Origin of the sequence: Enterobacter sichuanensis (assembly GCF_009036245.1) — a bacterium.
In the GTDB taxonomy this organism is placed as follows: domain Bacteria; phylum Pseudomonadota; class Gammaproteobacteria; order Enterobacterales; family Enterobacteriaceae; genus Enterobacter; species Enterobacter sichuanensis.
The window spans coordinates 4398089-4628774 of sequence record NZ_CP027986.1; the positions used below are offsets into that span (position 1 = coordinate 4398089).

Annotated in this window: 181 protein-coding genes, 10 tRNA genes, 6 rRNA genes, 1 pseudogene and 1 riboswitch (2 of these 199 cut by a window edge); of the genes and pseudogenes, 66 read left to right on the top strand and 132 right to left on the bottom strand. The window is 56.2% G+C overall.

Annotated features, from left to right (window positions below; all coding sequences use genetic code 11):
* The 3 genes from C1N69_RS21355 to C1N69_RS21365 all read right to left on the bottom strand — a co-directional run.
* A protein-coding gene (locus tag C1N69_RS21355) for a TerC/Alx family metal homeostasis membrane protein (protein WP_025759668.1) crosses the window boundary here: on the bottom strand, nucleotides 1-685 show its 5' portion. It extends 341 nt beyond the left edge of the window; 685 of the gene's 1026 nt are visible here — the first part of the coding sequence; its start codon is at nucleotides 683-685; its stop codon lies beyond the left edge, outside the window.
* A 168-nt stretch (nucleotides 686-853) separates the two neighbouring features.
* Complete coding sequence (locus tag C1N69_RS21360; RefSeq protein ID WP_025759666.1) at nucleotides 854-1252, bottom strand: potassium channel family protein; 399 nt, start codon at nucleotides 1250-1252, stop codon at nucleotides 854-856.
* A 109-nt stretch (nucleotides 1253-1361) separates the two neighbouring features.
* The gene (locus C1N69_RS21365; RefSeq protein WP_094919424.1) at nucleotides 1362-2555 is read right to left on the bottom strand and encodes a BaiN/RdsA family NAD(P)/FAD-dependent oxidoreductase; all 1194 of its coding nucleotides are present in this window, start codon (nucleotides 2553-2555) and stop codon (nucleotides 1362-1364) included.
* A 228-nt stretch (nucleotides 2556-2783) separates the two neighbouring features.
* Between C1N69_RS21365 and pitA the strand changes: the two genes are divergently transcribed.
* From pitA to C1N69_RS21380, 3 genes are all read left to right on the top strand, one after another.
* Nucleotides 2784-4283, top strand: a complete 1500-nt coding sequence (gene pitA, locus C1N69_RS21370) for an inorganic phosphate transporter PitA (protein ID WP_025760141.1) — start codon at nucleotides 2784-2786, stop codon at nucleotides 4281-4283.
* Between the two features lie 175 nt (nucleotides 4284-4458).
* On the top strand, nucleotides 4459-4848 hold the full coding sequence (locus C1N69_RS21375) for a polymorphic toxin type 44 domain-containing protein (protein WP_047959653.1): 390 nt from the start codon (nucleotides 4459-4461) through the stop codon (nucleotides 4846-4848).
* On the top strand, nucleotides 4826-5233 hold the full coding sequence (locus C1N69_RS21380) for a hypothetical protein (RefSeq protein WP_047959654.1): 408 nt from the start codon (nucleotides 4826-4828) through the stop codon (nucleotides 5231-5233). Before C1N69_RS21375 ends, C1N69_RS21380 begins: the two co-directional genes overlap by 23 nt.
* A 43-nt stretch (nucleotides 5234-5276) precedes the next feature.
* Here the strand turns inward: C1N69_RS21380 and uspB are convergent, their stop codons facing one another.
* Nucleotides 5277-5612, bottom strand: a complete 336-nt coding sequence (gene uspB, locus C1N69_RS21385; protein WP_003861224.1) for a universal stress protein UspB — start codon at nucleotides 5610-5612, stop codon at nucleotides 5277-5279.
* Between the two features lie 283 nt (nucleotides 5613-5895).
* Between uspB and uspA the strand changes: the two genes are divergently transcribed.
* On the top strand, nucleotides 5896-6333 hold the full coding sequence (gene uspA, locus C1N69_RS21390) for a universal stress protein UspA (RefSeq protein WP_003861223.1): 438 nt from the start codon (nucleotides 5896-5898) through the stop codon (nucleotides 6331-6333).
* A gap of 109 nt (nucleotides 6334-6442) precedes the next feature.
* On the opposite strand, the gene rsmJ is transcribed toward uspA, so the two are convergent.
* Together rsmJ and prlC are read right to left on the bottom strand one after the other, a co-directional pair.
* Complete coding sequence (gene rsmJ / locus C1N69_RS21395) at nucleotides 6443-7219, bottom strand: 16S rRNA (guanine(1516)-N(2))-methyltransferase RsmJ (protein WP_094919626.1); 777 nt, start codon at nucleotides 7217-7219, stop codon at nucleotides 6443-6445.
* Between the two features lie 7 nt (nucleotides 7220-7226).
* Nucleotides 7227-9269: an oligopeptidase A gene (gene prlC / locus C1N69_RS21400; RefSeq protein WP_047959656.1), complete on the bottom strand. Its 2043-nt coding sequence runs from the start codon at nucleotides 9267-9269 to the stop codon at nucleotides 7227-7229.
* Nucleotides 9270-9446: 177 nt separating this feature from the next.
* Here prlC and C1N69_RS21405 point away from each other — a divergent pair, with 177 nt between their 5' ends.
* On the top strand, nucleotides 9447-10289 hold the full coding sequence (locus tag C1N69_RS21405) for a 23S rRNA (adenine(2030)-N(6))-methyltransferase RlmJ (protein WP_008503119.1): 843 nt from the start codon (nucleotides 9447-9449) through the stop codon (nucleotides 10287-10289).
* A gap of 71 nt (nucleotides 10290-10360) precedes the next feature.
* A complete protein-coding gene (gene gorA, locus C1N69_RS21410; RefSeq protein WP_155031838.1) occupies nucleotides 10361-11713 on the top strand; it encodes a glutathione-disulfide reductase in 1353 nt (450 codons plus the stop codon).
* On the opposite strand, the gene C1N69_RS21415 is transcribed toward gorA, so the two are convergent.
* Together C1N69_RS21415 and C1N69_RS21420 are read right to left on the bottom strand one after the other, a co-directional pair.
* Complete coding sequence (locus tag C1N69_RS21415; RefSeq protein ID WP_167514973.1) at nucleotides 11710-12501, bottom strand: aminoglycoside adenylyltransferase family protein; 792 nt, start codon at nucleotides 12499-12501, stop codon at nucleotides 11710-11712. The two genes, gorA and C1N69_RS21415, sit on opposite strands and share 4 nt — an antisense overlap.
* The gene (locus C1N69_RS21420) at nucleotides 12498-16052 is read right to left on the bottom strand and encodes a response regulator (RefSeq protein WP_155031839.1); all 3555 of its coding nucleotides are present in this window, start codon (nucleotides 16050-16052) and stop codon (nucleotides 12498-12500) included. The genes C1N69_RS21415 and C1N69_RS21420 overlap by 4 nt, the downstream gene beginning before the upstream one ends.
* A 270-nt stretch (nucleotides 16053-16322) precedes the next feature.
* Between C1N69_RS21420 and C1N69_RS21425 the strand changes: the two genes are divergently transcribed.
* Entirely contained in the window at nucleotides 16323-16631 is a 309-nt protein-coding gene (locus C1N69_RS21425) for a Biofilm associated protein A (RefSeq protein WP_179958045.1), read from the top strand.
* Nucleotides 16632-16636: 5 nt separating this feature from the next.
* Here C1N69_RS21425 and C1N69_RS21430 read toward each other — a convergent pair whose 3' ends face one another.
* Nucleotides 16637-17848 (bottom strand): tetratricopeptide repeat protein, encoded by a 1212-nt coding sequence (locus C1N69_RS21430; RefSeq protein ID WP_155031840.1) that lies wholly within the window; start codon nucleotides 17846-17848, stop codon nucleotides 16637-16639.
* A gap of 443 nt (nucleotides 17849-18291) precedes the next feature.
* Between C1N69_RS21430 and C1N69_RS21435 the strand changes: the two genes are divergently transcribed.
* Nucleotides 18292-21126, top strand: coding sequence for a transporter substrate-binding domain-containing protein (locus C1N69_RS21435; RefSeq protein ID WP_244956313.1), 2835 nt, complete (start codon nucleotides 18292-18294; stop codon nucleotides 21124-21126).
* Nucleotides 21127-21177: 51 nt separating this feature from the next.
* Here the strand turns inward: C1N69_RS21435 and C1N69_RS21440 are convergent, their stop codons facing one another.
* The 7 genes from C1N69_RS21440 to C1N69_RS21470 all read right to left on the bottom strand — a co-directional run bounded on the left by C1N69_RS21440 (nucleotide 21178) and on the right by C1N69_RS21470 (nucleotide 38799).
* Nucleotides 21178-21864 carry a response regulator transcription factor gene (locus C1N69_RS21440; RefSeq protein WP_126801530.1) on the bottom strand — a complete coding sequence of 229 codons (687 nt, stop codon included), beginning with the start codon at nucleotides 21862-21864 and terminating at the stop codon, nucleotides 21178-21180.
* A gap of 47 nt (nucleotides 21865-21911) precedes the next feature.
* Nucleotides 21912-23387, bottom strand: coding sequence for a TolC family protein (locus C1N69_RS21445; protein WP_059386142.1), 1476 nt, complete (start codon nucleotides 23385-23387; stop codon nucleotides 21912-21914).
* 1 nt (nucleotide 23388) lies between these two features.
* Nucleotides 23389-24627 carry an HlyD family type I secretion periplasmic adaptor subunit gene (locus tag C1N69_RS21450; protein ID WP_059386141.1) on the bottom strand — a complete coding sequence of 413 codons (1239 nt, stop codon included), beginning with the start codon at nucleotides 24625-24627 and terminating at the stop codon, nucleotides 23389-23391.
* Nucleotides 24624-26882, bottom strand: coding sequence for a type I secretion system permease/ATPase (locus C1N69_RS21455; RefSeq protein WP_155031842.1), 2259 nt, complete (start codon nucleotides 26880-26882; stop codon nucleotides 24624-24626). Before C1N69_RS21455 ends, C1N69_RS21450 begins: the two co-directional genes overlap by 4 nt.
* Before the next feature lie 229 nt (nucleotides 26883-27111).
* A complete protein-coding gene (locus tag C1N69_RS21460; RefSeq protein ID WP_155031843.1) occupies nucleotides 27112-28017 on the bottom strand; it encodes an OmpA family protein in 906 nt (301 codons plus the stop codon).
* A gap of 44 nt (nucleotides 28018-28061) precedes the next feature.
* Entirely contained in the window at nucleotides 28062-33809 is a 5748-nt protein-coding gene (locus tag C1N69_RS21465) for an Ig-like domain-containing protein (protein WP_155031844.1), read from the bottom strand.
* 85 nt (nucleotides 33810-33894) lie between these two features.
* Nucleotides 33895-38799 (bottom strand): Ig-like domain-containing protein, encoded by a 4905-nt coding sequence (locus C1N69_RS21470; protein ID WP_167514974.1) that lies wholly within the window; start codon nucleotides 38797-38799, stop codon nucleotides 33895-33897.
* A 188-nt stretch (nucleotides 38800-38987) separates the two neighbouring features.
* Between C1N69_RS21470 and C1N69_RS21475 the strand changes: the two genes are divergently transcribed.
* Together C1N69_RS21475 and C1N69_RS21480 are read left to right on the top strand one after the other, a co-directional pair.
* Entirely contained in the window at nucleotides 38988-39722 is a 735-nt protein-coding gene (locus tag C1N69_RS21475) for a response regulator transcription factor (protein ID WP_244956314.1), read from the top strand.
* Between the two features lie 185 nt (nucleotides 39723-39907).
* Nucleotides 39908-41557, top strand: a complete 1650-nt coding sequence (locus C1N69_RS21480) for an alpha,alpha-trehalase (protein WP_059386135.1) — start codon at nucleotides 39908-39910, stop codon at nucleotides 41555-41557.
* 65 nt (nucleotides 41558-41622) lie between these two features.
* Here the strand turns inward: C1N69_RS21480 and C1N69_RS21485 are convergent, their stop codons facing one another.
* Nucleotides 41623-43212 (bottom strand): STY4199 family HEPN domain-containing protein, encoded by a 1590-nt coding sequence (locus C1N69_RS21485; protein WP_025759434.1) that lies wholly within the window; start codon nucleotides 43210-43212, stop codon nucleotides 41623-41625.
* Between the two features lie 146 nt (nucleotides 43213-43358).
* Here C1N69_RS21485 and C1N69_RS21490 point away from each other — a divergent pair, with 146 nt between their 5' ends.
* Nucleotides 43359-43898 carry a GNAT family N-acetyltransferase gene (locus tag C1N69_RS21490; RefSeq protein WP_104557176.1) on the top strand — a complete coding sequence of 180 codons (540 nt, stop codon included), beginning with the start codon at nucleotides 43359-43361 and terminating at the stop codon, nucleotides 43896-43898.
* 72 nt (nucleotides 43899-43970) lie between these two features.
* Nucleotides 43971-44309 carry a lysozyme gene (locus C1N69_RS21495; protein WP_155031846.1) on the top strand — a complete coding sequence of 113 codons (339 nt, stop codon included), beginning with the start codon at nucleotides 43971-43973 and terminating at the stop codon, nucleotides 44307-44309.
* On the opposite strand, the gene C1N69_RS21500 is transcribed toward C1N69_RS21495, so the two are convergent.
* Together C1N69_RS21500 and C1N69_RS21505 are read right to left on the bottom strand one after the other, a co-directional pair.
* The gene (locus C1N69_RS21500; RefSeq protein WP_025759436.1) at nucleotides 44288-44890 is read right to left on the bottom strand and encodes a helix-turn-helix transcriptional regulator; all 603 of its coding nucleotides are present in this window, start codon (nucleotides 44888-44890) and stop codon (nucleotides 44288-44290) included. The genes C1N69_RS21495 and C1N69_RS21500 overlap by 22 nt on opposite strands.
* Nucleotides 44891-45062: 172 nt before the next feature.
* Nucleotides 45063-45821 carry an SDR family NAD(P)-dependent oxidoreductase gene (locus tag C1N69_RS21505; RefSeq protein ID WP_155031960.1) on the bottom strand — a complete coding sequence of 253 codons (759 nt, stop codon included), beginning with the start codon at nucleotides 45819-45821 and terminating at the stop codon, nucleotides 45063-45065.
* A gap of 119 nt (nucleotides 45822-45940) precedes the next feature.
* Here C1N69_RS21505 and C1N69_RS21510 point away from each other — a divergent pair, with 119 nt between their 5' ends.
* From C1N69_RS21510 to C1N69_RS21520, 3 genes are all read left to right on the top strand, one after another.
* Nucleotides 45941-46840: a LysR family transcriptional regulator gene (locus C1N69_RS21510; RefSeq protein ID WP_155031847.1), complete on the top strand. Its 900-nt coding sequence runs from the start codon at nucleotides 45941-45943 to the stop codon at nucleotides 46838-46840.
* Between the two features lie 50 nt (nucleotides 46841-46890).
* Nucleotides 46891-47916: an inner membrane protein YhjD gene (gene yhjD, locus C1N69_RS21515; protein WP_025759440.1), complete on the top strand. Its 1026-nt coding sequence runs from the start codon at nucleotides 46891-46893 to the stop codon at nucleotides 47914-47916.
* 260 nt (nucleotides 47917-48176) lie between these two features.
* On the top strand, nucleotides 48177-49499 hold the full coding sequence (locus C1N69_RS21520) for an MFS transporter (protein WP_059386128.1): 1323 nt from the start codon (nucleotides 48177-48179) through the stop codon (nucleotides 49497-49499).
* A 109-nt stretch (nucleotides 49500-49608) separates the two neighbouring features.
* On the opposite strand, the gene C1N69_RS21525 is transcribed toward C1N69_RS21520, so the two are convergent.
* Nucleotides 49609-51651, bottom strand: a complete 2043-nt coding sequence (locus C1N69_RS21525) for an AsmA family protein (protein WP_155031848.1) — start codon at nucleotides 51649-51651, stop codon at nucleotides 49609-49611.
* Nucleotides 51652-51716: 65 nt separating this feature from the next.
* Nucleotides 51717-52490, bottom strand: a complete 774-nt coding sequence (gene pdeH, locus C1N69_RS21530; protein ID WP_025759444.1) for a cyclic-guanylate-specific phosphodiesterase — start codon at nucleotides 52488-52490, stop codon at nucleotides 51717-51719.
* 229 nt (nucleotides 52491-52719) lie between these two features.
* Here pdeH and kdgK point away from each other — a divergent pair, with 229 nt between their 5' ends.
* Nucleotides 52720-53649, top strand: a complete 930-nt coding sequence (gene kdgK, locus C1N69_RS21535) for a 2-dehydro-3-deoxygluconokinase (RefSeq protein WP_155031849.1) — start codon at nucleotides 52720-52722, stop codon at nucleotides 53647-53649.
* A gap of 63 nt (nucleotides 53650-53712) precedes the next feature.
* Here the strand turns inward: kdgK and C1N69_RS21540 are convergent, their stop codons facing one another.
* From C1N69_RS21540 to bcsR, 9 genes are all read right to left on the bottom strand, one after another.
* The gene (locus tag C1N69_RS21540; RefSeq protein ID WP_045286577.1) at nucleotides 53713-55206 is read right to left on the bottom strand and encodes a M16 family metallopeptidase; all 1494 of its coding nucleotides are present in this window, start codon (nucleotides 55204-55206) and stop codon (nucleotides 53713-53715) included.
* 227 nt (nucleotides 55207-55433) lie between these two features.
* On the bottom strand, nucleotides 55434-56720 hold the full coding sequence (locus C1N69_RS21545; RefSeq protein WP_155031850.1) for a dicarboxylate/amino acid:cation symporter: 1287 nt from the start codon (nucleotides 56718-56720) through the stop codon (nucleotides 55434-55436).
* Nucleotides 56721-56879: 159 nt separating this feature from the next.
* Nucleotides 56880-58886 carry a biofilm formation regulator HmsP gene (hmsP, locus tag C1N69_RS21550; protein WP_059386125.1) on the bottom strand — a complete coding sequence of 669 codons (2007 nt, stop codon included), beginning with the start codon at nucleotides 58884-58886 and terminating at the stop codon, nucleotides 56880-56882.
* 119 nt (nucleotides 58887-59005) lie between these two features.
* Nucleotides 59006-62488 carry a cellulose synthase complex outer membrane protein BcsC gene (bcsC, locus tag C1N69_RS21555; RefSeq protein WP_155031851.1) on the bottom strand — a complete coding sequence of 1161 codons (3483 nt, stop codon included), beginning with the start codon at nucleotides 62486-62488 and terminating at the stop codon, nucleotides 59006-59008.
* On the bottom strand, nucleotides 62470-63576 hold the full coding sequence (gene bcsZ, locus C1N69_RS21560; protein WP_155031961.1) for a cellulose synthase complex periplasmic endoglucanase BcsZ: 1107 nt from the start codon (nucleotides 63574-63576) through the stop codon (nucleotides 62470-62472). Before bcsZ ends, bcsC begins: the two co-directional genes overlap by 19 nt.
* Nucleotides 63577-63582: 6 nt before the next feature.
* On the bottom strand, nucleotides 63583-66003 hold the full coding sequence (bcsB, locus tag C1N69_RS21565) for a cellulose biosynthesis cyclic di-GMP-binding regulatory protein BcsB (protein ID WP_155031852.1): 2421 nt from the start codon (nucleotides 66001-66003) through the stop codon (nucleotides 63583-63585).
* 10 nt (nucleotides 66004-66013) lie between these two features.
* Nucleotides 66014-68629: a UDP-forming cellulose synthase catalytic subunit gene (bcsA, locus tag C1N69_RS21570; RefSeq protein WP_059386121.1), complete on the bottom strand. Its 2616-nt coding sequence runs from the start codon at nucleotides 68627-68629 to the stop codon at nucleotides 66014-66016.
* The gene (bcsQ, locus tag C1N69_RS21575) at nucleotides 68626-69378 is read right to left on the bottom strand and encodes a cellulose biosynthesis protein BcsQ (RefSeq protein ID WP_025759454.1); all 753 of its coding nucleotides are present in this window, start codon (nucleotides 69376-69378) and stop codon (nucleotides 68626-68628) included. Before bcsQ ends, bcsA begins: the two co-directional genes overlap by 4 nt.
* An 11-nt stretch (nucleotides 69379-69389) precedes the next feature.
* The gene (bcsR, locus tag C1N69_RS21580; protein WP_008503237.1) at nucleotides 69390-69578 is read right to left on the bottom strand and encodes a cellulose biosynthesis protein BcsR; all 189 of its coding nucleotides are present in this window, start codon (nucleotides 69576-69578) and stop codon (nucleotides 69390-69392) included.
* A gap of 174 nt (nucleotides 69579-69752) precedes the next feature.
* Here bcsR and bcsE point away from each other — a divergent pair, with 174 nt between their 5' ends.
* From bcsE to bcsG, 3 genes are read left to right on the top strand one after another with little or no spacing between them, the layout of a single operon-like run.
* Nucleotides 69753-71312 carry a cellulose biosynthesis c-di-GMP-binding protein BcsE gene (gene bcsE / locus C1N69_RS21585; RefSeq protein WP_025759456.1) on the top strand — a complete coding sequence of 520 codons (1560 nt, stop codon included), beginning with the start codon at nucleotides 69753-69755 and terminating at the stop codon, nucleotides 71310-71312.
* Nucleotides 71309-71503, top strand: a complete 195-nt coding sequence (gene bcsF, locus C1N69_RS21590; protein ID WP_025759457.1) for a cellulose biosynthesis protein BcsF — start codon at nucleotides 71309-71311, stop codon at nucleotides 71501-71503. The genes bcsE and bcsF overlap by 4 nt, the downstream gene beginning before the upstream one ends.
* Entirely contained in the window at nucleotides 71496-73175 is a 1680-nt protein-coding gene (gene bcsG / locus C1N69_RS21595) for a cellulose biosynthesis protein BcsG (protein ID WP_025759458.1), read from the top strand. The genes bcsF and bcsG overlap by 8 nt, the downstream gene beginning before the upstream one ends.
* Before the next feature lie 54 nt (nucleotides 73176-73229).
* Here the strand turns inward: bcsG and C1N69_RS21600 are convergent, their stop codons facing one another.
* From C1N69_RS21600 to pepQ, 12 genes are all read right to left on the bottom strand, one after another.
* Nucleotides 73230-74222 (bottom strand): family 8 glycosyl hydrolase, encoded by a 993-nt coding sequence (locus C1N69_RS21600; protein WP_155031962.1) that lies wholly within the window; start codon nucleotides 74220-74222, stop codon nucleotides 73230-73232.
* A 16-nt stretch (nucleotides 74223-74238) separates the two neighbouring features.
* Nucleotides 74239-75201 carry a bifunctional biotin--[acetyl-CoA-carboxylase] ligase/biotin operon repressor BirA gene (birA, locus tag C1N69_RS21605; protein ID WP_025760406.1) on the bottom strand — a complete coding sequence of 321 codons (963 nt, stop codon included), beginning with the start codon at nucleotides 75199-75201 and terminating at the stop codon, nucleotides 74239-74241.
* Nucleotides 75198-76226 carry a UDP-N-acetylmuramate dehydrogenase gene (gene murB / locus C1N69_RS21610; RefSeq protein WP_047959673.1) on the bottom strand — a complete coding sequence of 343 codons (1029 nt, stop codon included), beginning with the start codon at nucleotides 76224-76226 and terminating at the stop codon, nucleotides 75198-75200. Before murB ends, birA begins: the two co-directional genes overlap by 4 nt.
* A 125-nt stretch (nucleotides 76227-76351) precedes the next feature.
* Nucleotides 76352-76467: ribosomal RNA gene (gene rrf / locus C1N69_RS21615) — 5S ribosomal RNA — on the bottom strand.
* A 70-nt stretch (nucleotides 76468-76537) separates the two neighbouring features.
* Nucleotides 76538-79438: ribosomal RNA gene (locus tag C1N69_RS21620) — 23S ribosomal RNA — on the bottom strand.
* A 170-nt stretch (nucleotides 79439-79608) separates the two neighbouring features.
* A tRNA-Ala gene (locus C1N69_RS21625) sits at nucleotides 79609-79684 on the bottom strand.
* A 36-nt stretch (nucleotides 79685-79720) separates the two neighbouring features.
* Nucleotides 79721-79797, bottom strand: a tRNA-Ile gene (locus C1N69_RS21630).
* Between the two features lie 70 nt (nucleotides 79798-79867).
* Nucleotides 79868-81407 (bottom strand): 16S ribosomal RNA (locus C1N69_RS21635).
* Together the 16S, 23S and 5S rRNA genes with 2 tRNA genes alongside form the textbook arrangement of a ribosomal RNA operon.
* A gap of 371 nt (nucleotides 81408-81778) precedes the next feature.
* Nucleotides 81779-82324: a menaquinone-dependent protoporphyrinogen IX dehydrogenase gene (gene hemG / locus C1N69_RS21640; RefSeq protein ID WP_059385436.1), complete on the bottom strand. Its 546-nt coding sequence runs from the start codon at nucleotides 82322-82324 to the stop codon at nucleotides 81779-81781.
* 10 nt (nucleotides 82325-82334) lie between these two features.
* Nucleotides 82335-83786 (bottom strand): Trk system potassium transporter TrkH, encoded by a 1452-nt coding sequence (gene trkH / locus C1N69_RS21645; protein WP_023309600.1) that lies wholly within the window; start codon nucleotides 83784-83786, stop codon nucleotides 82335-82337.
* A gap of 39 nt (nucleotides 83787-83825) precedes the next feature.
* Nucleotides 83826-84440 (bottom strand): IMPACT family protein, encoded by a 615-nt coding sequence (locus C1N69_RS21650; protein ID WP_155031853.1) that lies wholly within the window; start codon nucleotides 84438-84440, stop codon nucleotides 83826-83828.
* The gene (gene pepQ / locus C1N69_RS21655; RefSeq protein ID WP_104557406.1) at nucleotides 84440-85771 is read right to left on the bottom strand and encodes a Xaa-Pro dipeptidase; all 1332 of its coding nucleotides are present in this window, start codon (nucleotides 85769-85771) and stop codon (nucleotides 84440-84442) included. The genes C1N69_RS21650 and pepQ overlap by 1 nt, the downstream gene beginning before the upstream one ends.
* Before the next feature lie 190 nt (nucleotides 85772-85961).
* Here pepQ and fadB point away from each other — a divergent pair, with 190 nt between their 5' ends.
* Entirely contained in the window at nucleotides 85962-88151 is a 2190-nt protein-coding gene (gene fadB, locus C1N69_RS21660) for a fatty acid oxidation complex subunit alpha FadB (RefSeq protein WP_059385439.1), read from the top strand.
* A gap of 9 nt (nucleotides 88152-88160) precedes the next feature.
* Nucleotides 88161-89324 (top strand): acetyl-CoA C-acyltransferase FadA, encoded by a 1164-nt coding sequence (fadA, locus tag C1N69_RS21665; RefSeq protein ID WP_025757514.1) that lies wholly within the window; start codon nucleotides 88161-88163, stop codon nucleotides 89322-89324.
* A 161-nt stretch (nucleotides 89325-89485) separates the two neighbouring features.
* Here fadA and fre read toward each other — a convergent pair whose 3' ends face one another.
* Together fre and ubiD are read right to left on the bottom strand one after the other, a co-directional pair.
* Complete coding sequence (fre, locus tag C1N69_RS21670) at nucleotides 89486-90187, bottom strand: NAD(P)H-flavin reductase (RefSeq protein ID WP_045285590.1); 702 nt, start codon at nucleotides 90185-90187, stop codon at nucleotides 89486-89488.
* A gap of 42 nt (nucleotides 90188-90229) precedes the next feature.
* Complete coding sequence (gene ubiD / locus C1N69_RS21675; protein WP_162185039.1) at nucleotides 90230-91720, bottom strand: 4-hydroxy-3-polyprenylbenzoate decarboxylase; 1491 nt, start codon at nucleotides 91718-91720, stop codon at nucleotides 90230-90232.
* Nucleotides 91721-91893: 173 nt separating this feature from the next.
* On the opposite strand from ubiD, the gene rfaH reads away from it, so the two are divergent.
* A complete protein-coding gene (rfaH, locus tag C1N69_RS21680; protein ID WP_020882871.1) occupies nucleotides 91894-92385 on the top strand; it encodes a transcription/translation regulatory transformer protein RfaH in 492 nt (163 codons plus the stop codon).
* Here rfaH and tatD read toward each other — a convergent pair.
* From tatD to udp, 9 genes are all read right to left on the bottom strand, one after another.
* Complete coding sequence (tatD, locus tag C1N69_RS21685) at nucleotides 92382-93164, bottom strand: 3'-5' ssDNA/RNA exonuclease TatD (RefSeq protein WP_155031854.1); 783 nt, start codon at nucleotides 93162-93164, stop codon at nucleotides 92382-92384. The two genes, rfaH and tatD, sit on opposite strands and share 4 nt — an antisense overlap.
* 41 nt (nucleotides 93165-93205) lie before the next feature.
* Nucleotides 93206-93976 (bottom strand): Sec-independent protein translocase subunit TatC, encoded by a 771-nt coding sequence (tatC, locus tag C1N69_RS21690; RefSeq protein ID WP_059385441.1) that lies wholly within the window; start codon nucleotides 93974-93976, stop codon nucleotides 93206-93208.
* 2 nt (nucleotides 93977-93978) lie between these two features.
* On the bottom strand, nucleotides 93979-94521 hold the full coding sequence (gene tatB / locus C1N69_RS21695; protein WP_045285588.1) for a Sec-independent protein translocase protein TatB: 543 nt from the start codon (nucleotides 94519-94521) through the stop codon (nucleotides 93979-93981).
* A gap of 3 nt (nucleotides 94522-94524) precedes the next feature.
* Entirely contained in the window at nucleotides 94525-94779 is a 255-nt protein-coding gene (tatA, locus tag C1N69_RS21700) for a Sec-independent protein translocase subunit TatA (RefSeq protein WP_025757521.1), read from the bottom strand.
* 76 nt (nucleotides 94780-94855) lie between these two features.
* On the bottom strand, nucleotides 94856-96496 hold the full coding sequence (gene ubiB, locus C1N69_RS21705; RefSeq protein WP_025757522.1) for a ubiquinone biosynthesis regulatory protein kinase UbiB: 1641 nt from the start codon (nucleotides 96494-96496) through the stop codon (nucleotides 94856-94858).
* The gene (gene ubiJ, locus C1N69_RS21710; RefSeq protein WP_045285587.1) at nucleotides 96493-97098 is read right to left on the bottom strand and encodes a ubiquinone biosynthesis protein UbiJ; all 606 of its coding nucleotides are present in this window, start codon (nucleotides 97096-97098) and stop codon (nucleotides 96493-96495) included. The genes ubiB and ubiJ overlap by 4 nt, the downstream gene beginning before the upstream one ends.
* Before the next feature lie 13 nt (nucleotides 97099-97111).
* Nucleotides 97112-97867 carry a bifunctional demethylmenaquinone methyltransferase/2-methoxy-6-polyprenyl-1,4-benzoquinol methylase UbiE gene (gene ubiE / locus C1N69_RS21715; protein ID WP_025757525.1) on the bottom strand — a complete coding sequence of 252 codons (756 nt, stop codon included), beginning with the start codon at nucleotides 97865-97867 and terminating at the stop codon, nucleotides 97112-97114.
* A 66-nt stretch (nucleotides 97868-97933) separates the two neighbouring features.
* A complete protein-coding gene (gene rmuC, locus C1N69_RS21720; RefSeq protein WP_155031855.1) occupies nucleotides 97934-99391 on the bottom strand; it encodes a DNA recombination protein RmuC in 1458 nt (485 codons plus the stop codon).
* A 141-nt stretch (nucleotides 99392-99532) separates the two neighbouring features.
* The gene (gene udp, locus C1N69_RS21725) at nucleotides 99533-100294 is read right to left on the bottom strand and encodes a uridine phosphorylase (RefSeq protein WP_003860792.1); all 762 of its coding nucleotides are present in this window, start codon (nucleotides 100292-100294) and stop codon (nucleotides 99533-99535) included.
* Between the two features lie 255 nt (nucleotides 100295-100549).
* On the opposite strand from udp, the gene C1N69_RS21730 reads away from it, so the two are divergent.
* Together C1N69_RS21730 and C1N69_RS21735 are read left to right on the top strand one after the other, a co-directional pair.
* Nucleotides 100550-101356 carry a dienelactone hydrolase family protein gene (locus tag C1N69_RS21730; RefSeq protein WP_025757528.1) on the top strand — a complete coding sequence of 269 codons (807 nt, stop codon included), beginning with the start codon at nucleotides 100550-100552 and terminating at the stop codon, nucleotides 101354-101356.
* A gap of 38 nt (nucleotides 101357-101394) precedes the next feature.
* Entirely contained in the window at nucleotides 101395-102858 is a 1464-nt protein-coding gene (locus C1N69_RS21735) for a glycoside hydrolase family 1 protein (RefSeq protein WP_155031856.1), read from the top strand.
* A gap of 43 nt (nucleotides 102859-102901) precedes the next feature.
* On the opposite strand, the gene metE is transcribed toward C1N69_RS21735, so the two are convergent.
* Complete coding sequence (metE, locus tag C1N69_RS21740) at nucleotides 102902-105163, bottom strand: 5-methyltetrahydropteroyltriglutamate--homocysteine S-methyltransferase (protein ID WP_155031857.1); 2262 nt, start codon at nucleotides 105161-105163, stop codon at nucleotides 102902-102904.
* Between the two features lie 236 nt (nucleotides 105164-105399).
* Between metE and metR the strand changes: the two genes are divergently transcribed.
* Nucleotides 105400-106353 (top strand): HTH-type transcriptional regulator MetR, encoded by a 954-nt coding sequence (gene metR / locus C1N69_RS21745; RefSeq protein WP_025757533.1) that lies wholly within the window; start codon nucleotides 105400-105402, stop codon nucleotides 106351-106353.
* Here metR and C1N69_RS21750 read toward each other — a convergent pair.
* From C1N69_RS21750 to pldB, 3 genes are all read right to left on the bottom strand, one after another.
* Nucleotides 106241-107140: a carboxylate/amino acid/amine transporter gene (locus C1N69_RS21750; protein ID WP_032672477.1), complete on the bottom strand. Its 900-nt coding sequence runs from the start codon at nucleotides 107138-107140 to the stop codon at nucleotides 106241-106243. The genes metR and C1N69_RS21750 overlap by 113 nt on opposite strands.
* 82 nt (nucleotides 107141-107222) lie before the next feature.
* On the bottom strand, nucleotides 107223-108023 hold the full coding sequence (gene yigL / locus C1N69_RS21755; protein WP_025757535.1) for a sugar/pyridoxal phosphate phosphatase YigL: 801 nt from the start codon (nucleotides 108021-108023) through the stop codon (nucleotides 107223-107225).
* Between the two features lie 25 nt (nucleotides 108024-108048).
* Nucleotides 108049-109041 (bottom strand): lysophospholipase L2, encoded by a 993-nt coding sequence (gene pldB, locus C1N69_RS21760; RefSeq protein WP_059385449.1) that lies wholly within the window; start codon nucleotides 109039-109041, stop codon nucleotides 108049-108051.
* 109 nt (nucleotides 109042-109150) lie between these two features.
* Between pldB and rhtB the strand changes: the two genes are divergently transcribed.
* Nucleotides 109151-109771 carry a homoserine/homoserine lactone efflux protein gene (gene rhtB / locus C1N69_RS21765; protein ID WP_008501533.1) on the top strand — a complete coding sequence of 207 codons (621 nt, stop codon included), beginning with the start codon at nucleotides 109151-109153 and terminating at the stop codon, nucleotides 109769-109771.
* Here the strand turns inward: rhtB and rhtC are convergent.
* The 3 genes from rhtC to pldA form a co-directional block, all read right to left on the bottom strand.
* Entirely contained in the window at nucleotides 109768-110388 is a 621-nt protein-coding gene (rhtC, locus tag C1N69_RS21770; protein WP_025757538.1) for a threonine export protein RhtC, read from the bottom strand. The two genes, rhtB and rhtC, sit on opposite strands and share 4 nt — an antisense overlap.
* Before the next feature lie 61 nt (nucleotides 110389-110449).
* Nucleotides 110450-112279, bottom strand: a complete 1830-nt coding sequence (gene recQ / locus C1N69_RS21775) for an ATP-dependent DNA helicase RecQ (protein ID WP_059385450.1) — start codon at nucleotides 112277-112279, stop codon at nucleotides 110450-110452.
* 90 nt (nucleotides 112280-112369) lie between these two features.
* A complete protein-coding gene (gene pldA, locus C1N69_RS21780) occupies nucleotides 112370-113239 on the bottom strand; it encodes a phospholipase A (RefSeq protein WP_095442005.1) in 870 nt (289 codons plus the stop codon).
* 163 nt (nucleotides 113240-113402) lie between these two features.
* On the opposite strand from pldA, the gene yigI reads away from it, so the two are divergent.
* Together yigI and rarD are read left to right on the top strand one after the other, a co-directional pair.
* On the top strand, nucleotides 113403-113870 hold the full coding sequence (gene yigI, locus C1N69_RS21785) for an acyl-CoA thioesterase YigI (protein ID WP_025757543.1): 468 nt from the start codon (nucleotides 113403-113405) through the stop codon (nucleotides 113868-113870).
* A 51-nt stretch (nucleotides 113871-113921) separates the two neighbouring features.
* Complete coding sequence (rarD, locus tag C1N69_RS21790) at nucleotides 113922-114818, top strand: EamA family transporter RarD (protein ID WP_045285580.1); 897 nt, start codon at nucleotides 113922-113924, stop codon at nucleotides 114816-114818.
* A 43-nt stretch (nucleotides 114819-114861) separates the two neighbouring features.
* Here rarD and corA read toward each other — a convergent pair whose 3' ends face one another.
* From corA to lptM, 8 genes are all read right to left on the bottom strand, one after another.
* Complete coding sequence (gene corA / locus C1N69_RS21795; protein ID WP_025757547.1) at nucleotides 114862-115812, bottom strand: magnesium/cobalt transporter CorA; 951 nt, start codon at nucleotides 115810-115812, stop codon at nucleotides 114862-114864.
* Nucleotides 115813-115962: 150 nt separating this feature from the next.
* Nucleotides 115963-116019 (bottom strand): YsgD/CorL family protein, encoded by a 57-nt coding sequence (gene ysgD / locus C1N69_RS22870; protein ID WP_212743980.1) that lies wholly within the window; start codon nucleotides 116017-116019, stop codon nucleotides 115963-115965.
* 149 nt (nucleotides 116020-116168) lie between these two features.
* Nucleotides 116169-118331 (bottom strand): DNA helicase II, encoded by a 2163-nt coding sequence (uvrD, locus tag C1N69_RS21800; RefSeq protein WP_025757548.1) that lies wholly within the window; start codon nucleotides 118329-118331, stop codon nucleotides 116169-116171.
* 76 nt (nucleotides 118332-118407) lie between these two features.
* Nucleotides 118408-119124: a 5-amino-6-(5-phospho-D-ribitylamino)uracil phosphatase YigB gene (yigB, locus tag C1N69_RS21805; protein ID WP_025757549.1), complete on the bottom strand. Its 717-nt coding sequence runs from the start codon at nucleotides 119122-119124 to the stop codon at nucleotides 118408-118410.
* The gene (gene xerC, locus C1N69_RS21810; RefSeq protein WP_025757550.1) at nucleotides 119124-120026 is read right to left on the bottom strand and encodes a tyrosine recombinase XerC; all 903 of its coding nucleotides are present in this window, start codon (nucleotides 120024-120026) and stop codon (nucleotides 119124-119126) included. The genes yigB and xerC overlap by 1 nt, the downstream gene beginning before the upstream one ends.
* The gene (locus tag C1N69_RS21815) at nucleotides 120023-120730 is read right to left on the bottom strand and encodes a DUF484 domain-containing protein (RefSeq protein WP_095442006.1); all 708 of its coding nucleotides are present in this window, start codon (nucleotides 120728-120730) and stop codon (nucleotides 120023-120025) included. The genes xerC and C1N69_RS21815 overlap by 4 nt, the downstream gene beginning before the upstream one ends.
* A complete protein-coding gene (gene dapF, locus C1N69_RS21820) occupies nucleotides 120727-121551 on the bottom strand; it encodes a diaminopimelate epimerase (RefSeq protein ID WP_008501545.1) in 825 nt (274 codons plus the stop codon). The genes C1N69_RS21815 and dapF overlap by 4 nt, the downstream gene beginning before the upstream one ends.
* 35 nt (nucleotides 121552-121586) lie before the next feature.
* The gene (gene lptM / locus C1N69_RS21825) at nucleotides 121587-121790 is read right to left on the bottom strand and encodes an LPS translocon maturation chaperone LptM (protein ID WP_013099260.1); all 204 of its coding nucleotides are present in this window, start codon (nucleotides 121788-121790) and stop codon (nucleotides 121587-121589) included.
* A gap of 135 nt (nucleotides 121791-121925) precedes the next feature.
* On the opposite strand from lptM, the gene cyaY reads away from it, so the two are divergent.
* Nucleotides 121926-122246 carry an iron donor protein CyaY gene (gene cyaY / locus C1N69_RS21830; RefSeq protein WP_025757554.1) on the top strand — a complete coding sequence of 107 codons (321 nt, stop codon included), beginning with the start codon at nucleotides 121926-121928 and terminating at the stop codon, nucleotides 122244-122246.
* A 95-nt stretch (nucleotides 122247-122341) separates the two neighbouring features.
* Here the strand turns inward: cyaY and cyaA are convergent, their stop codons facing one another.
* A complete protein-coding gene (cyaA, locus tag C1N69_RS21835) occupies nucleotides 122342-124885 on the bottom strand; it encodes a class I adenylate cyclase (protein ID WP_025757556.1) in 2544 nt (847 codons plus the stop codon).
* A gap of 350 nt (nucleotides 124886-125235) precedes the next feature.
* Between cyaA and hemC the strand changes: the two genes are divergently transcribed.
* The 5 genes from hemC to C1N69_RS21860 all read left to right on the top strand — a co-directional run bounded on the left by hemC (nucleotide 125236) and on the right by C1N69_RS21860 (nucleotide 130723).
* On the top strand, nucleotides 125236-126177 hold the full coding sequence (gene hemC, locus C1N69_RS21840) for a hydroxymethylbilane synthase (protein ID WP_045285579.1): 942 nt from the start codon (nucleotides 125236-125238) through the stop codon (nucleotides 126175-126177).
* Entirely contained in the window at nucleotides 126174-126914 is a 741-nt protein-coding gene (gene hemD, locus C1N69_RS21845) for a uroporphyrinogen-III synthase (protein ID WP_047959694.1), read from the top strand. Before hemC ends, hemD begins: the two co-directional genes overlap by 4 nt.
* A 20-nt stretch (nucleotides 126915-126934) precedes the next feature.
* Nucleotides 126935-128137 carry a uroporphyrinogen-III C-methyltransferase gene (gene hemX / locus C1N69_RS21850; protein ID WP_155031858.1) on the top strand — a complete coding sequence of 401 codons (1203 nt, stop codon included), beginning with the start codon at nucleotides 126935-126937 and terminating at the stop codon, nucleotides 128135-128137.
* Between the two features lie 2 nt (nucleotides 128138-128139).
* Nucleotides 128140-129339 (top strand): protoheme IX biogenesis protein HemY, encoded by a 1200-nt coding sequence (gene hemY, locus C1N69_RS21855; protein WP_047959695.1) that lies wholly within the window; start codon nucleotides 128140-128142, stop codon nucleotides 129337-129339.
* Between the two features lie 172 nt (nucleotides 129340-129511).
* Complete coding sequence (locus C1N69_RS21860; protein ID WP_155031859.1) at nucleotides 129512-130723, top strand: MFS transporter; 1212 nt, start codon at nucleotides 129512-129514, stop codon at nucleotides 130721-130723.
* A gap of 506 nt (nucleotides 130724-131229) precedes the next feature.
* Here C1N69_RS21860 and C1N69_RS21865 read toward each other — a convergent pair.
* The 17 genes from C1N69_RS21865 to trxA form a co-directional block, all read right to left on the bottom strand.
* A tRNA-Pro gene (locus C1N69_RS21865) sits at nucleotides 131230-131306 on the bottom strand.
* A gap of 45 nt (nucleotides 131307-131351) precedes the next feature.
* A tRNA-Leu gene (locus C1N69_RS21870) sits at nucleotides 131352-131437 on the bottom strand.
* Nucleotides 131438-131458: 21 nt separating this feature from the next.
* Nucleotides 131459-131534 (bottom strand) — tRNA-His (locus tag C1N69_RS21875).
* Nucleotides 131535-131601: 67 nt separating this feature from the next.
* A tRNA-Arg gene (locus C1N69_RS21880) sits at nucleotides 131602-131678 on the bottom strand.
* Nucleotides 131679-131780: 102 nt separating this feature from the next.
* A complete protein-coding gene (gene thrP / locus C1N69_RS21885) occupies nucleotides 131781-133166 on the bottom strand; it encodes a bifunctional threonine/serine APC transporter ThrP (RefSeq protein WP_095442009.1) in 1386 nt (461 codons plus the stop codon).
* A 197-nt stretch (nucleotides 133167-133363) separates the two neighbouring features.
* Entirely contained in the window at nucleotides 133364-134104 is a 741-nt protein-coding gene (gene wecG, locus C1N69_RS21890; protein WP_155031860.1) for a lipopolysaccharide N-acetylmannosaminouronosyltransferase, read from the bottom strand.
* 12 nt (nucleotides 134105-134116) lie between these two features.
* Nucleotides 134117-135469 (bottom strand): ECA oligosaccharide polymerase, encoded by a 1353-nt coding sequence (wzyE, locus tag C1N69_RS21895; protein WP_095452465.1) that lies wholly within the window; start codon nucleotides 135467-135469, stop codon nucleotides 134117-134119.
* Nucleotides 135466-136545: a TDP-N-acetylfucosamine:lipid II N-acetylfucosaminyltransferase gene (locus C1N69_RS21900; protein ID WP_045285575.1), complete on the bottom strand. Its 1080-nt coding sequence runs from the start codon at nucleotides 136543-136545 to the stop codon at nucleotides 135466-135468. Before C1N69_RS21900 ends, wzyE begins: the two co-directional genes overlap by 4 nt.
* On the bottom strand, nucleotides 136542-137792 hold the full coding sequence (wzxE, locus tag C1N69_RS21905) for a lipid III flippase WzxE (protein ID WP_155031861.1): 1251 nt from the start codon (nucleotides 137790-137792) through the stop codon (nucleotides 136542-136544). Before wzxE ends, C1N69_RS21900 begins: the two co-directional genes overlap by 4 nt.
* Nucleotide 137793: 1 nt before the next feature.
* Nucleotides 137794-138924 (bottom strand): dTDP-4-amino-4,6-dideoxygalactose transaminase, encoded by a 1131-nt coding sequence (rffA, locus tag C1N69_RS21910; RefSeq protein ID WP_025757575.1) that lies wholly within the window; start codon nucleotides 138922-138924, stop codon nucleotides 137794-137796.
* 4 nt (nucleotides 138925-138928) lie between these two features.
* A complete protein-coding gene (gene rffC / locus C1N69_RS21915; protein WP_155031862.1) occupies nucleotides 138929-139606 on the bottom strand; it encodes a dTDP-4-amino-4,6-dideoxy-D-galactose acyltransferase in 678 nt (225 codons plus the stop codon).
* The gene (gene wecC / locus C1N69_RS21920) at nucleotides 139603-140865 is read right to left on the bottom strand and encodes a UDP-N-acetyl-D-mannosamine dehydrogenase (RefSeq protein ID WP_095442014.1); all 1263 of its coding nucleotides are present in this window, start codon (nucleotides 140863-140865) and stop codon (nucleotides 139603-139605) included. Before wecC ends, rffC begins: the two co-directional genes overlap by 4 nt.
* Entirely contained in the window at nucleotides 140862-141992 is a 1131-nt protein-coding gene (gene wecB / locus C1N69_RS21925) for a non-hydrolyzing UDP-N-acetylglucosamine 2-epimerase (protein WP_155031863.1), read from the bottom strand. The genes wecC and wecB overlap by 4 nt, the downstream gene beginning before the upstream one ends.
* Nucleotides 141993-142052: 60 nt before the next feature.
* Nucleotides 142053-143099, bottom strand: a complete 1047-nt coding sequence (gene wzzE / locus C1N69_RS21930; RefSeq protein ID WP_025757579.1) for an ECA polysaccharide chain length modulation protein — start codon at nucleotides 143097-143099, stop codon at nucleotides 142053-142055.
* Nucleotides 143100-143112: 13 nt separating this feature from the next.
* On the bottom strand, nucleotides 143113-144216 hold the full coding sequence (gene wecA, locus C1N69_RS21935; RefSeq protein WP_047959702.1) for a UDP-N-acetylglucosamine--undecaprenyl-phosphate N-acetylglucosaminephosphotransferase: 1104 nt from the start codon (nucleotides 144214-144216) through the stop codon (nucleotides 143113-143115).
* Nucleotides 144217-144458: 242 nt separating this feature from the next.
* Nucleotides 144459-145718 (bottom strand): transcription termination factor Rho, encoded by a 1260-nt coding sequence (rho, locus tag C1N69_RS21940; RefSeq protein ID WP_008501566.1) that lies wholly within the window; start codon nucleotides 145716-145718, stop codon nucleotides 144459-144461.
* A gap of 345 nt (nucleotides 145719-146063) precedes the next feature.
* Nucleotides 146064-146393 carry a thioredoxin TrxA gene (gene trxA / locus C1N69_RS21945; RefSeq protein ID WP_006179218.1) on the bottom strand — a complete coding sequence of 110 codons (330 nt, stop codon included), beginning with the start codon at nucleotides 146391-146393 and terminating at the stop codon, nucleotides 146064-146066.
* Nucleotides 146394-146537: 144 nt separating this feature from the next.
* On the opposite strand from trxA, the gene rhlB reads away from it, so the two are divergent.
* Both rhlB and gppA read left to right on the top strand, forming a co-directional pair.
* Nucleotides 146538-147806, top strand: coding sequence for an ATP-dependent RNA helicase RhlB (gene rhlB, locus C1N69_RS21950; RefSeq protein WP_025757583.1), 1269 nt, complete (start codon nucleotides 146538-146540; stop codon nucleotides 147804-147806).
* A 6-nt stretch (nucleotides 147807-147812) separates the two neighbouring features.
* Nucleotides 147813-149297 (top strand): guanosine-5'-triphosphate,3'-diphosphate diphosphatase, encoded by a 1485-nt coding sequence (gene gppA / locus C1N69_RS21955; protein WP_025757584.1) that lies wholly within the window; start codon nucleotides 147813-147815, stop codon nucleotides 149295-149297.
* Between the two features lie 51 nt (nucleotides 149298-149348).
* Here gppA and rep read toward each other — a convergent pair whose 3' ends face one another.
* Nucleotides 149349-151373: a DNA helicase Rep gene (gene rep / locus C1N69_RS21960; protein WP_025757586.1), complete on the bottom strand. Its 2025-nt coding sequence runs from the start codon at nucleotides 151371-151373 to the stop codon at nucleotides 149349-149351.
* Between the two features lie 85 nt (nucleotides 151374-151458).
* Here rep and ppiC point away from each other — a divergent pair, with 85 nt between their 5' ends.
* Nucleotides 151459-151740 (top strand): peptidylprolyl isomerase PpiC, encoded by a 282-nt coding sequence (ppiC, locus tag C1N69_RS21965; protein WP_013099282.1) that lies wholly within the window; start codon nucleotides 151459-151461, stop codon nucleotides 151738-151740.
* 86 nt (nucleotides 151741-151826) lie between these two features.
* On the opposite strand, the gene ilvC is transcribed toward ppiC, so the two are convergent.
* Complete coding sequence (gene ilvC / locus C1N69_RS21970) at nucleotides 151827-153302, bottom strand: ketol-acid reductoisomerase (protein WP_008501571.1); 1476 nt, start codon at nucleotides 153300-153302, stop codon at nucleotides 151827-151829.
* Between the two features lie 154 nt (nucleotides 153303-153456).
* Here ilvC and ilvY point away from each other — a divergent pair, with 154 nt between their 5' ends.
* Nucleotides 153457-154347 (top strand): HTH-type transcriptional activator IlvY, encoded by an 891-nt coding sequence (ilvY, locus tag C1N69_RS21975; RefSeq protein ID WP_017382574.1) that lies wholly within the window; start codon nucleotides 153457-153459, stop codon nucleotides 154345-154347.
* Between the two features lie 45 nt (nucleotides 154348-154392).
* Here the strand turns inward: ilvY and ilvA are convergent, their stop codons facing one another.
* The 7 genes from ilvA to ilvL form a co-directional block, all read right to left on the bottom strand.
* Nucleotides 154393-155937: a threonine ammonia-lyase, biosynthetic gene (gene ilvA, locus C1N69_RS21980; protein ID WP_094919524.1), complete on the bottom strand. Its 1545-nt coding sequence runs from the start codon at nucleotides 155935-155937 to the stop codon at nucleotides 154393-154395.
* 2 nt (nucleotides 155938-155939) lie between these two features.
* Nucleotides 155940-157790 (bottom strand): dihydroxy-acid dehydratase, encoded by a 1851-nt coding sequence (gene ilvD / locus C1N69_RS21985; RefSeq protein WP_059385467.1) that lies wholly within the window; start codon nucleotides 157788-157790, stop codon nucleotides 155940-155942.
* A gap of 60 nt (nucleotides 157791-157850) precedes the next feature.
* Nucleotides 157851-158780, bottom strand: a complete 930-nt coding sequence (ilvE, locus tag C1N69_RS21990) for a branched-chain-amino-acid transaminase (protein WP_013099287.1) — start codon at nucleotides 158778-158780, stop codon at nucleotides 157851-157853.
* Between the two features lie 18 nt (nucleotides 158781-158798).
* A complete protein-coding gene (gene ilvM, locus C1N69_RS21995) occupies nucleotides 158799-159062 on the bottom strand; it encodes an acetolactate synthase 2 small subunit (protein ID WP_003860184.1) in 264 nt (87 codons plus the stop codon).
* A complete protein-coding gene (gene ilvG / locus C1N69_RS22000) occupies nucleotides 159059-160705 on the bottom strand; it encodes an acetolactate synthase 2 catalytic subunit (RefSeq protein ID WP_155031864.1) in 1647 nt (548 codons plus the stop codon). Before ilvG ends, ilvM begins: the two co-directional genes overlap by 4 nt.
* A 2-nt stretch (nucleotides 160706-160707) precedes the next feature.
* Nucleotides 160708-160758, bottom strand: a complete 51-nt coding sequence (ilvX, locus tag C1N69_RS22005) for a peptide IlvX (protein WP_102046757.1) — start codon at nucleotides 160756-160758, stop codon at nucleotides 160708-160710.
* Between the two features lie 86 nt (nucleotides 160759-160844).
* Nucleotides 160845-160943 (bottom strand): ilv operon leader peptide, encoded by a 99-nt coding sequence (gene ilvL / locus C1N69_RS22010; protein WP_001311244.1) that lies wholly within the window; start codon nucleotides 160941-160943, stop codon nucleotides 160845-160847.
* A 340-nt stretch (nucleotides 160944-161283) separates the two neighbouring features.
* On the opposite strand from ilvL, the gene C1N69_RS22015 reads away from it, so the two are divergent.
* Nucleotides 161284-162804 (top strand): YifB family Mg chelatase-like AAA ATPase, encoded by a 1521-nt coding sequence (locus C1N69_RS22015; RefSeq protein ID WP_155031865.1) that lies wholly within the window; start codon nucleotides 161284-161286, stop codon nucleotides 162802-162804.
* 25 nt (nucleotides 162805-162829) lie between these two features.
* Here the strand turns inward: C1N69_RS22015 and C1N69_RS22020 are convergent, their stop codons facing one another.
* Nucleotides 162830-163168 (bottom strand): MaoP family protein, encoded by a 339-nt coding sequence (locus C1N69_RS22020; protein WP_025757596.1) that lies wholly within the window; start codon nucleotides 163166-163168, stop codon nucleotides 162830-162832.
* Between the two features lie 118 nt (nucleotides 163169-163286).
* On the opposite strand from C1N69_RS22020, the gene hdfR reads away from it, so the two are divergent.
* Nucleotides 163287-164108 (top strand): HTH-type transcriptional regulator HdfR, encoded by an 822-nt coding sequence (gene hdfR / locus C1N69_RS22025; protein ID WP_025757599.1) that lies wholly within the window; start codon nucleotides 163287-163289, stop codon nucleotides 164106-164108.
* Nucleotides 164109-164205: 97 nt separating this feature from the next.
* Here hdfR and C1N69_RS22030 read toward each other — a convergent pair.
* The 9 genes from C1N69_RS22030 to btuB all read right to left on the bottom strand — a co-directional run bounded on the left by C1N69_RS22030 (nucleotide 164206) and on the right by btuB (nucleotide 172543).
* Nucleotides 164206-164281: transfer RNA gene (locus C1N69_RS22030), tRNA-Trp, on the bottom strand.
* 53 nt (nucleotides 164282-164334) lie between these two features.
* Nucleotides 164335-164411 (bottom strand) — tRNA-Asp (locus tag C1N69_RS22035).
* 56 nt (nucleotides 164412-164467) lie between these two features.
* Nucleotides 164468-164583: ribosomal RNA gene (rrf, locus tag C1N69_RS22040) — 5S ribosomal RNA — on the bottom strand.
* Nucleotides 164584-164652: 69 nt separating this feature from the next.
* Nucleotides 164653-167555 (bottom strand): 23S ribosomal RNA (locus C1N69_RS22045).
* A gap of 171 nt (nucleotides 167556-167726) precedes the next feature.
* Nucleotides 167727-167802 (bottom strand) — tRNA-Ala (locus tag C1N69_RS22050).
* A gap of 36 nt (nucleotides 167803-167838) precedes the next feature.
* A tRNA-Ile gene (locus tag C1N69_RS22055) sits at nucleotides 167839-167915 on the bottom strand.
* Nucleotides 167916-167984: 69 nt separating this feature from the next.
* Nucleotides 167985-169524: ribosomal RNA gene (locus C1N69_RS22060) — 16S ribosomal RNA — on the bottom strand.
* 384 nt (nucleotides 169525-169908) lie between these two features.
* A complete protein-coding gene (gene murI, locus C1N69_RS22065) occupies nucleotides 169909-170760 on the bottom strand; it encodes a glutamate racemase (RefSeq protein ID WP_025758856.1) in 852 nt (283 codons plus the stop codon).
* Nucleotides 170705-172543, bottom strand: coding sequence for a TonB-dependent vitamin B12 receptor BtuB (gene btuB / locus C1N69_RS22070; protein WP_155031866.1), 1839 nt, complete (start codon nucleotides 172541-172543; stop codon nucleotides 170705-170707). The genes murI and btuB overlap by 56 nt, the downstream gene beginning before the upstream one ends.
* A gap of 66 nt (nucleotides 172544-172609) precedes the next feature.
* A riboswitch (cobalamin riboswitch) is annotated at nucleotides 172610-172785 on the bottom strand.
* 104 nt (nucleotides 172786-172889) lie between these two features.
* Here btuB and trmA point away from each other — a divergent pair.
* On the top strand, nucleotides 172890-173990 hold the full coding sequence (gene trmA, locus C1N69_RS22075; protein WP_025758854.1) for a tRNA (uridine(54)-C5)-methyltransferase TrmA: 1101 nt from the start codon (nucleotides 172890-172892) through the stop codon (nucleotides 173988-173990).
* Nucleotides 173991-174069: 79 nt separating this feature from the next.
* Here trmA and C1N69_RS22080 read toward each other — a convergent pair whose 3' ends face one another.
* Both C1N69_RS22080 and fabR read right to left on the bottom strand, forming a co-directional pair.
* Complete coding sequence (locus tag C1N69_RS22080; protein WP_025758852.1) at nucleotides 174070-174429, bottom strand: YijD family membrane protein; 360 nt, start codon at nucleotides 174427-174429, stop codon at nucleotides 174070-174072.
* A 9-nt stretch (nucleotides 174430-174438) separates the two neighbouring features.
* Nucleotides 174439-175077 carry an HTH-type transcriptional repressor FabR gene (gene fabR / locus C1N69_RS22085; protein WP_008501784.1) on the bottom strand — a complete coding sequence of 213 codons (639 nt, stop codon included), beginning with the start codon at nucleotides 175075-175077 and terminating at the stop codon, nucleotides 174439-174441.
* Between the two features lie 196 nt (nucleotides 175078-175273).
* Here fabR and sthA point away from each other — a divergent pair, with 196 nt between their 5' ends.
* Nucleotides 175274-176674, top strand: coding sequence for a Si-specific NAD(P)(+) transhydrogenase (gene sthA / locus C1N69_RS22090; protein WP_025758849.1), 1401 nt, complete (start codon nucleotides 175274-175276; stop codon nucleotides 176672-176674).
* On the opposite strand, the gene oxyR is transcribed toward sthA, so the two are convergent.
* The 4 genes from oxyR to argC form a co-directional block, all read right to left on the bottom strand.
* Entirely contained in the window at nucleotides 176657-177574 is a 918-nt protein-coding gene (oxyR, locus tag C1N69_RS22095; protein ID WP_025758848.1) for a DNA-binding transcriptional regulator OxyR, read from the bottom strand. The genes sthA and oxyR overlap by 18 nt on opposite strands.
* A 305-nt stretch (nucleotides 177575-177879) precedes the next feature.
* Nucleotides 177880-179253 (bottom strand): argininosuccinate lyase, encoded by a 1374-nt coding sequence (gene argH / locus C1N69_RS22100; protein ID WP_047959709.1) that lies wholly within the window; start codon nucleotides 179251-179253, stop codon nucleotides 177880-177882.
* Between the two features lie 74 nt (nucleotides 179254-179327).
* On the bottom strand, nucleotides 179328-180104 hold the full coding sequence (gene argB, locus C1N69_RS22105; protein WP_094919457.1) for an acetylglutamate kinase: 777 nt from the start codon (nucleotides 180102-180104) through the stop codon (nucleotides 179328-179330).
* A 6-nt stretch (nucleotides 180105-180110) separates the two neighbouring features.
* Nucleotides 180111-181115, bottom strand: a complete 1005-nt coding sequence (argC, locus tag C1N69_RS22110; protein WP_047959710.1) for an N-acetyl-gamma-glutamyl-phosphate reductase — start codon at nucleotides 181113-181115, stop codon at nucleotides 180111-180113.
* An 88-nt stretch (nucleotides 181116-181203) separates the two neighbouring features.
* On the opposite strand from argC, the gene argE reads away from it, so the two are divergent.
* The 5 genes from argE (at nucleotide 181204) to gldA (ending at nucleotide 188045) form a co-directional block, all read left to right on the top strand.
* Nucleotides 181204-182355, top strand: a complete 1152-nt coding sequence (gene argE / locus C1N69_RS22115) for an acetylornithine deacetylase (RefSeq protein ID WP_155031867.1) — start codon at nucleotides 181204-181206, stop codon at nucleotides 182353-182355.
* Between the two features lie 271 nt (nucleotides 182356-182626).
* On the top strand, nucleotides 182627-185278 hold the full coding sequence (gene ppc, locus C1N69_RS22120) for a phosphoenolpyruvate carboxylase (RefSeq protein ID WP_025758842.1): 2652 nt from the start codon (nucleotides 182627-182629) through the stop codon (nucleotides 185276-185278).
* 95 nt (nucleotides 185279-185373) lie between these two features.
* Entirely contained in the window at nucleotides 185374-186138 is a 765-nt protein-coding gene (locus C1N69_RS22125) for a helix-turn-helix transcriptional regulator (RefSeq protein WP_155031868.1), read from the top strand.
* Nucleotides 186139-186266: 128 nt separating this feature from the next.
* The gene (gene fsa / locus C1N69_RS22130) at nucleotides 186267-186929 is read left to right on the top strand and encodes a fructose-6-phosphate aldolase (protein WP_155031869.1); all 663 of its coding nucleotides are present in this window, start codon (nucleotides 186267-186269) and stop codon (nucleotides 186927-186929) included.
* A 12-nt stretch (nucleotides 186930-186941) separates the two neighbouring features.
* Nucleotides 186942-188045, top strand: coding sequence for a bifunctional L-1,2-propanediol dehydrogenase/glycerol dehydrogenase (gene gldA, locus C1N69_RS22135; RefSeq protein WP_155031870.1), 1104 nt, complete (start codon nucleotides 186942-186944; stop codon nucleotides 188043-188045).
* 83 nt (nucleotides 188046-188128) lie between these two features.
* Here gldA and katG read toward each other — a convergent pair whose 3' ends face one another.
* From katG to metB, 4 genes are all read right to left on the bottom strand, one after another.
* Nucleotides 188129-190309 (bottom strand): catalase/peroxidase HPI, encoded by a 2181-nt coding sequence (katG, locus tag C1N69_RS22140; protein WP_025758836.1) that lies wholly within the window; start codon nucleotides 190307-190309, stop codon nucleotides 188129-188131.
* A gap of 148 nt (nucleotides 190310-190457) precedes the next feature.
* The gene (gene metF / locus C1N69_RS22145) at nucleotides 190458-191345 is read right to left on the bottom strand and encodes a methylenetetrahydrofolate reductase (protein WP_023331596.1); all 888 of its coding nucleotides are present in this window, start codon (nucleotides 191343-191345) and stop codon (nucleotides 190458-190460) included.
* A gap of 225 nt (nucleotides 191346-191570) precedes the next feature.
* Nucleotides 191571-194003, bottom strand: a complete 2433-nt coding sequence (locus C1N69_RS22150) for a bifunctional aspartate kinase/homoserine dehydrogenase II (protein WP_047959715.1) — start codon at nucleotides 194001-194003, stop codon at nucleotides 191571-191573.
* A 2-nt stretch (nucleotides 194004-194005) separates the two neighbouring features.
* Nucleotides 194006-195166 (bottom strand): cystathionine gamma-synthase, encoded by a 1161-nt coding sequence (gene metB / locus C1N69_RS22155; RefSeq protein ID WP_155031871.1) that lies wholly within the window; start codon nucleotides 195164-195166, stop codon nucleotides 194006-194008.
* A gap of 276 nt (nucleotides 195167-195442) precedes the next feature.
* On the opposite strand from metB, the gene metJ reads away from it, so the two are divergent.
* Complete coding sequence (gene metJ, locus C1N69_RS22165; RefSeq protein WP_003862042.1) at nucleotides 195443-195760, top strand: met regulon transcriptional regulator MetJ; 318 nt, start codon at nucleotides 195443-195445, stop codon at nucleotides 195758-195760.
* A gap of 48 nt (nucleotides 195761-195808) precedes the next feature.
* Here metJ and rpmE read toward each other — a convergent pair whose 3' ends face one another.
* On the bottom strand, nucleotides 195809-196021 hold the full coding sequence (gene rpmE, locus C1N69_RS22170; protein WP_003862040.1) for a 50S ribosomal protein L31: 213 nt from the start codon (nucleotides 196019-196021) through the stop codon (nucleotides 195809-195811).
* A gap of 200 nt (nucleotides 196022-196221) precedes the next feature.
* Between rpmE and priA the strand changes: the two genes are divergently transcribed.
* From priA to rraA, 7 genes are all read left to right on the top strand, one after another.
* The gene (gene priA / locus C1N69_RS22175; RefSeq protein WP_155031872.1) at nucleotides 196222-198417 is read left to right on the top strand and encodes a primosomal protein N'; all 2196 of its coding nucleotides are present in this window, start codon (nucleotides 196222-196224) and stop codon (nucleotides 198415-198417) included.
* Nucleotides 198418-198536: 119 nt separating this feature from the next.
* Nucleotides 198537-199562 carry a DNA-binding transcriptional regulator CytR gene (gene cytR, locus C1N69_RS22180; protein WP_025758831.1) on the top strand — a complete coding sequence of 342 codons (1026 nt, stop codon included), beginning with the start codon at nucleotides 198537-198539 and terminating at the stop codon, nucleotides 199560-199562.
* A 93-nt stretch (nucleotides 199563-199655) separates the two neighbouring features.
* Entirely contained in the window at nucleotides 199656-200654 is a 999-nt protein-coding gene (gene ftsN / locus C1N69_RS22185) for a cell division protein FtsN (RefSeq protein ID WP_155031873.1), read from the top strand.
* 94 nt (nucleotides 200655-200748) lie between these two features.
* Nucleotides 200749-201279, top strand: a complete 531-nt coding sequence (hslV, locus tag C1N69_RS22190; protein ID WP_008501802.1) for an ATP-dependent protease subunit HslV — start codon at nucleotides 200749-200751, stop codon at nucleotides 201277-201279.
* A gap of 9 nt (nucleotides 201280-201288) precedes the next feature.
* Complete coding sequence (gene hslU / locus C1N69_RS22195; protein WP_025758829.1) at nucleotides 201289-202623, top strand: HslU--HslV peptidase ATPase subunit; 1335 nt, start codon at nucleotides 201289-201291, stop codon at nucleotides 202621-202623.
* 68 nt (nucleotides 202624-202691) lie between these two features.
* Nucleotides 202692-203612, top strand: a complete 921-nt coding sequence (gene menA, locus C1N69_RS22200) for a 1,4-dihydroxy-2-naphthoate polyprenyltransferase (protein WP_155031874.1) — start codon at nucleotides 202692-202694, stop codon at nucleotides 203610-203612.
* A 92-nt stretch (nucleotides 203613-203704) separates the two neighbouring features.
* Nucleotides 203705-204190 carry a ribonuclease E activity regulator RraA gene (rraA, locus tag C1N69_RS22205; RefSeq protein ID WP_045285714.1) on the top strand — a complete coding sequence of 162 codons (486 nt, stop codon included), beginning with the start codon at nucleotides 203705-203707 and terminating at the stop codon, nucleotides 204188-204190.
* 585 nt (nucleotides 204191-204775) lie between these two features.
* Here the strand turns inward: rraA and zapB are convergent.
* Complete coding sequence (zapB, locus tag C1N69_RS22210; protein ID WP_008501806.1) at nucleotides 204776-205015, bottom strand: septal ring assembly protein ZapB; 240 nt, start codon at nucleotides 205013-205015, stop codon at nucleotides 204776-204778.
* Nucleotides 205016-205414: 399 nt separating this feature from the next.
* Here zapB and C1N69_RS22215 point away from each other — a divergent pair, with 399 nt between their 5' ends.
* The 4 genes from C1N69_RS22215 to fpr all read left to right on the top strand — a co-directional run bounded on the left by C1N69_RS22215 (nucleotide 205415) and on the right by fpr (nucleotide 209743).
* The gene (locus C1N69_RS22215) at nucleotides 205415-206260 is read left to right on the top strand and encodes an MIP/aquaporin family protein (RefSeq protein WP_014885705.1); all 846 of its coding nucleotides are present in this window, start codon (nucleotides 205415-205417) and stop codon (nucleotides 206258-206260) included.
* 21 nt (nucleotides 206261-206281) lie between these two features.
* Nucleotides 206282-207790, top strand: coding sequence for a glycerol kinase GlpK (glpK, locus tag C1N69_RS22220; RefSeq protein ID WP_014885706.1), 1509 nt, complete (start codon nucleotides 206282-206284; stop codon nucleotides 207788-207790).
* Between the two features lie 99 nt (nucleotides 207791-207889).
* A complete protein-coding gene (gene glpX / locus C1N69_RS22225) occupies nucleotides 207890-208900 on the top strand; it encodes a class II fructose-bisphosphatase (RefSeq protein WP_059386306.1) in 1011 nt (336 codons plus the stop codon).
* 96 nt (nucleotides 208901-208996) lie between these two features.
* Nucleotides 208997-209743: a ferredoxin--NADP(+) reductase gene (gene fpr / locus C1N69_RS22230; RefSeq protein WP_025758821.1), complete on the top strand. Its 747-nt coding sequence runs from the start codon at nucleotides 208997-208999 to the stop codon at nucleotides 209741-209743.
* Here the strand turns inward: fpr and C1N69_RS22235 are convergent, their stop codons facing one another.
* Complete coding sequence (locus tag C1N69_RS22235) at nucleotides 209744-210163, bottom strand: DUF805 domain-containing protein (RefSeq protein WP_025758820.1); 420 nt, start codon at nucleotides 210161-210163, stop codon at nucleotides 209744-209746. It abuts the gene before it with no gap.
* Nucleotides 210164-210275: 112 nt separating this feature from the next.
* Between C1N69_RS22235 and C1N69_RS22240 the strand changes: the two genes are divergently transcribed.
* Entirely contained in the window at nucleotides 210276-210872 is a 597-nt protein-coding gene (locus C1N69_RS22240) for a DUF1454 family protein (RefSeq protein ID WP_094919447.1), read from the top strand.
* A gap of 111 nt (nucleotides 210873-210983) precedes the next feature.
* Complete coding sequence (gene tpiA / locus C1N69_RS22245; protein ID WP_148400105.1) at nucleotides 210984-211751, top strand: triose-phosphate isomerase; 768 nt, start codon at nucleotides 210984-210986, stop codon at nucleotides 211749-211751.
* A gap of 47 nt (nucleotides 211752-211798) precedes the next feature.
* Here the strand turns inward: tpiA and C1N69_RS22250 are convergent, their stop codons facing one another.
* The 6 genes from C1N69_RS22250 to cpxP form a co-directional block, all read right to left on the bottom strand.
* Complete coding sequence (locus C1N69_RS22250) at nucleotides 211799-213103, bottom strand: SLC13 family permease (RefSeq protein WP_047959722.1); 1305 nt, start codon at nucleotides 213101-213103, stop codon at nucleotides 211799-211801.
* A gap of 73 nt (nucleotides 213104-213176) precedes the next feature.
* Nucleotides 213177-213920, bottom strand: coding sequence for a CDP-diacylglycerol diphosphatase (locus C1N69_RS22255; protein WP_155031875.1), 744 nt, complete (start codon nucleotides 213918-213920; stop codon nucleotides 213177-213179).
* A 107-nt stretch (nucleotides 213921-214027) separates the two neighbouring features.
* Nucleotides 214028-215017: a sulfate ABC transporter substrate-binding protein gene (locus C1N69_RS22260; RefSeq protein WP_025758814.1), complete on the bottom strand. Its 990-nt coding sequence runs from the start codon at nucleotides 215015-215017 to the stop codon at nucleotides 214028-214030.
* 218 nt (nucleotides 215018-215235) lie between these two features.
* A complete protein-coding gene (gene pfkA, locus C1N69_RS22265; RefSeq protein WP_014172210.1) occupies nucleotides 215236-216198 on the bottom strand; it encodes a 6-phosphofructokinase in 963 nt (320 codons plus the stop codon).
* 174 nt (nucleotides 216199-216372) lie between these two features.
* A complete protein-coding gene (gene fieF, locus C1N69_RS22270) occupies nucleotides 216373-217266 on the bottom strand; it encodes a CDF family cation-efflux transporter FieF (RefSeq protein WP_155031876.1) in 894 nt (297 codons plus the stop codon).
* A 153-nt stretch (nucleotides 217267-217419) separates the two neighbouring features.
* Entirely contained in the window at nucleotides 217420-217926 is a 507-nt protein-coding gene (gene cpxP, locus C1N69_RS22275) for a cell-envelope stress modulator CpxP (RefSeq protein ID WP_025758810.1), read from the bottom strand.
* A gap of 150 nt (nucleotides 217927-218076) precedes the next feature.
* On the opposite strand from cpxP, the gene cpxR reads away from it, so the two are divergent.
* From cpxR to C1N69_RS22290, 3 genes and pseudogenes are all read left to right on the top strand, one after another.
* A complete protein-coding gene (gene cpxR / locus C1N69_RS22280; protein WP_025758808.1) occupies nucleotides 218077-218775 on the top strand; it encodes an envelope stress response regulator transcription factor CpxR in 699 nt (232 codons plus the stop codon).
* Nucleotides 218772-220145: an envelope stress sensor histidine kinase CpxA gene (cpxA, locus tag C1N69_RS22285; RefSeq protein ID WP_025758806.1), complete on the top strand. Its 1374-nt coding sequence runs from the start codon at nucleotides 218772-218774 to the stop codon at nucleotides 220143-220145. The genes cpxR and cpxA overlap by 4 nt, the downstream gene beginning before the upstream one ends.
* A 115-nt stretch (nucleotides 220146-220260) precedes the next feature.
* Nucleotides 220261-221402 (top strand): annotated as a pseudogene (locus tag C1N69_RS22290) (IS481 family transposase).
* A 134-nt stretch (nucleotides 221403-221536) separates the two neighbouring features.
* On the opposite strand, the gene yiiM reads toward C1N69_RS22290, so the two are convergent.
* The 6 genes from yiiM to C1N69_RS22320 form a co-directional block, all read right to left on the bottom strand.
* Nucleotides 221537-222211, bottom strand: coding sequence for a 6-hydroxyaminopurine reductase (gene yiiM, locus C1N69_RS22295; protein ID WP_047959724.1), 675 nt, complete (start codon nucleotides 222209-222211; stop codon nucleotides 221537-221539).
* Nucleotides 222212-222281: 70 nt separating this feature from the next.
* The gene (gene sodA, locus C1N69_RS22300) at nucleotides 222282-222902 is read right to left on the bottom strand and encodes a superoxide dismutase [Mn] (protein WP_003861999.1); all 621 of its coding nucleotides are present in this window, start codon (nucleotides 222900-222902) and stop codon (nucleotides 222282-222284) included.
* A gap of 162 nt (nucleotides 222903-223064) precedes the next feature.
* Nucleotides 223065-224330, bottom strand: coding sequence for an MFS transporter (locus tag C1N69_RS22305; protein WP_155031877.1), 1266 nt, complete (start codon nucleotides 224328-224330; stop codon nucleotides 223065-223067).
* A 44-nt stretch (nucleotides 224331-224374) separates the two neighbouring features.
* On the bottom strand, nucleotides 224375-226498 hold the full coding sequence (locus C1N69_RS22310) for an alpha-galactosidase (protein ID WP_155031878.1): 2124 nt from the start codon (nucleotides 226496-226498) through the stop codon (nucleotides 224375-224377).
* A gap of 104 nt (nucleotides 226499-226602) precedes the next feature.
* The gene (locus C1N69_RS22315; protein WP_059386309.1) at nucleotides 226603-227598 is read right to left on the bottom strand and encodes a LacI family DNA-binding transcriptional regulator; all 996 of its coding nucleotides are present in this window, start codon (nucleotides 227596-227598) and stop codon (nucleotides 226603-226605) included.
* 17 nt (nucleotides 227599-227615) lie between these two features.
* Nucleotides 227616-228164 carry a helix-turn-helix domain-containing protein gene (locus C1N69_RS22320; RefSeq protein ID WP_025760217.1) on the bottom strand — a complete coding sequence of 183 codons (549 nt, stop codon included), beginning with the start codon at nucleotides 228162-228164 and terminating at the stop codon, nucleotides 227616-227618.
* A gap of 102 nt (nucleotides 228165-228266) precedes the next feature.
* Here C1N69_RS22320 and C1N69_RS22325 point away from each other — a divergent pair, with 102 nt between their 5' ends.
* Complete coding sequence (locus C1N69_RS22325; protein ID WP_155031879.1) at nucleotides 228267-228926, top strand: AzlC family ABC transporter permease; 660 nt, start codon at nucleotides 228267-228269, stop codon at nucleotides 228924-228926.
* A complete protein-coding gene (locus C1N69_RS22330) occupies nucleotides 228926-229249 on the top strand; it encodes an AzlD domain-containing protein (protein WP_155031880.1) in 324 nt (107 codons plus the stop codon). The genes C1N69_RS22325 and C1N69_RS22330 overlap by 1 nt, the downstream gene beginning before the upstream one ends.
* A gap of 41 nt (nucleotides 229250-229290) precedes the next feature.
* Here the strand turns inward: C1N69_RS22330 and C1N69_RS22335 are convergent, their stop codons facing one another.
* Entirely contained in the window at nucleotides 229291-229878 is a 588-nt protein-coding gene (locus C1N69_RS22335) for a DUF1120 domain-containing protein (protein WP_155031881.1), read from the bottom strand.
* On the bottom strand, nucleotides 229869-230686 hold the 3' portion of the coding sequence (locus C1N69_RS22340) for a fimbrial biogenesis usher protein (RefSeq protein WP_155031882.1). Its footprint extends 1609 nt past the window's final position; only the last 818 of its 2427 coding nucleotides appear in the window; its start codon lies off the right edge, out of view — the gene reads right to left on this strand; its stop codon occupies nucleotides 229869-229871. The genes C1N69_RS22335 and C1N69_RS22340 overlap by 10 nt, the downstream gene beginning before the upstream one ends.

Sequence of the window (230686 nt, forward strand, 5' to 3'; positions counted from 1 at the left end):
CAACCGCCACGCAAAGCAGCAGCGGCGTCGCATAGCGCTTCGCCTTCTTAACGCGGCCCACCATCACGTCCTGGTTTTCCGGTTTTTCAAGCTCCGCATCCACCTCTTTCTGGGTCAGAATAAAGGCATTGCTGCTGATTTTCGGCCAGACAGGATAGAAGCGTTTCACCAGGCGATACGCGAGATGCCCGGAGTAATCCTCCACCTCGTCGCTCTCTTCATTGCGCTTGAGCATCATCACCGCCGTCCAGCCGACGACCAGCGCGAAAATCACCTCCACGTACGGCCCCAGGCTCAGCAGGCTGGTGCCGATCGCCACGAAAATACCGCGGAAGATAATCGCCCCCAGCACGCCCCAGTAAAGAACGCGGTGACGATACTTATCCGGCACGCCGAACCAGGCGAAGATCGCCATCATCACAAACAGGTTATCGACAGAGAGCACCTCTTCCAGCGCGTAACCGGTAAGGAACAGGCTCGCCATTTCGGCACCATGGTGAACATACAGGAACCCGGCGAACGCCATCGCCATCATGACCCAGAAGAGGGACCACATGGCGGCACTTTTCAGCGAGATCGGTTTATCGTGACGGTGCATAAAGAGGTCGATAAACATCGCCCCAACGGCCATCACCACAAAGACAACAACGGTTTCCGTCGGGAAACCGAGATGAGCAGCAGACATACAAAACCCTTTTGGCAGACAAAACACAACACCATGCAAACTGGCGTAAACCAGGAACAGAAAGGCGTGGGCTGTTACTCAGCCTCTTCACCCTCAAAGCCGTAGCCCTGTCGGCTACGCAAGAAGGGGGTACTTTACCTTACCAGGCGGGGCGTGCGCATCTGTCGTTTAGGCGGTCATGCCACGCAAACGCTGCAGCACCGCCACCAGCACCGCCACAGACCAGCCGACCATCAGGGCGCCGATAAGCCCCTCTACGCCGCCGATGAGCCGCCAGTGCTGGGGTAACGTGACATCGCCGTACCCTACGGTGGCGTAACTGACCAGCGAAAAATAGAAGCTGGTATTCCAGTCCTTAAATGCGTCAATGACAAAATAAAACGCAGCAAACAGCCCGGCTTCGAGGAGATGCGCGAAGATCATGGAGATAACGATGCCAACATTGCGTAAGACAATGCGTACCGCTGAATCCACTTCTAGTTTTATGAATTTTAAAACGCCAAACATCCACAGCGAATGGATCACCACGGTAAGGGTAAGCAAAATGATAATACTGAGTAGCTGCATGACGAATGCTCTGACCAAAAGGAATATGGCCCCGCGAACGCAGCGGGGCACCTGGTCGAAGCTTAGTTGAAAGAGCAGGAAAAGTTGGTGCAATAATTGCGTTGCGTGATTATTTCTCTGCCAGCGCCTGTGCGCAGGCCCAGGCACTGGCCCATGCCCACTGGAAGTTATACCCGCCGAGCCAGCCGGTCACATCCATCACTTCACCAATAAAATAGAGCCCCGGCACGTTGCGCGCTTCCATGGTGCGGGAAGAGAGTTCATGCGTATCCACGCCACCCAGCGTCACTTCCGCCGTGCGGTAGCCTTCAGTGCCGTTTGGCTGCACGCGCCAGTTCGTCAGGGTCTCGACCAGCGTCTCCTGCTCGCGGCTGTTAAGCTGGCGGAGCGACACATCCGGGATTTGACCTAAAACCTGCAAACACTCCACCAGACGTTTCGGCAGCTGCATGGCCAGGGTATTTTTCAGGCTCTGATTCGGGTGCGCGGCACGCTGCGCGTTGAGGAACGCGTCCAGATCGCAATCGGGAAGCAGGTTAACCGTGACAAACTCCCCCGGCTGCCAGTAGCTGGAGATTTGCAGTACCGCCGGGCCGGAGAGGCCGCGATGGGTAAAGAGCAGATTTTCGCGGAACACCGTCCCGTCTTCAGCGGTAATAACGGACGGAACGGAGACCCCGGAGAGCGTCTGGAGCTGTTCCAGCAGCGGTTTATGCAGCGTAAACGGCACCAGACCGGCGCGGGTCGGCAGCACCTTCAGGCCAAACTGCTCGGCAATTTTGTAGCCGAACGGCGAGGCACCCAGCCCCGGCATCGACAGACCGCCGCTCGCAATCACCAGGTTATCGGCACTGACGGTGTCACCGTTGAGCTGAAGCGTATAGCCCTGTTCGTCACGCGTGACCGCCAGCACCTCCGTGCGCAGGCGCATGACCACGCCGCCCTTTTCGCACTCGGCCACCAGCATATCGACAATCTGCTGCGCGGAGTCGTCGCAGAACAGCTGGCCCAGCGTCTTCTCATGCCAGGCGATGCCGTGTTTACCCACCAGATCGATAAAGTCCCACTGGGTGTAACGCGCCAGCGCAGATTTACAAAAATGCCGGTTCTGGCTGAGATACGCCGCAGGTTCAACATAGAGGTTGGTAAAGTTGCAGCGCCCGCCGCCGGACATCAGGATTTTACGGCCTGGCTTTTTACCGTTATCCAGCAGCAGTACGCGACGACCCGCCTGTCCGGCCATCGCCGCACAAAACATACCCGCCGCACCGGCGCCAATTACCACGGCATCAAACCTTTCCACGTCAAAATCCTCATTATTCACTGCCGCGGATTGTAAAGTTTCCTCTGTGGTCACACCAGCGTAAAAAGATATTACAAAGCCATTCCATTGAAATTTAAAGAATATCCTTTCTGGCGCTTTTCCCATTTCAGGTGGTATGTCAAAAAAAGTCTATATTTCACTTTGCCCGTTGCGCATTTGTCCTGGATAATGCGCCGCGTTCATGTCCTCAAAATGGCGTAACGTCCTATGCTACATTTGTTTGCCGGCCTGGATTTACATACCGGGCTTTTACTTTTGCTTGCTCTGGTTTTTGTACTGTTTTACGAAGCGATCAACGGCTTCCACGACACTGCAAACGCAGTAGCAACGGTTATCTACACTCGCGCAATGCGATCGCAGCTTGCGGTTGTTATGGCGGCGGTATTTAACTTTTTTGGTGTCCTCCTGGGCGGACTGAGCGTTGCGTATGCCATTGTGCATATGCTGCCAACGGATCTGCTGCTTAACGTTAGTTCTGGCCATGGCCTCGCTATGGTGTTCTCAATGCTGCTTGCTGCAATTATCTGGAACCTCGGTACCTGGTATTTCGGCCTGCCTGCATCCAGTTCTCACACTCTCATCGGCGCGATTATCGGTATCGGGTTAACCAATGCCCTGATGACCGGTACATCAGTTGTTGATGCGCTGAACCTTCCAAAAGTACTCGGGATTTTCGGCTCTCTGATCATCTCCCCTATCGTGGGTCTGGTGGTTGCGGGTGGATTGATCTTCATCCTGCGTCGCTACTGGAGCAACACGAAGAAACGTGCGCGTATCCACCTGACGCCAGCAGAGCGTGAGAAGAAAGACGGCAAGAAAAAGCCGCCATTCTGGACGCGTATCGCCCTGATCATTTCCGCTATCGGCGTGGCCTTCTCTCATGGCGCGAACGACGGGCAGAAAGGTATTGGTCTGGTGATGCTGGTGCTGATTGGCGTTGCGCCGGCAGGCTTCGTGGTCAACATGAACGCCTCTGGTTACGAAATCACCCGTACCCGTGATGCGGTCAACAACGTTGAAACCTATTTCCAGCAGCATCCTGACCTGCTGAAAAAGGCGACCGGCGTTGACCAGTTAATCCCTTCTCCGGAAGCGGGCGCCACCACGGCACCAGGCGAGTTCCACTGCCATCCGGCAAACGCGATTAACGCGCTGGAACGTGCGAAAGGCATGCTGGGCAACATCGAAAGCTATGACAAACTGGCCGTTGAACAGCGTGGTCAGCTGCGTCGTATTATGCTCTGCATCTCTGACGTGACCGATAAAGTCGCGAAGCTGCCAGAGGTGAACGGTGACGATAAACGTCTGCTGAAGAAACTGAAAAGCGACATGCTCAACACCATTGAGTACGCGCCAATCTGGATCATCATGGCCGTCGCGCTGGCACTGGGTATCGGCACAATGATTGGCTGGCGTCGTGTGGCGACCACCATCGGCGAGAAGATCGGTAAGAAAGGCATGACCTATGCGCAGGGAATGTCCGCGCAGATGACGGCGGCGGTGTCTATCGGTCTGGCAAGCTATACCGGTATGCCAGTCTCCACGACCCACGTTCTCTCCTCGTCCGTGGCAGGTACCATGATTGTTGATGGTGGCGGTCTGCAGCGCAAAACCGTGACCAACATTCTGATGGCCTGGGTGTTCACCCTTCCGGCATCTATCCTGCTCTCTGGCGGGTTGTACTGGATTTCGCTGAAGCTGATTTAATCGGCTGAGGGCGACAAAAAAGCGGGTCAGGAAACTGACCCGCTTTTTTTATGGCTGCTATTTGCCATGAGGTGTTTGATAATATGAGGATTTCCTGAACATTTTTTGCTCAACCTCAAAACACCGAAAAAACTATCATGGCGGCCAGAATAAACATCCAGACAAAGGAAAGTGTATGGCTTCTGTCCCTATTTCAGGACCAGGTTCAATCGTTATAGCAAACAATATGCGTGAAGCTCGCCTTAATGGAATGTCGCGTAATATGGCCACGCCCTCAACGTATTTTTGGTTCTACCAAAAAGTCCGGAATGGCGGCCCCTGGGATTATAAAAAATTCGACCCCTATTTTGCTGCATTTGGTAACTTCAACTTCGGAGCCGCCGGTACTGCGGCAGGTATCCCTGCAAACATCCTTCTTATGGGCGCAGGCTGGGCTCAAGGTCGGGCAGGTACCTCAAAACCAGAATGGGGAAAATGGTACGAAAAGCCGCCTTACGGAGACGACCCAACCGACCAACGCAACATCAGAGAAGGAATAGAGTATGCCATTCAAAACGGCTATTAAATGGATTCATCGCCTTATTACCCTTTCGCTTCTGGTTCTGGTCATTGGATTTCTCTGGTTAAACCATCAGCCCAGTCAGCGAAACAGCGACGAACTTCAGCGCGTTTATAAATTATCCGATAGCGTCTGGCTCTATATGACCGTGAACAATCAGGGTGGCGCAACCGTACCAACAATCTACCGTTACTATCTCTCGAAGGAGATCGCCGGGAAAGGTACCGACATTATCCATCAACTTGCTAAGAAACATCCGGTCATCGAGGGTACAGGCACGATTACCGCTGCCAGTATTGATGCAAGTGGGGAAGTGAACATTGCCTATAGCGGCAAGGTTATTTCGATTGAGAACAATATCTCCAGTCTCCGGTTCTCAGTTAAACCCTGAGCCAGATGAAAGAAGGCGGGGTTTTCCCCGCCTGCTGTGTCACTCAGTGCCAAATCATCAATGCAATCATACTGACCACGACCAGCCCACACAGGGCGCTGGTCAAAATGAACTGACGACGCAGACGCTCGCAGCGACGAATAAACTCTTCATCGTGATGATCGCGGTAGCGCTGGTAGTAGATATATCCCACCAGACGCATCTGCTTGCTGGGCTGTCCATGCGAGGTGAAGAAACCTCCACCGTCCACATACTGATAAAGCAACGGATCGCAACCACGAAGTACCACTAATAGCGCACGTAACGATGAGAAGTAGCGCGCCATATTCACTATGCAAACTACGCATAACGCCCAAAACAATGCGACGGTGCTAATCATACATCCTCCCCGGCGTCCGCCCACGAAGCAAGGCTCCTGAGCTACCGCACCCCAATGCCCTGACAGACAGTTCAGTGAAAGAATGACCAAAAGTCGATCCGGTTCGCGTTTTCATATCCGAACGGCTCATTAAATAGTGTAGGAGATCCGTTAATTTTTTTGCCACAAGGTTAATCGTTATCAACACCAAAGCTTGAAAAATATGTTTTACTGGGCCGTAATGAAAGTATCAGACGACGGCTTTCACATTTAGTCATCGATAACTTAAGGAAGGAGTAACACTATGGCTTACAAACACATTCTCATCGCGGTAGACCTCTCTCCGGAGAGCAAAGTGCTGGTTGATAAAGCGGTATCCATGGCACGTCCCTACAACGCGAAAGTTTCCCTGATTCACGTTGATGTGAATTACTCCGACCTTTACACCGGTCTGATCGACGTCAATCTCGGCGACATGCAAAAACGCATCTCTGAAGAGACGCACCACGCCCTGAGCGAGCTCTCCACCAACGCAGGCTACCCGATTACCGAAACCCTGAGCGGCAGCGGCGACCTGGGCCAGGTACTGGTGGATGCGATCAAGAAATATGACATGGACCTGGTGGTTTGCGGTCACCATCAGGACTTCTGGAGCAAGCTGATGTCTTCCGCGCGTCAGCTGATTAATACCGTTCACGTGGATATGCTGATTGTTCCACTGCGTGACGAAGAAGACGAGTAAGAGCAAAAAAGCCCGGTGGCGCTAACGCTTACCGGGCCTACAAGGTAAAAGCAAAACGGCAACATGGTTGCCGTTTTGAATGTTTGTTCCCTCTCCCTGTGGGAGAGGGTTAGGGTGAGGGCATCAGCCCGCACTCTTCCGGCGTCCCCGGATAAATATCAAACCGGTGCCCTTTGGTGGTTACCGCGTTGGTCGTGGCAACGTCCGCCAGCGGCGGTGCATAGTCAGGACGCTTCACCACCACTCGCTTCGTCGCTAACTGACGAGCGGGCTCCAGCAACCCATCGGCGTCCAGATCCGGCCCCACCAGCGACTGAAACACCCGCATCTCTTTCTTCACCAGCGCGCTTTTCTGCTTATGCGGGAACATCGGGTCGAGATAGACCACCTGCGGGCGCGGGGTGATATCCGTCAGCGCCGTCAGGCTGGAGGCGTGGATCAACTGCAGTCGTTCCTGTAACCACGGGCCGATTTCCGGATCAGCATAGCCCCGCGTCAGACCGTCATCGAGCAGTGCTGCCACCACCGGATTGCGCTCCAGCATCCGCACGCGACAGCCGACCGACGCCAGCACAAACGCATCGCGCCCTAACCCTGCCGTGGCATCCACCACGTCCGGAAGATAGCTTCCCTTGATGCCGACCGCTTTGGCCACCGCCTCACCGCGGCCGCCGCCGAACTTGCGCCGGTGCGCCATCGCGCCGCCGACAAAATCGACAAAAATCCCGCCGAGTTTCGGCTCGTCGCGTTTACGGAGTTCAAGATGCGCTGACGTCATCACCAGCGCCATCAGGTTCTCTTCATCGTGCTCCAACCCCCAGCGGGCGGCCAGAACAGATAAGGCGCCGTCTCCGGCGCCTGTTTCATCCACTAAGCAGATCTTCACGTAACAATCAGCCTTTGATCCCGTAATGCTCAAGCATCGCATCCAGCTGCGGCTCGCGGCCACGGAAGCGTTTGAACAGCACCATCGGCTCTTCGGAACCGCCGCGCGTCAGGATGTTATCGAGGAACGACTGGCCGGTTTCGCGGTTGAAGATCCCCTCTTCTTCGAAGCGAGAGAAGGCATCCGCCGCCAGCACGTCGGCCCACAGGTAGCTGTAATAGCCTGCCGCATAGCCGCCCGCGAAGATGTGGCTGAACGCATGCGGGAAGCGGCCCCAGGTTGGCCCTGGAATAACGGCAACCTGCTTTTTAATCTCGGCCAGGGTTTCGAGGATTTTCGCCCCTTGTTCCGGGCTGAACTCGGCGTGCAGGCGGAAGTCGAACAGGCCGAACTCCAGCTGACGCAGGATAAACATCGCCGCCTGGTAGTTCTTCGCCGCCAGCATTTTATCCAGCAGCTCTTTCGGCAGCGGTTCGCCGGTCTCGTAGTGGCCGGAGATAAACGCCAGCGCGTCCGGCTCCCAGCACCAGTTTTCCATAAACTGGCTTGGCAGCTCGACCGCATCCCACGGCACACCGCTGATCCCGGCCACGCCTGCGGTTTCAATGCGGGTCAGCATGTGATGCAGGCCGTGTCCGAACTCGTGGAACAGGGTGATCACTTCGTCGTGAGTGAACAGCGCCGGCTTGCCGTTTACCGGGCGGTTGAAGTTACAGGTCAGGTACGCGACCGGCTTTTGCAGAGAACCATCGGCTTTACGCATCTGGCCCACGCAGTCATCCATCCACGCCCCGCCGCGCTTGTTCTCACGGGCGTAGAGATCGAGGTAGAAGCTGCCGCGCAGCTCGTTTTTCTCGTCATACAGCTCGAAGAAGCGCACGTCCGGGTGCCAGACGTCGATGTCGGTGCGCTCTTTGGCGGTGATGCCGTAAATCCGTTTCACCACTTCGAACAGGCCATTGACGGCTTTGTTTTCCGGGAAGTACGGGCGCAGCTGCTCATCACTGATGCTGTAGAGATGCTGTTTCTGTTTTTCGCTGTAATAAGCGATGTCCCACGGCTGCAGCTCGTCCACGCCGAACTCCGCTTTGGCGAAGGCGCGCAGCTGAGCCAGCTCTTTTTCACCCTGCGGACGGGCACGTTTAGCCAGATCCGTCAGGAAATCGAGCACCTGCTGCGGGTTCTCGGCCATTTTGGTGGCGAGGGATTTATCCGCGTAGCTGTCAAAGCCCAGCAGCTGGGCCAGCTCGTGACGCAGGGCGAGGATTTCCGCCATCACCGGGCTGTTGTCCCACTTACCGGCGTTCGGCCCCTGATCGGAGGCGCGGGTGCTGTAGGCGCGGTACATCTCTTCACGCAACGCCTGGTTGTCGCAGTAGGTCATCACCGGCAGATAGCTTGGAATATCCAGGGTCAACAGGTAGCCTTCCTGCTCTTTCGCTTCGGCCTGCGCTTTAGCGGCCGCCAGCGCGCTTTCCGGCATGCCAGCGAGTTCCGCTTCGTCGGTAATCAGCTTCGTCCAGCCCATGGTGGCGTCGAGCACGTTGTTGCTGTACTGGTTGCCCAGCTCAGAGAGACGCGCGGCAATTTCACCGTAGCGGGTCTGCTTCTCTTTTGGCAGACCAATCCCGGAAAGCTCGAAATCACGCAGGGCGTTATCGACCGATTTTTTCTGCGCCGTGTTCAGTTCAGCATAATGGTCGCCGTCACGCAGATCGCGATACGCTTTGTAGAGCCCTTCGTGCTGGCCGACCCAGGTGCTGTACTCCGAGAGCAGCGGCAGGGTCTGTTCGTAGGCTTCGCGCAGTTCCGGGCTGTTTTTTACCGAATTCAGGTGGCTCACCGGGGAGAAGATACGCCCCAGCACGTCATCCACTTCGGCCAGCGGCTGACACAGATTTTCCCAGGTGTACGGCGCGCCCTGCGCGACCACGCTTTCTACCGCCGCGCGGCAGTTGTCCAGCGCTTGCGTCACGGCTGGAACCACATGCTCAGGGAGGATTTTAGAAAACGGTGGCAACGAAAAAGGCGTCAGTAATGGATTGGTCATAAACGCTGTCCTGTTGAATAAGATGAATGAAGCGCGCATCCGGCGCTGTGCATATTGTCTGGTAATGGGGTTAAGTGTAGAGGATTTCAATGCCTGCGCTTCGCGGGCCGACGGGTAATCTGTGCCGTTCTGCTGTAAACTGTGGCAAATCGTCATTTCATCGGAATTTCATTACCCATGCTCAGTTATCGCCACAGCTTTCACGCAGGCAACCACGCCGACGTCCTCAAACACACCGTTCAGAGTCTGATTATTGAATCACTCAAAGAGAAAGAGAAGCCGTTTCTCTATCTGGACACGCACGCGGGCGCGGGCCGTTATCAGCTGAGCGGCGAACACGCCGAGCGTACCGGTGAATATCTGGAAGGGATTGCCCGCATCTGGCAGCAGGACGACCTGCCTGCCGAACTGGAGCCGTACATTGGCGTGGTGAATCACTTCAACCGCAACGGCCAGCTGCGCTACTACCCCGGCTCGCCATTGATTGCCCGCCAGCTGCTGCGCGAGCAGGACAGCATCCAGTTGACCGAGCTGCACCCGAGCGACTTCCCGCTGCTGCGTTCTGAATTTCAGAAAGACAGCCGCGCCCGCGTGGAAAAAGCCGATGGCTACCAGCAGCTGAAAGCCAAACTGCCGCCGGTTTCCCGTCGCGGCCTGGTGCTGATCGACCCGCCGTACGAAATCAAAACCGACTATCAGGCGGTGGTCACCGGCATCCACGAAGGCTACAAACGCTTTGCCACCGGGACATATGCCCTGTGGTACCCGGTGGTTCTGCGTGCGCAAATCAAGCGCATGATCAAAGACCTGGAAGCGACCGGCATCCGCAAAATTTTGCAAATTGAGCTGGCGGTACGTCCGGACAGCGACCAGCGCGGCATGACGGCCTCCGGCATGATCGTCATTAACCCGCCATGGAAGCTCGAAGCGCAGATGAACAACGTCCTGCCGTGGCTGCACAAAACGCTGGTGCCAGCGGGAACAGGCCACACCAGCGTCAGCTGGATCGTGCCGGAGTAATCGCAGCCATCGGTGGAAACTATTGATTTCAGGTATACAATCGCGGCAATTCACGATTAAGGACAAAAGCTATGACTAAGCATTATGACTACATCGCAATCGGCGGCGGCAGCGGCGGCATCGCCTCCATCAACCGTGCGGCCATGTACGGCCAGAAATGTGCGCTGATTGAAGCCAAAGCGCTGGGCGGCACCTGCGTGAACGTGGGTTGTGTACCGAAGAAAGTGATGTGGCATGCGGCGCAAATCCGTGAAGCTATCCATATGTATGGCCCGGATTACGGCTTTGACACCACCATCAACCATTTCGACTGGGATAAGCTGATCGCCAGCCGTACCGCCTACATCGACCGTATTCACACCTCGTACGACAACGTGCTGGGTAAAAATAACGTCGACGTTATTCACGGCTTCGCCCGTTTTGTAGACGCGAAGACGATCGAAGTGAACGGTGAGACGATCACCGCCGATCACATCCTGATCGCCACCGGCGGTCGTCCGAGCCACCCGAACATCCCGGGCGCGGAGTATGGCATCGACTCCGACGGTTTCTTCGAACTGCCTGCCCTGCCAAAACGCGTTGCCGTGGTGGGTGCGGGCTACATCGCAGTGGAGCTGGCCGGCGTGATTAACGGTCTGGGTGCTGAAGCGCACCTGTTCGTGCGTAAACACGCGCCGCTGCGCAGCTTTGACCCGCTGATCGTGGATACGCTGATCGAAGTGATGAACACCGAAGGCCCAACCCTGCACACCAATGCCGTGCCAAAAGCAGTGGTAAAAAACGCGGACGGCAGCCTGACGCTTGAGCTGGAAGATGGCCGCAGCCAGACCGTCGATTGCCTGATCTGGGCGATTGGCCGCGAACCTGCCAATGACAACTTCAACCTCGGCGTGACGGGGGTGAAAACCGACGAAAAAGGCTACATCGTCGTTGATAAATTCCAGAACACCAGCGTGCCGGGCATTTACGCCGTTGGGGATAACACCGGCGCGGTTGAGCTGACCCCGGTGGCCGTTGCGGCAGGGCGTCGTCTTTCGGAGCGTCTGTTCAACAACAAGCCGGACGAGCATCTGGACTACAGCAACATCCCGACCGTGGTCTTTAGCCACCCGCCAATCGGCACCGTCGGCTTAACCGAGCCGCAGGCGCGCGAGCAGTATGGCGACGATCAGGTGAAAGTGTATAAATCCGCGTTTACCGCGATGTATACCGCCGTCACCTCGCACCGTCAGCCGTGCCGCATGAAGCTGGTCTGCGTCGGCCCGGAAGAGAAGATTGTCGGTATCCACGGCATTGGCTTCGGCATGGATGAGATCCTGCAGGGCTTCGCGGTGGCACTGAAGATGGGCGCAACCAAAAAAGACTTCGACAACACCGTGGCGATCCACCCTACGGCGGCGGAAGAGTTTGTGACCATGCGCTAGGATAACGCCAGTTTTTTCTCAATCGCTTTTTTGACATCGCGGACAAATGCCTCAACCTGAGGCATTTTTTCTGTCCAGTCTACGGTGACCTTGCCGAGATATTCTGCGCGCGCCTCAGCCAGCAGTTTCGCATGGGCCGCAGGCAGCTGTGGCATCAGCCAGGCCGCCGCCTCGTCTTTCGCCGCGATCTGACCGGTCTCTACGCTATACCCGATGCGCGCCAGCGTCAGGAGGATATGCCTCTCATCACCTTCCAGATCCTCGGCCCCGTTCCACAGTGCGAGGGTCTGACGAAACGTCTGCTGCAGATCGCGTTCTGGCACCGCCTCAAACAGCGTGCTGGCCGCCTCTCCCCGCAGGGCAAGGCTGTTCTGCCGCGCTTTGGTGAGTAAAATCGCCAGATCGGGGTCGGGCTGCGCCGGTTCGTATTCGCCGTTTAAAATCGCGTCCCGTAGCCATTCCCCAAACTGCAGCTCCCGCACGGGCGGAAATCGCCATGGCACCATCTGCGACCAGACAACCACCGTCACTTCCAGCGCCCGGTAAATCTCCGACGTCCCGGGCCAGGCCGAAACCGCCAGCAGCTGCTGCATTAAGGCATGGCGTTGTTCATCCCGCAGCGGTGAGCGCACCGTGACCAGCAGATCGATATCGCTCAGCGGTTTCAGGCCGCCGTCCATCGCCGACCCGTATAAGTGAATCGCCATCAGCTCGCTTCCCAGAATGTTCTCGATAAGCGTGCAGGCCGTCTGTATCTGTTTTTGTGCGCTGGGGAGCACGTTCATCATCCCTCTTCCTCAGACACCAACTGTTGATTAACGCGGGCGATCTCGTCCAGCACGCGCTGCACGAGAAGCTCAATCTCTTGCCAGGCGTCGTCGTTGTGACAGGCCGTTTCCAGCTGTTCGCAGGCCTTTTGCAACGATGACATGTTCATCATCCGCGCGCCGCCGTTGATACGGTGCGCCATACGCCCCACCTTATCGCGATCCTTCTGTGCCAGCCACTGCGTCAACTGACGGGCATCTTCCCGGTTGACCTCCGCCATTTCGGCCTGCAGCGCCCGTGTGGTATCACTCACACGATCAGGTTTCGCGCTGCCGACGGCAAAATAACGATCCAGCAGCGTCTGCAGTTTCTCGGCCGTCAGCGGCTTTTCCAGATATTCATTCATACCGGCAGCGATACAGCGCTCTGCCGCCTCTGCCCCGCTCATCGCCGTCAGGCCGAAGATCGGAACCGGTGGATGGCCGTTAAGCTGTTCGGTATGACGGATCTGCTGCGCCAGCTCATAGCCGTCCATCTCTGGCATCGTGCAGTCGGTAATTATGACATCGTAGCAGTCAGGATTTTGCTGCCACATCGACAGTGCCTCAGCCCCCTGGGTCGCCAGCGATACCCGGTGTCCCCAGGACTCCAGCCGCTGCTGCAGCGCACGGCGTGCTGGCGGGTAGTCATCCACCCCCAGAATATGCAGACTGCGCGCCTGGTCGACGGGCGGCGGGGTCAACACCTTACTGGCGGCAGGCTCCGCGTTGAAGTGCAGGCTAACCACGCAACCCTCATGCGGTTCACTGTCGATGCGCACCTGCGCACCGGCGGCATGCGCCATAAACAGACAGGCCGGTAAACTGAAGCCGGTGTCGGTCCACTCTGATTTCAGCGTCACGCGGTGAGCGCGCCCGCTTATCTCTTCCAGCTGATGTGGGTCAATGCCCTCTCCCTGGTCGCATACCTCGATAACCAGCGGGATCGTCGTGGCGTCCGGCGCTCTGCTGCCCTCATACACCTCAACGTCTATCTCCTGACAATGCGCATGCTTGATGGCGTTACGCAGCAGGCTGGAGAGGATGCGAATAATCAACAGCGGATCGGTGGTGAAGCGCTCGGTAGAGAGCTCAATCAGCACGTTCAGGGTGATCCCTTTCGCTTCCGCCTGCTGCCGGTAAAGCGCCACCGTGCTGTGGATCAGCTGCGGCAGATGCGTGCTGCGCATCGTTCCGTTCAGCTGCGGGTTATCGGCACGGAAGACATCGAACATGTCGCCAATCAACGAAAGCAGATTCAGCGAGGATTCCCAAATCAGATTAAGGTTTTCATTATGCTCATGCCGCGCATCAAGCGCCTGCAGCTCCATCTCGAGCAGGCCGGTGATCACGCTGAGCGGGGTGCGCACCTCATGGCCCATGCTCTGCATAAAGGCGTTTTTACTGCCGATGGCCTGCTCCAGATTACTTTTGGTCTCAGAGAGCTGAGCGATCAGTTGCTCTTTTTCGGTGACATCCAGCCAGCCGCCAATCAGGCCGCCAATCTCCCCCTGACCGTCGTGCCACGGCACAATCCAGCCCTGCAGATAACGCGTCTGGCCGTGTAGCGTAAAGCTTTCAGACCAGTTCTGCGGTTGCCCATCCTGCAGCGCCTGCTGGTATTTTGCCTCCAGATTGGCCAGCACCGCCGGCTCGGCGATGTCGATCGCCGTGACCGGCTGCCCCTGAAACGCATCGCCCGGCTGGCCGATGGCATCTGCCCACGCCTGGTTGTAACGCAGCAGATGGCCGTTGCGATCGCGCACGTAGAGCGCCACGGGCGAGGCGTCAATCAGCGCCTGGGTAAAACGTAACTGTTCGGCCAGCTGCTGCTGCCAGACGTTACCGCGACGCAGCGCGGCGCGCAGATAATGTATCCACAGCCAGCACCCGGTGACCACCAGCAGGAGCAGTACGCCCCAGACCAGCGAATTAATCAGCGAGCTGTGAGCCCAGGTTTCGCTATTGTCGATGGCCGCTTGCCGCCAGTCGCCCGCCAGCTGCATCAGTGCCTGCGGTTGCATATCCGCCAGCGCTTTATTGAGAATATTAATCGGCTGGCTGGTGTCGCTTTGCGCGGCAATGACCATGTCAACGGGCGCCACCGGTACCGTCACAGCCAGATAAAAACGGGTGGGGTGATGGCGCGTCACCAGATAGTTGGCAATGAACTGCGGCGCAATCACCCCGCGAATTTCCCCTTTTTTCAGGCGCGCAAGCGCATCGTCCATCTGCGTCAATGGCACCAGCTTAATGGTGGGATACCAGGTTTCCAGCCAGGCGCGCAGCGGGTCATCAGCCATGATCGCCAGCTTTTCCCCCTTCAGTTGGGAAAAATCGTCCGGGCGTTTGATATCCTGGTCCATCACCACCACGGCGGGCGTCGTCAGTAACGGCGGGGTCATCGCCACGGTCGCGGCGGGCTTCTGCGACACGTCCCACTGCTGCCTCAGTACCAGCGCATCCGGGTTGTCACGCTTTAAGGCGCTAAGTTCGGCGTCGCTCCCGGCGGTGAGAAGCGTAAAGTGAATATCGTACTGCTCGCTAAACTGGTTGAGCAGATCCACCACCAGACCCGCGGGCGTCCCCTCTTCCAGAAACGACAGCGGGCGCTGGCGGCTGTCCAGGATCACCTGAATCTGACTATGCTCACGCAGCCAGTTCTCCTCCTCCTGATCCAGCGCCAGCGGATTGGAGGTGATAACAAAGCTCCGGTTAAGTCCCCAGCTGGTGGTGATTCGCAGACGGCTGGCTAACGGGATATGTTTGAACACCGTGTCGATGGCTTCAGCCAGCTGCGGCAGTTGCCTGTCGACACCAAAGCTCATGTTCAGATTGGGCAGGGCCGGGCTGTAACGCCAGCGAAGCCCCTGCGCCTGATGGTACTGAGTGAGATACTCCGCACTGGCGCGGTTAATCCACAGCGCATCTATCTGCTTAAACGCCAGCGCGCTGATCGCCGAAGGATACCAGAACTGTAAACGCAGCGTGCTGCCGGGATAATGTTGACGCAACGCCGCACTGGCGTGGGTATCGGACATCAGACCGATGGTCTTTGGGCTCTCTTCCGGGAGGTCATCGGCGCGATCGCGAGGGGTCATCAGGACCGCCTTATCCAGCAGCCATGGCGGCGTGGTCACCAGCCCGGGGTTGGGCCACAGCTCCGGGTTCCACATCGCCACCATCTGGATTTCATGGCGGCGCAGCGCCTGGAAAGCATCGCGACTCTGGCTGTAGTAGTGGAGTTTGACGTTCACCTTAAGGCTGTCTTCCAGCAGCGCCAGATAATCGGCAGCGATACCGCTGAACAGCCCGTGGTCCATGCCCTCGCTCAGGGGAGGATGCGGCTGTCCCCAGACCCCCACGTGAAGCGTTTGATTGTTATTCAGCCACTGTTGTACGTCATCGCTAAACTGGACGTGCGGCGCATTGACCTGCACGCGGGGTTGCAGCGTCAGTTCCTGGGCCTGTATCTGCCCGATACTGCACAGCAGTAAAAACAGGCTAATTAACCGGGCAGAGATAAAACGCATCGTTTGAGTCGTTCCCTGAAAAAATGAGTGCTGAAAATAAGCAGACGGGTGCAGCCTTAATTTTAGCAACCGCGCGTCGTTCTGCATTGTCTGGATACCCGCCATAATGTGCGGGAATTTTAGCCATTGGCGATCCCGCCCTAACTAAGGTCGGTCTTGTTTTTAAAAAATATCGACCGCCGTTTTTTATAAGACAGGCCTTATTGTCCCCTTTTACCCGGACAGGTAAAAACGCAGCAAATTAGCTATGCATACACAGGTTCCACAATAATGAATAACCCTTTAACGCCCCACGATGAAAAGCCTGCGCTGGTCGAGATCACCCTCGGCGATATTTTCATTGCGGGTGAAGAGCCTCTTTTTATCGACGATGGCAGTCAGCAGTTACTGATAAAAGGTACGCCCGGTCAGCAGGTCAATCTTTCCGATCTGCTGCCTGCGGAGTCGGAGCCCGGAGAGTGGATGAAGGCGAGAGGCTCCGTCACCGTAGATGGGGTGCAATACGAGGTGTATCACCATTCCGGGATCGAGACGGAGCTGCTGGTACAGACAGGCATAGAGGTTGCCCCTCAGACGTAAACCCGTTACGCGAGCACCTCGACCTGTATCACGCCGGCGCGAAAATCGTCGGCGAGGAAGAAGGGGATGGGCAATCGCCATTGTCCCTCTCGCACCGTCGCCGCGTAGGGATAGCTCACGCCAGCAATACGCAATGCGACCGTCTGCTTTTCACCTTCAGCGTGTTCGCTCGGCCCGGCCAGCACGGTAAACCCGGCGTTACTGCCCACATGGAAGTGTTCGGTCTTCCAGCGAATCGGCGGGTGCTCGGGCCAGGGTTGAGCATGGTGAAAGGCAAAGATCTCATCGTGATTCAGAATGCTCTGTCGGACCGTAGGCCACAGCGCCACCTTGAGGAAATACTGGTCGGTGAAACGGGCGCTCCCCCGGTAGCTCGCCACGAACTGACGCATCATCCCTTCCACGTTCGGCACCACACCGCCGCAGCCGCCCCACATCCCGGCCAGCAACAGCTCGGTATGGGTGAAGTAGTCGCGCATATGGTGGAAATAGAACGGCGAGCGCAGCCAGGCCTCGACGCAGACCTGCTCGCGTTCGGAGAGCAGGGAGTCAGCGTCACGCACTAAAAATCGCTCAACCTGCGGGTCATCCATTACCAGAAAACGCCACAGCGTCGGATAAATGCCTTTTTCCTCGCTCATATCCACCAACGCGGCACCCGCCTGCGCCAGCCGCTGCCAGACATGCTGCGGCACGGAGTCGTCCAGATAGACGCGGCAGCGCCAGGCCGGAAACAGCGCTGCGGCAACCTCGATATTTTTAATTAAGGTTTCGCAGTAGCGCGGCTGATCGCCATACAGACTGAACGCAATGATGTTCTTTTCCGGGCAATCCGCCCGGAAAGGCGGCGGTGGCGTCTGGGGCAGCGGCCAGACGGTTCCCTGACGAAAACGCTGGTCCGAGAGGGTCAACGACTCCAGGCCACAGGCGCGCATTTCATCCGTTTTGCCCATATGGCCGCACAATTCCGCCAGGCCATCGAGCCAGGTTTCTGACGCTTCATGACGGCGCGGCGACTGATAAATCTTGCGATAGACCTTATACGCCTGGTCATATTTTCCCGCACGCATCAGGCTCAGGGCGTAATCGCTCTGCACCGACATATTGTGCGGCAGAACGGCCAGCGCTTTTTCGCAGCAGAGGGAGGCGGTCGCATAATCCGCGACGGCCATAGCATGGCGGTACTGCTCAGCCAGAGCAGTAAATTTCTGACGCATGGCGTGTTGTTTCGCCGCGGAAGCGTGAGAATGAAGGGTTCGGCGCATCGTTCGGGCTCAGAAGTAAATAAACGTGGGTATTATTTTCCTCTTCGCCAGTCAGGTAAGCGACAAGACCCGTCTTGATGTTCCTGCCAGTTAACATACGTTAAGCAGCGAAAAACAGGCGAAACGGCACGCTTATATTAGTATTGAGGTGATAGCGTCGAATTAATCACGTTCCTGACCAGACATTGCGCTTTTCGTTATTCTCAATTGCCAGAATAATAACCAAGCCTTGTCTTATAACAATACTTTTTACCTTTAACCAGAATATCACTCTTAGTACTTCATCCTCAGGAGCGTTATAAAAAGATATGCGCCACTACCTTCGTCGTTTTTTGCTTCTGGTTTTATTTTTATTTGTGATGCCGCCAGCACACAGCGAAGAATATAAGATTCTGATGCGTACCCCTATTGAGGGGATGCACCGTTTACCGCTTACCGAAGAGCAGGCCACGCTGCTGAAGCGTTTGCAAAATTTAACCGTCGGCATTACGCGCTATGACGCGCCCCCCTTCGGTATGAGCAATATGCGTCATGAGTATGAGGGTTTAAGCGCCGACTATCTTGGTCTGGTCTCCTGGCAGCTGAATCTGCCGGTTAAGCTCCGGATGTACGACTCGCCGGAAGAGCTGTGGCAGGCGCTGGCCCGCGGTGATATCGATCTTATCCCCTCTGTCGCCGCCTTTGATGCCAACGACGCCTTTGTCTTCTCCACGCCCTACGCCAGCGATAAACCGGTGCTGGGTATTAACGACCGGGACACCCGGCCCCTCGCGGACGATCTTGCCGACACCGACGTGGCAATGGTCAGGGACTATCTCCCCCTTTCTCAGGTGAAAGCGGCGTACCCCAACGCCCGCTTTCGCCTGTTTGACAGCTATCAGGACGCACTCAGCGCCGTGGCGTTTGGGCAGTCGCGCGCCTATCTGGGCAACAGCTATTCCCTGAGCCGGAACTATTTGAACAATATCCATATCGAGCGCTTCTCCCGGCTGTCCAACCGTGAAGTCGGGTTCGCCCTGAGCCAGAATAACCCGCAGCTCAATGCCTTAATCAACGCCACTCTCCGCGCGGTGCCCGAAGAGGAAAAGCTGGATCTCTATCGCCGCTGGCAGCCCGATCGGGTCGATATTGCTCAGGGAACCAAGTCGCTGGATTTTACCGACCAGGAGAAAGCGTGGATTGCCCGTCACCCCGAGGTGAAGGTGCTTATCTACAGCCAGGATAACGCTGCGCCGGTCTCGTTTATTGATAACAAGGGCATACTGCGTGGCGTGGTGGCGGACCTCTTTTCCGTTGTGTCGCTGAGAACCGGGTTACGCTTTAGTTTTGAGACCGGGACGACCACGGAGGCGTTAATTTCCCAGGTGGACCATGGCCAGGCGGATATGCTCGCGTCAATCACCCCCAGCGAGGCGCGTCAGTCTCAGCTCCTCTTCACGCGCCCCTACTTGCGCAGCGCATTTTCCCTGACCACCTCAACCTCACGCAACGACATCCACACCCTGGCCGATCTGCGTGGCAAGCGCCTGGCGGTGGTCAAAGACATTGCCGTGGAGCAGTGGGTGCGCGAGCGTTACCCGGAGATCAAGATTGTTCACGTGGGCAATGAATCGCAGCTGCTCGCCAGCATTACCGAGGGCGATGCCGACGCGGCGCTCGGCATTCTGGTGATGACGGATTATCAGATCTACACCAACTTCCCGGATCGTCTAAAAGTGGTGTCGATCGTCGGCGATTCCCCCGTCTGGATCTCGTTTGGCGTGGGGCTGGCCAGCCCCGAACTGCAACGTATTCTGGATAAAGTGCTATTGAGCATCTCCCCTATTGAGATGGAGAATCTGGCGAACCGCTGGCGACCGAACGAGCTGGTGGTGGTGGACAGCTTCTGGTATCGCTATCGCGAGGTGCTGATTGCCACAGGCATCTTCAGCGCCGTGCTGGTGCTGCTGGCGCTGGGGTGGGCGCTCTATTTACGTCGGCAGATCGTGCGTAAAGCCGCCCTGCGCCGACAGCTGAACGAACAGCTCAGCCAGCTTCGTGAGATGCTGACGGAACGTGAATCGCTGCTGGCGGAGCTGAGCGAGGCGAAAGAGCGGGCCGAAGATTCTAACCGGGCAAAATCGGTCTTCCTGTCAACCATGAGTCATGAGATCCGCACCCCGATGAATGCGATTATCGGCATGCTGGACATCGTGCTGAAAAAAGGACGCCGGGGCGAACACGATCTGCAGGCGCTGGAAGTCGCTTACGACTCGGCAGAAGGGCTGGTGGGGTTGATTGGCGATATTCTCGATATCTCCCGCATCGAGGGCGGCCATCTCGATTTCAATCCGGAGCCGGTGCATTTTGGCAAGCTCATCGACAACATGATGCGGGTATTCCAGGGGGTGGCGATTGAAAAGAATATCCGGCTGGAGAAAGTCTTCCCGACCACGCCGCTGTATGAGGTTTACGCCGATCCGCTGCGTATTAAGCAGGTGCTCTCCAATTTGCTGAGCAACGCCATTAAGTTTACCGATCGCGGCGGCGTAACGCTGACCTTATCGCAACAGGAAGAGGGCGACGCTGTCCAGTTTGTGATTGAGGTGCAGGACAGCGGCGTCGGTATTGATGCCAGCCAGCAGGCCGCCCTCTTCAAACCGTTCAGCCAGGCAGACAACCGCCGGGCAGGAACGGGACTCGGGCTCTATATCAGCCGGACCATTTGTGAAAGCATGAATGGCACGCTCACCCTCACCAGCGAAAAGCAGGTCGGCACCACGGTACGGGCGACCTTCTCCCTGCCCAAAGTGACCCGTGCCGTTACCCCCCGCGTCCCGTCGCAGGCGGAAGAGGAAACGTTACCGGCGCTGAAGGTACTGGTGGTGGATGACAACCCGGCAAACCGGATCCTGCTGGCCAAACAGCTGGCCTGGCTGGGCCAGCACGCGCATCTGGCGGCCAGCGGCGATGAGGCGCTCAACATCTGGGCCGACACGGCGTTTGATGTGATCATCACCGACTGCAATATGCCGGGCATTAACGGCTACCAGTTGACGGGCATGATACGCGATGCCGAGCGCGAACAGGGTCGGGATCCGGCGTGGATTATTGGCTTTACCGCCAATGCGATGCATGAGATTACGGAGCGGTGTTTACAGGCGGGAATGAACGATTGTCTGTTTAAGCCGTGCTCGATTAGCGATCTGGCAAAGGCGCTGCGCAATGCACGGGCCTGCAACGTGGAGTAGGCCGGGTAAGCGCAGCGCCACCCGGCAAGAAAAGCGGCTCTCAGTGGAGGATCACAGCAGCTGGTCGTGCCAGAGGAACAGCTCCGGGTCGGTCTTGACCCCCAGCTTTCTCATCGCCGATTTCTTCTGGCCGCTGACCGTTTTGCGGCTCCGGCTGAACTTCTCAGAAATTTGCAGTACCGACATTCCGGACAGGAAAAGGCGTAACACTTCCAGTTCCCGTGGAGAAAGCTCATCCAGACGGCCAATACCCTCGATGACCTGCTGCTCGTCTTCCACCTCACCCGGTGCCGTTGGCTCGGAGATAAGATAAAACTCTTTCTCCATGCTTTCGGAGAGGCAGATATGCCCCGCTGCCACCTGGCGTACCGCCGCGACCACTTCCGAGGCGTCGCGGCTTTTCCCGATATGCCCGCGCACGCCCGCCTTCAGCGCCTGACGGACAATCGCGGTATTTTCCAGCGTCGATGAGAGCAAAATTTTCAGCCACGGGAAATTGCTCATCAGCTGTTTGATCATCGGTAATCCGTCGATGTCGTCCTCACCGAGTAAATAGTCGAGGATCAGCACATCAATACGGTTGGTGCGTAAGAAGTTCATCAGATCAATGCGGCTGGCAAAGCTGCCCTTCAGTTCGAAATCCGGCTCCTGGCTGAAAATAATTTCCAGCCCTTTGCGCACAATCGGATGATCGTCGAGTAAGGCGATATAGATTTTTTTTCCTGAAAACGGGTTCATCTGCACTCTCTTTCTGTGCCTGCTGGGGTTCATTATAAAATGGCTGATTATGTTTTTCTCAGCCACTGCAATAATGTCCCCGCACTGGCATAGCTACGAAAAATAGCAGCGTAAGCGTCAAAGCGGTTGGTGGCTTCTGCCACCTGGTTACCGTAATAATCACTTTCTGCACTCAGCACATCCAGCAGGGTTCGTCTGCCAAGGTGGTACCATTGATCGAAGAAATCATGGCGAATGCGATCGGATTCAAAGGCTAAGTCATGGTACAACTCAGCGCGCTCCAGCATGCTGCGGGCATCGTGATCGGCTGCACGCACGCGGTTATCGAGATCGCGTAACTGTTTTTCGATGGCTTCTCTGCTGGCGTCAGCACGACGCGCGGCGGAGAGTTCAGCGGCGCGCTGTGAACCACCGCGGAAAATCGGCCAGCTTACGTTAACGCCGGTCTCCCAGGATTGCTCACGCCCCAGTTCGTCACGCCCGGTACTTTTGCCCACGTTCCAGGTGACCGTCGGGTATGACGCCGAACGTGCCGCATCCGCATCCGCCAGCGCCGACGCGGTTTCCGCCTTCGCCTGACGGATCGTCGGATGGCTGTCGATGGCCGAAAGCTGTGACGTCAGTTCACCCGGCTTCAGGTTCCAGACGGTCGCCGCCGGCAGAGGCACTTTTTTATCGCCCAGCAGGCGATTAAGGGTGATTTCAATATCACGGGCACGCGAGACGGCCGTATCCAGCGAAGATTGCGCCTGCAGCAGACGCCCCCGGGCCTGGGTCAGCTCGCTGCGACGCCCCTGGTCGACCTTCACAATCCCGTCCAGCATGGCGACCAGCTCGTTCATCCGCGCCACGTACTTTTGGCTCAGGCTGATGATCTGGCGCTGTTTGCTCAGCTCAATCAGTGAACTGCTGACCTGCCAGGCGATATCTTCCGCCTGCGCATCAACGTTATTGATTGCCGCGTCATGCAATGCTTCACGGCTTTTAATGGTGTTACTGGTGCGGCCAAAGTCGAGCAGTGTGGTCGCCATATTGACGGTGACCGCCGGGCGGCTGTCGCTGTAGCGGCGCTCGCCGCCACCAAACTGATAGCTTTTGGAACGGGTGCCAACGTCAATTTGCGGCCAGCGCTGGCCTTTGGCTTCATCCACGTTCGCTTCTGCCGCTTCCGTATTGAAATTCGCACCACGCACTTCCGGGCTGATGCTCAGCGCGGTATTGACCGCGTCATTAAACAGTTCGCGAATATCGTGTTCACTGGGTACCCGGGCCGCTGAAGACGGGGCCGGGGTTTCGCGTTTGGGCGCAGCAATCACCGGTTTCACCGGCGCCTGCTCCACCAGCGGCGCGGCGGGCGCCGGCGGCGTGGAGGCCATCACCATGCGAGATTTTACCACAGGGTCCACAGGCACAAAGGCTAATAAGCCATCACTATTTGCTGCACTTTTGGCCGATGCCAGGCAAGCCGCGGCCGTCAGCAGCGCCGCCAGACGGCGCTGCATAAAAATAGATTCACTTTTCATATTAACGCTCGCGGAACGCTTCCTTCGCTTTGAAGATAGGTTTCAACAGGTAGTCGAGAATGGTTTTTTCACCGGTGCGAATTTCCACCGTGGCGATCATGCCGGGAATAATCGGCAGGGATTTACCGCCCGCCGTCAGCGTGCTGCTGTCGGTTAAGACCATCACCCGGTAGTAGGTGTCGTCAGGGCGACCGGCGGCGGCTTTGGCGTCATCCTTCAGCGTGTCCGGGCTGACGAGAGAGACGTGCCCTTTCAGGCCGCCGTAGATGCCGAAATCGTAGGCGGTGATCTTGACCATCGCCGGTAATCCGGCATGCAGGAAGGCCACGTCAGACGGTTTGATTTTCCCTTCCACCAGCAGCTGGTCTTCCAGCGGCACGATTTCCATAATGTGTTCACCCGGCTGGATAACGCCGCCGATGGTGGTGACACGCACGTTTTTTACCGTGCCTTTCACCAGCGCGGTGATGGTGGTCCGGCTCACCACATCGGCGCGTCCGGTCAGGCTCTCCTGGGCCTGCACCAGATCCAGCTCCTGGCGAATCAGCTCGGCGTTAGCATCGGACTGGTAGCGGTTGCGGCGTTCAACAATCTGCGACTGCAGATCGTTGGCCTGACGGCGCATGCGCAGCAGTTCCACTTCCGAGAGCAGGCCACGCGCGGCCAGCGGCTCGGACATGGCGATCTCGTTCTGCGCCAGGCGGTAGCTTTTTTCCAGCGAGGCAATGCCCTCTTCCAGCGCCTGCTTGCGGCTGTTATAGGCATGCGTTTCCAGCTCCACTTCTGACGGGTACTGCTTCACGCGGTCGCTGAAGGTCAGCGGCAGGCCATATGCTTCGGCACGCAGGCGATCGACGGTGGCCTCAAGGGCGACCACTTTACGCAGCGTCTCCTGGTAGCTGGACTGGGCGCGGGTCGGGTCAATTTTCAGCAGCACCTGCCCCGGCTCCACGATGTCGCCCTCACGGACGTTCAGCTCTTCGAGAATACCGCCCTCCAGGCTCTGGATAATTTGCTCGCGGCTTTTCGAGACGATTTTGGCGTCGCCTTTGGTGATCTCCTCCACTTTCGCGAAATGGGCCCAGACCAGGAAGCCGCAGAAGACGACGAGGATCAGCCACAGCACCAACCGTGATTTTGGCGTGGTCTGGGAGAATAACGCCTCCTGAATGTCGCTCATCCAGGCGGCATCGCGCGCCGAGAGGGCTTTTTGTTGGGTGTTACGTTTAAAGAATGTCATGCGGTCGCCTCCACGGGCTGTTTTGCTGGCGTGGCTTTCGCAGGGGAACTGTCATTAGCCGGTGCGCCGTTCAGGGCGGCCAGCACCTGTTGTTTAGGGCCATCGGCCACGATTTTGCCGTCATCAACCACCACCAGGCGATCGACCAGCGCCAGCAGCGACGGGCGATGGGTCACCACCACCAGCGTGTGCCCGGCCGTTGCGACTTTCAGGTGTTGTAAGAAAAGGGCTTCCGTCTGGGAATCCATCGCACTGGTGGGTTCATCCAGCAGCAGCAGATTGGGTCTCGCCAGCAGCGTACGGGCCAGCGACACCAGCTGACGCTGGCCACCGGAGAGACTGTTCCCCTGCTCGCCCACCGGCATGTGGATCCCGCGAGGATGGCGCGCGGCAATCTGATCCAGCCCGGTCAGGCGCAGCACGTGCAGGAATTCATCGGAGGAGGCGTTCTGGCGGCCAATCATGATGTTTTCACGCAGGGTGCCGTAAAACAGGCGCGCTTCCTGGCCGACAAAGCCCACGTTGTTACGCCAGTCGGAGGGCTCAATCTGGTTTACATCCAGCCCGCTGCTGAACAGTTGCCCTTTCACCGGGGTGTAGAGACGGGCAATGATGCGCAGCAGGGTCGATTTGCCGCTGCCGATTTTGCCGACAATCGCCACGCGCTCGCCCGGCTTGATCGTCAGGTTGACCCCTTTCAGGATCTCCGGGTTAGGCTGCATCGGCGGTGCCGGGTAGGAGAAGGTCACCCCTTTCAGCTCAATGTCGCCATTCAGCTCAGGCTGTTTGATGTAGTCGATCTCGCTGCTGCGGTCGGTCGGATGCTCCATCAGTCTGTTCAACGAGCTCAGCGCGGCCTTCGCCTGCTGAAAACGCACGGCCAGACCAATCACCTGGCTTAATGGCGCGGTCACGCGGCCCGCCAGCATCACGGTACCGATCAGTGCCCCCTGGGTCAGGTGACCGGCATCAATCAGGTATACCCCGGTCACAATCAGCAGCACCGTCTGCAGCTGCTGCAGGAAGCTCACCGAGTTCATGGCCAGCGTCGAGTAGTGTTTGGACGCCGCGGCGCTGCTGGACTGCATGGCGCTGAATTTCTGCCAGCGGCTCTGCATCCAGGATTCACCGCCCACTGACTTCAGGGTTTCCATCCCTTCGATGGATTCAATCAGTACGCCCTGCTTTAACGAGGCTTCCTGCAGGCTGGCTTTCATGACTTTTGCCAGCGGCCACTGGATCAGCAGGCTCACCACCAGGATCATTGGTAACATCAACAGGGGAATAATGGCCAGCGAGCCGCCGATGGCAAAAATAATGCAGATAAACAGCAGCACAAACGGCAGGTCGGCAATCGCCGCCAGCGTCGCGGAAGAGACGAAATCGCGGACGGATTCAAACTCGCGCAGCTGGTTGGCAAACGAGCCGGAAGAGGCCGGTTTATGCTCCATTTTGACCGCCAGCGACTGGCGAAACAGAATGCTGCCAACGATCAGATCCGCTTTCTTTCCAGCGGTATCAAGCAGATGCGCCCGCACCGTACGGGTGACGGCCTCAAAGACCATCGCCACCAGCACGCCAATCGCCAGCGACCAGAGCGTGGTAAACGCCTGGTTAGGGATCACGCGGTCGTAAACGTTCATGGTAAAGAAGACCGACGCCAGCGCCAGAACGTTGACCAGCACAGAGGCCAGCGCGGCGCTGCGGTAGTAGCTACGGTAGCGCCACAGGGTGCTGAACAGCCAGTGGCCTTTCGGTTGCGGCGGCGCGATGTCGCTGACCCGGCTGTCAATGCGCGCCGTCGGCTTTGCCGCAATGGCATAACCGACATACAGCTCGCTGAGCGCCTCATGGTTCAGCTCAACCGGCTCGTTACCCACTTCCGGCATGATCAGGGTGTAGAACAGATCCCATTTATCGTCGGCATTTTTACGACGCTCGCGCGCAAGCAGCACCATGCCGCCCGCACCTTTGCGCAGCAGAATCATGGGGAATACCTGCTCGGGCAGTTCAGCGCTGTTACGCTTGATGAGCCCCCCGGTGATACCGGCGTTTTTGAGCGCATCAAGCGCTAAAGAGGGTGTGAGGATTTGTTCAACAGGCAGACCAGCCAGCAAAACATCGTCGCTTTTACCCAGACCATAATGCTCAGACAGCCAGGCAATGCTTCTGAGCAGAGAGTCGTCATTCAGGCGGGTATCGCGGGCGAGCGTGTGCAGCTGTTCCTCCTGGGTATTGGCCATTGAGGATTCCATATTTCGCGTGTTCCTGGTTATTAAAAGACAATTAAATCAAAAAGATAAATTAACTTTTTGCAGTGAATTAGGAATATTCTGTCACGCGGAATGGTCTTGCCTTAATGAGACCTGTCTCAATGGACCTGCTTATTTTTTGACACGAAAAAGGAAGGAGTAGGAAAATGCTTTCCATAAAGTATGGCCGGGTAAGCGAAGCGCTACCCGGCATAAGAAGCTGAAAAATAAACTACTTTTGTGCTGGCGCACTGACATCCTGACCACCGCTGACACGCACCACCACACGACGGTTAGGCGCATTACAGGCAATCAGGGCTTTTTTATCGGATGCCGCGCAGTCGTTCACCACAGGCTCATCGCTGCCCACGCTGGAAGCGGTCATCAGGCGCGCCGGGAGACCGTTTTCTGCCAGCATGGTGCGGACGGTCTGGGCACGCTTCAGACCAAGGGCATAGTTGCTGCGATCGCTGCCAATGGCGTCCGTGTGGCCAATCACCTGAATCTGCTTCAGTTCAACGTTTTCACGTTTGATCGTCGCCACCAGATCTTTCACGGCCTGATGGCCCTGAGCGGAAACGCCTTTCACGCCAGACTGACCAAAGCGGAACATCACATCCCCGGAGAGGGTGTAATCCTTGTACTGTGGCGCAAGGTTCTTACAGGCTTCGACACTGGAGGCACGGGACAGCACGTGGATCTGCTCGCGTAGCCCCACCAGATCCTTTTCCGCCTGCTCGCGGGTCCGTGCTTCCGGTACGGCATTCATTGTGTGGTTGACGCGCACGAAGTAGGTCTGTCCGCCGCTCATCTCGACGTTGTAGCCCTGTTCTTTGCCGCGATACTGTGGCGCATCATTCTGATACGCGCCGAGATTATGCTTGCCCGGCGCCAGACAGAAAACGGTATAGCCGCCTGGCAGCAGGGCGTCGTGGAACTCGTTATCGACATAAATATGCGCGGCACCACCTGCGGTATTGCTGGCGTCACGGTAGTAAACCACCTGGGTTTGCGTCTGGCCGACAGGCGCAACGGGCTGATACGTCTTACCAAAGTTTTCCGCCGCCAGCGCCGGGTGAACCATAATTGCGGAGGAGGTAAACAGCGCCGCGAATAAAGAGGTCTTGAAAAAAGTCATAAATCCTCCACGGGCCCCCTCTCGGGGGCCCGGAAAAGTTTTAGTTAGTGATTATTCACGTTGACGGTGACGCCGGTTTGTACCAACAGCTCCACGTCATGGTTTTCCATGTGGTACACCTGGTATTCCACACCGGAGACCTTAACGTTACCTGCGTTGGTCCAGTTGCCCGGATCGCTGTTGTCAGGCAGCAGATCGTTCAGGTTCACCACATCGCCTTTATTCCCCTGCACCATCAGCTGCTTGTTGCCATCAGCGATGAACAGATCTTTTTCAGCGTGAGTCAGCACGTCGTTCAGGTTGATATTCAGCACATCCGCTTTGCCGTTGTTCATATCAATCGTTGAAACCTGCTGATCTTTACCAACCAGCTTACTCAGATCGATGCTGTCCTTCGCGTCGCCCACTAACGTCAGCGTATGATTGACGGCATCATATCCTTCGGTTGCCTGGCCTGCGTGCTCAACGCCTTTTTGTTCTGTCGCAGTGTCCTGCTTAGCAGATTTATCAGCGTCGTCCTGATTCACCACAGGCGCTTTTGCCGGTTTGTTTTCCTCGCTGGTCACACGCTGTTCTTCATGAACAGGTTGGGTGTTTTCCTCAACGCTGAAGGAACGCATGCTGCGGGTGTTGTTCAGCAGCATGCCATCAGCACGGATTGGCACAGCGTTGTACGTGTGGATACTGGTATCCGAGGTATCTACCACGTTAAACACGCCGCTGAACCCTGGTCCGTTGCCTGGGGCCGCCAGGCCGGTAGCACGCCACTGCGCCAGCGTTAAGGTCACGGTCCAGGTACCATCATCCAGAACGCGTCCGGTTGTGCCAGCCAGCGTGGAATTCGGGCCACCTCTCAGACTGACGGTATGGCCCGGAATTCCACCCGTACCTTTCACCGTGATCACTTCACCGACGACATCGAAGTAACCCCCACCGCTGACGCTGGTGATCAGGAATTTTTCAGGTGACCAGCTTTCCACAGTCACATAACGCTGAGCACCTAACGCGCTGGTGTTACCCGCGGTATCCGTCTGCTTGGCACGGAAGTACCAGGTGCCATCAGGCAACGCCGTTGGAATTTCGAGGCTCCAGGTCCCATCTGCTTTGGCCGTGGTGGTGTAAATAATATTCTTCCCGCTCGTCCAGCCTGGGCCCGTTGTCGGACCAGACAGCCAGATTTCGATTTTCGCGCCCGCTTCCGCACCGTTACCGGTGATGGTCGGACGGTTGTCGTTAGTCTTCTCTGCATCAGCCAGGTTACCGACCTTGCCGCCCGCAACGTTATCGACGACGGCCGTAATGACCGGAGCGGCCGCCACGGTATCGACCACAACATAGTGCTGGTTACCCAGACCGCTCTTGTTACCCGCAAGGTCAGTCTGACTGGCGCGGAAATACCAGGTGCCATCCTGCAGCGCCTTCGGAATCTCGAGGCTCCAGGTACCATCGGCTTTGGCCGTGGTGGTGTAGACGAGGTTGTTACTCGCCCATCCCTGGTTCCCCAGCGCCAGCACGATCTCAATCTTCGCACCCGGTTCTGCGCCATTACCGGTAATGGTTGGACGGTTGTCGTTGGTACGCTCCCCATCAACCAGGTTACCGACTTTACCGCCCGCCACGTTATCGGAGATAACGGTGAGGTTTGGCGCGGCCACCACGGTATCCACGGTGATCGCGAAGTTGGTCGAGTTCACCGAACGGTTTCCGGCTTTATCAATTGAGTAAGCCTGGAAGTTATACGTCTGGTTATAGTTGGTGGTCAGCGGGAATGACCACTGGCCATTCGCACCTGCCGTAACTGAACCATACACGCCATTACTTGCCGGGTTGATGATATACACCACGCTGCCCGCTTCCGCCGTGCCGCGTAAATCCAGCGTTCTGTCGTTGGTGACGCCACCGTTACCCACCAGACCGTTATACACACCGCCCTGCACGTCATCCCAGGAGCCGGTGATCACCGGCGCGGCATTGACCGTATCCACGCTAATCGCGAAGTTCGTTGAGTTCACCGAACGGTTTCCGGCTTTATCAATTGAGTAAGCCTGGAAGTTATACGTCTGGTTATAGTTGGTGGTCAGCGGGAATGACCATTGTCCATTCGCACCTGCTGTGACCGAACCATACACGCCATTACTTGCCGGGTTGATGATATACACCACGCTGCCCGCTTCCGCCGTGCCGCGTAAATCCAGCGTTCTGTCGTTGGTGACGCCACCGTTACCCACCAGACCGTTATACACCCCGCCCTGCACGTCATCCCATGAACCGGTGATCACCGGCGCGGCATTGACCGTATCCACGTTCAGTGAGTAGGTCGCCGATTTTGCTGAGACGTTGCCCAGATCGTCCTTGGCGATGGTGTAGAACATATGCGGACGGCCCGCAGCGGTGTTCGCGACCGCACGCTCCCAGCTCCATTTACCGTCCGGACCGGCTTTAACCGTATCCAGCACCGCGTCGTTATACGCGTTGTAGATGTAAACGATGCTGTTCGCTTCCGCCGTCCCGCGCAGCTCCATATTCGCGTCGTTGGTCAGCCCACCGTTCGGTACCAGTGCTTTGTAGATGCCGCCTTCCACATCATCGTACGCGCCGAGAATAACCGGCGTGGTCGATTTCGTGTCCACTTCCAGACCGTAGTGGTTGGACTCACCGGAGACGTTCCCCGCCTTGTCCTGCGCCTTCACGTAGAAGTCGTGTTTCGCATCGGACAGCACCGGCGAGGTCCATTTCCATTCACCGTTCGCGTCGGCATAAACCGAGGCAATCGGCTCTTTGCTGTCCGGGCCATAGATTTTCACCAGGCTGTCTTTCTCCGCGGTACCGCGCAGCTCCGGCGTCGCGTCGCGTGAGCGGCTGCCGTCGGCAATCAGCGTGCCTGCATCGTCATACATGCCCTTGATCGTTGGCGCATCCGGTGCCTGCGTATCAATGGTGATATTCCACGGTGCCGTTGGAGTGCTCTTCACGCCGGTCGGGCTCTGGAATACCGCCGTCAGGGACAGGGCTGTGCCGTTGTTCTGCTGCGGCAGGGTAAAGTTCCAGGTGTTCGCTGGCCCCACGGTGACAGAATCAATCAGTCGGGTGCCGTCGTAAATAAAGACCACATCACCCGCCACGCCCTTACCGTACAGGGTCGGGGTGGTGTCATCGGTCACCGCCGGGTTCGCCAGGTCGCCCTGCACCAGACCCACGTCATCCGCGACGCGATCCAGCGAACCGGTCGGCACACGGGTATCCAGCGTCAGCTCAAACGGCGCGGTTTGCGCACTCTCACCTGCGCCCGCATCTTCGCTGGCGGTGATCTTATAGGTCGCATCCGCCGTCAGCGCCGGGCTGATGGTGTACTGCCATGCACCGGTTACGGCGTCAGCGCGCACGCTGTCGATGTAGTGACCATCAACGTACACTTTCACCAGGGCACCCGCCGTCGCACGGCCCACCACGGTTGGGGTCGTGTCGTCGGTGTGGCTACCGCTGCCCAGATTGCCGGTAAAGTCACCCTGATCGTCCACCACGTGACTGATGGATACGCCGTTGTGGCTGGTATCCACGGTAAAGTGGATCGGCGCAGACTCAGGACCGACGTTACCCGCTTTATCTTCAATCGCGACTTTCCAGGTGTAGTCACCATCCGCCAGCGCAGGTGCCGGGGTGTAGCTCCAGTTACCTTTCTCGTCTACCGGTACGCGCACGGTAGTACCGTTACCCAGATCGATAATCGCGGTACCGTTCGCTTCACCCTTACCACGGTAGGTTGGGGTGTTGTCATCGGTGGTGTCGCCATTGGCGATGAGACCCGGCGTGCCGAAGTCGTCCCACAGCTCAATGTCCGTAGGTGCCAGCGGATCGACGGAGTCTACAATAATGACCCACTCACCGGTTTCCGGGCTGCGGTTACCTGTTACATCTTCTGCCACCGCGCGGAAACGGTGCTCGCCCTGCGCCAGATCGGTATCAAAATCAATGGTCCAGCGGCCACCCGTCACTACGGCGCTGCCGATTGGGTTCGGGTTCGTGCCGTCGTACAGATAGACGGTGGTGCCGTCCTGCGCGGTACCGGTAATGGTTGGGCGCGCGTCGTTGGTGATGCCGCCGTTCTGTACCGTACCCACGTGTGCGTCAACGTCGTCGATCACGTCCGTGATGGCCGGCGCGGTTGGAATACCCCCTGCCAGCAGGTCAAACGAGAAGGTGTCAGACGGTTCGGAGCGCAGCCCCGCTTTGTCCTGCGCCACCACGCTCACGTCGTAATGACCGTTCGCCAGGCCCAGTGCCGGTGTCCAGGTCCAGATACCGGTCGCGGCGTCTGCGGTCACCGAGTCAACGGTTTTGCCGTTCACGATGATGTACACCAGGCTGCCCTTCTCGGCGGTACCGGTGAAGTCCGGGGTGCTGTCGTCCGTGATACCGCCGTTCGCGATATTGCCGGTCTGCTGACCTGCGTCATCAAAAACGGTATTGATCGTCGGTTTTACCGGCGGCTGCGTGTCAACGATAAAGCCGATTGGGTCGGATGGATCGCTGGCGTTGCCCGCTGGATCGGTGATCACGACTACCGCTTCATGTTCGCCTTCCGGAAGTGGTTTCTCCGGGGTTACTTCCCATTTACCGTCTTCACCGACGATGGCGGTACCGACAACTTCGTCGTCAACAATCAGTTCAACGGTATCACCCGGTACGGCGCCTTCGCCGCTGAATACAGGCTGCGTGTCATCGGTAGTGTCACCGTTGTGAATTGGGCCAACAACCGGACCCTGATCGTCTTCCACGTCACCAATAACCGGTTTGTTCGGTGCTTCGGTATCAATCACCAGCTTCCACGGCGCAGTCGGGGCGCTTTCCACACCGGTTGGGCCACGGAAGACCACGCTGACGTCCAGCGCCGTGCCGTTCGTCTGCTCAGGCAGGGTATATTCCCAGCTGCCGTCGGCACGTACGGTGACAGAATCAATGATGTCGCTGCCGTTGCGCACGAACACGATATCACCCGGACGGCCAGTACCGTGCAGGGTTGGGGTGGTGTCATCGGTGACGCCCGGGTTCGCCACATCGCCCTGATAACGGCCTTGGTTATCTTCGATGCGATCGAAGGTGCCCGTCGGCACAACAGTGTCGATGGTCAGCAGGAACGGACGCGTCGGCGCAGGGTTTTCACCCGGGCCGTTATATTCACCCGCGGTAATGGAGTAAGTTTTACCCGATTCCAGCGCCGGGTCGATCTCAATTGCCCACTCGCCGGTTACCGGGTCAGCGGTCATCGAGCCAACAGGTTCGCCATCAACGTACAGGGTTACCAGGGAGCCAGGCGTCGCCGTCCCCACGATAACCGGGTTCACGTCATCCGTGCTGCTGCCGCTTGCCAGCGGGTTGGTCAGCGTACCGGTGTTGTCTTCAGCATGGCTGATGGAGACCGCGTTACCCAACGTATCAATGGTGAAGCTGATGGGTGCGGTAGAAGGCCCCCGGTTACCCTGCGCGTCTTCCAGCGCAACAGACCAGGTATAATCGCCGTCAGCCAGCGCAGGCGCAGGCGTCCAGCTCCAGTTACCTTCAGCATTAACGGGTACGCGAACGCTCTGACCGCCACCGAGGTCGATCACCGCCGTCATGCCCGGTTCACCCTTACCGCTAAAGGTTGGGGTGTTATCTTCGCTCGGATCGCCGTTGCGAATTTCACGCGGGAACTGGTAGTCGTTCCACAGTAAAACGTCCGTCGGCAGCGGTGGCAACGTCGCCATCGCAGCGATATTTTCGGTATTGTTGTGAGAAGTAATGGTCTTTTTCATACAATTTTCCAAATGAATTCTGTTTATGTTCTGGTCTGAAACTTTGCGGAGGCTCCGGTGCAGGAGCCTCACTTCCTGGCATCAATTAATGGTTCTGTAGCGTGACCGTGACTCCCATCTGAACGAGGATCTCGGTGTTCAGGCTATCCATCTGATAAGACTGATACTCCACTCCTCCAACATTCACCGTCCCGCCATCGGTCCAGTTCCCCGGGTCCATACCGTTCGGCAGCAGGTCGCTCAGATTCACCGTGTCGCCCGCGTCGCCCTTCACCATCATTTGGTTGAAGTCGTTGTCGTGGAACAGGTTCTGCGTGGCGTTTTCCAGCACATCCCCCGCGCTCAGTGTCAGGGTGTTGTTACCTGTTCCCGTAATGTCGAACACTTCTACGGACTGAACAGGATGGGTCAGCGCGCTCAGGTCGAGGTGCTGATTCGCCCCCAGCAACTTCAGCGTGTCGGTGCCTTCCCCCCCCTGAATTACCGCACCAGTCAGGCTGGCCACGTCAGCAACCTGATACAGGTTGTCCGCTGCGTCGCCGTACCAGACATCGCCCTGGTTATCCGCCAGGAACTCGCCTGGGGTAACAGTTTTCGCCGTATTGCTGACCACCAGGTTATCGATGCTGAAACCAAAACCGGTGCTGGTTGACAGCTCCTCGTGGTGGATCTCCATCCGGTAAACCGGCGTATCATCCGGGCTGGTGAACGACACCGGGACGTTACGGTTGCCAATGAAGGCGTTCACCGGCTGAGAGCTAATCTCGTTGCCGTTGATGTCGTAGAACGTCACCACCGTCGACGGACCGGCAAAGCGCGGGTTGAACACGAAATCGATCGTTTTAGCGCCATACTGGAAGTCAACAAACATGCTGGCTGCCATCCCGGTATCTGCTGACGAGCTGTACAGATACAGACTGTTGGTGCTGCCCGTACCAATGACCTGTTTGTCGAATTCATAATCCGCCGTGCCGGTATCGGGTGTATGGGAGAAACGCATCCCGTGCACCCATGCACCTGCATTAATGTCCGCGAACTCCGTATCGTCTTCGAAACTGTTGGTGCTGGTGAACGCGCTGGTGCGGTAGTCCGAGCTGTTACCCGCCGCGTCAACAATCGCCGCGCCAACCGGAATATCGGTGTAGCCGCCCGGAGGCAGACTGACGGTCACGTTGCCGTTAGCAATGTCTGCGGCCGTCAGCGTATGGGTCACGGTAATGTCGCCGCTCTTCACCAGCACGGTGTCGCCCTCGACAATCCCGCTGCCCGGCAGCGTTACCGTCACGTCGTTACCGCTGCGCACCACGTCGGTCGGTTCATCCGGTGCCACCTGATCCAGCACCACTTTCTGCGAGGATTCGGTGTAGTTCCCGGCGATATCGACCACGCGGGTCAGCACCGTCCAGTCCGCGCTGTGTGCCTGTCCGTCAACAAACGCCCATTTGTCGCCGTCGACCATCGCTTCATGCCAGGTGTTCCCACCATCTGTGGAGACCAGCACCTTGCCGCCCGCTTCCAGCGGCGCGGAGAGATGCCCGCTGACCAGGCTACCGGCCTGACCATTATTAGTAATAAAGTCGCTGCCGCTGACGCCGGAGTCCTGGGTCATCGCATCCACCACCGCGCTGCTTACTGGCGCTTCGGTATCAATGGTGATTTTCCACTCCGCGGACGGCGCGCTTCTCACGCCGGTCGGGCTCTGGAATACCGTCGTCAGGGACAGTACCTCACCGTTGTTTTGTGCAGGCAGCGTAAAGTTCCAGGTATTGCCCGGCCCTACGGTCACGGAGTCAATCAGCGTGGTACCGTTGTAAATAAAGACGACATCGCCCGCGACGCCGGTCCCGTGCAGGGTTGGCGTGGTGTCATCGGTCACGGCCGGGTTCGCCAGGTCGCCCTGCACCAGGCCAACGTCATCCGATACGCTATCGAACGAGCCAACCGGTACGCGGGTGTCCAGCGTCAGTTCAAACGGCGCGGTCTGCGCGCTGTCACCGGTGCCGGTATTTTCACTGGCGGTGATCTGGTACGTCCCGTCAGTGGTCAGCGCCGGGTTGAAGGTGTATTTCCACACACCGGTCGCCGGGTCAGCGATCACGCTGTCGACAAAGTTACCGTCCAGATACACTTTCACTTCGGCACCAGGCGTAGCACGGCCCACAACGGTCGGTGTCGTGTCATCTGTATGGCTGCCGCTGGCCAGATTGCCCTTCAGTTCCCCTTCATCGTCTTCCACATGGCTGATAGACACACCGTTGTGGCTGGTATCCACGGTGAAGTGGATCGGCGCAGATTCAGGGCCTTTGTTCCCCGCTTTGTCTTCAATCGAGACTTTCCAGGTATAGTCCCCGTCCGCCAGCGCAGGCGCCGGGGTGTAGCTCCAGTTACCGCTGCCATCTACCGGCACGCGCACGGTGGTGCCGTTACCCAGATCGATGATCGCAGTACCGTCAGGCTCGCCCTTACCACGGTAAGTTGGGGTGTTGTCGTCGGTGGTGCCGTTGTCCGCAATAATGCCCGGCGTGCCGAAGTCGTCCCACAGTTCAATGTCCGTGGCCGCCAGCGGTTTAACGGAATCAACAGTAATCACCCACTCGCCGGTTTCCGGGCTGCGGTTGCCCACGGCGTTTTCCGCGACCGCGCGGAAGCGGTGCTCGCCCTGCGACAGTGCAGTGTCAAAATCAATGGTCCAGGTGCCACCCGTCACCACAGCGCTGCCGATCGGCAGTGGATTCGTGCCGTCGTACAGGTAAACCGTGGTCCCGTCCTGACCCGTACCGGTGATGGTCGGTTTGTCATCGTTCGTGATACCGCCCTGCTGTACGGTGCCGACATGAGCATCGACATCATCAATAACGTCAGTGATCGCCGGTGCCGGAGGAATGCCACCTGCCACCAGGTCAAACGAGAACGCATCGGATGGTTCGGAACGCAGACCCGCCTTGTCTTCAGCAATCACGCGCACATCGTAATGACCGTTGGTCAGCGCTGGAGACGGCGTCCAGGTCCATTTACCGGTTGGATCGGCGGTAACGGAATCCACTTCTTTACCGTTGACAATGATGCGCACCACGCTGTTTTTCTCAGCGGTACCGGTAAAGTCCGGAGTGCTGTCATCGGTGATATCGCCGCTCGTCAGGTTGCCCGTTTTCAGACCCGCATCATCAAACACGCTATCAATCGTCGGTTTTACCGGCGGCGTGGTATCAACAATGAAGCCGATCGGATCGGACGGATCGCTGACGTTGCCGACCGGATCAACGATCACGACAACCGCTTCATGATCCCCTTCCGGCAGCGGTTTCTCAGGCGTGACTTCCCATTTGCCGTCATCGCCGACAATCGCGGTACCCACCACTTCATCGTCAATGATCAGGCGCACGGTGTCGCCTGGCGTACCGTTGTCGCCACTGAATACCGGCTGGGTGTCGTCGGTGGTGTCCCCGTTGTGAATCGGGCCGGTAACCGGGCCGACGTCATCCTCAACGTCACCAATGACAGGTTTGGCAGGGGCTTCCAGATCGACGATAAATTTAAAGTCATCAGACGGTTCGCCCGCATGGCCTGCAGGATCGGTGATCACCACCTTCCCGATATGCTCACCTTCCGGCAACGGTTTCTCCGGGGTGACGGCCCATTTACCGTCTGCTCCCACGATCGCGGTGCCGACCACTTCGTCGTCCACAATCAGCTTAACGGTATCGCCAGGTGTTGAACCTTCGCCGCGGAATGTCGGCTGCGTATCATCCGTCGCGCCGCCGTTTTTAATCGGACCCACGACGGTTCCGACGTCATCTTCCACGACGCCAATCACTGGTTTTTCCGGCACCACGACAAATTTAAAGTCGTCAGACGGGACGCTCTCGTTGCCCACAGGATCGGTGATGATCACCTTCCCGGTGTGACTGCCTTCCGGCAGCGGTTTCTCAGGCGTGACTTCCCATTTGCCATCTTCGCCAACAATGCCGGTGCCCACGACTTTGTCGTCCACAATCAGCTTAACGGTGTCACCAGGCGTGCCGCCTTCACCGCGGAATACCGGCTGTTTATCATCGGTATTATCGCCGTTATGAATCGGGCCGGTTTTCTCGCCAACGTCGTCTTCCACCTCGCCGATGGCAGGCTTAGCAGGTGCTTCCAGATCCACGGTGAAATCAAAAGAATCGCTCGGCGCGCTGGTGCGGCCATCCGGGCCTTTACCGATCAGCACAATGCTGTGGTCGCCGTGCGCCAGCGGGGTTTCAGGCGTCCAGGTCCATTTACCGTCAGCGCCCACGCGGGTTTCGCCGAGCTTGACGTTGTTTTCCCAGAACTCAACGATATCGCCCGGTTTGCCTTTGCCGCTAAAGGTTGGCGTGGCGTCATCGGTCACGCCGTTTTGCGGGATCGAGCCGGTTTTAGTGCCGTAATCATCATGCACGTCGGTCAGTTCAGGGGTGGTGACGGGTGCTTTGCGGCTACCGCCATTATCATCGTCACGGTTATGGCGAATAATGGCACCGATACCCACCAGCGCCCCCAGCCCCGCTAACGCACCCAGCGCCAGCAGAGCAGGAGAGAACGCGGTGCCCGCAACGGCCAGACCGTCCAGGCTTGCAATCGCGCCTGCGCCCAGCGCCTGAGCGGAAGATTCACCGTCCAGCAGGAAAGCAGCTTTGTGGTCGTCATCGCCGTCAGTGGCAATGTACTCGTGCCATTGACCATCTTCGCCTTTACCCACCAGCTCGCCCGGGTTATCGAAATAGCCTTCAATAATCAGCTGCGGCTGATCCTCGTCGGTGCCTTCCAGCATGACGAACAGGTCTTTACCTACGCGCTTCAGCGTAATGTTTTCTGGCGCGACGCCATTTTCCCCTTCAGCAAGAATGTATTTTGCATGCGGGATGGCCTTAATTTTGACAGCACTGCCAACCTTTTCACTGCGCAGAACGTCAGCTTTGACAATCGTCTCTTTATCAACGACTGCAATATTTACTGGCTTGAGAGTCATGTTTAAATTCTCGTGTAAATAATCGATCTGTGTCCGCGCAATGCGCCAGACGCACTTCCATACGGGATACTTTCCCTGGCTGACGCTATCTTCCCGGCTGGCACGCGTTGTCTTAATAAGACCTGTCGCAAACCGGTCTTATATGTCTCAGCGGTGGGGGAAAAGGGGGTAACAGGTGCAGTAACCTGATGGCACCAGAACGTCAGAAAATAATGGCAAAGATAAAGACAAGTCTTAGCCACCTTTTTTTTGCGCACGGGGAAAATGACATTTTTGTCACCCCATCAGGACAATCAGGAATGTCAGATAAAAAAGTCATTCTCCTGGACGTCAGTTCCTTGCTCCGAACAGGCATCCAGGGTTTATTAGCAGAACACGGTTATCAGACTGCGGCACAATTCCTCACGATTGAGGCAATGCACAGCGCGTTGTCAGAGTTACATGCTGACCTGATTATTATGGAGCATCTGCAACAAAGCCCCGAGGTGTTCTCTCATCTGGTACAAATAAGAAAAACCTACCCAGCAATTAAGGTTCTTATTTTGTCGTCGTCGTCGAGCGATTTTCATATTCAGTTGAGCCGACGGGCCGGTGCGTCTGGCTATATCAATAAAAACAGTTCCCTGGATAAAATTATTAACACCGTCAACACGATCACCACCGGGGGATATTGCTACGGTTCTGAGTTGTGGCAACATCACGCCCGCTATCCCCGGGATGCATCGCTGTTATTATCCTTGTCCCATATTGATATCTGTATTTTGCGCTATATTTCTGCGGGCTACAGCAATCAGATTATCGCCTCGCTGCTGAATATGAATAATAAAAAGGTCAGCGCATATAAGCAGCGCATCATGGCAAAATTCAACATGACCCGTCTGGCGGAACTGGTGGATCTGGCAAAACGGAATTATCTGTACTGAGCGCCAGAAGAGGCCCGGACAACGGTCAGTTCGGGCTTGATGACATCATTCGTTGCAAACGAATGCTCCGAAAATAGTGATCTACCGCACATATTCCTCCCCCTCTACCGAAGCGAATGTCTACGCTTATAGGACGCCCGGAAAAACCTGTCTTTCAGAACATACAACCGGAGGTCCTTATCACCATGTTCAACCAGAAACTACAGGCTAACGAGAACATCGAATTCGAGATTGCAGAAGAGCTGCGCTACGAGACCGATCCCTGCGAGTTAAAACTGGATGAGATGATCGAGGCGGAGCCGGAACCGGAAATGATTGAAGGGCTGCCCGCGTCGGATGCGCTGACGCCCGCAGACCGCTACCTTGAACTGTTTGAACACGTGCAGTCGTCACGGCTGTTTGCAGACAGCAAAACCTTCCCCGACTGCGCGCCGAAGATGGACCCGCTGGATATCCTGATCCGCTACCGCAAGGTCAGACGCCACCGGGATTTTGACCTGCGCCAGTTCGTGGAGAACCACTTCTGGATGCCGGAAACGTTCGACTCAGAATATGTTTCCGACCCGGGTCTGTCCCTGAAAGAGCACATTGATAATCTGTGGCCGGTGTTGACGCGCGAGCCGCAGGACCATATTCCCTGGTCCTCCCTGCTGGCCCTGCCGCAGGCCTATATCGTTCCCGGCGGACGATTCAGCGAGACCTACTACTGGGATTCCTACTTCTCGATGCTGGGTCTGGCGGAAAGCGGGCGCAACGATCTGCTGAAGTGTATGGCGGATAACTTCGCGTGGCTGATTGAGCGCTACGGCCATATCCCTAACGGCAACCGTACCTATTACCTCAGCCGTTCTCAGCCGCCGGTCTTTGCCCTGATGGTGGAGCTGTTTGAGGAGGATGGCGTGCGCGGTGCGAAACGTTACCTTGAGCACCTGAAAATGGAGCACGCCTTCTGGATGGACGGGGCAGAGTCGCTGCTGCTTAACCAGGCTTACCGCAGCGCCGTGCGCATGCCGGATGGCTCGTTGCTGAACCGCTACTGGGATGACCGTGACACCCCGCGCGACGAATCCTGGATTGAGGACGTGGAAACCGCCCGTCACTCCGGGCGTCCACCGAACGAAGTGTATCGCGACCTGCGTGCGGGTGCGGCCTCCGGCTGGGACTACTCGTCCCGCTGGCTGCGCGAGCCGGGTCGGCTTGCCAGTATCCGCACAACGCAGTTTATCCCCATCGATTTGAACGCCTTCCTGTTCAAGCTGGAGAGCGCGATCGCCAATATCTCGGCATCAAAAGGGGACAAAGAGACGGCCGACCTGTTCCGCCAGAAAGCCAGCGATCGCCGGGCCGCGGTGAACCGCTATCTGTGGGATGAAGAGAACGGCTGCTACCGGGATTATGACTGGCGACGCGAAGTGATGGCGCTGTTTTCCGCCGCCAGTATTGTGCCGCTGTATGTCGGTATGGCGACCCATGAGCAGGCTGAACGGCTGTCTGATGCGGTTAAAGCGCGTCTGCTCACGCCGGGGGGGATTCTGGCGACCGAGTACGAAACCGGCGAACAGTGGGATAAACCCAACGGCTGGGCGCCGCTGCAGTGGATGGCCATTCAGGGGTTCAAGCAGTATGGCAACGACTCCCTCGGAGATGAAATCGCCTGGAGCTGGCTGCATACGGTGAACCATTTTTATAAGACCCATCATAAGCTGATTGAGAAGTACCATATCGCCAGCAGTACCCCGCGCGAAGGGGGCGGGGGTGAGTATCCGCTGCAGGATGGCTTCGGCTGGACTAATGGCGTGGTGCGCCGGCTGATTGGGTTGTATGGGGAGCCTTGAGGAGGGTGAGGGGATCAGACCGCACCCTCACCCTGGCCCTCTCCCACAGGGAGAGGGAGTAGAAATCAGCGGATCACCTCATAAATGGCCGTCTGGATGGACTGCCATTTTTTGTTGCTGGCATCCGGCTGCGACTGGGCACGCCGCGTCGCCATGTCGAGATCGTGCTGCTGGCGTTTCACCACCGCAGGCACGGTGCAGAACGCTTTCAGGTACTCTTTCCTTACGGAAGTCAGCGACTCGCCGTTCGCCATGGCGTGGCTGAGCGTGTTAATAAAGCGACGACACGGCTTCTCTTCCACCATATTCTGCCGGTAGCGCAGCATCACCTCCAGCACGTCGTCATAACCTGCCGACATCGCCTCTTCGGTCCAGGAGAGCTTCCAGTCCATTCCGCCCTGCAAAAAGAGCTGCGCCACGCGGGTATCGTTGCGGTTGATGGCCGAACGGAAATTATTCTCGTCCCAGGTAACGCCCATTCGCGTGAGTGTTTCACGCGAGGAAGGGGTCTCGCGCATTTCCTGTGGCGGTGCCGCTTCTGCGGCTTTGGCAACGGCAGGTTGCGGTTTGCTGCTGGTCACCAGCCAGAAGCCCCCCGCCACAATAGCAATCACCATGACGCCAACCGCCCCCCATAACACACCGGAAATGAGCTGTTCGCGTTGTTCCGGGGTACGCGGCGCGCGCTGCGTCGGCTTTTCAATGGTGTCTCGGACTTCAAACAGATCCCCGCCGGTGACCCGATCCATTTTCTGGGCCTTTTCCCAGAACGTATGTAATTCGCTGGCATCCACCGCCATGAATCCGGCCGGATTGACGCGGGTTCTCCCCTCCTCAAACGCCCGCTGAACCGGCCGCGAGATCTGCGTGTAGTAGCTATCCAGCAGCTGAATTTGCGCCGAACTTAACGCTTTCTGTACGGTGAGGTGGTTGCGGATTTGCCGAATGTCGTCGAGGAAAGTTTGTAGGGTTTTTCGCGGCTCCACCAGAAGCGTAAGCATGGCGGGGTCGTTAAACAGTGAGGCGTAGTAGCGGCTGAACTCTTTTTTATCCACCAGCATCTGCGCCAGTTCACTGAACATCATGCCGCTCAGGACATCGTTAATCTCACCCAGTTTCAGCCAGCGTCTGACGCGGTCAGCGTTAAACAGCGTCTTGAGATGGTTGTTGAGGCGCACCGGATCGGGCCAGGCCTGCTGAATAAGCCCTTTTAACATCAGCTCTATCGCACGCACCTGTTTTTGCGCCTGCTGCTGCTGAAGTTCGCTGCCCGGTGCCAGCTCCGTGCTGTAGGTCAACAGCGGCTGCTGCAGGCGGAGATGTTCCAGCGCGGTCACAAACCGCATCGCCGCAATCAGCTGGTTTTCACTCACATCCTGCCCGCTTTCATACTGCGGCACCCGCTGCTGTAACAGGCGCAGCTGGAGGGTAAATTCCGACATCTCGGCATCATTCAGGTTGAGCTTCTTCGCCACGGCACCCCAGCCGCCCTGGGCTAAGCGCGCGCTGTCGAGCTGCTCCAGAAACCAGCGTGGATCTTTACCCTCCGAAGCATGTACATTCAGAAGAAGTAAAATTTCCACCGACGCATGGCGAATGACTGCCAGACAGTGTTCGAACTGTTCGCGAATATGATGTGATGTGCTGAGAGTCATTATTTTCCTTAAGTGACAACGAAGACATCCGAATGGGCACGTGAAGGCCGTTTTTCTTTTTATTTATACGAGGTTAACCATACCTGACTTTCTGTTTAAATAAAGTGACAACCCTAAAATCATTTAAAAATGTCAGGAGAATCTGAATGCCGGTTTTAATTACCCCTCGCCTTCACTGTTCGCCCCTGCAGGAACAGGACTGGCCCTTTTTTCTGGCGTTACAGCAACATCCCGACGTTATGCGCTTTGTGGCGGAAGACCGCCCCGTCGCGGACATCCGCGCCGCGTTTGAGGCCCGCCTGACGCCCTGGACGCCGGGCAGCGCGCACTGGCTGTGTCTCGTCGTCCGTGATGCCCTCACCCGGGTTCCGCTGGGCGTCACCGGCTATATTCATCGGGAGGAGGATTGCGCAGAAGTCGGTTTTCTTTTCGCACCCGAGGCGCAGGGAAAAGGCTACGGCTTCGAATCCCTGCAGGCGCTCTGCCGCTATGCCTTTGAAGAGGGCGGCATACGCCGACTCACCGCCACCGTTACCGCCGGGAATGTCGCCTCAAGACGTCTGCTGGAAAAAGCCCGGTTTCGCCTGGAAGGCGAATTACGTGAGAGCTATTACCTGGCGGGGCGCTGGCAGAATGACTGGTTATTTGGTTTATTACGGCAGGAATATCTGAACAACAATTCCTGATTAACAGCCATTTGGCGGATATTTATCGTAAATCGTTTCCTCTACAGTGTCGCCTCTTGAGAGGAAACGAATATGAACGGTCTTACGCTGGAAATATCTTCTGCCGCCATTGAATTAATAAAAAAGCATCAGGGGCTTTCTCTGGAGAAATATCGTGACGAACACGGATTATGGGTTATCGGCTACGGCCACGTTATCCGCGATCGGGAGCAGTTTCACGGTCCTGTCACTCCGCTGGAGGCCGACGCGCTGCTTCACGAGGACATTCGCTTGTGCGAGGCGCTGCTGCGGGAAAATGTGACACGTCCATTAACCCAACAGCAGCATGACACGCTGGTGATGATGATGTTCAGCTTCGGAGAGATACCTGCGCTGCCGGAAGCGATTTTTCAGGCCGTCGCCCGGGTGTAATACATCGCAGCCTGAGTTCTGTTTTTAACGTCCAGCCGCCGGAAAAGCGCCTCCAGATGGGCTTTTACCGTGGCCGCACTGATGTTGAGGTTGCGCCCAATCTCTTTATTTGACTCCCCCGCTGCCAGCAGTTTCAGCACTTCGCGCTGGCGTTCACTTAATGCCAGTAACGCCTGTGGCGACGACGGCTTTCTGACCCACTCTCCGGGAAAGCAGACCATCCCTCTGGACACCGAGTCCAGGACGGCGGAAAAGCGCTCGGGGCTGGCAGTGCGGGGAATAATGGCCATGATGTTTCGCTGGCGCAATTGTTCAACCCATCTGGCCTCTTTTTTCGCCAGAACCATGATCACGCGTATCGTCGGTAAGCGATGCAGGATGTCATCCAGCACACCACATCCCTCATCCTGAATTAAATTACCGTCAATCAGGACAATAGCAGACGGCGACGCGGACATCTGCGCCCATAAATCTTCTGCCTGACAGGTTCCAGTGATATTTATTTCCGGAATTAACGTCCGCAGACTGTGTATCGCTCCATGAATAAATAGTGACTGCCTGTCAAACATGATTACTCGCATCGTTTTTCTCCCTCTGAGAATAGCGAAGGGGGATTCTACAGAGGGGGGATTTGAGAAAAAACTCAATGAACGGAGCGGTTACAAAATCGCCAGGGGTATTTATATCTGCCGTATCCTGACACACTTTACTTAAGGATTTCCTTAAGGGGGTCCGTCCCCTTAAGGCGGCGTATTACAGGAACATCCCGCCAGACACTTCAATACGTTGTGCATTCATCCAGCCCAGTTTATCGCTCAGCAGCGCCGCAATGGCATCGCCAATATCATCGGGCAGGCCAACCCGGCCCAGCGCCGTTTGCGAAGCCAACGTCTGATTCAGTTGGGCGTTGTCGCGCACACTTCCGCCACCAAAATCCGTCTCGATCGCCCCTGGCGCAATGATATTGACGGAGATCCCCCGCGCCCCCAACTCTTTCGCCTGATAGCGGGTGAGCACTTCCATCGCCCCTTTCATCGCCGCGTAGGTCCCTGAACCTGGCTGAGTAAAACGGGCCAGCCCGCTGGAGACGTTGAGGATCCGCCCGCCATCATTCAGCAAGGGCAGAAGACGCTGGGTCAGGAAAAACGGTCCTTTAAAGTGGACATTCAACGCCTCATCGAACTGGGCTTCCGTCGTCTCGGCATACGGCGTGAATAAACCCGTTCCGGCATTGTTTAATAAATAATCAAAACGTTCACGCTGCCAGACAGACTTAAGGATTTCCTGTAACTGCAGGGCAAACGCGTCGAAACTGGCGATATCCCCGACGTTGAGCTGCAATGCCGCCGCGTTGACCCCTTTTTCCTGAATTTCGCGCACAACATCCAGTGCGTCCTGCTGATTGCGATGGTAAGTCAGGATAATTCCTGTTCCGTCTGCCGCCAGCTTCAGGGCGGCGTTTTTACCCAGACCGCGGCTACCACCGGTCACTAATGCGATACGTTCAGTCATCATAAACCTCGTTTTGGCTGTTAGGGAGATTGAGAAAGAGATTATTAGGTGATAGAAGATCAATAAAGACAGGAAAGAGCGCTTCACTGTTTCATATGCAACAACAATGAGCGGCAGCTATGGATAAAATTCACGCAATGCAGTTGTTTGTTCGCGTCGCGGAACTGGAGAGTTTTTCCCGCGCGGCAGAAACATTAACGCTGCCGAAAGGCAGCGTTTCACGACAAATTCAGGCCCTGGAAAACCGGCTTGGCACCCAGCTTTTGCACCGCACCACGCGCCGCGTCAGCCTGACGCAGGACGGCATGGTCTATTACGAACGGGCAAAAGATCTGCTGGCGAACCTCGATGAACTGGACGGTATGTTTCAGCACGATCCCTCCAGCATCAGCGGACGGCTGCGCGTGGATATGCCCGTCGGCGTTGCACAAAATTTAGTCATCCCTAAACTGCCAGCGTTTCTGCAGCAGTACCCGGGTATCGAACTGGAGCTCAGCAGCAGCGATCGTCTGGTGGATGTGATCCGTGAAGGGTTTGACTGCGTGGTACGCGTCGGCACGCTGAAGGATTCGGGGCTGATCGCCCGTCCGCTGGGCAAGCTGTCGGTGATTAACTGCGCCAGCCCGGATTATCTGGCGCGTTTCGGCTATCCGGAAACGCTGGATGATTTAGGCTCCCATGCGGTGATTCACTACGCTGCGATGCTGGGAACCCGCCCGCAGGGCTTTGAGTTTTATAACGGCAGTACGACACAGTGGATTAAAACGGGCGGGGTATTAACCGTTAACAGTACAGAAACCTACCAGGCGGCCTGTCTGGCCGGGCTGGGGATTATTCAGGTCCCGCGCGTCGGGGTACGCGATTCTCTGCGGGCGAAGAAGCTTATCGAGATCCTCCCGCAGTACCGGGCTGAACCGATGCCGGTCTCGCTGATTTATCCCCACCGCCGCAACCTCTCCCGCCGTGTACATCTGTTTATGGAGTGGCTTACTGAACTCACAAAAGCTTACGTGGATTAGTCGCAAGCTATAATTCAATAACATCCAGCCAAACGAAAAGGAAAAGACGCGTGACGCCGGAAAACAACCCGCAACGACCCACCCAACAATTAGAGTATGATCCCATCAGGAAGATGGAAACCGGGCCAGAAGAGGCCAAAGCACCTGGCACCGTCAGCAAGGCGCTGGGAACCGTCACCGGCATCGCCGCAAGAATCCAGCAATTTCCCATGGTGGCGCATCTGATACGCGCAACTGAGCGCTTTAATGACCGCATGGGGAACCAGTTTGGCGCCGCCATCACCTATTTTTCCTTCCTGTCGATGATTCCGATCCTGATGGTGTCGTTTGCGGCGGCCGGGTTTGTGCTCGCCTCACACCCGACGCTGCTGCAGGATATCTTCACGAAGATCCTGAATAACGTCAGTGACCCGACCCTGGCCAGCACGCTTAAAAGCACCATCAATACCGCTGTTCAGCAGCGTACTACGGTCGGCATCGTCGGTTTGCTGATCGCCCTTTACTCCGGCGTAAACTGGATGGGCAACCTGCGCGAGGCCATTCGCGCCCAGTCGCGCGATGTCTGGGAGCGTAAGCCGCAGGATCAGGAGAAGATTTGGGTGAAGTATCTCCGCGACTTTGTTTCGCTGATTGGCTTGCTGGTCGCACTCATCGTGACGCTTTCCATTACCTCGGTGGCGGGCTCGGCGCAGCAGATGATTATCTCCGCGCTCTATCTTGATTATATCGAATGGCTGAAACCCGCCTGGCGTGGCATTGGGCTGGCCATCTCCATCTTCGCCAACTATCTGCTGTTCTTCTGGATCTTCTGGCGTTTGCCGCGCCATCGCCCGCGTAAGAAGGCGCTGATCCGCGGCACGTTGATTGCGGCGATCGGCTTTGAAGTCATCAAAATTGTGATGACTTACACCCTGCCATCGCTGGTGAAATCCCCGTCTGGCGCGGCGTTTGGCTCGGTGCTGGGCCTGATGGCGTTCTTCTATTTCTTCGCCCGTCTGACCTTGTTCTGCGCAGCGTGGATTGCCACCGCCGAGTATAAAGATGACCCGCGGATGCCGGGCAAAACGCACCGCTAGCCCTCCTTCCGGGCTGAAATTTCAGCCCGATTCATCATTTCAGCATATAAATCCAGACCGTAACTTTTATTTAACCGAAAACCAGTGTTATTGACTGATATTTAAAATCTGTGAAGCATTTCATAGACGTGATTTGGCTGGTCTGAAAATTATCCGCTTTTTGTTGCTTTTATCACCGGCTCGCGGCTTTGTTACAGATTGAAATGTCGCTTTTGCTGTGCGTAATATGGCCTTTCGTTCGACAAAAATAAGAAAATATTATGCAAGCAACAGCCACCACACTCGACTCAGGAACGGATAACGTTCCGGTAAACTCGCGCAATAAAGTCGTCGTCGCCTCGCTGATTGGCACCGCCATTGAGTTCTTCGACTTCTATATTTACGCCACCGCCGCGGTTATCGTCTTCCCGCATATTTTCTTCCCGCAGGGAGACCCGACGGCGGCCACGCTACAGTCTCTGGCGACCTTTGCCATCGCGTTTGTGGCGCGTCCGATTGGCTCGGCGCTGTTTGGACACTTTGGCGATCGCATTGGACGTAAAGTGACGCTGGTGGCCTCGCTGCTGACGATGGGGATCTCCACTGTCGCCATCGGCCTGCTGCCTACCTATGAGACCATCGGCATTCTGGCGCCGGTCCTGCTGGCGCTGGCGCGTTTTGGCCAGGGTCTGGGCCTGGGCGGTGAATGGGGTGGTGCGGCGCTGCTGGCGACCGAGAACGCCCCGGCGCGTAAACGCGCGCTGTATGGCTCCTTCCCGCAGCTTGGCGCACCGATTGGCTTCTTCTTTGCGAACGGGACGTTCCTGCTGCTCTCCTGGCTGCTGACGGATGAACAGTTCATGAGCTGGGGCTGGCGTATCCCGTTTGTGTTCTCCGCCGTACTGGTGCTGATTGGCCTGTATGTCCGTGTCTCTCTGCACGAAACGCCGGTGTTCGCGAAAGTCGCCGCGGCGAAAAAACAGGTGAAAGTGCCGCTGGGTACACTGCTGACTAAACACGTCCGCGTGACCGTGCTGGGCACGTTTATCATGCTGGCCACCTACACGCTGTTCTACATCATGACGGTTTACTCCATGACCTTCAGTACCGCCGCCGCGCCGGTTGGGCTGGGGCTGCCGCGTAACGAAGTGCTGTGGATGCTGATGATGGCGGTCATTGGGTTTGGCGTGATGGTACCGATTGCGGGTCTGCTGGCGGATAAGTTTGGTCGCCGTGCGAGCATGATTACGATCACCACGCTCATTATTCTGTTTGCCCTGTTTGTCTTCCCGCCGCTGCTGGGCTCAGGTAGTCCGGCGCTGGTGATGGCCTACCTGCTGATTGGCCTGAGCCTGATGGGGCTGACCTTCGGTCCGATGGGCGCGCTGCTGCCGGAGTTGTTCCCGACGGAAGTGCGTTATACCGGCGCGTCGTTCTCCTATAACGTCTCGTCTATTCTGGGCGCGTCCGTTGCGCCATATATCGCCACCTGGCTGCAGGCGAATTATGGCCTGTTCTATGTGGGCGTCTATCTGGCGGCCATGGCGGCGCTGACGCTGATTGCGCTGCTGCTGACGCACGAGACTAAGCATCAGGCTTTGTAAGCTAATGCCGGGTGGCGGCTCCGCCTTACCCGGCCTACAGAATCTGTCATTGACTGCGGCCTGATGCCCTCACCCCGGCCCTCTCCCACAGGGAGAGGGCGAACGGGAGCTACTTCTTCATCTGCGACAAAATATTCCGGCACTGATTCGCTTCCCCTTCTGACGGTGAAATCAACGCCAGCAGCGCTGCGGCTGGGGTGACCAGCGTCGCGAGGGCTGCGGCCACCGCGCCGCGTGCAATCAGCGGTCCGGGCTTCACCCCCGCCTGCGGGTTTTTGAAAGTGCCGCGCACATACAGCGGCGAACGCAAGGTGATGATACGGATCCCCTTACTTTCCGGGTCAATGGTCAAATCAAGCTGCTCCGAGGCCATGCTGGCGGTGCCGGTCACGTTGATCACCGCGTTTTCCGTGTCAAAGGCAAAAATCTGCGGACGCGCCACGCCGTTCACCAGGTCCAGGTTGGCCGCCGCACAGTTCACCCGCACCTCATCGTCACCGAAGATCTGCCCGATGATATAGTTCCCGACGTTCAGCCCGAGGATCTCCATCAGGTTTCGGCTCACCAGCCCGTCGTTCATCAGCAGCTTGAGGTTACCGTTACTGCTTCCCAGCAGCGCCGCCACGGAGTTCCCCACGCCGCGTATGTCAGCATCGCCGTTCATTTCACCGAGGGTTTTCTGCATCAGCTCCACATCGGGCATCAGCTCTTTCAGCTTGAGCCTGCGGGCCTGAATATCGGCTCGCCCCTGCATCGGCTTTTTATCGCCTTCGAGGTGAATGTTCGAGGAAATCGTCCCTCCCGCCATACCAAACTTCAGCGGCTGCAGGCGCAGGTCGGCATTTTTAAGGAGGATATGGGTCGAAAGATTGCTGATTGGCAGCGTGCTGCCGTGCTCAATTTTCCTGCCTTTGAAACGCACGTCCGCGTCCATCACATCCCACTTATCCGTCTCAAAGCGGTCATAGGGCAGTACTTTCCCGGCTGGCTGGAGATCTTTCTTCACCTCTTTTGACTTCGTCCCTTTTCCGGAATCGACGCCGATCAGCGGTCCCAGGTCGGCGAGTCGCAGCTGACGGGACTCGACATCCCCCTCCAGTTTGGGGCGCGGTTTCCCGGTAGTGTAGGTCAGCGAACCGTGGATATCGCTGTCGCCGATGCGGCCGTTAAAATCCCGGTAGTTAAAAACAGAGGACTTTTCGCTGTCGATTTTGGCGACCAGGTGCCCGTCCGTTTCAAACGGCGGGGTATCCGGCAGCAGTACGCCGGTCAGTTCATACAGCTCACCCAGCGAATCACCGGCAAATTTGAGCTGAAGATCGACGCCGCCCATGTTCATCGGGTCGTTGACCGTCCCCACAAACGCCACACGGGTGTTCCCGGAGCGGAAATCCGCCTGTACCGGGAACGGCGTGCCTTCACTGCGGAGCGCCAGCATACCGCCCATTTTTCCTTTTCCGCTCAGCGGCTGGCCGTTGTAGCGCCCTTTTGCCGTCAGGCCGAAGACGTAATCCCCTACGCTTGCGGTGTCGCCTTTGGCTTTCGTGCCCGTCACCTCGCTAAAGGGCAGCGGCTTGCCGAGCGGATCGACCAGGATCTCCACATCCGCCTTGCTGACTTTATCGTCGATGGCGATCCGTCCGCGATCGAAGAGAATATTGTCGAGACGGAATGACCAGGACGAGGGCCGGGCATGCGGATCTTTTTCGCCGTCGCTGGCAAGGTTAAAGGTCCAGTTGTTGTTTTTTTCAGAGAGACGGATCAGGCGCGCATCGGGCTGCTGCAGCTTGATCCACGGCAAATAGACCGTTTTGGTGAGGAGCGCGAGCGGAGCCAGCGTAGCTTCAACGCGAGGGAGGTGAACCATGGTCACTTCCGGGATATCGGGCGGGTTGCCGAGAATGATGTCGTCGGCGTGGACATGTGGCCAGGGGATCCAGCTTCGCCAGCCGGGCTCCTCCTTCTGACGCTCCCACACTACCCCTAAATCACCGCGTATAGCGAAGGGGCGATTCAGCTCGGTTGAGACTTTCTGGTTGATGGTCGGCTTAAGGCGGTTCCAGTCAAACGTCGCAATAATGATGACGACGACCACAATCAACAACAAGAAAATCCCTGCGGTCCAGGAGATTACCCTGGTTGTTTTCGTCATTTTTATCCCCTTTCCTGATGACCTGTCCTGTAAAACTATAGTCCAGACAAAGGGAAGCGGGCTTATCAGAGGGTCGTTATCACGCTATCGAGGCGATCCATGGGTACCGGGCGAGAGAGGAAATAGCCTTGCGCCGCCGCGGCAGGAGAGTTTTGCACATCACGCCACTCTTCCAGGGTTTCCACGCCTTCAACAATCACGCCCTGGCAATAGCGGTTCATCAGCTGTAATAACAGCGTAAACAGATTCCGCCCTTCCGGGGTCTGGCGCAGCATAATAAACAGATCGCGAGCCACTTTAATGTAGTCGTAGCGCACTTCACTCAGGGCGGAGAAGTTCGCCATGCCGGTGCCAAAATCATCCAGCCACAGCGGGCCAAATTCGCACATCGACGCAAACGAGGAGTCCTGCGGCAGGCGGACATGCTCCACCAGCTCAAAGCGCATCCACGGCAGGGTGGCGATCAGCTCCTGCAATTTCGCATTCTGACGCAGCGCCAGCAGAGTCGGGCCATCAACGTTGACCGAAGCGAGGATATCGTGCTGTTCGAAAAAGGTCTGCTTCGTCGCCAGCATACGGAGCTGCTCTTCCAGCACATCCAGACGCTGGCGAACGGCCACTTCGGCAAAGTAGCGATCCGGTGCAATACGCTGAGTAGGGTTTGAGGGGTGCGTCACCACGGTCAATATTTCAATGGCCATCAGTCGGCCATCCGTTCGGTAGATCGGCTGATAGGTGTACGCGCGCTCACATTGCAGCCAGTAGCGATGCTCCTGCAAGTTCTCAATACTTGCCTCAGGCGTAGTGCTCAGCCGCTGGATAACCTGCTCTGACTTCATTTCAGATGTCCTGTTGTTGGGATGGCCTTTCTGGACTCGTCACAGGATTATCGGCGCGGCAATTGAGAACTTTATGTTCAATTAACCCGGAAAATGAAATTAAGATGGCAGCGATGAGCAGGAACACGCGCTGGCTCAAATAAAATAATGGAACGTTGTTTTAATATAGTTGACCTGTTAATTCACCCAGCGCACACTAGCGAAAATTACTCTGTTCAGGTTCACGACTATGTCTAAAAAAATTGCCGTGATTGGCGAATGCATGATTGAGCTGTCCCAAAAAGGCGCGGACGTCAGCCGCGGATTTGGTGGCGATACGTTAAACACCTCCGTTTATATTGCCCGTCAGGTTGCGCCTGAGGCGCTCACCGTGAACTACGTTACCGCCCTGGGGACGGACAGCTTCAGCCAGCAGATGCTTGAGGCCTGGCAGAGTGAACATATTGATACCTCACTGATCCAGCGTATGGAAAACCGCCTGCCGGGTTTGTATTACATTGAGACCGACGAGACCGGCGAGCGTACGTTCTACTACTGGCGTAACGAAGCCGCGGCGAAATACTGGCTGGAGAGCGACGACGCCGCCGCCCTTTGCGAAACGCTGGCGACGTTTGACTACCTCTATCTGAGCGGGATTAGCCTGGCTATTCTGAGCCCGTCCAGCCGCGAAAAACTGCTGTCGTTGCTGCGCGAGTGCCGCGCCAACGGCGGGAAGGTGATTTTCGATAACAACTACCGTCCACGCCTGTGGGCCAGCCGCGAAGAGACGCAGCAGGTCTATCAGCAGATGCTGCAATGCACCGACATCGCCTTCCTGACCCTCGACGATGAAAACGCCCTGTGGGGAGAAAAACCGGTAGAGGACGTGATTGCGCGCACGCAGGCGGCGGGCGTGAAAGAAGTGGTGATTAAGCGCGGCGCGGAGTCGTGTCTGGTGGCGATTACGGGGGAAGCGGTGGTTGACGTCCCGGCGGTGAAGCTTGCCAGAGAGAACGTGATTGATACCACGGCGGCGGGTGATTCATTCAGCGCGGGGTATCTGGCGGTGCGTCTGACGGGCGGCACGCCGGAAGCGGCAGCACAGCGTGGGCACCTGACGGCCAGCACCGTCATTCAGTATCGCGGGGCGATTATTCCGCGTGAGGCGATGCCTGTTTAAGTCAGGTGCGGGCTGTTGCCCTCACCCTAACCCTCTCCCACAGGGAGAGGGAATATTTAAGCATTACTGCCCCTGCGGAATATCCGTCGCATCCGGGTGTAAATCATCCGCCGTCGCGGCCTGCGCTGGCTGCGGCGCGGTAGCCATAATGGAATCCCAGGTTGTCTGCAGTTCCTTCATGTCATATTCCGGCTCGCCTTTCGGTTGCAGGAGGATCAACGCCATATCCTGCGACAGCTGCTGACGGAGGTCCTGATTGAGCATCTCGACGGTCAGACCGTTCAGGAAGTCCTGACGAAGCTTCTGGTACTGTTCCGGCGCAATGTCCACCACCTGGTTCTGCAGAGAGCGAATACGCTGGCTGATCAGAATGTCGGTATCGGCGCGAGCGTAAGTCGCAAACAGCTTCTGCAGCTCCAGTTTTTTCTGCGCCACGAGAGCATTGAACTCCTCTTCAGGAAGCCCCTCTTTACGCACTTTTGCGAGCTCTTTCGCGACCACGCCCAGATTTGCATTCAGCTTGTCGCCCGGTGATTCAACGTTAATGGCGCATTGCGCACGCTGGAACAGCACGCGGCAGTCAAAGCCAAGACCGATATTCTTCACGTTGTTCTTACTGAGCGTCTGCTGAACATGCCAGAACAGCGCTTCTCGGGCCAGATCGGCACGCCAGTAGCGCAACAGCGCCGCGGACTCACGGATGGGCTGCCAGGCGTTATCCCACATCACGGAGAGTCTGTCCTGACGCACGGTGTCCGTCATGATGCTGACAGGCTCTGCACGCAGCGGAGAGAGAGTCGGCACCGGGGCCGGTGATTCACGCTTGCCTTTCAAATCGCCAAACGCTTTGTTGATCTGCTCAACCACTGCGCGGCTGTCCACGTTACCCACCACGATCAGCGTCATCGCGTCCGGGGTGTACCATTTCTGGTAGAAGGATTTAACCTGTTCGACGTCTACCGGCTGTTTCAGCGGTTCAGCCGGATCGTGCCCCAGTAATGCGGAACCCTTCAGGCGGTAACGCCACCAGCCCTCTTTGGTATCACCAGGCCAGGTCGCCACCATGTCGCTGTTGCTCAACGCATAGTTGACGGTGTCCGGCGTAATCGCCAGATTGCCAGAGGCATCGGAGAGATAAGTGAGGGCTTCTTTAAGCAGATCGTTACGGTTATTAGGCAGGCTCAGGTTAAACATGGTGTAGTCATACGAGACAACAGCCGGTGGGAGTGGGCGTTTCGGATCGATGGCCTGTTGCCAAAGCGAACGCACCTGAACAGCCTGCAAGCTACCGCTCTGAGTGAGCGCCAGCCGGGGAATAAAATGGCTAAAACCGGTTTGCTGAGTGCTTTCCGTAAGGGAACCGGTATTAATGGACAGACGGATTTCAATACGATCGCTGGGACGCTGCGGCGTGGCTAACACCTGCCACTGAAAACCGTTCGCTAATGTTCCTTGTTGCCAGGCCGGGTCTGGCTGGAGCGCATCTGCCTGCACATAACTGGCTGCTGCCATCATCAGCAAACCGCCGGTTAAGAGTCGAATTTTTGTGCCCTGCATGTGAACCCCTGATCAACATTCCTGGTTAAAAAAGAGTGCCTCGCGACGCGCCTCACTCTTAAAGATGACGATGAAAACACGTCGATTAGACCGCGCATTCGGCAAAACGTCACGGTCAGAAGTGAAATATACCCAAAAAAAATCTTGTCGAATTATGACAGGTACGAACAGTTATTATGCGCAGGAGCCCGCATCCCGACAAGGGAATACGGGCATTTGTGACAAGATTAAGAGGATAAACCCGGATTTATGCTGTCAGATGAACGATTGTTCAGGGTATCGTCGAGCTTTTTGTGATCCAGCTCTTTGACCCATTTCGCCACTACCACCGTGGCCACGCCGTTACCCACCAGGTTGGTCAGGGCGCGCGCCTCTGACATGAAGCGGTCAATACCGAGAATCAACGCCAGACCCGCCACCGGCAGATGCCCCACCGCGGAAATCGTCGCCGCCAGCACGATAAAGCCACTGCCCGTCACGCCTGCCGCCCCTTTAGAAGAGAGCAGGAGCACCACCAGCAGGGTAATCTGATGGACAATATCCATATGGCTGTTGGTCGCCTGGGCGATAAACACCGCTGCCATCGTCAGGTAGATCGAGGTGCCATCCAGGTTGAAAGAGTAACCCGTCGGGATCACCAGCCCCACCACCGATTTACGGCATCCCAGTTTTTCCATCTTATCGAGCATACGCGGCAGCGCCGATTCTGAAGAGGAGGTCCCCAGAACAATCAGCAGCTCTTCGCGGATGTAACGGATAAATTTGAAGATGTTGAAACCTGTCGCACGGGCGATGGAGCCCAGGACCACCACCACGAAAAGGATACAGGTGATATAGAAGCAGATAATCAGCTGCCCCAGTTGCACCAGCGTACCGACGCCGTACTTACCGATGGTGAAGGCCATCGCACCGAAGGCCCCAATCGGCGCCAGGCGCATGATCATATTGATGATGCCGAAGATCACCTGCGAGAAACTTTCAATGACGTTAAAGATGAGCTGGCCTTTGCTGCCCAGACGGTGGAGGGCAAAACCAAACAGCACGGCGAAGAGCAGAACCTGCAGGATATTACCGCTGGCAAACGCGCCAATTACGCTGCCAGGAATGACGTCCAGCAGGAAGGCGACCACACCCTGATCCTTCGCCTGCTCGGCGTAAACCGCGACGGCTTTCGCATCCAGCGTCGACGGGTCGACGTTCATACCCGCGCCTGGCTGCACCACGTTGACGATGATCAGACCAATAATCAGCGCCAGCGTACTGACCACTTCAAAATAGAGCAGCGCTACGGCACCGGTTCGGCCAACCGCCTTCATGCTTTCCATGCCCGCGATGCCCGTCACGACCGTACAGAAGATCACCGGGGCGATGACCATTTTGATGAGCTTAACGAACGCATCGCCAAGCGGTTTCATTTGTGCGCCCAGTTCAGGGTAATAGTGACCCAGCAGAATACCGATGGCGATGGCTGTCAGGACCTGGAAATAAAGACTTTTGAAGAGTGAGGTTTTCATAAGGTGTCCTTGGGAAGAAAAACCACAGGTTTTGTAAGGTTATGGTTAACCTGCGGCTTTAAAATAACACCCACATAACAGGACAGAAATAAACTCAGTTCAAATTTGAAACACAAATGTTAAGAACTTTGAGCTGGCTCGCACAAGCCAGCAACAAAATTACACTTTTGCGTGATGGCCAGCGCCAGAAAGGTAACGTTCTTCAAAGACATCCGCGGGAACCGCTGGGGCAAAAAGGAAACCCTGCCCACTCTCCACGCCCGCCTCAGCCAGCCAGCTGCGTTGCGCTTCGGTTTCAATCCCCTCCGCAATAAGATGCAGGTTTAGACTGCGCGCCATATGGATAATCGCCTGCACCATACTGCTGTCGCCCGGCAGACCGTCGACAAACGCTTTGTCAATTTTCAGCACATCCACCGGCAGGGTTTTCATGTGCTGAAGCTGACGCAGCCCGGCGTAACCCATGCCAAAATCATCCAGCGCAATGCGAATGCCGGCATGACGCAGCGGCTTCAGAATGGCGACGGCTTCATTGGGGTCGTCTATATGCCGACTCTCTGTCACTTCCAGGGTCAGGGTATCCGGTTTGATGCGGTAACGGTGGATAAGCTCCAGCATCTCTGACACCATGGTTGGGTGCTTCAGCTGCAGGGCGGACAAATTGACCGACAGCGGCAACGTCACGCCGCGCTCCTGCCAGGCGGCAAGCTGACGGCAGGTCTCTTCCAGCACCCAGTATCCGATAGTTACCATCAGACCGCAGGATTCAATGCGCTCTATCAGTCCTTCCGGTAACTCCCATGAACCATCCGGCTGTTTCATCCGCAATAGCGCCTCGGCGCTTTTCACGTCTCCCGTGTGCAAATCCACCTGCGGCTGGAGCCAGAGGGCAAACTGGCGGTTATCCAGCGCGGTCAGGATGTCGCTCTCTTCCGTCAGGCGCTGCTGCGCCTTTTCCATCTGCTCCGGGTCGAAGAACTGGATCTGATTTTTGCCTTTGCGACGGGCGGTGAACGCCGCCGAGAAGGCGCGGCGATAAAGCTGTTCCGCGGTCAGATCGCCATAGTACATGGCAATTCCGATGCTGGCGCTCGGACGAAGCTGGATACCCTGAATGGGGAGCCGCTCATTAATGACAGTGAGTACTTGCTGACCTAATGTGATCGCATGCCACGGCTCTTTCACCCCGTTTGCAATCACCACCAGGTCATACCCGCTAACCTGGGTCAGCACCATGCGTGGCGCAAGCACAGATTTAACCTTTTCCACCAGGGTGAGCAGCAGCATCTCGCGCTGGCTCTCCTTGAGCACGCCCGCCGTGTCCTGCAGGGTTTCACAGGCGATGACCATCAACGCCGTAGTCTGCTGGCGAGCGACGGTCTGCTCCAGCATTGCCATCAGAAACGCTTTATTGGGGAGCTCCGAGACCGGGAAGCGGGTGGCGCTACTGTTCAGCTCTTCCTGCTGACGCTGGATGCGCTGCTGGTTAAGGTTGTAGCTACGCACCAGCATGCCGATCTCATCGTCATGATGAAGGCGCGGCAGCTCAAGCTGATGGCCCATCTGGTCCTGTGGGGAAAGGGTGTTCAGCTCCCGGGCGATACGCCGCAGCGGATGCACGATCAGCCGGTTAATGCACCAGGTCAGCGCCACGCTGAGGATCAGTGTCATAAGTAAGCAAGTGGTCACTAACGTGACAAACCAGCTCATGACGAATTTATACATGCGGTACGAGTCCGCCTGCAGGACGAGATAGGCTAACGGCTGCGGGTTGGCAGGACGCTCAAGCGAGTAAATGGGGAGCGAGATTTGTACCGGCAGTTCAAACAGGCGCATCACCATCATCGGGACAGGACGCTCAGGGATAAAGCTCATCCGCAGCGCCTGGAACTGGTTAGGCAGCACCACGTCTGCGCGGCTGACTACGCCTGCAGGCTGGATGCGTTTTAAAATGGTTTCCGCTTCGGGAATATCACCTTTCAGGATCGAGGCTGAGAGCGGGCCGCGCACCGAGCGAGCAATACTTTCTAATTGCGAAGCCGTGTTATAGCGATTCTGCTGCACGGAATGAAACAGCAAAATTACGCAAAATAGCAGTACAAACAGCATTGTGACGGCAGACACCATCGCCATCTGTTTGATCGTTAAGGAACGGCTGACACGCAAAATGACTCTCCACAGAACTCGAAGCGCAGGGCGCACCAGGGTGTAAACCTGGCGCGCCTGAGTATACCCGATTGCTGCACTTTTAAGAGAGACTTACAAATGGATTAAGTAAAATCCGATTACCAGTCCGCGTAAGGAATGAGCGGCTGCGGCGGTAAGTCCATATCACCCTGCCAGCCTGCGGCAGAGTAGCGTACGTACAGCAGCGCATGGCTTGGGGTATAGTCTTTTGCTTCCTGAATATCCACGCCCAGGCCAACAAACCAGTTGGAGGTCACCCGACGTTCAATAATGGCCCGCGCGGTATAACCGGTGCCTGAAGAGCTGCTGCCGGTTTCCATCGCCCCCCGGTCGGTATAGCGGCCAGGTTCATCGGTTGGAATAAGACTCTGGTCCGGGTAGCGCAGCTCGTCATTGGTTTTGGAGTGCGACCAGGAGACAGATCCCCCCAGTTCCCAGGACCAGTTCTCCGTGCGTTTACGCCAGGTCACCGGCAGGGCGAAGGAGACATACTCCTGCGGGCTGTAATAACCGCCCTGGCCCAGAGTATAGCCACTCAGATCTTTGTCGTAGTGCCACAGCATGTTAGAGACACCGACGGTAAGCCGCTCATTGTTTTTATTAATGAGCTTGTAGTAGTAACCGGTCATCCAGCGCACGCGCCAGTTATCCTCCACATTTTTACCCGTCAGCGTCTCCGCATTCAGGCTTGACCAGATGCCGTTCGCCTCGCCTTTGTCGTAGCTTATACTCACCCCACCGCCGGTGGCGCGCACGCCGCCCCAGGTGGTGCCGGTGTTGGTATCTTTTTGCCCGGCGAAGGCCAGCAGAGAGCTGGAGATCGGCCGACGATGGGCGTTAACGGTGTAGCCTACTGGACCCAGGTCGCTGCTGTAGCTTACCCCGCCGACCACATCGACCACCTCGAAGCCCATCGGCGTGGTACCGATATCCCATGCCCAGGTTTTGTTCTGCCAGCCGACGGCTACGCTCGCGCCATTGTCTGACTGATGCGTGTTGCCGCTACACGGCGTTTCGGCACAGGTCCCCCACTTGGGATCGTAGGTGCCGTTACGGGTAGCAAACGAACCGGCATCCATATTGACCAGATCGCTGCGGAAGAACATCCGTCCGTCCGAGAGCGGGGCATCAACCTGCAGCATGGTGGTATGCGCTTTCAGGTCGGAGTAGCCCCCCGTGCCGCTGGAGCCCCAGTAATCATGCTGCAGCGTGACGTTAAAATCCTGCTGACGGTACAAATCTCCGGCATCGCTACGCACGCCGCGCTTCAGCCAGTCATCTTTTTCGTCGTTACGCGTCAGGCGCGTAAAGCTGTCATTATCCGCCGGACGGGTGGTGGTGATGCCAGAGGAGACCATGGCATCTTTATAGGTCTCCAGCGCCTGCTGAGGCTGGCCGTTTTGCGCCTGAAAACGTGCCGCATCACGCAGCACCAGCGCGTTTTCCATCGACGCTGGCTGTGATTTAGCCTGCGGAATGATTTTGTTGAAGGTCTGTTCTGCAGCTGCGGCGTCACCCAGACCCGCCTGCGCCATCGCGATCCGGCGCTGCATATTGAGCGACAGCGGCTGGCCATTTTGCGCAGCGGGCAGCTTCGCCAGCTCCGCGCGGGCGGCATCCTTGTTACCTTGCGCGCTGTAAATTTCGGTCAGACCGAGGATCGCGTCTTCGTTCTGCGGCTCACGCTGCAGGACGGCGTTGTAGGTCGTTTTCGCCGAGTCCAGATCGCCACGCTGCTGTGCCCAGTCCGCCAGCGTGAGATCGATGCGGGTGGAGGCTGGCTGCTGGCGAAGAAGGTTTTCCGCCTCCTGCTCTTTGCCGCTGTCGCGCAGGCGGTTGGCGGTTTCCAGCACCTGATTGCTTTGCAGACGGTCGGCAAGCTCCTGGATATTGCCGTTCCACTGGCTGCGCGGCAGCGTGTCCAGATGCGCCAGCGCGGCCCGGTCCTGATCGTTTCCGGAAAGATAGAGCCCGTTGGCATACACCTGATCCGGATCGGTGGGTTTCTGGCGGGCAAGCTGACGCATCAGGGTATCCGCCTGGCTGCGCTGGCCGGCGCTGTAGAGATCGCGGGACAAACGGTAGGTTATCCACACGTCGCCCGGAGAGAGCGCCAGACGACGGCGCTGAATATCGGCAGCCTGCGCGTATTTCCCCTGGTTCTCCAGCTGTTCTGCCTCGGCGGAGAGCTGCTCGTTGGTCAGGCTGCGTTCAATATCATCAATGCTGCGACGCTGGCTGGCGGAGAGCGACTGGATAAATTGCGACGCCTTCTCCGGCGACTGCGCGCGGTAGATATTGGCCAGCCCACGAACCGCATTGCTGTTGCCGCTGTCCATACGCAGCGCCTGGCGATAATAGCGCTCCGCTGCAGCGTTATCTTTACGCGCCGCCGCGGCATCTCCCAGCCCCAGCACCGCATAACTGTCGGTATTGTCGATATTGCGCGCCTGCTGATAGTAGCGTTCCGCCTGCGCCGGGTTATTCGCCTTCAGCGCCGCATCGCCCTGCTGGATCAGCAGCCAGTAACGGTTAACCTTCAACAGGCTGTCCCATTTGCCGCGGTTATCACTCTGCGGGTCGAGGGCGATCGCCTTTTCAAACTGGGCCACCGCGCGAGCGCGGTCGCCTTTCTGTGAGTATGCCTGGCCCAGCGCGCCGACGGCTTCACTGTCGGCATGGTTTGCGCTGACCGCCTTTTTCAGATCCGCCACCGCCTTCTCCCCCTGCCCGGCATCCACCGCCGCCAGGCCTTGTGCTTTCGCACGGAAAGTCGGATCGGCGAGCTGTTTCTGCTGCGCTTCAAGCTGTGAACGTGCTGCCGTTACGCTCTCGCCTTCACTGAACACGCTCAGGTATTTTTGCAGCGCGGAGACGCTGGCGGTGCTGACAGGCTGATCTTTGATCTGCTCATACCACATATCCGACGCCTGGCTGCGCCCATTGGTGGAACGGGCCATCTCCTGCAGCACCGCAAAGCCTTCATCACGACGTCCGGTCTGGAACAGCAGTTGAGCCAGCGTGGACTGCAGCTGGGTATTACCCGGACTGCTGCTGTTAATTTTCTTCAGCTGGTTAATGGCCGCATTGCGGCGGGCGGGATCTTTCGCCACCACATTCCAGTACTCTGTCGCCACGTCGCCACCCGGTGGGTTGCCGTCGAACAGCTTGTCATAGGCGGCAATGGCCTCCTGCGTATGTCCCGTTGTGGCGAGTAATCGCGCCTGCTGTAACTGCTGGCGGCCATCCGGGGTGGACAGCAGCATGGTGTTGCGAGAGGACTGATACGCACTGGAGCCCGGAGCGATCCCTTTCAGACGATCCAGCTCTTTTTGCGCACCGGCGTTATCGCCCTGACGCAGCAGGTAGCGAAAGCGCGCGGCAATCACGTCAGGGTTGTTCGGGTCGATTAGCTCGAGACGATAGAGCGACTGACGCACCAAATCCTCACGCTGTGTCGATTCGCCCAGCCGAACCTGCTCCAGCAGCTGTTGCTGCTGTGGGGAGTTGGCGGCCTGGGCCCACGGCATCAGCGCCAGGCCAAGCGATAAACTGAGTAGATTTACTGTGAACTTGCGCATTCCTGGCCCCAATCCGGTATTAATTCACCTTTAGCGGTGAAGCGAAAACGATGCTGATCCCATCCTTGTCCAAAGAGAGTCAGTACATAGCTGTAATAGGCGTTGTTATCGGGGTAATGGTCTGCCACGCGCTGGCGTTGAACCGCCTGGGCATCACGCTGTTGTAAAAAAGGCAGCATGGCGGCGGAGAACCCCACCGGGCCATTTCCCGTCTGTTTTCCACTCGCGACATCCACTTTCTCCGGCGGGAGACCCTGTCTGGTCGTCATGGCCGCCATTGGCTGGAAGCGCGTCAGCAGCCGGGCTTTCTGAGGATCTTTATCACTCATCATCCCTACCCAGAGATAAACGCGGATGGCATCGTAGCCGCCCACCAGCGATTTATCCTGCTGCAGGCGCCAGCCTCTGTTTTTCTGATACTGCACCCAGTCCGGCGCAAACCCTTTCGGCGCACTCTCCATCAACAGGCGCAGATTGGTTTCACGAAGCTGGGTCCACGGCGCACCAAAGCGCGTGAAGTAACGCGCGAGCTGCGGAGGAAGATAGCTGGGGTTAAAGCGCCAGGCGTGTTCATCGGCAAAACCGACTTTTCCCGGGAGCAGCATTGCGCCGAGCCCCGGTACTTTCACCACTTCCTCGCTGGCAATCCGTTTAAGCAGTGCCTTACCCGTGCGGGTATAGTCCGGCTGTTTCCACAGCCGGCCCGCTTCGAGCAGTGACCAGGCGATCCAGACATCGGCGTCGGAGGCGGAATTGTTATCAATCACCGCCCAGCTCGCCTTGTCTTTCTGACCCCATAGCCAGGCCGGCAAACGATCGTCGAGATTGCCGCTGGCAAGATTATCGCGCGTCCATCTCAGCAGCTGGTCAAACGCGTTGCGATCGTTCGCCGCCAGGGCAAAGAACAGGGCGTAGCTTTGCCCTTCCGAAGTCGTAATTTTGCGCGTGTCACTGGGATCAATGACACGCCCACCCTCGCTGATGTAATCCTTTTTAAACTGCTCCCAGGCAGGCCAGGTACAGGCGGCGCGAAGAGGGAGCGCCGCCAGCATCAACGCGGCGAATGCACACCAGCGAACGGCGTTCATCACATCTTACTCATCCGGGTTCAGACGACGACGACTGATGATGCGCAGCAGACGCCACAGCACCCAGGCCAGCAAGACCACACTGACCGCCGCCAGGATAGCCAGCAGAACCGGATGGTTAGACAGCGCATACCACAGGCGTTCGAACCACGGCAGATGGCCGACGTAGTACACATCACCAACACGCAGGCTATTCACGCCCGACTCACGGATGACGGAGACGGAACCGAACATTGCAGCACGTTTACCGCTGTCGTTCATGGCCGTATTGAGCAGTTCATACCCGCGCGGGCTGTCTGCCAGCAGAGCCACCACGCTACGCTGGTCATTGTAAGGTGACTGGAAGCCCACCACCGCGGCCATTGCCCCCTGAGACGTTACTGTCGTCTGCGCGCTGGCCTGACGGTCGTTAACATCCGGCATAATGCTCGGGAATTCGGTCTGTCGCAGCGGCGTGTTGACCCAGGACTGGGCTGCTTTCACCAGCAGATCGATGCGTTTGTCATCCTTCAGCTTGTCCGGAATGGTACCGATTACCATGATATCCGCGTCTTTGTTCTGAATCTGGCTACCATCATCCGTCAACGTGACGTTAATCGCCGGTAATCCTGTCTGACCTCCCACGGTTGCCATGGTGTCCAGCAGGGTAGTCACCTGCCCTTCGTTTGGCGTTTTTGGCATCACAACAATCGATTCAGAGAGATCGGCCATGCGGCTGAACGGGAAGCCCGCATTGGCAAAGGCGCGCAGATCCGGCATCGCCAGGAAGTGGTAGTACTTCGAGAAGTCGATGGTCGACTCATCGCCAATCACCACGTGGTTCTGAACCGGCTGGAAGGTAATGCAGTTTTCCACCGAGCCGCCAGGCATCGGGTTCATGTACTGGAAATCAAAGCGCAGCTGGTTTATAGCGCCAAGCTTCAGCGCCGGGATCGAGACATCCGTTTTACCGTCCAGCAGCCCCTGCAACACCGGCAGGCGAAGCATCAGGCGGTTGGTATCCTGCGTGCTTTGCAGGCTGAACGACTGCAGGAACTGGTTGTTCAGGCTGATATCCATGCGCGAGCTGTCTTTCGTGGCTGGCGCGGTGTAACGGTAGTTGAGGTTGATATCAATGCCGTTGGTACGCAGCAGGTACAGATCCGGCGGCAGATTCAGTGACAGGCTGATCGGCGCAGGCTCAAGCCCCGTCGCCTGCAGCTGTTCTTCATAGGTTTTCAGCTCGCCAAAGGTGACCGCACGGTCGGTACGCACCCAGTTTGGCGCATCATAAGGTTTACGCGCCAGCAGCGGCTTGACCTCATCCACCACCACGCTGTTGCCACGGAACAGGATGTTGCCCTGGGCAATCGCTTTTGCTGCCTGAACCAGATCTTTATCGTCACGACCAAAGACCACCAGCAGCTTCACGTACGGATTGTCCGGGTGGCTCATCATCTCCACGGTCGGCGCTTTAACGTCCGGATGATCGCGCAGGAAGGCCGGACGTTTCGCGTTGGTCGCAAAGACAATCGCATTTCGGTCCGGCAGTTTGTCATACATCGCCGGGAAGCTCTGGCCACGCCAGCCCGCACGGGAACCAAACCAGGACGCCACAATGGTGGCCGCCAGCTGTTCCGTGACGTCCGGAGACGCCGCAAACACCACCGGCAGGTTGAGCGGACGGTTATCCCGAGGATCAAAGAACGGAACCGGGAAAGCTGAGAGATCGTTTTTCAGCGCCAGCGACTGGTAGGTCATCTGCAGCGAGGAGTTACGCCCGACGTCCATCCACAGCGTGTTGCTGGCAGGGTTTTCGCAGACATCGCGGTAGTGACCGACAAACTCCAGGCGGATACGGTTAAAGTCGGTGATGAACAGTGGGTTGATTGGCACCTGAGCCTGCGTTTTCTTACCCAGTTGCTCTTTCGTGACCGGCAGAACGTCCATCAGCTCATCATTCAGGTAGACCTTCAGCTGAGACTGCGTCGGCAACAGTGATGGCGACGGCGTATATTCAAGATTCAGCACCGCATTAGAGACGACCTCGTCGCTGCGCATGCCAAATTCAATGCCGCCGTTCGGGTTGATACCGCGCAGCACCATGCTGCCCGGAGGCGGCGCAATCTGTGCGAAGGTGAGCTTGACGTCCCGTGACGGGGCATTCTCCGCGACGACAGGGGCATTCGCTCCCCTGACGCCCGGCATCACCTGCCCGACGACCTGGCTGCCTGCCGGCAGGGTGTTCCCCTCCGTTGGCTGGTTCGGAATGATGTTTTCTGTCTGGCCGGGTGCCGCAGTGACAACCGGATCGGTTGCCTGCGCGACGACAGGCACCGTTGGCGCAGGCGTTGCCGCTGCGTTATCAGGAGCTGCGTTAGCCATTGTTGCGGGGAGGGTACTCATCCCCATTGCCACTGCACATAACCAGGAAAGTTTTGTTTTCATCGCGTTATCATCATTGTTGAGCCATAACCGGGTCCGCCTGCTTCGCCTCATCCCGCCCAGGACGACGAGGAATGAACGACACGACCCAGGAAACCAGCGAAGTAAGTGACCGGAAAATTAATTTCACCGACGACGGGGCAAATTCTGCAAGGTGACGATAGCCACGGAACCCCAGCTTCAGAATATCCAGCAGGCTTTCCAGAGGTTTATCTTCCGGGAAGCTGTCCTGCCAGAGAGCCCACGTATCCGCGCGGGCAAACGTACACTGCACAAAATCAATATGTTGCTTTTTGGTCAACGGCATCAGCTGCAGACCCACTTCATCGCCCGTCACACGAACGACCTGTGTCGGGAAGACATACTCCTGCTGGCCGCGTTTAAGCAGCAGGTTAACTTTTTGCCCTTCCAGCACCTTGGCCTGGCCGTTGATTTTGATCCCCAGACCACCGTCAGAGAAGTCGTGCACGGTGCAGGAGAAAAGATGTCCATCTTCACGGGCAATGGCCGCTGGCATGCAGATTTCCACGCGATGCGCACGGCGAACCTGTTTGCTCTCCACAGACACCGCCACCGCGCCACCGAGGATAATCAGGTTGTAGAAGACCCAGGCCATACTCACGAATACCGTCAGGATCTCGTTTTCCGGGCCATAGAAGTAACGCCAGATACCGGCGATGACGCCCACAATATTCAGCAGTACCAGGAAGATATACGGACGGGAGATCACCCAGTCGACGTACTCCTCTTCCACCAGACCGCCTTTCGCGGTGACGTTGAATTTACCTTTATGCGGGTTAATCAGCGCCACCATCGTCGGCGGTGCGATGTACCAGGCCAGCACCGTTTCGTAAATTTCACTCCAGAAAGAGTGGCGGTATTTACCCTGAATCTTCGAGTTCGTCAGGCTCGCGTGAATCATGTGCGGCAGAACAAACAGCGCAATCATCAGCGCGGGAGCGTAGATGATATAAGCGTGAAGGAGCAGGAACGCCAGCGGCGCGGTCAGGAAGATCAGCCGCGGGATACCGGATAAGAAGTGGAACATGGCGTTGACGTAGCAAAGACGTTGCGCCAGCTTGAGGCCTTTTCCTATCAGTGGGTTATCAAGACGGAATATCTGCACCATGCCGCGGGCCCAGCGAATACGCTGACCGATGTGCGCCGACAGTGACTCCGTTGCCAGACCGGCAGCCTGAGGAATGCGCATGTAGGCAGAGGTATAGCCGCGACGGTGCAGGCGCAGAGAGGTGTGCGCATCTTCGGTGACCGTTTCCACGGCAATGCCACCAATTTCATCCAGCGGTTTACGGCGGATAACAGCGCAGGAGCCGCAGAAGAAGGTGGCATCCCACATGTCGTTACCGTCCTGCACCAGACCATAGAACAGCGTGCCTTCGTTCGGGGTTTTACGGAAGCGACCCAGGTTACGTTCAAACGGATCCGGCGAGAAGAAGTGGTGCGGCGTCTGCATCATCGCCAGCTCTTTCTCTTTCAGGAACCAGCCCATGGTCATCTGCAGGAACGAGCGCGTCGGCACGTGGTCGCAGTCAAAGATCGAGACAAACTCCCCAGTGGCATACTTCAGCGCGTTGTTGATGTTCCCGGCTTTAGCGTGCTCGTGAGTCGGCCGGGCGATGTACTCGACGCCCACCTCCTCGGCGAACTGACGAAACGCCGGGCGGTTGCCGTCGTCGAGGATCCAGACTTTGAGCTTATCTTTCGGCCAGTCGATGCCCAGAGCGGCATAAATGGTGTTTTTTACCACGCTCAGATCTTCGTTATAGGTCGGGACGAAGAGATCAACGGTCGGCCACTGCGTGGTGTCTTTTGGCAGCGGAACCGGCTGGCGGTTGAGCGGCCAAATCACCTGGAAATAGCCCAGCACCAGCACAATCCAGGCGTAGGTTTCGGCAAACAGCAGCACCAGGCCGCACACCAGACTGACCGGATCGTCCCAGTTAAGGGTTGAGGTATAACGCCACCAGATGTAGCGACAGGAGACGGTCAACGACAACACAATCAGCATCAGCGCCGAGAAGCGACCTGGAATACGGCGAACCAGCAGCGCCACGCCCCACAGCAGGATCAGGAAGGTGAACTGCGCCAGCGGGTTAAAGGGCTGCGTAATACAGACCAGCGCCAGAATGAGCGAGAACACGACGATGACGCCGAGAATAAAACGCCGCAAGCCCGGGTGGAGATGCCCGAGCTCTTTATGGTTATCCAGATGGCTGGTCTTATCGGTCACGCTGTTGGGCAGTCTGTCCAGCCACTGGTGGTAGCGTTCGCGTAGCTGTTGCACGCGGGAGAAACTGCGCCAGTGCGGCGTTATTTTCTCGTTGCGGGATGATGTGACCGCCAGCCAGAGCGCCTGAATGAGGTAACGCGCCGGGTCCAGTGGCCGCGGGCGGTTGGGATTGATGTGGGGATAGAGCTCACTGTGTCGTGCGCGGATGCGCTGCCAGCGCGGGTGTTCGAGCGGGATGAACGTCCAGGCCAGGATCATCCAGAAACAGCCGAGCGCGGCGCTGAATGCCGAAGCACCATGCCGGCGAAAATGCCGGTAGTTTTCGCTCAAACGCGAACTGACCGGTGGGATGAGTAACCAGCTGGCGAGTCGACTCATACAGAACTCCCTGCAGGCTCCGCCCCTTTGGCGAAGTTCAGCAGACACCAGTTAGCCAGCGTCAGGATCTCTTCTGCCGCCAGCGAATCGCTGCGGTACTCGCCGAGCGGTTGCTTGGACGCAAGGCATTCAGCCATTCCTTCATCACGATGGATGACAATAGGAAGCAGACGACGCTGGCTTTGCAGCCACACCTGATACAGATCGTCCTGGATCTGGCTGCCAATGCGTAAATCGTTAATCAGGATATGCGCATTCTGAGGTAAACCCTGCTGATGCAAGCGGATGTGGCAATTCGCATCGACATTGACGATGGAGAGGACGTGATCGCACTGTGCGATAAGCTGTCGGGTCAGCGTGCCGGCGCCGTGCGGCAGATCCAGCAGGATCCACCGGTAATGCCCCTTTTCTTTCAGACTTTGCAGCGCCAGCGTGAATTGTGAAAACAGGCGCTGATAGGCGGCTTCATTCTCGCGTTCCGTGGTGGTGAGTTGACCAAACGGCAGCAAATCGAGCTGGGAGGTATAGCGCATACCGGCATCCCGCCAGTCTTTATCATCAAGCAGCGCCCGGGCCCAGCCCTCTTCGCGAGTAAAGTCGACGTTAAACGACATACGCAGCAAATTATCAGCGCAGGCGTCAATAACCAGCACCGATTCACCTAAAAGCTGTAATGACCACGCCAGCGCCGCGGTAACAGATGTGGTACCCACACCGCCACGGACACCCTGTAATCCGAGTATGGCCATCAATGGCTCCCTTATTGTTGATGGGCAAATTCAGCTAACAACGGCCAACGTTTAATAGCCGCAGCCAACTGTTCCCGCTGGGAAATATCGGTGTAATCTATTTCAGGTAAAGAAAAGGCCTGCGTCAGCGCCAGAAAATCGTTTTGGAATGTGTAACCCAGCGTCGAGTCGACTGGGGTTCCGGGTTCATTATTATCCATTCTTTTTCCATCCCTTTGAGGAAAATCGCACGCTCAGAAGTTGCGGGGCTCCCTGCCCGGACAAATTTCATTTACATGCTAAATCTGATGTTCTTTAATTTCAATGTTAGGTTTATTTCTACGCTTTCGCTAGTAAACTGAGATACAGATAAATTAGACGAAAAGAGGGACACCGTGGACTCCATATTTTCTATTGGCATCCAGTCATTATGGGACGAATTGAGCCACATGCCAGTCGGAGGAGTCTGGTGGATTAATACGGACCGTAATGAAGATGCTATCACTCTGGTAAACCAGACAATTGCTGCTCAGGATAAGGATTCCCGCGTGGCCGTCATTAGCATGGGTGACGATCCGAAGAAGATTATCACGCTTGAAAGCGATCGCGGCCCCCAGACGGTGCGATTATTTTCCATGAAACCGGAAGCCGATAGTCTATACTTTTTGTCCCGCGATGTTCAGTGCACTATTGATCCGGATCACTATTTGGTGATTCTCAAATGTGCAAATAACGTCCTGCAAAATATTCCTGCGGAAAAGCTGCTGCCGTGGCTGGAAAAAATCAATAAATGGGCAAAATTTCAAAATTGCACGCTATTGGTCGTCAATCCCGGCAGTAATAATGACAAGCTGTTCTCACTGTTAATGGGCGAATATCGCTCCCTGTTCGGTCTGGCAAGCGTTCGTGACCAGGTGGGCAGCTATCTCTACGATATTGCTTTCTGGTGTAATGAAAAAGGGGTGAGTGCCAGGCAACAACTTACTCTGAAACATATCGAGGGCAAGTGGCACCTGGCGCAGCAGGAAGAGACCGTGGTTCAGCCGCGCAGCGATGAAAAACGTATCCTGAGCCATATCGCGGTCCTGGAGGGTGCCCCTGCTCTTTCGGAAAACTGGTCCCTGTTTGACTCTAACGAAGCCCTTTTCCATGAAGCCCGCACAACCCAGGCGGCAACCCTTATTTTCTCGTTGATGCAAAATAACCAGATTGAGACGCTGGCAAGACAGATCCATACCTTACGCCGCCAGCGCGGAAGCGCGTTGAAAATTATCATACGTGAAAACAATACCAGCCTGCGCGCCACCGATGAGCGCCTGCTTCTGGGCTGCGGCGCGAATATGGTTATCCCCTGGAATGCGCCGCTGTCACGCTGCCTGACGCTTATCGAAAGCGTGCAGGGTCAGCAGTTTAGCCGCCATGTACCGGAAGAGATTTCCACGCTGCTCTCCATGACCCAGCCGATGAAACTGCGTGGATACCAAAAATGGGATACCTTCTGCGATGCCGTCGGCAACATGATGAGCAACACGCTTCTTCCTGCTGACGGAAAAGGGGTCATGGTTGCACTGCGTCCTGTACCGGGTATTCGCGTTGAACAGGCTCTCACCTTATGCCGCCCGAACCGTACAGGGGACATCATGACCATCGGCGATAATCGCCTGATGCTGTTTTTGTCCTTCTGCCGGATAAACGATCTTGATACTGCGCTTAACCACATCTTCCCCCTGCCGACCGGTGATATCTTCTCGAACCGTATGATTTGGTTCGAAGATAATGCCATCAGCGCGGAACTGGTGCAGATGCGTGCGCTCCAGCCAGAACAATGGGCTAAACCGCTCGCTATCACGAGCGATGCGAAACCGATCCTCAATGCCAGACATGATGGACATGTCTGGCGACGGGTGCCGGAGCCTCTTCGCTTATTAACAGACAACGCGGAGAACGCACTATGAATATCAGCGATATCATTCAACTGGTTATAGTCTGTGCGCTGATCTTTTTCCCGCTTGGCTACTACGCACGCCATTCCATACGTCGTATCCGTGATACGGCCAGAGTGTTGTTTATAAAACCTCGCCACGTTAAACCAGCCGGAACACTGACACGGGCATCACACGTCAAGGCAGACCGAAAACATGACTAATTCAACCTATACCGCTTCGTCACCTTCGCCGCTCTGGCAATACTGGCGCGGCCTTTCCGGCTGGAACTTCTACTTTCTGGTGAAGTTTGGTCTGCTGTGGGCAGGCTATCTGAATTTCCATCCTCTTCTCAACCTGGTGTTTATGGCCTTCCTGCTGATGCCTTTGCCGAATATCAGGCTGCATCGTTTACGCCACTGGGTAGCCATTCCTGTCGGCTTTGCGCTGTTCTGGCATGATACCTGGCTACCGGGGCCGGACAGTATTATGAGCCAGGGCTCGCAGGTGGCGGGGTTTAGCGCCAGCTATGTCCTCGACCTCATCGAGCGTTTTATTAACTGGCAGATGATTGGCGCAGTATTTGTGCTGCTGGTTGCCTGGCTGTTCCTGTCACAGTGGGTCCGCGTCACGGTGTTTGTCGTGGCGATTATGATCTGGCTTAACGTGCTGACGCTGGCAGGGCCAAACTTTTCGCTGTGGCCTGCCGGTCAACCCACCACCACGGTGACCACCACAGGGGGAAGCGCGGCGGCAACCGTCACGACGGCTGGCAATACGCCTGTCGTGGGGGATATCCCAACCCAGACCGCACCGCCGACCTCCACAAACCTGAATGCCTGGCTCTCCAGTTTCTATACTGCGGAAGATAAGCGTCAGACGAAATTCCCGGACGCGCTGCCGGCAGATGCTCAGCCGTTCGAACTGCTGGTGATCAACATCTGCTCTCTCTCCTGGGCCGACGTGGATGCCGCAGGTTTGATGTCGCATCCGCTGTGGTCTCATTTCGACATTCAGTTTAAAGATTTCAATTCGGCCACTTCATACAGCGGCCCGGCGGCGATCCGCCTGCTGCGTGCAAGCTGCGGTCAGACATCGCATAAAAACCTGTATCAACCCGCCGGCAACCAGTGTTATCTGTTCGATAACCTCGCCAAACTGGGCTTTACGCAGCATCTGATGCTGGGGCATAACGGCCAGTTCGGCAACTTCCTGAAAGAGGTGCGCGAACAGGGTGGCATGCAGGCGCCGTTGATGGATCAAACAGGTCTTCCGGTCTCTCTGCTGGGCTTCGACGGCTCGCCCGTTTATGACGATACCGCCGTACTTCAGCGCTGGCTGCAGACCATCGAAAAAGACAGTAATCCGCGCAGTGCGACGTTCTTTAACACCCTGCCGCTTCACGATGGTAACCACTTCCCGGGCGTGAGCAAAACGGCAGACTATAAAGTGCGTGCGCAGAAATTCTTCGACGAGCTGGACGCGTTCTTTACAGAGCTGGAAAAATCCGGCCGTAAAGTGATGGTGGTGGTGGTCCCTGAACACGGTGGTGCGCTGAAAGGCGACAGAATGCAGGTGTCGGGCCTGCGTGATATCCCAAGCCCGTCCATTACCAACGTGCCTGCTGGCATTAAATTCTTTGGTATGAAGGCACCACACCAGGGCGCGCCGATTGAGATCACCCAGCCAAGTAGCTATCTGGCGATCTCAGAACTGGTTGCCCGTGCGGTGGACGGCAAGCTGTTTGTCGAGGATAGCGTGAACTGGGATCAGCTCACCAGTAACCTGCCGCAAACGGCAGAAGTTTCCGAGAACGCTAACGCGGTAGTGATTCAGTATCAGAACAAACCGTACGTTCGTCTGAACGGCGGAGATTGGGTACCGTATCCGCAGTAAGGCCCCTCGCCCTAACCCTCTCCCCACAGGGGAGAGGGGATAGTCGGTGCTTTATCATTGCGCTGAAATCCACACCAGCATTTTCAGACTTGCCGAATAGTAGTCGTCTTTAGAGGTGATTTCGGGTTCTCCGGAAGACTGTCCCATCGTTAAATCGCGTACCGCCAGCAGACCGCCTTCCATCATATAGGGCGCATAGTCGTTGGTCGTGACGTTCACCCAGGCAGGCGTTTTTTCCCGGGGAAACTGACCGAACCAGGCTTTCCACGGCGTCAGCAACGGGCTTTGTTTATCAGACCAGGCAACGTACAGCGGAATACGAATCGCATCGTAGCTCATCCGCGGTGGCCAACCCTGGGCCGGTGCCAGCTTGCCACCTGATGTCAGTGAAACCCAGTCAGGGGGCAGATTCGCTTTACCCGAACCCATTTTCCCCAGCAGGCGTTTCCCGTCCTTCATCAATTCATGCCAGACCGGTAAATGACTGCGCGCGGCAAAGTCCTGCCAGGCCGGAAACACGAAATAGGACGGATTAAGGATCACTTCACCCTCAGGCTTAAATCCCTGGACGCCGGGCAGCATCACGCGGTAACCCGCATAGCGGATCACGCTGTGGTCAATCAGTGCTTTTGTAATGGCATCCGATGCGGTGCTGTAATGCTTGTCATGCCAGCGGGCATCGGCTTTTAACAATGCCCAGGCGATCAGCACATCGCCGTCTGCGGCGTTGTTTTTGTCGGCGATCGGGTTGGACTCTGCGGGGTTGTAACGCCAGTAAAAGAGACCATTCTCTTTGTTCTTCAGCTGACTGTCCGTCCATTGCCAGAGCTTATCGAACGTGGCTTTATCGTCATTGGCCACCGCCATCAGCATGGCGAAACCCTGACCTTCCGTATGCGAAACACCGCCATTGCCGGTATCGACAATGCGGCCTTCCGGTTTAAAAAAGCGTGCCTTGTAACTTTCCCAGGCCTGTCCCGCCTGCGAGAGAGGCGAGAACAGTACACTCATCATGACAGCCAGCGTCGCGCAGACGGGTTTTCGCATCATTGACTCAGTCCGGTTATTCGGCACTTCGCAGGGAAATCTCACCGCCCACCCAGGGCTTGATTGCGCCATCCTGCTCCAGAAGCAACGCCCCCTGCGCATCAATACCGCGGGAAGTACCGTAGATCTCTTTATCGCCAATCAGCAATTTCACCGGGCGGTTGATGAAGTTATCCAGCTTTTCCCAACGCGACAGGAACGGAGCCAGCCCTTCCTGCTCAAAAAGCGTGAGTGAACTGCGCAACTCTTTAATCATACGCACGGCGAGGGTGTTGCGATCGATGACGATGCCCGCCTCCTGGAGGTTAGTCCAGGCCTGGTTCACCACATCACTCTGGACGTTGCGCATCACCATATTGAGGCCCGCGCCAATGACAATTTGCGCCGCATCGCCGGTTTTCCCCGTCAGTTCAACCAGGATACCGGCCAGTTTTCGATCGTTGAGGTAGAGATCGTTAGGCCACTTCACGCGTACGTTATCCGCCCCCAGATCGTGCAGCACTTCCGCCATGACAATGCCGATAACCAGACTCAGGCCAATGGCAGCGGCAGGCCCCTGCTCCAGACGCCAGTACATGGAGAGATAAAGATTCGCACCAAACGGTGAGAACCATTTGCGACCGCGACGGCCACGCCCGGCCTGCTGATACTCAGCAACACAGGCATCGCCGGATTTTAGCTCAGGCAGACGATCCAGAAGATACTGGTTCGTCGAATCAATCACGGGCAGCACCGCCACATTGCCGTGTCCAATCTGGCTGCGAATCAGTTCTTCATTCAGCAGTTGAATTGGTTCCGGCAGGCTGTAGCCTTTTCCTGGTACCGTAAAGACATCGACACCCCAGTCGCGCAGCGTCTGAATATGCTTATTGATGCCGGCACGGCTCATGCCCAGTTGTTCGCCCAATTGCTCGCCAGAATGAAACTCACCGTCGGCAAGAATCCCAATCAGGGTTAAGGGGATGGTATTGTCCTTCACGCGATGGCCTCCACGGCATTGACTTCGCCTGTGCACCCGATAAAGCGCACTTCCGGCTCCAGCCAGACGTTAAATTTCTCGCCCACACGCTCACGGACATGATGTGCCAGCTGAACCACATCATCGCTGGTCGCATCACATTGATTAATCAGTACCAGAGCCTGCTGTCGGTGAACGGCAGCACCGCCGACTGCCGTGCCTTTTAACTGGCATTGATCGATAAGCCATCCCGCAGCAAGCTTCACGCTGCCGTCCGCCTGAGGGTAATGTGGCGCTGTTGGCCATCCTTCAAGGAAGATTTTTGCCTTTTCGCTGCTAATTACCGGGTTTTTGAAGAAGCTTCCGGCATTGCCGTTTACTTTGGGATCGGGAAGTTTGGTCATCCGCATATGGCAAACCGAGTCAAAAACGTCGCGAGGGGTAACGGTTGCCGGATCGAGACGCGTTAAATCACCGTAGGTCAACACGGGCTGCCAGCGCTTAGACAGACGCAGGCCCACGGCGACAATGACGTAGCGATCCTGATATTCATGTTTGAAGATACTGTCACGATAGCCAAAACGGCACTCTTCTGCGGTTAAACGCTGGGCCGTTCCGGTCGCCAGTTCGATACAGTCGACATACTCACAGACATGTTTCAGTTCGATGCCATAGGCACCGATGTTTTGAATGGGTGACGATCCGGCGCAGCCTGGGATCAGCGCAAGGTTTTCCAGACCCGGCATTCCTTTTTCGAGGGTAAACTGCACCAGATGATGCCAGTTTTCACCGGCCCCTACGTGAATGTGCCAGCTATCGGCGCGCTCTTCCACATCAATGCCCATGATGCGGTTAACGATTACTGTTCCCGCAAAATCGTCGAGAAACAGGACATTACTTCCTTCGCCCAGAATCAGTACGGGTTCGTTATTTTCTGTTGCGCTTTGCCATGCATTCAGCAACTGCTGTGCGGTATCGGCACGTACAATCTTTTTAGCATTGCGTTGAATGCCAAAGGTATTCCAGGGCTTAAGGGAGTGGTTCATAGACGCTATCCTGATGCAAAAACGCAGGTAGTTTACCGTATAAGCAAGGTATTGGGGGATTAGTTTTGTGCAGCGCAGAAACGCAAAAAGGCCATCCTTTCGGATGGCCTCTTCACTTGTTTGATGCCTGGCAGTTCCCTACTCTCACATGGGGAGACCCCACACTACCATCGGCGCTACGGCGTTTCACTTCTGAGTTCGGCATGGGGTCAGGTGGGACCACCGCGCTAAAGCCGCCAGGCAAATTCTGTTTAATCTGTATCAAAGCTGAAACTTGTGTCGTCTCTTCGCCAAAACATCTTCGGCGTTGTAAGGTTAAGCCTCACGGTTCATTAGTATCGGTTAGCTCAACGCATCGCTGCGCTTACACACCCGACCTATCAACGTCGTCGTCTTCAACGTTCCTTCAGGAGACTTAAAGTCTCAGGGAGAACTCATCTCGGGGCAAGTTTCGTGCTTAGATGCTTTCAGCACTTATCTCTTCCGCATTTAGCTACCGGGCAGTGCCATTGGCATGACAACCCGAACACCAGTGATGCGTCCACTCCGGTCCTCTCGTACTAGGAGCAGCCCCCCTCAATTCTCCAGCGCCCACGGCAGATAGGGACCGAACTGTCTCACGACGTTCTAAACCCAGCTCGCGTACCACTTTAAATGGCGAACAGCCATACCCTTGGGACCTACTTCAGCCCCAGGATGTGATGAGCCGACATCGAGGTGCCAAACACCGCCGTCGATATGAACTCTTGGGCGGTATCAGCCTGTTATCCCCGGAGTACCTTTTATCCGTTGAGCGATGGCCCTTCCATTCAGAACCACCGGATCACTATGACCTGCTTTCGCACCTGCTCGAGCCGTCACTCTCGCAGTCAAGCTAGCTTATGCCATTGCACTAACCTCCTGATGTCCGACCAGGATTAGCTAACCTTCGTGCTCCTCCGTTACTCTTTGGGAGGAGACCGCCCCAGTCAAACTACCCACCAGACACTGTCCGCAACCCGGATTACGGGTCTACGTTAGAACACCAGCCATTAAAGGGTGGTATTTCAAGGACGGCTCCATGCAGACTGGCGTCCACACTTCAAAGCCTCCCACCTATCCTACACATCAAGGACCAGTGTTCAGTGTCAAGCTATAGTAAAGGTTCACGGGGTCTTTCCGTCTTGCCGCGGGTACACTGCATCTTCACAGCGAGTTCAATTTCACTGAGTCTCGGGTGGAGACAGCCTGGCCATCATTACGCCATTCGTGCAGGTCGGAACTTACCCGACAAGGAATTTCGCTACCTTAGGACCGTTATAGTTACGGCCGCCGTTTACCGGGGCTTCGATCAAGAGCTTCGCGTTACCGCTAACCCCATCAATTAACCTTCCGGCACCGGGCAGGCGTCACACCGTATACGTCCACTTTCGTGTTTGCACAGTGCTGTGTTTTTAATAAACAGTTGCAGCCAGCTGGTATCTTCGACTGATTTCAGCTCCACCCGCAGGGGCTTCACCTACATATCAGCGTGCCTTCTCCCGAAGTTACGGCACCATTTTGCCTAGTTCCTTCACCCGAGTTCTCTCAAGCGCCTTGGTATTCTCTACCTGACCACCTGTGTCGGTTTGGGGTACGATTTGATGTTACCTGATGCTTAGAGGCTTTTCCTGGAAGCAGGGCATTTGTTACTTCAGCACCGTAGTGCCTCGTCATCACACCTCAGCGTTAAAAGGTACCGGATTTACCTGGAACCTCCGCCTACATGCTTAAACCGGACAACCGTCGCCCGGCTAACATAGCCTTCTCCGTCCCCCCTTCGCAGTAACACCAAGTACAGGAATATTAACCTGTTTCCCATCGACTACGCCTTTCGGCCTCGCCTTAGGGGTCGACTCACCCTGCCCCGATTAACGTTGGACAGGAACCCTTGGTCTTCCGGCGAGCGGGCTTTTCACCCGCTTTATCGTTACTTATGTCAGCATTCGCACTTCTGATACCTCCAGCAACCCTCACAGGCCACCTTCAACGGCTTACAGAACGCTCCCCTACCCAACAACGCATAAGCGTCGCTGCCGCAGCTTCGGTGCATGGTTTAGCCCCGTTACATCTTCCGCGCAGGCCGACTCGACCAGTGAGCTATTACGCTTTCTTTAAATGATGGCTGCTTCTAAGCCAACATCCTGGCTGTCTGTGCCTTCCCACATCGTTTCCCACTTAACCATGACTTTGGGACCTTAGCTGGCGGTCTGGGTTGTTTCCCTCTTCACGACGGACGTTAGCACCCGCCGTGTGTCTCCCGTGATAACATTCTTCGGTATTCGTAGTTTGCATCGGGTTGGTAAGCCGGGATGGCCCCCTAGCCGAAACAGTGCTCTACCCCCGAAGATGAGTTCACGAGGCGCTACCTAAATAGCTTTCGGGAGAACCAGCTATCTCCCGGTTTGATTGGCCTTTCACCCCCAGCCACAAGTCATCCGCTAATTTTTCAACATTAGTCGGTTCGGTCCTCCAGTTAGTGTTACCCAACCTTCAACCTGCCCATGGCTAGATCACCGGGTTTCGGGTCTATACCCTGCAACTTAACGCCCAGTTAAGACTCGGTTTCCCTTCGGCTCCCCTATACGGTTAACCTTGCTACAGAATATAAGTCGCTGACCCATTATACAAAAGGTACGCAGTCACACCCGAAGGTGCTCCCACTGCTTGTACGTACACGGTTTCAGGTTCTTTTTCACTCCCCTCGCCGGGGTTCTTTTCGCCTTTCCCTCACGGTACTGGTTCACTATCGGTCAGTCAGGAGTATTTAGCCTTGGAGGATGGTCCCCCCATATTCAGACAGGATACCACGTGTCCCGCCCTACTCTTCGAGTTCACAACCTGTGTGTTTTCGTGTACGGGACTATCACCCTGTACCGTCGGACTTTCCAGACCGTTCCACTAACACACAAGCTGATTCAGACTCTGGGCTGCTCCCCGTTCGCTCGCCGCTACTGGGGAATCTCGGTTGATTTCTTTTCCTCGGGGTACTTAGATGTTTCAGTTCCCCCGGTTCGCCTCGTTAACCTATGTATTCAGTTAACGATAGTGTGTCGGAACACACTGGGTTTCCCCATTCGGACATCGCCGGGTCAAAGGTTCATATCACCTCGCCGGCGCTTTTCGCAGATTAGCACGTCCTTCATCGCCTCTGACTGCCAGGGCATCCACCGTGTACGCTTAGTCGCTTAACCTCACAACCCGAAGATGTTTCACTTCTGATTGCGAAAATTTGAGAGACTCGAACACACATAACATGTGTGTCGTTTCAATTTTCAGCTTGATCCAGATTTTTAAAGAGCAAAACTTCGCAGTGCACCTTTTCAGGTTCACTCTGAAGTTTTCTTGTGTTCGCAGTAAAAGATGGTGGAGCTATGCGGGATCGAACCGCAGACCTCCTGCGTGCAAAGCAGGCGCTCTCCCAGCTGAGCTATAGCCCCATCGTTGATAACCTCTTCAAATTTGCTTTGCAAATTTGGTAGGCCTGAGTGGACTTGAACCACCGACCTCACCCTTATCAGGGGTGCGCTCTAACCACCTGAGCTACAAGCCTGTAGAGGTTTTTTACTGCTGTTTTTCATCAGACAATCTGTGTGAGCACTGCAAAGGCAGGTTCTTTAAGGTAAGGAGGTGATCCAACCGCAGGTTCCCCTACGGTTACCTTGTTACGACTTCACCCCAGTCATGAATCACAAAGTGGTAAGCGCCCTCCCGAAGGTTAAGCTACCTACTTCTTTTGCAACCCACTCCCATGGTGTGACGGGCGGTGTGTACAAGGCCCGGGAACGTATTCACCGTAGCATTCTGATCTACGATTACTAGCGATTCCGACTTCATGGAGTCGAGTTGCAGACTCCAATCCGGACTACGACGCACTTTATGAGGTCCGCTTGCTCTCGCGAGGTCGCTTCTCTTTGTATGCGCCATTGTAGCACGTGTGTAGCCCTACTCGTAAGGGCCATGATGACTTGACGTCATCCCCACCTTCCTCCAGTTTATCACTGGCAGTCTCCTTTGAGTTCCCGGCCGGACCGCTGGCAACAAAGGATAAGGGTTGCGCTCGTTGCGGGACTTAACCCAACATTTCACAACACGAGCTGACGACAGCCATGCAGCACCTGTCTCAGAGTTCCCGAAGGCACCAAAGCATCTCTGCTAAGTTCTCTGGATGTCAAGAGTAGGTAAGGTTCTTCGCGTTGCATCGAATTAAACCACATGCTCCACCGCTTGTGCGGGCCCCCGTCAATTCATTTGAGTTTTAACCTTGCGGCCGTACTCCCCAGGCGGTCGACTTAACGCGTTAGCTCCGGAAGCCACGCCTCAAGGGCACAACCTCCAAGTCGACATCGTTTACGGCGTGGACTACCAGGGTATCTAATCCTGTTTGCTCCCCACGCTTTCGCACCTGAGCGTCAGTCTTTGTCCAGGGGGCCGCCTTCGCCACCGGTATTCCTCCAGATCTCTACGCATTTCACCGCTACACCTGGAATTCTACCCCCCTCTACAAGACTCTAGCCTGCCAGTTTCGAATGCAGTTCCCAGGTTGAGCCCGGGGATTTCACATCCGACTTGACAGACCGCCTGCGTGCGCTTTACGCCCAGTAATTCCGATTAACGCTTGCACCCTCCGTATTACCGCGGCTGCTGGCACGGAGTTAGCCGGTGCTTCTTCTGCGGGTAACGTCAATCGCTGAGGTTATTAACCTCAACGCCTTCCTCCCCGCTGAAAGTACTTTACAACCCGAAGGCCTTCTTCATACACGCGGCATGGCTGCATCAGGCTTGCGCCCATTGTGCAATATTCCCCACTGCTGCCTCCCGTAGGAGTCTGGACCGTGTCTCAGTTCCAGTGTGGCTGGTCATCCTCTCAGACCAGCTAGGGATCGTCGCCTAGGTGAGCCGTTACCCCACCTACTAGCTAATCCCATCTGGGCACATCTGATGGCAAGAGGCCCGAAGGTCCCCCTCTTTGGTCTTGCGACATTATGCGGTATTAGCTACCGTTTCCAGTAGTTATCCCCCTCCATCAGGCAGTTTCCCAGACATTACTCACCCGTCCGCCACTCGTCACCCGAGAGCAAGCTCTCTGTGCTACCGTTCGACTTGCATGTGTTAGGCCTGCCGCCAGCGTTCAATCTGAGCCATGATCAAACTCTTCAATTTAAGTTTGATGCTCAATGTTTCTTTATTTCTAAAGAAAAGAACTTCGTAATGAATTACGTGTTCACTCGTTGAGACTTGGTATTCATTTTTCGTCCGAGGACGTTAAGAATCCATGTCACTTTGAGTGCCCACACAGATTGTCTGATAAATTGTTAAAGAGCAGTGCCGCTTCGTTTTCGCTGCGGCGCGGGGTGTGCATATTACGCTTTCCCGCTTCAGAGTCAAGTGATTATTTTCGCTTTTCTCTGCTGACCCGGCGGCGTGTGTGCCGTTGTTCCGTGTCAGTGGAGGCGCATTATAGGGAGTTATTCCGATGTGACAAGCACAAAATACAAAAAACTTTTCGTTCGCTCACTTTTCAAACTTAACGCTTATTTAAGTCGCGAATTGCCCGTTAAATGCGCGATTTCCCGTGCAAAACTGGCCACCTGCGACCAGTCGGTATAAACCACTTCTTTACGCGTATCCGTTTCGCCCCCCGTCATTTTCATGATCAGGCGGATCATAAAACGGTCATACCAGCGGTAGCGAGGGTAGCGCAGCGCGCCGGCAAAAACGGCACACAGATCTGGCTGCCACGGCGAGCTGAGTAAAAACTTGCGCGTGTAGCTGTTGGTCTGCGGCGTACGCTTTTCCGCTTTACGCGCGACCAGATTGACCGAGTAAAACGCACCGGGCAATTTGTTGAGCACCGCCGTGTGCTTTTTCACAAAACGATCCAGCGCCGGATGGAAATGCCCGTAACGAATTGACGCGCCAATCACCACGCGGTCGTAATCCTGCCAGGCAATCTGCTCCGCACGGTTCAGGTTCACCACATCCGAGTATATACCCAGCTCTTTTAATTCCGACGCCAGATACGCGGCAATCTCACGCGTTTGCCCGTCTCGCGTAGAGAAAAGAATCAGTGTTTTCATCAACGGCTCCTTACTCGCGCCAGAAGGTAGGGGTGAACAGCACCAGCAGCGTAAAGACCTCAAGACGACCAAACAGCATATTGGCGATGAGGATCCATTTCGCGACCGGGTTCATGCTGGCAAAGTTATCCGCCACCACCCCAAGTCCGGGCCCCAGGTTATTCAATGTTGCAACGACGGACGCAAAGGCGGAGAAATCATCCACTCCCGTCGCGATAATCGCCAGCATACTGACGATAAAGACCAGTGCATAGGCTGAGAAGAACCCCCACACCGCTTCGAGGATACGTTCCGGTAGCGCACGGTTCCCCAGTTTGATGCTGTAGACCGCGTTCGGGTGGACCAGACGTTTCAGCTCACGGTTGCCCTGCTTGAACAACAGCAGAATACGAATCACCTTCAGGCCACCGCCCGTCGACCCCGCACAGCCGCCGATAAAGGCGGAACATAGCAGAAGTACCGGCAGGAACAGCGGCCAGCGTGCAATACTGTCCGTGGTAAACCCGGCGGTTGTCGCCATTGATACCACCTGGAAGAACGCCTGGTTCAGGGTCGTCAATGCCGAGTTATAGACATCATGGAACCACAGCACCAGGGTACAGATGATGACCAGCGTAAGCTGAACCCCAATAAACATACGGAACTCCGGGTCGCGCCAGTACACCTTCAGGCTGCGCCCGCTCAGTAAAGAGAAGTGCAGGCCATAGTTACAACCGGAGATCAGCAGGAAAATCGCAATAATAGTATTGATCGTTGGGCTGTCGAAGTAGCCCACACTGGCATCGTGGGTGGAGAACCCGCCGATGGCAATCGTCGCAAAACTGTGTCCGATAGCATCGAAAGCCGGCATCCCGGCAAACCATAGCGCCAGCGCACAGGCGACAGTCAGCAGAACATAAATCAGCCACAAGGTTTTCGCCGTCTCGGCAATACGAGGCCGCATTTTGTTGTCTTTCAGCGGCCCGGGCATTTCGGCGCGATAGAGCTGCATCCCACCGACGCCCAGAATAGGCAGAATGGCGACGGCCAGGACAATGATCCCCATCCCCCCGAACCACTGCAGCATCTGTCGATAAAAAAGAATCGCGTGCGGGAGTGAATCCAGACCCACCAGCGTCGTCGCCCCGGTTGTCGTTAAGCCGGAGAAGGATTCAAAAAAGGCATCCGTGATGCTCAGGTTAGGCTGTTCTGAGAAGATAAAGGGGAGCGAACCGACGCTTCCCAGCACCGTCCAGAACAGAACCACAATCAGAAATCCTTCGCGAGATTTCAGCTCACCTTTCTGACGACGGTTTGGCCACCACAGCAGCGAGCCAATCGCCAGCGCGACAAAGAAAGTCTGAGTAAACGCCCGCCCTGCGCCGTCCCGGTAGATAAGCGCCACCAGTCCTGGGAGGATCATCGTCCCGGAAAAGAGTATGACCAGCAGTCCAACGATTCGGGTTATGGCACGAAAATGCATCTCTGCCGCTTCCTTTGGTATTCAAAAGTGAGGTGGGGATTATTCTTCAATCGGCAGCAATTGCAACGAACCACGACTAAAATCAGCCAGTTTTGCTGAAAAAGCAGCCAGTTCCGCCTGAGGAAGCGCCACGCGTAATTGCACCATTGCCTGATATTCACTGTGTGCGATGACACCATTGAACTGTTTCAGCAGCGCTTCAATACCCGAGAGCTGGGCGTAATCGCATAACAAAGTATATTCGGTGAGCGGCGTTTTGCGGGTAGTGACCAGCATATTAAGCGCCTGCTGCACGCCCCCGCCATAGGCTTTAACCAGCCCACCGGTACCTAACAAAATGCCGCCGTAATAGCGCACCACCACGGCGGTAATTTCACCCACGCCGCTGCCCATCAGCTGCGAGAGCATGGGTTTACCGGCCGTGCCCGCCGGTTCACCGTCGTCGGAAAACCCCAGCTGCTGTGAATCGTCCGGCGGCCCTGCCACCCAGGCCACACAGTGGTGACGCGCGTCAGGATGTGCAGCCCGGACGGACTCGACAAACGCTTTTGCCGCGTCCACGCCGTCGGTATGCGCCAGCAGCGTAATAAAGCGGCTTTTCTTGATTTCCTCAACAAAGGTGACCGGTTCAGTCGGTATCAGCCAGCTTTCCATCAGGCCAGCTTCAGGTCTCGCGTCATGTTCTCGATACCATTTTCGTGAACCACAACGTTATCTTCGATGCGAATACCACCAAACGGCTTCAGCGCGTCAATTTTTTCCCAGTTGAAGTGTTTGCTGAACTGGCCTTCACGCCACGGTGCCAGCAGGGATTCGATAAAGTAGATCCCCGGCTCGATGGTCAACACCATACGCGGCTCAAGAATGCGGGTGCAGCGCAGGTAAGGGTATTTAGACGGTGCCGCCAGGTGCGTACCGGTATCGTCCTGCATGAAGCCGGCAACGTCGTGAACCTGCAGACCCAGCGGGTGACCAATACCGTGCGGCATGAATGGCCCGGTCAGATCGTTCTCGACCATCGCCTCTTCGCTCATGTCTTTCACAATCTGATGCTTACGCAGCAGTTTCGCAATGCGCTGATGGAACTGGATGTGGTAATCCACATAGCGGGTACCCGCTTTCATGGTGCCAATAAGCGCCAGCTGTTCATCGTTAACGTCTTTAATCAGCTGTGCGAAATCGGTGTCCGCGTTGGCCGCCCAGGTTCGGGTCAGGTCCGCCGCATAACCGTTGTACTCGGCACCCGCATCAAGCAGGAAGCTGCGTATTTCCGATGGAACCTGATGATCCAGTTTGGTGTAGTGAAGCACAGACGCATGCTCGTTGAGCGCGACGATATTGCTGTACGGCACATCGGTATCACGGTGGCCTGTCGCGGTCAGATAGGCCTGGTTGATATCGAACTCGCTCATGCCCGACTGGAACGCTTCGTGCGCCGCACGGTGGCCATTCACCGCCGTTTTTTGCGCTTCACGCATACAGTAAAGTTCGTAGTCGGTTTTATACGAGCGATAATAGTGCAGGTAATCCAGCACCCCTTTCGGGTTGAGCTTGTCGGCCGGAATGTCCAGGCCCAGCGCACGTTCCGGTACCGGACCAATATAGGCGATATTGCCGCGCGCGGCAGGCAGCTGGCTGCCAATGCCGTCGGCTTTTGGTAAGGCGATGACCTCCACTTCTTCTGTCCAGAAGCTGGTCGGCAGCGGTTCCACGTTGTGCCAGTAATCGACCGGCAGGTAGAACCACAGTTTCGGCTTGTTCACGCCATCCACCAGCAGCCAGCAATTTGGAACCTGAGTCACCGGCACCCAGGCTTTAAACTGTGGGTTCACCTTAAACGGGTAAGCGTGGTCGTCGAGAAAGGTATTCATCAGCTCGCCGGAGTGGATCAACAGCGCATCCAGCTTAAAGCGGGCCAGTACATCGCGGGTACGTTCCTGTAGGGTAACGATATGATTTTTATAAAGCGAAGCCAGTGAGTCCATCATTCTTCCTTTCGTTTTTTTGACCTCAAGTCATCGCATCTTAGCACACCTCTCTCCGGCTGCGTGATTTCCGCCGACCGTGATCAATGCAGCAATTTCTTAATGAGTAATTTGCATTTTATTAACATAAATCCCACACTCCGACTCATCTGGTATGACCAGATCCACTTGCTGGATTCAGGAGACTGACATGCTTTACAAAGGCGACACCCTGTACCTCAACTGGCTGGAAGATGGCATTGCCGAACTGGTGTTCGATGCCCCCGGCTCAGTAAATAAGCTTGATACCGCGACGGTGGCCAGTCTTGGCCAGGCGCTGGATGTTCTTGAAAAACAATCTGAATTAAAAGGGCTGCTGCTGCGCTCGAACAAAGCGGCCTTTATTGTCGGCGCCGATATCACCGAATTCCTCTCGCTCTTCCTGGTGCCTGAAGAGCAACTGAGCCAGTGGCTGCATTTTGCCAATAGCGTCTTTAATCGTCTGGAAGATCTGCCTGTTCCGACGATCTCCGCCGTCAACGGCTACGCGCTGGGCGGTGGTTGTGAATGCGTGTTAGCGACTGATTACCGTCTGGCTACGCCGGACCTGCGCATTGGCCTTCCGGAAACGAAGCTGGGTATCATGCCGGGCTTTGGCGGCTCCGTGCGCATGCCGCGCATGCTGGGTGCCGACAGCGCACTTGAGATCATTGCCGCAGGTAAAGATGTCGGTGCAGAACAGGCGCAGAAAATCGGCCTGGTCGACGGTGTCGTGAAGCCAGAAAAACTGATTGAAGGATCCCTCGCCATTCTGCGTCAGGCGATTAACGGCGATCTCGACTGGAAAGCCAAACGCCAGCCGAAGCTGGAGCCGTTAAAACTCAGCAAGATTGAAGCCACGATGAGCTTCACCATCGCCAAAGGCATGGTGATGCAGACCGCGGGTAAACACTATCCGGCGCCGATCACGGCGGTGAAAACCATTGAAGCCGCCGCCCGCTTTGGCCGCGATGAAGCCCTGAAGCTGGAAAACCAGAGCTTTGTCCCGCTGGCACATACCAACGAAGCCCGCGCGCTGGTTGGCATCTTCCTCAACGATCAGTTCGTGAAGGGTAAAGCTAAACAGCTGACCAAAAACGTTGAGACGCCAAAACATGCGGCCGTACTCGGTGCTGGCATTATGGGTGGCGGTATCGCTTACCAGTCTGCCTGGAAAGGTGTGCCGGTGGTGATGAAGGACATCAGTGAGAAATCCCTGACGCTGGGGATGACCGAAGCGGCCAAGCTGCTGAATAAACAGCTGGAACGCGGCAAAATTGACGGACTTAAGCTCTCCGGTGTGATCTCGACTATCCAGCCAACGCTGGAATACACCGGTTTCGACCGCGTGGACGTAGTTGTTGAGGCGGTCGTAGAAAACCCGAAAGTGAAAAAAGCGGTACTGGCGGAAACGGAAGAGAAGGTTCGCCCGGATACCGTCCTGGCGTCTAACACCTCAACGATCCCAATTAGCGAGCTGGCGAGCGTGCTGAAGCGTCCGGAGAACTTCTGCGGGATGCACTTCTTCAACCCGGTACACCGTATGCCGCTGGTCGAGGTGATCCGCGGGGAAAAAACCTCTGACGACACCATTGCCAAAGTGGTGGCGTGGGCAAGCAAGATGGGTAAAACGCCGATCGTTGTTAACGACTGCCCGGGCTTCTTCGTCAACCGCGTCCTGTTCCCTTACTTCGCCGGTTTCAGCCAGCTGCTGCGCGACGGCGCGGATTTCCGCAAGATAGACAAAGTAATGGAAAAACAGTTCGGCTGGCCGATGGGCCCGGCGTATCTGCTGGATGTGGTCGGCATTGATACGGCACATCACGCTCAGGCAGTCATGGCGGCGGGCTTCCCGCAGCGCATGCAGAAAGATTATCGCGACGCCATTGACGCCCTGTTCGACGCCAACCGCTTTGGTCAGAAAAACGGCCTGGGCTTCTGGCGCTATAAAGAAGACAGCAAAGGCAAACCGAAGAAAGAAGAAGACGCGGCGGTGGATAGCCTGCTGGCCGATGTCAGTCAGCCGAAACGCGACTTCACCGACGATGAGATCATCGCCCGGATGATGATTCCGATGATCAACGAAGTGGTGCGTTGCCTCGAAGAAGGCATCATCGCCAGCCCGGCAGAAGCCGATATGGCGCTGGTATACGGCCTGGGCTTCCCGCCGTTCCACGGTGGCGCGTTCCGCTGGCTGGACACGCTCGGCAGCGCCCGCTATCTCGATATGGCCCAACAGTATCAGCACCTCGGCCCGCTGTATGAGGTGCCGGAAGGGCTGCGCAACAAAGCGCGCCATAACGAACCCTACTATCCAGCAGTTGAGCCAGCCCGTCCGGTTGGCGAGCTGAAAACGGCTTAAGGAGTCACAATGGAAAAGGTTGTCATTGTTGATGCGATTCGCACCCCGATGGGCCGTTCAAAAGGCGGCGCATTCCGCAACGTGCGTGCGGAAGACCTCTCCGCGCACCTGATGCGTAGCCTGCTGGCGCGTAACCCGGCGCTGGATCCGGCTGCACTCGACGATATCTACTGGGGCTGCGTGCAGCAGACCCTGGAGCAGGGCTTCAACATCGCCCGTAATGCCTCCCTGCTGGCGGAGATCCCGCATTCCGTTCCGGCCGTCACCGTTAACCGTCTGTGTGGTTCGTCCATGCAGGCGCTGCACGATGCGGCACGTATGATCATGACCGGCGATGCCCAGGCCTGCCTGGTCGGCGGCGTGGAACATATGGGTCACGTACCGATGAGCCACGGGGTCGATTTCCACCCGGGCATGAGCCGTAACGTGGCGAAAGCCGCGGGGATGATGGGCCTCACCGCTGAGATGCTCTCCCGCCTGCATGGCATCAGCCGTGAAATGCAGGATACCTTTGCCGCGCGCTCTCACGCTCGCGCATGGGCCGCAACGCAGTCCGGCGCATTCAAAAATGAGATCATCCCAACCGGCGGCCACGATGCTGACGGCGTTTTGAAGCAGTTCAGCTACGACGAGGTGATCCGCCCGGAAACCACCGTGGAAGCCCTTTCCACGCTGCGCCCGGCGTTTGATCCGGTCACCGGTACGGTAACAGCCGGTACCTCGTCGGCGCTGTCCGACGGCGCGGCCGCGATGCTGGTGATGAGCGAAAGCCGCGCTCGCGAGCTGGGGCTAACGCCTCGCGCCCGCGTGCGCTCAATGGCGGTCGTGGGCTGCGATCCTTCGATTATGGGTTACGGTCCGGTTCCGGCCTCGAAGCTGGCGCTGAAAAAAGCAGGATTAACCACCAGCGATATCGACCTGTTTGAGATGAATGAAGCCTTCGCCGCGCAGATCCTGCCGTGCATTAAAGATCTGGGGCTTATGGAGCAGATAGACGAGAAGATCAACCTCAACGGCGGCGCGATCGCCCTCGGTCACCCGCTGGGCTGCTCCGGGGCGCGCATCAGCACCACGCTTATCAACCTGATGGAACGCAAAGATGCCCAGTTTGGTCTGGCAACGATGTGTATTGGTTTGGGTCAGGGTATCGCGACGGTGTTTGAGAGAGTGTAAGGCTATAACGTAGGCCCGATAAGCATCGCACCATCGGGCTTTTGCCGGGAGGCGCTGCGCTTTCCCGGCCTACGAGAGGTACCTCGCCGCCAGTGACATCACTGGCGAAGAGAGACAGTTTAGTTGCCGTTCTTCCCGCCTGTCAGGGGCGGGTTTTTTATTTAGATAAACGCAAACGCATCGCCAAACAGGCGGTCTTCACGCGCGTCACGTTCATTACAGAACAGATCGCGGGCAATTTTCGCCATCTCAAAACGGCCAGCGATGTAGATATCGTGCCCTGCCAGCGTGCCGTGATCCTGCAGTACTGCCGTCAGCACTGTACCGCTACGCCCACGCCAACCCTCTTCCGGCTGTTCAACCACCGGCTCAACACGCAGGTTAGGATGGGTGACGCTCAGCGCTTCCAGTTCAGACAGGTCGTAGAGATGTTTCTCTTCACGGCCACCCCAGTAGATGGTGATATCACGATCCGGGTTACGCGCGAGGGCAGTCAGCAGAATAGAACGTACGTAGGAGAAGCCTGTCCCCCCGGCGATCAGGATCAGCGGACGGTCTTCGTCATCACGCAGCCACGCGTCACCGTGTGGAATGTCCACCACGATCTCACGCTCTTTAAGAATGCGGTCCATGACGGCCATCGCATACAGGTTAAGCTCTGACGCACCGATATGAAGCTCAATAAATTCCTGCTCCGCTGGCGTTGAGGCCATAGAGAAAGGACGCTTATCACGTTCATCCATCACGACCATCAGGTACTGACCCGCGCGGAAAGAGAATGGCGCTTCTGGCACTAAACGGACGCGATATACGGTGTCGGTGATGGCATCTACCGAGGTCACTTTACAGCTTAAGGTTGTCATTCGCTCTCTCTGTCGGGAAGTCTAAAGGGCTTAACGGTCAGCTCAGGGTTTACCGTTATTCATTATGGCCAGTTCGTCCCAGATCGCGTCAATTCGCGCGGTCACAGCAGGATCTTTTTTGATCGGGCGACCCCATTCACGGTCGGTTTCGCCAGGCCATTTATTTGTGGCATCCAGTCCCATTTTTGAGCCAAGGCCGGAAACCGGCGAGGCAAAATCCAGGTAATCTATCGGCGTGTTTTCGACTAACACCGTATCGCGCGCCGGGTCCATTCGCGTGGTAATGGCCCAGATTACGTCATTCCAGTCGCGGGCGTTAACGTCATCATCGCAGACAATAACAAATTTGGTATACATAAACTGGCGCAGGAATGACCATACGCCCATCATCACGCGTTTAGCGTGGCCCGGATACTGCTTCTTCATCGTGACCACTGCCAGGCGATACGAGCATCCTTCAGGCGGCAGATAGAAATCAACAATTTCCGGAAACTGCTTTTGCAGGATCGGCACAAACACTTCATTCAACGCCACGCCCAGCACTGCAGGTTCATCCGGTGGACGTCCGGTATACGTGGAGTGGTAAATCGCATCTTCACGCTGGGTTATGTGCGTCACGGTAAACACCGGGAAATTATCCACTTCGTTGTAATAGCCAGTGTGGTCGCCGTAAGGACCTTCCGGTGCCAGTTCACCCTGCTCAATGTAACCTTCCAGCACAATTTCCGCACTGGCCGGGACTTCAAGATCGTTAGAAATACACTTCACGACTTCGGTTTTGGTCCCGCGCAGCAGGCCTGCGAAGGCATATTCAGACAGCGTATCCGGCACCGGCGTTACCGCGCCCAGAATGGTGGCCGGGTCAGCGCCGAGCGCAACAGAAACCGGGAAACGTTCACCCGGATGCGCAGCACACCACTCCTGGAAATCCAGCGCGCCGCCGCGATGCGACAGCCAGCGCATGATGAGCTTATTCTTGCCAATCAACTGCTGGCGGTAAATACCCAGATTTTGCCGCTCTTTATGCGGCCCACGCGTGACGGTCAGCCCCCAGGTGATGAGCGGCGCAGCGTCTTCAGGCCAGCACTGCATGATCGGGATTTTGGTCAAATCAACTGCATCACCTTCCAGCACTTTCTGCTGGCATGGCGCGCCGCGAAGGCGTTTGGTGGGCATGTTCAGCACCTGCTTAAACTGCGGCAGTTTGTCAAACAGGTCGCGGAAACCTTTTGGTGGCTCCGGCTCTTTCAGAAACGCCAGAAGCTTACCCACTTCACGCAGCGCCGTGACGTCCTCCTGCCCCATTCCCAGTGCGACACGACGCGGCGTACCAAACAGGTTGCACAGCACCGGCATTGAGTAACCCTTCGGATTTTCAAACAGTAATGCAGGGCCACCGGCACGCAGGGTGCGGTCAGCAATTTCTGTCATCTCCAGATAAGGATCAACAGGAAGTGTAATGCGTTTGAGTTCACCCTGCTTTTCCAGCAGCGTCAGGAAGTCGCGGAGATCGTGGTATTTCATGCAGTTAATCATGGCCTCTCTGTAAGCGCTTCATTATACGGCGTTAGCCTGCGTGATGCTGTAATTTTGTTAAACAAGCGTGAACTTATGCGTTCTGTTCCCATTTCCCCCATTATAATCAGCTTAGCGATCCCGCCAGGGTTTTGATATGCTTGCGCCCCGAACTAAGGGAAAGAGTGATTATGCAGGCCTGGTATTTACTGTATTGCAAACGCGGGCAACTTCAGCGCGCGCAGGAACATCTTGAACGTCAGTCTGTAAATTGCCTGACGCCCGTGATCACGCTTGAAAAAATGCAGCGCGGGAAGCGCACAACCGTCAGTGAACCTCTGTTCCCGAACTATCTGTTCGTTGAGTTCGACCCGGAGGTGATCCACACCACCACCATCAGCGCCACGCGTGGCGTCAGCCACTTCGTTCGTTTTGGCGCTCACCCGGCAACGGTTCCGTCGACGGTCATTCACCAGCTTTCGGTTTATCAACAACCTGAAGGCATCACCGACCCGGAAACACCTTACGCGGGAGACAGCGTCGTTATTACGGAAGGGGCTTTTGAAGGCCTGCAGGCAATTTTTGCCGAGCCGGACGGCGAAGCGCGCTCCATGCTGTTGCTCAATCTGCTGAACAAGCAGGTGCTGCAGAGCGTGAAAAACACCGACTTCCGCAAAGTTTAAAAACGTATCCCGAACAGCGTACGCACGTTGTCATCCGTTTGCGCGGAAAGCTCGGCCGGATCCTCTCCGCGCCACGTCGCTACACGTTCAACAAGGTGTCCCAGGTAAGCGGGCTCATTTCGCCGCGAAGCCGGTTTGGGTTGCATATCGCGCGGGAGCAAATAAGGTGCATCGGTTTCCAGAAGCAGCCGGTCGACCGGGATCGCCGGTAACAGCTCACGAAGCGCCAGCCCGCGACGTTCATCGCAAACCCAGCCGGTAATGCCCAGAAAAAGCCCGCGATCCAGACACTCAAGCGCCTCCTGGCGTGAACCGGTAAAACAGTGCAGCACCGCGCCAGGCAGTTTATCCAGCCACGGATCCAGCAGAGCGAGGAAACGCTCATGCGCGTCGCGACAGTGCATAAACACCGGCATTTCAAGCTCGGCCGCCAGCGCAAGCTGGGCGGTAAAGGCTTTTTCCTGTTCGGCTGGAGTGGAAAAGTTACGGTTGAAATCGAGTCCGCATTCTCCAATGGCCACCACCTCAGGCGTTTTCGCCAGCCGGTGAATGATTTCAGCGCTCTGCGGCGTCCACTGGCTACTGTCGTGAGGATGCATCCCGGCAGTAGACCAGCAGCGTTCGTAGCGTTGCGCCAGCTGCTGCGCCTGCTCGCTTTCATGCAGGTTGGTGCCCGTCAGCAGCAATCCGTTCACCCCGGCGGCAAACGCGCGCGCAACCACCTCATCACGATCTTTCGCAAACTGCGAACTGGTCAGGTTAAGTCCGATATCAAACATGCAAATCCCCATGTAACAACCGCCCTGACGGGCGGCTGGTTTTACTCTTCAGTGCTCTTGTCCGACGTATCGTCTTCGTCATCCGCGCGACGACCTTTTCCCACGTAGAAACGCGAGAAGAAGACGCCGACCTCAAACAGACAGTACATCGGTATGGCCAGCAGGGTCTGGGAGAAAACATCCGGCGGAGTCAGCAGCATGCCAACCACGAATGCGCCAACCAGGATATAGGGACGCTTCTTACGCAGGTCATCCGGCGTCGTGACCCCAACCCAGCACAGCAGCACGATGGCCACCGGTACTTCGAAGGCCACGCCAAACGCCATAAACAGCGCCATCACAAAGCTGAGGTAGCTGGCGATATCCGTCGACACCTGAACCCCTTCCGGCGCGGTGTGCGTCAGGAACCCGAAAGCCAGCGGGAAGACGACGAAATAGGCAAACGCCATGCCGATATAGAACAGCAGAGAACTGGAGATCAGCAGCGGGATCACCAGCTTGCGTTCATGCTTATACAAGGCCGGCGCCACAAACGCCCAGACCTGATACAGAATGACTGGCGCAGAGGCGATCAACGATACCCAGAAGGTGAGCTTGATGGGGGTAAAGAACGGAGAAGCCACGTCCGTCGCAATCATCGTTGCGCCCAGCGGCATCTGCTTGATCAACGGTGCAGAGACAACCTGGTAGATATCATTGGCGAAATAGACCAGGCATAAAAAAATCACGAAAACCGCAATAATGCAGTTTAACAGGCGCTTACGCAGCTCAATGAGGTGCGTAATGAGCGGTTGAGTATCATCTACTGCCATGTTTACGCTTTATCACTCGACGAGGGGGATGATTCGGAAACAGGTGCGACGGGCTTCGCTTCAGCCGCTTTAACCGCGGGCTCTACTGATTGCGCCTGTTTTTTCACTTCGGCTTCCTGCGGCGTCTGTTCTGGGGCGTCAACCTGATGCTCAGCGCTGGCTGGCGTGACGCCCTCACGCTGCGCCTCGCTGCCCTTCACCACCGGGTTATGAATGGTGTTGGCTTCATCGCTCGCTTTTTCAGGGTCGTTGACGCTGTACGAGCGCTTCATGGACTCTGCCGCTTCGCGCAGTTCATCCATTGAAGCTTTCAGTTCCGGCGTCAGGTTATCCATGCTCGCCTTCTCGACCTTTTTCAGGCTTTCCTGGAATTCCTGCAGCTTAAGTTCCTGCGCCAGCTCGTTCTGTACGGTGGATGCCAGCGAACGAAGCGCACGCACCCACCCCGCAACAGTTTTTACTGCAACGGGTAAACGCTGTGGACCCAACACAATCAGGCCAATCACGAAGACCAGCAGCAGCTCACCAAAACCAATGTCGAACACGACTTACACCTGCTCTTTATCGTGGCGTTTAGCGTCTTCCTTTTTCGCATCATCCTGCTTGTCGGAGATGGACTTAGCAGTAAAATCAGCGTCCTGGCTGGATTTATCCTGCTTGTTCTCATCATCGCTCATCGCTTTTTTGAAGCCTTTGATAGACGCGCCCAGATCGGACCCAATGGAACCGAGCTTTTTGGTGCCAAACAGCAGCACGACGATGACGGCAATGATCAACAATTGCCAGATACTGATACCACCCATACATATTCCTCAGTGATAGATGATTAAGGAGTCAGGCCGCATTATACGTATGCGGCCTGGTGATAGCGACGCCTGCTCAGCGCGTCTTTCTCCAGCCAACGAACCAGACCACGATCCCGGCGGCCATCAGCCAGGCGGGCATCATCTGCCAGTCCGGACGGTTGATTAACAGCAACGTACCGCTTAACAGCAGGGTTGCGCCAATGCCAAACAGATAGCGAGACTGGCCCTGACGAACCCGGTTTGACTGAAGCTCGTGGGCGATTTTATCCATGCTGAGCTGAAGGTTCTTGCTCTGACGCAAACTGTCATAGACCAGTTCCGGAAGCTCCGGCATCTTCTCAACCCAGAACGGTGCTTTCTCTTTGAATGCCCGCACCAGAGCCGGAATGCCGACCTGATCTTTAATCCAGGATTCAAGGAACGGTTTCGCCGTCTTCCACAAGTCTAACTGAGGATAGAGCTGTCGACCTACACCTTCAACGTAAAGTAATGTTTTCTGAAGTAAAACAAGCTGTGGCTGCACTTCCATGTTGAAGCGACGAGCGGTGTTAAACAGATTCAGCAGCACGTGGCCGAAAGAGATTTCCGCCAGCGGTTTTTCAAAAATCGGTTCGCAGACGGTACGGATAGCAAACTCAAACTCTTCGACATTGGTGTCCGGCGGAACCCATCCGGAATCAACGTGCAGTTCAGCCACTTTACGGTAATCGCGATTAAAGAAGGCAATAAAGTTTTCAGCCAGATAGCGTTTATCTTCTTTGTTCAGCGAGCCTACAATCCCGCAGTCAATGCCGATGTACTGCGGATCTTCAGGATGCTCGTAGCTGACGAAGATATTGCCCGGGTGCATGTCTGCGTGGAAAAAGCTGTCGCGGAATACCTGGGTAAAGAAGACCTGCACACCGCGCTCGGCCAGCAGCTTCATGTTCGTTCCCTGTTTCTCCAGGGCCACCACATCCGAAACGGGGATCCCGTAGATTCGCTCCATCACCATCATATTCTGGCTGCAGTAGTCAGAGTAGACTTCGGGTACATAGAGCATCGGGCTGTTTTCAAAGTTGCGGCGCAGCTGAATGGCGTTTGCTGATTCGCGCAGCAGGTTAAGCTCATCAATCAGGGTTTTTTCATACTCCCGTACCACCTCCATCGGACGCAGACGACGCCCGTCCGGAAGCAAACGCGGTACCCAGCGCGCCAGACGATAAATCAGCTTCATGTCTGCTTTGATGATCGGCAGGATGTCCGGGCGAATCACCTTAATCACCACTTCTTTGCCGTTTTCTTTCAGACGCGCAGTGTGCACCTGCGCGATAGAGGCTGACGCCAGGGGATGAATATCGAAATCGTCAAACCAGGTCTCGACAGGAATATTTCCCATCGCCTCTTCAATTTGCTTTTTCGCGCGCGCACCGTCAAACGGCGCAACGCGATCCTGCAGCAGCGCGAGTTCATCAGCAATGAGCGGCGGGAAAAGATCGCGGCGGGTCGATAGCATCTGACCAAATTTAATCCATACCGGGCCGAGCTCCTGCAGCGCCAGACGCAGACGCTCACCCAGCGGCTGACCTTTATGGCGATTGGGCATCCAGAACAGCATCCGCCGCCAGATACGCAGCGGCAGCGTAATGCGCATTTTGGGGATAAGCTCGTCGAGCCCGTAGCTCAAAAAGGTGCGAATGATGAAGTAGAGGCGCCGAATTTCACCAGGCGTCATTTGCCCTCCAGTTTTTCCAGCCGTTTGGTTAACGCATCAACCGCACGTTCAACAGCAGCGGTCTCTTCCGCAAACCACGCCACTTCCAGTGGCCCGGGCGCCATTCGCCACTCCTCCGTCAGCACTTCCGCCGCATAGCGTTGCTGTCGTTGCAGGCTTTTACGCAGGAAGGCCGTTCCGCCATGCAGGGCTTTACCGATCCCTTCAGCGGCAATGTCACCAATAAACGGCGCGAGCAGCTCTGCCGGATCGAACTCCGCCAGATCGGTGAGCGCCACGAAGCTCTGGACAACCTGAATGTCGCCTTCCACTTCCAGCTCACCGCTGCGGATCAGCGCCGTTAATTGCTGACGGTCGCGCAGTTTAGGCAACACGCTCATGTGCGTGATGACCGAACAGTCGGCTTCACCTTCCCACTCACCCAGGACGTCAAGCTGGCGTTCGCTGAAGACCAGCACAAGCGGCGTCGAGAACTCTTTTAAAACAATGCGTAATACCTTTCCGTTAAGCCGCTGGCGTGCGGCTTTTAGCGCCGGCGCGCGATAGAGAAAGGCATTCAGTACGTTCTCGATGCCTGCGGTGACTAAGGGTTTAAAGGGCACGGGACACCTCCACTCAGAACTTGTAACCGCGATGCAGTGCGACGACACCTGCCGTCATGTTGAAATACTCAACGTTTTCAAACGCTGCATCCTGCATCATGGCTTTTAAGGTGTCCTGATCCGGGTGCATACGAATGGATTCTGCCAGATAGCGGTAGCTTTCGGCGTCGTTTGCGACCAGTTCACCAATACGCGGCAGAACGTGGAAGGAATAGGCGTCGTAAGCTTTGCTAAGGGGCTCGATAACCGGTTTGGAGAACTCAAGCACCAGCAGACGTCCACCCGGCTTCAGCACGCGGTACATCGAGCGCAGCGCTTTTTCTTTGTCTGTGACGTTACGCAGACCGAAGGAGATTGTGATGCAGTCAAAGGTATTATCCGGGAACGGCAGCGCTTCGGCGTTCGCCTGTACATACTCCACATTCCCCACCACGCCGATGTTACGCAGCTTCTCGCGTCCCATTTTCAGCATGGAGTCATTGATGTCGGCCAGAACAACACGCCCGGTTTCGCCCACCAGACGGGAGAATTTCGCGGTTAAATCGCCCGTACCGCCGGCGAGATCCAGCACCGTTTGTCCACGACGCACACCGCTACAGTCAATGGTGAAGCGCTTCCACAAGCGATGAATGCCGAATGACATCAGGTCATTCATCACATCGTACTTCGCCGCCACGGAATGAAATACGTGGGCCACCATGTCAGCTTTCTGCGCTTTGGCGACAGTCTGAAAGCCAAAGTGCGTTGTGTCTTGTGAATCGTCAACCATCTCAGAGCCTGCTTATCAGTAAAATGTCCGTGAAGTGTAACAGATTGGGCGCGATTGCCCTACGTTTCAACCACCCCGAAAGAAACGCGCTGGCTGCGCGTCGGGTGAGTGTGTCGCTGCTAACGTGTTGTCTTCACTGCGTGTCTTTTGTTCATCCGCCCCTTCGCGCAGGCGAAACTCTTCGTCCTGCGCGGTAGCCTGTTCAACCAATTCCGGATTAATCTCGCGTTTCACCTCCACCCCAAGGCCGCGGAAGGCTTCGGCCTGCGCCAGCAGATTGCCTCGCCCGGAGGCGAGTTTTTTCATCGCCTGGCGGTAGTTATCCTGCGCGCGGTCCAGGCTCTGCCCGACCGAAGACATATCGTCCACGAAGAGGCGCATTTTGTCGTACAGCTTGCTGGCGCGATCGGCAATCTGCTGCGCATTGCGGCTCTGGTGCTCATACCGCCACAGGTTAGCAATGGTGCGTAAGGCCACCAGCAGCGTGGTGGGGCTGACCAGCATAATGTTATTTTTGAGCGCTTCGGTGATCAGTTCCGGCTGTCTGTCGAGCGCCAGCAGAAACGCGGGCTCTACCGGGATAAACATCAGGACATAGTCCAGTGAGCGCAGGCCGGGCAACTGCTGGTAGTCTTTTCTGCCAAGCAGGCGAATGTGATTACGCAGGGAAGCAATGTGCTCCTGCAGGGCAGACTCGCGCGTGTAGTCATCCTCCGCATTGAAGTAACGCTCATACGCCACCAGCGTCATTTTGGCGTCAATTACCACATCTTTACCCTGCGGCAGTCGTACGATGACATCCGGCTGCATGCGCGAGCGGGCATCGTTTTCGATACTCACCTGCGTTTCGTATTCATACCCTTCCCGCAGGCCCGAGGCTTCCAGGACCCGGGTCAGCACCACTTCTCCCCAGTTGCCCTGGGTTTTGTTATCCCCTTTAAGCGCACGGGTGAGGTTGACCGCTTCCTGCGCCATTTGCGCATTCAGTTGCTGAAGATTGCGGATCTCATGCGCCAGCGTGTGCCGCTCGCGAGCCTCCTGACCAAAGCTGTCCTGCACCTGGCGGCGAAAACCGTCCAGCTGTTCGCGCAGGGGCGTCAGCAGGCTGTTCAGGCTCTGGCGGTTCTGTTCATCAACGCGGCGGTTGCTGTGCTCGAAAATACGGTTAGCGAGGTTCTCAAACTGTTCGCTGAGGCGCTGCTCGCTGTTGAGCATCTGGCGAATTTTGTCTTCCGCATGCAGTTGCGTGGATTCCAGACGGGTGGTCACTTCGCGGAGATCGGCCTCCAGCGAGGTGTTGATATCACGCAGGTTGCGCAGCTCGTTGTTGAGTAACTCGCACTCCTCTCGCCAGTGGTCACTCAGCGCAATCTGCTGCTTTGCCGCACTTAATTGAGCGACTATCTCTTCACGCTCTGCCAGCTGATCGGCCTTCTGCTGCGCATGCTGATAGCTGGAAATAAGCCAGCCTATCGCCACGCCCGCCAGCGCAATCACCGCATAAATCAGGACTGAGATATCCACAATGCCCCCTGCATCAACGTATTACCCGCACAAAATAAGATTGTGCTGTATAAACGTCCAGTTTGAAAGGGTTTTCCTGCGAGGCGCTACGCAAAAAAATAAAGGCCGAACGTGTCGGCCTTTGATTTCGAAAGGAGAGGATTAGATCAGGCGACGCGCGGCTTCAACCACGATTTTCACCGCATGGCTTTCGGTCTGCTTCATGGTTTCAGCGTTCGGGATCTCCTGCTGGGTACGGTTGACGATAACGCCCGCCACCATACCGGCACGCAGACCCTGGCTTGCACACATGGTCAGCAGCGTTGCGGATTCCATTTCGTAGTTCATCACGCCCATGGACTGCCACTCTTCCATTGAGCCTTTGAAGCGGCTTACCACGCGGCCAGAGAAGGTGTCGTAACGCTCCTGGCCTGGGTAGAAGGTATCGGAAGAGGCGGTTACGCCCACATGCGTGGTGGCGCCCACAGATTTCGCGGCCTCAACCAGCGCAGTAGTACATTCGAAGTCGGCCACTGCCGGGAACTCCATTGGCGCAAAGTGCAGGCTTGCGCCGTCCAGGCGCACGGATGCTGTCGTGACCAGCACGTCGCCGACGTTGATATGCGGCTGAATAGCGCCAGTGGTACCGATACGCAGGAAAGTACGAATGCCCAGCTGCGCCAGCTCTTCAACGGCAATAGAAGTAGACGGGCCACCGATACCGGTAGAACAGACGATCACGGCTTTACCATCCAGCTCTGCACGCCAGGTGGTGAATTCACGATGGGCTGCCAGCTTAACCGGCTTATCCATCAGCGCGGCGATCTTTTCCACACGCTCAGGATCGCCCGGGACGATCGCGAGCGTAGCCCCTTGTAAATCGTTTTTGGTGAGGCCGAGATGAAAAACATCAGACTTAGACATAGGTGACTCCTCTGTGGGTCGGTTAGTCAGAAGAAGTAAAACGGTACTTTACAGAAGCAATACGCATAATTTCGTGACGCAACTCACCATGACCGAAAATGATTGCAGTTAATTTCCATAAAATAGTGATTTACATCACATTAACAAGTTATATCGTTGGGCGCTGCACAAAAGATAGACCGTTTAAGGCACTGTGAGTTGTTAACCTGGTGTCTATATTTACCTTTGCGCTAACTCATTGGTACGGAGAATGCCATGACTGAAAAAACCGGTTTTGCACCTGCTGCGGCCCCGCATGCCTCAACCATCGTCTCAACGTCTGAAGAGGCCATCACGGCGGGTGAGACCTCTATTCCCTCGCAGGGAGAGAATATGCCTGCTTACCACGCACGCCCAAAATCAGCAGATGGCCCGCTGCCCATCGTGATCGTGGTTCAGGAAATTTTCGGCGTTCATGAACATATTCGCGACCTCTGCCGCCGACTGGCGCTGGAGGGTTACCTGGCCGTTGCGCCTGAACTCTACTTCCGGCAGGGCGATCCCGACGACTACAGCGACATCCCCACATTGCTCAGCAATCTGGTGAGCAAAGTCCCGGACGCGCAGGTCATGGCCGATCTCGACCACGTTGCCAGCTGGGCGGCGCGCAACGGGGGCGATCCGCACCGGCTGCTGGTCACCGGTTTCTGCTGGGGTGGACGCATCAGCTGGCTGTATGCCGCGCATAACCCGCAGCTGAAAGCTGCTGTCGCCTGGTACGGCAAACTGGTGGGCGAAAAAACGCTGAATTCACCGAAACATCCCGTGGATATCGCCACGGAGCTGAATGCCCCCGTATTAGGGCTGTATGGCGGTCAGGACACCGGTATCTCCCTTGATTCGGTAGAGACCATGCGCCATGCGCTCCGTGCGGCCAATGCGAAGGCCGAAATTGTGGTCTATCCGGATGCCGGACATGCCTTTAACGCTGATTATCGCCCGAGCTATCACGCGGAATCGGCTAAGGATGGATGGCAGCGGATGCTTACATGGTTCCGTCAGTACGGTGGTAAAAAAGGGTAAGCCTTTCCCATTGTCATGACGCATAAGGAGTGCGTGTTATGGAGCAATCCCTCTCGTTTCCACGCGGTTTTCTCTGGGGCGGCGCCATTGCCGCCAACCAGGCTGAAGGGGCATGGAACGTGGACGGCAAAGGGCCGTCCGTGGCAGACGCCGTCGCCTGGAAACCCAACCTGTCCGTGAAAGATTACAGGGGTCATATGTCCCTGACGGACGAGAACATTCGTGATGCGTTTGAAGGCAACCATGACGCGCGCTACCCGAAGCGCCGCGGCATCGATTTTTATCACCACTATAAAGACGACATCGCCCTGTTTGCTGAGATGGGTTTTAAGGTGCTGCGCGTCTCCATTGCCTGGTCGCGCATTTTCCCGACCGGAGAGGACGCTACGCCCAACGAGGCCGGGCTGCAGTTTTATGAAGAGTTGTTCCGCGAGCTGCGTCGTCATCACATCGAGCCGCTGGTCACCCTCTCCCACTATGAAATGCCGCTGGCGCTGAGCGAAAAATATAACGGCTGGGTACATCGCAACGTGGTGGATGCCTTTGTCCGCTTCTGCAATGTTTGTTTCGACCGCTATAAAGATCTGGTGCGTTACTGGCTGACCTTTAACGAAATAGACAGTATTCACCGTCATCCGTTTACCACGGCGGGTATTCGCGAAGAGAAGAGCGCACCGGGTCAGGCAAAGCAGGATATTTACCAGGGGCTACATCATCAGTTTGTCGCCTCAGCACTGGTGACGCGCGACTGCCACGCCAAAATTCCCGGCAGCAAGGTCGGTTGCATGCTGACAAAACTGACCACCTATCCGCACAGTTGCCGCCCGGAAGACGTTGAAGCTACGCTGAAGAAAAACCTGGAGAACTATTTTTATGCCGACGTGCAGGTATTTGGCGACTACCCGCCGCTGATCCTGCGCGATCTGGAAAGACAAAATATCCATATTGAAATGCACCCTGACGATCGGCGTATTTTAAAGGAGCATACCGTCGATTTCGTCTCCTTCAGCTACTACATGTCGATGACCGAATCCACTCAGCCGGACGCTGAACGCATTCCCGGCAATACCGTGCTCGGCGTGAAAAACCCCTATCTACCTGCGTCGGAATGGGGCTGGCAGATTGATCCCCTTGGGCTGAAAATCTCGCTGCTGGAGCTGTATGACCGTTACCGGAAACCGCTGTTTATCGTTGAAAACGGTCTGGGCGCGAAGGATGTGGTCGAAAACGGCAAGATCCATGATAGCTACCGCATCGACTATTTCCGCGCCCACTTTGAACAAACGCTGGCGGCGATTAATGAAGGGGTGGAGATAATGGGGTTCACCACATGGGGGTGTATCGACATTATTAGCGCAGGCACCTCGCAGATGTCGAAGCGCTATGGCTTTATCTATGTCGATCAGGACGATGAAGGCAACGGCACGTTAAAACGGCTGAAAAAAGACTCCTTCTGGTGGTACCAAAAAGTGATTGCCAGTAACGGCGCAGACCTGAGCTAAGTATGCGCAGGCCGGGCAGACGCCCGGCCATCGCGCGTCGCGGCTACGCCTGACGCAAATTCTGTGCCGCCTTCACCATATTCGCCAGCGCCGCGCGGGTTTCCGGCCAGCCGCGGGTTTTCAGGCCGCAGTCCGGGTTTACCCACAGGCGCTCAGCCGGAATGCGCTGGGCGGCTTTCTTCAGCAGGGCTTCGATCCACTCCACGCTCGGCACGTTCGGGGAGTGGATGTCGTACACGCCCGGTCCGATTTCGTTCGGGTAGTCGAACTCTTCAAACGACTCCAGCAGTTCCATATCTGAACGCGAGGTCTCGATGGTGATCACGTCAGCGTCCAGCGCGGCGATCGAATCCATGATGTCGTTAAATTCGCAGTAACACATGTGGGTGTGGATCTGGGTGTCGTCCTTCGCCACCGCGGCGTTGATGCGAAACGCCTCCACGCCCCACTTCAGGTAGGCCTCCCAGTCGCTGCGGCGCAGCGGCAGACCTTCACGCAGGGCCGGTTCGTCAATCTGGATGATGCCAATGCCTGCGGCTTCGAGATCCGCCACTTCATCACGCAGCGCCAGCGCGATTTGCTTCGCGATGGTTTCACGGGACACATCTTCACGCGGGAAGGACCAGCAAAGAATGGTCACCGGGCCGGTCAACATTCCTTTCACGGGCTTGTCGGTCAGGGACTGGGCGTATTTCGCCCACTCCACGGTGATGGGTTCCGGGCGGCTGATATCACCGATGACCACCGGCGGCTTCACGCAGCGGGAGCCGTAGCTCTGCACCCAGCCATTCTGGGTGAACACGAAACCGTCCAGATGCTCACCGAAGTATTCCACCATGTCGTTACGCTCGGCCTCCCCGTGCACCAGCACGTCCAGACCTAAGCGCTCCTGCTCTACAATCGCCTGTTTGATGTGTTCGGCGATACCGGTACGGTAGTGATTCGCGTCCAGGTTGCCTTTTTTGAAGTCCAGGCGCAGGCCGCGGATCTCGGTGGTTTGCGGGAAGGAACCAATCGTGGTGGTCGGCCACGCAGGCAGGTTGAAGCGCGCGCGCTGCGCTTCGGCACGCACCTCATACGGGCTCTGACGCTGGCTGTCCTGGGCGGTGATGGCCGCCAGACGTTTCTCCACAGCCGGGTTGTGAACACGAGCCGAGTGACGGCGCGCCTGGATGGGTGCGCTCCATTCACTAATCGCCGCCGTGTCGCCGCTGTTCAGGGCGTCACGCAGCAGGGCCAGCTCCTCACACTTTTGCAGGGCAAAGGCGAACCAGCTCTTCACTTCCGCATCCAGACGGGTTTCTACGCTGAGATCAATCGGGCTGTGCAGCAGGGAGCAGGAAGAGGCGATCCACAGTTCACGTTTGTCTGCGATGTCTTCAATCTGCGCATATTTCTCCGTCAGATCGGCGCGCCAGACGTTACGCCCGTTCACGAGGCCGGCAGAGAGTAGCCAGTCCGCTGGCAGCCGTTTGTGCAGCTCTGCCACATCATCGTTACCGTGTACGAGGTCGACGTGCAGACCCTGCACCGGCAGCGCGGTAATCGTCTTCAGGTTTGGCGTCACGCCTTCGAAATAGGTGGTCAGCAGGAGCTTCACCTGCCCCGCAAGCGCGTCATATGCCGGTTTGAAGGCAGAGAGCCATGCCTGCGGCAGCTCCAGCACCAGCGCAGGTTCGTCGATCTGCACCCACTGAATGCCGCGCTTGCCCAGCTCAATCAGGACCTGTTTGTAGACCGGCAGAATATCGTTAAGCAGGCTCAGACGATCGAACTGCTCCCCTTTCACTTTACCCAGCCACAGGTAGGTTACCGGCCCCAGCAATACGGGCTTCACCTGGTGACCCAACGCCAGCGCTTCGTCCACTTCATCAAGAAGCTGCGTCCAGGTCAGTTTGAACTGCTGACCTTTTACGAACTCCGGCACCATATAGTGATAGTTGGTGTTAAACCACTTGGTCATTTCCGCCGCTGCCGCTGGCTCACCCGTTGGCGCACGGCCACGGCCGATGCGGAACAGGGTATCGATATCTACCGATCCATCGCTGTTCTGATGACGAGCCGGCACGTTGCCAAGCAGCAGGCTGGTCGTCAGAACATGGTCGTACCAGGCGAAATCGCCCACCGGCAGCAGGTCAATGCCCGCCTGTTTTTGCTGATCCCAGTGACGGGCGCGCAGCTCGCGTCCCACTGCCAGCAGCTCTTCACGGGTGGCGTTTCCCGCCCAGTAGCTTTCTTGCGCTTTTTTCAGCTCGCGACGCAGGCCAACGCGAGGGAAACCGAGAGTGTGATTGCGGATAGTCATGTGTTCTTCCTCTAATTAATTGTAAATCCTTTGGATTTTGAATTCAGGGAAGGCGGCAAGTTTGCTCATCCCCGGGAGCTTACATGAGTAAGTGACCGGGGTGAGTAAACGCAGCCAACGCACCATAAATTTAAAAGACGAAGGATTTTAGACGTCCAGATGTTTACACTTCTATAATTGGCGGTTACTGTATATTCCTCAAGCGCAAAATGTTCATGCCGAAGTGAAGGACTTTCATGATCGAGATAAAACACCTGAAAACGCTCCAGGCGTTACGGAACTGCGGCTCGCTCGCGGCAGCGGCGGCCACGCTGCACCAGACCCAGTCCGCCCTTTCTCACCAGTTCAGCGATCTGGAACAACGCCTCGGCTTTCGTCTTTTTGTGCGTAAGAGCCAGCCGCTGCGCTTTACGCCGCAGGGCGAGATCCTGTTGCAGCTGGCGAACCAGGTCCTGCCGCAGATCGCCAGCGCGCTGCAGGCGTGTAACGAACCGCAGCAGACCACACTGCGTATCGCCATTGAGTGCCACAGCTGTATCCAGTGGCTGACCCCCGCGCTTGAGAACTTCCGCCAGAAGTGGCCACAGGTGGAGATGGACTTTAAATCCGGCGTGACGTTCGACCCGCAGCCCTCGTTGCAGCAGGGCGAGCTGGATCTGGTGATGACGTCCGATATTCTGCCGCGCAGTGGCCTGCACTATTCACCGATGTTTGATTATGAAGTGCGCCTGGTGCTGGCGCCGGACCATCCGCTGGCGGCCAAAACGCGCATCACGCCGGAAGACCTGGCGACAGAAACGCTGCTGATTTATCCGGTTCAGCGCAGTCGTCTGGATATCTGGCGTCACTTCCTGCAGCCGGCAGGCATTAGCCCGCAGTTGAAAAGCGTGGATAACACCCTGCTGTTGATTCAGATGGTGGCGGCCAGAATGGGTATCGCAGCGCTGCCGCACTGGGTGGTGGAGAGTTTTGAACGCCAGGGCCTGGTGGTCACTAAAACCCTGGGTGAAGGACTGTGGAGCCGGCTGTACGCCGCCGTGCGCGATGGCGAGCAGCGACAGCCGATTACAGAGGCGTTTATTCGCTCAGCGCGGAACCACGCGTGCGACCATCTTCCGTTTGTGCGGAGCGCGGAGCGACCCAGCGGCGATGGACCCACAGCGAAGCCAGGATCACCGTTCCCCCAATAAGGAAGCTCGGCCAGTGTGGCTGTTGCTGCCAGATGGCGAGGTTAACCAGCAGCCCCGCCGGGACATGCACGTTGTTCATGATCCCCAGCGTACCGGCGTCGACCTGGGTCGCGCCGTAGTTCCACATGAAGTATCCCAGCCCTGAAGCCACCACGCCCAGCCAGACCAGAACGCCCCATTGCACGTTCGTGGTTGGCAGTTTTTGCGGATTACCGAGCATAAACCACGCCGCCACCGCAACAATCGCAGCCCCCATATAGAACCAGGCGAACGCGTTATGCTGCGGCATCGGACGGGTTTCCATCAGACGTTTGTAGCCCACCATGCCGATGGCGAAACTGATGTTGGCGAGCTGGACGAACATCAACCCGGTCCAGAAGTGATCGCTCACTTTGTCGTAGCGAATAATCGCCGCGCCAATCACCGCCAGCGCCGCGCTCAGCAGGTATCCCCAGCGCAGGCGGCGCTTGCTGAGCAAATCGTAGATCAGCGTGATATAGAGCGGCGTAAGCACGGTGAACAGCAGGAATTCAGAGACGGACAGGTAGACGTAAGCCCGGAAGCTAAACAGATACATGATGCCGAGCTGCATCGCCCCCACCAGCATATACAGCACGATCGTTTTCAACGATTGCCCGCGCGTACGCAGAAACGGCAGGAACACCAGCGCCGCCAGCCCCACGCGCATCAGCACCGAGAAGTAGCTGTCGACCGAACCGGCAAGGTATTCGCCAATCAGGCTAAAGGAGAAGGCCCACAGGATAGTGGTGATAATGAGTAGCGCCACAATGCTTGTCTCTCAGAAATAAGGAGAGGCATTGTAGCGAACTCTTTAGTTGACAACTGAGCGATAAATAACCGAATGAAGATTATTCAAGGAACAGTTTGCGCAGATACTTCGGTACCGCGTTATCAGCGTTAGAACCAATCACTTCCAGTTCCGGGTGCAGATCTTTCAGACGCTGGTGCGCGTTCTGCATGATACAGCCCTTACCTGCCATTGATAGCATTTCGGCATCGTTCATGCCGTCACCAAAGGCGATACAATCTTTCAGCCCAAAGCCCAGACGTTTCGCGACCGCTTCCAGGGCGTGGCCTTTGGAGACACCTCCCGCCATCACTTCCAGACAGGTCAGCGTTGAGAAGCTGACGTTAACGCGATCGCCCCAGCGGGCGTTGATCGCCTGTTCCAGCGGGAGCAGCTCTTCATGGCTGTCGCAGGTGAAGAACACTTTACTGATGCCATCCGGCTCCAGCAGACCTGGTTCATACAGGGAGTAGTTGAATACCGCTTCTTTGAAGAAACGCATTTCATCCGGGCGATGGCGGTTCATGAACCAGTCGTCATCGCGATAAACGTTAGTGACGATAGCCGGATTATTGTGCACCACACCGAACAGATCGGCAGCAATATCGCGATCCAGGTTGTGCGTAAAGATCAGATTGCCGTCGGTATCATGTACGCGCGCACCGTTGGAGGTGATCATGTACGATTTGATCTCAAGATTATCGCGGATCTGCCCCACGTCTACGTGGTGGCGGCCGGTGGCAAACACAAAGTTCACGCCCCGGGCAGTCAGCAGCTTTAAGGTCTCTTTCGCGTAAGGCGACAGGGTGTGGTCGGGGGAGAGCAGCGTGCCATCTAAATCAGATGCAACAACCTGGTACATAGGAAAATTTAACCTCAATAGACAATCAGTTATGCCGGTCGAAAAACTCGACGATGGCGTTAAGCGCGACTGAGCGCATAGCGTCCTTTTCAAAAAGGATCTCATGGTACGCGCCGTTGATAACCAACGGTTTTCCCCCTTCACAAGGGTGGCCGGCGGCAGCGCGGAGTTCACAAAAGCGGTCATGCATGCGGTTATCCACCACACGCTCTTCTTCAGCCTGAATCAGGAGGGTTGGCGTGTCATCATTCGTGACGCCTGCCAGAACCTGCTCACCGGCAAGGATCCCTTCCCGTACCCAGTGATATGTCGGGCCGCCCACGCGCAGGCGTGGCTCATCGGCATAAAAACGCAGGTTACGACGATAGCGCTGTCGGCTGTGCGTCAGGACGTTCATCGCAAAGGGCAATGCTCGCCAGCGCCCCGTTCCGATGGCATAGCCTTCCCGAATGCGCTGATGGCCCTCAGCCCAGTCGAGAATATGACGTACCATCCAGTCAGGAAAACGCATGACGATGCCATACATCGGCGCGGTGAGCGCAATGGCGTCGCACTGATGCGGGTGGCGCTGTAAGAACAGCGTTGAAATCGCACCGCCCATCGAGTGTGCCAGGATATAGCGCTTCCGCCAGGGGCCAGGCTCGACCTCCTGCTGCCAGAACGCGGCGAGATCGTCGACGTAATCACTGAAGTTATCCACATGGCCGCGATGCGTGTCCGATAACAGGCGGCCGGAAAGCCCCTGCCCGCGATGGTCGATAATCAACACATCGAAGCCAAGATGGAACAGGTCATAGGCCAGTTCGGCGTATTTGACGTAGCTCTCGATACGCCCGGGGCAGACCACAATGACCCGGTCATTTTTCTTATCGCGAAAACGCACAAAGCGTACCGGAATATCACCGACACCCGTAAACTCATCTTCCTCACGCTGGCGCCAGAAATCGGTCAGCGGCCCCATGGAGAAAGCAGCAAATGCGTTTTCTCGTGTTTCCCAGTCCTTTTTCTGCTGAAACATCGGGTTTCTACTCACCTAAGCCAAGGAATATCGTTTTTTCGTCACCGGTCACAAAATGACTCAACAATAGCGTATTGTGGCATAAAAACAGACGATTCGGGAGTTTCAAATGACCTTCGAGTGGTGGTTCGCTTACCTGCTGACATCCATCATCCTTAGCCTTTCACCAGGCTCGGGCGCCATTAACACCATGACCACCTCCATTAACCACGGCTATCGCGGTGCGGCGGCGTCGATTGCTGGTTTGCAGACCGGGCTGGGCATTCACATCGTGCTGGTCGGGATTGGTCTGGGCACCCTGTTCTCCCGCTCGGTGCTGGCGTTTGAAGTACTGAAATGGGCCGGGGCGGCGTATCTGATCTGGCTCGGCATCCAGCAGTGGCGCGCGGCAGGCTCCATCAACCTGAACACGCTCGCGCAGACGCAAAATCGTGGCCATCTGTTTAAGCGTGCGGTGTTCGTCAACCTGACCAACCCGAAAAGCATCGTCTTCCTCGCCGCGCTGTTCCCGCAGTTTATCGTGCCGCATCAGCCCCAGGTGATGCAGTACGTGGTGCTGGGCGCGACCACCATTATCGTTGATATCATCGTGATGATTGGTTACGCGACGCTGGCGCAGCGAATTGCGGCGTGGATTAAAGGGCCTAAACAGATGAAGGCCCTGAATAAGGTATTTGGTTCGCTGTTTATGCTGGTTGGCGCGCTGCTTGCGTCAGCGCGTCACGCTTAGCGAGAAATGATAAGATGAATACCGAAGCCAGCGAACAGCGCGCCGGCGAAGCCGTCAATCCACTTCGCGATGCGCTGGTAGCCGCGGCGCATCGCCGGTAAGGCAAACAGGCTCGCCACGATGGTGAACCACGCAAACGTCTCAACCACGATCAGCAGGAAGATCCCCCAGCGTGCGCCCGCGCCAACGCTGTCGCCGACAAACAGCGAGAAGACAGAGCCGAAATAGATAATCGCTTTCGGGTTCGCCAGGTTGGTCAGCAGACCTTTTACAAAACTGCGGCCGCCCGTTGCCAGCTCAACCTTTGGCTCTTGCGGTTTTTTCTCTTCTTTCTTCAGCGCCCCGCGCAGCATCTGGTAGCCCATCCAGCACAGATACAGGCCACCGCCAACCATAATGATGTTATGCAGCCAGGCCATTTTCGCCAGAATCAGGTTCAGACCAAGCAGCGCCACCGCCGCCCAGACCATAACGCCCATGGTGATACCCAGCACGCCCATCATCGCCTCTTTGCGGGAGCGGCTGACCGCTGTTTGTGATACGAAGAAGAAGTCAGGGCCCGGGCTCATCAGCGCAACGATGTGCACTAACGCCACGGTAAGAAATAGCATCAACATAATTCGCTCGCGGGGAAATAATTCAGTGAGTCACCATCCTGGCACTTTTTCGCCCGGCTGACTACTCCTCATCATCACCGTCAGCATGGGAACGGATAAGCGCCATAAACTCCTTACCAAAACGCTCCAGCTTGCGCGTGCCAACGCCGTTCACGCTGAGCATTTCGCTGGCGCTCAGCGGCATCTGTTCGGCCATCTCGATCAGCGTCGCGTCGTTGAACACCACGTAAGGCGGGATATTCTCTTCATCGGCGATGGCTTTACGCAGCTTGCGCAGTTTGGCAAACAGCTTGCGGTCGTAGTTGCCGCCGTACGATTTTTGCATCACCCGCGGCTTCAGGGCGACAACGCGCGGCACGGCAAGCTTCAGTTCAACGTCCCCCCTCAGCACCGGGCGCGCGGCTTCGGTGAGCTGAAGCGCGGAGTGCTGGGCGATGTTTTGTGTAGCAAAACCGAGGTGAATCAGCTGACGAATAATGCTGACCCAGTGCTCGTGGCTCTGATCCTTGCCAATACCGTAGACCGGCAGCTTGTCGTGGCCCATATCTCGGATACGCTGGTTATTGGCACCACGCAGCACTTCCACCACGTAGCCCATCCCGAAGCGCTGATTCACACGATAAATGGTCGAGAGCGCCTTACGCGCGTCCATCAGACCATCGTACTGTTTCGGCGGATCGAGGCAAATATCGCAGTTGCCACACGGCTCCTGTCGCCCTTCACCAAAGTAGTTGAGCAGCACCAGGCGACGGCAGGTTTGCGCTTCGGCAAATGCGCCCATCGCGTTGAGCTTGTGACGTTCGATATCCTGCAACTGCCCCTGCGGTTTCTCTTCCAGGCAGCGGCGCAGCCACGCCATATCGGCCGGATCGTAAAACAGCATCGCTTCCGCAGGCAGACCGTCGCGTCCAGCGCGACCGGTTTCCTGATAGTAAGATTCGATATTGCGTGGAATGTCGAAGTGCACCACAAAGCGCACGTTTGGCTTGTTGATCCCCATGCCGAACGCCACCGTCGCCACCACAATCTGCAGGTCGTCGCGCTGGAATTTTTCCTGCACGTCGGCGCGGATATGGTTTTCCAGCCCGGCATGGTAAGCCGCCGCGCTAAAGCCGCGGTTTTGCAGGCGCGCGGCGGTGTCTTCCACCTTCGCACGGCTGTTGCAGTAGATGATGCCGGACTTGCCGCGCTGCTCCTGCACGTAGCGTAAGAGCTGATCCAGCGGCTTGAATTTTTCCATCAGCATATAGCGGATGTTGGGGCGGTCGAAGCTGCTGACCTGAATATAGGGGTCGTTCAGCCCCAGCAGGCGAACGATATCCAGACGGGTGGTGTCATCTGCCGTGGCGGTAAGCGCCATAAACGGCAGCTCGGGGAAGCGCTGACGCAGCTGACCGAGTGCGGCGTATTCCGGACGGAAATCGTGTCCCCACTGGGAGATACAGTGCGCTTCATCCACCGCCAGCAGCACCGGGTTCCAGTGCGCGAGATGGTCGAGGAAGTTATCCAGCATCAGGCGTTCGGGCGCGATATACAGCAGACGGATCTGCCCGGTGCGGCACCCGGCCATCACTTCCTGCTGCTGCTCGCGGGATTGCGTGGAGTTAAGGCAGGCCGCCGCCACGCCGTTAGCGAGCAGCTGGTCCACCTGGTCTTTCATCAGCGAAATCAGGGGCGATACCACCACCGTCAGGCCGTTAAGCACCAGCGCGGGCACCTGATAACAGAGCGATTTACCGCCGCCGGTTGGCATCACCACCAGGCAGTCGCGGCCTTCCAGCACCGTTTCAATGATGGTTTCCTGGCCAGGGCGGAACTGCTGGTAGCCAAAGGTTTCATGCAAAACCTGTTTAGCCAGCGACTCCTGATTCAATACTTCCGCCTGCGCCACATTAACCCCATCTGCGAAAAATAAAACAGGCGCTATTTTCAGCGCCTGAGAGAGAAACTTCAACGTTTAACGCAAAAACATTCGAGCTGCCTAGAGAATGTCGTTCAGCATCACGCCCACGCCAATGCGGGTCTGGTTGAAGTTGTAGTCGATAAGCGACTCGCCGTAACCGCTGTAGACCTGCGTATAGATACGCACGTGCTTCGTCATTGGGTAGCTTAAGCCCACTTCCGCACCGCCGTAACCGGTGTTCCAGTTATACTGGCCCTTCGCGCTCAGCACGGCATCGCCCAGCTGATAGCCGACTTTAAGCTGGTAGTAGCCCATGTATTTGGTGATGTCCGGGTTGTCATCGGTTTCGCCCACCACATACCACGGCTTCACCTCCACCATCCAGTTGCCGTTCTGCGCCATCAGGCGCGTATAGGCGCGGTTCCAGCTACGGGACGTCGGATCGGAACGGCCATTAGAATCATGGTTAAAGCCCACTTCGACGTCACGCAGCGTCCAGCCCGCAAACTCATAATCCGTTGCAAAACCGAGGAACAGCTGTGGCTCATAGTTGGTTTCACGGAACGGCGAGGACTCTCCGCTGTTAGAGAGCTGCCACCAGGATTTCTGCGTGTAAGACGCGCCCAGCACCGAGTTCGGCCCCAGAATGCCGCGCCAGAACGGGAAGGCCAGGCTGAGCTGGAACTTCACCTCATCTTTACGCGCATTATCAGACCAGTTATAGGAGCTTATCGCCTCTTTGTTGAGGTCGCTGGTCTGGGTGTAAATCACGTAGTTGGTGTCATACGGATAGAGCGTGAACGGATTGTCATGCTCCTGAAGTAGGTTGGCGATAATGCTGCCGTGAACGGCAGGTTTGTCATGCACCTCTTTGATCGTCGCTTCCTGCGCATACGCTGTGAGGGGCAGCGAAACCGCCGCCAGTAACCAGGCCAGATACGTCCGCATCGGTGGTGTTCTCCTGCAAAAGAGTAAATTTCGTTGAATAGTTATGTGGCAGTCATTCTACAGACTTCTGCGACAACTGCTGCATCCTCGTTTCTGAAAGTGGAATTCCTTATTGCTGAGGCATAAAATCAACATTTCATTAACAATAAGGATGTGATGCCTCATGTCAGCCATGCTTACCGCCGATGAAGTGTTAAAACTCGTGGGCGAGATTTTTGTTTACCATATGCCGTTTAACCGTGCGCTGGGACTGGAGCTGGAGCGTTATGAAAAGGACTTTGCCCAGCTGAGTTTCAACAACCAGCCGATGATGGTGGGTAACTGGGCGCAAAGTATTTTACACGGCGGGGTGATCGCCTCCGCGCTGGACGTCGCGGCAGGCCTGGTCTGTGTGGGCAGCACGCTGACCCGCCATGACACCATCAACGAAGACGAACTTCGCCAGCGTCTGGCACGCATGGGCACTATCGACTTACGCGTTGACTATCTTCGCCCGGGGCGCGGAAATCGCTTTACCTGTACCAGCAGCCTGCTGCGCGCGGGCAACAAAGTTGCCGTGGCACGCGTTGAATTACACAACGAGGAACAGGTCTATATCGCCAGCGCAACTGCCACTTATATGGTGGGTTGAGGCTGCAAAATCGGGTAAAATTATTTCACTTTTTTGTAACGGATTTTCCCGATGGATGCTAAACAGACGCGGCAGGGCGTTTTACTCGCCCTTGCCGCTTATTTTATTTGGGGTATCGCCCCGGCGTATTTCAAGCTTATCGCCGACGTTCCGGCCGATGAGATCCTGACTCACCGCGTCATCTGGTCGTTCTTCTTTATGATTGCGCTGATGAGCCTCAGCCGTCAGTGGTCAGGCGTCAAAACGCTGCTGCAAACCCCGAAGAAGATTTTCCTGCTGGCGCTCTCTGCCGTGCTGATCGGCGGTAACTGGCTGCTGTTTATCTGGGCAGTGAATAACCACCACATGCTCGAAGCGAGTCTGGGGTACTTCATTAACCCGCTGGTGAATATTGTGCTGGGGATGATTTTCCTCGGCGAGCGCTTCCGACGTATGCAGTGGGTGGCCGTCATTCTGGCCTTCTGCGGCGTGATGGTACAGCTCTGGACCTTCGGCTCGTTGCCGATTATTGCCCTCGGCCTGGCGTTCAGCTTTGCCTTTTATGGCCTGGTGCGTAAGAAGATAGCTGTCGAAGCACAAACCGGCATGCTGTTTGAAACCCTGTGGCTGCTGCCGGTTGCGGCGATTTATCTTTTCGGCATCGCCGACAGCCCGACCAGCCATATGGGCAGCAACCCGTGGTCGCTGAATCTGATGCTGATGGCGGCAGGTGTGGTAACAACGATCCCACTGCTGTGCTTCACCGGTGCGGCGACGCGCCTGCGTCTCTCCACCCTGGGCTTCTTCCAGTATATTGGCCCGACGCTGATGTTCCTGCTGGCGGTGGTGTTTTACGGTGAAGTGCCGGGTGCGGATAAGATGGTGACGTTTGCCTTTATCTGGGTGGCGCTGGCGATTTTTGTCGCCGATGCGATTTACACCCAGCGCAGGGCCCGCAAAGGAATGTAGGTGTTTTGTAGGGCGGGTAAGCGCAGCGCCACCCGCCAGATTTTTACAGCCAGTTACGACGCTTAAAGTACAGATACGGCGCCAGTCCGGCGAGGATCATAAAGATAATCGCCCCCGGGTAACCAAAGCTCCACTTCAGCTCCGGCATAAACTCAAAGTTCATCCCGTAGCTGGAGGCCACCAGCGTCGGCGGCAGGAACACCACGGATACCACCGAGAAGATCTTGATGATGCGGTTCTGCTCGATGTTGATAAAGCCCATCGCCGCCTGCATCAGGAAGTTGACCTTCTGGAACAGGGATTCGTTGTGCGGCAGCAGGGATTCGATATCGCGCAGGATCTCCCGCGCCTGCTCCAGCTGGCCGCCCGGCAGGCGCGCCTTGCGCACCAGGAAATTCAGCGCGCGCTGGGTATCCATCAGACATAAACGCACTTTCCAGCCGATATCTTCCAGCTCCGCCAGGGTGGAGAGCGCTTCGTCGTACTCATCACCCTGATGGCCTTCCATGATGACACGGCTCAGCTTTTCCAGATCGCTGTAGATGTTTTCAATCTCGTCCGCCAGCTGTTCAATTTTGGTCTCGAACAGGTCGAGCAGCAGCTCCCAGGCATTACCGTCATTTAATGGCTGGCTGCGGGCACGCATGCGGTAGAGACGGAATGCCGGCAGCTCACGCTCGCGCAGGGTAAACAGGCGACCATCACGAATGGTAAACGCCACGGTGGAGTTTCCCGCGTGGTCTTCGGCATCTTCAAAGAAGAAGAAAGAGTGAATGTGCAAACCGTCTTCGTCTTCAAAAAAACGCGCAGATGCTTCGATGTCTTCCAGTTCCGGGCGTGTCGCCAGGCTTTGTCCCAGCTCAGATTGTACGCGAAGGCGTTCATCGTCGTCCGGCTCGACCAGATCCACCCATACGGCATCAATGAGGGGCTGTGACTCTTCGGCTTCAAGCCGCGTCAGTCGGTTATTTTCGAGTTGAAATGCGCTCAACATGACCGGGACTCCCAATGCAAAAAAAATCGGACAGTTCGGTGGGCACACAGAAACAAATTGGGTTTCAGACCATTAAACAGCCTGACTCAGCGCGACGGGAATAATGCAGTCGCTGACAACCACTAAGGCCATCAGCAAGAGGAGATAGCCTTAGGAGTTGTTCCTGGATGACAGGGAATTGAGCCAGTATCTACTGGGTGTGTCCAAGGCGAATGTCCTCTTAGCGTAATCGTGCGCGCATGTTACGCCAGCTATAACTGTGGCGTCAACACGCAACGGAACGCTGAAGGGCATTAATTGACCTTCAACGTATAAGGTTAGCAGATTATTACAAAATAATGATATTTTTCTGAAAGTTACACTGTTTCCAGCTTCGCGTAGGCTGCCACGAGCCATTTGATTCCCTGCCCCTGGAACGCCACCTGCAGGCGGCTGTGCTCACCGCTGCCTTCCAGATTCACAATGGTCCCTTCGCCAAACTTAGAATGGCGCACGCGCTGGCCCAGCTTGTAGCCGGTGTCGGTTTCTGCCATCGGCGATCCCATCCGCTGATGGCTGACCGGACGGCTGATGCTGGCACGCAGACGCACCTCTTCCACGCACTCCTCCGGCAGTTCACCGATAAAGCGCGACGGACGGTGATAGACCTCTTTACCATACAGGCGGCGGGTTTCGGCGTAGGTCAGCGTCAGCTTTTGCATCGCTCGCGTCACGCCGACATAGGCCAGACGACGCTCCTCTTCCAGGCGTCCGCCTTCATCCAGCGACATCTGGCTCGGGAACATCCCCTCTTCCATACCGACGATAAACACCTGCGGGAACTCCAGACCTTTGGCGGAGTGCAGGGTCATCAGCTGAACCGCATCCTGCCAGGTGTCCGCCTGCCCTTCGCCCGCTTCCAGCGCAGCGTGAGAGAGGAACGCCTGCAGCGGCATCAGGTCTTCATCTTCTTCGTTGTAACTGAACTGGCGCGTTGCCGTCACCAGCTCCTCTAAGTTCTCAATACGGGTCTGGCCTTTCTCGCCTTTTTCCTGCTCGTACATGGTGCGCAGGCCGGAGTCTTTGATCACCCGGTCGGTCTGCACGTGCAGCGGCATGTCGGCCGTTTCCTGCGCCAGCGCGTCAATCAGCTCGAGGAAACGCTGCAGGGCGCTGGCAGCGCGGCCGGCAAGGGCTTTTTCCTGCAACAGCTCACGGCACGCCTGCCAGAGTGTCAGCTGGCGATCGCGCGAGGCCTGGCGCACCACGTCCAGCGTGCGGTCACCAATGCCACGGGTTGGCGTGTTGACCACGCGCTCAAACGCCGCGTCGTCGTTACGGTTGGCAATCAGGCGCAAATACGAGAGCGCGTCTTTGATTTCCTGACGTTCGAAGAAGCGCATACCGCCGTAAATGCGGTATGGCATCCCCACCTGCAGCAGCGCCTCTTCCAGCACGCGCGACTGGGCGTTGCTGCGATAGAGAATGGCACACTGTTCCAGCGCGCCACCGTTGTCCTGCCAGGTTTTAATGCGGTTCACCACGAAGCGGGCTTCATCGAGTTCGTTGAAGGCGCAGTAAATCGAAATCGGTTCGCCGTCGACGCCGTCGGTCCACAGTTTTTTCCCCAGACGCCCGTTGTTGTTTTCAATCAGGGCGTTGGCCGCGCTCAGGATATTGCTGGTTGAGCGGTAGTTCTGCTCCAGACGGATGGTCTGTGCGCCCGGGAAGTCATTGAGGAAGCGCTGGATATTCTCTACCTGCGCCCCGCGCCAGCCGTAGATTGACTGGTCGTCATCACCCACGATCATTACCTTGCCGGTATCGCCGGCCAGCAGGCGGATCCACGCGTACTGGATGTTGTTGGTATCCTGGAATTCGTCCACCAGAATATTGGTGAAGCGTTCGCGGTAGTGCTGCAGGATATGCGGTTTGTTGAGCCACAGCTCGTGGGCGCGCAGCAGCAGCTCGGCGAAATCCACCAGGCCGGCGCGATCGCACGCTTCCTGATAGGCCTTGTAGACGTTCTGCCAGGTCTGCTCGACCGGGTTGCCGAAGCTCTGAATGTGGTGCGGGCGCAAGCCTTCGTCTTTCTGGCCGTTGATGTACCACATCGCCTGACGCGGTGGCCACTGCTTCTCGTCAAGGTTCATCGCCTTAATCAGGCGTTTGAGAAGACGGAGCTGGTCTTCGCTGTCGAGGATCTGGAAATCCTGCGGCAGATTGGCATCCATATGGTGCGCGCGCAGCAGACGGTGCGCCAGGCCGTGGAAGGTGCCGACCCACATGCCGCCCTGGCTGGTGCCCATCAGCTGGGCGATACGGTGGCGCATCTCCGCCGCCGCCTTGTTGGTAAACGTGACCGCCATGATGGAGTACGGCGAGCAGTTCTCCACGCTCTGCAGCCAGGCGATACGGTGAACCAACACGCGTGTCTTACCACTGCCCGCCCCCGCCAGCACCAGCAGGTTGGTGCGCGAGGCGGCAACCGCGTCACGCTGTTTGTCATTAAGGCTGTCGAGCAGGTAAGAAACGTCCATTGGCACCGTCACGTCATGTCGGGCAGGCGAATAGCATTCGCCAAAACCCTGTTAATTTATACAGAACAACTGATGATTATATCAGCGTCGTGAGGGATGCCAACCGCGAAATTTCCAGGTGTGGCAGAAGACGGCTATCGGAGGCGATCATCAGGTCGGCGTTTTCCGGCTTGATCCAGCAGGCCTGCATGCCGCAGCGGATGGCTCCGGCCACGTCTGTGGTCAGGTCATCCCCCACGTGCAGGATCTGACCCAGCGGCAGGTTCAGCTTTTCCGCCGCCAGATGGTACATATCGTTAAACGGCTTCGCGCGCCCGTGGGGGCCCGCACGCAGCACAAATTCAAAGTAATCACTCAGGCCAAACAGCTCCGGCTGGGCATTGCCGTTGGTGATCGCCACCAGCGGCCATTTTTCGGCAAGGGCAGTCAGCGTGTCGTGGGTCTCCTGCGGCACGTCGATACGGCTGCGCCATTTGGCGAAGTGTTCCATTGCCGCTTCAGCCCCAATGGCTGCATCCTGTACGCTGAGCCCTGCGTTGAGCATCGCCTGCTCAACCGCGCGGCGACGCCATTCGGTCACGTCGTGGTAAATCTCCGGCTCGGTCTCCCGCAGGGACTGACGCAGCTTCTGGAAGTCCTTGTTCTGTATCGTCTTCAGCGCCGGATGGTAGTTCTGGACAAACGCCAGCGACTCCTGCTCGGTACGCAGGATCACATCGCGGTTGTCATAAAGGGTGTCATCAAGGTCAAACGTCAGGGCGGAGATCTGACCGAGTGGGCGGTAAAAACGCATTATTTCCCCCGTTTGGCGCGTGGATGCGCCGCGTCGTACACCGAGGCAAGGTGTTGAAAGTCTAAGTGGGTATAAATTTGAGTGGTCGACAGATTCGCGTGCCCGAGCAGTTCCTGCACGCCGCGCAGATCGCCGCTCGACTCAAGCATGTGTGTCGCAAAGGAGTGGCGCAGCTTGTGCGGGTGAACGTGGCTGTTAAGCCCCTGCTTAATGCCCCACTCCGCAAAGCGCTTCTGCACGTTACGCGCCGAGATCCGCTTGCCGAGTTTCGACAGGAACAGCGCATCCTCTTCTGCGCCAAACAGCCCGCGCAGATCCAGCCAGTGCTCAATCCAGGAGACCGCATTGCGGCCAATCGGCAGGCGGCGCTCTTTGCTGCCTTTGCCCATCACCCACACTTCGCCAGTCTCCAGGTCGAGATGTTTTACATCAAGGTTAACCAGCTCCGAGAGACGTAACCCGGCACCGTACATCACCTCCAGCATCGCGCGGTCACGCACGGCCAGCGGATCGTTGAGATCGATATCCAGCAGGCGGTTGACGTCGTCAACGTCGATATTTTTCGGCAGATGGCGCGGGGCTTTCGGCGTGGCGATCCCTTTTGCCGGGTTGGCTTTTAAGCCTCCCTGGCTGACCAGCCAGTCGAAGAAACTGCGCAGGGCGGAGAGCCTCAACGCCAGACTTGCGGGACTGAGATTTTTTTTACGGCTACGCACAACGAAACCGCGTACCGTCGCAGCATCACATTGTTGCCAGCTTTTCAGGCCGATCTCGTCGGCAATCTGCATGATGGCATCAAGCTGACGCTGATAGTTGAGCAGGGTAATAGGGCTAAGCTGACGCTCCACGCCCAGATAGCGCAGAAAGCGGGAGACGTCTGTGGCGAGCAATCCGTCCATCATACGCGCTCAATCCAGCGCTCCAGCAGCTCAGGCAGCATCAGGGCAATCTCCTGCAGCAGGTGCGTGGCCTGCCCGCGCTCGTAGTGATGCGCGTCGCGGCTGGTAAATAAGATGACCCCCAGATCGCCATCGCGCCCCATCAGAGACATCGCTACCGAACCAATCGCTTTGGCCTCCGGCAATACCACCAGCAGTTCGGGTCCGTTCAGCGGTCCCAGATAGTGATGCTCATGGCCCAGACGCTGAATGCGCAGCGGTTCAAACGCCTGACGGCTAAGTGCCAGATGGGTAAATCCCGACGGCGCGCCAATGCGCCAGCGGTCAGGGAAAAGACGGATCGTTGCGCCCGCCAGCCCAAGCTCGCGCGCCCAGCGATGGAAGCGGCTGAGGAACTCTTCGAGGCTGTGCGCCGATGCCAGACGCGCCTGCAGATGGAGCAGACGGTAGAACAGACTTTCGTTTGTACTCGCCTGTTCCATCAGCAGCGTCATGTTCTCTTCAAGCTGATTGATGTGGTTGCGCGAGCGCGCCATATGCCATTCGACCAGCGACACGGTTCCGCGAACCGGATGTGGCACGCGCATCTCTTCGACAACGCGTGCATTGCGAATAAAAAACTCAGGATTGCGCAGCAGATAATCAACAACAGCCCTGTCGTCCAGTTCCGTCACTGTTTCCTGCAGTTCTTCCCCTGGTTGTTTCATAGATGGATAAACCCGTCATAGACATGTGCCGCCGGGCCAGTCATATACAGTGGATGACCCGGTCCTTTCCAGGCGATATCAAGCCGACCGCCTGGTAACTCCACGCGCACCTCTTCTGCCAGTAACCCCTGAGAGATGCCCACGGCCACCGCCGCACAGGCGCCGCTTCCGCAGGCCTGCGTCTCGCCCGCGCCGCGCTCGTAAACCCGCAGACGGATGTGCTCGCGTTTCACCACCTGCATAAAACCGATGTTCGCTCGCTCCGGGAACCGTTCGTGGCTCTCCAGCACCGGGCCGAGGGTTTCGACGGCGGCCGTTTCCACATCATCAACCTGAATCACGCAGTGCGGGTTACCCATTGAGACAACGCCGCACAATACTGTCTGCTCGGCCGCACGCATAATATAGGTCTTTTCCGCTTTGTTTGCGCGAAACGGTACGACGGAAGGCTCGAAGTTTGGCTCGCCCATGTTCACCCGCACCAGCTCATCATCGGTGACGCTGAGCACCATACGACCATTGGCCGTACTGACGCGAATATCACGCTTGTTGGTCAGCCCTTTCAGGCGGACAAAGCGGGCAAAACAGCGCGCGCCGTTGCCGCACTGATTCACTTCGCTGCCATCCGCGTTAAAAATACGGTAGTGGAAATCGAGGTCGGGATCGTACGGTGGTTCAACCACCAGCAGCTGATCGAACCCCACGCCCAGATGCCGATCCGCCAGGCGGCGGATCAATTCCGGGGAGAAAAACACATTCTGCGTTACCGCGTCGACGACCATAAAATCGTTGCCAAGGCCATGCATTTTAGAGAACTGCATCATTTGCTCCATTGCGCGGGTACAGAACGTTGTCGTCAGAGATTAACCTGAGTCGGGCCGCCGTTGTTGCCACGATCGTTAGTATCTGGCGTAGAGGACTCAATGCCGCTGTTCACCGGTTTCGTCGGCGGTGGTGCGGTTTTATCCGCTGGCGGGAAGTACAGCGGTCCCTTCAGTCCGCAGCCAGTCAGGCTAAACAGCGTGATGAGAACGGCAAGCGTTCGGAAAGCGTTTTTCATTATAAAGTTGCCCGTAAGTTCAAATCTGTTTCTATCATCGCAGGAGAAGACACAAAAGCAAGAGTTTGCCGCTTTCCTGCAACGGGATTTATTTAGGGTTATACTGCCGGCATCACGAAAAACAGGAACAAAACCATGAACGACAGTGAATTCCATCGCCTTGCCGACAACCTGTGGATGACCATTGAAGAGCGTCTTGACGACTGGGACGGCGACAGCGATATCGATTGTGAAATCAACGGCGGTATTCTGACCCTGAGCTTCGAAAATGGCAGCAAAATTATTATTAACCGCCAGGAGCCGCTTCACCAGGTATGGCTGGCGGCCAGACAGGGCGGCTATCATTTCGATCTGAAAGACGGGGAGTGGGTTTGCGACCGCAGCGGCGTACCGTTCTGGGATCTGCTGGAACAGGCGGCGACCGCGCAGGCGGGCGAGGACGTGCGTTTCAGGTAGTTTTGTTGCCGGGTGGCGCTGCGCTTACCCGGCCTACGGCGTCGAGCTGTTGTAGGCCCGGTAAGGCGTAGCCGCCACCGGGCAAGCGAAAAGGCTCAGGAAAAATATTGCTGCAACAGCGGCGCGGTGTCCTGATTGGCAGGGGCGGCAGGCGTTACGGTTTGAGTCCGGAACGGAATCACCTGCGCACGGCCATCAACGTTCACAATCTGGTAGAACTGCGGCAGGTTAAAGTTGATAAAGCTTGAGCCGTAGGTGAACCGGTCATGCGAAGAGGAGTAGAAGCGGCTGACGTCGCGCACCAGCTCCTCTTTACTGCCTTCACAGTGGTGATAGACCTCGGCGCGGTTGGTCTCATCCAGAATGTAGATGTTGAAACCGGCATCATCGCCCGACTCTTCAAAGAAGAACTGAATAATCCCTTCACTGGCAAAACCATCCACCACCTGCGGCAGCTTAACGTGGTTGGTTTCCACCTGCACCGACAGACCATGCAGTTTGTTGTGCGAAATCGCGCCATAGAACTCGATGGCGTTTTCCAGCTTCTGTACTGACACATTGAGACGTTCGAAGAACAGGCCCCAGGTCTGGCCGGAAACGCGCAGCGCTTTAAAGCGACCGGTTTCCTGACGGGTACTCGAGAGACGCAGCTCAATACATTCCGAGACCAGCTGCTGCACGCGGGTACGAATCAACCCACGCAGATGCTGGCTGTAGCAGAACACTTCCACGCTGTCCGGCGGCGCGGCATCCTGGTGCATCTTGCCGAGAATGGTTTTCAGCGCTTCGATCATCGCCTGCTCGCCGTTGAAGTGCAGGGTACGCACTTCGTTCCACGAGTTGCGGTACAGCAGATCCACGCTGCCCACCAGACAGTTTTGCTGCTCACCAAAGCTAAAGACGTCCAGCTTGCGGAAGTCGAAATGAACCACCTGATTGCGGAAGGCCGCCGTCGGGTCGTATTCCAGGTTAACGATGATCGCCAGATGGCGGATCTCGCACGGGCTGTAGAGCGCTTTCGGCGTGGGTGCCGGCAGGCGCAGCGGGAAGTGGTGGGAAACATCCGCCACCATCTCCTGCAGTTTAGCGAGATCGACCACCTCGTTGCCTTTGATGAACAGGCGCGTGCGTGAGGTCAACAGGCCGTTAAACCAGGCCCAGGCCACCAGCTTGTTCAGGTAGCGGTTATACTCCAGCGGCTGATGGCTGATGATCGAGTCCATGCTGGGGGCACGGTTATACAGATACCACCCGGTGCGGTTCGCGCGGCCCGGCGGAACATAGATAAAGGTCAGGTTCGGTTCTGACAGGTCAGGCGAAATCTGTGGGTTAACCAGGGTCACTTTACCCGGCAGCGCTTCAAACGCGGCGTACAGTTTACGGGTCAATACCCCGATGTCCTGCGGGCTGGCGGAAACGCTGAGGTTGTTACGGCGCGCAAAGCGGATCAGATTACGGTAGCTTTGCATCATCGCATCGAGCAGTTCGTTGTGCGCTTCACGCACCTGATCGATTTTCCAGTTGGCCCGGTTGTCGAGCATGGAGAGACGCTCTTCGCCCCATCCCCACTCTTTCACTAACTGCGTGACCACTTCACGACGCCAGCCGACGCAGGCGCGCTCGCGGCTCAATTTCTCACACACTTTGAGATAGAAACATCGACGCACCAGGTCGAGACGCGTGGTGTCATCAATAGCTTTCAGGTATTCGGTCACGCGCTCCAGCATCATGCAGTAAGCGTCCAGCCCGAAGGAGACAATTTCCCCGTCGTGCAGACGCTGCTTGATATCTTTCGCCAGCAGGCGCGGCGTGGGGTATTCCCAGGAATAGGCTTCAAGCAGCAGCGTTTTCAGCACCGCTTTGTACGGTGAGTCGATGCTCTTATAGAGCTGCCAGAGGCTTGCGCCAAAGTACTCTTCGGCTGACAGCGAGCTCAGGCCGCCGAGGTCAAGCCATTCGTTTGGCGTCAGTACGCCCTGCGCATAAAGCGACATGACGTAATCGTCGTAATGCTCTTCTTCTTCGCACGGGACCATATTCCACAGAATACGCTTCCCGGCCAGGCGCACAGCAGTACGGTAAAATTCATCCAGCAACAGGATGTGCTGCGTCGAGCCGCAGTCCTCACCACCCAGACTGCCGCTTTCGTTATGGCGGAAACGGTTTTCATCAATCAGGAAGAAGCTCACTTCCACGCCGAGCGACGCCGCCCAGCTCTCCAGCAGGCTGCATTTACGCTGCAGCAGCTGACGCTCTTCGTTATCGAGCCAGGATTGATGACAGACCCAGATGTCGAGGTCTGACGAACAGCTTTGCCCTACCGATGAGGTACTCCCCATCGAGTAAACCCCGGTAATCGGCAGTTCACCCTTCGGAGACTCCTGTGGCGGCATGCCGCGGTAGAGTTCCAGTTCGTTGAGATAATGCTGTTGGGTTTCATCAGGCGTGAAGAGGCAAATGCCCTTGGGAACGTTACCGTCAAGGTAGCCAGGCATTAGCGGATGGTGATAGTGCAATAATGTCGGCAGCAGACTGTAAACCTGCTGGAAAGCAGGTCCCATAGCAGCAAGCGCGCGATCCACACGCAGTTGATTTATGGCATCCAGTCTCTGTTTCAGAGTCTCAATATAGAGGTACAAGACGTATCGCCTGATGTTTCCGGGTATCGCATGCTATTCAAAACACGAATAACAGCGGGCCCCGCAGTATTTCAAAAAGATAACCGTTACCCTTTTTCGCCTTATCATTATGCTGGTACCGACGAAAAAATGGTCTAAAACGTGATCAATTTAACACCTTGCCGATTGACCGTAAAGAAAGTTGCGCTACATACAAAGTGTAGCACCGTTCTGTACGTGTAAATTCCTTAATACGGCTGTGGCTGACGAATACGCCGCCTTGTCCCTCTCACTCTTCATCAACCGTAAAACTGCCATCCCAGAGTCAACAATGTTAGGATGGTTGGCGATTGATAATGACGGTAACAAGCATGTTAGACAATGTTTTGAGAATTGCCACACGCCAAAGCCCTCTCGCGCTCTGGCAGGCACATTATGTTAAGCAGCGCCTTGAAGCCTGCCACAGTGGATTGCGCGTCGAGCTGGTGCCGATGGTCACGCGCGGTGATGTGATCCTGGATACGCCACTGGCGAAAGTGGGCGGCAAGGGCCTGTTTGTCAAAGAACTGGAACTGGCATTGCTTGAGAACCGCGCCGATATCGCCGTACATTCGATGAAAGACGTGCCCGTCGAGTTCCCGGAAGGGCTGGGGCTGGTGACCATCTGCGAGCGCGAAGATCCGCGTGATGCGTTTGTCTCTAACCGCTACGACTCGCTCGATGCGCTGCCTGAGGGAAGCGTGGTTGGCACGTCCAGTTTACGTCGCCAGTGTCAGCTGGCGGCGCGTCGTCCCGATCTGATCATTCGCTCGCTGCGCGGTAACGTCGGCACGCGTCTGGGCAAACTGGATAACGGTGATTACGATGCCATTATTCTCGCCGTTGCCGGGCTGAAGCGTCTGGGGCTGGAAGAACGCATTCGCATGGCACTGCCGCCAGAACTGTCGCTGCCGGCCGTTGGCCAGGGTGCCGTCGGCATTGAGTGCCGTCTGGACGATGCGCGTACCCGCGAGCTCCTTGCCCCGCTGAACCATGACGAGACCGCTATCCGCGTAAAAGCCGAGCGTGCGATGAATACCCGCCTCGAAGGGGGGTGCCAGGTGCCGATTGGCAGCTATGCTGAATTGACGAATGGTGAACTGTGGCTGCGCGCGCTGGTCGGCGCTCCGGACGGTTCGCAGATGGTGCGCGGTGAACGTCGTGGTAACGCGCAGGATGCCGAACAGCTTGGCGTCTCGCTGGCAGAAGAGTTACTGGATAACGGCGCCCGCGAAATCCTGGCTGACGTTTATAATGGAGAACCCCCTGCATGAGTATTCTTGTCACCCGCCCTTCTCCCGCAGGAGAGCAATTAGTGAGCCGTCTGCGCGCACTGGGGCAGGTGGCCTGGAGTTTTCCGCTGATTGAATTCTCCCCGGGTCGGGAGCTCTCTGCTCTCGCCGACCAGATGAATACCCTTCAGGACGGTGACCTGCTGTTTGCGTTATCGCAACATGCCGTGGAATTTGCCCACGCGCAGCTGCAACAGCAGGGTCTGCCCTGGCCAACTGCCCCCCGCTATTTCGCGATTGGCCGCACAACAGCACTGGCGCTGCATACCGTAAGCGGCGCGGACGTTCGTTACCCGTTAGATCGGGAAATCAGTGAAGTCTTGCTACAATTACCTGAATTACAAACTATTGCCGGAAAACGTGCGCTGATATTACGCGGTAACGGCGGACGCGAACTGATAGGTGAAACGTTGCGGGAGCGCGGGGCTAACGTGACGTTCTGCGAATGCTACCAGCGTTGTGCAAAACATTATGACGGTGCAGAAGAGGCGATGCGCTGGCATACGCGCGGCATTAATACCCTGGTCGTGACCAGCGGTGAAATGCTGCAGCAGCTCTGGTCACTTGTGCCGCAATGGTATCGTGAAAACTGGTTACTCCACTGTCGGCTTCTGGTCGTCAGTGAGCGTCTGGCGAACCAGGCCCGGGAGCTGGGCTGGCATGATATTCGGATCGCTGATAACGCTGACAACGATGCGCTGCTGCGCGCATTACAATAACTCTCAAATGGGAAGCCATAATGACGGAACACGATAAATCCTCCGCCGTGGTTGAAGAGACCAGGGAGACTGTGGAGACAACACCACAGCCAGAGACGACTGAGAAAACCGCTGAGAAGAAAAACGGCAGCAACAAAACGAGCCTCACGCTGAGCGCGATTGCCATCGCCATTGCGCTGGCAGCCGGGGTGGGTCTGTACGGTCTGGTAAAACAACAGAGCGCTAACCAGACCTCTACCAGCGATGCGCTGGTGAATCAGCTCAGCGCCCTGCAAAAAGCGCAGGAGACGCAGAAAACTGAACTGGAATCGGTGATTAAACAGCAGGCCGCCGCGCTTGCCGAAGCGAACAGCAAACAGGAAGAACTGACCAAACAGCTGGGCGAAGTGCAGCAGAAGGTCGCCACGATCTCCGGTACCGATGCCAAAACCTGGTTGCTCTCGCAGGCTGACTTCCTGGTGAAGCTCGCCGGACGTAAGCTCTGGAGCGATCAGGACGTCACCACTGCCGCTGCGCTGCTGAAGAGCGCCGATGCAAGCCTGGCAGACATGAACGATCCAAGCCTTATCACCGCACGTCGCGCGATCACCGAAGACATCGCCAGCCTCTCTGCCGTCTCGCAGGTGGATTATGACGGCATTATCCTTAAAGTGAATCAGCTTTCGAATCAGATTGATAACCTGCAGCTGGCGGATAACAACGACGACGACTCCCCGATGGATTCCGACGGGACCGAGCTTTCCAGCTCCCTGAGCGAATGGCGCGTGAACCTGCAAAAAAGCTGGCAGAACTTTATGGACAGCTTTATCACGATTCGCCGCCGCGACGAAACCGCGGTCCCGCTGCTGGCGCCGAACCAGGATGTCTATCTGCGCGAAAATATTCGTTCCCGCCTGCTGGTGGCCGCTCAGGCCGTGCCGCGTCATCAGGAAGAGACTTACAAACAGGCGCTGGATAACGTCTCAACGTGGGTACGCGCTTACTACAACACCGATGATGCGACGACCACCGCCTTCCTTGAAGACATTGATAAACTGAGCCAGCAGAACATCACCATGAACGTGCCGGACAAGCTGGCCAGCCAGCCGATTCTGGAAAAACTGATGCAGACGCGCGTACGCAATCTTCTGGCGCAGCCGGGCGTACCGTCAGAGCAGACGGGCGGAGCGGCACCTGCTCCTGCTTCCGCACCGGCGCCTGAAAGCGCGCCGCAAGGAGAGTAATGATGCTAAAAGTCCTCTTACTCTTCGTTCTGCTGATCGCCGGGATCGTGCTGGGGCCGATGCTTGCCGGCCATCAGGGCTACGTCCTGATCCAGACCGATAACTACAACATCGAAACCAGCGTAACGGGCCTGACGATCATTCTGATCCTCGGCGTAGTGGTGCTGTTTGCGCTCGAATGGATCCTGCGCCGTCTTTTCCGCACCGGTGCCCATACACGCGGCTGGTTCGTTGGCCGTAAGCGCCGCCGCGCCCGTAAGCAGACCGAACAGGCGCTGCTTAAGCTCGCAGAAGGTGACTATCAGCAGGTTGAAAAGCTGATGTCGAAAAACGCCGACCATGCCGAGCAGCCGGTGGTGAACTACCTGCTTGCTGCCGAAGCGGCGCAGCAGCGCGGTGATGAAGCCCGCGCCAATCAGCATCTGGAACGGGCGGCTGAGCTGGCGCATGGCGACCCGATTCCGGTGGAAATTACGCGCGTACGTCTGCAGCTGGCACGCAATGAGAACCACGCGGCACGTCACGGTATCGACCGCCTGCTGGAAGTCGCGCCACGTCATCCGGAGGTGCTGCGTCTTGCCGAGCAGGCCTATATCCGAACCGGCGCGTGGGGCTCGCTGCTGGACATCATTCCGTCGATGGCGAAGGCCGATGTTGGCGATGATGAGCACCGTGATGAGCTTCAGCGTCTGGCGTGGATTGGCCTGATGGACCAGGCGCGCGCCGATCTCGGCAGCGACGGTCTGAAAACGTGGTGGAAGAACCAGAGCCGTAAAACGCGCCAGCAGGTTCCACTGCAGGTGGCAATGGCGGAACATCTGATTGAATGTGACGATCATGACACCGCCCAGGAGATCCTCCTCGACGGTCTGAAGCGTCAGTACGACGATCGTCTGGTGATGGTGATCCCGCGCCTGAAAACCAACAATCCTGAGCAAGTCGAGAAAGTGCTGCGTCAGCAGATTAAAACCGTCGGCGATCGCCCGCTGCTGTGGAGTACGCTCGGTCAGTCGTTGATGAAGCACGGCGAATGGCAGGAGGCGAGCCTTGCCTTCCGCGCGGCGCTGAAACAGCGTCCGGATGCCTTTGACTATGCGTGGCTTGCCGATACGCTGGACAAGCAGCATAAGCCGGAAGAGGCGGCAGCGATGCGCCGCGATGGGTTATTGCTGACGCTGCGAAATAATGGCAGTCAGCAATAAATAAAAAGGAGGCCCGACGGCCTCCTTTTTTTATCGCCTTTCTCCTGCTACATTCTTTACACCCGAATCCGCAAACGAACCCGCCAATGTAACGATGTCTTTTCATTAACCTTTTTTCACACACGCGCATTTTCTGCAGCGTGGATTAAATCGTTTTTGAAAGGAAATCGTCATGAACTCGCTTATGTATGCGCTTATTGAAGCGCTGCGCTGCCATCGCTGGCTGCGCCTGCTTGCCTGTGCCTTTATTTTTTCTTCGCTGGGGAATGGGTTAACCCAGGTGGTGGTCTTTGGTTTACTGTTAGCGTGGTCGGCCCCGCCCGCCCTGCTCACTCTCGCTTTTCTTTTCGCTACGGTACCGGGATTCATCGGCAGCGCGATCGGCGAAAAACTGTGCTCACGCTATTCTCCGATATCTCTGCTGATCCTGACCGAGGGGCTGGGATTGCTCGCTCTGCTCTTTCCCCTGTTTGGCACGGGTTATCACAGCATTGCGGCGCTACTCGCCGTGCAATCCACCGAAGCGCTGCTCAGCGGAATGAGCTGGCCCGCGCTGACATTGCTCTTTAAGCGCGGTCTTAGCGAAGCGGAGCTGCCTGCGGCAACCTGTCTGGAGAATGTGATTTTTGCCTCTCAGGTGCTGCTCGGAACCGGACTCGGCGTAGTGCTGTTCCAGAAGACATCCGTGTTTACCTTACTCGCCATTGATGCCGCCAGCTTTCTCGGGTCGTTATTACTGCTGTGGCTGGCTGGACGCCGGTTTTCTGCGCGATTGCTACCGCTCCCCGGTATAGAGGAAACCCCTGTGCCACTACGCTGGCGGACGTTAACCGTTCGACAAAAACGCAGCCTGCTCATTTTGCCGGCGCTGGCGGCCGTCGGCTCACCGGCCATGGCGCTTCTTCCGGCACTGGCGCAGCAAATCCATCCTCAGGATGCGGCGGGTCTGGCTTTACCTCTGCTTTTCGCAAGGAGCCTGGGACAACTTTGCGGCCCCCTGCTGCTAAAAAAAGAGAGCCTGGCGCGCTTCGCCACACGCACGCCGCGAATCATCGTTTGTCTTGGCCTCTTTCTGGCCGCTTATGGAATGCTGCCGTGGTTGTCCGGGCGAATGGCATATGCGCTGGGGATGATCTTTATTGCACATCTGGCCTCGAATGTTCTCTTCGCGGCTGGCACGTTCGGCATTCTCAGTAGTTTTCATTTTGCACAAACCGCTTCAGCCAGCGGTAAAGCCTGGCGCTGGCAAACGCTCAGCGCCTCTCTTTTCACCGGCATTGCCGCAATGGTGGCAGTTGGGGTTGGCTCAGTGCAGGCGCTTTATATGGTCTCGTCAGCCGCCCTGCTGTTGGTGGCCCTGATCATGCGCCGGTATCGGGAATAAGGCATAAAAAAACGCCTGCTATAAAAGCAGGCGTTAAAACAGGTCTGTAAGACAACATATTTGGTGCTTCACTCAACGTTGTGTCCATGGTGTTTGATGAGGCCGAAGCGACATCTGTCAGTGGACGATAAGCACCGTAAATGGCTCTGCGTCATTCCTGAGTTTATGAGGCACTAAGGCGAACATAAGAGATGGAATGAGCATCTACACGCATATTATTGCATGTAACGTGCCAACATGACACCAGGAAGTTTTACATGGCGCAACATTTTAAGATAAAAGGAAATTATGCTGTTGAGCGTCGTCTTAAGCCCGACAACATATCGTTCAATACAGAAATATGTCGCCAGGAGGAGACAGCAAAACACACATCCTTGAAAACACTTTATTTTCAATAAGTTGAATGTCGCTGAATCGCGACAATAAGATGGAGTGCTGTCGGGGAATCACTACAGGGAAGAAAAGTGGCAGAAAACAAAAAACCCCGCCGAAGCGGGGTTTAAAATTGGTCGGCGAGAGAGGATTCGAACCTCCGACCCACTGGTCCCAAACCAGTTGCGCTACCAAGCTGCGCTACTCGCCGATGTACTGCTTTTTGAATTTTTAGTTCAATTCATTTAAAAAGTCGTGGTGCGAGGGGGGGGACTCGAACCCCCACATCCTAAGGACACTAACACCTGAAGCTAGCGCGTCTACCAATTCCGCCACCTTCGCAATTCACAACTCTTTCAATAATGGGGTGGCTAATGGGATTCGAACCCACGACAACTGGAATCACAATCCAGGGCTCTACCAACTGAGCTATAGCCACCACTGTATTCTTTCACGCGGTACTGACTACTTCTCAGACCACCGCAGCTCTAGCGCCGGGACTAAAATGGCGCGCCCGACAGGATTCGAACCTGAGACCTCTGCCTCCGGAGGGCAGCGCTCTATCCAGCTGAGCTACGGGCGCTTAGCGCCGTTGCGGGGCTGGATATTACGTACCTCCGACCCCGCTGTCTAGTGCTTTTTTGAAAAAAATGCGCGTTTGGTTATGGTTTGCACATTTTGCCGCTTATTCCTCCACTTTCTGCGTGGTGGCACGGCGACCCAGGCCAAAAAGCTTATACGCCGCCGTCACGGCCGCCAGGAAGATCATCCCGACAAACAGCGACATGCGGGTATCTTCATTAAAGTACATTCCGATTAATACGCAAATCAGGAACGCCATCGTCAAATAGTTCGCATACGGGAACAGTATTGAGCGGAACGGATGGCTTGCAATCGCCTTTTTATGCGCATGACGGAAACGCAGCTGGCTGATGAGGATAACAAACCACGGCACCATGCCCGGCAGTACGCTGGCACTGTAGACATAAACGAACACGCGCTGCGGATTCGGGATGATGTAATTCAGGCAAGAGCCAATCAGCAGGATAGCAATGGATACCGCCACACCCGCAACCGGCACGCCAGCACGTGAGACTTTGCTCATTGCCGCAGGCAGCTGGTTATTCTTCGAGAGCGCATAGAGCATACGCCCACAGCTATACATCCCGCTGTTACAGCCTGACAGCGCCGCCGTCAGGACCACAAAGTTAATGATACCCGCCGCCGCCGTGATACCAATTTTGGCGAAGGTTAAAACAAACGGACTCCCCGTCGTGCCAATTTCGTTCCACGGGAAGATGGTCACGATAACGAAGATCGCGCCCACATAAAAAATCAGGATACGCCACAGTACTTTGCCCACTGCACTACGCAGCGTAACCTGTGGGTTTTTCGCTTCACCGGCTGTGATCCCGATGAGCTCCACGCCCTGATACGAAGCCACAACGATACACAGCGCCGTCAGGAAGCCTTTCCAGCCGCCAGCGAAGAAGCCGCCATTTTCGGTCAGATTGCCAAAGCCAATCGCGTGTCCACCGTTGCCAAAGCCGAAGAAAATCACGCCCAGTCCGACGACAATCATCACGATAATGGTGGTGACTTTAATCATTGCAAACCAGAACTCGATCTCACCGTAAAGACGTACGGCGGCCAGGTTTGCCAGCGCCACCAGCCCCACGGCTATTAGCGCGGGTATCCACTGGGCCATATCCGGGAACCAGAACTGAACGTAGACCCCTATCGCGGTGATCTCTGAAATGCCCACCGCCATCCACATAAACCAGTATGACCAGGCCGTCAGGTAGCCAAAGAACGGGCTCATATACCGGTGTGCATAAACGGCAAAAGAGCCGGTTACCGGTTCCAGGAAGAGCATTTCGCCCATGGAACGCATAATGAAGAAAACAAACAGCCCGGCGATAATGTACGCCAGTAAGACGGAAGGGCCAGCCCATTTGAGCGTGCTTGCCGAACCCATAAACAGGCCCACGCCGATAGTGCCGCCCAGCGCTATCAGTTCAATATGACGAGCTTCCAGCCCACGCTGTAGCTCCGGTTTTTTCTCAGCCATAGATCCTCGATTGTGTTTGCTGTTTCCCGGCTTAAGACCGGGTATTGTTTTTTAGGGGGACTAAAATACGGAGCGAATGGTTTCTTAAAATGTGCCAAATGGCAAACGATGCATTAAAAAAATGAATGCATTGCACAGATTATCAGCAGTTTTGCAGGCGAGTTGCAGCGCGAATAGCATATCGCGCTACATTTTGATTACATTTTCCCGGTGTGATGCCAGGCGAGGTAGCGAAGCAGACGGATCTGTCGTTTAATACGCGTCGGTTGCGATAACAGGCGGTACAGCCACTCCAGCCCGAGATTTTGCCAAACCTTAGGCGCACGCTTAACGTGGCCGGTAAAGACGTCATACGTGCCGCCGACACCCATATAAAGGGCATCAGGGCAGACCAGACGGCAGTCACGCATCAGGATCTCCTGGCGCGGGGAGCCCATCGCCACGGTGACAATTTTCGCCCCGCTGTCACGAACGCGCTCAAACAGGGCCTGCCGTGCTTCAGGTTTGAAGTAACCATCCTGACTGCCGACAATATTCACATTCCATTGACGACGCAGTTTCTCCTCAGTCTGAGCCAGCACCTCCGGCTTCCCGCCAATCAGGAACACGGGCGTGCCCTGCGCGCCGGCGCGAGCCATGAGCTGCTCCCAGAGATCGGCTCCCGCCACGCGAGAAACATTAGCGTCAGGATACTTTTTACGGATGGAGCGAACCACGCTGATGCCGTCCGCGTACTTAAACTCCGCCGCTTCAATCAGGCTTCTGACCTCGGCGTTATCATCCACCGCCAGCATCTTTTCCGCATTGATGGCGACCAGCGTACCGGATTTCATCTGGCCGTCGGCGAAGAGAAAGTCCAGCGCATGCTGCATGTCGCGCCAGCCAATCAGCTGCAGACCACGTAGCGCATAGCGCGGTGCAGAAATGTTATCAGTCATTACTATCCTTACTCAGACTTGTGACAGCGTTGTGCTGCCCTGACGCTCGCGCCTGTGCACAAGCCCTGCATTGTCAAACAGCCAGTACAACAGCTTGGCCAGTAACAGGCAGACGCCGAAAACAACCATGAAGAACACCACGCGCGAAACAAACGAATCCAGTCCTTCACGCGCCAGAACGATCATATTGAAAATGGCACCGAAGCAGAAACTGTGCAAAATGGCCGCTTTATAGCGGTTGGTCTCTTCATTGCCACGCAGGTAAAGCCAGTCGAACCACTTGATAATCAGCCCCACGGCAACCGCCCCGGGCAGAATGAACCACGCCCCCCCCATCACCACCAGGGAACCGAGCAGCGTTGGCGAGATTGCCAGACCGGAATGGTTGTTCAGCACTTCCCACGTAAAGTAGTTCGCCGTATTCAGCACCACGCCAGGGCGGTCCGGCCATAGCCAGGAAGGGATAAAGACGTAGAAGTCGCGAACAATCGGCGCCAGCCCCTGGAAATCAATCTTGTCGTAGTTTTGCAGCAGTAATGCCAGGTTTTCCCACGGCGAGAACGTATCCCGCGTAAGGTAGAGGAACGTATAAAACGCCTCATCACCCGCCACGTTCATTCCGTACCGCTTCAGCGCCAGCCAGAACATCCCCACAATGCCAAACACCCCGGCGGCAACCAGCATCCACAGCGAGATCCAGCCGCGGATGATGCCAATAAACAGGAAGATGGCGAAAGCGATAATGATATTGGCGCGCGTACCGCCCACAATCATATAGGTCAGGATGCCAAACGCAACGGTACTGACCAGGAAGAACAGCCACGCTTTGCTGTCCTGACGCAGGAAAAAGATCACCAGCATCGCCGGGATGAAGAAGTAGAAGAAACGCTTAAACGCCACGCCCGATACTTCGGCAGAAAAAATCTGGCTGTAGGAGTGAAGCTTAAACAGCAGGAAGCCGTTATGCATGAAGAAGATACCGACACTGACCAGGGCAATGCTCATCAGCATCACCCACGTCAGGTGGGTCTCCACACGGTTCATGGTAAATAGCGCCCGGCGCGGCGCGGCGGCCTGCGCGGAACGCAGACGCGTTTTATAAGTAACGTAGTAGACCGCATAGAAGCAGGTCGCTGCCAGAAGCGCCTGGAGCAAAATTTCCGGCGGCGCGACGCTCACGTCAAAGCGGAAGACCAGAATGCTGGTGAGCGGGAAACCGAAAAAGAACGTCAGCAGAAACAATAACGAGAAGAACACGTTAAAGTTGAAACGCACGCGGCGGAATTCGAACCAGGTGAGCGTACCGATAAACAGGATGCTCAGCAGCCAAACGACCAGCAAACCGCTGAATTGCAACTGGCTCATGCTTTGTCTCCTGCAGCGATACGCAGTGCACGGTGCCACGGCGTGAGGTAATTCGGGCTAAAGAAGTCGATGGCGTTTTTATCCACCAGCGCCAGCTGTCGCTGTGCTTCCCGAACAACCTCTTCATTAAGCACATCCGTGGTAAACAGGACCGGAAGATGCTGTTCGGCCATGTCCTGCCAGAACGGGTTGTCGCGATTGAGCACGCACGGGATCCCCGCCTGAATAAGCAGACACAGCGTGCCAATGCCCTGCTGACGGGCAAAGATGAAATACCCGAGGTCGCATTTTCTCAGCAGCGCGAGATACTCCTCAAATTCCAGCTTATGCCGCAGAATATGCAAATTCTCCGCGCTGAATAACGCGAGCCCCTGCTGGCGAACCTCATCAATGTAGGCGTCGTTATTGGCGGGATAGCCCATCGGCACCACCACCTTCACCGTGTCGCCAAACTGCTGATGCACCGCCCTGAGCGCTGCAACATGTTCGTTACTGCGATCGCCGGAATTCCCCACCAGGATCGTCAGCTTGCCTTCTCGCACCGTGTCATTTGCCATGGCGTTCAACGCCGGATCCATGCGGGTCGGGAAATAGAGCAGCTCACCGCGCACATTCGGATGCTGTTTCGCAAAATAGTTGAGATCGCCACGGGTAGCAAAAACGCAGCCCACCCGCCCCTGGGCCATGCGGCGCAGGGGATAGAACAGACGGAATTTCCAGCCGCGGGAGACTTCGTAGAGATCGGCCCCCCAGATATGCCAACTGCACTGGGAAGGTTTAATCCCCCCGCTGAGAAGCCCCAGCCACAGGCCGGTATTAAACTGCCCGTGGAAGAAGAATCGTTGCTCACGATCCGCTTTGGCTTTGGCAATCACCGCCTTTGCCAGCGTGGCCTTATCCGGCCAGAAGCTCATGTTCAGCGCCGGAAATGCTGCGCTCAGGCCCTTATCCTGACCTGCAACCATAAACTCACGCGCATCGGGATTACCCGATGCCAGCTCGTCGTTGAAAAACCGCAAAACGGTCTGGTTATGGTGTGGGATATCCGATCCCAGGATGTGAATCAGTGCAGTCATGCGCGTTTACGCCACAATAAAAATACGCCGCAACAGGCAGCGAAATAAACGATATACGTTGCCATATAGGCCTGAGCCGCCCCCAGCGCGCCGTGCGCGGGTATCAACCAGTGCGAGAACGACGTCAGTAACACAAACTGGCTAATTTCCGCCAGGATATACAGTCGCAGTGAGGCCTTCGCAATCACCAGGTAGCCGAAAACGTAAGCCCCCACTTTCAGTACATCGCCCACCAGCTGCCAGGCAAAGAGATCGCGCATGGCGGTGAACTTCGCCGAGAAGAGCAGCCAGATAGCGACATCGCGCAATAACCAGACAGTGAAGCTGGCAGCCGCAACCGCCGGCAAGACAAAGCGCAGCGATCGGAAAATCTCACGGGTGATATCCTGTCTGGACGTCAGACGCGATAAGGTTGGCAGCAAATAAACGCTAAAGGAAGCCGTAATAAACTGGAGGTAGGCGTCAGAAATGCTGCTCACGCCCTGCCAAATCCCGACCTCCTCCCAGCTATAATGTGCCGCCAGCAGGTTTCGCATCATCACATAGGCCACGGGCAGCGTGACGGAGGTGATGAGCGCCATCAGGGTAAATTTACCCAGCTGGCTGGCAAGCAGCTTGTCCCATTGCGGTTTCAGGTAGCGCAGAGGGATGACGCCCCGACGCATCAGCATAAACGCGGCAGGCACAACCACGAGGGCCGGTACCAGCGCCAGCCCGAGCAGGGCGCCTTCATAGCCACCGAGGCGATAGCAGAAGTAATAGGCAATAACACCAATGACGCTTCCCAGGATTAACGCAAGGGCGTTCCCGGAAGCATCACGAAAACCTTTCATCAGCGCCAGCAGCAGGTTAGCCCAGGCAATACCCATCTGCACCAACGCAACCAGACGCACCAGTCCCAGATAGTGGGTGTGACCGAACAGTCCCTGGCTGATGGGGGCCGCCGCCAGCAGAAAGACAATCGCCATCAGGGTCGAAAAACCCGTGACCATCGCCGAAGCTGTCCCCACCACACGGCGCAGCTGCAGCGCATCATCATGATACTGCGCAACGTATTTGGTCACGCCGTTGAAGATTCCGGCACCGGCCAGCACCCCAAGGACGGTAACAAGCTGGCGGAAGTTACCCGCCATCCCGACACCTGACGGGCCAAATGAGACGGCCAACAGCTTGACGACCAGCAGTCCGGCGCCAATTTTTACAAGTGTGGACGCGGCGGTCCACACCGATGCTTTTGCCAGAGACATATCAGCCGAAATAGCTCAGAAGAGTATTAATCACCGTACGCTGGTTAACTGGCGCGAGGTTGTAGAACAATGGCAGGCGAAGCAAACGCTCACTTTCTTTGGTCGTGTAACGGTCTTCACCCGCAAATGTGCCGAACGCTTCGCCCGCAGGGCTGGAGTGCAGCGGAATGTAGTGGAACACCGCCATAATTTCAGCCTCTTTCAGCCAGGCGATGAGCTGGCTGCGATCGTCGTTATCGCGCAGCTTGATGTAGAACATGTGCGCATTGTGGACACAATCAGCCGGAATGGTCGGGAGTTCAATGCGCCCGGCTTTCGCCAGAGGCTCCAGCGCGTCGTAATAGGTTTGCCACAGGGACAGACGCTGAAGGTTGATACGCTCCGCGGCTTCCAGTTGCGCCCACAGGTATGCCGCCTGCAGATCCGCCATCAGATAACTTGAGCCGATATCGCGCCATGTGTATTTGTCTACCTGTCCGCGGAAGAACTGGCTGCGGTTGGTCCCTTTTTCGCGGATCACTTCCGCGCGCTCGACCAGCGCGCGATCGTTTATCAGCGTCGCGCCGCCCTCACCGCCAGCGGTGTAGTTTTTGGTTTCGTGGAAGCTAAAGCAGCCAATATGGCCGATCGTGCCCAGCGCGCGTCCCTTGTAGGTGGACATCACCCCCTGGGCGGCGTCTTCCACCACAAACAGGTTATGTTTGTTGGCAATCGCCATGATGGTGTCCATTTCGCAGGCTACGCCCGCATAGTGGACCGGCACAATCGCGCGCGTTTTATCGGTGATCGCCGCTTCAATGAGCGTTTCATCAATGTTCATGGTATCCGGACGGATATCCACAAAGACGATTTTCGCCCCGCGCAGGACAAACGCGTTCGCCGTGGAGACGAAGGTATAGCTTGGCATAATGACTTCATCGCCAGGCTGGATATCCAGCAACAGGGCCGCCATTTCCAGTGATGCCGTACAGGACGGGGTCAGCAACACTTTGGCGCTGTGAAAACGCTGCTCCATCCACTGCTGGCAGCGACGGGTAAACCCACCATCACCGCAGAGTTTGCCGCTGCCCATAGCAGACTGCATGTAGTCGAGTTCGGTGCCCACGACGGGTGGTGCGTTAAATGGAATCATCTTGTCACCTGTATAACCAGTAGGCGGTGGCGTCGATGTTGGCACCACTCGCAATATATCGTTTAAGCGCGGCGGTATTGCCCACCTGGGTCGCCACCCGCAGCGTCGCAAGTTTTTGCTCCTGCGCCCAGTACAGCGCCGCCTGCATGAGTTTCTCACCCATCCCACGCCCGGCTAATAAGCCAATCCGCGCCTCGCGCTCGTTGAGCTTACGCAGGGAGACAAATCCCTGGATCTGACTGTCCCCTGCCCGAAAAACCAGGCAGACATGGTCAAACGTGCCTTTGACCGCATTCTCCACCCACTGGGCGTAAAACCGTCCGCTATCGCCAGGCGCGTACCAGGGCGCGCGAAAGCGGCTCTGCGCAAACGCCTGGGCCGCCATCTGACGCAACACGGGAATATCCTGTTCGGTTGCCATTTCCGCACCGGGCGCATCGTACCGGGTAAGGGTAATGGAGAGATCGGCCTCACCTTCAACCAGCTTAAAGCCGTGCTGCTGGAGCGCATCAAGCAGATCAGTACGGTCCGCCGGGATCTTAGCCTGTACCCGTTGCCAGGCGGTAAATGCCGATTCAGTCAGTGCCGGCGCATCATCGCGCAGACGTACGATGGCCGACGGCAGACTGAAAAAGGCACTCTCCCATTGCAGAGACTCGAGTACCCCATTCAGGCGGCTCAACGCCAGACACCCTTGGTATCAACCACATACTGCTGATGAACGGCCTCGCCGGAGATCGCTTTAAACTCGTTGTGATCCACCAGCAGCACCAGCACATCCGCCGTCGCCAGGGCATTGTCGAGCGCTGTCAGCGTGCAGTGCCCCGCCAGTTTTGCCGGCAGTTCATGAATATTTGGCTCGACCACCAGCGTTTCGCCTTTGTGCCATTCGGCAATCATTTCAGCAATTTCCATTGCCGGGCTTTCGCGCAGGTCGTCAATGTTGGGCTTAAATGCCAGACCAAAGCAGGCGATTTTCAGCTCGCTGGCGCGCTTGCCGCTCTCTGCCAGACAATCCGCTACCGTGGTTTTGACCTGGTTGAGTACCCAGTGCGGTTTGCTGTCGTTCACTTCACGCGCGGTGCGGATCAGACGAGCCTGCGCCGGATTCTGCGCCACGATAAACCACGGGTCGACGGCGATGCAGTGCCCGCCCACGCCCGGGCCTGGCTGGAGAATATTGACACGCGGATGGCGATTCGCCAGGCGAATCAACTCCCAGACGTTAATCCCCTGATCGGCGCAAATAAGTGACAGTTCATTCGCGAAGGCGATGTTAACGTCACGGAAGCTGTTTTCCGTCAGCTTGCACATTTCAGCAGTGCGGGAGTTGGTCACCACGCATTCGCCTTCAAGGAAAATCTTGTATAGCGCGCTGGCACGTTCAGAACACACGGGCGTCATACCGCCAATCACGCGGTCGTTTTTAATCAGTTCAACCATCACCTGGCCCGGCAGTACGCGCTCCGGACAGTAGGCGATATTGATATCCGCCTGCTCTCCCGCCTGTTGCGGGAAGCTTAAATCAGGACGCGCGTCGGCCAGCCACTGCGCCATCTGCTCGGTCGCGCCAACCGGCGATGTCGACTCAAGGATCACCAGCGCCCCTTTCTTCAGCACAGGCGCGATAGATTTCGCCGCCGCTTCGACATAGACCATGTCGGGTTCATGGTCGCCTTTAAATGGCGTGGGAACGGCAATCAGGTACGCATCCGCTTCAACCGGCGTGGTACTGGCGCGCAGGAATCCCCCGTCAACCGCCTCCTTGACCACGCGGTCGAGATCGGGCTCCACAATATGAATTTCGCCACGGTTAATGGTTTCCACCGCGCGTGTGTTGATATCCACACCGACAACCTGTTTTTGACGAGAGGCAAACGCCGCCGCGGTGGGCAAGCCAATGTAGCCAAGACCAATGACAGAGATGGTAGTAAAACTCATAGCGATACCCGATTGTGTTTAAGTGCATGCAAAATACGACCACAAGCCTGCCCGTCGCCATATGGGTTATGGGCCCGGCTCATTGCCTGATACGCTTCCTCGTCGTGCAGCAGGCGCGTGACCTCTTCGACAATCAACTGCGTGCTGGTTCCGACCAGGCGCACGGTTCCTGCTTTAACGGCCTCCGGGCGTTCGGTTGTTTCACGCATCACCAGCACCGGTTTACCGAGGGAAGGCGCTTCTTCCTGGATCCCACCGGAATCGGTGAGGATCAGCCAGGCATGGTTCATCAGCCAGACAAACGGCATGTAGTCCTGCGGTTCCATCAGAAGTACATTGTCGACATGGCCCAGAATGCGGTTAACCGGCTCGCTGACGTTAGGGTTGAGATGGACCGGATAAACGATCTGCACATCTTCGTTCTGCGCAGCAATTTCAGCCAGCGCATGACAGATCTGCTCAAAGCCCCTGCCAAAGCTTTCGCGGCGGTGGCCGGTAACCAGGATGGTTTTTTTGCCGTTGTGCAGGAAGGGATAACGGGCAGCAAGGTCTTCCTGCAGTTCGCGGTTCGCCAGCACGCGATCACGTACCCAAATTAACGCATCAATGACCGTATTACCGGTCACGAAGACTTTGTTATCAGCGATATTTTCACGCAGCAGGTTCTGACGGGAATTTTCCGTGGGTGCAAAGTGGTACATCGCCAGATGTCCGGTGAGCGTGCGATTAGCTTCTTCCGGCCACGGCGAGTAGAGATTGCCGGTGCGCAGCCCCGCCTCAACATGTCCTACGGGAATACGCTGGTAAAACGCCGCCAGGCTTGTCGCCACGGTGGTGGTGGTGTCGCCGTGAACCAGCACCACGTCGGGCTTGAATGACTCCAGGATCGGCTTGAGCTCTTGCAGGATGCGGCAGGTTATCTCTGTCAGCCCTTGACCCGGTTTCATAATATTAAGATCGTAATCCGGGACGATAGAAAAGAGCGTTAAAACCTGATCGAGCATCTCACGGTGTTGGGCAGTGACACACACTTTCGCTTCAATATCAGGATCGCTGGCCAGCGCATGAACCAGAGGTGCCATCTTAATGGCCTCCGGCCTGGTGCCAAATACGGTAAGTACTTTCACATCGATTCTCTTCGATTAAGCGATGAAGGCCATACATAGCCTTCATCGTAGACGGCGTTCTTAGTTTGTGCGACGACGCGTTAACGCCACGCCAGCGCCCGTCAGTGCGCCGACAATCCCCCACATAATCATCAGGAATGCACGACGCGGACTATCGCGTTTTACAGGTTCTTCAGGCGTTCTCAAATAACGATAGGTCTGAAAACGCGGGTCCAGCGTCGGACCGACATTCAGGGTAGTGAGCATGGCGCGGTTTTGATCGTAGTCGAGGTCAAAATCGGGGCCAACGGCCTGAAGATTTTCCAGACGTGCCTGCAGCATGGGGCGGCCAAGAAGGAACATTTCAGAATCCGGCAGTTCATCAGCCGGTACATCCGTTTCGCTGCGGGAAATATTGTGCTGTTCCGCAATTTTCAGCGCCTGCTCAATATTGTGTACGCGGCGAGCGAAAATGGCTTTCGCCACCTCTTCCTGACGTTTTACCTGCGCCTTCATCTGGATGGTACGGGCCGCCCAGGCGCCTTTCAGCTCTTCATTGAGATGACTGGCAGCACGCTGGCTGGCAAACGCAACGTACTGGCGCAACAGGTTGTTGGCATCCGGCGCGGTTTCTGCAATCAGCTTGACGCTGTCATTCACGTTACGCAGCGCATCGCCCGGCATAAACTGAATATTGTTAATCAGGTCATCTAACAGCGCGGCATCCGCCTTGCTGTTACCCACCATACGTTGCTTGTAATAATCCGTCTGGGACCAGAAGTCGCGACGCGTGTCCCAGGAGGCCAGCTGCATCACAAACTCTTTGTAGGCTTCATCCATAACAGAAGCCTGGTCAGGTGTCGCCAGATTGGCCTTGATATCCAGGTTACGCAGGAACTGCTGCTGAGAATAAAACCCACCGAGCATGTTAACCGTAGGTCGGTCTGTGATTGCCGTGGCGCTCCACTCCTGTTTTGCAAAGAAAGTGTAGGCCAGGGCTAACAGTGCGAACCCCAGTGCGATCCCCGCAATCCAAAGTTTGCCTGCCCATAACACGCGAAACAAACCACGAATATCCAGTTCATTCTCAGTTACCACTGATTTCGCTCCCGCCAACGGTTGAGTCATCATAGTCCCGGTTTTACTTAGTTAATGTTGGGTTTTTGTCATTGTTACGACGCATCCTGCGTTTCAGACGTTTAATGAATCGCGCCACTTTCCATGCGCGCTTAATACAGTAGCCGTACAGGAAAAATGCTAGCAAGAATAATACCAACATTACCCATTCAGGAATAAAGTGGGCATATTCAGCCGCGACGCCAATGGCGGCCAGAATAGCAGCGGCCAGGGTGATCAGCACAAACGCCTGACGAGAAGTAAAACCCGCGCGCATGATGAGATGATGAATATGCTGACGGTCAGGCGAGAAAGGACTCATCCCTTTACGCAGACGGCGATACATAATCGCCACCATATCCATTAATGGAATAGCAATGATCCACAATGCCGTGACCGGACTGATCGGGTGCGTTTTGCCCTGCGTCGTTTCGAGCAAAATCCAGATCACGGTGAAACCAATCAACGTACTGCCCGCGTCACCCATAAAGACTTTATAGCGACGCCCGAGCGCACCGAGGTTAAGGAGAATATAAGGCAGGATGGCGGCAATCATGGCAAAACACCACATTGCCAGGCTGTACTGGCCATCAAACCACAAAATAATGCCGATGGCGGCGAACGAGACAGAAGACAATCCCCCGAGCAGGCCGTCAATGCCGTCAACCATGTTGAAGGCATTGATAGCTGCCCAGACGGCAAAGAGCGTCAGGAAGAAACCAAATGGACCCAGGACTAACTCCCAGGGGCCAAACACATAACCGAGGCTTCTCAGGTACAGCCCACCCACGACCATCATCACCACGCCAATCGCCGCCTGGACGGTGGCACGTATTTTCACCGCGATATCGAACCGGTCATCAAGCGCCCCGACGAGGACCAGGACACCCGCACAGGCAATATAGAGGGCTGCGTGTGGAATATAATAATCCGCAATACCAAACGTGAAACAGATACCTGCGTAAACAGAAATCCCTCCTACAAGAGGAATAAGTCCCTGATGACGTTTACGAAAATTAGGTTTGTCCACCAACCCTATTCTTTTTGCCACCTTACGCGCGATGAACAAAAAACAGGTTGTGAATAAAAATATACTGATTAGCTCAGTCACAACGGTGAGTAGATTCACAATGGATTGCTCTCAACAAATGTTAGTCCCGGAAGTATAACCATGAAGCCACCGCCTCAGAAGTAATAAAGGTGGCTTCTCACAACTCCCTTTGTATATTTTTCAATCAATTATTTCTTTGACTGTATAAACGGTCCTATTGTCGCACCGACCGGTCAAAATTGGGAGTAGGTGGTACTAGCGTATAGTCCATAAAAGAAAAACGCCACGTAAAAACGTGGCGTTCACTGGCTTTATTTGCGTTACGAGCGTTTCATCATGTCGAAGAAATCGTCGTTGGTTTTGGTCATCGCCAGTTTGTTAATGAGGAACTCCATCGCGTCAATTTCACCCATTGGATGGATGATTTTGCGCAGGATCCACATTTTCTGCAGCTCTTCCTGGGTGGTGAGCAGCTCTTCTTTACGGGTACCAGAACGGTTGTAGTCGATTGCCGGGAAGACGCGTTTTTCAGCAATCTTACGAGAAAGGTGCAGTTCCATGTTGCCTGTCCCTTTAAACTCTTCGTAAATCACTTCGTCCATTTTGGAGCCGGTATCGATCAGCGCTGTCGCGATGATCGTCAGGCTGCCGCCCTCTTCCACGTTACGTGCAGCACCGAAGAAGCGTTTTGGACGATGCAGGGCGTTAGCATCCACACCACCGGTCAGTACTTTACCGGAAGCCGGGACCACGGTGTTGTAGGCACGCGCCAGACGCGTAATGGAGTCGAGCAGGATGATCACGTCTTTCTTGTGCTCAACCAGGCGTTTCGCCTTCTCGATCACCATCTCAGCAACCTGAACGTGGCGAGAGGCCGGTTCGTCAAAGGTCGAAGCCACAACTTCACCTTTAACCAGACGCTGCATCTCGGTAACTTCTTCCGGACGTTCGTCAATCAGCAGCACCATCAGCACACAGTCAGGGTGGTTGTAAGCAATGCTCTGCGCGATGTTCTGCAGCAGCATGGTTTTACCCGCTTTTGGCGGTGCCACAATCAGACCACGCTGACCACGACCGATTGGTGAGGCCAGATCCAGAACACGTGCGGTTAAGTCTTCGGTAGAACCGTTACCACGCTCCATACGCAGGCGAGAGTTCGCGTGCAGCGGCGTTAAGTTCTCAAAGAGGATCTTATTACGCGAGTTTTCTGGTTTGTCGAAGTTAACTTCGTTGACTTTCAACAGCGCAAAGTAGCGTTCACCCTCTTTAGGAGGACGAATCTTACCTGAAATGGTGTCACCAGTGCGGAGGTTGAAACGGCGGATTTGGCTGGGGGATACGTAGATGTCGTCAGGGCCGGCGAGGTAGGAGCTGTCTGCAGAGCGGAGGAAACCAAATCCGTCTTGCAATATCTCCAGCACACCGTCGCCAAAGATATCTTCGCCACTCTTAGCGTGCTGCTTCAGGATGGCGAAAATGATGTCCTGCTTGCGCATACGAGCCTGGTTTTCCAGTCCCATATTTTCGCCGAGAGTGATCAGCTCAGAAACCGGCGTATTCTTTAATTCGGTAAGATTCATAATGGTGTGGGTTCTTAAACTCGGGGTGATTCTCGAACTTAATGTTGTGAATGGTATGGCAGGGTCATCCATGCCTGTTTAGCGGCCATCAACTCATGTCTGTTCGCTGTCTGGTCACAGGGAAAGAACGCAGAACTGAAACGACAAGACGGATTGAGTGACAAGCCCGGAATTTAGCCACTTCACGCACTGTTTATGTCAACAACGGGAAGTATCGGGTAAAACAAGATTCAAACAACAAGATATGTTTAAAACGAAGTCATAGCTAACTTAGCACGACTTCTGCCGGGCGTCCAGAGTTCCACATCATTTAGCAAGATGCTCTGGACGCACAGCGGAGAAACCTTACGCCAGGTTAGCGTCCAGGAACTCTTTCAGTTGACCTTTGGACAGCGCGCCCACTTTGGTCGCCGCCACTTCGCCGTTTTTGAACAGCAGCAGGGTCGGGATACCACGGATACCGTATTTTGGTGCGGTGCCCGGGTTCTGGTCGATGTTCAGCTTGGCAACGGTCAGTTTGCCCTGATATTCGTCGGCGATCTCATCCAGAATCGGGGCGATCATTTTGCAAGGACCACACCATTCAGCCCAGAAATCGACGAGGATCAGCCCGTCAGCCTTAAGTACGTCCGTGTCAAAACTGTCGTCTGTCAGGTGAATAATTTTATCGCTCATATATAACTCCACAGGAATAAGCCTGGTACGTTGGTTTTGTCTCCACCAACGACGTGTTGATGTCGCATTAACCAACTAAAGGTTGACTTTATTTCACCGGATACGCTTTCGTAAAGCAATAGTAAGCTGATATTCTACCACACTATGAGCAAAACACATTTAACAGAACAGAAGTTTTCCGACTTCGCCCTGCACCCAAAAGTCATTGAAGCCCTTGAAAACAAAGGCTTTCATAACTGCACGCCCATTCAGGCCCTCGCCCTGCCGCTGACGCTGGCCGGTCGCGATGTTGCAGGGCAGGCGCAAACCGGTACTGGCAAAACGATGGCGTTTTTGACGTCAACGTTTCATTATTTACTTTCTCACCCAGCGATTGCAGACCGCAAAGTTAACCAGCCGCGCGCGCTAATTATGGCCCCGACGCGAGAACTGGCGGTACAGATCCACGCAGACGCTGAACCCCTGGCACAGGCTACCGGCCTCAAGCTGGGTCTGGCCTATGGCGGTGACGGTTACGATAAGCAGCTGAAAGTGCTGGAAAGCGGTGTGGATATCCTGATCGGTACCACTGGCCGTCTTATCGATTACGCCAAACAGAACCACATTAACCTCGGTGCCATCCAGGTTGTAGTGCTCGATGAAGCCGACCGCATGTACGATTTGGGCTTCATTAAAGACATCCGCTGGCTGTTCCGCCGTATGCCGCCGGCCAACCAGCGTCTGAATATGCTGTTCTCTGCCACCCTCTCTTACCGTGTACGCGAACTGGCGTTCGAACAGATGAACAACGCCGAATATGTGGAAGTGGAGCCGGAGCAGAAAACGGGTCACCGCATTAAAGAAGAGCTCTTCTATCCTTCCAATGAAGAGAAAATGCGTCTGCTGCAAACGCTGATTGAAGAAGAGTGGCCGGATCGCGCCATTATCTTCGCGAACACCAAACACCGTTGTGAAGACATCTGGGGCCATCTGGCTGCTGATGGTCACCGTGTAGGCCTGTTGACCGGCGACGTGGCGCAGAAAAAACGCCTGCGTATTCTCGAAGAGTTTACCCGTGGCGATCTCGACATTCTGGTCGCAACCGACGTGGCAGCACGTGGTTTGCACATTCCAGCCGTGACGCACGTCTTCAACTATGACCTGCCAGACGACTGTGAAGACTATGTACACCGTATCGGTCGTACCGGTCGTGCGGGCGCAAGCGGTCACTCGATTAGCCTTGCGTGTGAAGAGTATGCGCTGAATCTGCCCGCCATTGAGGCTTACATCGGTCACTCTATTCCGCAGAGCAAATACAATCCGGAAGCGCTGTTAAGCGAACTGCCGCCGCCTAAGCGTCTTACCCGCCCACGCTCCGGCAATGGTCCGCGTCGTTCAGGTGGCGCGCCGCGTAATCGTCGTCGTTCAGGTTAAGAATATATGCTCAGCTCCACCTCGCTTTACGCAGCCATCGATCTCGGTTCAAATAGTTTTCATATGCTGGTTGTGCGCGAGGTGGCGGGAAGCATACAAACGCTGACGCGCATTAAGCGCAAGGTCCGCCTCGCGGCGGGCCTGAGCAGCGACAATTACCTCTCACCAGAAGCCATGGAACGTGGCTGGCAGTGTCTGCGGCTCTTCGCTGAGCGTCTGCAGGATATCCCCCATTCCCAAATCACCGTTGTTGCCACCGCGACACTCCGCCTGGCGGTTAACGCCGTGGATTTTATTGCCAGAGCGCAGGAAATTCTCGGTTGTCCGGTTCAGGTGATCAGCGGTGAAGAAGAGGCTCGCCTGATTTATCAGGGTGTTGCGCATACCACAGGGGGCGACGATCGCCGTCTGGTGGTGGATATCGGCGGGGCCAGCACGGAGCTGGTCACCGGTACGGGCGCGCAGGCGACCTCGCTGTTTAGCCTGTCGATGGGCTGTGTGACCTGGCTTGAGCGCTACTTTGCCGACCGCAATCTCGGCAAAGAGAACTTCGACGAGGCAGAAAATGCCGCGCGCGAGGTATTACGTCCGGTGATGGACGAACTGCGCTATCACGGCTGGAAAGTCTGCGTAGGTGCCTCGGGTACCGTGCAGGCCTTGCAGGAAATCATGATGGCACAGGGCATGGACGAGCGGATTACGCTTGCCAAGCTTCAGCAGCTTAAACAGCGCGCTATTCAGTGCGGACGACTGGAAGAGCTGGAAATTGAAGGCCTGACCCTTGAACGTGCGCTGGTCTTCCCGAGCGGGCTGGCCATTCTGATCGCCATTTTCACCGAGCTCAACATCACCTGTATGACGCTGGCCGGCGGCGCACTGCGCGAAGGTCTGGTCTATGGGATGTTGCATTTGTCGGTTGATCAGGACATTCGTAGCCGTACGCTGCGCAACGTACAGCGCCGTTTTCTGGTGGATATCGATCAGGCTGGTCGCGTGGCGCAACTGGCGTCACGCTTCGCCGATCAGGTCGCTAACGCATGGGATCTCGATCATCTGAGCCGCGATCTCTTGCTGAGCGCCTGTGCGCTCCATGAAGTGGGGCTGAGCATTGATTTTAAGCAGGCTCCTGCTCACGCTGCGTATCTGGTGCGTAACCTTGATTTACCGGGCTATACGCCCGCGCAGAAAAAACTGCTGGCAACGCTGCTGCTGAACCAGACCAATGCCGTTGATCTCTCTTCTTTGCACCAGCAAAACGCCGTACCGCCGCGTGTGGCCGAGCATCTGTGCCGTCTGCTGCGTCTGGCGATCCTGTTTGCCAGCCGCCGCCGCGATGATTTGCTGCCTGCGATCAACCTGGTGGCCGATGACGAAAAATTGTCCCTGACGCTGCCGGAAAAGTGGCTGGATAATCACCCGCTTGGGGCTGAGTTGATCGAGCAGGAATGCCAGTGGCAGAGCTATGTGCACTGGGTGTTGGAAGTAAAGTAAGAGAGTGAAAAATGCCGGGTGGCGGCTTCGCCTTACCCGGCCTACAAATAATTATCCTTTCTCTTTAGCTTTTGCCAGCATGGCGCGAATGTTCGCCACGTTAGCCTGCCCCTTGTGCATACGCTCTTCTGCGGTAATCACTTTGCGCTCCTGTTCCCAGATCAGGTCATCCTGCGGCAGTTCCAGCAGGAACCGGCTCGGCTCCGGGCGCACCAGCTCGCCGTATTGACGACGCTCTTTACAGAGGGTGAACGTCAGCTCTTTCTGCGCGCGGGTGATCCCCACATAGGCCAGACGGCGCTCCTCGTCGACGTTGTCTTCATCGATACTGCTCTGGTGCGGCAATAACCCCTCTTCCATGCCAACCAGATAGACATACGGGAACTCCAGCCCTTTTGACGCGTGGAGCGTCATCAGCTGAACCTGATCGGCCTCTTCTTCACTCTCGCCGCGCTCCATCATATCGCGCAGGGTAAAGCGGGTGACCACCTGCGTCAGGGTCATTGGCTCGTCGATTTCGGAGCCTTCAAGCATTTCCGTCATCCAGCTGAAAAGCTGGTTAACGTTTTTCATACGCATCTCTGCCGCCTTCGGGCTGGCAGACGTTTCATACAGCCAGGACTCGTAGTCGATGCCGTGGATCAAATCGCGGACGGCGGCCACCGGTTCACGCTCCGCCAGACGCTGCACTTCACCCAGCCAGTGGGTAAAGCGGGTTAACGAATCATAACCCCGCCCGGTTAACGTCTGGCTCAGCCCCAGGTCGAAGCTGGCAGTGAACAGGCTTTTGTTGCGCGTCATCGCCCATTCACCCAGCTTTTGCAGCGTCGCCGGACCAATCTCACGTTTCGGGGTATTCACAATACGCAGAAACGCGCTGTCATCATCCGGGTTGGTGAGCACGCGCAGGTAAGCCAGCAGATCTTTGATTTCCGGCCGCGAGAAGAACGAGGTGCCGCCCGAAATTTTGTACGGGATGCGGTTCTGCATCAGCATCTTTTCAAAGACACGTGACTGATGGTTACCACGATAGAGGATCGCGTAATCCTTGTAGTCGGTTTTATTGACGAAGTGGTGAGCAATCAGTTCACCCGTGACGCGCTCCGCTTCGTGCTCTTCATTGTTGGCACTGAGCACTTTCAACTCTGTGCCATAGCCGAGTTCGGAGAACAGGCGCTTCTCAAACACGTGTGGATTATTGGCAATCAGAATATTGGCCGCTTTCAGGATACGCCCCGAGGAGCGGTAGTTCTGCTCGAGCTTAATCACCTGCAGCGCCGGAAAATCTTTACTCAGCAGCACCAGGTTTTGTGGACGCGCACCGCGCCAGGAGTAAATAGACTGGTCGTCATCGCCTACCACGGTGAAACGCGCACGCTGTCCCACCAGCAGCTTCACCAGCTCATACTGGCTGGTGTTAGTGTCCTGATATTCATCCACCAGCAGGTAGCGGATCTTGTTTTGCCAGCGCTCGCGCACCTCTTCATTACGCTGCAGCAGCAGCGTTGGCAGCAGGATCAGGTCGTCAAAATCCAGCACGTTGCACGCTTTCATGTGCGCATCGTACAGGCCGTAGCAATGGGCGAAGATCCGATCCCGTTCGCCTTTGGCACTCGCCGCCGCCTGTGCGGGAGTCATCAGATCGTTTTTCCAGTTGGAGATCGTCGAGATCAGCTGTTGCAACAGCACTTTGTCATCTTCGATCAGCCCCTCGGTGAGCTCTTTGAGCAACGCCACCTGATCGGTGTCATCGAAAAGCGAGAAGTTGGCCTTCATTCCCAGCGCCGCATATTCGCGTTTGATGATATCCAGCCCCAGCGTGTGGAAGGTGGAGATCATCAGGCCGCGCGCCTCTTTACGCCCCAGGGTCTGGCCGACACGCTCTTTCATTTCACGTGCCGCTTTATTGGTAAAGGTTACCGCCGCAATGTGTCGGGCCTGATAGCCGCAGCCGCGGATCAGGTGGGCAATTTTATTGGTGATCACGCGGGTTTTACCGGATCCAGCCCCCGCCAGCACCAGACACGGTCCGGTGACAAATTCGACGGCTTGTTGTTGTCCGGGGTTTAAACGCATAAATGATCACTCAATGAAAGTCAGGAGGGGAGAATAACAGCGTGGTAGTATAGCGAGCCTAATCCATACCACTCAAGGCACGATCATGGCAAAAACAGCAGCAGCACTGCATATTCTTGTTAAAGAAGAGAAACTGGCTCTGGATCTTCTGGAGCAGCTTAAAAACGGCGCCGACTTCGGCAAGCTGGCGAAGAAACACTCCATTTGTCCATCAGGCAAACGCGGTGGTGATTTAGGTGAATTCCGCCAGGGCCAGATGGTTCCGGCATTTGATAAAGTGGTCTTCTCCTGCCCGGTGCTGGAGCCAACCGGACCTCTGCACACGCAGTTCGGCTACCACGTGATTAAAGTGCTGTACCGCAAATAAACAAGCCGGGTGGCGGCTACGCCTTACCCGGCCTACATCTTACGGTTTTGTAGGTCGGGTAAGCGAAGCGCCACCCGACAAAGTTGTTAACCCGCTACCGCGATACGCTTCATGTCGGTCATGTAGCCACGCAGTTTGTGACCCACTTTCTCGATCTGGTGGCTGCGAATGGCTTCGTTTACATCACGCAGCTGTGCGTTGTCCACGGCACCTTCCGCAATCGCCTTGCCCAGATCGCCCGGCTGCAGAGTGGTCATAAACTCTTTCAGCAGCGGTACACAGGCATAAGAGAACAGATAGTTACCGTATTCTGCGGTATCCGAGATAACCACGTTCATTTCGTACAGACGCTTACGGGCGATAGTATTCGCGATCAGCGGCAGCTCGTGCAGTGATTCGTAGTATGCAGACTCTTCGATGATGCCGGAATCCACCATGGTTTCGAACGCCAGCTCAACGCCTGCTTTCACCATCGCGATCATCAGTACGCCTTTATCGAAGTACTCCTGCTCGCCGATTTTACCTTCATACTGTGGCGCGGTTTCGAACGCGGTTTTACCGGTCTCTTCACGCCAGGTCAGCAGTTTCTTATCGTCGTTCGCCCAGTCCGCCATCATACCGGAAGAGAACTCGCCGGAGATAATGTCGTCCATATGTTTCTGGAACAGCGGAGCCATGATGGTTTTCAGCTGCTCAGACAGCGCGTATGCACGCAGTTTCGCCGGGTTGGACAGACGGTCCATCATCAGGGTGATACCACCCTGTTTCAGCGCTTCGGTGATGGTTTCCCAGCCGAACTGAATCAGTTTTTCAGCGTATGCCGGGTCGGTACCCTCTTCCACCAGCTTGTCGAAGCACAGCAGGGAGCCCGCCTGCAGCATGCCGCACAGAATGGTCTGCTCGCCCATCAGGTCAGATTTCACTTCAGCCACGAAGGACGATTCCAGAACGCCTGCACGGTGGCCGCCGGTCGCCGCTGCCCATGCTTTCGCGATCGCCATCCCTTCGCCTTTCGGATCGTTTTCCGGGTGAACCGCGATGAGGGTCGGCACGCCGAAACCACGCTTGTACTCTTCACGCACTTCTGTACCCGGGCATTTCGGTGCAACCATCACGACGGTGATGTCTTTACGGATTTGCTCACCCACTTCAACGATGTTGAAGCCGTGAGAGTAACCCAGCGCCGCACCGTCTTTCATCAGCGGCTGCACGGAGCGCACAACGTCAGAGTGCTGTTTGTCTGGCGTCAGGTTAACCACCAGATCCGCCTGCGGGATCAGCTCTTCGTAGGTACCTACTTTAAAACCGTTTTCGGTCGCTTTACGCCAGGAAGCGCGCTTCTCAGCAATGGCTTCTTTGCGCAGGGCGTAAGAGATATCCAGACCGGAGTCACGCATGTTCAGGCCCTGGTTCAGACCCTGTGCGCCACAGCCGACGATGACCACTTTTTTCCCCTGAAGATAGCTCGCGCCATCGGCAAATTCGTCGCGCGCCATAAAGCGGCATTTGCCCAGCTGCGCCAGCTGCTGGCGCAGATTCAGTGTGTTGAAGTAGTTAGCCATGGTGATACCTCGTGATGTTGTGTTGTCGTGCTTATTGTTCGGTTCGCTTATGCGAGAATGAACTTACTATATGACAGGAATTTTATTGCGGAAATTGATATATTCACAACGTCATGTTGCAATATCTGCAATGTAAAACGGGGGAGTGGAATCCGTGGATTTACGCGATCTGAAAATGTTCCTGCATCTGGCGGAAAGCCGCCATTTTGGCCGCAGCGCCCGGGCGATGCACGTCAGCCCCTCCACGCTTTCACGCCAGATCCAGCGTCTTGAAGAAGACCTCGGCCAGCCGCTGTTTGTGCGCGATAATCGTACCGTCACGCTCACGGAAGCAGGAGAAGAGCTGCGCATTTTTGCCCAGCAAACCTTGTTGCAGTATCAGCAGCTGCGGCACACCATCGATCAGCAAGGGCCGTCGCTCTCCGGTGAGCTGCATATTTTCTGCTCCGTGACCGCCGCCTACAGCCATCTGCCGCCTATCCTTGACCGTTTCCGCGCGGAACACCCCTCGGTTGAAATTAAACTCACCACCGGCGACGCCGCCGACGCGATGGAAAAAGTGGTCACCGGCGAAGCGGATCTGGCGATTGCCGGGAAACCGGAAACCCTGCCCGGCGCGGTGGCGTTTTCGATGCTGGAAAATCTGGCGGTGGTACTGATCGCTCCGGCGCTGCCCTGCCCGGTGCGTAATCAGGTGTCAGTGGAAAAGCCGGACTGGTCAACGGTACCGTTTATCATGGCCGATCAGGGGCCGGTACGTCGCCGCATCGAGCTGTGGTTCCGTCGGCAAAAAATCAGCAATCCATCGATTTACGCTACGGTCGGTGGTCATGAGGCGATGGTATCAATGGTGGCACTCGGCTGCGGCGTGGCGCTGCTGCCGGAGGTGGTGCTGGAAAATAGCCCGGAGCCGGTACGTAATCGCGTGATGATTTTAGAACGCAGCGATGAGAAGACGCCGTTTGAGCTTGGCGTATGTGCACAAAAAAAGCGGCTGCATGAGCCGCTTATTGATGCGTTCTGGAAGATACTGCCGAACCACTGAAGCCGGGTGGCGCTACGCTTACCCGGCCTACGCGCAGCCGAACCGTTAGCCCGCGAGGAAGAACCTGAACGCCGGGTTATGGGTCTCATCGTGGCACTCGTAGCCCAGCTCGTTCAGGCGCGTTTCGAAATCCGGCTCGTGCTCGGCGAGTTCAAACGCCGCCAGCACGCGGCCGTAATCGGTGCCGTGGCTGCGGTAGTGGAACAGGGAGATGTTCCAGTGCGTGCCCAGCGTATGCAGGAACTTCAGCAGCGCACCCGGTGATTCCGGGAATTCGAAGCTGTAAAGACGTTCCTGGAGTGGCTTCGACGGACGTCCGCCGACCATATAGCGCACGTGCAGCTTCGCCATTTCGTCGTCGGAGAGATCCACCACACTGTAGCCACCTTCATGCAACAGGTTGAGGATCTCTTTGCGCTCTTCCAGACCGCGGCTTAAACGCACGCCGACAAAAATGCAGGCGTCTTTCGCATCGGCAAAACGGTAGTTGAACTCCGTCACCGAACGGCCACCCAGCAGCTGGCAGAACTTGAGGAAACTGCCCTTCTCTTCCGGAATGGTGACCGCCAGCAGCGCTTCACGCTGTTCACCCAGCTCGCAGCGCTCGGAAACGTAGCGCAGGCCGTGGAAATTGACGTTAGCCCCCGAGAGTACGTGCGCCAGGCGCTCGCCGCGAATATTGTGCTGGGCGATGTATTTTTTCATTCCCGCCAGCGCCAGCGCGCCGGACGGTTCTGCCACCGCACGCACATCCTCAAACAGATCTTTCATCGCTGCACAGATTGCATCACTGTCAACGGTGACGATGTCATCAAGATACTCCCGGCACAGGCGGAAGGTTTCGTCGCCAATGCGCTTCACCGCTACACCTTCGGCAAACAGCCCGACGCGGGGCAGATCTACCGGATGCCCGGCATCCAGCGCTGCTTTCAGGCAGGCAGAATCTTCTGCTTCTACGGCAATAACTTTGATCTGCGGCATCAGCTGTTTGATCAGCACCGCCACGCCCGCCGCTAATCCACCACCGCCCACCGGGACGAAAACGCGGTCGAGATGAGCATCCTGCTGCAGCAGCTCCAGCGCCAGCGTGCCCTGGCCGGCAATCACCATCGGATGGTCGAACGGCGGCACCCAGGTGAATCCCTGTTGTTGCGCCAGCTCGATCGCTTTGGCTTTCGCTTCATCAAAATTTGCTCCATGGAGCAGCACTTCGCCGCCGAAGCCTCGTACCGCGTCGACTTTGATATCCGCAGTAGCCACCGGCATCACGATTAACGCTTTCAACCCTAAACGGGCAGACGAGAACGCCACACCCTGCGCATGGTTACCGGCAGACGCAGTAATCACGCCGCGCGCTTTTTGCTCATCGGTCAGCCCGGCCATCATCGCGTATGCCCCGCGTAGCTTAAAGCTGTGCACCGGCTGACGGTCTTCGCGCTTGACCAGAATGACGTTGTCGAGGCGCGAGGAGAGTTTTTCCATTTTCTGCAGCGGAGTGACCTGTACCGCTTCATAGACCGGTGCGCGCAGCACCGCCCGGAGATATTCCGCCCCCTCAGGGGCGGCGGATAAGGGTTGTGACTCGGCCATCATTAGCCCCCAAGTTTCGATTTATCGCGTACCGCGCCTTTGTCTGCACTGGTCGCCAGGCTCGCGTAAGCGCGCAGGGCAAAGGAGACTTCACGCTGGCGGTCTTTTGGCGTCCAGGCTTTATCACCGCGCGCTTCCTGTGCTTCACGACGCGCCGCAATTTCCTGATCGCTCAGCTTGAGCTGGATCCCGCGATTCGGAATGTCGATTTCAATCAGGTCACCATCTTCGATGATGGCGATGTTACCGCCGCTTGCCGCTTCCGGAGAGACGTGGCCGATGGAGAGGCCTGAAGTACCGCCCGAGAAACGTCCGTCGGTGATCAGCGCGCAGGCTTTACCGAGGCCCATGGATTTCAGGAAGGTGGTTGGGTAGAGCATCTCCTGCATGCCCGGCCCGCCTTTTGGCCCTTCGTAGCGGATGACAACCACGTCGCCCTCCACCACTTTACCGCCCAGGATGGCGTCTACCGCCTCATCCTGGCTTTCGTAGACTTTTGCCGGGCCAGTAAACTTGAGGATGCTGTCATCCACGCCAGCGGTTTTGACGATACAGCCGTTTTCAGCGAAGTTACCGTACAGCACGGCCAGACCGCCGTCTTTGCTGTAGGCATGTTCAAGAGAGCGGATACACCCTTCAGCGCGGTCATCGTCCAGCGTGTCCCAGCGGCAATCCTGGGAGAAGGCCTGCGTGGTGCGAATGCCGGCCGGGCCGGCGCGGAACATCTTTTTCACCGCGTCGTCTTCGGTCAGCATCACGTCGTATTTATCCAGCGTCTGCGGCAGCGTCAGGCCAAGCACGTTCTGAACGTCGCGGTTCAGCAGCCCGGCGCGATCCAGCTCGCCGAGAATACCGATGACGCCACCCGCGCGGTGGACGTCTTCCATGTGGTATTTCTGGGTGCTTGGCGCGACCTTACACAGCTGCGGCACTTTGCGGGAGAGCTTGTCGATATCGCTCATGGTGAAGTCGATTTCGGCTTCCTGCGCGGCAGCCAGCAGGTGCAGAACGGTGTTGGTGGAACCGCCCATGGCGATATCCAGCGTCATGGCGTTTTCAAACGCGGCCTTGCTGGCGATGTTGCGCGGCAGCGCGCTGGCATCGTCCTGCTCGTAGTAACGTTTGGTCAGCTCAACGATGCGCTTACCGGCGTTAAGGAACAGCTGTTTACGATCGGCGTGGGTCGCCAGCAGCGAGCCGTTGCCCGGCTGAGACAGGCCCAGCGCTTCGGTCAGACAGTTCATGGAGTTGGCGGTGAACATCCCGGAACAGGAGCCGCAGGTTGGACACGCGGAGCGCTCCACCTGATTACTCTGCTCGTCAGAGACTTTCGGGTCCGCGCCCTGAATCATCGCATCCACCAGGTCGAGCTTGATGATTTTGTCGGAGAGCTTGGTTTTACCCGCTTCCATTGGACCGCCGGAGACGAAGATCACCGGAATGTTCAGGCGCAGGGAGGCCATCAGCATCCCCGGGGTGATTTTATCGCAGTTGGAGATACAAACCATGGCATCAGCGCAGTGGGCGTTAACCATGTACTCCACCGAGTCGGCGATCAGCTCGCGCGACGGCAGTGAATAGAGCATGCCCCCGTGCCCCATCGCGATACCGTCATCCACCGCAATGGTGTTGAACTCTTTCGCCACCCCGCCAGCAGCTTCAATTTGCTCGGCAACCAGCTTACCGAGATCGCGCAGGTGCACGTGGCCCGGTACAAACTGGGTAAAGGAGTTCACCACGGCGATAATCGGCTTACCGAAATCAGCGTCGGTCATCCCGGTGGCGCGCCACAGCGCGCGGGCACCGGCCATGTTACGGCCATGGGTGGTGGTGGCGGAACGATACTTAGGCATGCTTTATTTACTCCCGTCTGACGAGTCAAAGGGACGGTGCGTGCCGTCCCATATTTATGCTTATTGATTAACCTGATCCAACCAGCCGTATTTGTCTTCTGTTTCGCCGGTAAAGAGGCCGAAGAAGGCTTGTTGGATGCGTTTGGTGACCGGACCACAGCGGCCTGCGCCTACCTGAATACCGTCTACGCTGCGAACCGGCGTGATTTCAGCCGCGGTACCGGACATAAACACTTCATCCGCCAGGTACAAGGATTCGCGGGACAGGACCTGCTCACGCACTTCGATACCCAGATCTTTCGCCAGCTTGATGATGGCGTCACGGGTGATGCCCGGCAGCGCGGACGAGGTGAACGGCGGTGTGAACAGGATGCCATCTTTCACTTCAAACAGGTTTTCACCGGCGCCTTCGGAGATGTAGCCGTTCACATCGAGCGCGATACCTTCCTGATATCCGTGACGGCGCGCTTCGCTACCGACCAGCAGGGAAGAGAGGTAGTTACCGCCCGCTTTAGCGGCGGTCGGGATCGTATTGGGTGCCACACGATTCCAGGAAGAGACCATTGCGTCGATCCCCTGCTCCAGCGCTTCTGCACCCAGGTAGGCACCCCACGGGAACGCGGCAATGATCACATCCGTGGTATAACCGGCTGGCGGGTTAACGCCCATCCCTACGTCACCCACGAAAACCAGCGGACGAATATAGGCACTGGTCAGATTGTTTTTACGGATGACCTCGCGGCAGGCTTCCATCAGCTCATCAACGCTCTGAGAAACCGGGAAACGATAAATTTTGGCTGAGTCATGCAGACGCTGCATATGTTCACGATGACGGAACACCACTGGCCCTTTGTGAGAGTCGTAGCAACGGATCCCTTCAAAGACAGAAGTACCGTAGTGCAGCGCGTGGGACATCACGTGGACTTTCGCGTCCTCCCAGCGAACCATCTCACCATTGAACCAAATGTAATCAGCTTTTTTTGTCGTCATTTTCTCTTCCTGTCACGCTTAAGCGCGGATTTGTTGTGATGTGGTTGTGCTCTGGCAGATGGCAACATGGGCAACGTCTACCAGCTTTGATAACTGACTAAACAGTAAGTCGACCGGGCGCGGGCTGGCAACGGTTAATTCGATACTGATGTTTTGGGCGTCAGTGGCCGTCTCCATATTCATAGAGCAAATCTGAAAGCCACGATGACGGACCACGCGCAAAACGCGCTCTAATGTCTCCGGATTGAAGCGAGCCTGCACGGCGACCTGATGTTGCATCATGATAATTTCTCCAGCATTTGTGAGTTACTGGCACCTGGCGGTACCAACGGCCAGACATTCTCAAGCTCGTCGATTGAGACATGAAGCAGGTAAGGCCCTTCGCTTGACAGCATGGTGTCGAGTGCCGCTTCAACCTGGTCTTTACGGGTGATGTGCTGGCCAGGAATGCCAAAGGCGCTGGCCAGGGTGAGGAAATCGGGATTATCAGTCAGGGTGGTTTCGCTGTAACGCTCCTGGAAGAAGAGTTGTTGCCACTGGCGAACCATTCCTAAACGCTGGTTATCGAGCAACACGATCTTCAGCGGCAACTGCTTGCGTTTCACGGTGCCCAGCTCCTGAACGTTCATCATGAAGGAGCCGTCACCGGAGATACAGATTACCGTATCGTTCGGGCGGGCGACCTGCGCACCCACGGCAGCAGGCAAGCCGAAGCCCATCGTGCCTAACCCGCTGGAGGTGATGAAATTTTCCGGGCGGGTATAGGTCATGTGCTGGGCGGACCACATCTGGTGTTGACCCACATCCGTCGTCACCACGCTGTCTGCGGGTTTCCGATCGGACAACTGCTTCAACAGCAGCGGCGCGTAGATAGCGTCGCCAGGATGATCGTAACGCCAGGCGTGTTCAGCACGCAGGTCTGAGGTGTGCTTTCGCCACGCATTGATATCCAGTGGCTGCTGTAATGCCGGTAACAGCGCATTGAGATCGCCCTGCAAGGCAACATGTGCCTGACGCAATTTGTTCATCTCCGCAGGATCGATATCCATATGGATCACTTTGGCATTCGGCGCGAAGGTATTCAGCTTACCGGTGACGCGATCGTCAAAACGGGCACCCACGGCGATGAGCAAGTCACACTCCTGAACGGCCAGATTTGCCGCTTTGGTACCGTGCATCCCCAGCATGCCCAGATAACAGGGATAATCCGCATCTACCGCACCCAGTCCTTTCAGCGTGCAGGTAGCAGGCATTTGCGTCACCGCGATAAATTCACGCAGGGCAGGAACTGCCTGCGCCATGCCCACGCCACCACCGACGTACAGCATCGGCTGTTTCGCCTGGGCCAACATCTGCCGCGCCTCTTCCATTTCCGCATGCGGAAACGCATCGTCGCTCTCAACAGTGGAGAAGTGCGGTTCGAGATCGCCGATCGCCACCTGGATATCTTTCGGGATATCAACCAGAACCGGACCAGGACGGCCGGAGCTTGCTACCTCGAACGCTTCTGCCATCACCCGCGGCAGCTCTTCCAGAGACTGGACGAGGAAGCTGTGTTTGGTGCAGGCCAGGGATAAGCCGAGAACGTCCACTTCCTGGAAAGCATCGGTACCAATGAACGGAGATGCAACCTGTCCGGTGATGGCGACGACCGGAACGGAATCGAGCAGTGCATCAGCCAGACCGGTGATCAGGTTAGTTGCACCGGGACCCGAGGTCGCCATGCAGACGCCGGTTTTGCCGGTGGCGCGCGCATAACCGATCGCCGCCATAGCCGCGCCCTGCTCGTGTCGGCACAACAGGTGCTCCACGCCGCCGTCATACAGTGCATCGTAAATCGGCATAATTGCGCCACCCGGATAACCGAATACTGTTTCGACCCCCTGCGCGCGCAACGCATGTACTACCCACTGTGCCCCATTCATAGTTAGTTCCCCGTCATAAATCGGGAGAAACAGAATTTTGTGCTATTTGTCATTCTCTGCTCCTCATTTGCGTTTTTTAGTCATAAAAAAACCCCCGGACCTTTCGGTGCGGGGGTCTTAGTTCGTTAAGGCTTGATTTCTAAGCCTTTCCTCGTCCAAGTGCAGCCCCGCACGGTGGGATAATAATCACCACCACGCTAATCACGACCAGGCTAATCACTCGTAGAAGGGCTGTCATTTTCAGTTCTTTTTGCATCTTGCTCGAAGGAATACCTAAAGAGTTATCACAGTTTTTAAACCAAACACAAGATTTATTTATGACCATTTTGATTAGCTCACGAACCATATCTTTGAAAAGCATTGTTTTATATGAGAAAAACAGATGGTGAATATTTTTCATTTTTTTCGCCGCCGCCAGGTCATCATAACGGGCACGTTTTTTTCTGCGATGTGGCTTCCACTCACAAGAAATGATTACAAATTGCTGCGAAAAGTCTGGAAGTAATGCCGTAAAACCCTAAAACAGCACTCAAGGTATGAAAGCGACAGTGGCATAGTCAGAGCCCGAGGAGGCGCTTATGTCACTGTCAGTTGTTTATACGCGTGCGGCTATTGGGGTAAAAGCACCGCTTATTTCTGTGGAGGTTCATCTGAGTAATGGACTGCCCGGCTTAACGCTTGTCGGCTTGCCAGAGACAACGGTGAAAGAAGCCAGAGATCGGGTCCGCAGCGCCATTATCAATAGCGGTTATACCTTCCCGGCGAAAAAGATCACCATCAACCTGGCACCAGCGGATCTGCCTAAAGAGGGCGGGAGATATGATTTACCTATCGCTATTGCGCTTCTCGCCGCTTCTGAACAGCTTAATACGTCCAGGCTAGGCTCGTACGAGTTCATCGGTGAACTGGCGCTTACAGGCGCACTGAGAGGCGTTCCTGGCGCTATCTCTGGTGCGCTGGAAGCTATACGTGCCGGTCGGGAAATCATTCTTGCCAATGAAAACAGTGCGGAAGTGAGCCTGATAGCCGAAAAAGGGTGCCTTATTGCCGGGCATTTGCAGGAGGTCTGCGCCCATCTTGAAGGGCGGCATAGGTTGTCAGCGCCCGAAGAAACGGAAGATATACCGCCTGAAAGCACCGACGATCTCAGCGATATTATCGGTCAGGAGCAGGGAAAGCGAGCGCTGGAGATCACCGCTGCCGGCGGGCATAACCTGTTGCTGATTGGCCCGCCGGGTACCGGAAAAACGATGCTGGCGAGCCGGTTGAATGGTTTACTTCCACCACTCAGTAACCATGAAGCACTCGAAAGCGCTGCGATAGTGAGCCTGGTGAGTTCAGTGTCGTTGCAAAAACAGTGGCGACGTCGCCCTTTCCGCTCTCCGCACCACAGCGCGTCCCTGACGGCCATGGTCGGAGGAGGTTCCATTCCGGGGCCGGGAGAGATTTCACTGGCACATAACGGCATCCTGTTTCTTGATGAACTACCTGAGTTTGAGCGGCGCGTGCTGGATGCCCTAAGGGAGCCGATTGAATCCGGAGAGATACATATCTCACGTACCCGAGCCAAAATAAGCTATCCGGCACAGTTCCAGCTGGTTGCGGCAATGAACCCCAGCCCGTCAGGTCATTATCAGGGGAATCACAACCGCTGTACGCCTGAACAAACACTGCGATATCTGGGAAAGTTATCAGGCCCTTTCCTGGATCGTTTCGATTTATCCCTGGAGATCCCTTTGCCTCCTCCCGGCCTGCTCAGCCAGAGCAGTATCAGAGGAGAGTCTTCAGTAACGGTTCGCGATCGGGTTATTGCCGCTCAGGCCCGGCAGTACAGGCGGCAAAATAAACTGAATGCCCGTCTGGATAATGCTGAGATCCGACAGTTTTGCCAGCTAAAGGCTGAGGATGCGACGTGGCTGGAGGAAACGTTGACGCGCTTCGGGCTCTCTATTCGTGCATGGCAGCGTCTTTTAAAAGTGGCTCGTACTATCGCCGATGTGGAAAGCAGTCATGCAATTGAGAGACAGCATCTGCAGGAAGCGTTGAGCTATCGGGCAATCGACCGTTTACTTTTGCACCTGCAAAAGTTACTGGCGTAAAAAAGGGGCCGCAGCCCCTTTTTTCTTAGTCATCAGACTCGGTGTAATCTTCAGCACCTTCCATCTGCGGCTTACCGCCAGAAAGGGTATGGAAACGCTTTGGACGCTTAATGCGCGCCATGTACTTGATCCATACACGTTCCGCTTCAGATTGTGGTTCACGCTCACCACGGCACACGGAGACAAACTGCTTTTCATCTTCCGTTGCAGGCTCACGTTTACCCAGATCCAGCTCGTTGAAGGCATAACCATGACGCTCAAGCAGCTGCGCCTCTTTGATGGTGAAGTCGCCGTGACGAGAGAACCCGCGTGGATAATTTTTATTGTCGAAAAAACGATTAGTCGTCGTAAAGCTTTCCGCCATCCTACACGCTCCTAATTCTTTGGCCGAGCTATTTATGGCGCGGAGTATTAGTTACGCTTGACAGAGTGTAAAACAAAACATTTAAATCATAACGACAAATAATTTTGCGGAGAAAGATGTGGATACGGAATTGCTAAAAACTTTCCTTGAAGTGAGCAGAACACGCCACTTTGGGCGAGCAGCTGAAGCCCTTTATCTGACGCAATCAGCAGTCAGTTTTCGTATTCGACAGCTGGAAAATCAACTGGGTGTGAATCTTTTTACCCGCCATCGCAACAACATCCGTTTGACACCTGCGGGTGAAAAATTGCTCCCGTACGCAGAAACGCTGATGAATACCTGGCAGGCAGCGCGCAAAGAGGTTGCCCATACTTCGAGGCACAATGAGTTCTCGATTGGGGCCAGCGCTTCTCTGTGGGAATGTATGTTAAGTCAGTGGCTTACCCGGCTGTATCATTCTCATGGTCATTTGCAATTCGAAGCCAGGATTGCGCAACGGCAGTCGCTGGTTAAGCAACTTCATGAGCGTCAGCTTGATCTTTTGATCACGACCGAAGCCCCCAAGATGGATGAATTTAGCAGCCAGATTGTTGGCCAGTTTGGCCTGGCGCTTTATGCCTCTGAACCTTCGATGATGAAGGCAGACCTGACCTATTTGCGGCTGGAATGGGGACCAGATTTTCAGCAGCATGAGGCGGGATTGATTGCACCTGATGATGTTCCACAGTTAACAACCAGCTCTGCAGAGATCGCCTGCCAGCAACTGCCCTTGTTAAAAGGGTGTACCTGGTTACCGGTTCGCTGGGCAGACACTAAAGCCGGGCTGCATACCGTGGTGGATTCCACCACGCTTACCAGGCCGCTGTATGCCATTTGGCTGCAAAATAGTGATAAGCAATCGCAGATAAAAGATCTATTAAAAATCAACGTCATGGATTGAGATAGCAGCCAGCAGGGAGGCTGGCTGAAAATGAAGAAGCGGTGCTGTAGAGTATTTCAGGCAAAAAAAATCCTTTGCCGAAGCAAAGGATTATATATGGCAGGGGCGGAGAGACTCGAACTCGCGACACCCGGTTTTGGAGACCGGTGCTCTACCAACTGAGCTACGCCCCTAAAGTTTTTTGCCATTAAGCCTGCCAGTAAGGCAGGCTTAATGTCTTAATAAGTGGCGGAACGGACGGGACTCGAACCCGCGACCCCCTGCGTGACAGGCAGGTATTCTAACCGACTGAACTACCGCTCCACCGAAGACTGCTTGTAACCACCGGATTAATGCACCGGCTTACTACTTAATTTGATGCCTGGCAGTTCCCTACTCTCACATGGGGAGACCCCACACTACCATCGGCGCTACGGCGTTTCACTTCTGAGTTCGGCATGGGGTCAGGTGGGACCACCGCGCTAAAGCCGCCAGGCAAATTCTGTTAATCTGTATCAAAGCTGAATCTTGTGTCGTCTCTTCGCCAAAACATCTTCGGCGTTGTAAGGTTAAGCCTCACGGTTCATTAGTATCGGTTAGCTCAACGCATCGCTGCGCTTACACACCCGACCTATCAACGTCGTCGTCTTCAACGTTCCTTCAGGAGCCTTAAAGGCTCAGGGAGAACTCATCTCGGGGCAAGTTTCGTGCTTAGATGCTTTCAGCACTTATCTCTTCCGCATTTAGCTACCGGGCAGTGCCATTGGCATGACAACCCGAACACCAGTGATGCGTCCACTCCGGTCCTCTCGTACTAGGAGCAGCCCCCCTCAATTCTCCAGCGCCCACGGCAGATAGGGACCGAACTGTCTCACGACGTTCTAAACCCAGCTCGCGTACCACTTTAAATGGCGAACAGCCATACCCTTGGGACCTACTTCAGCCCCAGGATGTGATGAGCCGACATCGAGGTGCCAAACACCGCCGTCGATATGAACTCTTGGGCGGTATCAGCCTGTTATCCCCGGAGTACCTTTTATCCGTTGAGCGATGGCCCTTCCATTCAGAACCACCGGATCACTATGACCTGCTTTCGCACCTGCTCGAGCCGTCACTCTCGCAGTCAAGCTAGCTTATGCCATTGCACTAACCTCCTGATGTCCGACCAGGATTAGCTAACCTTCGTGCTCCTCCGTTACTCTTTGGGAGGAGACCGCCCCAGTCAAACTACCCACCAGACACTGTCCGCAACCCGGATTACGGGTCTACGTTAGAACACCAGCCATTAAAGGGTGGTATTTCAAGGACGGCTCCATGCAGACTGGCGTCCACACTTCAAAGCCTCCCACCTATCCTACACATCAAGGACCAGTGTTCAGTGTCAAGCTATAGTAAAGGTTCACGGGGTCTTTCCGTCTTGCCGCGGGTACACTGCATCTTCACAGCGAGTTCAATTTCACTGAGTCTCGGGTGGAGACAGCCTGGCCATCATTACGCCATTCGTGCAGGTCGGAACTTACCCGACAAGGAATTTCGCTACCTTAGGACCGTTATAGTTACGGCCGCCGTTTACCGGGGCTTCGATCAAGAGCTTCGCGTTGCCGCTAACCCCATCAATTAACCTTCCGGCACCGGGCAGGCGTCACACCGTATACGTCCACTTTCGTGTTTGCACAGTGCTGTGTTTTTAATAAACAGTTGCAGCCAGCTGGTATCTTCGACTGATTTCAGCTCCACCCGCAGGGGCTTCACCTACATATCAGCGTGCCTTCTCCCGAAGTTACGGCACCATTTTGCCTAGTTCCTTCACCCGAGTTCTCTCAAGCGCCTTGGTATTCTCTACCTGACCACCTGTGTCGGTTTGGGGTACGATTTGATGTTACCTGATGCTTAGAGGCTTTTCCTGGAAGCAGGGCATTTGTTACTTCAGCACCGTAGTGCCTCGTCATCACACCTCAGCGTTAAAAAGGTACCGGATTTACCTGGAACCTCCGCCTACATGCTTAAACCGGGACAACCGTCGCCCGGCTAACATAGCCTTCTCCGTCCCCCCTTCGCAGTAACACCAAGTACAGGAATATTAACCTGTTTCCCATCGACTACGCCTTTCGGCCTCGCCTTAGGGGTCGACTCACCCTGCCCCGATTAACGTTGGACAGGAACCCTTGGTCTTCCGGCGAGCGGGCTTTTCACCCGCTTTATCGTTACTTATGTCAGCATTCGCACTTCTGATACCTCCAGCAGCCCTCACAGGCCACCTTCAACGGCTTACAGAACGCTCCCCTACCCAACAACACATAGTGTCGCTGCCGCAGCTTCGGTGCATGGTTTAGCCCCGTTACATCTTCCGCGCAGGCCGACTCGACCAGTGAGCTATTACGCTTTCTTTAAATGATGGCTGCTTCTAAGCCAACATCCTGGCTGTCTGTGCCTTCCCACATCGTTTCCCACTTAACCATGACTTTGGGACCTTAGCTGGCGGTCTGGGTTGTTTCCCTCTTCACGACGGACGTTAGCACCCGCCGTGTGTCTCCCGTGATAACATTCTTCGGTATTCGTAGTTTGCATCGGGTTGGTAAGCCGGGATGGCCCCCTAGCCGAAACAGTGCTCTACCCCCGAAGATGAGTTCACGAGGCGCTACCTAAATAGCTTTCGGGAGAACCAGCTATCTCCCGGTTTGATTGGCCTTTCACCCCCAGCCACAAGTCATCCGCTAATTTTTCAACATTAGTCGGTTCGGTCCTCCAGTTAGTGTTACCCAACCTTCAACCTGCCCATGGCTAGATCACCGGGTTTCGGGTCTATACCCTGCAACTTAACGCCCAGTTAAGACTCGGTTTCCCTCCGGCTCCCCTATACGGTTAACCTTGCTACAGAATATAAGTCGCTGACCCATTATACAAAAGGTACGCAGTCACACCCGAAGGTGCTCCCACTGCTTGTACGTACACGGTTTCAGGTTCTTTTTCACTCCCCTCGCCGGGGTTCTTTTCGCCTTTCCCTCACGGTACTGGTTCACTATCGGTCAGTCAGGAGTATTTAGCCTTGGAGGATGGTCCCCCCATATTCAGACAGGATACCACGTGTCCCGCCCTACTCTTCGAGTTCACAACCTGTGTGTTTTCGTGTACGGGACTATCACCCTGTACCGTCGGACTTTCCAGACCGTTCCACTAACACACAAGCTGATTCAGACTCTGGGCTGCTCCCCGTTCGCTCGCCGCTACTGGGGGAATCTCGGTTGATTTCTTTTCCTCGGGGTACTTAGATGTTTCAGTTCCCCCGGTTCGCCTCGTTAACCTATGTATTCAGTTAACGATAGTGTGACGAATCACACTGGGTTTCCCCATTCGGACATCGCCGGGTCAAAGGTTCATATCACCTCGCCGGCGCTTTTCGCAGATTAGCACGTCCTTCATCGCCTCTGACTGCCAGGGCATCCACCGTGTACGCTTAGTCGCTTAACCTCACAACCCGAAGATGTTTCACTTCATGATTGCGAAAATTTGAGAGACTCGAACACACATTAACTGTGTGTCGTTTCAATTTTCAGCTTGATCCAGATTTTTAAAGAGCAAAACTTCGCAGTGCACCTTTTCAGGTTCACTCTGAAGTTTTCTTGTGTTCGCAGTAAAAGATGGTGGAGCTATGCGGGATCGAACCGCAGACCTCCTGCGTGCAAAGCAGGCGCTCTCCCAGCTGAGCTATAGCCCCATCGTTGATAACCTCTTCAAATTTGCTTCGCAAATTTGGTAGGCCTGAGTGGACTTGAACCACCGACCTCACCCTTATCAGGGGTGCGCTCTAACCACCTGAGCTACAAGCCTGTAGAGGTTTTTACTGCTGTTTTTCATCAGACAATCTGTGTGAGCACTACAAAGGCAGGTTCTTTAAGGTAAGGAGGTGATCCAACCGCAGGTTCCCCTACGGTTACCTTGTTACGACTTCACCCCAGTCATGAATCACAAAGTGGTAAGCGCCCTCCCGAAGGTTAAGCTACCTACTTCTTTTGCAACCCACTCCCATGGTGTGACGGGCGGTGTGTACAAGGCCCGGGAACGTATTCACCGTAGCATTCTGATCTACGATTACTAGCGATTCCGACTTCATGGAGTCGAGTTGCAGACTCCAATCCGGACTACGACGCACTTTATGAGGTCCGCTTGCTCTCGCGAGGTCGCTTCTCTTTGTATGCGCCATTGTAGCACGTGTGTAGCCCTACTCGTAAGGGCCATGATGACTTGACGTCATCCCCACCTTCCTCCAGTTTATCACTGGCAGTCTCCTTTGAGTTCCCGGCCTAACCGCTGGCAACAAAGGATAAGGGTTGCGCTCGTTGCGGGACTTAACCCAACATTTCACAACACGAGCTGACGACAGCCATGCAGCACCTGTCTCAGAGTTCCCGAAGGCACCAATCCATCTCTGGAAAGTTCTCTGGATGTCAAGAGTAGGTAAGGTTCTTCGCGTTGCATCGAATTAAACCACATGCTCCACCGCTTGTGCGGGCCCCCGTCAATTCATTTGAGTTTTAACCTTGCGGCCGTACTCCCCAGGCGGTCGACTTAACGCGTTAGCTCCGGAAGCCACGCCTCAAGGGCACAACCTCCAAGTCGACATCGTTTACGGCGTGGACTACCAGGGTATCTAATCCTGTTTGCTCCCCACGCTTTCGCACCTGAGCGTCAGTCTTTGTCCAGGGGGCCGCCTTCGCCACCGGTATTCCTCCAGATCTCTACGCATTTCACCGCTACACCTGGAATTCTACCCCCCTCTACAAGACTCTAGCCTGCCAGTTTCGAATGCAGTTCCCAGGTTGAGCCCGGGGATTTCACATCCGACTTGACAGACCGCCTGCGTGCGCTTTACGCCCAGTAATTCCGATTAACGCTTGCACCCTCCGTATTACCGCGGCTGCTGGCACGGAGTTAGCCGGTGCTTCTTCTGCGGGTAACGTCAATCGCTGTGGTTATTAACCACAACGCCTTCCTCCCCGCTGAAAGTACTTTACAACCCGAAGGCCTTCTTCATACACGCGGCATGGCTGCATCAGGCTTGCGCCCATTGTGCAATATTCCCCACTGCTGCCTCCCGTAGGAGTCTGGACCGTGTCTCAGTTCCAGTGTGGCTGGTCATCCTCTCAGACCAGCTAGGGATCGTCGCCTAGGTGAGCCGTTACCCCACCTACTAGCTAATCCCATCTGGGCACATCTGATGGCAAGAGGCCCGAAGGTCCCCCTCTTTGGTCTTGCGACGTTATGCGGTATTAGCTACCGTTTCCAGTAGTTATCCCCCTCCATCAGGCAGTTTCCCAGACATTACTCACCCGTCCGCCACTCGTCACCCGAGAGCAAGCTCTCTGTGCTACCGTTCGACTTGCATGTGTTAGGCCTGCCGCCAGCGTTCAATCTGAGCCATGATCAAACTCTTCAATTTAAGTTTGATGCTCATTGAATTAAACTTCGTAATGAATTACGTGTTCACTCGTTGAGACTTGGTATTCATTTTTCGTCTTTCGACGTTAAGAATCCATGTCACTTTGAGTGCCCACACAGATTGTCTGATAAATTGTTAAAGAGCAGTTGCAACGCGGCTTTCAGCTCATCGTTGCGAGGTCCCGTATATTACGTTTTCCTCATTCAGAGTCAAGTGATTATTTTCGCTTTTCTCTGCTGGCGTTCATCTCTGAACCCCGCTAACCCGGCGGCCTGTAAGCCGTTGTTCCGTGTCAGTGGAGGCGCATTATAGGGAGTTCTCAGACGTTGACAACCCCTCTTTTAAAAAAAACGTTCAACCGTCTCTTTTTTGCTCAAAACCGTGCTACAGCGCCAGTTTTTCGAGCGTTTCAAAGCCGTAACGACGTAAAACGGGTAAAAGTTGCTCGGTCTCATTCGTGATTGCCATACAAAAAGCAATATTCGCATCGGCTGATTTCGCATCCGGCGCTTCATGCTCCAGCAACCAGGCCGTACGACGAGCGATAGCCGCACCAGAATCCACCAGACGTGTCCCTTCCGGCAACACGGCTAAAAGTTCTTCCTGTAGTAGCGGGAAGTGGGTGCAGCCCAGCACAACGGTGTCCGGTGGTTCGGGCATCCGCAGCCACGGACGAAGAATACGACGCAACTCTTCGAGTGATACCGCCTTTCCATGCAGCTTCGCTTCGGCCATTTCCACCAGCTCAGCCGAACCGAGCATCGCAATCTGGCATTCGTTGGCAAAACGGTCGATCAGCTCGCGGGTATAAGGACGCTTTACCGTGCCTCGCGTTGCCAGCAACCCCACAATACCGTTCGCCGTCAGGCGCGCTGCTGGTTTTATTGCAGGAACGACCCCTACAACCGGAAACTGGAATTTTTCACGCAGGGCAGGAAGGGAAACGGTGCTCGCCGTATTGCAGGCGATAACGGCCAGCGCGAGGGGATAGCGCTTTTGTACCGCAGTAACGATTTCAACCACACGCTCAACAATAAAATCTTCGCTCTTTTCCCCATACGGAAAAGCAACGTTATCGAAGGCGTAGATGTAATGAAGATCCGGCAGGAGATGCCGGATCTCATCATAGACCGAAAGCCCACCGACGCCGGAATCAAATACCAGCACGGTGGGACGCGGATTAGAAGGTGTAGCTGCCAGACAAGGTGTATTCCCGTCCTGCAGTTTGGTAGCCATAAACTGTCTCGTAATCTTTATCGAACAGGTTGGCTATTTTACCACGAACTGTGAGGTGTGAGGTGACAGGATACGAAACTGCGACATCCCACAGGCTTACGCCGCCCATTTTGACCTTCTGACTCGGCCATGTACCGAAGTCGGTATCGTACCGCGTACCCAGATAGTGATAGGTCAGACTCCAGTCAAAATCATAGATCTGCGTATCAAGCTGATACTTCACCTGCTGTTTAGCGCGACGATCCAGCAGCTGGTTGGTTGCCGCATTACGCGCATCAACATAGTCATAACTGACAGTATGCATGACCGGGCCAGTATCAAACGAAGCCGTCGCTTCGACACCTTTAATACGTGCCTTGCCAACGTTGTAATACTCCTGAAGGTTATTGTTGAAGTCGATCAGGTTATCAACATCGTTGCGATAGGCCGACACGCGCCAGTTCACGCCTGCGGTAAGGCCTTCGAACGCCCCTTCCCACTGCTTGCTCTCTTCAGGATCAAGATGGTCATTACCGTAGAGCCCGTAGAGTTGCCCCAGATTCGGTGCTTTATAGGCCGTACCATAAGAAGCAATGAAACGGTAACCGTCAATAAACTCCCAGCCCGCACTGCTCTGCCAGGTACCATGGCGACCAAACTGCGAGTTATCGTCGCTGCGCGCTGCGCCTTCCAGCGTAATATCGCCAAACTTCTGCAACGCCGTCAGGTAGACGCCCGTGTTACGAATGTCGTATGCATTAGGCACATAGTTGGTGTTAGGTTCTGTGCTCTGTTTTTGCCAGTCGATACCCGCGCCGATATTGCCATGGCCAACGTCCACAGAGTTTGTCCACTGAACGTTGTACTGTTTGATTTCGTCCAGCGTTGCCGTGGCGTCATAACGTCCAAGATGCGGATCGTAGTTAAAATCCTTGCTGTGGCTGTAACTGGAAAGCAGCTGTGAATGGAAGATATCTTCGTTGAAGCGCAGTCCGGCATCCCAGGTCTGGCTATATAGCTGGCGGGTATCAACTAGCGCGTTTGGACTGTAATAAGCGTCATAGGCAGTACGGTTGCTGTAACCATATCCGCGAACGAAGCCGCTCCATTGATCGGAGAACGCATGCTCCAGCGCACCGTAGATCGTTTTATTCATGTAGCCGTCGCGATCGGTTTGGGGAACGCCGCCGTTGTTACCGTCCGCCACCACATCAAAGCCTTTGGTATACGTGTAATCACCGGCCAGCGTCACACGCGTAGTTTCACCCAGCGTCTGCTGGGTACTGCCGCCATAATTTTGGTAACCGTGCGAGCCTACGCCTGCATTCAGAGTCGTACCATCTTTGGCGCGGGTGGTAATAATGTTCACTACGCCACCAATCGCATCGGAACCATACACCGCCGAACGCGGACCACGGATGTATTCGATACGCTGCACCAGCGCGATCGGAAACTGGCTGAGATCCGATGCGCCTGTGACGCCCGCCTGGTTAAGTCGGATCCCGTCGACAAGGATGAGAACATGACTGGAATTCGTGCCGCGTATAAAGAGTGAAGAATACTGCCCCATTCCGCCGTTTTGCGCGGTATCTACCCCCGGCAGGCGGCGCATAACATCGACAACGGTCGTGGATTGCCAGCGCTCAATATCCTCACGCGTCACCACGGACGTCGGCGCCAGAACAGTTTTTGCCGGTTGTTCAAAACGATTTGCCGTCACCACCAACGAGTCTGCGCTATCCTGCGCCCAGCCCGAAAATGCCGTGACGGACAACGCCGTCAACAGCGATACTTTTTTAATCATTGTTAAAGCATCCACAATATAAGAAGGATGCCGCAGGCCTCATCGATAGCACGCGATGATGAAACCAAATGCGACGTGATCCCGGCAGGTCTTCGGGCTAGGTGGCTTTATAAGGATGAAGACTTCCCATTTTCACAGTGTCTACAACGCTCATCCCGCCAGTCGTTACCGCTGCGCGTCAGCTCCAGATTTACACTGGATTCCCTTTTCACTCTCATGAGACCGGAAACAGAATGCTACAATTAGACACGTATAGATGTCCAGACAGCTATTAGCCATTAAATCTGGACATCCCCTGAACAATCCCTACAATCCCCGCGTAATTCTTTATCACTCAGGACGCATCATGACCCCCGAACACCTCCCGACCGAACAGTACGACGCGCAGCTGGCAGAGAAAGTTGTCCGCCTGCAAAGTATGATGACGCCGTTCAACGCGCCCGTTCCCGAGGTGTTTCGCTCGCCTGTCAGCCACTATCGTATGCGCGCCGAGTTCCGCATCTGGCATGACGGGGATGACCTGTACCACATTATTTTCGATCAGCAGACGAAATCCCGCATTCGCGTGGACAGCTTCCCGGCCGCGAGCGAGCTTATCAACCAGCTTATGACGCTAATGATCGACGGCGTACGTGATAACCCGGTGCTGCGCCACAAGCTGTTCCAGATTGACTATCTGACCACGCAAAGTAACCAGGCTATCGTCTCCCTGCTGTATCACAAAGCGCTGAATGACGAGTGGCGCGAGCAGGCCGAAGCGCTGCGTGATGCGCTGCGGGCGCAGAACATCAACGTTCATCTGATTGGCCGCGCGACAAAAACCAAAATCATGCTCGATCAGGATTACGTCGACGAGCGTCTGCCGGTGGCGGGTAAAGAGATGATTTATCGTCAGGTGGAGAACAGTTTTACCCAGCCGAACGCCGCGATGAATGTGCAGATGCTGGAGTGGGCGCTGAAGGCAACGGAAGGGTCAACGGGCGATCTGCTTGAACTGTACTGCGGTAACGGCAACTTCTCCCTGGCGCTGGCACGTAACTTCGATCGCGTGCTGGCAACGGAAATTGCCAAGCCGTCAGTTGCCGCCGCGCAGTACAACATTGCCGCCAACCATATTGATAACGTGCAGATCATCCGTATGGCCGCTGAAGAGTTTACCCAGGCCATGAACGGCGTACGCCAGTTTAACCGTCTGGAAGGGATCGATTTGAAGAGCTACCAGTGTGAGACGATTTTTGTCGACCCGCCGCGCAGTGGACTCGACAGCGAAACCGAAAAGATGGTGCAGGCGTACCCGCGTATTTTGTACATCTCCTGCAACCCGGAGACGCTGTGCAAGAACCTTGAAACATTAGGCCAGACGCACAAAGTTGAACGTCTGGCACTGTTCGATCAGTTCCCGTATACCCACCATATGGAGTGCGGTGTTTTACTTACCGCACGGTGATCTACAGGCCGGATAAGCGTTGCGCCATCCGGCGTTTTTGGCAGGTAGCGCTTCGCTGACCTGCCCTACAAATCATTCATTACTCCGGCAACTGGCTTTTGCGGCTACGCATGCGAGCGCCGATCCAGAATACCAGCGCAACAGACAGTACCGCAGGGAAGAAGTTAGAGCCGATATCCGGATACTCCGCGCGCACCACCGTGCTGTAGAGCAGTACACCCAGAATAAAGCAGGCCGCCGCCAGTCCCGGCAACCCGACCGGCATCGTGCGGTTCAGGTAACGTTGATGCAGACAGTAAACGGTCAGCACCAGCGCAATAAGCGGGAAAATTGAAAACGGAACAATGGAGCTAAAAATAGCGGCAAACGTCCCATTAATGGATAAGCCAGCGATCAATGCCAGCAACAGCGTCCCTTTATCCTGACCTGACTGTTTCATTACTCACCTTCACTCTTCGGTTTGATGTGCCAGTTTCTCTTGTTCACGGCGATACCAGTAGTATGCGCCTTTGGAGATCATCCTGAGCTGCAATACCAGTCGCTCTTCAAGCTGCTTACGTTGTTCAATGCTGACATCCAGCGCTTCGGCACCCGCGCTGAACACAATCGTCACCATCGCCTCGGCCTGCGCCTCAGTAAACGCACGCGGCATATGATTTTCGAGTTCAAGATAGTCGGCAAGTTCCGCGATGAAATGCTGAATTTCACGCGCGACGGCGGCACGAAACGCCGCTGATGTCCCCGAACGCTCGCGCAAAAGCAGACGAAACGCGTTGGGGTTATTGCCGATAAATTCCATAAAGGTCGATACCGAGGTGCGGATGACGCTGCCCCCTTTGGCGATACGCTGACGCGCCTGACGCATCAACTGGCGCAGCATCAGGCCGCTTTCATCGACCATGGTCAGGCCCAGTTCATCCACATCACGGAAATGACGATAGAAGGACGTTGGCGCAATCCCGGCCTCGCGTGCGACTTCGCGCAGGCTCAAACTGGCAAAACTTCGCTCAGCACTCAGTTGACTGAATGCGGCTTCCACCAGCGAACGCCGGGTTTTCTCTTTTTGTTGTGCTCTTACGCCCATCACGATAGTTGAATCCTTCCAAAGGCCTGATGGCACTATACCAGAGAATAAAATTAATCTGTTTGCTCAGCTTTGTGAATGATTGTTTACGTGCGGTTTGTGCTCCACTGCCGGAAAAAAGCACAACGATAATTGGGTTACTCGGGCAATGATGTTATGATTCTGTTGCTTTTATGTATAAGAACAGGTAAGCCTTGCCATGCCACATTCCTACGATTACGACGCAATAGTTATTGGTTCCGGTCCCGGCGGTGAAGGTGCTGCTATGGGTCTGGTGAAACAGGGAGCCAGAGTAGCGGTCATTGAGCGCTACCATAATGTCGGCGGCGGTTGCACCCACTGGGGCACCATCCCTTCCAAAGCCCTCCGCCACGCCGTTAGCCGCATTATCGAATTTAACCAGAACCCTCTTTACAGCGACCACTCCCGACTTCTTCGTTCATCCTTTGCTGACATCCTGAACCACGCGGATACCGTCATTAACCAGCAGACACGTATGCGTCAGGGATTTTATGAGCGTAACCACTGTGAGATTTTGCAGGGCAACGCGCATTTTGTGGATGAACACACGCTGGCACTCGAATGCCACGACGGTTCGGTTGAAACCCTTACCGCCGAAAAATTTGTCATCGCCTGCGGTTCACGCCCTTACCATCCGGCCGACGTGGACTTCTCACATCCGCGCGTCTACGACAGTGACTCCATTCTGAGCCTGCACCATGAACCCCGTCACGTCATTATCTATGGCGCGGGAGTCATTGGCTGTGAATATGCGTCGATTTTCCGCGGAATGGATGTCAAAGTTGACCTGATCAACACCCGCGATCGCCTGCTGGCGTTCCTCGATCAGGAGATGTCAGACTCTCTCTCGTACCACTTCTGGAACAGCGGCGTGGTGATTCGCCACAACGAAGAGTATGAGAAGATTGAAGGCTGCGACGACGGGGTGATCATGCACCTCAAGTCTGGCAAGAAGCTGAAAGCTGACTGTCTGCTGTATGCCAACGGCCGTACCGGTAACACCGATTCGCTGCAGCTGGAAAATATCGGGCTTGAAACCGACAGCCGTGGTCAGTTGAAGGTCAACAGCATGTATCAGACCGCCCTGCCGCATATCTACGCGGTTGGCGACGTGATTGGCTACCCAAGTCTGGCCTCTGCCGCTTATGACCAGGGACGCATCGCGGCTCAGGCGCTGGTAAAAGGCGAAGCGACGGCGCATCTGATTGAAGATATCCCGACGGGCATCTATACCATCCCGGAAATCAGTTCTGTTGGCAAAACCGAGCAGCAGCTGACCTCAATGAAGGTGCCTTACGAGGTGGGGCGCGCGCAGTTTAAACATCTGGCGCGGGCGCAAATCGTGGGGATGAGCGTGGGAACGCTGAAGATCCTGTTCCATCGCGAGACGAAAGAGATCCTCGGGATTCACTGCTTTGGTGAACGCGCCGCGGAAATCATTCATATCGGCCAGGCCATCATGGAGCAGAAAGGTGGTGGCAACACCATTGAGTACTTCGTTAACACCACCTTTAACTACCCGACCATGGCCGAAGCCTATCGGGTCGCTGCCTTAAACGGTTTAAACCGCCTGTTTTAACGCGCTGTCGAAATGGCCATCCATCGCACCACGGATGGCCTCTGCCAGCTGCTCATAGCGGCTGCGCAGCGGTGAGCCCGGGCGATAGACCAGACCAATGGTTCGACGCGGCTCTGGCTTAATGCACGGCAAGTAAACCACACCATCGCGTTTGCGTTCGCGCGGTACCGCCAGCGCAGGCAGCAGCGTGATTCCGCTTCCCGCCGCGACCATATTACGCAGCGTTTCCAGGCTGGTTGCGCGGAAATGGGTATCCTCATCAGCGCCCGCTTCGAAGCAGAAGCCCATCGCCTGATCGCGCAGGCAGTGGCCGTCTTCCAGCATCAGCAGCTTTTCACCGGCGAGATCGGCCATCGGCACGCGATCGCGATTCGCCCACGGGTGATCTTCGTAGATCGCCAGCATCATTGGCTCATCGAACAGCGGCACTTCAATAAAAGCTTCACTCTCTTTCACCAGCGCCAGAATGGCGCAGTCGAGCTTGCCACTATCCAGCTGTGCCAGCAGCTGATGGGTTTGCGCTTCATGCAGGTACATTTCGAGTTTCGGGAACGTCTGGTGCAGCATCGGAATGATGTGCGGCAGCAGGTACGGACCAACGGTTGGGATCAGGCCAATATGCAGTGGGCCAGACATCGCCTCTCCCTGCTGGCTTGCCATTTCCTTGAGCACTTTGACCTCGCGCAGCACGGTGCGCGCCTGATCCACCAGCAGTAGACCTGCCTGTGTGAACAGTACCTTACGACTGGTGCGCTCCAGCAACATCACGCCCAGCTCGTCTTCCAGCTTGCGGATCTGACCGCTCAGCGTGGGCTGGCTGACGTGGCAGGAATCTGCCGCGCGGCGAAAGTGACGATGCTCGGCTAACGCTACCAGGTATTCAAGATCACGAATATTCATTATTCATCCTCCGTCGCCACGATAGTTCATGGCGATAGATAGCATAGCAACGAACGATTATCCCTATCAAGCATTCTGTTGAATAATACATCACATAGACGAGGCGGCACGTGTTTGACCCTTGACGTCCCCGCCCCGTCATCGAGTTTCTCTCAAAACTCGAACAACTAAAGCCAACGTGAACTTTTGCGGACCCCGTGGTCCGCTTTTTTTTTGCGTAAAAAAGCCTGGCGCTAAGCCAGGCTTTGTTTTTCTCCCTCTCCCTGTGGGGAGAGGGCCGGGGTGAGGGCACCAGCCCGCACGGTTCAAACCAACCGGTTTTTCGCATCCGCTATCGCCTGCGCCACCTGCTTCGGCGACACGCCGCCTTTCGCAGCACGCTTATCCAGGCAGGACTGCAGCGAAAGAATCGGATACACATCATCGCCGATCGCCGCGCTGAATTTCTGCAGGTCAGCAAGGGCCAGTTCTTCCAGCGGTTTCCCCTGACGAATCGCTTCCACCACCGCTTCACCGACAATATGGTGCGCTTCACGGAACGGTACGCCTTTCGCTACCAGATAATCCGCCAGTTCAGTCGCGTTCGCGTAGCCCTGCTGGGCCGCTTCCTGGCAGCGTGGACGCTTCACCTGAATGCCGTCCAGCACCAGCGCGCCCATATGCAGACAGTCCAGCCAGGTGTCGAGTGCGTCGAACAGACCTTCTTTGTCTTCCTGCATGTCTTTGTTGTACGCCAGCGGGAGCCCTTTCAGGGTCATCATCATGCCTGTCAGCGCACCCTGTACACGGCCACACTTACCGCGGATCAGCTCCAGCGCATCCGGGTTTTTCTTCTGCGGCATCAGCGAAGAGCCAGACGTCACACGGTCAGACAGCTCGACGAAGCCCGCTTCGCCAGAGTTAAAGAAGATCAGGTCTTCCGCAAAGCGCGACAGGTGCACCATACCGATAGACGCGTCAGAGAGCAGTTCCAGCACGTGGTCACGATCGGAGACGCTATCCAGGCTGTTGCGGGTGGCAGAGGCAAAGCCCAGCCAGCCTGCCAGCTGTTCACGGTCGATTTCATACGCCGTACCGGCCAGCGCGCCGCTGCCCAGCGGGCTGACGTCCAGTCGTTTCAGGGTATCCTGCAGACGGCTTTCATCGCGCGCCAGCATTTCAACATAGGCCAGACACCAGTGCGCAAAAGTCACCGGCTGTGCGCGCTGCAGATGGGTATAACCCGGCATCACCGCATCCTGGTTATTCTGTGCGGTCTCCACCAGCGCGCTCTGCAGCTGACGGTTGGCCGCCAGCAGTTCACCAACGGTATCTTTACACCACAGCTTCAGGTCGGTGGCGACCTGGTCGTTACGGCTCCGGCCAGTGTGAAGCTTTTTACCCAGCTGGCCGACTTTGTCGATCAGCTTGCCTTCCACCCAGCTGTGAATATCTTCGGCATCGCTCTGCAGGATTTGCTGCGGATCCAGACGCACTTCTTCCAGCAGATTGTTGAGCGCCTCTTCCAGCTGCAGCTGTTCCTCTGCGCTCAGTACGCCCACCGTTACCAGCGCTTTGGACCAGGCCACAGAGCCGACGATATCCTGTTCGGCCAGGCGGTAGTCGAAGCGCAAAGAGTCGTTGAACTGTTTGAACCGCTGATCCGCTGCCTGTGTAAAACGCCCACCCCAAAGTGCCATAACATCGTTCCTTTATTCGTTAGTTCCGCCGGGTGGCGCTACGCTTACCCGGCCTACGGTCATTCATTAAAAACTTACGCTAAAATACGTGTGCCAATCGGCGTGCCGTTAAACAGTGCCGGAAGCTGCTCCGCATGACGCCAGGAGGCGATATCCACCGGGCGACCGAGCGTGCGTGCGGCATCCAGCGCCGCATTGACTTTGACGATCATCCCGTCAGTAATAATGCCCTGGGCGATCAGCTGTTCGGCTTTTGCCGCAGTCATTTCCGCGATGCGCTGGCCTTTGCCGTCCAGAATACCGCTCACGTCGGAGAGCAGGATCAGATCCGCGCCCAGCGTCGCGGCCAGCGCGGTCGCCGCCTGGTCCGCATTCACGTTCATCAGCGCGCCCTCTTCGGTCACGCCGATAGAGCTCACCACCGGCAGGAAACCGCCTTCCAGCAGCGTGTTTATCAGCTTAGGCGAACCTGGCTGCGCCAGTCCAACATGGCCGAGCTCTTCGTCGAGCTGGGTCACTTTTACGCTATCGCCATCGCCCAGATAGAGGCCAACGGACGCAATATGGTGTTTCTTCGCCCATGAGAGCAGCGTTTTGTTCGCCGTACCCGCCAGCGCACCGGTGATGATGTCAATCTGATCGGCAGGCGTCACCCGCAGACCGTTTTTCTTTTTCACCGGCAGGTTGAGCCCTTTCATCAGCTCATCCACCACGCAGCCGCCGCCGTGCACAATCACCAGCGGACGTTGGTGTGATTCGCGATAGTTAACCAGCGCGGTAAAAAGACGCTCCAGCGCTTCTTCGCTGTCCAGCAGTACACCACCGAGTTTGATAATTAATGGGTTCATCATCACACCTTAAATAAGAGCCTGCGTTTCCGGGAAACCGAAACGAATATTTGCACATTGCATTGCCTGAGCGGCAGCGCCTTTGAGTAAGTTGTCTTCTGCGGCCACCACGATCAGATGCTCGCCCTGAACGGCAAAGCCGATATCGCAGAACGGCAGACCGACCACATTTTTCAGCGCCGGCACGCCTTTGTCATACAGACGCACCAGCGGTTTATCTGCATACGCCTGCGTGAAGATCGCCTTCACCTGTTCGCTGGTCACACCCGGTTTCAGGCGGCAGGTAATGGTTTCGAGGATCCCACGCGGGAAGCTGCCCAGATGCGGCGTGAAAATCACGTCCGCGCCCAAATGCGTGGTGATTTCAGGGTGATGGCGGTGATTAAACACGCCATACGGCTGAAGGCTCACTTCGCAGAAGCTGTTGGAGATAGCGGCCTTGCGCCCGGCTCCGCTCACGCCGCTGGTGGCGTTGATCACCGGCCACTGGTTCAGATCGAGCAGCCCGGCGTCGATCAGCGGTTTCAAAGAGAGCTGCGCCGCCGTCGGGTAGCAACCCGGAACGGCAATCAAATCCGCTTCTTTCAGCTTGTCTGCACTCCACTCCGCAAGGCCATACACCGCTTTTTCAAGCAGATCCGGATGCTGGTGAGTGAAGCCGTAATATTTTTCGTAAAACGCGCCGTCGTTAACACGGAACGCGCCGGAGAGGTCAAACACCACGCAGCCGGCCGCCAGGAACTGCGGCGCCAGGTCGTGGCTGACCTCATGCGCGGTGGCTAAAAACACGACGTCGACGCCGTCGGTGAACTCGCTGATGTCAGACATGGGCTGCAAAGGCAGATCAACCATGCCCTTAAGTTGCGGATGCAAATCGGAAATTAACTTTCCCGCATCATTGCTTTGCGCTGACACAGTCAAAGCGGTTATGGTCATATGAGGGTGACGATTTACGTAGCTTACAAGCTCTGCGCCCGCATAACCGCTAGCGCCTACAATCAGCGTATTCAACATCGGGTTCCTTTATGCTCAACGATAATGTATTTTTATTCACATTTATTGCATGAATATTGATACTATCACGACCTAAGGTGTGTCAACAATGAAAATGAACTTACCACCATTTATCGAGATTTACCGCGCCCTGATTGCCACACCGTCCATCAGCGCAACGGAAGAAGCACTGGATCAGAGCAATGCGTCTTTAATCAATCTGCTGGCGGGTTGGTTCAGCGATCTTGGCTTTAACGTTGAGGTTCAGCCCGTTCCCGGAACCCGCCACAAATTTAACCTGCTCGCCAGCACCGGAACCGGCGCAGGCGGCCTGCTGCTTGCGGGTCATACCGACACCGTGCCGTTTGATGATGGCCGCTGGACCCGCGACCCGTTTACCCTGACCGAGCATGACAACAAACTCTACGGGCTGGGCACGGCCGACATGAAAGGCTTCTTCGCCTTTATCCTCGACGCGCTGCGTGACGTGGACGTGACAAAACTGAAAAAGCCGCTCTACATCCTGGCAACCGCCGATGAAGAGACCAGCATGGCGGGTGCACGCTACTTCTCGGAAAACACGTCGATTCGCCCGGATTGCGCGATCATCGGTGAGCCAACCTCGTTACAGCCAATCCGTGCGCATAAAGGCCATATCTCTACCGCAGTGCGTGTCCTGGGCCAGTCCGGTCACTCCAGCGATCCGGCGCGCGGCATCAACGCCATTGAGCTGATGCATGACGCCATCGGGCGCATCATGACCCTGCGCGACGATCTTAAAGAGCGCTATCACTACGACGCGTTCACCGTGCCGTATCCGACCCTGAACCTCGGCAGTCTGCACGGCGGCGATGCCTCCAACCGTATCTGTGCCTGCTGTGAACTGCATATGGATATCCGCCCGCTGCCGGGCATGACGCTGAGCGATCTCGACGGCTTGCTGAATGAAGCGCTGGCCCCGGTCAGCGAGCGCTGGCCGGGCCGCCTGACGGTCTCCGAACTGCATCCACCGATTCCGGGTTATGAGTGCCCGCCGGATCATCAGCTGGTCGAAGTGGTAGAAAAATTGCTCGGTGAAAAAACCGACGTGGTGAACTACTGCACCGAAGCGCCGTTTATTCAGACCCTGTGCCCGACGCTGGTACTCGGCCCTGGCTCCATCAACCAGGCGCACCAGCCGGACGAATATCTGGAAACCCGCTTTATCAAGCCTACTCGCGAGCTGATCACCCAGGTTGTACATCACTTCTGCTGGCATTAAAACCGCACCGAAGAGTCCCCTCTCCCTGTGGGAGAGGGTTAGGGTGAGGGCAACAAATCGCATGATCTCCGTCACATTCCCATAAGCATCTCTTATCTGACGCAATGCGAATTAAATTTCGTAAATTACCCGCATTTATTCGTTTGCTGAACCGTTTTCGCAGCAATTGACGACGGGGGTTTTACGTGGCTTTATAAAGGGAGATGACAAAATAATGCCCGGATGCGTTTCGTCTGGGCATAAACAAAAATGATGGGGTGACTGGGTTTTTATGAACGAACAATATTCCGCGTTGCGTAGTAATGTCAGTATGCTCGGCAAAGTGCTTGGAGATACCATCAAAGATGCGTTGGGGGAGAACATCCTCGACCGCGTTGAAACCATCCGCAAGCTGTCTAAAGCTTCCCGTGCCGGTAACGAAGCCAGTCGTCAGGAGCTGCTAACCACCTTGCAGAACCTCTCTAACGATGAACTACTGCCCGTTGCACGCGCATTCAGCCAGTTCCTGAACCTGGCAAACACCGCTGAGCAATACCACAGCATTTCGCCAAATGGCGAAGCGGCCAGCAACCCGGAAGTCATTGCCCGCACCCTTCGTAAACTGAAAGAGCAGCCAGACCTTAACGAAGCCACCATCAAAAAAGCGGTAGAGTCGCTTTCGCTGGAGCTGGTGCTGACCGCCCACCCAACCGAAATCACCCGTCGCACCCTGATCCACAAAATGGTGGAAGTGAATAACTGCCTCAAGCAGTTGGATAATAAAGACATTGCCGACTACGAACGTAACCAGCTGATGCGCCGTCTGCGCCAGCTGATTGCCCAGTCCTGGCACACCGATGAAATTCGTAAGCACCGCCCAAGCCCGGTCGACGAAGCCAAATGGGGCTTTGCGGTGGTGGAAAACAGCCTGTGGGAAGGGGTACCTAACTATCTGCGTGAGCTGAACGAGCAGCTGGAAGAGAACCTGGGCTACCGCCTGCCGGTCGACTTTGTTCCGGTCCGTTTCACCTCCTGGATGGGCGGTGACCGCGATGGTAACCCGAACGTCACCGCGGAAATTACCCGTCACGTCCTGCTGCTAAGCCGCTGGAAAGCGACCGACCTGTTCCTGAAAGATATTCAGGTGCTGATCTCCGAACTGTCGATGGTTGAAGCGACGCCGGAACTGCGCGCGCTGGCCGGAGAAGAAGGCGCCAGCGAGCCGTACCGTTTCCTGATGAAAAAACTGCGCAGTCAGCTGATGGCCACCCAGGCCTGGCTGGAAGCGCGCCTGAAAGGCCAGCGCCTGCCGAAGCCGGAAGGTCTGCTGAGCCAGAACGAGCAGCTCTGGGAGCCTCTCTACGCCTGTTATAAATCACTGCAGGCCTGCGGAATGGGCATCATCGCCAACGGCGAACTGCTCGATACCCTGCGTCGCGTGAAGTGTTTTGGCGTGCCGCTGGTGCGTATCGACGTGCGTCAGGAGAGCACCCGCCATACCGAAGCCCTGGGCGAACTGACCCGCTATCTCGGTATCGGAGACTATGAAAGCTGGTCCGAAGCCGACAAACAGGCCTTCCTGATCCGCGAGCTGAACTCGAAGCGCCCTCTGCTGCCGCGCAACTGGGAGCCAAGCAACGAAACCCGCGAAGTGCTCAACACCTGTAAAGCGATCGTGGATGCGCCAAAAGGATCGGTGGCCGCCTACGTGATCTCCATGGCGAAAACCCCGTCCGACGTGCTGGCCGTTCACCTTCTGCTGAAAGAAGCCGGTATCGACTATGCCCTGCCGGTCGCTCCGCTGTTTGAAACCCTCGACGACCTGAACAATGCCAACGACGTCATGACCCAGTTGCTGAATATCGACTGGTATCGCGGCTTCATTCAGGGCAAACAGATGGTAATGATTGGCTATTCCGACTCCGCAAAAGATGCGGGCGTGATGGCCGCATCCTGGGCGCAGTATCAGGCGCAGGATGCGCTGATCAAAACCTGCGAGAAAGCCGGTATTGAGTTGACCCTGTTCCACGGACGCGGTGGATCCATTGGCCGCGGTGGCGCGCCTGCGCATGCGGCACTGTTGTCGCAGCCGCCGGGAAGCCTGAAAGGCGGCCTGCGCGTGACCGAGCAGGGTGAGATGATCCGCTTCAAATACGGCCTGCCGGAAGTAACCATCAGCAGTCTGTCGCTTTATACCAGTGCCATTCTGGAAGCGAACCTGCTGCCACCGCCGGAGCCAAAAGCCTCCTGGTGCCATATCATGGACGAGCTGTCAGACATTTCCTGCGATTTGTACCGCGGCTACGTGCGTGAAAACAAAGATTTCGTCCCTTACTTCCGCTCAGCTACACCAGAGCAGGAGCTGGGTAAACTGCCGCTGGGTTCACGTCCTGCCAAGCGTCGCCCGACCGGTGGCGTAGAGTCCCTGCGTGCGATTCCGTGGATCTTCGCCTGGACGCAGAACCGTCTGATGCTGCCCGCCTGGCTGGGCGCCGGTGCCGCGCTGCAAAAAGTGGTGGAAGATGGCAAACAGAGCGAGCTGGAAACCATGTGCCGCGACTGGCCGTTCTTCTCTACCCGTCTGGGTATGCTGGAGATGGTCTTCTCGAAAGCGGACCTGTGGCTGGCGGAATACTACGATCAGCGTCTGGTGAAACCTGAACTGTGGGCGCTGGGTAAAGAGCTGCGCGAACTGCTCGAAGGCGACATTAAAGTGGTGCTGGATATCGCCAACGACTCACACCTGATGGCGGACCTGCCGTGGATTGCCGAGTCTATTCAGCTGCGTAACATCTACACCGATCCGCTGAACGTCCTGCAGGCTGAACTGCTGCACCGTTCCCGTCTGGCAGAAGAGGAAGGGAAAGAGCCGGATCCACGCGTTGAACAGGCGCTGATGGTGACGATTGCGGGTGTTGCGGCGGGTATGCGTAACACTGGCTAATGCTTTATGCCCGGCGGCGCTGCGCTTGCACGGGCCTACGACAAGTAGGCCGGGTAAGCGTTAGCGCCACCCGGCAATATCCCGGTTCCCACCTCATGTACCACGATATCACGCACATCCTGACGGATCTGATTAACGGCACATTACCCCTGTATCAGGTGCACTTTGTCGCGCCTCCCGGGAAGCATATCCGAACATCACCTTGTCTCTCAGTTAGCCTGGAAACCCGCTGCGAGGTATGCTTTTCCGCATCCGGGTATGTTCCGCTTCATTCTTCAAACTCTCTCAGAATAAGCTTCGGTAAACAGCAGCTGACGCTTCAGCTCCACCGGGGTAATGCCCTTTTACAACAGCAGCAGGTTGCCAGACGAGGTCCCAGAACGGGCGCATTTCTCCTGCAAACGCTCAATGAGCTGCACATGCAGCCGACTGAGCAGGACACGGCCAGGCTGGTGGTGTTAAGTCTGCTCAGCCACTGCCGCGATCTGCTTGGCAGCGAGATCCACACTGATAGCCGCAGCCGCGCGCTCTTTGAAGCCATTCGTCTCTTTATTGACGAACATCATGCCTCAGCGCTGACCCGAGATTCCGTTGCCGAGGCGTTTTATATTTCCCCCAACTATCTTTCCCATCTTTTTCAGAAGACCGGGAACGTCGGGTTCAATGAATACCTGACACAAACGCGTCTGGAACACGCGCGCCAGCTGCTCAAGGGATACGATTTAAAAATCAAGGATATTGCAGCGCGCTGCGGATTTATGGACAGCAACTATTTCTGCCGTCTCTTTCGCAAACACACCGAACGTTCCCCTTCTGAATATCGCCGCCAGTATCACAGCCAGTTGACGGCCAAAAACTAGCATTGTGATCGGCATCTCACTTCGTTAAGCACATTACATTTGTCCAGTATTTGGCAAAATTGACCTGTATCTCCAGTCTGCAGCCCCGCTTTATCCTGTCATCAATCTTTCTGACTTAAGGAAAAATAATGGAACTGTACCTGGATACCGCCAACGTGGCGGAAGTAGAACGCCTGGCGCGCATTTTTCCCATCGCGGGCGTCACCACCAACCCGAGCATTATTGCCGCCAGCCGTGAACCCCTCTGGGATGTACTGCCGCGCCTGCAAAACGCCATCGGGCCGGAAGGCACGCTGTTTGCGCAGACCCTGAGCCGCGAGGCAGATGGCATGGTGGCGGAAGCCAAACGTCTGAGTAACGCCATTCCGGGTATCGTGGTGAAAATCCCGGTGACCGAACAGGGGCTTATCGCGATTAAGGCGCTGAAAAAAGAGGGCATCACCACCCTGGGCACCGCCGTGTACAGCGCAGCCCAGGGCTTGCTCGCTGCGCTGGCAGGGGCAAAGTATGTCGCGCCGTATGTCAACCGTGTCGACGCGCAGGGCGGTGACGGCATCCGCATGGTCCAGGAGCTGCAAACCCTGGTGGAACTGCACGCGCCGGACAGTAAAGTGCTGGCCGCCAGCTTCAAAACGCCGCGTCAGGCGCTGGACTGTCTGCTCGCGGGATGTGAGGCAATCACGCTTCCTTTAGATGTAGCGCAACACATGCTCGGCACCCCGGCGGTAGAGTCAGCCATAGAGAAGTTCGAGCAGGACTGGAAAAACGCGTTTGGTAACCTCAACCTCTAAGGGAGAATTGTTATGGACCGTATCATTCAATCGCCTGGGAAATATATCCAGGGCGCGGATGTGCTGACCCGTCTCGGCGACTATCTGAAACCTCTGGCACAGCGCTGGCTGGTCGTCGGTGATAAATTTGTACTGGGTTTTGCCGAAGAGACCTTGCGACAAAGCTTTAAAAAAGCAGAGCTGCATGCCGAAATCGCACCCTTTGGCGGCGAATGTTCACAAAATGAAATCGATCGTCTGAAAAAACTCGCTGACAGTGCCGACTGTATGGCGGTGCTGGGTATCGGTGGTGGTAAAACGCTGGATACCGCCAAAGCACTGGCTCACTTTATGGACGTGCCCGTTGCGATTGCGCCGACTATCGCTTCCACCGATGCGCCGTGCAGCGCCCTCTCCGTCATTTACACCGACAGCGGCGAGTTCGATCGCTACCTGATGCTGCCGCACAACCCGAACATGGTGATTGTGGATACGAAAGTGGTTGCGGGTGCGCCTGCGCGTCTGCTGGCCGCCGGGATTGGCGATGCGCTGGCGACCTGGTTTGAAGCACGCGCCTGCTCACGCAGCGGCGCGACCACGATGTCCGGCGGTAAATGTACCCAGGCGGCACTGGCGCTCGCCGAGCTGTGCTACAACACGCTGGTTGAAGAAGGTGAAAAAGCGATGTTGGCGGCAGAACAGCATGTGGTCACACCGGCGCTGGAACGCATTATCGAAGCCAATACCTATCTCAGCGGTGTAGGTTTTGAGAGCGGCGGTCTGGCGGCGGCACACGCTATTCATAACGGTATGACGGCGGTACCGGACGCACATCATTTCTATCACGGTGAAAAAGTGGCGTTTGGGACATTGACGCAGCTGGTGCTGGAAAACGCGCCGGTAGAAGAAATAGAGACCGTCGCGGCGCTTTGCCACAGCGTTGGGCTGCCCATTACGCTGGCGCAGCTGAATATCAAAGACGACATTCCGGCCAAAATGCGTCTGATTGCCGAAGCGTCTTGCGCGGAAGGGGAAACCATCCACAACATGCCGGGCGGCGTGTCGCCGGATCAGGTTTACGCGGCACTGCTGGTGGCCGACCAGTATGGACAGCGTTTCCTGCAGGAGTGGAAGTAACTAGCATGAATAAAAATCCCCGCATCGGCGGGGATTTTTTTGCCCGTAAGCCGGGTAGGCGTAACCGCCACCCGGCATCATGGTTACTTCACGTCAAACCGATCCAGATCCATCACCCTCGCCCATGCTGCAACGAAGTCGCGGACAAACTTCTCATGCGCATCGTCACTGGCGTAAACCTCTGCCAGCGCACGCAGCACGGCGTTAGAACCGAAGACCAGATCGGCGCGGGTGGCGGTATATTTCACTTCACCACTGGCGCGATCGCTTCCGGCAAACAGCTCATTGGATTCATCGGTCGCCTTCCACTGGGTATTCATGTCCAGCAGGTTCACGAAGAAATCATTGCTCAGCACGCCCTCACGGTTGGTGAACACGCCGTTCTTGCTGCCATCAAAGTTTGCACCCAATACGCGCAGGCCACCGATCAGCACCGTCAACTCCGGTGCGGTCAGCGTCAGCTGCTGGGCCTTATCAATCAGCAATGACTCCGTCGTGGACACATCCACCTGCGCACGGTAGTTGCGGAAGCCATCGGCAATCGGCTCAAGCAGGTTAAACATCTCGATATCCGTCTGGTCCTGACGCGCATCCACGCGGCCCGGCGTGAACGGTACGGTGACATACACGCCCGCAGCTTTGGCAGCCTGCTCAACACCTACCACGCCCGCCAGCACGATAATATCGGCCAGGGAGGCTTTGTTGGTGGTGCGCTGGATAGCTTCCAGCGCCGGCAGTGCGCGAACCGCTGCGGCGTTCACGTCCCAGTCACGCTGAGGGGCCAACGCCAGACGCGCGCCGTTGGCGCCGCCACGCTTATCGCCACCGCGGAAGGTTGAGGCTGACGCCCAGGCAACAGAAACCAGTTCGCTGACAGACAGGCCGGACGCAGCAATTTCCGCCTTCAGGCTTTCAATGTCTTCTTTGGTCGGATTGAATACCGCCTCCGGCAGCGGATCCTGCCAGATCAGATCTTCTTTCGGCACTTCCGGACCAAGGTAACGCGATTTTGGCCCCATATCGCGGTGAGTCAGTTTGAACCACGCGCGCGCGAAGGCTTCGTTGAAAGCCTGCGGATCGTTCAGGAAACGGCGAGAAATCTTTTCGAATTCCGGGTCAAAACGCAGCGTCAGGTCGGTAACCAGCATCGTTGGCTTACGTTTTTTCGACGGGTCGAACGGGTCAGGCATGATTTCCGGTGCATCCACGGCTTCAAACTGAATCGCGCCTGCCGGGCTGCGGGTCTGTACCCATTCGTATTTGAACAGGTTCTCGAAGAAGTAGTTGCTCCACTGGGTCGGCGTTTGGGACCAGATGACTTCCAGACCGGAGGTGATGGCGTCAGCGCCAACACCTGTGCCATGCGTGCTGGCCCAGCCAAGACCCTGCGCTTCAATCGGTGAGGCTTCCGGGTCGGTACCCACGTGGGTGGCTTCACCTGCGCCGTGGGTTTTACCGAGTGTGTGGCCGCCCGCAATCAGCGCGACGGTCTCTTCATCGTTCATCCCCATGTTGCCGAAGGTTGCGCGGATCGCCGCTGCCGCTGACAGCGGTTCGCCACTGGCGTTTGGCCCTTCCGGGTTAACGTAAATCAGCCCCATTTCGGTGGCAGCCAGAGGGCGCTTCGCCAGCGCTTCCGGATCGCGGTGGGTCAGCCAGGCTTTTTCATCACCCCAGTTCACGTCCAGATCCGGTTCCCAGACATCTTCACGCCCGGCACCAAAACCAAAGGTGCGGAAGCCGGAGTTCTCCAGCGCCACGTTACCCGCGAGGATGAACAGGTCAGCCCAGGAAATTTTTTGTCCGTATTTTTTCTTGATGGGCCACAGCAGACGGCGCGCTTTATCCAGGCTAACGTTATCCGGCCAGGAGTTCAGTGGCGCAAAGCGCTGTTGACCGCGTCCTGCCCCACCGCGTCCGTCAACGGAGCGATAGGTACCCGCGCCATGCCAGGCCATACGGATAAACAGGCCCGCATAGCTGCCCCAGTCGGCTGGCCACCACGGTTGAGAGTCGGTTAAAAGTGCTTTGAGGTCGCCTTTCAGGGCAGAGTAATCAAGCTTGCTGAATTCTTTGCGGTAGTCGAAGTCTTCACCCAGAGGGTTAGAACGGTTGGAATGTTGGTTAAGAAGATCGATGCGGAGTTGTTTTGGCCACCAGTCACGGCTGCCTGTACCTGCCCCCGCGCTGTGATCGACGCCGCCCTGATGGAACGGGCATTTGCCGACTGATGCCGCTTTATTGGAATCGTCTGACGTGCTCATCGCTATGCTCCCTTTTACAGTGTTACCGTTACGATATACACCACTAGCAATAAGATATAGTTGAATTAATCCACAGATTCGATAGCTAATACCTTTTAACTTTTCACGCGACTAAAAAAGCCCTCATGATATGAGGGCTTTATGCTTATTATGCCGGGCGAACACCGAGCGTATGACAAATGGCGTAGCTCATCTCCGCGCGGTTCAGGGTATAGAAATGGAAGTCTTTCACCCCTTCGCGGCTTAAGATCTTCACCATATCCATCGCGATATTGGCGCCCACCAGCTTGCGGGTTTCCGGGTCATCGTCCAGCCCTTCGTACATTTTGGACATCCACAGCGGGATGCGCACGTTGGTCATATCGGCAAACTTCTTCGCCTGTTTGAAGTTAGAGACCGGCAGAATGCCCGGGATTATTTCAACGTCGATGCCCGCGGAGACGCAGCGGTCGCGAAAGCGCAGGTAGCTTTCCACATCAAAGAAGAACTGCGTAATGGCACGGTTTGCCCCGGCATCCACTTTACGCTTCAGGTTAAGCAGATCGGCCTGGGCGCTTTTCGCTTCCGGGTGTACTTCAGGATAAGCGGCAACGGAGATATCAAAGTCCGCGACATCTTTCAGGAGAGCGACCAGATCCGCCGCATACATTTCCGGCTTACCGCTTCCCGGCGGCAGGTCGCCGCGCAGGGCGACGATATGACGAATGCCGTTGTTCCAGTAGTCCTGAGCGATGGCACGCAGTTCGTCGCGGGTCGCGTCAATACAGGTGAGGTGCGGCGCCGCCTCCAGACCGGTACGATCTTTGATGCCTTTAATGATGCTGTGCGTGCGGTCACGCTCACCGGAGTTCGCGCCGTAGGTCACCGAGACAAACTTCGGTTTCAGGCTGCTGAGACGATCGATAGAGCTCCACAGGGTTTGCTCCATTTCACTGGTGCGCGGCGGGAAAAATTCAAAAGAGACGTTAATCTGGCCGTTTACTTCGGCCAGGCTCTGATTCAGTGCTTCCCGCTGGTTGGCGTGAAAAAAGCTCATACCTTACCTCTATCAATCGCTTGTCATTGTCTGTTGTGTTGTGAACTTCTATACGTTTAGACGTCCAGATGTAAAAATGACGGAAAAGCGCAGGGACGTCAACATAAATAATCAACAATAACGGTGAGGTTTGCTCAGGGAAGATGAAGGAAATTCATGATGAGGGGGAAAAGACCGCACCGGGCAGTCCCCTCTCCCTTTGGGGAGAGGGTTAGGGTGAGGGGGTTACAGCAGCTTAGCCAGACGATTGATGTCGGACTGGATTGCCCCGGCGGTCACATCACGCCCCGCGCCAGGACCGCGGATCACCAGCGGGTTATCGCGGTACCAGCGGCTTTCGATGGCAAAGACGTTATCGCACGGTAGCAGCGCCGCCAGCGGATGTTCAGGACGCACCGCTTCGACACCGACACGCGCTTTTCCATTCGCCTCGAAACGCGCTACGTAACGCAGCACCAGACCCATCTCGTTCGCCGCTTCCAGACGCTGTACCATCTGCTCGTTAAGCTCTTCACCATTCTCAAAGAAATGATCCACCGAGCCCTCCTCACAGCCAGCAGGCACCAGTGACTCGACGCGGACGGAATCCGGCTCGATGTCATAACCGGCTTCACGCGCCAGGATCACCAGCTTACGCATGACGTCTTTACCGGAGAGGTCAACGCGCGGATCGGGTTCCGTTAAGCCCTGCTGCCACGCCTGATCCACCAGGTCAGTGAACGGCACGGTGCCGTCAAACTGCAGGAACAGCCAGGAGAGCGTGCCGGAGAAGATACCGCTCAGCGCCAGAATGCTGTCACCGCTTTCAATCAGGTCACGTACCGTGTGGTTGACCGGCAGGCCAGCCCCAACCGTGGCGTTGTAGAGCCAGTGGCGTCCTGTTTTTTCAAACGCGTCGTGGATTTGACGGTATTTATCGGTACTGCTTGCCCCTGCCAGTTTGTTCGCACTGATAACGTGGAAGCCGTGGCTGGCAAAATCAAGATACTGATCGGCAAGCTGTTCACTGGCGGTAACGTCCAGCACCACCAGATCGTCATACGGGTGCGCGCGCATCCACAGGAACAGCGACTCTTCATCCTGTTCGACGGCTTCGTCATTAAAGAAGGCAAGCGCGCGGCTGGCATCCAGCCCCTCGTAGTTCAGCAGGCTGCGGCGGCTGTCCACGACGCCTGCGAGAATGAATTCAAAGCCGGTACGCGCCGAGAGCGTGACCTGCTCGCGGGCAAACAGCTCCAGCCAGCGGGAACCGATGTTGCCTTTACCAAACAGCACCAGGCCGATGCGTTTTTCAGCGCGGAACAGAGAGGTATGCAGGCCCTGAATCAGGCTTTCGGTAGGACCTTTTCGCAGGACGGCGACCAGGCTGATGCCCTCTTCCGATTGCCAGGTAAATTCCACCGGCTGGCCTTTCAACTGCTGCCAGAAGCGGTGGCAGTGCAGCGGGTTACGGGTGACGCCCGCCCCCACCATCGCCACCATTGCCAGTCCCTGACGCAGGCGAAGCTCGCCCGGCAGACCCGCTTCATCGAGGATTTTCAGGGCGCTGTCCGCCACTTCAGCGGTGTAGCAGAACTGCAGCAGCTGGCGGTCATTGTGAACCCCCACAGCCAGCGGGCGTACCTGAGCACGCTTTAACACCAGGTCGATCTCTTTATGCGCCAGTTTGAAGTCCTGGCCCGCCGGCACCTGGAACTCAATCAGACAGATGTCGTCATGGCTGGTGACGATACGCGCGCCGGTACCGGACGCCAGCACGCGCTCAATGCGCGTGGAGCCTTGATCTGGGGTGTAACTGCAGCGCAGCTGCAGGTCGATATCGCTACCGGAAACCGGCTGCAGCGTACGGGTGTGCAGCACCGGTGCGGCCAGACGGGCCAGCTCGCTGGCTTCATCCAGTCGCAGCAGCGGCAGCAGGCAGGCATCTTTCACTTTACGCGGGTCCGCGCTGTAAACACCCGCCACGTCGCTCCAGATGGTGACGCGAGAGACGCCCGCCAGGGCGCCAATCTGCGTTGCCGAGTAGTCGGAGCCGTTACGGCCAAGCAGTACGGTTTCGCCCGCACTGCTGCGGCTGATAAAGCCAGTCACCACAATCCGTTTGCCCGGGTGCTGCACCAGCAGCTGTTGCAGCAGCGGGTAGGACAAGCCTTCATCCACCTGCGGCTGTGCGGCGCGTTCAGCGCGCAGGAAATCGCGCGCGTCGAGCCAGGCGGCGTCCACCCCCAGATGTTGCAGCACAGCGGCCATCAGACGCGCGGACCACACTTCACCGTGGCCCACCACCTCAGCATACACCGCATCGGTAATACCGCTGTCGAGCAGCGCAGCCAGACGCTCAAGGTCATGGGTAAAGGCGCTGATCAGCCCGTCAGCCACGTCCGCAGGCAGCAGGCCGGCAATCAGCTCGCTCTGATAACGACGTAAGGACTGTTGCACCTGATGCGCAGAAAGGCGATCGGTCTGGCTCAGTTTCAGCCAGCTAATCAACTGGTTGGTGGTGCTGCCTGCCGCAGAGACAACCATCATGTCCCCCGGCTGCGAATACTCTGTCATGATCCCTGCGACACGCAGATAACATTTCACATCAGCAAGACTACTACCACCAAACTTGTGCAGCTGACGACCCTTCGCCCCTGCCTGCGCTATCACACTCATGATTACCCCTTGGCTGCGACCCGGAAGCCATTTTCCAGATCGGCAATTAAATCTTCAGAATCTTCAATACCGGTTGAGATCCTCAGTAGCGTCTCAGAAATCCCGGCGGCGGCACGTGCTTCGGGTGCCATACCTGCGTGCGTCATGGTCGCGGCGTGGGAGATCAAGCTTTCAACCCCACCTAAGGATTCCGCCAGCGTAAACAATGACAGCCCGCTCAGGAAGCGACGCAGCGTTTGCTCGTCACCGTCCAGTTCAAAACTTAACATCGCGCCAAACCCTTTCTGCTGACGCGCGGCAATCTCATGCCCCTGGTTTTCAGGCAGCGACGGGTGATAGAGCTTCTTCACCAGCGGCTGTGTTTTCAGGAAATCGACAATCGCCTGGGCATTGCGCTGCGCCACCTCCATACGCGGCGACAGCGTGCGAATGCCGCGTAACAGCAGATAACTGTCGAAAGCCCCGGCGGTGACGCCAATGTTATTCGCCCACCATGCCAGTTCGGTGACAACATCAGGATCTTTAGCAATCACCACGCCCGCGACCACGTCAGAATGGCCGTTCAGATATTTTGTGCATGAATGCAATACCAGATCGGCACCCAGTGCGAGTGGGTTCTGAAGGGCCGGACTGAGGAAGGTATTATCCACTACACTTATCGCTCCCGCATCCCTTGCGAGCTGACAAATTTTCGCAATATCGACAACGCGCAACAATGGATTGCTTGGACTTTCCACCAGCACCAGCTTCGGTTTCTCTGCCAGCGCCTGTTTCAGCGCCTGTTCGTCGTTTTGATCGACAAACCGCACGCGATAGCAGCCGCGTTTCGCCAGGCTATCAAACAGACGATAGCTGCCGCCGTAGCAATCGTGCGGCGCCACCAGCAGATCGCCCGGTTTCAGGAACACGGTGGTTACCAGATGGATGGCAGACATCCCGGTATTGGTTAATACTGCCCCTGCGCCACCTTCCAGTTCCGCCAGCGCGCGCTGGGTCACGTCACGCGTAGGATTGCCACGACGCGAGTAATCATGCGCGCGGGGTTCATTAAATCCGGTGAAATTATAGGTACTGGAAAGATGAATGGGCGGGACAACGCAGCCGTACTGCTCGTCATCATTTAATCCGCTACGCACTGCGATAGTGGCCTGTTTACGCGTCATGGTGAGGGCTTCCTGGCGAATGAGGTGAAAAGTCAGGCACCAGAGTAAACACTGAAAGTATGGACGTCAATACATCTGGACATCTAAACTTCTTTGCGTATAGATTGAGCAATGCGCAAATAGCCGTTAAAATTATATGCTTTAGTGCACGCTGCAGCGGCAATATCCGTGCCACGGTATCGTCTCTACGGTAAACTAGGCAAGATTGCGGTTCAAAACGGGTGGTTACAGGTTTTGCACCTTTAGATAAATGACTGAGAGGATTAAAGGTATCTCATGGCTGAATGGAGCGGCGAATATATCAGCCCATACGCTGAGCACGGTAAGAAGAGTGAGCAAGTAAAGAAAATTACGGTTTCCATTCCTCTGAAGGTGTTGAAGATCCTCACCGATGAACGTACGCGTCGTCAGGTGAACAACCTGCGCCACGCAACCAACAGCGAACTGCTGTGCGAAGCGTTTCTGCATGCGTTTACCGGTCAACCGTTGCCGAACGATGACGATCTGCGCAAAGAGCGTAGTGACGAAATCCCGGAAGAGGCGAAGGTGATCATGCGTGAACTGGGTATTGACCCGGAGACGTGGGAATACTGAGAAGCGGATACAAAAAAGGCACCTTGCGGTGCCTTTTTTTCGGGAAACTTACTTAGCGCCCGGGATGCTGAAACGCTTGTTGAAGCGGTCAACACGGCCACCGGTTGCAACATCACGCTGCTTACCAGTGTAGAACGGGTGGCATTTGCCGCACACGTCCAGGTTCAGATCGTGACCCACGGTAGAGCGGATCTGGATAGAGTTACCGCAAGAGCAGTTTGCAGTAATCATTTCGTATTTCGGGTGAATATCTTTTTTCATGGGAGAACCTCAGTTAAGGCCGCGTCGCTCTTCCAGCCCTAACGCCAGACACCACGCGATGTTGATTGTAAGTTCTTTGGCGTAAAGTACACCAAAGGCGGCGAATCATACAGAATTTGACCAACGTATGCAAACTGATCCGCACGCCGCTTTCACTAATGTGTATACTAACGCGCCACTTTTCAAGTCAGGAAGATTCGATGCCCGTCGCTCACGTTGCCCTGCCCGTTCCGCTTCCCCGCACCTTTGACTACCTGCTGCCTGACAGCATGAGCGCAAAAGCGGGCTGTCGCGTGACCGTGCCGTTCGGCAAACAGCAGCGTGTGGGGATCGTCGTCTCCGTCAGCGATAAAAGCGAATTACCGCTTAGCGAACTGAAATCGATTGTTGAAGTGCTGGACAACGAGCCGGTTTACTCCCTCAGCACCTGGCGACTGCTGCTGTGGGCGGCGGATTATTATCATCACCCCATCGGCGACGTTCTGTTCCACGCCCTGCCGATCATGCTGCGCCAGGGCAAGAGCGCCAGCCATGCGCCAATGTGGTACTGGTTTGCGACCGAGCAGGGCCAGGCGGTGGATATCAATAGCCTGAAGCGCTCGCAGAAACAGCAGCAGGCGCTGGCGGCCCTGCGTCAGGGAAAAATCTGGCGTCACCAGGTTGATGAGCTCGAGGTCAGCGAAACGGCGCTACAGGCCTTAAGAAAGAAAGGGCTGAGCGAACTGGCAAGCGAAGCACCTGCCCTGCACGACTGGCGGGAGAGTTTCTCCGTCTCAGGGGATCGCCTGCGTTTGAATACCGAGCAGGCCACCGCCGTGGGGGCGATTCATAGCGCCTCCGACCATTTCTCTGCCTGGCTGCTAGCGGGGGTCACCGGCTCCGGCAAGACCGAAGTCTACCTGAGCGTGCTGGAAAACGTGCTCGCTCAGGGCAAGCAGGCGCTGGTGATGGTGCCGGAAATTGGCCTGACGCCGCAAACCATCGCCCGCTTTCGCGAACGCTTCAATGCGCCGGTTGAAGTGCTGCACTCCGGCCTGAACGACAGCGAACGGCTCAGCGCCTGGCTGAAAGCGAAGAACGGCGAAGCGGCGATTGTGATCGGCACCCGCTCGTCGCTGTTCACGCCGTTTAAAAACCTTGGCGTTATCGTGATCGACGAAGAGCACGACAGCTCCTATAAACAGCAGGAAGGCTGGCGCTATCACGCCCGCGATCTGGCTGTTTATCGCGCCCACAGCGAGCAAATCCCCATTATTCTCGGCTCCGCCACGCCTGCGCTCGAAACGCTGCACAACGTGCGCCAGCGTAAATACCATATGCTGCGCCTGACGCGCCGCGCGGGGAATGCCCGTCCGGCCATTCAGCACGTGCTGGATCTAAAAGGCCAGCAGGTTCAGGCAGGGTTAGCGCCCGCGCTTATTACCCGCATGCGCCAGCATTTGCAGGCGGGGAACCAGGTCATTCTGTTCCTTAACCGACGCGGGTTTGCCCCCGCCCTGCTGTGCCACGACTGCGGCTGGATTGCCGAGTGCCCGCGCTGTGACCATTACTACACCTTCCACCAGGCCCAGCGTCATTTGCGCTGCCACCACTGCGACAGCCAGCGCCCGGTGCCACGCCAGTGCCCCTCGTGCGGGTCTACGCATATTGTGCCGGTTGGTCTGGGAACGGAGCAGCTGGAACAGGCTCTGGCCCCCTTATTCCCGGATGTGCCCATTTCCCGTATCGACAGAGATACCACCAGCCGCAAAGGGGCGCTGGAACAGCAGCTGGCGGAAGTGCATCGCGGAGGCGCACGCATTCTGATTGGCACCCAAATGCTGGCCAAAGGCCATCACTTTCCGGACGTGACACTGGTCGCCCTGCTGGATGTGGACGGCGCGCTGTTCTCTGCCGATTTCCGCTCAGCCGAGCGTTTTGCCCAGCTCTATACCCAGGTGGCGGGACGTGCGGGTCGCGCCGGCAAGCAGGGAGAAGTCGTTCTGCAAACGCACCACCCGGAGCACCCGTTGCTGCAAACCCTGCTGCATAAAGGCTATGACGCCTTCGCCGAGCAGGCGCTGGCCGAACGCCAGACCATGCAGCTTCCCCCGTGGACCAGCCACGTTATCATCCGCGCGGAAGACCATAACAACCAGCAGGCGCCGCTTTTCCTGCAGCAGCTGAGAAACCTCCTGCAGGCCAGCCCGCTGGTGGATAATCAACTGTGGATTTTAGGTCCGGTTCCGGCGCTGGCCCCCAAGCGCGGGGGACGTTTTCGCTGGCAAATTTTGCTCCAGCACCCCTCGCGGGTTCGTCTTCAGCATATCGTCAGCGGCGCGCTGGTGCTGATTAACACCCTGCCCGAAGCGCGAAAAGTGAAGTGGGTTCTGGATGTCGATCCCATCGAAGGCTGAAGGCGGATCGAAAAATTTAACGCTCCTCACACTTTTTATGAAAATTCTGTAACCGATTCCATTAACTATCTGTAAAAATGGTGACGTCAGAAGTTCGGTGTTCAGGCGAGGAGAAGACGTTGAAGTCCAGGAAAGAGGTTGCTGCGGCGACCATGAAAGACGTTGCCGAGAAAGCACAAGTCTCAACGGCAACCGTGTCCCGCGCATTAATGAACCCGGATAAAGTCTCCCAGGCGACCCGTAACCGGGTGGAGCAGGCTGCGCTGGAAGTGGGCTATTTTCCGCAGGCAATGGGGCGTAACGTGAAGCGCAACGAGTCGCGTACCATTCTGGTGATTGTGCCGGACATCTGCGATCCCTTCTTCAGCGAAATTATTCGCGGAATTGAAGTCACCGCAGCGGAACAGGGCTACCTGGTGCTGATTGGCGACTGTGCCCACCAGAACCAGCAAGAAAAAACGTTTATCGACCTCATTATCACCAAGCAGATTGACGGTATGCTGCTGCTTGGCTCGCGCCTGCCGTTCGACGCCAGCATTGAAGAACAGCGGAATTTACCGCCGATGGTGATGGCCAACGAGTTTGCGCCCGAGCTGGAGCTGCCGACGGTCCATATCGATAACCTCACCGCCGCGTTCAACGCCGTGAACTATCTCCAGGAACTGGGACATAAACGGATTGGCTGCATTGCCGGGCCGGAAGAGATGCCGCTGTGTCACTACCGTCTGCAGGGCTACGTGCAGGCGCTGCGCCGTACCGGCGCCATCGTCGATCCGCACTACATTGCGCGCGGTGACTTTACCTTCGCAGCCGGGGGACAGGCGCTGGAAAGGCTGCTGGATCTGCCAGAGCCGCCAACCGCCGTATTTTGTCACAGCGATGTGATGGCGCTGGGCGCGCTTTCGTACGCCAAACGTCGCGGCCTGCGGATACCGAAAGATTTATCCATCATCGGATTCGATAATATTTCGCTTTCAGAATTTTGCGATCCGCCGCTCTCAACGGTTTCTCAGCCGCGCTACCAAATCGGCCGCGAAGCGATGCTTCTTCTGCTGGATCAGCTTCACGGTCAAACAGTTAGCAGCGGCTCACGGTTGCTGGACTGCGAACTGATTGTCCGTGGCACGACCCAGGCATTGACTTAAAGTAAACGTCTTTAGGACACCCTTATCTGGTCAAAGCCCCGCCGCTTAAGTAACATGGCGGACTGACGAACGAATAAATACAGCGAAACGATAGTGGCACAACGAGATTATGTACGTCGCGGCCAGCCGGCACCTTCGCGACGCAAAAAGAGTAGCTCAAGGAAAAAGCAACGTAACCTGCCTGCTGTCTCGCCAGCAATGGTCGCTATTGCTGCGGCTGTAGTCGTCGCCTTTATTGGTGGCCTGTACTTTATCACGCACCATAAAAAAGAAGAGTCTGAGGCGCTTCAGGCCAGTAAAGTGGCCGGAAATGGCCTTCCTCCGAAGCCTGAAGAGCGCTGGCGCTATATCAAAGAGCTGGAAAGCCGTCAGCCTGGGGTACGTGCGCCAACCGAACCTTCTGCGGGTGGTGAAGTGCAGAATGCGAATCAACTGACGGATGAACAGCGTCAGCTGCTGGCACAAATGCAGGCCGATATGCGCCAGCAGCCTACGCAGCTGAATGAAGTGCCGTGGAATGAGCAGACGCCGGAACAGCGCCAGCAGACGCTGCAGCGACGTCAGGCGCAACAGCAGATTCAGCAGCAACAGCAACAACAGCAGTGGGCGCAAACCCAGCCGGTACAGCAGCCTAAAGCGCAGCCGCGCGTCACGGAACAGCCGTACCAGCAGCAGACGCGTACGGCGCAGTCCCAACCTGCTCAGCAACAGCCGAAGGCCCAGCCGCAGAAGCAGGTGGCTCAGCCGTATCAGGATCTGCTGCAGACGCCTGCGCATACCACCGCACAGCAGCCGAAAACGCAGCAGGCCGCGCCGATCACCAAAGAGACCGAAGCACCTAAGCAGACGGCAGAGAAAAAAGACGAACGTCGCTGGATGGTTCAGTGTGGTTCGTTCAAAGGCGCCGAGCAGGCGGAAACGGTGCGTGCGCAGCTGGCTTTTGAAGGGTTTGACTCGCGAATTACCACCAATAACGGCTGGAATCGCGTGGTGATTGGTCCGGTCAAAGGCAAAGAAAATGCCGATGGCACCATTTCTCGTTTGAAACTTGCCGGTCACACAAACTGCATTCGACTCGCATCCGGGGGTTGAAACCCCCAAATTCCCCCCCATCTATCATTCTATTCAGCCCTGGGCACAGGCTCAGGGCTCCTGTTTCCCGATTCTGTAACCAGGGGGTCTGCTCGTGACAACAATAGTAAGTGTACGCCGTAACGGCCATGTGGTAATCGCCGGTGATGGCCAGGCCACGCTGGGTAATACCGTCATGAAAGGCAACGTGAAGAAAGTGCGTCGTCTCTATAACGACAAAGTGATCGCCGGTTTTGCGGGCGGCACGGCTGATGCCTTCACGCTGTTTGAACTGTTTGAACGTAAACTGGAAATGCACCAGGGTCATCTGGTGAAAGCCGCCGTGGAGCTGGCAAAAGACTGGCGTACCGACCGCATGCTGCGCAAGCTCGAAGCGCTGCTGGCGGTGGCCGATGAAACCGCTTCGCTTATCATCACCGGTAACGGTGACGTGATTCAGCCGGAAAATGACCTGATTGCCATCGGTTCTGGCGGCCCTTATGCCCAGGCTGCAGCCCGCGCGCTGTTGGAGAACACCGACATGAACGCGCGTGATATCGCGGTGAAGGCGTTGGATATTGCAGGTGATATCTGCATCTATACCAACCACAATCACACCATCGAAGAATTGACCTCCAAAGCGTAAGGATCTCCCATGTCTGAAATGACCCCACGCGAAATTGTCAGCGAACTGGACAAACATATTATCGGCCAGGACAACGCGAAGCGTTCCGTGGCGATTGCCCTGCGTAACCGCTGGCGCCGCATGCAGCTCGACGAAGAGCTGCGCCATGAAGTGACGCCAAAAAACATTCTGATGATCGGCCCGACCGGCGTCGGTAAAACCGAGATCGCCCGTCGCCTGGCAAAACTGGCTAATGCGCCGTTCATCAAAGTGGAAGCCACCAAGTTCACCGAAGTGGGCTATGTAGGTAAAGAAGTGGACTCCATCATCCGCGATCTGACCGATTCGGCGATCAAAATGGTGCGCGTCCAGGCGATTGAGAAAAACCGCTATCGCGCAGAAGAGATGGCTGAAGAGCGCATTCTCGACGTGCTGATCCCACCGGCGAAAAATAACTGGGGCCAGGCTGAACAGCAGGCTGAACCGTCTGCGGCACGTCAGGCGTTCCGTAAAAAACTGCGTGAAGGTCAGCTGGACGACAAAGAGATTGAGATCGATCTCGCTGCCGCGCCAATGGGTGTGGAAATCATGGCGCCTCCGGGAATGGAGGAGATGACCAGCCAGCTGCAGTCCATGTTCCAGAACCTGGGTGGTCAGAAGCAAAAAGCGCGTAAGCTGAAAATCAAAGACGCGATGAAGCTGTTGATTGAAGAAGAAGCGGCGAAGCTGGTGAACCCGGAAGAGCTGAAGCAGGACGCTATCGATGCGGTTGAGCAGCACGGTATCGTGTTTATCGACGAAATCGACAAAATTTGTAAGCGCGGCGGCAACAGTTCCGGCCCGGATGTTTCCCGCGAAGGCGTTCAGCGCGACCTCCTGCCGCTGGTGGAAGGCTGCACCGTCTCAACCAAGCACGGCATGGTGAAAACGGACCACATCCTGTTTATCGCTTCAGGTGCGTTCCAGGTCGCCAGCCCGTCGGATCTGATCCCGGAACTGCAGGGACGTCTGCCCATCCGCGTTGAGCTGCAGGCGCTGACCACCGAAGATTTCGAACGTATCCTGACCGAGCCAAACGCTTCTGCTACCGTTCAGTACAAAGCGCTGATGGCGACCGAAGGCGTGAACCTCGAATTCACCGAAGACGGTATCAAGCGTATTGCTCAGGCCGCATGGCAGGTGAACGAAACCACCGAGAACATCGGCGCGCGTCGTCTGCACACCGTGCTGGAACGCCTGGTGGAAGATATCTCTTATGACGCGAGCGACCTCAGCGGTCAAACCGTTACCATTGACGCAGACTATGTGAGTAAACATCTGGATGCGTTAGTGGCAGATGAAGATCTGAGCCGTTTTATCCTATAATCGCGGTTACTGCATTCTCATCACGTTTAATGGGGGCTAATGCCCCCATTTTTATTGGCTAAATACTTATGACTGACATCAGCCGTACTCAGGCGTGGCTCGAAAGTTTGCGCCCTAAAACCCTTCCTCTGGCCTTTGCCGCGATTATTGTCGGTACGGCGCTTGCCTGGTGGCAAGGTTATTTTGATCCTCTGGTGGCCGCACTCGCATTGATTACCGCGGGTCTGCTGCAGATCCTCTCCAACCTTGCCAACGATTATGGCGATGCGGTGAAAGGCAGTGACAAGCCGGACCGTATCGGGCCACTGCGTGGAATGCAAAAAGGGGTGATCACTCAGGCGCAGATGAAACGTGCGCTGATAATCACCGTGGTGCTGATCTGCCTATCCGGCCTGGCACTGGTGACGGTGGCGTCTAATACCACCAGCGATTTTATTGGCTTCCTGGTGCTGGGGCTATTGGCCATTATTGCCGCCATCACTTATACCGTCGGTACGCGCCCCTACGGTTATATTGGTCTCGGGGATATCTCCGTGCTGGTGTTCTTCGGCTGGCTGAGCGTGATGGGAAGCTGGTATCTGCAGGCGCATACGGTGATCCCGGCCCTGTTCCTGCCCGCGACCGCCTGCGGTCTGCTGGCGACAGCAGTGCTCAACATCAACAACCTGCGCGACATCGACAGCGATCGCGAGAACGGCAAAAACACCCTGGCGGTCCGTCTGGGGCCAGTGAATGCGCGTCGCTACCATGTCTGCCTGCTGCTGGGTGCCCTGGTCTGTCTCGCGCTGTTTAACCTGATTTCCCTGCACAGTCTGTGGGGCTGGCTGTTTTTGCTTGCCGCGCCGCTGTTGATTAAACAGGCCCGCTTTGTCATGCGTGAACGCAGCCCGGCTGCCATGCCGCCGATGCTGGAGCGCACGGTAAAAGGCGCGCTGCTGACTAACCTGTTGTTCGTCATTGGGATTGTCTTAAGCCAGACGCTGCGTTAGCTGACAAATATCAATTAACAATTGATGATTTTGCCAACAACGCATTTCGCACGATATACTGAACACATTCGCAGCAACTGAGCGTTAACCCTATGAAATACGATACCTCCGAGCTTTGTGACATCTACCAGGAAGATGTCAACGTCGTTGAACCGTTATTCTCCAACTTTGGTGGGCGGTCGTCGTTTGGCGGTCAAATCGTCACGGTGAAATGTTTCGAGGATAACGGGTTGCTGTACGATCTGCTCGAACAGAACGGCCGCGGCCGCGTTCTGGTGATCGACGGCGGCGGTTCCGTGCGGCGCGCCTTGATTGATGCAGAGCTGGCCGGCATTGCCGTACAGAATGAGTGGGAAGGCCTTGTGGTGTACGGTTCCGTGCGCCAGGTAGACGATCTGGAGGAGCTGGATATCGGGATTCAGGCCATTGCGGCGATTCCGGTAGGTGCGGCAGGTGACGGCATCGGCGAAAGCGACGTGCGCGTTAACTTCGGCGGCGTGACCTTCTTCTCCGGGGACCATCTCTACGCCGATAATACCGGCATTATCCTGTCCGAAGATCCACTGGATATTGAGTAGTAAAACAGTCAGCGTGAACCATAAAAAAACCGCCAACAGCAATGTGGCGGTTTTTTTGTCCCTCGGGATTCGCGGTCCGTTGGGAGAATTTACAGCTCCACACCAGGGACTTTTATCATACCCCTCAATAAGCGGCAGGCAATCCCTCAGACTCTTTATAAAATCTTAATTTTATTTGCACATCTTAACGGCGAGGCTGATGTTAACTATGATGCAGCGTCCCTTTCCGCCATCTCGCAAATGGGCATCGGTCCAGGGAAAGGTATATTCACAACCGTAGTGCAGCCCACGCCAGGGCTTGTGTCCACCGACTTATCACCGGTGGTGAACGGTGGAGCGGTTAGCTGCAGGGACCGCATAATGAAACGCTATTTATGTATCGCGTTCATTGTCGCCAGCGTACTCGTGGTAAAGAGTGATGAACCTGGTGGGTTTGTTGCTTATGCTATGACAGCGCAGGACAAGTAGCGTTAAGGCCGCCATTGGCGGCCTTTTTTATGGTTTGATGTCAGTGAGCGAAAACTATAAAAAAAGCCGGGTGGCGGCTTCGCCTGACCCGGCCTACTCTGTTCTTCTCTATGGGAATCAGACTTCTTCCATACGTCCCAGCAGCGCCTGCAGGCGATCCTGCCAGCCGTTCTGCTGCTCGCGCAGCTGGTTGTTTTCGCGCTCCAGTTCTTCGCGGCTGTGCTGCGCATTCTGAACTTCCTGCGCCAGGCTGTTGTTCTTCTCTTTCAGCTCTTCAATTTCCATCTGCAGCAGCGTGATGGTGTCAATCGCCTGCTGTACTTTCGATTCCAGTTTCTCAAACACTTCTAAAGACATGATGCTACCTCTCCTGAATTGCAAGGCGACGCTTTAACATAAACGCGCACGACATATTCCATCGATTGTATGGAGCGCGGCGCTCTGTGTCCAGCGACACGCCGCGCAGATCGCGGTTTGCAACACTTTTAGGTCTGGTCCTGGTGCGTTCGCGTCATATACCCCTAAATTGTTAACTCATTCGTTAATGAAATGATTCAGCTCACATTCCGGCGCTGTTGTAAAAATGTGCTTTATGGCGCGAAAACGCTCATTTTATTGACACAGACCACACATTTTGATTTCGATATTTCTCGTTTTTGCTCGTTAACGATAAATTAACACTATGTCTACAGGACATCGTGGCTGTCACGGGCGGCCATGCTAACAATAAACATCAATTTCTTCAGGATTCCGATTATGAGTCAGACATCAACCTTAAAAGGCCAGTGCATTGCCGAGTTCCTTGGTACCGGGTTGTTGATATTCTTCGGAGTGGGTTGTGTCGCTGCACTGAAAGTGGCGGGTGCCAGTTTTGGTCAGTGGGAAATCAGTATCATCTGGGGTCTGGGCGTGGCGATGGCCATCTACCTGACTGCAGGGGTTTCTGGTGCACATCTTAACCCGGCGGTGACTATCGCACTGTGGCTGTTCGCGTGCTTCGACGGACGCAAAGTTGTTCCTTTCATTCTTTCTCAGTTTGCCGGCGCGTTTTGCGCAGCGGCGTTAGTTTACGGGCTTTATTACAATCTTTTCATCGACTTCGAACAGACGCATCATATGGTGCGCGGCAGCGTCGAAAGTCTGGATCTGGCAGGTATCTTCTCAACCTATCCAAACCCGCATATCAATTTTGTGCAGGCATTCGCAGTTGAAATGGTGATTACCGCTATTCTGATGGGCGTAATCCTGGCGCTGACCGACGACGGAAACGGCATTCCGCGCGGCCCGCTGGCTCCTCTGCTGATTGGCCTGCTGATTGCGGTAATTGGCGCATCCATGGGCCCACTGACCGGATTCGCGATGAACCCGGCGCGTGATATCGGACCGAAAGCGTTTGCCTTTATCGCAGGCTGGGGCGACGTCGCCTTTACCGGTGGCAAAGACATTCCTTACTTCCTGGTACCGCTGTTTGCACCGGTTGTCGGGGCTGCGCTGGGCGCATTTAGCTACCGCAAATTAATTGGTCGCCACTTACCGTGCGACACCTGTGTGGAAGAGGAGAAGGAGACGACTTCTACCGCACAACAAAAAGCTTCGCTGTAATCTGACTACGGGACACATACCATGACCGAAAAAAAATATATCGTTGCGCTCGACCAGGGCACTACCAGCTCCCGCGCTGTCGTAATGGATCATGACGCGAACATCGTCAGCGTGTCACAGCGCGAATTTGAACAAATTTATCCTCGTCCAGGCTGGGTAGAACACGACCCGATGGAGATTTGGGCATCACAAAGCTCCACGCTGGTCGAAGTGCTGGCGAAAGCCGATATCAGTTCCGACGAGATCGCCGCAATTGGTATCACCAACCAGCGTGAAACAACGATTGTCTGGGAGCGTGAAACCGGAAAACCGATTTACAACGCCATCGTCTGGCAGTGCCGTCGTACTTCTGAGATCTGCGAGCAGCTGAAGCGTGATGGCATGGAAGAGTACGTCCGCAGCGCCACGGGTCTGGTGGTTGACCCGTATTTCTCCGGCACCAAAGTGAAGTGGATCCTCGACCACGTGGAAGGGTCACGCGAGCGTGCAAAACGCGGTGAGCTGCTGTTCGGCACCGTCGATACCTGGCTTATCTGGAAGATGACCCAGGGACGCGTTCATGTCACCGACTACACCAACGCCTCGCGTACCATGCTGTTCAACATCAACACCCTGGAGTGGGATGACAAGATGCTGGACGCGCTGGATATCCCACGCGCGATGCTGCCTGAAGTGCGTAAATCTTCTGAAGTGTACGGCCAGACCAACATCGGCGGTAAAGGCGGTACGCGTATTCCTATCGCCGGTATCGCCGGTGACCAGCAGGCGGCGCTGTTCGGCCAGCTGTGCGTTAAGGAAGGGATGGCGAAGAACACCTACGGCACCGGCTGCTTTATGCTGATGAACACCGGCGAGAAAGCGGTGAAATCAGAAAACGGCCTGCTGACCACCATCGCCTGCGGCCCACGCGGCGAAGTGAACTATGCCCTGGAAGGTGCGGTGTTCATGGCCGGTGCATCTATCCAGTGGCTGCGTGACGAGATGAAGCTGATCAGCGATGCATTCGACTCCGAGTACTTCGCGACCAAAGTGAAAGACACCAACGGCGTGTACGTGGTGCCTGCATTCACCGGTCTGGGCGCACCGTACTGGGACCCGTACGCTCGCGGCGCGATTTTCGGCCTGACGCGTGGTGTGAACTCTAACCACATTATTCGCGCCACCCTGGAATCCATCGCCTACCAGACGCGTGACGTGCTGGAAGCGATGCAGGCTGACTCCGGCATTCGTCTGCACGCCCTGCGCGTGGACGGCGGCGCGGTGGCGAACAACTTCCTGATGCAGTTCCAGTCCGACATTCTGGGCACCCGCGTGGAGCGTCCTGAAGTGCGTGAAGTCACTGCGCTGGGTGCAGCGTACCTTGCCGGTCTGGCCGTCGGCTTCTGGCAGAACCTGGACGAGCTGCAGGAGAAAGCGGTTATCGAACGCGAATTCCGTCCTGGCATCGAAACCACCGAACGTAACTTCCGCTACAGCGGCTGGAAAAAAGCGGTGAAACGCGCCCTGGCGTGGGAAGAGCACGACGAGTAATCCCCCTCTCCCCAACCCTCTCCCCATCGGGGAGAGGGAACTCGTCTCCCCACTCTGTGATAAACTTCGTGCAATTCCTTTTGATTGCACGAGTACCTCATGAAACGTGAACTTGCTATCGAGTTTTCCCGCGTCACCGAAGCCGCCGCCCTTGCAGGCTATAAATGGCTGGGTCGTGGTGACAAAAATACCGCAGACGGCGCGGCCGTCCATGCCATGCGCATTGTGCTTAACCAGGTCAACATCGACGGTACTATCGTGATCGGCGAAGGCGAGATCGACGAAGCGCCGATGCTCTATATTGGTGAAAAAGTGGGTACCGGCAACGGCGATGCCGTGGATATCGCCGTCGACCCGATCGAAGGCACCCGCATGACGGCGATGGGTCAGGCCAATGCCCTGGCGGTGCTGGCTGTAGGCGATAAAGGCTGTTTCCTCAACGCGCCGGATATGTATATGGAGAAGCTGATTGTCGGTCCTGGCGCGAAGGGCGCTATCGACCTCAGCCTGCCGCTGGAAGAGAACCTGCGCAACATCGCCAAAGCGCTGGCCAAACCCCTTAGCGAACTTACCGTGACTATTCTGGCCAAACCGCGCCACGACGCCACCATCGCGCAGATGCAAAAGCTCGGCGTGCGGGTGTTTGCCATTCCGGATGGCGACGTTGCCGCCTCCATTTTGACCTGCATGCCAGACAGCGAAGTGGATGTGCTGTACGGCATCGGAGGCGCGCCGGAAGGCGTGGTATCAGCGGCAGTGATCCGCGCGCTGGATGGCGATATGCAGGCCCGTCTGCTGCCACGTCATGAGGTGAAAGGCGACAGCGAAGAGAACCGCCGTATTGGGGAAAATGAGCTGGCACGCTGCGAAGCGATGGGCATCGAGGCCAATAAAGTGCTCGCGCTGAACGAGATGGCTCGTAGCGATAATGTTGTCTTCTCGGCAACCGGTATTACTAAAGGCGACCTGCTGGACGGCATTACCCGCAAAGGCAATATGGCGACCACTGAAACGCTGCTGATCCGCGGTAAATCGCGCACCATTCGTCGCATTCAGTCAATCCACTATCTCGACCGCAAAGACCCGGACGTGCAGACGCACATTCTGTAAAACCGTTTGATCGATAGAGCTTTCCGGCCCAAAGGGGCTGGAAATCTCCCCGGTAAGTACGGAAGATAGAACAGAGAAACAGCACAGGAGAAGATCATGGCGGACTGGGTAACAGGTAAAGTCACAAAAATACAGTTCTGGACCGATGCGCTATTTAGTCTCACCCTGCATGCTCCCGTCCACCCGTTTAAAGCCGGGCAATTTGCGAAGCTGGGGCTGGATGTCGACGGCGAGCGCGTACAGCGCGCCTACTCATACGTTAACGCCCCTGATAACCCGGACCTCGAGTTTTATCTGGTCACCGTTCCGGACGGCAAACTCAGCCCGCGCCTTGCCGCCCTTAAGCCCGGAGACGAGGTGCAAATTGTGAGTGAAGCCGCCGGCTTCTTTGTGCTCGAGGAAATCCCTGACTGTGACACCCTCTGGATGCTGGCCACCGGTACGGCCATTGGCCCCTACCTCTCTATTCTGCAGTACGGCAAAGACCTGGAACGCTTTAAAAACATCGTGCTGGTTCACGCTGCGCGCTACGCTGCAGACTTGAGCTATTTGCCGCAGATGCAGGCGCTGGAACAGCAGTATGGCGGAAAGTTAAAGATTCAGACGGTGGTCAGCCGCGAAACCGTAGCAGGAACGCTGACTGGCCGCGTACCAGCGTTAATCGAAAGTGGTGCCCTGGAAGAGGCGGTGGGTTTGCCAATGAGCGCCGAAACCAGCCACGTGATGCTGTGCGGCAACCCGCAGATGGTTCGCGACACGCAGCAGCTTCTGAAAGATACCCGGCAGATGACGAAACACCTTCGCCGCCGGCCGGGTCATATGACTGCTGAACACTACTGGTGATCAGCGGTACTTCACCTCAACGGTATCTTTACCGTATTTGTTTTCGCTCTGGGTGCCGATAAACGCGCCCAGATCGATAACCATCATCACGAAGATGACCGACGGCAGCAGCCTGCCCACCACCCACGGCAGGATGGACGGCAGCATCGCCCAGTTTCCCGCCACCAGCATCCACGCCAGAATAATCAGAAATGCCCATGCGCCGGAACGACCACGATCGTGCAGACGTTTCACCACCACGGCGGCCGTTGGCCATAGCAGGCAGACCAGCGCAAAGGCCGCCGTTTGCGTGCTTAGCCAGGCGTTATAAGCAACAAAAAACAGAAGCAGCATGGCGACAACCCACGTCACCATCCAGATCCAGAAATCGCGGCGTCCAATACGCCCTTTGAATGAAAACAGCCACTGCTGTATGGTCATGTAAGGTTCCTTATTATCGTATTGCGCGCATTTTACCCTGGAGTTGTGACCTTTTGACAAGCCGACCAGATATCGTTTTAATCATGAGCACTTACGGCCAGGGGCAATGTTGATGAAAAGTTCGGCACGTTATCTCTTCCTGTGTTTAGCACTGCTCAGCGCGGGTTTCCCCCTGCACGCCGCTGAAACGACGGCCCCGACCACCGCACCGTATCTGCTGGCGGGTGCGCCGTCGTTCGATCAGTCCATCAGCCAGTTTCGTGAAACCTTCAATCAGGCCAACCCAACGCTGCCACTGGATGAATTTCGTGCCATCGATGGCTCCCGCGATACCCCGACCCTGACCCGTGCAGCCAGCAAGATTAACGAGAATTTGTATGCCTCCACGGCGCTGGAGCGCGGTACGTTAAAAATCAAAAGCATGCAAATCACCTGGCTGCCGATACAGGGGCCGGAGCAGAAAGCCGCTAAGGCAAAGGCGCTGGAGTATATGAGCGCTGTGTTGCAGGCTTTTACCCCCGCGCTGACGAAAAAACAAAGCCAGCAAAAGCTGCAAAAACTCCTCACTGCCGGTAAAAACAAGCGTTACTACGCCGATACCGAAGGCGCGATTCGCTATGTTGTGGCGGACAACGGCGAAAAAGGACTGACCTTCGCAGTTGAACCGATTAAGCTGGCACTATCTGACACCCTCGGCGGGGCGAATTAATGACAAAAAGCAAAGCCTTTCGGGGGAAAATCTCTATACTGATTCACAGACCATGCTGCCCGTCAGGGTGGCCATATTCCTTAATTCGCTTATTTAGCGTGGAGAATTGAAATGCGACATCCTTTAGTGATGGGTAACTGGAAACTGAACGGCAGCCGCCACATGGTAAACGAGCTGGTTGCGAACCTGCGTAAAGAGCTGGCTGGCGTGACGGGCTGCGCGGTTGCTATCGCTCCGCCGGATATGTACCTGGATCTGGCTAAACATGCCGCTGACGGCAGCCACATCGTGCTGGGCGCGCAGAACGTTGACGTTAACCTGTCTGGCGCGTTCACCGGTGAAACGTCCGCTGAAATGCTGAAAGATATCGGCGCGAAATACATCATCATCGGCCACTCTGAGCGTCGCACCTACCACAAAGAATCTGACGAGTTCATCGCGAAGAAATTCGCTGTGCTGAAAGAGCAGGGTCTGATTCCGGTTCTGTGCATCGGTGAAACCGAAGCAGAAAACGAAGCAGGCAAAACCGAAGAAGTCTGCGCACGTCAGATCGACGCGGTGCTGAAAACCCAGGGCGCGGCAGCGTTCGAAGGTGCGGTTATCGCATACGAGCCAGTCTGGGCGATCGGTACCGGTAAATCAGCTACCCCTGCACAGGCTCAGGCGGTTCACAAATTCATCCGTGACCACATTGCTAAAGCGGACGCGAAAGTGGCTGAGCAAGTGATTATCCAGTACGGCGGTTCCGTTAACGCATCCAACGCTGCTGAGCTGTTCACCCAGCCAGACATCGATGGCGCGCTGGTTGGCGGTGCATCCCTGAAAGCTGACGCTTTCGCGGTGATCGTTAAAGCGGCAGAAGCGGCTAAACAGGCGTAATGCTGTTGTGGCGGGTGGCGCTTGCGCTTACCCGCCCTACAAAATCGCTACAAACGACCTAAAACGCTAAACCACAGATAATCCAGCGGCAGCAGCACCAGATACGTGACAATTGCCAGCGCCAGACAGAGCACCATCCCCGCCTTTGCAGGCACCTTCCCTAACCCCATCGCCACCACAATTGGCGACGCCTGATACGGCAAGAGCGGCGTGGAATAACCCAGTACCTGGATCATGATCACTGACAGCAAAGGGAAACCTGTCGCATCCGAAAAACTCTGCGCCAGGGTGGTATACAGCGCCGGAACGCCGTTGGCGGTCATAATAAAGTTGAGCGCGGTGGTAATACCGGTCAGCGCCAGGAAGCTGGTGAACGGTCTCTCTGCATCCAGCGGCATAATGCGGAGCAACGCCTCGCCCACCGCCGTTCCAATCCCGGTTTGCGTGACGACAATCGCCAGCCCCAGAATACCGGCAACATAGATACAGGTACGCATATTCACACCGGCAGAAAACTCCTCTCCGGTGATAAAGCCCACGCGCGGCAGCATAACGATGACCGAGGCCGCCAGCCCCGTCCACGCGGGCCCCACGCCGTGCCAGCTCTCCGTCACCCACATCCCCAGCACTATCGCCAGCAGCCAGGCAAGACGTTTTTCATCCCGGCCCATAGGTTCAGATAACGTCTGTTCCTTCGGGGGTTTTGGATGACCGGGAAAAAGCCAGCAGATAAGGCCAATCAGGATCAGGCCTTTGAGAATACCCAGCACCGGCGTGTGCAGCAGCAGATACGGGACATAGTTCAGGTGGATACCGTACGAGCCTTCCGCCGCGCCGCTCATCACCAGGTTAGGGACGTTTGCAGGCAGGATCGTCGCCGAAAGCTGAAACGTCCCGAACCCCACCGCCAGCGCCAGACCAAACCAGGCGCGGGAGCCGTCAGCAATACCGGCGCGCTTTGCCATCGCGGCGACAATCGGCATCAGCAGCGCAATACGCCCCATATTCGACGGCATAACAAACGCCAGCGCGTAGCTCAGCAGCACCACGCTCGCCACCATCAATACCCAGGAGTCGGTGAGCTTTGCGGACAGCGCCCGGGCGGCCCTGTCCGCCAGCCCGGTTTTGCGGATCGCCACGCCGAGCACAAAACCGCTGAACACCAGCCAGAAAGCCGACGAGGCAAAACCGCCGAAGATAACCTCAGGTGGAGCAATTTTCGCCGTCATCGCTGCGGTGAAGAACAGCAGCGCGGTGATAAACTCCGGCAAGAGCGACGTCGCCCATAGCACGATGGTGACGCCAACGATCAGCGAGGGCAGCAACAGAGGATACGTTGACCAGAGCGACATACCTGTCTCCTGTAGAATTTTTCAGCAAGTCTACGGCGACAGGCAGGTTGAGTAAACGCTATTTATGGTGGGGTTACTTCAGGATATCGCATTGATGATCCTGCAATTCCTCCGCCGATGCGCGGTTCAGCATCAGCAGGTTGCGCTCCGTCGCCAGCAAAACAAACGAACCATCCGACTGCTGCGCCATCGCCAGCGCGAAGCGCCCCATATGGTCACGCGCTTCGGGCAACTCTTCTGCCAGCATCATAAACGGGCTGCGCTGGACCAGTTCATTCTCCGTCACCCGACGAGCAAGATATTCATGCCCTTCCAGCCCGCCCGGGAACGGGAGCCACTGGGTGGTGATTTCTCCCTGAGACGCATTGAGCTTTTCGCGCACGTCCGGGCGCAGGCAGGAGATATGAATATGGAAATGATTCTGCGTACGGCCCGTCGGGGCGTTAATCGTCAGCGAAATGGCGCTGTCAGGCACCTCGGATCCGCGCTTCAGGGTCATAAAGCTTCGCGACTGCCAGGCCAGCCAGAAAAAGTTCGGCGTATGAGGTTCGGTCAACAGCGGGCTTTCGGTGCCGTTGATGCGGTAGGTTGGCATCAGCAGAAACTGCAGCGGCCCGTTGCGGTCTTTAAACACCACGTAGCCTGCATCTGTTTTCACCTGCGCACACGGCGCCGGATTACGGTGCTGGATCTGATTCGGCACACACTGGTCGAGAACGATATGTCGCAACGCATTCGGATTACCCGCTTTCATCCAGTACACGCCACCCGCGGCAAGGGCGATAACAATCAGGATCAGTAAGATAATTTTTTTCACAACGCGTTCCCTGTTTTCGATAGAGGCAAAAGAGTAACGCAAAATGATGACCAAATAAAAAACCCGGCGGATTTCTCACGCCGGGTAACCGTGTCATTGATGGATTTTTAGCGCTGGCTGATCTGGTCGAAGGTACCGCCGTTAGAGAAGTGCTCTTTCTGCGCTTTCGTCCAGCCACCGAACACGTCATCAATGGTGAAGAGTTTCAATTTAGGGAAGACGGTTTCGTATTTCTTCGCCACCGCCGGATCGCGTGGGCGATAGAAGTTTTTCGCCGCAATTTCCTGCCCTTCAGGTGAGTAGAGATACTTCAGGTACGCTTCTGCCACCGCTTTGGTATCTTTTTTCTCAACCACCTTATCGACCACAGAGACGGTCGGCTCAGCCAGAATCGACTCGCTTGGGGTCACAATCTCGAATTTATCTTTGCCCAGTTCGTGGGTGGCCAGCAGGGCTTCGTTTTCCCATGCAATCAGCACGTCGCCAATCCCGCGCTCGACGAAGGTGTTGGTGGCGCCACGTGCGCCGGAGTCCAGCACCTCAACGTTTTTATACAGCGCTTTCACGAACTCCTGCGCTTTGGCCTGGTCGCCATTGTTGTGATGCAGTGCGTAGCCCCACGCGCCCAGGTAGTTCCAGCGCGCGCCGCCAGAACTTTTCGGGTTCGGGGTGATCACTGACACGCCAGGTTTGATCAGGTCGTTCCAGTCGTGGATCTGTTTTGGGTTGCCTTTACGCACGAGGAAAACAATGGTCGATGTGTATGGTGCGGAGTTATCCGGCAGGCGTTTGATCCAGTTTTTGTCGATGCGGCCACGCTCGGCAATAGCGTCGACATCGTAGGCCAGCGCGAGAGTCACCACGTCGGCTTCAATACCGTTGATGACGGAGGTCGCCTGTTTACCGGACCCACCGTGAGACTGGCGAACCACCACGTTGTCGCCGGTTTCCTGCTTCCAGTGCGCCGCAAACGCTTTGTTGTATTGCTCGTACAGCTCACGCGTCGGGTCGTATGACACGTTCAGTAACTGGATGTCCTTAGCCAGAACGCTGGTCGATGCCAGCAATAATGTTAAACCCACGCCCCATTTATTCATCGCCCAGCTCTCTTGTGTAGTGTTTTGATGATTGCAGCGTGCCAGAAACGGAATCGAGGATTAAAGAATAAAAAAAGATTGGCTATAACTTTGAGGAATAAAAAGACAAACTCTGCGGACAAAAAAAGCCCGGTGGCGCTTCGCTTACCGGGCCTACGAACCGTGCTTTTGTAGGCCGGGTAAGGCGAAGCCGCCACCCGGCACAATACAAACGCCGATCAGTACAGTTTTTTCGCGCAGTCCAGCCAGTCACCTTTGAACGGACGCTTCATGTTTTCAATGGCGTCGATGATGTCGTGGTGAACCAGTTTTTCGTTCTGAATACCGACGCAGCGGCCGCCGTGCCCCTGCAGCAGCAGTTCGATAGCATACGCGCCCATACGTGACGCCAGAATACGGTCATAAGGACCCGGGGAACCACCGCGCTGGATGTGACCCAGTACGGTTGCGCGCGTTTCACGCTTGGTTTCGGTTTCGATGTACTTCGCCAGCTCGTCAACGTCACAGATATGCTCGGTGATGGCCACGATCGCGTGTTTTTTCCCTTTCGCGATGCCCGCTTTAATTTCAGCCACCAGATCTTCACGGCTGAATTCCACTTCCGGAACCACCACGAATTCACAACCCCCCGCAATCGCCGCGGCCAGGGTCAGGTCACCACAGTAACGCCCCATCACTTCAACGATAGAGATACGCTGGTGAGAAGAAGAGGTGTCACGCAGACGGTCAATCGCTTCCACAACAGTACCCAGCGCGGTGAAGTAACCGATGGTGTAGTCAGTACCTTTGATATCGTTGTCGATGGTGCCTGGCAGACCGATGCATGGGAAGCCCATTTCTGTCAGACGTTTTGCACCCATGTACGAGCCGTCACCACCGATAACTACCAGGGCGTCCAGGCCACGTTTTTTCATGTTTTCGATAGCCACTTCACGCACGTGTTCGTCACGGAATTCCGGGAAGCGCGCAGACCCAAGGAAGGTACCGCCACGGTTGATCATGTCAGACACGCTGTAACGGTCGAGCTGTACCATACGGTCTTCATACAGACCCAGGTAACCATCATAGATACCAAAAACTTCCAGACCTTCCGTCAGCGCTGAACGGACAACCCCACGAATTGCCGCGTTCATGCCCGGCGCATCACCGCCGCTTGTCAACACACCGATTTTCTTAATCATGACTACCTCTGAACTTAGGAATGCAAAATTGAAATCTGTTGCCGGAAGAAACTTATCGACCAACGAATACTGCAAATAGTATATCAATCCCTTCCAGCTGAATTGATTCAGGTCAGACCAAATGGCGGTAATTTATACACAAAATGCTGGCCTGGCTCACTTTTTTACAACGAATTACGAAAGCCCAACATGTCCGGGTACAACCGAGCAGGGATCCTGGTGAATGATGACGTCTGAACCAGGAAAACGCTGCAATATCGCCTGCTCGACCTGCTCAGCAATAACGTGAGCCTGAACCAGTGGCAGGTTGTCTTCCATTTCAATATGAATCTGAATAAAGCGGGTCGGCCCTGACTGCCGCGTTCGCAGATCGTGTGCACCGCTGACGCCAGGCCAGGAGGTCACGATAGAAAAAATTTCATTGCGTTCTGAGTCCGGGAGGGCGCGGTCAAGCAGTGATTGCACCGCTTCATACCCCATTCGCAAGGCGCTATATAAAATATAGATGCCAATCCCTAACGCAAACAACGCATCGGCCCGATGCCAGCCATACCAGGCCAGACCGAGCGCAATAAGAATAGCCCCATTCATCATAACATCAGATTGATAATGAAGCATATCTGCCCGTACAGCCTGGCTTTGCGTTTTGCGAACCACCCAGCGCTGGAACGTTACCAGAACAAGTGTGCATATAAGTGCAACGACCGTCACCACCACCCCTACACCGGGATCGTTCATCGGCGTCGGCGAGACGAGGTGCTGAATACCGGTTAAAAAGAGGAACAGCGCAGACCCGGAAATGAACATACTTTGCGCCAGCGCGGCCAGCGACTCCGCTTTACCGTGCCCAAAGGTGTGCTCTTCATCCGCCGGCTGCAGCGAGTAGCGCACCACCAGCAGGTTGGTCAACGAGGCGGCAATGTCCATCAGCGAGTCGACCAGCGCCGCCAGAATACTGACCGAGCCGGTATACCACCAGGCAAAGATTTTAATCATTAACAGGCTGGATGCCATGACGGTCGCCGCGATGGCGGCCCGGCTGACCAGTCTTCCATAGGATTGATTCATAAACGCTCCTGTCATGTCATGCCGCTAGTATAACGGAAGCAGGAGGGGTCTAAGGATGAATAAACGGTTAACAAATCAGAATGCGGGGCAAAAAAAACCCCCACATCATGTGGGGGAAGACAGGGATGGTGTCTATGGCAAGGAAAACAGGGTTTACTGGTTACTTCGGGTACTGCTATTGCTACTGAAAAACGTCGTTTCTGAGCTTCGCTGCATCCGTGCAACCTTACGCAGCTGGTCCATTCGCTGCTGATGTCTGGTGTTCAAAACCGCTTGCTGCTCGGGCGTTAGCAGATGGAACATCTGGTTGCGGACCTTCGCCATTTCAACCTGGCGAGCAACCTGTTCCTGTGCCATTTTTTCGGCCTGAGCGCGTACAGCGCTTTCGTCAAAATTTTCTGCGGTGACAAGGCGATGCATTGTCTCCATTTCGCTAACATTAACAGGGGGCTGGTCGTGTCGTGCCCTCTGCATCAGATCTCGCATCTGTTGACGCTGATGTTCGGTTAAACTTATGCCGTCAAACATATGGCTCTGGCTACTGTGCTGCGTTGTGTCCTCTTGTGAGGAACCGTTATCGCTGATGATAGCTACAGCAGCCTGGCTAAACGCACTGAACGCCAGCGTTGAGGCCATGACGGCAGCGGTAACTTTGCGCATCACTTGCTCCCAAAATCTTTCGTGTCGCGATTCAACGAGAGACAGTCTACGATTCAGGCTGCAAACATGCGTCAGGGGGTGTAAAACAACGTAAAGTCATGGATTAGACAGCCTTGATGTCGTAATTTCTGCCTCGGAGGTATTTAAACAATGAATAAAATCCTGTTAGTTGATGATGACCGAGAGCTCACATCCCTTTTAAAGGAGTTGCTCGACATGGAAGGTTTCAACGTCCTGGTTGCCCATGATGGCGAGCAGGCGCTGAGTCTCCTTGACGACAGCATCGATTTACTTTTGCTCGACGTCATGATGCCAAAGAAAAACGGTATCGATACGTTGAAAGAGCTTCGCCAGACACACCAGACCCCCGTTATCATGCTGACCGCGCGCGGCAGCGAACTTGACCGCGTACTCGGCCTGGAGCTGGGCGCGGATGACTATTTACCCAAGCCGTTTAACGACCGTGAACTGGTTGCCCGTATTCGCGCTATCCTGCGTCGTTCCCACTGGAGCGAGCAGCAGCAAAATACCGAGAACAGCTCACCGACCCTGGAAGTGGACTCCCTGAGCCTGAACCCGGGCCGTCAGGAAGCGAGCTTCGATGGCCAGACGCTGGAATTGACCGGTACGGAGTTCACCCTGCTGTATCTGCTGGCGCAGCACCTCGGCCAGGTGGTATCGCGTGAACATTTGAGTCAGGAAGTGCTGGGCAAACGCCTCACCCCGTTTGACCGCGCCATTGATATGCACATCTCTAACCTGCGTCGTAAGCTGCCGGAGCGTAAAGACGGTCACCCGTGGTTTAAAACCCTGCGTGGTCGCGGTTATCTGATGGTTTCCGCTTCATGATTGGAAGCTTAACCGCCCGCATCTTCGCCATCTTCTGGCTGACGCTGGCACTGGTTTTAATGCTCGTACTGATGTTGCCAAAACTCGACTCACGCCAGATGACGGAGCTTCTCGACAGCGAGCAACGTCAGGGCGTGATGATCGAGCAGCACGTGGAAGCCGAGCTGGCAAACGATCCGCCAAACGATTTGATGTGGTGGCGCAGGCTGTTTCGCGCTATCGACAAGTGGGCTCCGCCCGGACAACGCCTTTTGCTGGTCACCAGCGAAGGCCGCGTGATTGGGGCCGATCGCAACGAAATGCAGATCATCCGCAACTTCATTGGTCAGGCGGATAACGCCGATCACCCCCAGAAGAAGAAATATGGCCGCGTAGAGATGGTAGGGCCTTTCTCCGTGAGAGACGGGGAGGACAATTATCAGCTCTATCTGATCCGCCCGGCGAGCAACTCCCAGTCCGATTTTATCAACCTGCTGTTTGACCGTCCTCTCCTGCTGCTGATTGTGACGATGCTCGTCAGCTCGCCGCTGCTGTTATGGCTGGCGTGGAGCCTGGCAAAACCGGCCCGTAAGCTGAAAAATGCCGCCGATGAAGTGGCGCAGGGTAACCTGCGACAACACCCCGAACTGGAAGCCGGACCGCAGGAGTTTCTTGCCGCCGGAACCAGTTTTAACCAGATGGTCAGCGCCCTCGATCGCATGATGACGGCCCAGCAACGTCTGTTGTCTGATATCTCACACGAACTGCGAACCCCGCTTACGCGCCTGCAGCTTGGCACCGCGCTGCTGCGTCGCCGCAGCGGTGAGAGTAAAGAGCTGGAGCGCATCGAGACGGAAGCCCAGCGTCTGGACAGTATGATCAACGACCTGCTGGTCATGTCGCGCAATCAGCAGAAAAACGCGCTGGTGAGCGAAACGGTGAAAGCCAATCACCTGTGGCATGAAGTGCTGGATAACGCAGCGTTTGAAGCGGAACAGATGGGCAAATCCTTCACCGTCAACTTCCCGCCGGGGCCATGGCCGCTGTACGGAAACCCCAACACGCTGGAAAGCGCGCTGGAGAATATCGTGCGTAACGCCCTGCGCTACTCGCACACGAAGATTGAGGTCGCCTTCTCGGTGGATAAAGACGGGATTACCGTTATTGTGGATGACGACGGTCCTGGCGTCAGCCCGGAAGACCGCGAGCAGATTTTCCGTCCGTTCTACCGCACCGACGAGGCGCGCGACCGTGAATCCGGCGGTACGGGATTAGGCCTCGCGATTGTGGAAACCGCCATGCAGCAACACCGTGGCTGGGTGAAAGCCGACGACAGCCCGCTGGGCGGGTTGCGGTTAACGCTGTGGCTGCCGTTGTATAAGCGTTCGTAATCCCCCCTCACCCCAGCCCTCTCCCCTGTACGGTCCGGGGACATAGTGAACGCTTGTTCGGGGACATGGTAGACACTTACAACTAAGGCATAAGAACCCGTTTATGGAGTCGCTTATGCCCTGGGATGCGAGAGATACCATGTCATTACGTACCGAGTTTGTTTTGTTCGCCTCGCAGGACGGGGCGAACATCCGTTCCCTCTGCCGTCGCTTCGGTATTTCACCTGCCACCGGCTACAAGTGGCTTCGTCGCTGGGCGGAGGAAGGGGCCTCCGGCCTTCAGGACCGCCCGCGCATACCGCACCATTCCCCGAACCGCTCATCTGACGACATCACTGCCCTGCTGCGCATGGCCCATGACCGTCATCAACGCTGGGGAGCCCGCAAGATTAAACGCTGGCTGGAAGACCAGGGGCACACCATGCCCGCCTTCAGCACCGTTCATACCCTGATGGCCCGTCACGGCCTGCTGCCGGGCACTTCACCGGGCATTCCCGCCACGGGACGGTTCGAACATGACGCGCCGAACCGGCTCTGGCAGATGGATTTTAAGGGCCACTTTCCCTTTGGCGGTGGCCGCTGCCATCCGCTCACTTTGCTGGACGACCACTCCCGTTTTTCCCTGTGCCTGGTGCACTGTAACGATGAACGTCGTGAGACCGTGCAGCAGCAGCTGGTCAGCGTGTTTGAACGCTACGGCCTGCCGGACAGGATGACGATGGATAACGGCTCACCGTGGGAGACACCACCGGCACCTGGACGGCGCTGGAGCTGTGGCTTATGCGCCAGGGTATCCGGGTGGGGCACTCCCGGCCGTATCATCCGCAGACGCAGGGCAAGCTGGAGCGTTTTCACCGCAGCCTGAAGGCGGAAGTGCTGCAGGGGAAGTGGTTCGCGGACAGCGGTGAACTGCAGCGCGCCTTCGACCACTGGCGGACGGTCTATAACCTTGAACGCCCGCATGAGGCACTGGATATGGCGGTACCGGGCTCGCGGTATCAGCCGTCATCGCGACGGTACAGCGGCAACACAACGCCCCCGGAATACGACGAGGGCGTGATGGTCAGGAAAGTGGATATCAGCGGAAAGCTGAGCGTGAAAGGGGTAAGTCTTAGCGCGGGTAAAGCGTTCAGGGGAGAGCGGGTCGGACTGAAGGAGACGCAGGAGGATGGCTGCTATGAAGTGTGGTGGTACAGCACGAAAGTGGGGGTGATCGACCTGAAGAAAAAGTCGATCACCATGGGTAAAGGATGTTAAAAAGTGTTCACCATGTCCCCGAACACCTGTCTACCATGTCCCCGGACCGTACACCCCAAAGGGGCGAGGGTGAAAAGACCGCACCGAGCCGTCCCCTCTCCCCTTTGGGGAGAGGGTTAGGGTGAGGGGTGCCGTTATTTCCCCCACAATCTCCGCGAATTATCTTCGATCTTGCCGTGTAAACGTCGCTTCTGCATCGTTCTTGTCCAGCTGGTCGATAATCCCGCCGCCGACAGCAGGCGATGATATTGCTCGTCATCAAACGGCATATGCCAGGCAATGGCGCAGGCGTCATAAACAGACACCTCACTCAGACGTGATGCCAGCTCAAGCGGCGCATCCGCTGACACCTGCCCCGCCAGCACCACCCGGTACAGCCAGCCGGTTTTACCCGTATTTTGCAGTTGAGCGGACATGTCATGAATGCCGAAATGGTAGTTGAGCTTGAAGCACGGCGAGCGTGGCTGCGTCACCTGGATCAGGGCATCGCCCCAGCGGTAGATATCGCCAATAAACACGTTCTTTTCGGTCAGCCCTTCGGTGGAGAGGTTCTCGCCAAACGCGGGGGCGACAAAGAGGTCCGCCTGCTCGGGGAACTCGGTTCTCCAGTGCTGATAGTGTTCGCGCGGGTAGTGACACAGCGCGCGATCGGGTCCGCCGTGGATTTTCTTTTCGGCCTGCTCGTCACCCGCAAGTCCGAGGTCGGTTAACATTAGCTCGCCGTCGACCTGAATTTTGGCGATGGCGCTCGGGCGGCTGCCGTCGTACTCCCTTACCTTGCCTGTAAATACATTCACCGGATAATGCATCGCTGCTCCTTTCTGCAGATACAAAAAAAGCGAGTCATCAGACTCGCTTCTCACAGGCGTCAATGCAACCTTATTTTTTCGCGGCGAAACGCGCTGCTGCTTCGTCCCAGTTCACCACGTCCCAGAACGCTTTGATGTAGTCCGGGCGACGGTTCTGGAATTTCAGGTAGTAAGCGTGTTCCCACACGTCCAGGCCCAGGATTGGGAAACCGGATGCGCCAGAGATCGCTTCACCCATCAGCGGGGAGTCCTGGTTAGCGGTAGAAACCACGGCCAGTTTGTCACCTTTCAGTACCAGCCACGCCCAGCCAGAGCCGAAACGGGTGGCAGCGGCTTTTTCGAATTCCGCTTTGAAGTTGTCAACGGAACCAAAATCGCGCTCGATAGCCGCTTTCAGGTCGCCCTGCAGAGTGGTACCGGTTTTCAGGCCTTTCCAGAACAGGCTGTGGTTCGCGTGACCGCCAGCGTTGTTGCGCAGAACGGTTTTCTTGTCTGCTGGCAGCTGGTCCAGCTTGGTGATCAGCTCTTCAACAGGCAGGTTAGCGAACTCTGGCAGGCTTTCCAGCGCAGCATTCGCGTTGTTCACATAGGTCTGGTGGTGTTTAGTGTGATGGATTTCCATCGTCTGCTTGTCGAAATGCGGTTCCAGTGCGTCGTAGGCATACGGCAGGGATGGCAGTGTATAACTCATAATCCTCTCCATTATTGTCGGGCGGCACAGCTGTTAATGCCGCGTAAGCAGTTGGTTCATTATAGTTAATTAAATGATATTGAAAATGATTATCAATGCCGTAGTTTTTATAAGGTTATTCATTTTCTGACCAAAGCTAAAAGGGTGAATGGGATCAGGACGTTAATGGACTTCTACCGCCTTATTGCCTGCCGCAATCTCACGCCTGCTGCTCAGCGTAAAGGCTGACACCACCGTAATCGCCAGCACGAAACAGCCCAGCATCAGGTACGTCTCCTGGAAGCCGATTCGGTCGTACATATTACCGGCAAAGGCAGAAAGGAAAATCGCCGCCGACTGCTTGGCAAACTGGAAGCCAATCAGGTAGATAGTGGCCGACAGACGGGTGTCAAACACCCCGGTGATGTATTTGAACGCCCCCACCAGCAGGAACGGCACCTCCAGCGCATGCAGCATCTTCAGGGCGATCACTTCTACAGCGGTGGTGGCAAATGACGAGCCGATAATGCGCGTCGCCATTATCACCCCGGCGATCAGCAGCGTGTTTTTCGCGCCGATACGGTTAATGATCCACGGCGAGCAGAACATGATGATGGCGTTACAAATTTCTCCGGCCGTCGTCGCAAAGCCAAAAGCGCGGGTCCCCTCCTGTGGCGTCGCGAAGAAGGTTTTGAAGAAGGTGGCAAACTGCTGGTCGAAGACGTCATAGACGCAGGCCACGCCAATCACGTACAGGATAAACATCCACATTCTGCGCTGGCGAAACAGGTTAAAGACGGTTCTGGCTGTAATCTGCGGCTGGTTGGCACCCAGGGCGTTCATTACCTGCGCCGTCTGGTTGGGCTTCGGCTTCGCGACCACCAGCAATAGCATCAACAGCAGCGCCGCCCCCGAACCCATCCAGAAGACATACGACGGATCGATGCCGAACAGGATCCCCCCCGTTGAGGCGCACAGCCCCCAGCCAAGACAGCCGAACATGCGCGCCTTGCCGTACTCAAAGAAGCTGTTGCGGCTTACGCGTTCGATATAGGCCTCAATAGCCCCCGATCCCGCCGAGAAAACAAAGCCGATGTACAGCCCGCCGCTCAGCGCCCCCAGCCAGATATTGGTTTTCAGCAGCGGTGCGAAAACGTACAGGAAGAAGGGGGCAAACAGAAACAGCAGCACGGAGATAATCCACAACAGATGTTTTTTTAGCCCCAGCTTGTCCGAAATCACCCCCAGCACCGGCTGGAAGGCGATAGCCGATAGCGAGATGCAGGAGAAAACAATCCCGGTATGGGTTTTGTTTAGCCCGATGATGTCCGACAGCCATATAGGCAGGAACGGAAAGCAGGTGGCCATGATGAAGAAGTAGAGAAAGAAGAACAGCCCGAAAATCCAGAAGTTAGGGCTGTCTTTGTGGGTACAGGTTGTTGTGTTCATTATTTTTATCCTCAACGGAGGGCCGGGTCTCCGGCCCGTCACCCTTACACGCGTTCCACGCCAATCAGAATGGCGGTTTCCGGATCCAGAATCGGCAGCGCAATCCCTGCCTGCATCAGCCACTCACCGCTCACCGTTTGCGGCGCGTCCATCCACGCCGGCAGCCTGCGCATGGTGTGCCCACCCTCACCCGTAATCTGAATATTCGGATGATCGAGCAGCGTGATGCGGTACTGCGCGCTGGCTTCTAACCCCGGCATGCGCAGCGGCATCATCAGGGTGTAATCCGGCATTGCGAGCTGGCTGACCATAAACAGTCCGTACGTCTTATCTTCGCTCACTATGCCCTGCGCCATCGTGGTGGCGTCCGGCATCTCCACGCGCCACTGGGTACCCCGATGGATCACCTCGCGCCACTGCTTGTGCAAGGCGGCATAGTGACGATATCCCTCACGCTCTTTCTCATCCACGGTGAGTGGGTCCAGCTCCAGCCCCATATGGCCAAACAGCGCTGTCAAACCGCGGAATTCAATGCTGTGCTGGCGGAAGGTGGCATGACATTTATGATGACCGATATGCGCGCCCATCACTTCCGGCGGGAAAAAATAGCTCATACCGCGCTGGATAGTGTTTCGCTCCAGCGCATCGTTATTGTCGGACGCCCAGAAGCGGTGGCAGCGTGTCAGGACCTCATAATCGATTCGCCCACCACCCGAGGAGCAGGATTCGAATTCGATGTGTGGGAAGCGTTCGCCCAGCACGTCTAACAGACGATAAAACTGACGGGTTTGAGCGTCGGCCGCGGCTTTGCCGTTATGTCCCGGCTGCACCAGCTCGCGATTCATGTCCCATTTCACGTAGTCGACCGCATGCTCGCCCAGCAGCCAGCTCATGCGCGTCAGCAGGTAATCAAACGCGTCCGGAATGTTCAGGTTAAGCACCAGCTGGTGTCGCCCGGTCACCTGGGGGTAGCCTGGCAGCGCCAGAACCCAGTCAGGGTGCGCGCGATACAAATCAGAATCGGGGTTAATCATCTCCGGCTCAACCCAGATGCCAAACTCCATGCCAAGCTGTTTGACGTGGTTGATTACCGGCGTCAGGCCATCAGGGTATTTTTTTTCGTCCAGATACCAGTCACCCAGCGCGGCACGATCGTCGTTGCGGCCTTTAAACCAGCCGTCGTCAATGATAAAGCGTTCCACGCCCAGCGCGGCGGCCTCGTCGGCCATACGCATGATGTAGCCCGGGTCGTGACTGAAGTAGATCCCCTCCCAGGTGTTGAGGTGGACCGGACGCGGTTTGTTTTCCGGAAAGCGGATGACGTTGGCGCGCAGGTAACGGTGGAACTGCTGGCTCATGCCGTTCAGCCCCTGCGCGGAGTAGCTGGCATACAGGCGCGGCGTCCAGAGCGTGTCGCCCTCTTCAATCGCCACCTCACCCGGCAGGTAGAGCGCTTCGGCCTGAATATAACGGCGGCCATCGGTTTTCGCTTCCGCGCGCAGGCGGTGGTTGCCGCTCCAGCCCAGATGCACGCCCCAGACGTCGCCGTGCATTTCACTGAACGATGGCGTACCCGAAATCAGCGCCGGGAAGTGTTCGTGGGACGTTTTACCCCGGCGGTTTTCAATCACGAAACTGTTGTGCTCAAGCATGACGCGGTGCGGCTGAAATTCACGGATCCAGCGTCCGTGGAAGGCCAGCACCTCCCGCGCTCGCTCGGCCACCGGCAGCGTGACGGCGAAACGGTCCACCTGCCACGCCTGGGATTTCAGGTTGGTTAAGCCGTGACGCACCGCCAGCACGCCACTGGCATCCAGCGCCATTTCGCTGGTCAGGCGCAGGCCCGCATGTGCATCTTCTGCCGTAATTGTCAGGGTTTGTCCCTGCTGCTGTACGTCTGTGGTGGTGAAAACCGGGGAACCGTCCAGCCCCTGGCGGTGCCCCTCAATGCCGGGCGATCCAAACAGGCCGTGCCCCAGTTCAGCCATCAGCGTGACAGGTGAATCAACATCCAGCCTGCCGTTAGCCACTGGACGTGCGAGCGTAGCGACATCCTGCGGCGAAAAGTGGTGAAGGTGCGGCCCCCAGTAGAGAATTTCTGCAAACGGGTGCGTTTTAATCACCACGTCTACTGTGTCGCTTACAAGTCGTAAAATGGGATCGTGCATCAGACATCTCCTGTCATCGGAATGACCTGAGTGTTGATCCGAAACGTTTCGGATACAAACCAAAACGTTTCGGATCTGTGATCGGCTTTGGAATTTTACGAGATTTAAGCCGTCTGGCCTGGGAAGAATTCCGGCTGCCAGAGCACCTGAAGCGTGTCGATATCGTCGCCGTTAATCAGCTGGCGCACCATATCGGCAATCTGCTTCCCGACGCCCTGACGGGTAGACTGGATCACTGCCGCCACGTCGATATCAACAATGCTGTCCTGGGGTAAGCCGTCGTAGACCACCAGCGAGACGGCATTCTCGCCAGTAAGGCGTCCCATCTGCGCCAGCGCCATTGCCGCGCCGTCGCCGTGGGTGTTGCAGTCGGTAATGATGGCCGTGGGGGGCTGCGGCAGAGCGAGCAGCGCTTTCGTGGTGGCATACCCCACGCGGCGCGAAGGGGGCATAGCGCGCAGCCACTCGCTGGACAGCCCGGCTTCCCGTAACGCGTCCAGATAGCCCTGGCGACGCTGGGTGATAAATGCCTGATTGTTGCTTTCGCCCAGTAGCGCAATGCGTTGATGCCCTTTCTCGATCAGCCAACGGGTGGCGTGATACGTGCCGGCATAGTTATCGAAATCGAACCACGCATACGGCTGCGGCAGTTGGCTGCGCCCGAGCGCCAGGAACGGGAACCCGGCGGCCTGAAGCTGCTCAAGACGCGGATCGTGATCCAGCGTATGCGCCACAATCAGCGCATCCACGCGCCGGCTTTGGACCATGCGCATATAGCTGTGCTTGTCCGCCAGATCATCATCGGCGATGAGCAGTAAGTCGATTTCATGTCGCGCCAGTTCGTGGCTGATTTCGCCGACCATGTCCATAAAAACGCTGTTATTGAGCGGAACAGGATGCACCGGAAAAACGAGCCCGACGGCATCAATTTTGCCCATCTTCAGGCGGCGGGCAAACGTATTTGGTCGATAGCCACGGCGCTGGGCCTCCGCTTCCACGCGGGCGCGCGTCTCGGCGGAGACGTCATCATACCCGTTAAGCGCCCGGCTGACGGTGGTAACAGACAGCCCCAGTTCTTTAGCGATAGCTTTAAGCGACATGATTTTCCGTATCTTCGTTAATTTTGTTCCGCCACCAGCAGCGCGTAGGTGTCTGGCTCCAGGGCTTTAAAGATATGCGGCTGGTCTGCGGGGTAGCAAATATAGTCCCCTGCCCCAAGCTCTTCCGCGGCGTCGAGCAACCCGACCAGCGCACGTCCCTGCGTCACAATAATATGTTCAACCGAGCCAGGTGAATGTGGCTGAGAGAGACGATCGGCACCCGGTTGGGTCATCAGAAGGTAGATATCACGGCGTGCACCCGGGGGGCATGCCGCCAGCAAAATGGCTTCGTAGTTCGCCTGCCCGGCGACCACTTTCGTCCCCTCGCCGCGGCGGATCACCTGCGTGGTCGGAAGCTGTGGCTCAAGCAAGCGGGCAAAAGGAATATCCAGCGCCACGCAGAGCGACCACAGCGTTTCCAGGCTAGGGTTACCGTTGCCGGACTCCAGCTGTGAAAGCGTGGATTTAGCGATCCCGGCACGGCGGGCAATTTCCGCCAGTGAAAGTCCGGTTCGCAGGCGTTCACGCACCAGACTTTTGGCGATCACGCTGATTGGCTGCGTCATAAAACGGCCTCTTGTTCTATATATCGAACGAATCGTTCATCTTGAAAAACAGTTCAGTTGCGTTCATTATAATGGATAAACGTTCGATATGGCTAAAATTGTATGAAGCATCATCTCTCTTGTCTGAAAGGCGACACCATTAAAGCGATCATCCTGGTTTGCCTCGCGGTCGGCGTGGTCGGGATGTCATACGGCTCACTGGCAATGGCCTACGGTTTTCCGGTCTGGGTCCCGTTTGTGCTCTCCATTACCGTGCTCGCGGGCGCGTCCGAATTTATGTTTATTGGTATTGTGGCGAGCGGCGGTAACCCGCTGGCAGCGGCGGCGGCGGGGTTGCTGGTCAACGCGCGTCATGTGCCGTTTGGTGTGACGGTGCGTGAACTGGTGGGCAAACGGGGGCTGAGCTTTCTTGGCTGCCACATCATGAACGACGAAAGCGTGGTGTTTGGCCTGTCGCAGAAAACGCCCGAACAGCGCAAGGCGGCCTACTGGCTATGCGGTTTAGGGGTGGCGATTATCTGGCCACTGGGGGCCCTGCTGGGCGCTATGGTCGGCAAATTGCTACCGGATCCGGAAACCATTGGCCTGGATGCGGTCTTCCCGGCCATATTGCTGGCACTTGTGGTTCCCGCGTTTAAAAACCGTACCACGCTCATCCGCGCCTGCAGCGGTGCCATTCTGTCGCTGGCCGCCGTGCCGTTTGCCCCGGTGGGCTTACCGGTTCTGCTCTCTTTACTGGGTCTCGCGGCGAGGAAAAAATAATGGGAAATATGACGTTTTTTATTCTTGGTATCGCAATTTTGTCTGCGGGAACATATCTGATGCGTCTTGGCGGGGCAAAACTCGGCAGCAGGCTGGCATTATCGGAGCGTTCACAGGCGTTGCTGTCAGATGCGGCAACGGTGTTGCTGTTTTCCGTGGCGCTGGCGACCACATTTTATGAAGGTGACCATTTTGCCGGGATGGCACGCGTAGTGGGTGTCGCGTTTGCGGTGTTTCTGGCCTGGCGAAAAATGCCGTTAATTGTGGTCATCATAGCGGCGGCAGTAGTCACCGCACTGCTGCGTGTGGCGGGGATCCACTAAGAATGATGCCCGGCATACTACTCTGTCGGGTATCAAAAGGGTTATTGCGCTGGAAGGGTATCGACGCTCAGCGTCAGCGTCTCGGTAAGATCGGTGGCGTTGGTCACGCTGAAGGCTTTCTCTGACAGGTAGGTCGTCACCATCATGGTCACGGTGAACTGCTCTCCCGCCACTTCTATCCCGTTAACGGCAGCCAGCGCTTTTTCTGGCGGCAATGTCACTTCTGGCGCCCCTCCCTGAACCACCACCGCACCAATATCGACAGCGGCCAGTTGCACACTCTTCCCGTCCATGCGGCCATCCTTGAATGCGATCTTCATCGCGCCGTTATCGGTGTATCGCCAGGCCCTGTTTTGTCGGGCAGCGCCGTTGATTGAGATCCGCATTTTACGCGCATCCGGACACATCACCGACACCCGCAGTTCCCGCGTTACCGAGGCATAACCGTTATAAACTTTGCCCACATGCTCAGCAGAACCCTTTCGCATATCGTCTTTACGATAACGACCGTAGTCGATTGTCTTCACGGCGGACATCATTTTGCATTCGCCATCATCAGCCTGCGCGGCTGCCGGTCCGCAGAGCAACGCGGCCAACATCACGTACTTATGAATGTTATTCAAAGACACTTCCCTGTCACCTCTTCGTAGAATGTATTCGGTTTTTCCTCCGGCAGGGTATACGTCAGCTTGCAACGCTCTCCCTCCACCGTCGCGTAGAGCTGCTGGTTGGCAGAGATATCGTTCAGGAAGATCACGCCGTCTTCGGGTGCCGTAGTGATGTATTCACCCGCTTCGTCCACAATCGGGATACCTTCCGGCAGCGGCGTACCGTCCGCGCGGCTGATAGCCAGCAGCACGCGGCGCTGGCTTAGCATCTCAAACTCCCACTTCGCCACGGCGCCATGAGAGGCCTTGATCGCCGTTCTGCCGTTTCTGACATCCAGGTTGCCTGGCAGCTTTTCGGTGTTGATCTCAATCGTGCTTTCCTGGAATGGTGACAGCACAGGGATCACCGCCTGACCCCATTTATCCGTCCATACCGGGCCACGCGCGGTGCCAATCTCGACGCCTGCCGCCGGTTTATCCAGCTTAGCGATGGCATAGGTGTCAGCCACCTGATAAGGCGAGAAGGTCACGCCGTCGCCGTGCACCACCATCCCGCCGCTCAGCGACGCGGAATAGTTGGTGTTGCTGTTGTTATCGCCCCCAGCCGCCAGCGCCAGGCTGGTGTAATGCAGATTGCTGTTCAGTGAGCTGTCCCAGCTGGTGCTGTTCTCATCATGATCCTGAGAGACGCCAACCGCATACTGGTTCGCCTCATTGAACGATCCCATCGCGCGCGTACCGTAGGAACGCTTGCCTTCGCTATCACGATACCAGGAGCTGGTGCTGACGCCCGTACGGCCGAGCGGGATCGACACGTTCACGTAAAACT

Bases quoted from the DNA above. Each gene is read 5' to 3' on its own strand.
- C1N69_RS21360 (WP_025759666.1), bottom strand. From the start codon at position 1,252: ATGCAGCTACTCAGTATTATCATTTTGCTTACCCTTACCGTGGTGATC.
- pitA (WP_025760141.1), top strand. From the start codon at position 2,784: ATGCTACATTTGTTTGCCGGCCTGGATTTACATACCGGGCTTTTACTT.
- C1N69_RS21375 (WP_047959653.1), top strand. From the start codon at position 4,459: ATGGCTTCTGTCCCTATTTCAGGACCAGGTTCAATCGTTATAGCAAAC.
- C1N69_RS21380 (WP_047959654.1), top strand. From the start codon at position 4,826: ATGCCATTCAAAACGGCTATTAAATGGATTCATCGCCTTATTACCCTT.
- uspB (WP_003861224.1), bottom strand. From the start codon at position 5,612: ATGATTAGCACCGTCGCATTGTTTTGGGCGTTATGCGTAGTTTGCATA.
- uspA (WP_003861223.1), top strand. From the start codon at position 5,896: ATGGCTTACAAACACATTCTCATCGCGGTAGACCTCTCTCCGGAGAGC.
- prlC (WP_047959656.1), bottom strand. From the start codon at position 9,269: ATGACCAATCCATTACTGACGCCTTTTTCGTTGCCACCGTTTTCTAAA.
- C1N69_RS21405 (WP_008503119.1), top strand. From the start codon at position 9,447: ATGCTCAGTTATCGCCACAGCTTTCACGCAGGCAACCACGCCGACGTC.
- gorA (WP_155031838.1), top strand. From the start codon at position 10,361: ATGACTAAGCATTATGACTACATCGCAATCGGCGGCGGCAGCGGCGGC.
- C1N69_RS21415 (WP_167514973.1), bottom strand. From the start codon at position 12,501: ATGATGAACGTGCTCCCCAGCGCACAAAAACAGATACAGACGGCCTGC.
- C1N69_RS21420 (WP_155031839.1), bottom strand. From the start codon at position 16,052: ATGCGTTTTATCTCTGCCCGGTTAATTAGCCTGTTTTTACTGCTGTGC.
- C1N69_RS21425 (WP_179958045.1), top strand. From the start codon at position 16,323: ATGAATAACCCTTTAACGCCCCACGATGAAAAGCCTGCGCTGGTCGAG.
- C1N69_RS21430 (WP_155031840.1), bottom strand. From the start codon at position 17,848: ATGCGTCAGAAATTTACTGCTCTGGCTGAGCAGTACCGCCATGCTATG.
- C1N69_RS21435 (WP_244956313.1), top strand. From the start codon at position 18,292: ATGCGTACCCCTATTGAGGGGATGCACCGTTTACCGCTTACCGAAGAG.
- C1N69_RS21440 (WP_126801530.1), bottom strand. From the start codon at position 21,864: ATGAACCCGTTTTCAGGAAAAAAAATCTATATCGCCTTACTCGACGAT.
- C1N69_RS21445 (WP_059386142.1), bottom strand. From the start codon at position 23,387: ATGAAAAGTGAATCTATTTTTATGCAGCGCCGTCTGGCGGCGCTGCTG.
- C1N69_RS21450 (WP_059386141.1), bottom strand. From the start codon at position 24,627: ATGACATTCTTTAAACGTAACACCCAACAAAAAGCCCTCTCGGCGCGC.
- C1N69_RS21455 (WP_155031842.1), bottom strand. From the start codon at position 26,882: ATGGAATCCTCAATGGCCAATACCCAGGAGGAACAGCTGCACACGCTC.
- C1N69_RS21460 (WP_155031843.1), bottom strand. From the start codon at position 28,017: ATGACTTTTTTCAAGACCTCTTTATTCGCGGCGCTGTTTACCTCCTCC.
- C1N69_RS21465 (WP_155031844.1), bottom strand. From the start codon at position 33,809: ATGAAAAAGACCATTACTTCTCACAACAATACCGAAAATATCGCTGCG.
- C1N69_RS21470 (WP_167514974.1), bottom strand. From the start codon at position 38,799: ATGACTCTCAAGCCAGTAAATATTGCAGTCGTTGATAAAGAGACGATT.
- C1N69_RS21475 (WP_244956314.1), top strand. From the start codon at position 38,988: ATGGCACCAGAACGTCAGAAAATAATGGCAAAGATAAAGACAAGTCTT.
- C1N69_RS21480 (WP_059386135.1), top strand. From the start codon at position 39,908: ATGTTCAACCAGAAACTACAGGCTAACGAGAACATCGAATTCGAGATT.
- C1N69_RS21485 (WP_025759434.1), bottom strand. From the start codon at position 43,212: ATGACTCTCAGCACATCACATCATATTCGCGAACAGTTCGAACACTGT.
- C1N69_RS21490 (WP_104557176.1), top strand. From the start codon at position 43,359: ATGCCGGTTTTAATTACCCCTCGCCTTCACTGTTCGCCCCTGCAGGAA.
- C1N69_RS21495 (WP_155031846.1), top strand. From the start codon at position 43,971: ATGAACGGTCTTACGCTGGAAATATCTTCTGCCGCCATTGAATTAATA.
- C1N69_RS21500 (WP_025759436.1), bottom strand. From the start codon at position 44,890: ATGCGAGTAATCATGTTTGACAGGCAGTCACTATTTATTCATGGAGCG.
- C1N69_RS21505 (WP_155031960.1), bottom strand. From the start codon at position 45,821: ATGACTGAACGTATCGCATTAGTGACCGGTGGTAGCCGCGGTCTGGGT.
- C1N69_RS21510 (WP_155031847.1), top strand. From the start codon at position 45,941: ATGGATAAAATTCACGCAATGCAGTTGTTTGTTCGCGTCGCGGAACTG.
- C1N69_RS21520 (WP_059386128.1), top strand. From the start codon at position 48,177: ATGCAAGCAACAGCCACCACACTCGACTCAGGAACGGATAACGTTCCG.
- C1N69_RS21525 (WP_155031848.1), bottom strand. From the start codon at position 51,651: ATGACGAAAACAACCAGGGTAATCTCCTGGACCGCAGGGATTTTCTTG.
- pdeH (WP_025759444.1), bottom strand. From the start codon at position 52,490: ATGAAGTCAGAGCAGGTTATCCAGCGGCTGAGCACTACGCCTGAGGCA.
- kdgK (WP_155031849.1), top strand. From the start codon at position 52,720: ATGTCTAAAAAAATTGCCGTGATTGGCGAATGCATGATTGAGCTGTCC.
- C1N69_RS21540 (WP_045286577.1), bottom strand. From the start codon at position 55,206: ATGCAGGGCACAAAAATTCGACTCTTAACCGGCGGTTTGCTGATGATG.
- C1N69_RS21545 (WP_155031850.1), bottom strand. From the start codon at position 56,720: ATGAAAACCTCACTCTTCAAAAGTCTTTATTTCCAGGTCCTGACAGCC.
- bcsC (WP_155031851.1), bottom strand. From the start codon at position 62,488: ATGCGCAAGTTCACAGTAAATCTACTCAGTTTATCGCTTGGCCTGGCG.
- bcsZ (WP_155031961.1), bottom strand. From the start codon at position 63,576: ATGAACGCCGTTCGCTGGTGTGCATTCGCCGCGTTGATGCTGGCGGCG.
- bcsB (WP_155031852.1), bottom strand. From the start codon at position 66,003: ATGAAAACAAAACTTTCCTGGTTATGTGCAGTGGCAATGGGGATGAGT.
- bcsA (WP_059386121.1), bottom strand. From the start codon at position 68,629: ATGAGTCGACTCGCCAGCTGGTTACTCATCCCACCGGTCAGTTCGCGT.
- bcsQ (WP_025759454.1), bottom strand. From the start codon at position 69,378: ATGGCCATACTCGGATTACAGGGTGTCCGTGGCGGTGTGGGTACCACA.
- bcsR (WP_008503237.1), bottom strand. From the start codon at position 69,578: ATGGATAATAATGAACCCGGAACCCCAGTCGACTCGACGCTGGGTTAC.
- bcsF (WP_025759457.1), top strand. From the start codon at position 71,309: ATGAATATCAGCGATATCATTCAACTGGTTATAGTCTGTGCGCTGATC.
- bcsG (WP_025759458.1), top strand. From the start codon at position 71,496: ATGACTAATTCAACCTATACCGCTTCGTCACCTTCGCCGCTCTGGCAA.
- C1N69_RS21600 (WP_155031962.1), bottom strand. From the start codon at position 74,222: ATGCGAAAACCCGTCTGCGCGACGCTGGCTGTCATGATGAGTGTACTG.
- murB (WP_047959673.1), bottom strand. From the start codon at position 76,226: ATGAACCACTCCCTTAAGCCCTGGAATACCTTTGGCATTCAACGCAAT.
- hemG (WP_059385436.1), bottom strand. From the start codon at position 82,324: ATGAAAACACTGATTCTTTTCTCTACGCGAGACGGGCAAACGCGTGAG.
- trkH (WP_023309600.1), bottom strand. From the start codon at position 83,786: ATGCATTTTCGTGCCATAACCCGAATCGTTGGACTGCTGGTCATACTC.
- C1N69_RS21650 (WP_155031853.1), bottom strand. From the start codon at position 84,440: ATGGAAAGCTGGCTGATACCGACTGAACCGGTCACCTTTGTTGAGGAA.
- pepQ (WP_104557406.1), bottom strand. From the start codon at position 85,771: ATGGACTCACTGGCTTCGCTTTATAAAAATCATATCGTTACCCTACAG.
- fadB (WP_059385439.1), top strand. From the start codon at position 85,962: ATGCTTTACAAAGGCGACACCCTGTACCTCAACTGGCTGGAAGATGGC.
- fadA (WP_025757514.1), top strand. From the start codon at position 88,161: ATGGAAAAGGTTGTCATTGTTGATGCGATTCGCACCCCGATGGGCCGT.
- fre (WP_045285590.1), bottom strand. From the start codon at position 90,187: ATGACAACCTTAAGCTGTAAAGTGACCTCGGTAGATGCCATCACCGAC.
- rfaH (WP_020882871.1), top strand. From the start codon at position 91,894: ATGCAGGCCTGGTATTTACTGTATTGCAAACGCGGGCAACTTCAGCGC.
- tatD (WP_155031854.1), bottom strand. From the start codon at position 93,164: ATGTTTGATATCGGACTTAACCTGACCAGTTCGCAGTTTGCGAAAGAT.
- tatC (WP_059385441.1), bottom strand. From the start codon at position 93,976: ATGGCAGTAGATGATACTCAACCGCTCATTACGCACCTCATTGAGCTG.
- tatA (WP_025757521.1), bottom strand. From the start codon at position 94,779: ATGGGTGGTATCAGTATCTGGCAATTGTTGATCATTGCCGTCATCGTC.
- ubiB (WP_025757522.1), bottom strand. From the start codon at position 96,496: ATGACGCCTGGTGAAATTCGGCGCCTCTACTTCATCATTCGCACCTTT.
- ubiE (WP_025757525.1), bottom strand. From the start codon at position 97,867: ATGGTTGACGATTCACAAGACACAACGCACTTTGGCTTTCAGACTGTC.
- udp (WP_003860792.1), bottom strand. From the start codon at position 100,294: ATGTCTAAGTCTGATGTTTTTCATCTCGGCCTCACCAAAAACGATTTA.
- C1N69_RS21730 (WP_025757528.1), top strand. From the start codon at position 100,550: ATGACTGAAAAAACCGGTTTTGCACCTGCTGCGGCCCCGCATGCCTCA.
- C1N69_RS21735 (WP_155031856.1), top strand. From the start codon at position 101,395: ATGGAGCAATCCCTCTCGTTTCCACGCGGTTTTCTCTGGGGCGGCGCC.
- metE (WP_155031857.1), bottom strand. From the start codon at position 105,163: ATGACTATCCGCAATCACACTCTCGGTTTCCCTCGCGTTGGCCTGCGT.
- metR (WP_025757533.1), top strand. From the start codon at position 105,400: ATGATCGAGATAAAACACCTGAAAACGCTCCAGGCGTTACGGAACTGC.
- yigL (WP_025757535.1), bottom strand. From the start codon at position 108,023: ATGTACCAGGTTGTTGCATCTGATTTAGATGGCACGCTGCTCTCCCCC.
- pldB (WP_059385449.1), bottom strand. From the start codon at position 109,041: ATGTTTCAGCAGAAAAAGGACTGGGAAACACGAGAAAACGCATTTGCT.
- rhtB (WP_008501533.1), top strand. From the start codon at position 109,151: ATGACCTTCGAGTGGTGGTTCGCTTACCTGCTGACATCCATCATCCTT.
- rhtC (WP_025757538.1), bottom strand. From the start codon at position 110,388: ATGTTGATGCTATTTCTTACCGTGGCGTTAGTGCACATCGTTGCGCTG.
- pldA (WP_095442005.1), bottom strand. From the start codon at position 113,239: ATGCGGACGTATCTGGCCTGGTTACTGGCGGCGGTTTCGCTGCCCCTC.
- yigI (WP_025757543.1), top strand. From the start codon at position 113,403: ATGTCAGCCATGCTTACCGCCGATGAAGTGTTAAAACTCGTGGGCGAG.
- rarD (WP_045285580.1), top strand. From the start codon at position 113,922: ATGGATGCTAAACAGACGCGGCAGGGCGTTTTACTCGCCCTTGCCGCT.
- corA (WP_025757547.1), bottom strand. From the start codon at position 115,812: ATGTTGAGCGCATTTCAACTCGAAAATAACCGACTGACGCGGCTTGAA.
- uvrD (WP_025757548.1), bottom strand. From the start codon at position 118,331: ATGGACGTTTCTTACCTGCTCGACAGCCTTAATGACAAACAGCGTGAC.
- yigB (WP_025757549.1), bottom strand. From the start codon at position 119,124: ATGCGTTTTTACCGCCCACTCGGTCAGATCTCCGCCCTGACGTTTGAC.
- xerC (WP_025757550.1), bottom strand. From the start codon at position 120,026: ATGATGGACGGATTGCTCGCCACAGACGTCTCCCGCTTTCTGCGCTAT.
- C1N69_RS21815 (WP_095442006.1), bottom strand. From the start codon at position 120,730: ATGAAACAACCAGGGGAAGAACTGCAGGAAACAGTGACGGAACTGGAC.
- dapF (WP_008501545.1), bottom strand. From the start codon at position 121,551: ATGCAGTTCTCTAAAATGCATGGCCTTGGCAACGATTTTATGGTCGTC.
- lptM (WP_013099260.1), bottom strand. From the start codon at position 121,790: ATGAAAAACGCTTTCCGAACGCTTGCCGTTCTCATCACGCTGTTTAGC.
- cyaY (WP_025757554.1), top strand. From the start codon at position 121,926: ATGAACGACAGTGAATTCCATCGCCTTGCCGACAACCTGTGGATGACC.
- hemC (WP_045285579.1), top strand. From the start codon at position 125,236: ATGTTAGACAATGTTTTGAGAATTGCCACACGCCAAAGCCCTCTCGCG.
- hemD (WP_047959694.1), top strand. From the start codon at position 126,174: ATGAGTATTCTTGTCACCCGCCCTTCTCCCGCAGGAGAGCAATTAGTG.
- hemX (WP_155031858.1), top strand. From the start codon at position 126,935: ATGACGGAACACGATAAATCCTCCGCCGTGGTTGAAGAGACCAGGGAG.
- hemY (WP_047959695.1), top strand. From the start codon at position 128,140: ATGCTAAAAGTCCTCTTACTCTTCGTTCTGCTGATCGCCGGGATCGTG.
- C1N69_RS21860 (WP_155031859.1), top strand. From the start codon at position 129,512: ATGAACTCGCTTATGTATGCGCTTATTGAAGCGCTGCGCTGCCATCGC.
- thrP (WP_095442009.1), bottom strand. From the start codon at position 133,166: ATGGCTGAGAAAAAACCGGAGCTACAGCGTGGGCTGGAAGCTCGTCAT.
- wecG (WP_155031860.1), bottom strand. From the start codon at position 134,104: ATGACTGATAACATTTCTGCACCGCGCTATGCGCTACGTGGTCTGCAG.
- wzyE (WP_095452465.1), bottom strand. From the start codon at position 135,469: ATGAGCCAGTTGCAATTCAGCGGTTTGCTGGTCGTTTGGCTGCTGAGC.
- C1N69_RS21900 (WP_045285575.1), bottom strand. From the start codon at position 136,545: ATGACTGCACTGATTCACATCCTGGGATCGGATATCCCACACCATAAC.
- wzxE (WP_155031861.1), bottom strand. From the start codon at position 137,792: ATGTCTCTGGCAAAAGCATCGGTGTGGACCGCCGCGTCCACACTTGTA.
- rffA (WP_025757575.1), bottom strand. From the start codon at position 138,924: ATGATTCCATTTAACGCACCACCCGTCGTGGGCACCGAACTCGACTAC.
- wecC (WP_095442014.1), bottom strand. From the start codon at position 140,865: ATGAGTTTTACTACCATCTCTGTCATTGGTCTTGGCTACATTGGCTTG.
- wzzE (WP_025757579.1), bottom strand. From the start codon at position 143,099: ATGACTCAACCGTTGGCGGGAGCGAAATCAGTGGTAACTGAGAATGAA.
- rho (WP_008501566.1), bottom strand. From the start codon at position 145,718: ATGAATCTTACCGAATTAAAGAATACGCCGGTTTCTGAGCTGATCACT.
- trxA (WP_006179218.1), bottom strand. From the start codon at position 146,393: ATGAGCGATAAAATTATTCACCTGACAGACGACAGTTTTGACACGGAC.
- rhlB (WP_025757583.1), top strand. From the start codon at position 146,538: ATGAGCAAAACACATTTAACAGAACAGAAGTTTTCCGACTTCGCCCTG.
- gppA (WP_025757584.1), top strand. From the start codon at position 147,813: ATGCTCAGCTCCACCTCGCTTTACGCAGCCATCGATCTCGGTTCAAAT.
- rep (WP_025757586.1), bottom strand. From the start codon at position 151,373: ATGCGTTTAAACCCCGGACAACAACAAGCCGTCGAATTTGTCACCGGA.
- ppiC (WP_013099282.1), top strand. From the start codon at position 151,459: ATGGCAAAAACAGCAGCAGCACTGCATATTCTTGTTAAAGAAGAGAAA.
- ilvC (WP_008501571.1), bottom strand. From the start codon at position 153,302: ATGGCTAACTACTTCAACACACTGAATCTGCGCCAGCAGCTGGCGCAG.
- ilvA (WP_094919524.1), bottom strand. From the start codon at position 155,937: ATGGCCGAGTCACAACCCTTATCCGCCGCCCCTGAGGGGGCGGAATAT.
- ilvD (WP_059385467.1), bottom strand. From the start codon at position 157,790: ATGCCTAAGTATCGTTCCGCCACCACCACCCATGGCCGTAACATGGCC.
- ilvE (WP_013099287.1), bottom strand. From the start codon at position 158,780: ATGACGACAAAAAAAGCTGATTACATTTGGTTCAATGGTGAGATGGTT.
- ilvM (WP_003860184.1), bottom strand. From the start codon at position 159,062: ATGATGCAACATCAGGTCGCCGTGCAGGCTCGCTTCAATCCGGAGACA.
- ilvG (WP_155031864.1), bottom strand. From the start codon at position 160,705: ATGAATGGGGCACAGTGGGTAGTACATGCGTTGCGCGCGCAGGGGGTC.
- ilvL (WP_001311244.1), bottom strand. From the start codon at position 160,943: ATGACAGCCCTTCTACGAGTGATTAGCCTGGTCGTGATTAGCGTGGTG.
- C1N69_RS22015 (WP_155031865.1), top strand. From the start codon at position 161,284: ATGTCACTGTCAGTTGTTTATACGCGTGCGGCTATTGGGGTAAAAGCA.
- C1N69_RS22020 (WP_025757596.1), bottom strand. From the start codon at position 163,168: ATGGCGGAAAGCTTTACGACGACTAATCGTTTTTTCGACAATAAAAAT.
- murI (WP_025758856.1), bottom strand. From the start codon at position 170,760: ATGGCTACCAAACTGCAGGACGGGAATACACCTTGTCTGGCAGCTACA.
- btuB (WP_155031866.1), bottom strand. From the start codon at position 172,543: ATGATTAAAAAAGTATCGCTGTTGACGGCGTTGTCCGTCACGGCATTT.
- trmA (WP_025758854.1), top strand. From the start codon at position 172,890: ATGACCCCCGAACACCTCCCGACCGAACAGTACGACGCGCAGCTGGCA.
- C1N69_RS22080 (WP_025758852.1), bottom strand. From the start codon at position 174,429: ATGAAACAGTCAGGTCAGGATAAAGGGACGCTGTTGCTGGCATTGATC.
- sthA (WP_025758849.1), top strand. From the start codon at position 175,274: ATGCCACATTCCTACGATTACGACGCAATAGTTATTGGTTCCGGTCCC.
- oxyR (WP_025758848.1), bottom strand. From the start codon at position 177,574: ATGAATATTCGTGATCTTGAATACCTGGTAGCGTTAGCCGAGCATCGT.
- argH (WP_047959709.1), bottom strand. From the start codon at position 179,253: ATGGCACTTTGGGGTGGGCGTTTTACACAGGCAGCGGATCAGCGGTTC.
- argB (WP_094919457.1), bottom strand. From the start codon at position 180,104: ATGATGAACCCATTAATTATCAAACTCGGTGGTGTACTGCTGGACAGC.
- argC (WP_047959710.1), bottom strand. From the start codon at position 181,115: ATGTTGAATACGCTGATTGTAGGCGCTAGCGGTTATGCGGGCGCAGAG.
- argE (WP_155031867.1), top strand. From the start codon at position 181,204: ATGAAAATGAACTTACCACCATTTATCGAGATTTACCGCGCCCTGATT.
- ppc (WP_025758842.1), top strand. From the start codon at position 182,627: ATGAACGAACAATATTCCGCGTTGCGTAGTAATGTCAGTATGCTCGGC.
- C1N69_RS22125 (WP_155031868.1), top strand. From the start codon at position 185,374: ATGTACCACGATATCACGCACATCCTGACGGATCTGATTAACGGCACA.
- fsa (WP_155031869.1), top strand. From the start codon at position 186,267: ATGGAACTGTACCTGGATACCGCCAACGTGGCGGAAGTAGAACGCCTG.
- gldA (WP_155031870.1), top strand. From the start codon at position 186,942: ATGGACCGTATCATTCAATCGCCTGGGAAATATATCCAGGGCGCGGAT.
- katG (WP_025758836.1), bottom strand. From the start codon at position 190,309: ATGAGCACGTCAGACGATTCCAATAAAGCGGCATCAGTCGGCAAATGC.
- metF (WP_023331596.1), bottom strand. From the start codon at position 191,345: ATGAGCTTTTTTCACGCCAACCAGCGGGAAGCACTGAATCAGAGCCTG.
- C1N69_RS22150 (WP_047959715.1), bottom strand. From the start codon at position 194,003: ATGAGTGTGATAGCGCAGGCAGGGGCGAAGGGTCGTCAGCTGCACAAG.
- metB (WP_155031871.1), bottom strand. From the start codon at position 195,166: ATGACGCGTAAACAGGCCACTATCGCAGTGCGTAGCGGATTAAATGAT.
- metJ (WP_003862042.1), top strand. From the start codon at position 195,443: ATGGCTGAATGGAGCGGCGAATATATCAGCCCATACGCTGAGCACGGT.
- rpmE (WP_003862040.1), bottom strand. From the start codon at position 196,021: ATGAAAAAAGATATTCACCCGAAATACGAAATGATTACTGCAAACTGC.
- priA (WP_155031872.1), top strand. From the start codon at position 196,222: ATGCCCGTCGCTCACGTTGCCCTGCCCGTTCCGCTTCCCCGCACCTTT.
- hslU (WP_025758829.1), top strand. From the start codon at position 201,289: ATGTCTGAAATGACCCCACGCGAAATTGTCAGCGAACTGGACAAACAT.
- menA (WP_155031874.1), top strand. From the start codon at position 202,692: ATGACTGACATCAGCCGTACTCAGGCGTGGCTCGAAAGTTTGCGCCCT.
- rraA (WP_045285714.1), top strand. From the start codon at position 203,705: ATGAAATACGATACCTCCGAGCTTTGTGACATCTACCAGGAAGATGTC.
- zapB (WP_008501806.1), bottom strand. From the start codon at position 205,015: ATGTCTTTAGAAGTGTTTGAGAAACTGGAATCGAAAGTACAGCAGGCG.
- C1N69_RS22215 (WP_014885705.1), top strand. From the start codon at position 205,415: ATGAGTCAGACATCAACCTTAAAAGGCCAGTGCATTGCCGAGTTCCTT.
- glpK (WP_014885706.1), top strand. From the start codon at position 206,282: ATGACCGAAAAAAAATATATCGTTGCGCTCGACCAGGGCACTACCAGC.
- glpX (WP_059386306.1), top strand. From the start codon at position 207,890: ATGAAACGTGAACTTGCTATCGAGTTTTCCCGCGTCACCGAAGCCGCC.
- fpr (WP_025758821.1), top strand. From the start codon at position 208,997: ATGGCGGACTGGGTAACAGGTAAAGTCACAAAAATACAGTTCTGGACC.
- C1N69_RS22235 (WP_025758820.1), bottom strand. From the start codon at position 210,163: ATGACCATACAGCAGTGGCTGTTTTCATTCAAAGGGCGTATTGGACGC.
- C1N69_RS22240 (WP_094919447.1), top strand. From the start codon at position 210,276: ATGAAAAGTTCGGCACGTTATCTCTTCCTGTGTTTAGCACTGCTCAGC.
- tpiA (WP_148400105.1), top strand. From the start codon at position 210,984: ATGCGACATCCTTTAGTGATGGGTAACTGGAAACTGAACGGCAGCCGC.
- C1N69_RS22250 (WP_047959722.1), bottom strand. From the start codon at position 213,103: ATGTCGCTCTGGTCAACGTATCCTCTGTTGCTGCCCTCGCTGATCGTT.
- C1N69_RS22260 (WP_025758814.1), bottom strand. From the start codon at position 215,017: ATGAATAAATGGGGCGTGGGTTTAACATTATTGCTGGCATCGACCAGC.
- pfkA (WP_014172210.1), bottom strand. From the start codon at position 216,198: ATGATTAAGAAAATCGGTGTGTTGACAAGCGGCGGTGATGCGCCGGGC.
- fieF (WP_155031876.1), bottom strand. From the start codon at position 217,266: ATGAATCAATCCTATGGAAGACTGGTCAGCCGGGCCGCCATCGCGGCG.
- cpxP (WP_025758810.1), bottom strand. From the start codon at position 217,926: ATGCGCAAAGTTACCGCTGCCGTCATGGCCTCAACGCTGGCGTTCAGT.
- cpxR (WP_025758808.1), top strand. From the start codon at position 218,077: ATGAATAAAATCCTGTTAGTTGATGATGACCGAGAGCTCACATCCCTT.
- cpxA (WP_025758806.1), top strand. From the start codon at position 218,772: ATGATTGGAAGCTTAACCGCCCGCATCTTCGCCATCTTCTGGCTGACG.
- yiiM (WP_047959724.1), bottom strand. From the start codon at position 222,211: ATGCATTATCCGGTGAATGTATTTACAGGCAAGGTAAGGGAGTACGAC.
- sodA (WP_003861999.1), bottom strand. From the start codon at position 222,902: ATGAGTTATACACTGCCATCCCTGCCGTATGCCTACGACGCACTGGAA.
- C1N69_RS22305 (WP_155031877.1), bottom strand. From the start codon at position 224,330: ATGAACACAACAACCTGTACCCACAAAGACAGCCCTAACTTCTGGATT.
- C1N69_RS22310 (WP_155031878.1), bottom strand. From the start codon at position 226,498: ATGCACGATCCCATTTTACGACTTGTAAGCGACACAGTAGACGTGGTG.
- C1N69_RS22315 (WP_059386309.1), bottom strand. From the start codon at position 227,598: ATGTCGCTTAAAGCTATCGCTAAAGAACTGGGGCTGTCTGTTACCACC.
- C1N69_RS22320 (WP_025760217.1), bottom strand. From the start codon at position 228,164: ATGACGCAGCCAATCAGCGTGATCGCCAAAAGTCTGGTGCGTGAACGC.
- C1N69_RS22325 (WP_155031879.1), top strand. From the start codon at position 228,267: ATGAAGCATCATCTCTCTTGTCTGAAAGGCGACACCATTAAAGCGATC.
- C1N69_RS22330 (WP_155031880.1), top strand. From the start codon at position 228,926: ATGGGAAATATGACGTTTTTTATTCTTGGTATCGCAATTTTGTCTGCG.